The organism is Dyella sp. GSA-30, from assembly GCF_027924605.1.
Taxonomy (GTDB): Bacteria; Pseudomonadota; Gammaproteobacteria; order Xanthomonadales; family Rhodanobacteraceae; genus GSA-30.
In genome coordinates, this window is sequence record NZ_AP027042.1 from 3,095,867 (window position 1) to 3,323,617 (window position 227,751).

At 62.1% G+C, this 227,751-nt stretch carries 211 protein-coding genes and 5 tRNA genes (2 of these 216 only partly in view); 140 read left to right on the forward strand and 76 right to left on the reverse strand.

Annotation, left to right across the window (positions count from 1 at the left end; all coding sequences use genetic code 11):
- The 3 genes in view from QMG46_RS13575 to QMG46_RS13585 are tightly spaced (each overlapping or abutting the next) and all read right to left on the reverse strand, a layout consistent with a single transcriptional unit that may run on beyond the window.
- A protein-coding gene (locus QMG46_RS13575) for a transglutaminase TgpA family protein (protein WP_281848360.1) crosses the window boundary here: on the reverse strand, positions 1-1,055 show its 5' portion. Its footprint begins 916 nt before the window's first position; only the first 1,055 of its 1,971 coding nucleotides appear in the window; its start codon is at positions 1,053-1,055; its stop codon lies off the left edge, out of view.
- Entirely contained in the window at positions 1,052-2,011 is a 960-nt protein-coding gene (locus QMG46_RS13580) for a DUF58 domain-containing protein (protein WP_281848361.1), read from the reverse strand. The genes QMG46_RS13575 and QMG46_RS13580 overlap by 4 nt, the downstream gene beginning before the upstream one ends.
- The gene (locus QMG46_RS13585) at positions 2,011-2,952 is read right to left on the reverse strand and encodes an AAA family ATPase (RefSeq protein ID WP_281848362.1); all 942 of its coding nucleotides are present in this window, start codon (positions 2,950-2,952) and stop codon (positions 2,011-2,013) included. The genes QMG46_RS13580 and QMG46_RS13585 overlap by 1 nt, the downstream gene beginning before the upstream one ends.
- 41 nt (positions 2,953-2,993) lie before the next feature.
- On the opposite strand from QMG46_RS13585, the gene QMG46_RS13590 reads away from it, so the two are divergent.
- Positions 2,994-4,586 (forward strand): ArnT family glycosyltransferase, encoded by a 1,593-nt coding sequence (locus tag QMG46_RS13590; RefSeq protein WP_281848363.1) that lies wholly within the window; start codon positions 2,994-2,996, stop codon positions 4,584-4,586.
- Here the strand turns inward: QMG46_RS13590 and QMG46_RS13595 are convergent.
- The 3 genes from QMG46_RS13595 to QMG46_RS13605 all read right to left on the reverse strand — a co-directional run bounded on the left by QMG46_RS13595 (position 4,583) and on the right by QMG46_RS13605 (position 6,878).
- The gene (locus QMG46_RS13595; protein WP_281848364.1) at positions 4,583-5,767 is read right to left on the reverse strand and encodes an RDD family protein; all 1,185 of its coding nucleotides are present in this window, start codon (positions 5,765-5,767) and stop codon (positions 4,583-4,585) included. The two genes, QMG46_RS13590 and QMG46_RS13595, sit on opposite strands and share 4 nt — an antisense overlap.
- Positions 5,768-5,841: 74 nt before the next feature.
- The gene (locus QMG46_RS13600) at positions 5,842-6,426 is read right to left on the reverse strand and encodes a Maf family protein (RefSeq protein ID WP_281848365.1); all 585 of its coding nucleotides are present in this window, start codon (positions 6,424-6,426) and stop codon (positions 5,842-5,844) included.
- The gene (locus tag QMG46_RS13605; RefSeq protein ID WP_281848366.1) at positions 6,423-6,878 is read right to left on the reverse strand and encodes a hypothetical protein; all 456 of its coding nucleotides are present in this window, start codon (positions 6,876-6,878) and stop codon (positions 6,423-6,425) included. The genes QMG46_RS13600 and QMG46_RS13605 overlap by 4 nt, the downstream gene beginning before the upstream one ends.
- A 140-nt stretch (positions 6,879-7,018) precedes the next feature.
- On the opposite strand from QMG46_RS13605, the gene QMG46_RS13610 reads away from it, so the two are divergent.
- From QMG46_RS13610 to gyrA, 42 genes are all read left to right on the forward strand, one after another.
- Positions 7,019-7,537 carry a YceD family protein gene (locus QMG46_RS13610; RefSeq protein WP_281848367.1) on the forward strand — a complete coding sequence of 173 codons (519 nt, stop codon included), beginning with the start codon at positions 7,019-7,021 and terminating at the stop codon, positions 7,535-7,537.
- Positions 7,538-7,555: 18 nt separating this feature from the next.
- Entirely contained in the window at positions 7,556-7,750 is a 195-nt protein-coding gene (gene rpmF, locus QMG46_RS13615) for a 50S ribosomal protein L32 (RefSeq protein WP_281848368.1), read from the forward strand.
- Between the two features lie 169 nt (positions 7,751-7,919).
- On the forward strand, positions 7,920-8,894 hold the full coding sequence (locus tag QMG46_RS13620) for a beta-ketoacyl-ACP synthase III (protein WP_281848369.1): 975 nt from the start codon (positions 7,920-7,922) through the stop codon (positions 8,892-8,894).
- A gap of 242 nt (positions 8,895-9,136) precedes the next feature.
- Positions 9,137-10,081: an ACP S-malonyltransferase gene (gene fabD / locus QMG46_RS13625; protein ID WP_281848370.1), complete on the forward strand. Its 945-nt coding sequence runs from the start codon at positions 9,137-9,139 to the stop codon at positions 10,079-10,081.
- 46 nt (positions 10,082-10,127) lie between these two features.
- Positions 10,128-10,871 carry a 3-oxoacyl-ACP reductase FabG gene (gene fabG / locus QMG46_RS13630; protein WP_281848371.1) on the forward strand — a complete coding sequence of 248 codons (744 nt, stop codon included), beginning with the start codon at positions 10,128-10,130 and terminating at the stop codon, positions 10,869-10,871.
- A gap of 271 nt (positions 10,872-11,142) precedes the next feature.
- Positions 11,143-11,382 carry an acyl carrier protein gene (gene acpP, locus QMG46_RS13635; RefSeq protein WP_281848372.1) on the forward strand — a complete coding sequence of 80 codons (240 nt, stop codon included), beginning with the start codon at positions 11,143-11,145 and terminating at the stop codon, positions 11,380-11,382.
- Between the two features lie 222 nt (positions 11,383-11,604).
- Positions 11,605-12,843, forward strand: coding sequence for a beta-ketoacyl-ACP synthase II (gene fabF, locus QMG46_RS13640; protein ID WP_281848373.1), 1,239 nt, complete (start codon positions 11,605-11,607; stop codon positions 12,841-12,843).
- A gap of 17 nt (positions 12,844-12,860) precedes the next feature.
- Positions 12,861-14,195 carry an aminodeoxychorismate synthase component I gene (locus tag QMG46_RS13645; protein ID WP_281852893.1) on the forward strand — a complete coding sequence of 445 codons (1,335 nt, stop codon included), beginning with the start codon at positions 12,861-12,863 and terminating at the stop codon, positions 14,193-14,195.
- Positions 14,195-15,025: an aminodeoxychorismate lyase gene (gene pabC, locus QMG46_RS13650; RefSeq protein ID WP_281848374.1), complete on the forward strand. Its 831-nt coding sequence runs from the start codon at positions 14,195-14,197 to the stop codon at positions 15,023-15,025. The genes QMG46_RS13645 and pabC overlap by 1 nt, the downstream gene beginning before the upstream one ends.
- Positions 15,022-16,059 (forward strand): endolytic transglycosylase MltG, encoded by a 1,038-nt coding sequence (mltG, locus tag QMG46_RS13655; protein ID WP_281848375.1) that lies wholly within the window; start codon positions 15,022-15,024, stop codon positions 16,057-16,059. The genes pabC and mltG overlap by 4 nt, the downstream gene beginning before the upstream one ends.
- Positions 16,056-16,688, forward strand: a complete 633-nt coding sequence (gene tmk / locus QMG46_RS13660; protein ID WP_281848376.1) for a dTMP kinase — start codon at positions 16,056-16,058, stop codon at positions 16,686-16,688. The genes mltG and tmk overlap by 4 nt, the downstream gene beginning before the upstream one ends.
- The gene (gene holB / locus QMG46_RS13665) at positions 16,685-17,620 is read left to right on the forward strand and encodes a DNA polymerase III subunit delta' (RefSeq protein WP_281848377.1); all 936 of its coding nucleotides are present in this window, start codon (positions 16,685-16,687) and stop codon (positions 17,618-17,620) included. Before tmk ends, holB begins: the two co-directional genes overlap by 4 nt.
- A gap of 8 nt (positions 17,621-17,628) precedes the next feature.
- Positions 17,629-18,555 carry a PIG-L deacetylase family protein gene (locus tag QMG46_RS13670; protein ID WP_281848378.1) on the forward strand — a complete coding sequence of 309 codons (927 nt, stop codon included), beginning with the start codon at positions 17,629-17,631 and terminating at the stop codon, positions 18,553-18,555.
- A gap of 79 nt (positions 18,556-18,634) precedes the next feature.
- Positions 18,635-18,991, forward strand: coding sequence for a PilZ domain-containing protein (locus tag QMG46_RS13675; RefSeq protein WP_281848379.1), 357 nt, complete (start codon positions 18,635-18,637; stop codon positions 18,989-18,991).
- A gap of 377 nt (positions 18,992-19,368) precedes the next feature.
- A complete protein-coding gene (locus QMG46_RS13680; protein ID WP_281852894.1) occupies positions 19,369-19,725 on the forward strand; it encodes an NADH-quinone oxidoreductase subunit A in 357 nt (118 codons plus the stop codon).
- Complete coding sequence (locus QMG46_RS13685; protein WP_281848380.1) at positions 19,716-20,273, forward strand: NuoB/complex I 20 kDa subunit family protein; 558 nt, start codon at positions 19,716-19,718, stop codon at positions 20,271-20,273. Before QMG46_RS13680 ends, QMG46_RS13685 begins: the two co-directional genes overlap by 10 nt.
- Before the next feature lie 13 nt (positions 20,274-20,286).
- Complete coding sequence (locus tag QMG46_RS13690) at positions 20,287-21,015, forward strand: NADH-quinone oxidoreductase subunit C (RefSeq protein WP_281848381.1); 729 nt, start codon at positions 20,287-20,289, stop codon at positions 21,013-21,015.
- A gap of 2 nt (positions 21,016-21,017) precedes the next feature.
- Positions 21,018-22,271 carry an NADH-quinone oxidoreductase subunit D gene (locus QMG46_RS13695; RefSeq protein ID WP_281848382.1) on the forward strand — a complete coding sequence of 418 codons (1,254 nt, stop codon included), beginning with the start codon at positions 21,018-21,020 and terminating at the stop codon, positions 22,269-22,271.
- Between the two features lie 19 nt (positions 22,272-22,290).
- A complete protein-coding gene (nuoE, locus tag QMG46_RS13700) occupies positions 22,291-22,818 on the forward strand; it encodes an NADH-quinone oxidoreductase subunit NuoE (RefSeq protein WP_281848383.1) in 528 nt (175 codons plus the stop codon).
- An 11-nt stretch (positions 22,819-22,829) separates the two neighbouring features.
- Positions 22,830-24,140 carry an NADH-quinone oxidoreductase subunit NuoF gene (nuoF, locus tag QMG46_RS13705; RefSeq protein ID WP_281848384.1) on the forward strand — a complete coding sequence of 437 codons (1,311 nt, stop codon included), beginning with the start codon at positions 22,830-22,832 and terminating at the stop codon, positions 24,138-24,140.
- Positions 24,137-26,461 (forward strand): NADH-quinone oxidoreductase subunit NuoG, encoded by a 2,325-nt coding sequence (gene nuoG, locus QMG46_RS13710; protein ID WP_281848385.1) that lies wholly within the window; start codon positions 24,137-24,139, stop codon positions 26,459-26,461. Before nuoF ends, nuoG begins: the two co-directional genes overlap by 4 nt.
- A gap of 3 nt (positions 26,462-26,464) precedes the next feature.
- A complete protein-coding gene (gene nuoH, locus QMG46_RS13715; RefSeq protein ID WP_281848386.1) occupies positions 26,465-27,490 on the forward strand; it encodes an NADH-quinone oxidoreductase subunit NuoH in 1,026 nt (341 codons plus the stop codon).
- An 8-nt stretch (positions 27,491-27,498) separates the two neighbouring features.
- Positions 27,499-27,990 carry an NADH-quinone oxidoreductase subunit NuoI gene (nuoI, locus tag QMG46_RS13720; RefSeq protein ID WP_281848387.1) on the forward strand — a complete coding sequence of 164 codons (492 nt, stop codon included), beginning with the start codon at positions 27,499-27,501 and terminating at the stop codon, positions 27,988-27,990.
- 12 nt (positions 27,991-28,002) lie between these two features.
- Entirely contained in the window at positions 28,003-28,650 is a 648-nt protein-coding gene (locus tag QMG46_RS13725; protein WP_281848388.1) for an NADH-quinone oxidoreductase subunit J, read from the forward strand.
- Positions 28,647-28,952: an NADH-quinone oxidoreductase subunit NuoK gene (gene nuoK / locus QMG46_RS13730; protein ID WP_281848389.1), complete on the forward strand. Its 306-nt coding sequence runs from the start codon at positions 28,647-28,649 to the stop codon at positions 28,950-28,952. Before QMG46_RS13725 ends, nuoK begins: the two co-directional genes overlap by 4 nt.
- 4 nt (positions 28,953-28,956) lie before the next feature.
- Positions 28,957-30,993 (forward strand): NADH-quinone oxidoreductase subunit L, encoded by a 2,037-nt coding sequence (gene nuoL / locus QMG46_RS13735; protein ID WP_281848390.1) that lies wholly within the window; start codon positions 28,957-28,959, stop codon positions 30,991-30,993.
- Positions 30,994-31,005: 12 nt separating this feature from the next.
- Positions 31,006-32,517 carry an NADH-quinone oxidoreductase subunit M gene (locus QMG46_RS13740; protein ID WP_281848391.1) on the forward strand — a complete coding sequence of 504 codons (1,512 nt, stop codon included), beginning with the start codon at positions 31,006-31,008 and terminating at the stop codon, positions 32,515-32,517.
- A 12-nt stretch (positions 32,518-32,529) separates the two neighbouring features.
- Entirely contained in the window at positions 32,530-33,975 is a 1,446-nt protein-coding gene (nuoN, locus tag QMG46_RS13745; RefSeq protein WP_281848392.1) for an NADH-quinone oxidoreductase subunit NuoN, read from the forward strand.
- A 155-nt stretch (positions 33,976-34,130) separates the two neighbouring features.
- A tRNA-Met gene (locus QMG46_RS13750) sits at positions 34,131-34,207 on the forward strand.
- 211 nt (positions 34,208-34,418) lie between these two features.
- Positions 34,419-34,943: a ribosome maturation factor RimP gene (gene rimP, locus QMG46_RS13755; RefSeq protein ID WP_281848393.1), complete on the forward strand. Its 525-nt coding sequence runs from the start codon at positions 34,419-34,421 to the stop codon at positions 34,941-34,943.
- Positions 34,944-34,991: 48 nt separating this feature from the next.
- Positions 34,992-36,497, forward strand: a complete 1,506-nt coding sequence (gene nusA / locus QMG46_RS13760; protein WP_281848394.1) for a transcription termination factor NusA — start codon at positions 34,992-34,994, stop codon at positions 36,495-36,497.
- A 126-nt stretch (positions 36,498-36,623) separates the two neighbouring features.
- Complete coding sequence (gene infB / locus QMG46_RS13765; protein WP_281848395.1) at positions 36,624-39,512, forward strand: translation initiation factor IF-2; 2,889 nt, start codon at positions 36,624-36,626, stop codon at positions 39,510-39,512.
- A 138-nt stretch (positions 39,513-39,650) separates the two neighbouring features.
- Positions 39,651-40,025: a 30S ribosome-binding factor RbfA gene (rbfA, locus tag QMG46_RS13770; RefSeq protein WP_281848396.1), complete on the forward strand. Its 375-nt coding sequence runs from the start codon at positions 39,651-39,653 to the stop codon at positions 40,023-40,025.
- A gap of 53 nt (positions 40,026-40,078) precedes the next feature.
- Positions 40,079-41,005 (forward strand): tRNA pseudouridine(55) synthase TruB, encoded by a 927-nt coding sequence (gene truB, locus QMG46_RS13775; protein WP_281848397.1) that lies wholly within the window; start codon positions 40,079-40,081, stop codon positions 41,003-41,005.
- 152 nt (positions 41,006-41,157) lie between these two features.
- Positions 41,158-41,427 carry a 30S ribosomal protein S15 gene (gene rpsO / locus QMG46_RS13780; RefSeq protein WP_281848398.1) on the forward strand — a complete coding sequence of 90 codons (270 nt, stop codon included), beginning with the start codon at positions 41,158-41,160 and terminating at the stop codon, positions 41,425-41,427.
- A 26-nt stretch (positions 41,428-41,453) separates the two neighbouring features.
- Positions 41,454-43,559, forward strand: coding sequence for a polyribonucleotide nucleotidyltransferase (pnp, locus tag QMG46_RS13785; RefSeq protein WP_281848399.1), 2,106 nt, complete (start codon positions 41,454-41,456; stop codon positions 43,557-43,559).
- A 169-nt stretch (positions 43,560-43,728) separates the two neighbouring features.
- The gene (locus tag QMG46_RS13790; RefSeq protein ID WP_281848400.1) at positions 43,729-44,856 is read left to right on the forward strand and encodes a poly(R)-hydroxyalkanoic acid synthase subunit PhaE; all 1,128 of its coding nucleotides are present in this window, start codon (positions 43,729-43,731) and stop codon (positions 44,854-44,856) included.
- Positions 44,857-44,865: 9 nt separating this feature from the next.
- Positions 44,866-45,933 carry a class III poly(R)-hydroxyalkanoic acid synthase subunit PhaC gene (locus QMG46_RS13795; protein ID WP_281848401.1) on the forward strand — a complete coding sequence of 356 codons (1,068 nt, stop codon included), beginning with the start codon at positions 44,866-44,868 and terminating at the stop codon, positions 45,931-45,933.
- Positions 45,934-45,957: 24 nt separating this feature from the next.
- Positions 45,958-46,146 (forward strand): PspC domain-containing protein, encoded by a 189-nt coding sequence (locus tag QMG46_RS13800; protein ID WP_281848402.1) that lies wholly within the window; start codon positions 45,958-45,960, stop codon positions 46,144-46,146.
- Positions 46,147-46,264: 118 nt separating this feature from the next.
- Entirely contained in the window at positions 46,265-47,290 is a 1,026-nt protein-coding gene (gene mtnA, locus QMG46_RS13805) for an S-methyl-5-thioribose-1-phosphate isomerase (RefSeq protein ID WP_281848403.1), read from the forward strand.
- Between the two features lie 17 nt (positions 47,291-47,307).
- Positions 47,308-47,697 carry a GtrA family protein gene (locus QMG46_RS13810; protein ID WP_281848404.1) on the forward strand — a complete coding sequence of 130 codons (390 nt, stop codon included), beginning with the start codon at positions 47,308-47,310 and terminating at the stop codon, positions 47,695-47,697.
- Between the two features lie 139 nt (positions 47,698-47,836).
- Positions 47,837-50,440 (forward strand): DNA gyrase subunit A, encoded by a 2,604-nt coding sequence (gene gyrA / locus QMG46_RS13815; RefSeq protein WP_281848405.1) that lies wholly within the window; start codon positions 47,837-47,839, stop codon positions 50,438-50,440.
- A gap of 70 nt (positions 50,441-50,510) precedes the next feature.
- Here gyrA and QMG46_RS13820 read toward each other — a convergent pair whose 3' ends face one another.
- Positions 50,511-50,987 carry a peroxiredoxin gene (locus tag QMG46_RS13820; RefSeq protein ID WP_281848406.1) on the reverse strand — a complete coding sequence of 159 codons (477 nt, stop codon included), beginning with the start codon at positions 50,985-50,987 and terminating at the stop codon, positions 50,511-50,513.
- Between the two features lie 138 nt (positions 50,988-51,125).
- Here QMG46_RS13820 and QMG46_RS13825 point away from each other — a divergent pair, with 138 nt between their 5' ends.
- Together QMG46_RS13825 and QMG46_RS13830 are read left to right on the forward strand one after the other, a co-directional pair.
- Entirely contained in the window at positions 51,126-51,578 is a 453-nt protein-coding gene (locus QMG46_RS13825) for an Hsp20/alpha crystallin family protein (RefSeq protein ID WP_281848407.1), read from the forward strand.
- A gap of 146 nt (positions 51,579-51,724) precedes the next feature.
- Positions 51,725-52,633: a DnaJ C-terminal domain-containing protein gene (locus QMG46_RS13830; RefSeq protein WP_281848408.1), complete on the forward strand. Its 909-nt coding sequence runs from the start codon at positions 51,725-51,727 to the stop codon at positions 52,631-52,633.
- Between the two features lie 50 nt (positions 52,634-52,683).
- Here QMG46_RS13830 and pilH read toward each other — a convergent pair whose 3' ends face one another.
- The 9 genes from pilH to purB all read right to left on the reverse strand — a co-directional run bounded on the left by pilH (position 52,684) and on the right by purB (position 64,029).
- Positions 52,684-53,049: a twitching motility response regulator PilH gene (gene pilH / locus QMG46_RS13835; protein ID WP_281848409.1), complete on the reverse strand. Its 366-nt coding sequence runs from the start codon at positions 53,047-53,049 to the stop codon at positions 52,684-52,686.
- Between the two features lie 69 nt (positions 53,050-53,118).
- Positions 53,119-54,126 (reverse strand): oxidoreductase, encoded by a 1,008-nt coding sequence (locus tag QMG46_RS13840; RefSeq protein ID WP_281848410.1) that lies wholly within the window; start codon positions 54,124-54,126, stop codon positions 53,119-53,121.
- A gap of 13 nt (positions 54,127-54,139) precedes the next feature.
- On the reverse strand, positions 54,140-54,733 hold the full coding sequence (locus tag QMG46_RS13845) for an LOG family protein (protein ID WP_281848411.1): 594 nt from the start codon (positions 54,731-54,733) through the stop codon (positions 54,140-54,142).
- A 216-nt stretch (positions 54,734-54,949) separates the two neighbouring features.
- A complete protein-coding gene (lpdA, locus tag QMG46_RS13850; RefSeq protein ID WP_281848412.1) occupies positions 54,950-56,374 on the reverse strand; it encodes a dihydrolipoyl dehydrogenase in 1,425 nt (474 codons plus the stop codon).
- Positions 56,375-56,495: 121 nt separating this feature from the next.
- Positions 56,496-57,689 carry a 2-oxoglutarate dehydrogenase complex dihydrolipoyllysine-residue succinyltransferase gene (gene odhB, locus QMG46_RS13855; RefSeq protein ID WP_281848413.1) on the reverse strand — a complete coding sequence of 398 codons (1,194 nt, stop codon included), beginning with the start codon at positions 57,687-57,689 and terminating at the stop codon, positions 56,496-56,498.
- 7 nt (positions 57,690-57,696) lie between these two features.
- The gene (locus tag QMG46_RS13860; RefSeq protein ID WP_281848414.1) at positions 57,697-60,555 is read right to left on the reverse strand and encodes a 2-oxoglutarate dehydrogenase E1 component; all 2,859 of its coding nucleotides are present in this window, start codon (positions 60,553-60,555) and stop codon (positions 57,697-57,699) included.
- Between the two features lie 284 nt (positions 60,556-60,839).
- Entirely contained in the window at positions 60,840-61,340 is a 501-nt protein-coding gene (locus QMG46_RS13865) for a DUF7931 domain-containing protein (RefSeq protein ID WP_281848415.1), read from the reverse strand.
- Complete coding sequence (locus QMG46_RS13870; RefSeq protein ID WP_281848416.1) at positions 61,340-62,530, reverse strand: cupin domain-containing protein; 1,191 nt, start codon at positions 62,528-62,530, stop codon at positions 61,340-61,342. Before QMG46_RS13870 ends, QMG46_RS13865 begins: the two co-directional genes overlap by 1 nt.
- A gap of 134 nt (positions 62,531-62,664) precedes the next feature.
- A complete protein-coding gene (gene purB, locus QMG46_RS13875) occupies positions 62,665-64,029 on the reverse strand; it encodes an adenylosuccinate lyase (RefSeq protein WP_281848417.1) in 1,365 nt (454 codons plus the stop codon).
- Between the two features lie 143 nt (positions 64,030-64,172).
- Between purB and QMG46_RS13880 the strand changes: the two genes are divergently transcribed.
- Positions 64,173-65,582 (forward strand): class II fumarate hydratase, encoded by a 1,410-nt coding sequence (locus QMG46_RS13880; RefSeq protein ID WP_281848418.1) that lies wholly within the window; start codon positions 64,173-64,175, stop codon positions 65,580-65,582.
- Here QMG46_RS13880 and QMG46_RS13885 read toward each other — a convergent pair.
- The 7 genes from QMG46_RS13885 to QMG46_RS13915 form a co-directional block, all read right to left on the reverse strand.
- Positions 65,579-66,817 carry a serine hydrolase domain-containing protein gene (locus QMG46_RS13885; RefSeq protein WP_281848419.1) on the reverse strand — a complete coding sequence of 413 codons (1,239 nt, stop codon included), beginning with the start codon at positions 66,815-66,817 and terminating at the stop codon, positions 65,579-65,581. The two genes, QMG46_RS13880 and QMG46_RS13885, sit on opposite strands and share 4 nt — an antisense overlap.
- Positions 66,818-66,884: 67 nt before the next feature.
- A complete protein-coding gene (locus tag QMG46_RS13890) occupies positions 66,885-67,445 on the reverse strand; it encodes a DUF2884 family protein (RefSeq protein ID WP_281848420.1) in 561 nt (186 codons plus the stop codon).
- 28 nt (positions 67,446-67,473) lie between these two features.
- A complete protein-coding gene (locus QMG46_RS13895; RefSeq protein ID WP_281848421.1) occupies positions 67,474-67,857 on the reverse strand; it encodes a hypothetical protein in 384 nt (127 codons plus the stop codon).
- A 27-nt stretch (positions 67,858-67,884) separates the two neighbouring features.
- On the reverse strand, positions 67,885-68,850 hold the full coding sequence (locus QMG46_RS13900) for a hypothetical protein (RefSeq protein ID WP_281848422.1): 966 nt from the start codon (positions 68,848-68,850) through the stop codon (positions 67,885-67,887).
- Positions 68,847-69,704: an ABC transporter ATP-binding protein gene (locus QMG46_RS13905; RefSeq protein ID WP_281848423.1), complete on the reverse strand. Its 858-nt coding sequence runs from the start codon at positions 69,702-69,704 to the stop codon at positions 68,847-68,849. The genes QMG46_RS13900 and QMG46_RS13905 overlap by 4 nt, the downstream gene beginning before the upstream one ends.
- Positions 69,701-70,081, reverse strand: coding sequence for a GntR family transcriptional regulator (locus QMG46_RS13910; RefSeq protein ID WP_281848424.1), 381 nt, complete (start codon positions 70,079-70,081; stop codon positions 69,701-69,703). The genes QMG46_RS13905 and QMG46_RS13910 overlap by 4 nt, the downstream gene beginning before the upstream one ends.
- Before the next feature lie 4 nt (positions 70,082-70,085).
- A complete protein-coding gene (locus QMG46_RS13915) occupies positions 70,086-70,403 on the reverse strand; it encodes a hypothetical protein (protein ID WP_281848425.1) in 318 nt (105 codons plus the stop codon).
- Positions 70,404-70,711: 308 nt separating this feature from the next.
- On the opposite strand from QMG46_RS13915, the gene QMG46_RS13920 reads away from it, so the two are divergent.
- The 4 genes from QMG46_RS13920 (at position 70,712) to QMG46_RS13935 (ending at position 75,475) form a co-directional block, all read left to right on the forward strand.
- Positions 70,712-71,497, forward strand: coding sequence for an SDR family NAD(P)-dependent oxidoreductase (locus QMG46_RS13920; protein WP_281848426.1), 786 nt, complete (start codon positions 70,712-70,714; stop codon positions 71,495-71,497).
- A gap of 282 nt (positions 71,498-71,779) precedes the next feature.
- A complete protein-coding gene (locus QMG46_RS13925; RefSeq protein ID WP_281848427.1) occupies positions 71,780-73,318 on the forward strand; it encodes a methyl-accepting chemotaxis protein in 1,539 nt (512 codons plus the stop codon).
- 173 nt (positions 73,319-73,491) lie between these two features.
- Positions 73,492-73,740, forward strand: coding sequence for a hypothetical protein (locus tag QMG46_RS13930; RefSeq protein ID WP_281848428.1), 249 nt, complete (start codon positions 73,492-73,494; stop codon positions 73,738-73,740).
- Positions 73,741-73,816: 76 nt separating this feature from the next.
- On the forward strand, positions 73,817-75,475 hold the full coding sequence (locus QMG46_RS13935) for an amidohydrolase (RefSeq protein ID WP_281848429.1): 1,659 nt from the start codon (positions 73,817-73,819) through the stop codon (positions 75,473-75,475).
- A gap of 125 nt (positions 75,476-75,600) precedes the next feature.
- On the opposite strand, the gene QMG46_RS13940 is transcribed toward QMG46_RS13935, so the two are convergent.
- A complete protein-coding gene (locus QMG46_RS13940; RefSeq protein WP_281848430.1) occupies positions 75,601-76,185 on the reverse strand; it encodes an FMN-dependent NADH-azoreductase in 585 nt (194 codons plus the stop codon).
- A 112-nt stretch (positions 76,186-76,297) separates the two neighbouring features.
- Between QMG46_RS13940 and QMG46_RS13945 the strand changes: the two genes are divergently transcribed.
- From QMG46_RS13945 to QMG46_RS13955, 3 genes are all read left to right on the forward strand, one after another.
- Positions 76,298-77,257, forward strand: coding sequence for a LysR substrate-binding domain-containing protein (locus QMG46_RS13945; RefSeq protein WP_281848431.1), 960 nt, complete (start codon positions 76,298-76,300; stop codon positions 77,255-77,257).
- Positions 77,258-77,386: 129 nt separating this feature from the next.
- Positions 77,387-78,532 carry a pyridoxal phosphate-dependent aminotransferase gene (locus QMG46_RS13950; RefSeq protein ID WP_281848432.1) on the forward strand — a complete coding sequence of 382 codons (1,146 nt, stop codon included), beginning with the start codon at positions 77,387-77,389 and terminating at the stop codon, positions 78,530-78,532.
- Positions 78,520-79,320: an amidohydrolase gene (locus QMG46_RS13955; protein ID WP_281848434.1), complete on the forward strand. Its 801-nt coding sequence runs from the start codon at positions 78,520-78,522 to the stop codon at positions 79,318-79,320. Before QMG46_RS13950 ends, QMG46_RS13955 begins: the two co-directional genes overlap by 13 nt.
- Positions 79,321-79,341: 21 nt before the next feature.
- Here QMG46_RS13955 and QMG46_RS13960 read toward each other — a convergent pair whose 3' ends face one another.
- Positions 79,342-80,097, reverse strand: a complete 756-nt coding sequence (locus QMG46_RS13960; protein ID WP_281848435.1) for a DeoR/GlpR family DNA-binding transcription regulator — start codon at positions 80,095-80,097, stop codon at positions 79,342-79,344.
- 76 nt (positions 80,098-80,173) lie between these two features.
- On the opposite strand from QMG46_RS13960, the gene QMG46_RS13965 reads away from it, so the two are divergent.
- The gene (locus QMG46_RS13965; RefSeq protein ID WP_281848436.1) at positions 80,174-80,773 is read left to right on the forward strand and encodes an NUDIX domain-containing protein; all 600 of its coding nucleotides are present in this window, start codon (positions 80,174-80,176) and stop codon (positions 80,771-80,773) included.
- 395 nt (positions 80,774-81,168) lie between these two features.
- On the opposite strand, the gene arsC is transcribed toward QMG46_RS13965, so the two are convergent.
- Genes arsC through QMG46_RS13985 form a run of 4 tightly spaced genes read right to left on the reverse strand, consistent with a single transcriptional unit; the run spans position 81,169 to position 84,929 of the window.
- Entirely contained in the window at positions 81,169-81,522 is a 354-nt protein-coding gene (gene arsC / locus QMG46_RS13970) for an arsenate reductase (glutaredoxin) (protein WP_281848437.1), read from the reverse strand.
- A gap of 11 nt (positions 81,523-81,533) precedes the next feature.
- Complete coding sequence (locus tag QMG46_RS13975; protein ID WP_281848439.1) at positions 81,534-83,036, reverse strand: pseudouridine synthase; 1,503 nt, start codon at positions 83,034-83,036, stop codon at positions 81,534-81,536.
- Positions 83,033-83,992 carry an SMC-Scp complex subunit ScpB gene (gene scpB, locus QMG46_RS13980; protein WP_281852895.1) on the reverse strand — a complete coding sequence of 320 codons (960 nt, stop codon included), beginning with the start codon at positions 83,990-83,992 and terminating at the stop codon, positions 83,033-83,035. Before scpB ends, QMG46_RS13975 begins: the two co-directional genes overlap by 4 nt.
- A 25-nt stretch (positions 83,993-84,017) precedes the next feature.
- Positions 84,018-84,929 (reverse strand): segregation and condensation protein A, encoded by a 912-nt coding sequence (locus QMG46_RS13985; RefSeq protein WP_281848440.1) that lies wholly within the window; start codon positions 84,927-84,929, stop codon positions 84,018-84,020.
- 887 nt (positions 84,930-85,816) lie between these two features.
- Between QMG46_RS13985 and QMG46_RS13990 the strand changes: the two genes are divergently transcribed.
- Positions 85,817-86,125 (forward strand): PilZ domain-containing protein, encoded by a 309-nt coding sequence (locus QMG46_RS13990; RefSeq protein ID WP_281852896.1) that lies wholly within the window; start codon positions 85,817-85,819, stop codon positions 86,123-86,125.
- Between the two features lie 65 nt (positions 86,126-86,190).
- Here the strand turns inward: QMG46_RS13990 and QMG46_RS13995 are convergent, their stop codons facing one another.
- A complete protein-coding gene (locus QMG46_RS13995; protein WP_281848441.1) occupies positions 86,191-87,873 on the reverse strand; it encodes an AMP-binding protein in 1,683 nt (560 codons plus the stop codon).
- A gap of 124 nt (positions 87,874-87,997) precedes the next feature.
- Here QMG46_RS13995 and QMG46_RS14000 point away from each other — a divergent pair, with 124 nt between their 5' ends.
- The gene (locus tag QMG46_RS14000; RefSeq protein ID WP_281848442.1) at positions 87,998-88,438 is read left to right on the forward strand and encodes a hypothetical protein; all 441 of its coding nucleotides are present in this window, start codon (positions 87,998-88,000) and stop codon (positions 88,436-88,438) included.
- 87 nt (positions 88,439-88,525) lie between these two features.
- Here QMG46_RS14000 and acnA read toward each other — a convergent pair whose 3' ends face one another.
- Positions 88,526-91,276 carry an aconitate hydratase AcnA gene (gene acnA / locus QMG46_RS14005; protein WP_281848443.1) on the reverse strand — a complete coding sequence of 917 codons (2,751 nt, stop codon included), beginning with the start codon at positions 91,274-91,276 and terminating at the stop codon, positions 88,526-88,528.
- Positions 91,277-91,663: 387 nt separating this feature from the next.
- On the opposite strand from acnA, the gene acnB reads away from it, so the two are divergent.
- Together acnB and QMG46_RS14015 are read left to right on the forward strand one after the other, a co-directional pair.
- Entirely contained in the window at positions 91,664-94,255 is a 2,592-nt protein-coding gene (gene acnB / locus QMG46_RS14010; RefSeq protein ID WP_281852897.1) for a bifunctional aconitate hydratase 2/2-methylisocitrate dehydratase, read from the forward strand.
- An 89-nt stretch (positions 94,256-94,344) separates the two neighbouring features.
- Positions 94,345-95,259 (forward strand): LysR family transcriptional regulator, encoded by a 915-nt coding sequence (locus QMG46_RS14015; RefSeq protein ID WP_281848444.1) that lies wholly within the window; start codon positions 94,345-94,347, stop codon positions 95,257-95,259.
- Positions 95,260-95,478: 219 nt separating this feature from the next.
- Here QMG46_RS14015 and hflD read toward each other — a convergent pair whose 3' ends face one another.
- Genes hflD through QMG46_RS14030 form a run of 3 tightly spaced genes read right to left on the reverse strand, consistent with a single transcriptional unit; the run spans position 95,479 to position 97,740 of the window.
- Positions 95,479-96,105, reverse strand: coding sequence for a high frequency lysogenization protein HflD (gene hflD, locus QMG46_RS14020; protein WP_281848445.1), 627 nt, complete (start codon positions 96,103-96,105; stop codon positions 95,479-95,481).
- A 10-nt stretch (positions 96,106-96,115) separates the two neighbouring features.
- Positions 96,116-97,252: a tRNA 2-thiouridine(34) synthase MnmA gene (gene mnmA / locus QMG46_RS14025; protein WP_281848446.1), complete on the reverse strand. Its 1,137-nt coding sequence runs from the start codon at positions 97,250-97,252 to the stop codon at positions 96,116-96,118.
- Positions 97,249-97,740: an NUDIX hydrolase gene (locus QMG46_RS14030; RefSeq protein ID WP_281848447.1), complete on the reverse strand. Its 492-nt coding sequence runs from the start codon at positions 97,738-97,740 to the stop codon at positions 97,249-97,251. The genes mnmA and QMG46_RS14030 overlap by 4 nt, the downstream gene beginning before the upstream one ends.
- 141 nt (positions 97,741-97,881) lie before the next feature.
- Between QMG46_RS14030 and clpS the strand changes: the two genes are divergently transcribed.
- Together clpS and clpA are read left to right on the forward strand one after the other, a co-directional pair.
- Positions 97,882-98,208 carry an ATP-dependent Clp protease adapter ClpS gene (gene clpS, locus QMG46_RS14035; RefSeq protein WP_281848448.1) on the forward strand — a complete coding sequence of 109 codons (327 nt, stop codon included), beginning with the start codon at positions 97,882-97,884 and terminating at the stop codon, positions 98,206-98,208.
- Positions 98,209-98,269: 61 nt separating this feature from the next.
- Complete coding sequence (clpA, locus tag QMG46_RS14040; RefSeq protein WP_281848449.1) at positions 98,270-100,540, forward strand: ATP-dependent Clp protease ATP-binding subunit ClpA; 2,271 nt, start codon at positions 98,270-98,272, stop codon at positions 100,538-100,540.
- 195 nt (positions 100,541-100,735) lie between these two features.
- Here the strand turns inward: clpA and infA are convergent, their stop codons facing one another.
- Entirely contained in the window at positions 100,736-100,954 is a 219-nt protein-coding gene (gene infA, locus QMG46_RS14045) for a translation initiation factor IF-1 (protein WP_019466733.1), read from the reverse strand.
- Positions 100,955-101,037: 83 nt separating this feature from the next.
- Positions 101,038-101,313: a polyhydroxyalkanoic acid system family protein gene (locus QMG46_RS14050; RefSeq protein ID WP_281848451.1), complete on the reverse strand. Its 276-nt coding sequence runs from the start codon at positions 101,311-101,313 to the stop codon at positions 101,038-101,040.
- Between the two features lie 124 nt (positions 101,314-101,437).
- On the opposite strand from QMG46_RS14050, the gene QMG46_RS14055 reads away from it, so the two are divergent.
- The 11 genes from QMG46_RS14055 to QMG46_RS14105 all read left to right on the forward strand — a co-directional run bounded on the left by QMG46_RS14055 (position 101,438) and on the right by QMG46_RS14105 (position 110,086).
- Positions 101,438-102,205: an FHA domain-containing protein gene (locus tag QMG46_RS14055; protein WP_281848452.1), complete on the forward strand. Its 768-nt coding sequence runs from the start codon at positions 101,438-101,440 to the stop codon at positions 102,203-102,205.
- 36 nt (positions 102,206-102,241) lie between these two features.
- Positions 102,242-103,327, forward strand: a complete 1,086-nt coding sequence (serC, locus tag QMG46_RS14060; RefSeq protein ID WP_281848453.1) for a 3-phosphoserine/phosphohydroxythreonine transaminase — start codon at positions 102,242-102,244, stop codon at positions 103,325-103,327.
- Between the two features lie 76 nt (positions 103,328-103,403).
- Entirely contained in the window at positions 103,404-104,492 is a 1,089-nt protein-coding gene (gene pheA / locus QMG46_RS14065) for a prephenate dehydratase (RefSeq protein ID WP_281848454.1), read from the forward strand.
- A 92-nt stretch (positions 104,493-104,584) separates the two neighbouring features.
- Positions 104,585-105,799, forward strand: coding sequence for a 3-phosphoshikimate 1-carboxyvinyltransferase (gene aroA, locus QMG46_RS14070; protein ID WP_281852898.1), 1,215 nt, complete (start codon positions 104,585-104,587; stop codon positions 105,797-105,799).
- Positions 105,800-105,806: 7 nt separating this feature from the next.
- A complete protein-coding gene (gene kdsB / locus QMG46_RS14075) occupies positions 105,807-106,586 on the forward strand; it encodes a 3-deoxy-manno-octulosonate cytidylyltransferase (protein WP_281852899.1) in 780 nt (259 codons plus the stop codon).
- Entirely contained in the window at positions 106,583-107,056 is a 474-nt protein-coding gene (locus QMG46_RS14080) for a low molecular weight protein-tyrosine-phosphatase (protein ID WP_281848455.1), read from the forward strand. The genes kdsB and QMG46_RS14080 overlap by 4 nt, the downstream gene beginning before the upstream one ends.
- Positions 107,057-107,078: 22 nt before the next feature.
- A complete protein-coding gene (gene uvrC, locus QMG46_RS14085; RefSeq protein ID WP_281848456.1) occupies positions 107,079-108,905 on the forward strand; it encodes an excinuclease ABC subunit UvrC in 1,827 nt (608 codons plus the stop codon).
- A 70-nt stretch (positions 108,906-108,975) separates the two neighbouring features.
- Positions 108,976-109,578, forward strand: coding sequence for a CDP-diacylglycerol--glycerol-3-phosphate 3-phosphatidyltransferase (gene pgsA, locus QMG46_RS14090; protein WP_281848457.1), 603 nt, complete (start codon positions 108,976-108,978; stop codon positions 109,576-109,578).
- A 60-nt stretch (positions 109,579-109,638) separates the two neighbouring features.
- Positions 109,639-109,714 (forward strand) — tRNA-Gly (locus QMG46_RS14095).
- A gap of 143 nt (positions 109,715-109,857) precedes the next feature.
- A tRNA-Gly gene (locus tag QMG46_RS14100) sits at positions 109,858-109,933 on the forward strand.
- Positions 109,934-110,012: 79 nt separating this feature from the next.
- Positions 110,013-110,086: transfer RNA gene (locus QMG46_RS14105), tRNA-Cys, on the forward strand.
- A gap of 56 nt (positions 110,087-110,142) precedes the next feature.
- Here the strand turns inward: QMG46_RS14105 and QMG46_RS14110 are convergent.
- Positions 110,143-110,982, reverse strand: coding sequence for an isocitrate lyase/PEP mutase family protein (locus tag QMG46_RS14110; RefSeq protein ID WP_281848458.1), 840 nt, complete (start codon positions 110,980-110,982; stop codon positions 110,143-110,145).
- A 330-nt stretch (positions 110,983-111,312) separates the two neighbouring features.
- Positions 111,313-111,399 (reverse strand) — tRNA-Leu (locus QMG46_RS14115).
- A gap of 221 nt (positions 111,400-111,620) precedes the next feature.
- Here QMG46_RS14115 and QMG46_RS14120 point away from each other — a divergent pair.
- The gene (locus QMG46_RS14120; protein WP_281848460.1) at positions 111,621-112,274 is read left to right on the forward strand and encodes a response regulator; all 654 of its coding nucleotides are present in this window, start codon (positions 111,621-111,623) and stop codon (positions 112,272-112,274) included.
- A 67-nt stretch (positions 112,275-112,341) separates the two neighbouring features.
- On the opposite strand, the gene QMG46_RS14125 is transcribed toward QMG46_RS14120, so the two are convergent.
- Positions 112,342-115,536, reverse strand: coding sequence for a ribonuclease E/G (locus tag QMG46_RS14125; RefSeq protein WP_281848461.1), 3,195 nt, complete (start codon positions 115,534-115,536; stop codon positions 112,342-112,344).
- Between the two features lie 430 nt (positions 115,537-115,966).
- On the opposite strand from QMG46_RS14125, the gene QMG46_RS14130 reads away from it, so the two are divergent.
- Positions 115,967-116,854 (forward strand): RluA family pseudouridine synthase, encoded by an 888-nt coding sequence (locus QMG46_RS14130; RefSeq protein WP_281852900.1) that lies wholly within the window; start codon positions 115,967-115,969, stop codon positions 116,852-116,854.
- A gap of 19 nt (positions 116,855-116,873) precedes the next feature.
- Here the strand turns inward: QMG46_RS14130 and QMG46_RS14135 are convergent, their stop codons facing one another.
- The gene (locus QMG46_RS14135; protein WP_281848463.1) at positions 116,874-118,385 is read right to left on the reverse strand and encodes a CPBP family intramembrane glutamic endopeptidase; all 1,512 of its coding nucleotides are present in this window, start codon (positions 118,383-118,385) and stop codon (positions 116,874-116,876) included.
- Entirely contained in the window at positions 118,382-118,717 is a 336-nt protein-coding gene (locus tag QMG46_RS14140; protein WP_281848464.1) for a 4a-hydroxytetrahydrobiopterin dehydratase, read from the reverse strand. Before QMG46_RS14140 ends, QMG46_RS14135 begins: the two co-directional genes overlap by 4 nt.
- Positions 118,718-118,873: 156 nt before the next feature.
- On the opposite strand from QMG46_RS14140, the gene QMG46_RS14145 reads away from it, so the two are divergent.
- Positions 118,874-119,482, forward strand: coding sequence for an NfuA family Fe-S biogenesis protein (locus tag QMG46_RS14145; RefSeq protein ID WP_281848465.1), 609 nt, complete (start codon positions 118,874-118,876; stop codon positions 119,480-119,482).
- 9 nt (positions 119,483-119,491) lie between these two features.
- On the opposite strand, the gene QMG46_RS14150 is transcribed toward QMG46_RS14145, so the two are convergent.
- The 3 genes from QMG46_RS14150 to QMG46_RS14160 form a co-directional block, all read right to left on the reverse strand.
- Complete coding sequence (locus tag QMG46_RS14150) at positions 119,492-119,653, reverse strand: hypothetical protein (protein WP_281848466.1); 162 nt, start codon at positions 119,651-119,653, stop codon at positions 119,492-119,494.
- Positions 119,654-119,773: 120 nt separating this feature from the next.
- On the reverse strand, positions 119,774-120,130 hold the full coding sequence (locus tag QMG46_RS14155; protein WP_281848467.1) for a c-type cytochrome: 357 nt from the start codon (positions 120,128-120,130) through the stop codon (positions 119,774-119,776).
- Positions 120,131-120,151: 21 nt separating this feature from the next.
- Positions 120,152-120,475: a c-type cytochrome gene (locus QMG46_RS14160; RefSeq protein ID WP_281848468.1), complete on the reverse strand. Its 324-nt coding sequence runs from the start codon at positions 120,473-120,475 to the stop codon at positions 120,152-120,154.
- Positions 120,476-120,623: 148 nt separating this feature from the next.
- Here QMG46_RS14160 and QMG46_RS14165 point away from each other — a divergent pair, with 148 nt between their 5' ends.
- Positions 120,624-121,712: a glycoside hydrolase family 18 protein gene (locus QMG46_RS14165; protein WP_281852901.1), complete on the forward strand. Its 1,089-nt coding sequence runs from the start codon at positions 120,624-120,626 to the stop codon at positions 121,710-121,712.
- A 66-nt stretch (positions 121,713-121,778) separates the two neighbouring features.
- Here QMG46_RS14165 and QMG46_RS14170 read toward each other — a convergent pair whose 3' ends face one another.
- The 4 genes from QMG46_RS14170 to QMG46_RS14185 all read right to left on the reverse strand — a co-directional run bounded on the left by QMG46_RS14170 (position 121,779) and on the right by QMG46_RS14185 (position 125,475).
- Complete coding sequence (locus QMG46_RS14170) at positions 121,779-123,011, reverse strand: TraB/GumN family protein (protein WP_281848469.1); 1,233 nt, start codon at positions 123,009-123,011, stop codon at positions 121,779-121,781.
- A gap of 79 nt (positions 123,012-123,090) precedes the next feature.
- Positions 123,091-123,981, reverse strand: coding sequence for a carbon-nitrogen hydrolase (locus QMG46_RS14175; protein WP_281848470.1), 891 nt, complete (start codon positions 123,979-123,981; stop codon positions 123,091-123,093).
- 55 nt (positions 123,982-124,036) lie between these two features.
- Positions 124,037-125,071 carry an agmatine deiminase family protein gene (locus QMG46_RS14180; RefSeq protein WP_281848471.1) on the reverse strand — a complete coding sequence of 345 codons (1,035 nt, stop codon included), beginning with the start codon at positions 125,069-125,071 and terminating at the stop codon, positions 124,037-124,039.
- A 68-nt stretch (positions 125,072-125,139) separates the two neighbouring features.
- Positions 125,140-125,475 (reverse strand): hypothetical protein, encoded by a 336-nt coding sequence (locus QMG46_RS14185; RefSeq protein ID WP_281848472.1) that lies wholly within the window; start codon positions 125,473-125,475, stop codon positions 125,140-125,142.
- Positions 125,476-125,628: 153 nt separating this feature from the next.
- Between QMG46_RS14185 and QMG46_RS14190 the strand changes: the two genes are divergently transcribed.
- A complete protein-coding gene (locus tag QMG46_RS14190) occupies positions 125,629-127,527 on the forward strand; it encodes an ABC-F family ATP-binding cassette domain-containing protein (protein ID WP_281848473.1) in 1,899 nt (632 codons plus the stop codon).
- A gap of 48 nt (positions 127,528-127,575) precedes the next feature.
- Here the strand turns inward: QMG46_RS14190 and QMG46_RS14195 are convergent, their stop codons facing one another.
- Positions 127,576-128,592, reverse strand: coding sequence for a lipase secretion chaperone (locus QMG46_RS14195; RefSeq protein ID WP_281848474.1), 1,017 nt, complete (start codon positions 128,590-128,592; stop codon positions 127,576-127,578).
- 2 nt (positions 128,593-128,594) lie between these two features.
- Positions 128,595-129,689, reverse strand: coding sequence for an esterase/lipase family protein (locus tag QMG46_RS14200; protein WP_281848475.1), 1,095 nt, complete (start codon positions 129,687-129,689; stop codon positions 128,595-128,597).
- A 272-nt stretch (positions 129,690-129,961) separates the two neighbouring features.
- Here QMG46_RS14200 and QMG46_RS14205 point away from each other — a divergent pair, with 272 nt between their 5' ends.
- The 4 genes from QMG46_RS14205 (at position 129,962) to asnB (ending at position 135,057) form a co-directional block, all read left to right on the forward strand.
- On the forward strand, positions 129,962-130,882 hold the full coding sequence (locus QMG46_RS14205; protein ID WP_281848476.1) for a phosphoglycerate mutase: 921 nt from the start codon (positions 129,962-129,964) through the stop codon (positions 130,880-130,882).
- On the forward strand, positions 130,843-132,594 hold the full coding sequence (gene recJ, locus QMG46_RS14210) for a single-stranded-DNA-specific exonuclease RecJ (RefSeq protein WP_281848477.1): 1,752 nt from the start codon (positions 130,843-130,845) through the stop codon (positions 132,592-132,594). Before QMG46_RS14205 ends, recJ begins: the two co-directional genes overlap by 40 nt.
- Positions 132,595-132,704: 110 nt before the next feature.
- Positions 132,705-133,082 carry a SpoIIAA family protein gene (locus QMG46_RS14215; RefSeq protein ID WP_281848478.1) on the forward strand — a complete coding sequence of 126 codons (378 nt, stop codon included), beginning with the start codon at positions 132,705-132,707 and terminating at the stop codon, positions 133,080-133,082.
- Between the two features lie 286 nt (positions 133,083-133,368).
- Entirely contained in the window at positions 133,369-135,057 is a 1,689-nt protein-coding gene (gene asnB / locus QMG46_RS14220) for an asparagine synthase B (protein ID WP_281848479.1), read from the forward strand.
- A 47-nt stretch (positions 135,058-135,104) separates the two neighbouring features.
- Here asnB and QMG46_RS14225 read toward each other — a convergent pair whose 3' ends face one another.
- Positions 135,105-136,379 carry a retroviral-like aspartic protease family protein gene (locus QMG46_RS14225; RefSeq protein ID WP_281848480.1) on the reverse strand — a complete coding sequence of 425 codons (1,275 nt, stop codon included), beginning with the start codon at positions 136,377-136,379 and terminating at the stop codon, positions 135,105-135,107.
- A 187-nt stretch (positions 136,380-136,566) separates the two neighbouring features.
- A complete protein-coding gene (locus QMG46_RS14230; RefSeq protein ID WP_281848481.1) occupies positions 136,567-136,914 on the reverse strand; it encodes a hypothetical protein in 348 nt (115 codons plus the stop codon).
- Positions 136,915-137,005: 91 nt separating this feature from the next.
- On the opposite strand from QMG46_RS14230, the gene prfB reads away from it, so the two are divergent.
- The 11 genes from prfB (at position 137,006) to QMG46_RS14285 (ending at position 150,020) form a co-directional block, all read left to right on the forward strand.
- Positions 137,006-138,131, forward strand: a protein-coding gene (gene prfB, locus QMG46_RS14235) for a peptide chain release factor 2 (protein ID WP_281848482.1) whose coding sequence is annotated in 2 segments (ribosomal slippage) — positions 137,006-137,080 and positions 137,082-138,131 — 1,125 coding nt in all. Because the reading frame shifts where the segments join, the coding sequence is not laid out codon by codon here.
- A 221-nt stretch (positions 138,132-138,352) separates the two neighbouring features.
- Positions 138,353-139,870, forward strand: coding sequence for a lysine--tRNA ligase (lysS, locus tag QMG46_RS14240; protein WP_281848483.1), 1,518 nt, complete (start codon positions 138,353-138,355; stop codon positions 139,868-139,870).
- A gap of 28 nt (positions 139,871-139,898) precedes the next feature.
- Positions 139,899-140,309, forward strand: a complete 411-nt coding sequence (locus QMG46_RS14245) for a hypothetical protein (protein WP_281848484.1) — start codon at positions 139,899-139,901, stop codon at positions 140,307-140,309.
- Positions 140,310-140,574: 265 nt separating this feature from the next.
- Positions 140,575-141,297, forward strand: a complete 723-nt coding sequence (locus QMG46_RS14250; RefSeq protein ID WP_281848485.1) for a DUF1223 domain-containing protein — start codon at positions 140,575-140,577, stop codon at positions 141,295-141,297.
- Positions 141,298-141,307: 10 nt separating this feature from the next.
- The gene (locus tag QMG46_RS14255; RefSeq protein WP_281848486.1) at positions 141,308-142,273 is read left to right on the forward strand and encodes a hypothetical protein; all 966 of its coding nucleotides are present in this window, start codon (positions 141,308-141,310) and stop codon (positions 142,271-142,273) included.
- Positions 142,274-142,336: 63 nt separating this feature from the next.
- Positions 142,337-143,614 (forward strand): WD40/YVTN/BNR-like repeat-containing protein, encoded by a 1,278-nt coding sequence (locus QMG46_RS14260; RefSeq protein WP_281848487.1) that lies wholly within the window; start codon positions 142,337-142,339, stop codon positions 143,612-143,614.
- 56 nt (positions 143,615-143,670) lie between these two features.
- Complete coding sequence (locus QMG46_RS14265) at positions 143,671-143,976, forward strand: YciI family protein (RefSeq protein ID WP_281848488.1); 306 nt, start codon at positions 143,671-143,673, stop codon at positions 143,974-143,976.
- A complete protein-coding gene (locus QMG46_RS14270) occupies positions 143,973-144,230 on the forward strand; it encodes a BolA family protein (protein WP_281848489.1) in 258 nt (85 codons plus the stop codon). Before QMG46_RS14265 ends, QMG46_RS14270 begins: the two co-directional genes overlap by 4 nt.
- Before the next feature lie 140 nt (positions 144,231-144,370).
- Entirely contained in the window at positions 144,371-147,871 is a 3,501-nt protein-coding gene (smc, locus tag QMG46_RS14275) for a chromosome segregation protein SMC (RefSeq protein ID WP_281848490.1), read from the forward strand.
- Positions 147,872-147,883: 12 nt separating this feature from the next.
- Positions 147,884-148,909 carry a cell division protein ZipA gene (gene zipA / locus QMG46_RS14280; RefSeq protein WP_281848491.1) on the forward strand — a complete coding sequence of 342 codons (1,026 nt, stop codon included), beginning with the start codon at positions 147,884-147,886 and terminating at the stop codon, positions 148,907-148,909.
- Between the two features lie 304 nt (positions 148,910-149,213).
- Complete coding sequence (locus QMG46_RS14285) at positions 149,214-150,020, forward strand: autotransporter outer membrane beta-barrel domain-containing protein (RefSeq protein WP_281848492.1); 807 nt, start codon at positions 149,214-149,216, stop codon at positions 150,018-150,020.
- Positions 150,021-150,037: 17 nt separating this feature from the next.
- On the opposite strand, the gene QMG46_RS14290 is transcribed toward QMG46_RS14285, so the two are convergent.
- Positions 150,038-150,835 carry a hypothetical protein gene (locus QMG46_RS14290; RefSeq protein WP_281848493.1) on the reverse strand — a complete coding sequence of 266 codons (798 nt, stop codon included), beginning with the start codon at positions 150,833-150,835 and terminating at the stop codon, positions 150,038-150,040.
- 20 nt (positions 150,836-150,855) lie between these two features.
- Complete coding sequence (locus QMG46_RS14295) at positions 150,856-151,143, reverse strand: hypothetical protein (RefSeq protein WP_281848494.1); 288 nt, start codon at positions 151,141-151,143, stop codon at positions 150,856-150,858.
- 155 nt (positions 151,144-151,298) lie between these two features.
- Here QMG46_RS14295 and QMG46_RS14300 point away from each other — a divergent pair, with 155 nt between their 5' ends.
- Positions 151,299-152,255 carry a LysR family transcriptional regulator gene (locus QMG46_RS14300; RefSeq protein WP_281848495.1) on the forward strand — a complete coding sequence of 319 codons (957 nt, stop codon included), beginning with the start codon at positions 151,299-151,301 and terminating at the stop codon, positions 152,253-152,255.
- A 224-nt stretch (positions 152,256-152,479) separates the two neighbouring features.
- Here the strand turns inward: QMG46_RS14300 and QMG46_RS14305 are convergent, their stop codons facing one another.
- Positions 152,480-153,457: an aldo/keto reductase gene (locus QMG46_RS14305; RefSeq protein WP_281848496.1), complete on the reverse strand. Its 978-nt coding sequence runs from the start codon at positions 153,455-153,457 to the stop codon at positions 152,480-152,482.
- A gap of 223 nt (positions 153,458-153,680) precedes the next feature.
- Here QMG46_RS14305 and QMG46_RS14310 point away from each other — a divergent pair, with 223 nt between their 5' ends.
- Positions 153,681-154,523 (forward strand): oxidoreductase, encoded by an 843-nt coding sequence (locus QMG46_RS14310; protein ID WP_281848497.1) that lies wholly within the window; start codon positions 153,681-153,683, stop codon positions 154,521-154,523.
- Between the two features lie 30 nt (positions 154,524-154,553).
- Positions 154,554-155,435 (forward strand): aldo/keto reductase, encoded by an 882-nt coding sequence (locus QMG46_RS14315; RefSeq protein ID WP_281848498.1) that lies wholly within the window; start codon positions 154,554-154,556, stop codon positions 155,433-155,435.
- 76 nt (positions 155,436-155,511) lie between these two features.
- Here QMG46_RS14315 and QMG46_RS14320 read toward each other — a convergent pair whose 3' ends face one another.
- Both QMG46_RS14320 and QMG46_RS14325 read right to left on the reverse strand, forming a co-directional pair.
- A complete protein-coding gene (locus QMG46_RS14320; RefSeq protein ID WP_281848499.1) occupies positions 155,512-156,621 on the reverse strand; it encodes a PepSY-associated TM helix domain-containing protein in 1,110 nt (369 codons plus the stop codon).
- Between the two features lie 6 nt (positions 156,622-156,627).
- On the reverse strand, positions 156,628-158,865 hold the full coding sequence (locus tag QMG46_RS14325; protein WP_281848500.1) for a TonB-dependent receptor family protein: 2,238 nt from the start codon (positions 158,863-158,865) through the stop codon (positions 156,628-156,630).
- Positions 158,866-159,030: 165 nt separating this feature from the next.
- Between QMG46_RS14325 and QMG46_RS14330 the strand changes: the two genes are divergently transcribed.
- Positions 159,031-159,432: a DUF2251 domain-containing protein gene (locus tag QMG46_RS14330; RefSeq protein WP_281848501.1), complete on the forward strand. Its 402-nt coding sequence runs from the start codon at positions 159,031-159,033 to the stop codon at positions 159,430-159,432.
- A 125-nt stretch (positions 159,433-159,557) separates the two neighbouring features.
- On the opposite strand, the gene QMG46_RS14335 is transcribed toward QMG46_RS14330, so the two are convergent.
- Entirely contained in the window at positions 159,558-160,439 is an 882-nt protein-coding gene (locus QMG46_RS14335; RefSeq protein ID WP_281848502.1) for a LysR family transcriptional regulator, read from the reverse strand.
- Positions 160,440-160,706: 267 nt separating this feature from the next.
- On the opposite strand from QMG46_RS14335, the gene QMG46_RS14340 reads away from it, so the two are divergent.
- The 4 genes from QMG46_RS14340 to QMG46_RS14355 all read left to right on the forward strand — a co-directional run bounded on the left by QMG46_RS14340 (position 160,707) and on the right by QMG46_RS14355 (position 169,241).
- The gene (locus tag QMG46_RS14340) at positions 160,707-166,082 is read left to right on the forward strand and encodes a hypothetical protein (RefSeq protein WP_281848503.1); all 5,376 of its coding nucleotides are present in this window, start codon (positions 160,707-160,709) and stop codon (positions 166,080-166,082) included.
- Between the two features lie 35 nt (positions 166,083-166,117).
- Entirely contained in the window at positions 166,118-167,023 is a 906-nt protein-coding gene (locus tag QMG46_RS14345) for an RHS repeat domain-containing protein (protein ID WP_281848504.1), read from the forward strand.
- Positions 167,020-167,592, forward strand: coding sequence for a hypothetical protein (locus QMG46_RS14350; RefSeq protein WP_281848505.1), 573 nt, complete (start codon positions 167,020-167,022; stop codon positions 167,590-167,592). Before QMG46_RS14345 ends, QMG46_RS14350 begins: the two co-directional genes overlap by 4 nt.
- A 365-nt stretch (positions 167,593-167,957) precedes the next feature.
- Entirely contained in the window at positions 167,958-169,241 is a 1,284-nt protein-coding gene (locus tag QMG46_RS14355) for an MFS transporter (RefSeq protein WP_281848506.1), read from the forward strand.
- 46 nt (positions 169,242-169,287) lie between these two features.
- Here QMG46_RS14355 and QMG46_RS14360 read toward each other — a convergent pair whose 3' ends face one another.
- Positions 169,288-171,117: a GGDEF domain-containing protein gene (locus tag QMG46_RS14360; protein WP_281848507.1), complete on the reverse strand. Its 1,830-nt coding sequence runs from the start codon at positions 171,115-171,117 to the stop codon at positions 169,288-169,290.
- Between the two features lie 260 nt (positions 171,118-171,377).
- Between QMG46_RS14360 and QMG46_RS14365 the strand changes: the two genes are divergently transcribed.
- The 7 genes from QMG46_RS14365 (at position 171,378) to QMG46_RS14395 (ending at position 177,729) form a co-directional block, all read left to right on the forward strand.
- Positions 171,378-171,911, forward strand: coding sequence for a ZrgA family zinc uptake protein (locus QMG46_RS14365; RefSeq protein WP_281848508.1), 534 nt, complete (start codon positions 171,378-171,380; stop codon positions 171,909-171,911).
- A 17-nt stretch (positions 171,912-171,928) separates the two neighbouring features.
- Positions 171,929-172,618, forward strand: coding sequence for an ABC transporter ATP-binding protein (locus QMG46_RS14370; protein ID WP_281848509.1), 690 nt, complete (start codon positions 171,929-171,931; stop codon positions 172,616-172,618).
- Positions 172,615-173,877 carry an ABC transporter permease gene (locus QMG46_RS14375; protein WP_281848511.1) on the forward strand — a complete coding sequence of 421 codons (1,263 nt, stop codon included), beginning with the start codon at positions 172,615-172,617 and terminating at the stop codon, positions 173,875-173,877. Before QMG46_RS14370 ends, QMG46_RS14375 begins: the two co-directional genes overlap by 4 nt.
- Complete coding sequence (locus QMG46_RS14380) at positions 173,874-174,590, forward strand: DUF3299 domain-containing protein (RefSeq protein WP_281848512.1); 717 nt, start codon at positions 173,874-173,876, stop codon at positions 174,588-174,590. The genes QMG46_RS14375 and QMG46_RS14380 overlap by 4 nt, the downstream gene beginning before the upstream one ends.
- A 45-nt stretch (positions 174,591-174,635) precedes the next feature.
- Positions 174,636-175,904, forward strand: coding sequence for a GTP-binding protein (locus QMG46_RS14385; protein WP_281848513.1), 1,269 nt, complete (start codon positions 174,636-174,638; stop codon positions 175,902-175,904).
- Between the two features lie 6 nt (positions 175,905-175,910).
- Positions 175,911-176,666: a hypothetical protein gene (locus QMG46_RS14390; RefSeq protein WP_281848515.1), complete on the forward strand. Its 756-nt coding sequence runs from the start codon at positions 175,911-175,913 to the stop codon at positions 176,664-176,666.
- A 187-nt stretch (positions 176,667-176,853) separates the two neighbouring features.
- The gene (locus tag QMG46_RS14395; RefSeq protein WP_281848516.1) at positions 176,854-177,729 is read left to right on the forward strand and encodes a fumarylacetoacetate hydrolase family protein; all 876 of its coding nucleotides are present in this window, start codon (positions 176,854-176,856) and stop codon (positions 177,727-177,729) included.
- Here QMG46_RS14395 and QMG46_RS14400 read toward each other — a convergent pair.
- The gene (locus QMG46_RS14400; protein ID WP_281848517.1) at positions 177,726-178,121 is read right to left on the reverse strand and encodes a response regulator; all 396 of its coding nucleotides are present in this window, start codon (positions 178,119-178,121) and stop codon (positions 177,726-177,728) included. The genes QMG46_RS14395 and QMG46_RS14400 overlap by 4 nt on opposite strands.
- Before the next feature lie 159 nt (positions 178,122-178,280).
- Here QMG46_RS14400 and QMG46_RS14405 point away from each other — a divergent pair, with 159 nt between their 5' ends.
- From QMG46_RS14405 to cysI, 6 genes are all read left to right on the forward strand, one after another.
- A complete protein-coding gene (locus QMG46_RS14405; RefSeq protein WP_281848518.1) occupies positions 178,281-178,658 on the forward strand; it encodes a response regulator in 378 nt (125 codons plus the stop codon).
- A complete protein-coding gene (locus QMG46_RS14410; RefSeq protein WP_281848519.1) occupies positions 178,658-180,223 on the forward strand; it encodes a PAS domain S-box protein in 1,566 nt (521 codons plus the stop codon). The genes QMG46_RS14405 and QMG46_RS14410 overlap by 1 nt, the downstream gene beginning before the upstream one ends.
- 139 nt (positions 180,224-180,362) lie before the next feature.
- Positions 180,363-180,539 carry a hypothetical protein gene (locus tag QMG46_RS14415; protein ID WP_281848520.1) on the forward strand — a complete coding sequence of 59 codons (177 nt, stop codon included), beginning with the start codon at positions 180,363-180,365 and terminating at the stop codon, positions 180,537-180,539.
- Between the two features lie 77 nt (positions 180,540-180,616).
- Complete coding sequence (locus QMG46_RS14420) at positions 180,617-180,880, forward strand: hypothetical protein (protein ID WP_281848521.1); 264 nt, start codon at positions 180,617-180,619, stop codon at positions 180,878-180,880.
- Between the two features lie 170 nt (positions 180,881-181,050).
- A complete protein-coding gene (locus QMG46_RS14425; protein ID WP_281848522.1) occupies positions 181,051-182,853 on the forward strand; it encodes an assimilatory sulfite reductase (NADPH) flavoprotein subunit in 1,803 nt (600 codons plus the stop codon).
- Between the two features lie 127 nt (positions 182,854-182,980).
- Positions 182,981-184,651 (forward strand): assimilatory sulfite reductase (NADPH) hemoprotein subunit, encoded by a 1,671-nt coding sequence (gene cysI / locus QMG46_RS14430; RefSeq protein WP_281848523.1) that lies wholly within the window; start codon positions 182,981-182,983, stop codon positions 184,649-184,651.
- A gap of 7 nt (positions 184,652-184,658) precedes the next feature.
- On the opposite strand, the gene QMG46_RS14435 is transcribed toward cysI, so the two are convergent.
- Positions 184,659-185,660, reverse strand: coding sequence for a LysR substrate-binding domain-containing protein (locus QMG46_RS14435; protein WP_281848524.1), 1,002 nt, complete (start codon positions 185,658-185,660; stop codon positions 184,659-184,661).
- A gap of 294 nt (positions 185,661-185,954) precedes the next feature.
- Between QMG46_RS14435 and cysG the strand changes: the two genes are divergently transcribed.
- From cysG to QMG46_RS14450, 3 genes are all read left to right on the forward strand, one after another.
- Complete coding sequence (cysG, locus tag QMG46_RS14440; protein WP_281848525.1) at positions 185,955-187,409, forward strand: siroheme synthase CysG; 1,455 nt, start codon at positions 185,955-185,957, stop codon at positions 187,407-187,409.
- A gap of 37 nt (positions 187,410-187,446) precedes the next feature.
- Positions 187,447-188,385, forward strand: a complete 939-nt coding sequence (cysK, locus tag QMG46_RS14445; RefSeq protein WP_281848526.1) for a cysteine synthase A — start codon at positions 187,447-187,449, stop codon at positions 188,383-188,385.
- Positions 188,386-188,521: 136 nt separating this feature from the next.
- On the forward strand, positions 188,522-188,701 hold the full coding sequence (locus QMG46_RS14450) for a hypothetical protein (RefSeq protein WP_281848527.1): 180 nt from the start codon (positions 188,522-188,524) through the stop codon (positions 188,699-188,701).
- A 52-nt stretch (positions 188,702-188,753) separates the two neighbouring features.
- On the opposite strand, the gene QMG46_RS14455 is transcribed toward QMG46_RS14450, so the two are convergent.
- Both QMG46_RS14455 and QMG46_RS14460 read right to left on the reverse strand, forming a co-directional pair.
- Positions 188,754-189,365, reverse strand: coding sequence for an alpha-ketoglutarate-dependent dioxygenase AlkB (locus QMG46_RS14455; RefSeq protein ID WP_281848528.1), 612 nt, complete (start codon positions 189,363-189,365; stop codon positions 188,754-188,756).
- Positions 189,366-189,457: 92 nt separating this feature from the next.
- On the reverse strand, positions 189,458-189,610 hold the full coding sequence (locus tag QMG46_RS14460; protein WP_281848530.1) for a hypothetical protein: 153 nt from the start codon (positions 189,608-189,610) through the stop codon (positions 189,458-189,460).
- A 168-nt stretch (positions 189,611-189,778) separates the two neighbouring features.
- Here QMG46_RS14460 and QMG46_RS14465 point away from each other — a divergent pair, with 168 nt between their 5' ends.
- Positions 189,779-191,011, forward strand: a complete 1,233-nt coding sequence (locus QMG46_RS14465; protein WP_281848531.1) for an FAD-dependent oxidoreductase — start codon at positions 189,779-189,781, stop codon at positions 191,009-191,011.
- 55 nt (positions 191,012-191,066) lie between these two features.
- Positions 191,067-191,333, forward strand: coding sequence for a hypothetical protein (locus QMG46_RS14470; RefSeq protein ID WP_281848532.1), 267 nt, complete (start codon positions 191,067-191,069; stop codon positions 191,331-191,333).
- 67 nt (positions 191,334-191,400) lie between these two features.
- Here the strand turns inward: QMG46_RS14470 and QMG46_RS14475 are convergent, their stop codons facing one another.
- A complete protein-coding gene (locus QMG46_RS14475) occupies positions 191,401-192,249 on the reverse strand; it encodes a LysR family transcriptional regulator (RefSeq protein WP_281848533.1) in 849 nt (282 codons plus the stop codon).
- A gap of 92 nt (positions 192,250-192,341) precedes the next feature.
- On the opposite strand from QMG46_RS14475, the gene mdcA reads away from it, so the two are divergent.
- The 8 genes from mdcA to QMG46_RS14515 are packed head-to-tail and all read left to right on the forward strand — an operon-like array spanning position 192,342 to position 199,372.
- Positions 192,342-193,991, forward strand: coding sequence for a malonate decarboxylase subunit alpha (mdcA, locus tag QMG46_RS14480; RefSeq protein ID WP_281848534.1), 1,650 nt, complete (start codon positions 192,342-192,344; stop codon positions 193,989-193,991).
- Between the two features lie 12 nt (positions 193,992-194,003).
- A complete protein-coding gene (gene mdcC, locus QMG46_RS14485; protein ID WP_281848535.1) occupies positions 194,004-194,321 on the forward strand; it encodes a malonate decarboxylase acyl carrier protein in 318 nt (105 codons plus the stop codon).
- The gene (locus QMG46_RS14490) at positions 194,318-195,256 is read left to right on the forward strand and encodes a biotin-independent malonate decarboxylase subunit beta (protein ID WP_281848536.1); all 939 of its coding nucleotides are present in this window, start codon (positions 194,318-194,320) and stop codon (positions 195,254-195,256) included. The genes mdcC and QMG46_RS14490 overlap by 4 nt, the downstream gene beginning before the upstream one ends.
- Complete coding sequence (gene mdcE, locus QMG46_RS14495; RefSeq protein ID WP_281848537.1) at positions 195,243-195,965, forward strand: biotin-independent malonate decarboxylase subunit gamma; 723 nt, start codon at positions 195,243-195,245, stop codon at positions 195,963-195,965. The genes QMG46_RS14490 and mdcE overlap by 14 nt, the downstream gene beginning before the upstream one ends.
- The gene (gene mdcG / locus QMG46_RS14500; protein ID WP_281848538.1) at positions 195,940-196,605 is read left to right on the forward strand and encodes a malonate decarboxylase holo-[acyl-carrier-protein] synthase; all 666 of its coding nucleotides are present in this window, start codon (positions 195,940-195,942) and stop codon (positions 196,603-196,605) included. The genes mdcE and mdcG overlap by 26 nt, the downstream gene beginning before the upstream one ends.
- Complete coding sequence (mdcB, locus tag QMG46_RS14505) at positions 196,602-197,486, forward strand: triphosphoribosyl-dephospho-CoA synthase MdcB (RefSeq protein ID WP_281848539.1); 885 nt, start codon at positions 196,602-196,604, stop codon at positions 197,484-197,486. The genes mdcG and mdcB overlap by 4 nt, the downstream gene beginning before the upstream one ends.
- Positions 197,483-198,430, forward strand: coding sequence for an AEC family transporter (locus QMG46_RS14510; RefSeq protein WP_281848540.1), 948 nt, complete (start codon positions 197,483-197,485; stop codon positions 198,428-198,430). Before mdcB ends, QMG46_RS14510 begins: the two co-directional genes overlap by 4 nt.
- Positions 198,431-198,445: 15 nt before the next feature.
- Complete coding sequence (locus QMG46_RS14515) at positions 198,446-199,372, forward strand: acyltransferase domain-containing protein (RefSeq protein ID WP_281848541.1); 927 nt, start codon at positions 198,446-198,448, stop codon at positions 199,370-199,372.
- Positions 199,373-199,531: 159 nt separating this feature from the next.
- Here QMG46_RS14515 and QMG46_RS14520 read toward each other — a convergent pair whose 3' ends face one another.
- Complete coding sequence (locus QMG46_RS14520) at positions 199,532-200,545, reverse strand: alpha/beta fold hydrolase (protein ID WP_281848542.1); 1,014 nt, start codon at positions 200,543-200,545, stop codon at positions 199,532-199,534.
- Between the two features lie 100 nt (positions 200,546-200,645).
- Here QMG46_RS14520 and QMG46_RS14525 point away from each other — a divergent pair, with 100 nt between their 5' ends.
- The 4 genes from QMG46_RS14525 (at position 200,646) to QMG46_RS14540 (ending at position 203,393) form a co-directional block, all read left to right on the forward strand.
- Entirely contained in the window at positions 200,646-201,194 is a 549-nt protein-coding gene (locus QMG46_RS14525; protein WP_281848543.1) for a TetR/AcrR family transcriptional regulator, read from the forward strand.
- Between the two features lie 77 nt (positions 201,195-201,271).
- A complete protein-coding gene (modA, locus tag QMG46_RS14530; protein WP_281852902.1) occupies positions 201,272-202,027 on the forward strand; it encodes a molybdate ABC transporter substrate-binding protein in 756 nt (251 codons plus the stop codon).
- A gap of 8 nt (positions 202,028-202,035) precedes the next feature.
- Positions 202,036-202,710, forward strand: coding sequence for a molybdate ABC transporter permease subunit (modB, locus tag QMG46_RS14535; protein WP_281848544.1), 675 nt, complete (start codon positions 202,036-202,038; stop codon positions 202,708-202,710).
- Positions 202,707-203,393: an ATP-binding cassette domain-containing protein gene (locus QMG46_RS14540; RefSeq protein ID WP_281848545.1), complete on the forward strand. Its 687-nt coding sequence runs from the start codon at positions 202,707-202,709 to the stop codon at positions 203,391-203,393. Before modB ends, QMG46_RS14540 begins: the two co-directional genes overlap by 4 nt.
- Here QMG46_RS14540 and QMG46_RS14545 read toward each other — a convergent pair.
- From QMG46_RS14545 to QMG46_RS14570, 6 genes are read right to left on the reverse strand one after another with little or no spacing between them, the layout of a single operon-like run.
- Positions 203,385-203,969 (reverse strand): nucleotidyltransferase family protein, encoded by a 585-nt coding sequence (locus tag QMG46_RS14545; protein ID WP_281848546.1) that lies wholly within the window; start codon positions 203,967-203,969, stop codon positions 203,385-203,387. The genes QMG46_RS14540 and QMG46_RS14545 overlap by 9 nt on opposite strands.
- Positions 203,966-205,063 (reverse strand): XdhC family protein, encoded by a 1,098-nt coding sequence (locus QMG46_RS14550; protein ID WP_281848547.1) that lies wholly within the window; start codon positions 205,061-205,063, stop codon positions 203,966-203,968. Before QMG46_RS14550 ends, QMG46_RS14545 begins: the two co-directional genes overlap by 4 nt.
- Positions 205,060-206,145: a HesA/MoeB/ThiF family protein gene (locus tag QMG46_RS14555; protein WP_281848548.1), complete on the reverse strand. Its 1,086-nt coding sequence runs from the start codon at positions 206,143-206,145 to the stop codon at positions 205,060-205,062. Before QMG46_RS14555 ends, QMG46_RS14550 begins: the two co-directional genes overlap by 4 nt.
- Positions 206,142-206,744 carry an NTP transferase domain-containing protein gene (locus QMG46_RS14560; RefSeq protein ID WP_281848549.1) on the reverse strand — a complete coding sequence of 201 codons (603 nt, stop codon included), beginning with the start codon at positions 206,742-206,744 and terminating at the stop codon, positions 206,142-206,144. Before QMG46_RS14560 ends, QMG46_RS14555 begins: the two co-directional genes overlap by 4 nt.
- On the reverse strand, positions 206,741-207,220 hold the full coding sequence (moaC, locus tag QMG46_RS14565) for a cyclic pyranopterin monophosphate synthase MoaC (RefSeq protein ID WP_281848550.1): 480 nt from the start codon (positions 207,218-207,220) through the stop codon (positions 206,741-206,743). The genes QMG46_RS14560 and moaC overlap by 4 nt, the downstream gene beginning before the upstream one ends.
- Before the next feature lie 36 nt (positions 207,221-207,256).
- The gene (locus tag QMG46_RS14570; protein WP_281848551.1) at positions 207,257-208,459 is read right to left on the reverse strand and encodes a molybdopterin molybdotransferase MoeA; all 1,203 of its coding nucleotides are present in this window, start codon (positions 208,457-208,459) and stop codon (positions 207,257-207,259) included.
- 375 nt (positions 208,460-208,834) lie between these two features.
- Between QMG46_RS14570 and QMG46_RS14575 the strand changes: the two genes are divergently transcribed.
- From QMG46_RS14575 to QMG46_RS14590, 4 genes are read left to right on the forward strand one after another with little or no spacing between them, the layout of a single operon-like run.
- Positions 208,835-209,338, forward strand: coding sequence for a (2Fe-2S)-binding protein (locus QMG46_RS14575; protein WP_281848552.1), 504 nt, complete (start codon positions 208,835-208,837; stop codon positions 209,336-209,338).
- Positions 209,335-211,608 carry a xanthine dehydrogenase family protein molybdopterin-binding subunit gene (locus tag QMG46_RS14580; protein ID WP_281848553.1) on the forward strand — a complete coding sequence of 758 codons (2,274 nt, stop codon included), beginning with the start codon at positions 209,335-209,337 and terminating at the stop codon, positions 211,606-211,608. The genes QMG46_RS14575 and QMG46_RS14580 overlap by 4 nt, the downstream gene beginning before the upstream one ends.
- Complete coding sequence (locus tag QMG46_RS14585) at positions 211,605-212,909, forward strand: c-type cytochrome (protein WP_281848554.1); 1,305 nt, start codon at positions 211,605-211,607, stop codon at positions 212,907-212,909. The genes QMG46_RS14580 and QMG46_RS14585 overlap by 4 nt, the downstream gene beginning before the upstream one ends.
- Positions 212,906-213,355, forward strand: a complete 450-nt coding sequence (locus tag QMG46_RS14590) for a RidA family protein (RefSeq protein ID WP_281848555.1) — start codon at positions 212,906-212,908, stop codon at positions 213,353-213,355. The genes QMG46_RS14585 and QMG46_RS14590 overlap by 4 nt, the downstream gene beginning before the upstream one ends.
- A gap of 166 nt (positions 213,356-213,521) precedes the next feature.
- Here the strand turns inward: QMG46_RS14590 and QMG46_RS14595 are convergent, their stop codons facing one another.
- On the reverse strand, positions 213,522-214,064 hold the full coding sequence (locus QMG46_RS14595; protein ID WP_281848556.1) for a Dps family protein: 543 nt from the start codon (positions 214,062-214,064) through the stop codon (positions 213,522-213,524).
- A gap of 58 nt (positions 214,065-214,122) precedes the next feature.
- A complete protein-coding gene (locus QMG46_RS14600) occupies positions 214,123-215,412 on the reverse strand; it encodes a phospholipase D-like domain-containing protein (protein WP_281848557.1) in 1,290 nt (429 codons plus the stop codon).
- A gap of 246 nt (positions 215,413-215,658) precedes the next feature.
- Here QMG46_RS14600 and QMG46_RS14605 point away from each other — a divergent pair, with 246 nt between their 5' ends.
- The 3 genes from QMG46_RS14605 to acpA all read left to right on the forward strand — a co-directional run bounded on the left by QMG46_RS14605 (position 215,659) and on the right by acpA (position 218,381).
- Entirely contained in the window at positions 215,659-215,928 is a 270-nt protein-coding gene (locus tag QMG46_RS14605) for a hypothetical protein (protein ID WP_281848558.1), read from the forward strand.
- Positions 215,929-215,991: 63 nt separating this feature from the next.
- Positions 215,992-216,447, forward strand: a complete 456-nt coding sequence (locus QMG46_RS14610; protein WP_281848559.1) for a nuclear transport factor 2 family protein — start codon at positions 215,992-215,994, stop codon at positions 216,445-216,447.
- A gap of 236 nt (positions 216,448-216,683) precedes the next feature.
- Positions 216,684-218,381 (forward strand): acid phosphatase, encoded by a 1,698-nt coding sequence (gene acpA / locus QMG46_RS14615; protein ID WP_281848560.1) that lies wholly within the window; start codon positions 216,684-216,686, stop codon positions 218,379-218,381.
- Between the two features lie 75 nt (positions 218,382-218,456).
- Here the strand turns inward: acpA and QMG46_RS14620 are convergent, their stop codons facing one another.
- Positions 218,457-219,239 (reverse strand): TetR/AcrR family transcriptional regulator, encoded by a 783-nt coding sequence (locus tag QMG46_RS14620; RefSeq protein ID WP_281848561.1) that lies wholly within the window; start codon positions 219,237-219,239, stop codon positions 218,457-218,459.
- A gap of 278 nt (positions 219,240-219,517) precedes the next feature.
- Here QMG46_RS14620 and QMG46_RS14625 point away from each other — a divergent pair, with 278 nt between their 5' ends.
- Genes QMG46_RS14625 through QMG46_RS14635 form a run of 3 tightly spaced genes read left to right on the forward strand, consistent with a single transcriptional unit; the run spans position 219,518 to position 225,118 of the window.
- Positions 219,518-221,674, forward strand: coding sequence for a TonB-dependent receptor (locus QMG46_RS14625; RefSeq protein WP_281848562.1), 2,157 nt, complete (start codon positions 219,518-219,520; stop codon positions 221,672-221,674).
- Positions 221,675-221,702: 28 nt separating this feature from the next.
- Entirely contained in the window at positions 221,703-223,943 is a 2,241-nt protein-coding gene (locus tag QMG46_RS14630) for a GH92 family glycosyl hydrolase (RefSeq protein ID WP_281848563.1), read from the forward strand.
- Positions 223,944-223,978: 35 nt separating this feature from the next.
- Entirely contained in the window at positions 223,979-225,118 is a 1,140-nt protein-coding gene (locus tag QMG46_RS14635) for a phosphatidylinositol-specific phospholipase C1-like protein (protein ID WP_281848564.1), read from the forward strand.
- Positions 225,119-225,287: 169 nt separating this feature from the next.
- On the opposite strand, the gene QMG46_RS14640 is transcribed toward QMG46_RS14635, so the two are convergent.
- Entirely contained in the window at positions 225,288-226,181 is an 894-nt protein-coding gene (locus QMG46_RS14640) for a LysR family transcriptional regulator (RefSeq protein WP_281848565.1), read from the reverse strand.
- 109 nt (positions 226,182-226,290) lie between these two features.
- Here QMG46_RS14640 and QMG46_RS14645 point away from each other — a divergent pair, with 109 nt between their 5' ends.
- Positions 226,291-227,343: an NAD(P)-dependent alcohol dehydrogenase gene (locus tag QMG46_RS14645; RefSeq protein WP_281848566.1), complete on the forward strand. Its 1,053-nt coding sequence runs from the start codon at positions 226,291-226,293 to the stop codon at positions 227,341-227,343.
- A 54-nt stretch (positions 227,344-227,397) separates the two neighbouring features.
- Here the strand turns inward: QMG46_RS14645 and QMG46_RS14650 are convergent, their stop codons facing one another.
- Positions 227,398-227,751 carry the end of a hypothetical protein gene (locus QMG46_RS14650; RefSeq protein WP_281848568.1) on the reverse strand. The gene runs 477 nt beyond the window's last position, so the window shows 354 of its 831 coding nt (coding positions 478-831); the start codon falls outside the window, past its right edge; it ends in the stop codon at positions 227,398-227,400.

Below are 227,751 nucleotides of genomic sequence, written 5' to 3' on the forward strand. Positions count from 1 at the left end.
AAGCCATCGGGCAGTTGCAACGCGCGTCGTCGCGAGCGGTCATCCAGCACCGGTTGCAGGCGATAGGTGAGCGCCGATTCCATCGAATAGGTCAGCGCGTCGTTGACCGGTCGGCTGGCGACGACTTCGCGATCGCCGCCAAGTTGACCTTGCGGTGGCGCCTCGACCGGTACATCCATGGCAGGCAGCACCGTCTGTCCGCTCGGTTCCAGGCTGATCTGGTATTTGATCGTGCGTTCGGCGACCAAGGATGCCGGCTCGCGCGGATAGTCGGCATAGGCCCAGCTGCGGCCGTCATAGCGCCACATGACGTAGGCGCGAAAATAGCGCGCGCTGTTTGGCGGCGGCGTGCCGTCGAAGCTCACGCGCATGGCGGGACGATCGTCGGTCAGCAGGTCGGCGAAATCGCCCGGTGACATGCGGTCGCTCAAGCCGGTGCGCGCTTGTGACGAAGGCGGCGCCCCCCACAAGGGCGAGCTCAGTCGGGGTACCGCGACAAACGCGAATAGCGCGAGCGGCAGCGACAGGCCGAGCATGGTGAGTACGGGCAGGAGCTCGCGCTTGAGCGATACCGGTACGCGCGCGGGTTCCAGTGCGCGCAGAGCTGCCAGTGCGGGCAGCAGGCCGAGGGCGACCAGGAAGGTAATGACCATGCCCTGGTCGAACAACAGGGCGGTCATCAGCGCAAAGCAGGCGAAGGCGATGCCCACGCGCGCATCGCGCGCCGTTTCCGATTCGAGCAGTTTCAGTACCAGCAAACCTACCGCGAGCGCGGCGCCGGCTTCGCGACCGAACAGGCTGCCGTAGCTGGTGATGATCGCGATAGCGAGCAGACCCAATAGAGGCAGCTTGAGGTAGACCGGCGCGCGTCCGGGTTGCTCGCGGCGCTTCCACCAACGCCAGCCAAGCAGCAGCGCCAGCACCACGCTCAGCCAGATCGGCAGATGCCCGATATGCAACACGAACACGCTGGCGATGGTCACGCACAGGAGATCGAATGCACGGTTATCGAGCGGCTGTTCGTGACGACCGGTACGGCGCAGGACGAATTTCATGGCATGCGCGCCAATGCGTTCATGCAACGCTCGTAATGCGATCGACCGCGACCGGAAGGAATGTCTTCTTCGGGCAGCCACAGGCTGCTGGCGCGCCCGGCGTTTTCCGCTTCGCCGACCCAGCGCGCCAGACGCTGTATGCGCGACTCGTTATCCAGGTGTTTGACCACCCGCCAGTCCAGTTGCCAGTCCTGGCGGCCTTCGGGCTGCTCGAATTCCTTCACCAGCAGGCTGTGGTGACGGGCGCTGACCTTCCAGGCGATATGCCGCATCGGATCGCCCGAGTGATAGTCGCGTAGCGCAGCCAAGTCATCGCCGCGGCGCAGTTGGCGACGCTGATCTTCGTCGCTGGATGGCAGATTCGGCGGCGGCCCCATGGCTTCCGGACGCGGCCATACCAGTACCTTCTGTTCCGGATAGACCCAGCTCCAGGCCCGAAACAGACCGAATGGCCAGGTGCTCCAGATCTTGATGCGCGGCAGCGGCTGCCAGCCGCGCTCGAAAGTGGGCATCGGCAGATCGATGTGTATTTTTTCGTTTGCCTGCAAGGCAAACGCGCGCGACTGGCCGTCGATGTCCACACGCACGCTCTGATAGATGCGCCCGTTGCCGGAAAAATGCAGTCGTACCTCGATCGGTTCGCCGGCGATCGCGTGGCCGGACTGTATCGTCGTCAGTTGCAAGCCGTTCAAGGTGCGGAACGCGACCAGCATGCTCGACGATGCCGCTGCACCGAGCAGGCAGGTCAGCAGCAACGCAGCGTTGTTGGCGTAGTTCAGTGCGCCGACCAGCATGACGATCAGCAGTACGCAAAAACCCATACCGAAAAACGAAGGCACGATGTAGATGCGGCGGCGATGCAGCCGGATCGGCAGGGATTCGGCACGTCGATAACGCGTCAACGCCGGCAGCCGGCCCTCGGCCCAGCGCTGTAGACGCCCCAGGGCCTCTTGCATCAGTTGACCGCCACCTCGGCAAGCAGGCTACGCGCCAGCGTATCGCCGGTCGCGCCACGTGCGGGCACCAGACGATGCGCGGCGAGCGCCACGAACAAGGCCTGGACGTCTTCGGGAATCACATGGCCGCGACCGGTCAGCCACGCCCATACGCGGGCCGCGCTCAACAGGGCCAGACCGGCACGCGGTGACAGGCCAACGCGAATGTCGGGATGTTTGCGGCTGGCGGCAAGCAGGGCCTGCAGATAGTCGAGCAGGGCCGCGCTGGCATTCACCGTCTGGGTTTCGCGTTGCAAGGCCGAGAGGTTGGGACCATCCAGTTGCGGTTCGAGCTGTGCCAGCAGGTCGCGCCGATCGCTGCCGACCAGCAAGGCGCGTTCGGCCGCCGCATCGGGATAGTCCAGCGACACGCGCAACATGAAGCGATCGAGCTGCGAATCGGGCAGCGGGAAGGTGCCGTTGAGGTCGAGCGGGTTCTGTGTGGCCACCACGAAGAAAGGCTGTGCCAGCGTATGCGTCTGACCGTCTACGGTGACCTGACCTTCGGCCATCGCCTCGAGCAGGGCGCTTTGAGTTTTCGGCGTGGCACGATTGATTTCGTCGGCCAGCAGCAGGCCGGTGAAGATCGGGCCCGGATGAAAGCGGAACTGCGCGGTCTCGCGCTCATAGACGCTGACCCCGATAATGTCCGACGGCAACAGGTCGCTGGTGAACTGCACGCGCTGGAAATCGAGCGCGAAGCTGGCGGCCAGCGCATGAGCCAGGGTGGTCTTGCCGACGCCAGGGACATCTTCGAGCAGGAGATGGCCGCCGGCGATCAGGCAGGTAAAGGCGAGTTTCACCTGGCGGGGCTTGCCGAGCAGTACGCGATTGACCTGGGCCATGGCGGCATCCAGGCGGGAGCGTAAGGTTTCGTCGTGGAGCGAAGTAATGGCGGACATGGGCGATGGGCGACCGGCAGTGGCGGGACGGGGGAGATCGCGTGCGTGAGGAAAGCAGTGTAGCGGTCGAACTCAGGCGCTGGCGAGACGCTTTTGTCACGGCGTTCGTCGGTCTGCTGGCGATCAAGCTGCTGATTGCCTGCACGCTGTCGCCGTTTGGCGACGAAGCGTTCTATTGGATGGAGAGCCGTCGCCTCGCATGGGGCTATAGCGATCTGCCGCCTCTGACCGCTTGGTTGATCCGGTTGGGCGAGAGCATTGCCGGTCACAGCCTGATCGGTATGCGCTGGCCATTCCTGCTGCTGGGAGGTGTGCTGCCCTGGCTGGTCGTGTGGTTTGCCCGCGAAGCGTTCGATCGACGGGCGGGGTGGCAGGCTGGCCTGTTGTGTCTGGCGCTGCCCCTGGCGGGTAGCCTTGGCGTACTGGCGTTGCCGGATGTGCCCCTGACCGTCGCGATCATGCTTGCCATGCTGGCGCTATTGCGCGCGATGCGCGGTAACCGGTTGAGCGACTGGATGCTGCTCGGATCGGCGCTGGGCATGGCATGGGCGACGCATTATCGCGCCGCCATGGCGATGCTTGCCGGCTTGCTGCTCCTGCTCGTCACCGAGCGTGGACGTCTGCAATGGCGTCGCGGCGGCCTCTGGCTGGCGTTATTGCTCGCTGCGCTGGGGCTGGTGCCCCTGGCGATTTCCAATTGGCAGCAGCGCGGCGCCGGTATCGCTTTCCAGCTGGTCGAACGCAATGCATGGCAGTTTCAGGTCGATGCGCTGGTACAGCCCCTGGAGCAGGCCGTGGCGTGTACGCCGTTGCTGTACGGCATGCTGTTGTGGGCGGCATGGATGTGCTGGCGTCGTCGCAAGGAGGGCGCGCCCTGGGATCTGATTGCCGTGGTGTCGCTCAGCTTTATCGTGCTTTATTTCGTGCTGGGGCTGTTTGCCGACGACCTTCGCTTTCGTGCGCACTGGCCTTTGCCGGGTTATCTGCCTCTGCTCGCGGCCTTGCCCGTGCTATGGCGGGCGCAGGCACAGAAGCGCGGCTGGCGCCGCTTTGCGTGGCTTGCCTTTGCGTTGGCGGCGATAGGGCAGTTGAGCGGTATGGCTTATCTGGGTTTGGCGGCATCGCGCGATGGCGCGGCAGCGTTGGCGTCGTTCAAGGCATTTCCCTCCAACTTCGTCGGTTGGCGCGAGAGTGGCGATAGCGCACGCGAGTTATTGCGAGACAAACCTGCGGTATTGGTCGCCGATAATTTCATGCTTGCCGCGGAGCTCGATTTCCAGTTGGGTGCCGAGCGACCCGTGTATTCACTGGATAGCCCGCTAAACGTAAAACATGGCCGCGCGCCACAGCTCACCGCGTGGCGCCTGGATGAAACCGGGCTCCGTAACGCACATGCGGGCGAGCCGGTGTTGCTGGCTGTCGATGAAACGGCCTTGCGCGAACGCGAGCGTGCCGCCTGGCTGGGCACCGTTTGCAATCGTCTGATCGAGATTCAGTCGCTCACGCGACTGGATCTGTTTGCAGGACGCAAACGTATTGCTTTTTACGCAGCGCGCGTGCCCGAGGCATCCTCGTCATCGGCGCCGGCCGATCCGGCGCACTGCCTGGTCTGGCAGCGCGCCGTAGCGCCTTAGCGGCACTGTTGCGGCAGATAGCGGGCCAACAAATCGGAGGAACATTTCCATTCCAGGCTATCGGCCCCAGCTGACGTGCTTAACCACAGATGCTTACCATCGATGGTGCTGCTGGTCGAATGGATCGTTACCTGCAAGGCGCATTGATGCGGATCGTTGTTGAACGAACCGATAGTGATCGCGCTGACGGAGTGGTCCGCATAGGCATCGGCGTCGCGCAGGCCGGCTTCTCCGTTGACCGGGCAACGCTGTTCGGTTCGATAGGCCGCGGCAAACGTCGGCTTCAGGGCTTCCGCGCTCATGTAGGCGCTAACGACTTGGCTGCGCATCACATAGGTCTGATACTGCGGAATGGCGATCGCCGCAAGCATCGGCACGATGACGAAAAACACCAGCAGCAGAATGCAGACGGCGACGATCGCGCCGGAGCCTTCTTTTTTCTGCCGTTCGGGATGCTGCGTATAAGCCCAGCGATCGACCACCAGGGTGCTCGCGAGCAAGTCATGCAAGGCCTGCTTGCGTGAGGTGAACAGGCTTATCAGATAGCCGATGCAGAGCAGGAAGCCGGAAAGTATGCGGCCGAACCAGCGGCCGATGGCGCGACCCCAACCGATCGGTTTGCCGTCCAGGTCGGTGACCTTGATGCCCAGCGCGCGCTTGCCGAAGGTGGCCTGATGCGATGAACTCTCCTGTACGCTCGAATACAGCAGCGATAGAAGAAACATCGCCGGATAGATCCACAGAAAGTATTGCGGCTGCATATGTCCGGAGGCCGCGCCAATCATCGCCAGCACGACGACAAGCACGACGCTGATGACCCAAAGAATTAGCGAGTCGAGCATCAGGGCGAGAAAGCGGCGCGCGAAGCCGCCGTAAATCACTTCGTTCGCGTTTGTCGCATAGGCCCAATCCGCTACAAAGCCGGAAGGGCTGGTGGCAAAGGGATTGGTTTCGACCAGGTCAGGTGGTGTCGGCGGCAAGGGCGGTTTCGCAGCGGTCGGTGGCCGCAGCTCATGCTCCATCGACGACAGCGGCTGCCATTGCGCAAGACCTTCGCGCCATACCAGGCTGGTCGGTCGCAGGCGCCCCTGTGCGATGACCTCCAAAAGCTGCTGTTGCGACATCGGCCCTTTTCTCTGGCCGAGCAAATCCACGAAGTACCAGGTGACTTCCTTCTGCATCGTTGGTTTCCCCCTATAGGAAGCCTCACGATAGGCGAAGTCCTTGCGGGTGTCATCGGGGGCTGCGCAGCCTTTTACGGCACCGAAACGCCCGCTTCCCTCAATAGGCGCGTCAGCCCGATCAGCGGCAGGCCGATCAGCGCGGTGGGGTCCTCATTGTCGATCCGCTCAAACAGGCTGATACCCAGCCCCTCGCACTTGAAGCTGCCGGCGCAATCGAGTGGGTTTTCGCGTGCTACATAGCGTGCGATTTCGGTCTCGTTGAGTACGCGGAACTGCACCCGGGTGTGATCGACGTGGAAATAGCGCACGCCATCGCGGGTATCGAAAAGACACACGGCCGTATGAAAATGCACTTCCTGCCCGGAACTGGCGGCCAACTGGGCGCGCGCACGCTCGGCGACCCCGGGTTTGTCCAGCACCGCGCCATACAGTTCGGCGACCTGGTCCGAGCCGATCACCAGCGCATCGGTCTGGCCCGCGCCGGCGGCTTCGGCCTTGGCGATGGCCAGGCGCAGCGCGCGATCGGCGGGGGCTTCACCCGGTTGGGCGGACTCGTCGGTCCCCGGGGCACGTTGTTCGAATTCGGGATAGACCCGGCGTAACAGTTCGGCGCGATAGCTGGAGGTGGAGCCAAGAATCAGACGGGGAGAGGTCATGCATCGGTCTCGCGGCGGATTTGTTCGCGCATGGCGTCGTCCAGATCGTGTTGGGCCTGGTCCAGCCCGGCCAGAAGCGGGCGGAGTCGATTGCGGGCTTCGCTCATGGTCGCCACGGCCTGGTCCAGCTCCTGCTGGGTGGCTCGTGGTGCCTTGTCGCGAATCCATATGCGTTGCTGCAGCAGTGAGCGAAGTCCGGCCTCGATGGCGTTGCGGGCCTCTTTTTCGCTCTGGGCGGGCAGGTCGGGGTTGAGCGACATGACCGCGTGGGCCTGCTGCAGGCCGTTGCGGCAGTTCTTGAGGTCGATTTCCAGGCGGTCGGCCAGCTCCAGCAGGTGGCGAACGCTGCCCGTACGCCGGTAAAGTCGCTGGCGATAGGCGATAGCAATGGCGCCCGCGATAGCCAGTACAATGAACAGGGTGGTCAGACCGGCCATCAGGTAGGCGTTCACGAGGGGCGTGGGCTCGAAGGCGTGTAAGGCGTTCAGTCTGCCGCATGGAGCCCGATCGACGCAAAACGATCCTTTGCCCCCGCCTTAAGCGCTTGTATGCAGTTGACTTCTCCCTTGCCTGAACCTAGAATTTCACGATTATGTCCGTGACACTGCCAGAGTCCGTGGACGCATGGCGCATGGTCGCGGCAAGGCGTTCGTTTCAAGGTGCCTTGCCGATCGCTGCCTTGCAGCGCCTCTCCGAGGTGCTCGCTGGCACGAATGGGGCGGCTCAGTACGAGTTGGATTTTGGTCGCGATGAGTTCGGTACGTCCTATCTGGATGTGCGTATTCAGGCGCCGCTCGAACTGATCTGCCAACGCTCGCTGGAGCCGTTCGTGTTGCCGGTAACGGTGGATACGCGGTTGGGTTTGATTCGTACTGAGCGCGAGGAGTCGGCACTTCCCCCGGGAAGCGAGCCGCTGCTGGTTGCCGAAGACGGCAAGCTGAGCCTTGCGGACGTGATCGAAGACGAATTGCTGTTGGCATTGCCGCTGATCCCGATCAACCCGGAAAGCAGCCTGCCGGAAGAAGTAGTTGGCCTTGAGCCGGAGCAATCCGCGGCTGAGGGTCGTCCCGATAACCCGTTCGCGGTCTTGCGCGAACTCAAGAAAAACTGATTTAGCTGGAGACTTGCCATGGCCGTTGCCAAGAGCCGCAAAACCCCGTCCACCCGCGGCATGCGTCGTTCGCACGATGCGTTGAAAACCGTGCAGCTGGCCACCGATCCGACCAGTGGCGAGGTGCATCTGCGCCATCACGTCACCAAGGACGGCTACTACCGTGGCAAGAAGGTCATCCAGACCAACGCTTCGGTGGTCGAAGAAGATTGATCGAGCCCTGAGGGCCTGTCACCAGGCTCCTGGACTTTGGATCAGCAAAGCGGCGCGACTACGCGCCGCTTTGCGTTTTGGCGCTCAGGCAGCGTAACGTTGCCGGTTTGGCCGCCCGGTTTTTCTGGCCGGCCCGCCTGGCGCGTCGCGCCCCGCAACTGGATAGTCAATGGCTCCGATCTACTCTCGTATCGTCGCGACCGGCAGCGCGCTGCCTGAGCGCGTGCTGACCAACGCCGACCTGGAAAAATTCGTCGATACCAGCGACGAATGGATTCGTAGCCGCACAGGTATCCGACAGCGCCATATCGCCGCCGACGGCGAAACCACCGGCGATCTCTCCACGCTTGCCGCGCAACGCGCGTTGGATGCCGCGGGCATCAAGGCGTCCGAGATCGATCTGATCGTGCTGGGCACGACCACGCCCGATATTATTTTTCCGTCCACGGCCTGCCTGGTGCAGCATCGTTTGGGCGCCAACGGTTGCGCCGCATTTGACGTTAACGCTGCCTGCTCGGGCTTCGTCTACGCCCTGGGCGTGGCCGACAAGTTCATCAAGACCGGCTCGGCGAAAAAGGCTTTGGTGATCGGTGCCGAAACGTTGACTCGCATGATCGACTGGAACGAGCGCGAAACCTGCGTGCTGTTCGGCGACGGCGCGGGCGCGGTGGTACTGGAAGGCAGCAGTGAGCCGGGCATCTACGCCACCTGCCTGCACGCCGATGGCGGTCACAAGGAATTGTTGTACAACCCGGTGGGCGTGTCCGCCGGTTTCACCGACGAACCCAACCATGGCGTGCGCATTCGCATGGCTGGCCGCGAAGTGTTCAAGGTGGCGGTCAAGACGCTCGACGCGTTGGTCGAAGAAACGCTCAGCGCGGGCGGGATGGATGCCGCGCAGCTCGATTGGCTGATCCCGCATCAGGCCAACCTGCGCATCATCGAAGCGACCGCCAAGCGCTTGAACATGTCGATGGAGCAGGTGATCGTCACGGTCGATCAGCATGCCAATACTTCAGCCGGCTCCGTGCCACTGGCGCTGGACCATGCGGTGCGTTCGGGCAAGGTGAAGCGCGGGCAGAATTTGCTGCTTGAGGCGTTTGGTGGTGGATTTACGTGGGCTTCGGCGTTGTTGCGTTATTGAGCGCACTGCCGGTTTGTGACGCTGCGGTCGCGACTGAAGTCGCTCCTACAAAGATCCGCAAGGTTTCCGAGTTTTTGTAGGAGCGACTTCAGTCGCGACCGACATTGACGCAACCAGGGAGCTGCGGCTGTAGTCACTCCCGCAAAATGCCGGCCGCCACGCTTTTCTCTCCCCAAACAGCTGCGTACGGAGCCCATAACTGGCACCATTCCGCTTTTGGTACCCCGGACGCTTCCTACTCCATGACTCCATCTGCCTCGCTCGCTTTCGTTTTCCCCGGCCAGGGTTCGCAATCGGTCGGCATGCTGGCCGAACTGGCCGCCGCACACGGCGACGTCAAAGCCGCGTTCGATGAAGCCTCGCAGGGCGCGGGCGTCGACCTGTGGACAATGAGCCAGCAGGGGCCCGAGGAGCAGCTCAACAGCACGCAGAACACCCAGCCGGCGTTGCTGGCGGCCAGCGTCGCTGTTTGGCGCGTCTGGCAGAAAGTCGGCGGCGCACAGCCGGCGCAGATGTCCGGTCACAGCCTGGGCGAATACAGTGCCCTGGTTTGCGCGGGAGCCTTATCGCTGCATGATGCGGCCGCCCTGGTTGCCGAGCGCGGCCGCTTGATGCAGGCCGCGGTGCCCGCGGGCGTCGGCGCGATGGCGGCGATTCTCGGCGGCGACGATACACAGATTGCCGCCGTGTGCGAAGAAGTGGCGCAGGGGCAGGTGGTGGCGCCGGCCAATTTCAATTCGCCCGGTCAGCTGGTGATTGCAGGGCATGCCGAAGCGGTCGATCGTGCCTTGGCCCGCCTGGCCGAGCTCGGCGTGAAGAAGGCGGTCAAGCTGGCCGTGTCGGTGCCGTCGCATTGCGCGCTGATGCGCGATGCGGCCGAGAAGCTCGACGAGCGCATGGCCTCCATTGCATGGCAGCTGCCGGTGATTCCGGTTGTGCAGAACGCGGTGGCCAAGTCCTTCGATACGATTGCCGATATCCGCGGCGCGTTGCAGCAACAGCTCTATATGCCGGTGCGCTGGACCGAATGCGTGCAGGCGCTGGTGGCTGGTGGTGCGACTCGCATCGTCGAGGCAGGCCCGGGCAAGGTGCTCGCCGGTTTGATCAAGCGTATCGACAAGAGCGTCGAAGCCCGCGCTATCGGAACTCCTGCCGATCTCGATGCCGTACGTGCCGAATGGTCGTGAGCGTCGCTTCGAAATTTTGCTATCCGATGCATAAGGAATCCTGAGCATGAGTCATTCTTTGCAGGGCGAAATCGCTCTGGTCACCGGCGCCAGCCGTGGTATCGGCGCTGCGATCGCCGATGAACTGGCCCAGCGCGGCGCGACCGTGATCGGTACGGCGACCAGCGAGTCGGGTGCTGCGGCTATCGGTGAGCGGCTGGCGGCACACGGCGGTTCGGGTCGCGTTTTAAACGTGACCGACAGTGCGCAGGTCGAGGGCTTGATCGATGCGATCGCCAAGGAGTTCGGGCCGGTCTCGATCCTGGTCAACAATGCCGGCATCACGCGCGATCAGCTCCTGCTGCGCATGAAGGACGAGGATTGGCAGGCCATTCTCGATACCAATCTCACCTCGGTTTACCGCACCTCCAAGGCGGTGCTGCGCGGCATGATGAAGGCACGCAAGGGCCGCATCATCTCGATCGCCTCGGTGATCGGCCTGACTGGTAACCCGGGCCAGGCCAACTATGCCGCGGCCAAGGCCGGCATCATCGCGTTCTCCAAGTCGCTGGCGCGCGAGATCGGTACGCGCGGGATCACCGTGAACGTGGTGGCGCCGGGCTTTATCGATACCGACATGACGCGCGCGCTGCCGGAGGAGTCCAAGCAGGCTCTGCTGGGTCAGATCGCCCTGGGCCGCCTGGGCGAGTCGAACGATATTGCGCAGGCGGTGGCGTTTCTCGCGTCCCCGGCGGCGGCCTATATCACCGGCGAGACGCTACATGTCAATGGCGGCATGTACATGCCCTGATAGTGAAATTTGGAGGCCAGGCCTTGAAGCCTGGCCCGGGCGTGCCCATACAGGCTCGCGTCTCAGCGTATTGGGATATTTTTCGGCAGTTGTCGCCAGCGGGCAATTTTTAGGCGACAATTAGCCTTTCGCGTCGGCCCGATGGGTCGACACATAAAACCGCGCCGGCGGACCGTGGCGGCCAACAGGCTTAGCCATTACAATCCGCCGGCCTTGCCGGTCGGAAGGCCGGTTCAAGACAAGCAACTACTCCTTGGGAGGTATTGGCAACATGAGCACCATCGAAGAACGCGTCAAGAAAATCGTCGTCGAGCAGCTGGGCGTGAAAGAAGATGAAGTCACGGCGAACTCCTCGTTCGTGGACGATCTGGGCGCGGATTCGCTGGACACCGTGGAACTGGTGATGGCTCTCGAGGAAGAGTTCGAGACCGAGATTCCGGACGAAGAAGCCGAGAAGATCACCACGGTGCAGCAGGCCACTGATTACATCAAGGCCCATACCAAGGACTGATCGTGACGAGGCCGGCATGCGCTTATCGCCTTGCCTGCCGACGAAAGCGATATCGAAAGCTGCGCCATATCGGCGCAGTTTTCGTTTCTGCAATAAGCAACGTCCGACCCCGTATGGTCGCCTTGTATAGGCCTGTGAGGGCCTCAAGGTATCGGACGGCGTGGCTGCAATCGATGCGGTAGTTAGCGACGGCGGCCGCGGAACCCCAAAGGGAAAGATCAGATGAGCAAACGACGTGTGGTAGTAACCGGCATGGGCATCATTTCGCCGGTTGGCAACGACCTCGCCAGCGCCTGGGACAACATCCTCAAGGGTGTCAGCGGTATCGGTGAAGTCACCCATTTCGACGCGACCGCCTATGCCACGCGCATTGCCGGTCAGGTCCGCGATTTCAACCCAGGCGACTGGATTGCGCCCAAGGACATCAAGAAGATGGATCCGTTCATCCACTACGGCATCGCCGCGGGCACGCAAGCCCTGCGCGATTCCGGTCTGGAAGTGACGGAAGAAAATGCACCGCGCATCGGCGTGGCGGTGGCGGCTGGTATCGGCGGCCTGCATACCATCGAACATACATCGATCGAACTGCATGAAAAGGGCCCGCGTCGCGTGTCGCCGTTCTTCGTGCCCAGTTCGATCATCAACATGGTCTCGGGCCATCTGTCGATCATGTACGGCCTGAAGGGGCCGAACATCGCCTGCGTCACGGCTTGCACCACGGCCACGCACAATATCGGGCTGGCCATGCGCATGATCCAGTACGGCGATGCCGACGTCATGGTGGCCGGTGGCGCTGAATTCGCCACCACCGGCACGGCGATGGCGGGCTTCTGCTCGGCCAAGGCCATGTCTACCCGCAACGACGCGCCGACCAAGGCCAGCCGTCCGTGGGACAAGGATCGCGACGGCTTCGTGCTGTCCGACGGCGCCGGCGTGCTGGTGCTGGAGGAATACGAACACGCCAAGGCACGCGGCGCGAAGATCTACGCCGAGCTGGTCGGCTTCGGCATGAGCGGCGATGCGTATCACATCACCGCGCCGAGCGAAGGCGGCGAGGGTGCGGCACGCTCGATGGAGGCTGCCCTGAAGGACGGCGCGCTGAACCCGACCGACGTGCACTACGTCAACGCGCACGGCACCTCGACGCCGCTGGGCGACCTGGGTGAAGTGCTCGCGGCCAAGCGCGTGTTCGGCGATTACGCATACAAGCTGCCGGTCAGCTCGACCAAGTCGATGACCGGTCATCTGCTCGGTGCAGCCGGCGGCGTGGAAGCGATCTTCAGCATCCTGGCACTGCGTGATCAGGTGCTGCCGCCGACGATCAATCTCGACGAGCCGGGTGAAGGCTGCGATCTCGATTTCGTGCCGAACACGGCACGCGAAGCGAAGGTCGACGTGGTGATCTCCAATTCGTTCGGTTTTGGCGGCACCAACGGCACCCTGGCGTTCCGTCGCGTCTGATTGGCGTGACCATATCGGTGCGTTACCTTGCCGGCCGGCGCGATCTGCTCGCGCCGGCCGCGCTGTTTCCGGAGCATTATCCCTGCCTGCTCGAAAGCGTGGTCCGCGGCACGCCGCAGTCGCGCTATGACCTGCTGTTCGCGTTTCCACGCGCAAGCCTGACCTTGCATGCCGATGGGCGCGTGCTCGATGACGCGGGCGTCCTGCAGCCCGGCGGTTTTCTCGATGCCCTCGATCGCGCGTGGCAAGCCGAGCGCACGGACGTGGGCGACGACGAGTTGCCGTTTCATGGCGGTTGGGTAGTGATGCTGGCCTATGAGCTGGCCGCGGAAATCGAGCCCAGACTGAAGCTGCGCCGACACGACGTTCTGCCGGTGGCGCTGGCCTTGCGCTGCCCGGCGGCGATCATTGTCGACCATCTGCGGGACCGTACGATGCTGGTGGCGGAAGAGGGCAGCGAAGCGCTGCTCGATCAGCTCGAGGCGGATATGGCTTCGCAGTGGTCGGCGCAGGCCTTGCCGGCACCATCGGCTATCGATGAAGACGCGCCCGCGCTTTTCCTCGATGGCGTCGAACGCATTCACCAGCATTTGCGCGACGGCGATATTTTCCAGGTCAATCTGTCGCGTGCATGGCGCATGTCTTATGCCCAGCCGCCCAGGCCGGCCGACGTTTATGCGGCCTTGCGCCAAGCCAATCCGGCACCGTTTGCCGGCCTGTTGCAGCATGGCCACTGGGCGATCGTCAGCTCCTCACCCGAGCGGCTGGTCGAAACGCGCAAAGGCATGGCGCAGACGCGTCCCATCGCCGGCACCCGGCCGCGTGTGGCGGGCGACGACGAACTGGCGCGGATTCGTGAATTGAGCACGCACCCGAAGGAGCGCGCCGAGCACGTCATGCTGATCGATCTGGAGCGTAACGACCTGGGACGGGTCTGCGTGCCGGGTACGGTCGAGGTCGACGAGCTGATGGTGGTGGAGAGTTATGCCCACGTTCATCACATCGTGTCCAATGTGCGAGGTCGCCTGCGCACCGGAGTGACGCCAGGCGAGGTGATCCGTGCGACCTTTCCGGGCGGTACGATCACCGGTTGCCCGAAGGTGCGCTGCATGGAAATCATCGCTGCGCTGGAGGACGCACCCCGCGGCGCCTATACCGGCGCGCTGGGCTATATCGATCGCAACGGTGACCTCGATTTGAACATCTTGATCCGCACGCTGACGCAGTCCGCCGGACAGATCAGTCTGCGAGCCGGCGCCGGGATCGTGACCGATTCGGTGGCTGCCGCCGAGCTGGAAGAAACCCGCGCCAAGGCACGCGGCCTGTTGCGTGCACTCGGGGCTGCCGGTTGATGTCGACCGCGCCGGTTCGCCTGCTGCTGGACGGCAAGGCGGAAGCTGCGGTGTCTCCGCTCGACCGAGGCCTGCTTTACGGCGACGGCCTGTTCGAAACGGTTCGCTTTGCCGCCGGCAGCGCGCCCCTGTGGGCGCGGCATATGCAGCGGCTGCAGCACGGCTGCAAACGGCTTCATCTGCCAGCCATCGACGCCGAACACTTGGAAAGCGAAGCGTTGAGCGTGATCGACGGCATGCCCGAGGCCGTGGTGCGTATCACGATCACGCGCGGCATCGGCGAGCGTGGATACCGCTTGCCTGCCCATCCGCAGCCGACGCGCCTGGTGGCCGCATTTGCGCCGCCGCCATCGCCGCCTGAGGACTATCGCGATGGCGTGGTGGCGCGACTGTGTGCGCTGCGGCTGGCCTCGCAGCCACTGCTGGCAGGCCTGAAGCATCTCAATCGACTGGAACAGGTGCTAGCGCGTGCCGAATGGGACGACCCGGCAGTGTTCGAAGGACTGCTTTGCGACGAAGCCGGTCGAGTGATTTCGGCCACCATGGCCAATCTGTTTGCGGTCATCGACGGCGTCATGGTGACGCCGGCACTCGACCGCTGTGGCGTGGCGGGTGTCGCGCGCGCCGAAATCCTGGCCAGAGGGGGCGTGCAAGTGCGCGATTTGCCGCTCGATTTACTCTGGCAGGCCCAAGAGCTCTTTCTCAGTTCCAGCGTACGCGGCATTCTTCCGCTTCGGACGGTGGGCGAAACGGCCTTTGCCCCCGGTCCACACACCCGTGCCTTGCAACAGCATTGGCGCGATCTGGGTTTTTCAGGAAGCCAAGCATGAGCCGTAGCAAGCAATCCGGTGGCGCGCTGTTCCGCGTCGTGGTGGTCATCGTCCTATTGGCGATCGCCGCCGGAATCGCCTATGGCTGGTTCGACTTCGCGCGTTTCAGCCGTACGCCGCTCACCCTCACCACCACCAATCAAAGTATCGATATCGGCCGTGGCAGCAGTTTCAAGGATATCGTCGGCGAACTGCGCCAGCGCGGCTTTACCCAGGCATCGCCGCTTTACTGGCGACTGCTGGCCGAGCAGATGCGCGTGGCTGGCAAGCTGCATGCGGGCGAATATGCCCTGAGCGGCGGCATGACGCCGCGCGACCTGCTGACCAATATGGCGGCCGGCAAGGTGTTGCAGCGCTACTTCACCATCGTCGACGGCTGGAATTTCCGCGAGCTGCGCCAGGCGCTGACGCATGCGGATCGTTTGCGACAGGATGGTGCGGTGCTTGACGACAAGGCATTGATGGAGAAGATCGGCAGCGCGGGCGAAGAGCCCGAAGGTCGTTTTCTGCCCGAGACCTATGCGTATGTGAAGGGCGATAGCGATCTGGACGTTCTCAAGCGTGCGCATGCGGCCATGAGCAAGGCGCTCGACGCAGCGTGGCAGGGCCGCGACAAGGACCTGCCGCTGGCGACGCCTTACGACGCGCTGATTCTCGCGTCGATCGTGGAGAAGGAAACCGGTCGTGCCGACGAGCGCCCGCGCATTGCCGGCGTATTCGTGCGCCGCCTGCAGATGCATATGTTGCTGCAGACCGATCCCACGGTGATCTATGGCATGGGCGACAGCTACGCCGGCAACATCCACAAGTCGGATCTGACCACCGACACCCCATACAACACGTATACGCGCCAGGGCCTGCCGCCGACGCCGATTGCCATGCCCGGCAAGCCGGCATTGCAGGCGGCGACGCATCCGCTCAAAGGCAGCGAGCTTTATTTCGTGGCGCGTGGCGATGGCAGCCATGTGTTCTCATCGACCCTGGACGAGCACAATCGCAACGTCGCCTGCTACCAGTTGAAGCGCTGCTCATGACACGCGGACGATTCATTTCACTCGAAGGTGGCGAGGGCGCTGGCAAGAGCACCTTGCTGGCAGGTCTGCGCGACTACTTCGTGCAGCATGGCGTGGAACTCGTACAGACGCGCGAGCCGGGCGGTACGCCGCTGGGTGAAGCGGTGCGCGCCATCGTGCTCGATCCGGCCAAGCGTGGTATTGCGCCCGAAGCCGAGCTGCTGCTGATGTTCGCCGCGCGCGCGCAGCTGGTGCGCGAGCTGATCGAGCCTGCGCTGGCGGCCGGTCAATGGGTGCTGTGTGACCGCTTTACCGATGCCAGCTACGCCTATCAAGGCGGTGGCCGCGGTCAGCCGCGCGAACGCATCGAAACCCTGGAGCATTGGGCCACCGAAGGCTTGAAGCCCGATCTCACCCTGTTGCTCGATCTACCCGTCGAAACCGGCCGCGCGCGCGCCGCCGGACGTGGCGAGGCCGATCGCATCGAAAGCGAAGCCGATGCCTTCTTCGAGCGCGTGCGCAGCACCTATCGGGAGTTGGCCAGGCAGGAGCCGCGGCGTTTTCGCGTTATCGATGCCAGCCAGTCGGTCGATGGCGTACTGCGTTCGGCGATCGACGCGGTCGCACCCCTGCTGGAGCAACACGTATGAGCGCAATGCCGTGGCACGACGAACACTGGCAACGGCTGCAGGCACGCAGGGAACGCGGGGCGATGCCGCATGCGCTGTTGCTGACCGGACCGGCGGCACTGGGCAAGCGCGCTTTCATGTTGCGTCTGGTGCGTGGGCTGTTGTGCCCGCAGGCGCGCGACGGCGACGCCTGTGGAGAGTGCCGCAGCTGCCTGCTGTTCGCGGCTGGCACGCATCCGGACTACGTCAGCTTGAGCTACGGGCTGCGCAAGGATGGTGTGCAGCGTAGCGAGATCGTGGTGGATCAGGTGCGTGAGCTGTCGGCACGCCTGTCCATGGCCAGTCAGTTTGGTGGCTGGCAGATCGCCAGCATCGATCCGGCCGACGCCATGAATGCCGCCGCGGCCAACGCCTTGCTCAAGACCCTGGAAGAGCCGTCGGCCCAGACCATGTTGTTGCTGGTGGCCGATGCTCCCTGGCGTCTGCCGCAAACGATACGCAGCCGTTGCCAGCGCATCGAGTTTCAGCTGCCGCCGCGTGAGGAAGCCCTCGCATGGTTGCAGGCGCAGGGCGTCAAGGATGCCGTGGCCGCGTTGGATGCTGCCAACGGCAATCCCGGTCTTGCACGGCAATGGTCGGAAGAGGGTGCATTGGCCCGTCGCCAGGAAGTACGCAAGGATCTGGCGGCACTGGCTGGTGGTCGCGGCGAAACGATGGAGGTCGTCCGTCGCTGGCTCGACAACGAGCCGGAACAGCGTTTGTGGTTTGCCGCCCAGGCCGCGGCCGACGAGGCGCGCGCCAAGGCCGGTGCGGTCGCCGGCCCTTGTGCCAGCGGACTGGACAGCGAAGACCTGGATAACTGGTACATGGCGGCCAACCGTACGCGTGAGTCCTTGCGTGGCCCATTGCGCGGCGATCTGCTGCTGCTGGAACTGCTGGCTCGTTGGCGCTGATCGGCTCCATGCTGCCCATCCCCGACAAGCAGACTCGCTTGCTGGTGATCGCACCGCATCCGGATGACGAGACGATCGGGGCCGGCGGCCTGTTGCAGCAGGTTCGCGAGGCGGGCGGCGAAGTACGTATCTGGCTGCTGACCGATGGCGACAACAACCCATGGCCGCAGCGCTGGCTGGAGCGTCGCCTGTGGATCGGTGCCGCCGAACGCGAGCGCTGGGGCCGTCGTCGGCGTAACGAAGTCGCGCAGGCTCTGGCCGCGCTCGGCATCGCACCGGAGCAGCTGGAAGGCTTCAGTTGGCCCGACATGGGACTGACCGGTCGGCTCAAGGGCCAGTTCGCCGCCATGCTCGACCTGCTCGAGGTACGTCTGCGCGCGTGGTGTCCGAATCTGGTGGTATTGCCCGACCTGGGCGATCGCCACCCTGACCATGGCGCTGCGCACGTTCTTGCGCGGCTCGCCATGGCACGCGAATCGCTGACGCCGATCCTGTTGACCTACCTCGTCCATGGTGGGGCCATGGCTGGCGCCGGGGAGATTCTGAAGATCGGTCCTGTGCATCAGGACGCCAAACGCCAGGCGATGGAGGCGCATGCCAGCCAGACCGCACTGAGCGGTACGCGCATGCGCCAGCTGGTCGAACGCCCCGAGGCATTTACCCGCGTCGAGATCGGGCGTGGCAGTCCGTCGTCATATAAGTTGCCGTGGCAGCCGGCTCCTTGGCTGAAACCTTTGCTGCGCCTGACATTGGCCAGCCCGTCAGGCGTACGCAGCTGGTCCTGGCGTCGTGCCCCGCTCATCGAACAGGGGCAGGGTCAGGTCATGCTGTCGTCCGAAGTCGTCGCGACGGCGGGGCCGCACTTCGTGAAATTGCATATGGATCTGCCATCGCCTTGGATTTTCGATGTCTGGGGCTGGCATGAAATCTCCTGACGTTGCCAAGCAAAGCGCACCGAAGCTGCGCCGGCTGCGTTAGGATGCCGCTCAAGTTATTCGTGCCGCAGGGGCAGACATGAATCCCGCCGTCAACGCTCGCCAGGGCATTATTTCCTTGAAGATCAAGGATGCCGCTGCGCTCTATAACGCGTACATGCCTTTCCTGAAGAACGGCGGGCTGTTTGCGCCCACGGCGCAGCGTTATGCCTTGGGCGACGAGGTGGTGCTGCTGGTCAATCTGACCGACGAAGGGGAGCGGCTTTCTGTCGCAGGCAAGGTGGTATGGGTGTCCCCGGTTGGCGCGCAGGGTAACCGCACGGCCGGCATCGGCGTGCAGTTCAACGAATCACCCGACGGCGAAGCGGCACGTACCCGTATCGAGAATCTGCTGGCCGGCGTGACGGCATCCGAGCGCCCGACTCACACGATGTAACGCATCAGGCTGGAGTCCAGCAGGGCTTCTGGCTGACGAATCGTGTGTTGAGGCCGTCTTGCTATCGCCCCCGATGTGGCGATGCAAAAAAAGATAGCCGCGTTTGCTTTCTTTCCTGACGGCAAATTTCATCGACAAATCAACGCAGCCGGGCCTTCGGGCGAGCTGCGGTGCACACATTCCCTGTTCCCCATCCCCCATTCCCACTCCAAAGTGTCTTGTCGTCGCTGAACGCACTGATACAATGTGCCGATTGTATGAATTGAATCGAGTCAAACCGACCCCCTGGGCCTGGTAAACGCTTGATCCGAGTTGCTTCCGAACCGTTCCCCAACGGTCCGCTGATGCGCCTTCGAGGCGCGGAGGTACGTTCCATCGTGCTTGCCGAATACTGGCCCATTCTGCTTTTTATCGCCGTCGCCACGGGCCTAGGCCTGGTGCTGCTGGTCATTGGCCTCCTGGCCGGCCCACGTCGTCCGGAGTCGCACAAGCTCTCGCCGTACGAGTGCGGTTTCGAAGCCTTCGAAGATGCGCGCATGCGTTTCGACGTTCGCTACTACCTGCTGGCCATCCTTTTCATCATCTTCGATCTTGAAGTCGCCTTCCTGTTCCCCTGGGCGGTGGTGTTCGACAAGATCGGCCTGATCGCGCTGGTCGAGATGGCGCTGTTCCTGGTGCTGTTGGTGGTCGGTTTCGCTTACGTGTGGAAGAAGGGAGCACTGGAATGGGAGTGATCTCTTCCCTCGACCGGGTGATGCACAACCCGCAGCCGTTGAACCTAGTCGACGACATTCTGCGTCCGGCCGGCGACAACCCGATCGTGCAGCGCGGCTTTGCCACCACCAGCGTCGATGCGCTGATGAACTGGGCGCGCACCGGCTCGATGTGGCCGATGACCTTCGGTCTGGCCTGCTGCGCAGTCGAAATGATGCACGCCGGCGCGGCGCGCCTGGACCTGGACCGCTACGGCGTGATCTTCCGCCCGAGTCCGCGCCAGTCCGACGTGATGATCGTGGCTGGCACCCTGGTCAACAAGATGGCCCCCGCGTTGCGCAAGGTTTACGACCAGATGCCCGACCCGAAGTGGGTGATCTCCATGGGCAGCTGCGCCAACGGCGGCGGCTACTACCACTATTCGTATTCTGTGGTGCGTGGTTGCGACCGCATCGTGCCGGTGGATATTTACGTGCCGGGCTGCCCGCCGACGGCCGAGGCACTGATTCACGGGATTCTGCAGTTGCAGAAGAAGATTCGTCGCACCAGCACCATCGCGCGTTCCTGAGAGCTGTCTGGCCATGACTGATACGCAATCGAACTCGCTGGTCGAGCGCCTTGCCGCGCGATTCGGCGATCTGCTGGCGGTAACCGTCGCCCGCAATGAAGTCACCGCCGAGCTGGCGGCCTCCGACCTGATCGCCGTTGCCACCGCGCTGCGCGACGAAGCCCCGTTCCGCTTCTCCGAAGCGGTCGACGTCTGCGGCGTCGACTATCTCGGCTACGGCCAGACCGAATGGGATACCCAGACCATTTCCAGCACCGGCTTCTCGCGTGGCGTAGAAGGCGAGGCGATGGGTCGCTTCAAATGGGCCGACCGCCCGCGTGACGTCGAGCAGCCGCGCCGTTTCGCCGCCGTGATTCATCTGCTGTCGATCGAGCACAACCAGCGCTTGCGTCTGCGCGTCTTCTGCGAAGACGACAGCCTGCCGGTGGTGCCGTCGCTGACCGGCATCTGGCCGGGCGTGAACTGGTTCGAGCGCGAGGCGTTCGACCTCTACGGCATCATTTTCGAAGGCCACCCGGACCTGCGCCGCATCCTGACCGACTACGGTTTCGTCGGCCATCCGTTCCGCAAGGACTTCCCGCTGATTGGCAACGTCGAAGTGCGTTACGACCCCGAGCAGAAGCGCGTTGTCTACGAACCCGTATCGATCGAACCGCGCGTGCTGGTGCCGCGCGTGATCCGTGACGACGCCGACCTCACGCAGGCCAAGGCCGAAGCCGCCGACAACTGGCGGGAGAATTGAGCATGCAGGAAATTCGCAATTACACGATGAACTTCGGCCCGCAGCATCCGGCCGCGCACGGTGTGCTGCGTCTGGTGCTGGAGATGGACGGCGAAACCATCGTCCGTGCCGATCCGCACGTCGGTCTGCTTCATCGCGGCACCGAAAAGCTGGCGGAGTCCAAGCCGTTCAACCAGTCGATCGGCTACATGGACCGTCTCGACTACGTGTCGATGATGTGCAACGAGCACGCCTACGTCATGGCGATCGAGAACCTGCTCGGTATCCAGGCGCCGGAACGTGCGCAGTACATCCGCACGATGTTCGACGAGATCACCCGTATCCTGAACCACCTGATGTGGATCGGCTCCAACGCGCTCGACCTGGGTGCGATGGCGGTGTTCCTCTACGCGTTCCGCGAGCGCGAAGAGCTGATGGACGTCTATGAGGCCGTATCGGGCGCGCGCATGCACGCGACCTATTACCGTCCGGGCGGCGTCTATCGCGATCTGCCGGGTCATATGTCGCAGTACCGCGAGTCGCCCTGGCACAAGGGCAACGACCTGAAGCGCCTGAACAGCTGGCGCGAAGGTTCGATGCTCGACTTCCTTGATGCGTTCACCAACGATTTCCCGGCACGCGTCGACGAATACGAAGAACTGCTGACCAATAACCGTATCTGGAAGCAGCGCACCGTGGGCATCGGCGTGATCTCGCCGGAGCTGGCCCAGCAGTGGGGCATGACCGGTGCGATGCTGCGCGGTTCGGGCGTGGCCTGGGATCTGCGCAAGAAGCAGCCGTACGCCAAGTACGCGCAGATGGATTTCGATATCCCGGTCGGCGTCAACGGCGACTGCTACGACCGCTATCTGGTGCGCGTGGAAGAGATGCGCCAGTCCAATCGCATCATCAAGCAGTGCGTGCAGTGGCTGCGTGCCAACCCCGGCCCGGTGATGCTGAAAAACTTCAAGGTCTCGCCACCGTCGCGCGAGGAAATGAAGGAGGACATGGAAGCCCTCATTCATCACTTCAAACTGTTTACCGAAGGCTATGGCGTGCCGGCCGGCGAAACCTATGCAGCGGTCGAGGCGCCCAAGGGCGAGTTCGGTTGCTACCTGGTTTCCGACGGCGCCAACAAGCCGTTCCGCGTGCATCTGCGCGCACCGGGTTTTGCCCATCTGTCGTCGATCGATCCCATCGTGAGTGGCCACATGCTGGCCGACGTGGTGGCGATGATCGGCACCTATGACCTCGTGTTCGGCGAAGTCGATCGCTGAGCCGACGGGAGCATATGCAATGAAAGCCACCGGAAATTACGAGCAGGTCAAGAACGTCGATCCGCTCGTCGTACTGAACGACCATACCCGCCATCACATCGATGAGTGGGTGGCCAAGTTCCCGCCCGATCGCAAGCGCTCGGCGGTGATCCAATCGCTGTTTGCCGCGCAGGAGCAGAACAACGGCTTCCTGACCGACGAGCTGATCAATGCCGTCGCCAAATACCTGGACCTGCCGCCCGTGTGGGCATACGAGGTCGCCAGCTTCTATTCGATGCTGGAAACCAAGCCGGTCGGTCGCAACAACGTGGCGATCTGCACCAATGTCTCGTGCTGGTTGAACGGCGCCGAAGACCTGGTGCGTCATTGCGAGAAGAAACTCGGTATCAAGCTTGGCGAAAGCACCGCCGATGGCCGCGTCTATCTCAAGCGCGAAGAAGAATGCATTGCTGCGTGCGCCTGCGCACCGGCGATGACCGTCAATGGTCACTACCACGAGCGTCTCACGACTGAAAAAGTCGACGAGATTCTCGACGGTTTGAAGTAAGGGCTTCGGCAATGGCATACGGTCCGGCACCCAAAGAACATCAGGTCGTCTACACCACGCTTCATTTCGAGAAGCCGTGGGCGATGGAAAGCTACGTCCAGGTTGGTGGCTACGAAGCGTGGAAGAAAATCCTCGCCGAGAAGCCCGACCCGACCACGCTGATCGACGAGATCAAGAAGAGCAATCTGCGCGGGCGCGGCGGCGCGGGTTTCCCGACCGGCTTGAAGTGGTCCTTCATGCCCAAGGGCGACATGCAGAAGTACATCCTCTGCAACTCCGACGAATCGGAGCCGGGCACCTGCAAGGATCGCGACATCCTGCGCTTCAATCCGCATGCGGTGATCGAAGGCATGGCGATCGCGTGCTACTGCACCGGTTCGACCGCGGCCTATAACTATCTGCGCGGCGAGTTCCATCACGAGCCGTACGAGCATCTCGAAGAGGCGCTCAAAGAGGCGTATGCCGCGGGCCTGCTGGGCAAGAACATCCAGGGCACCGGCCTCAATATCGATATCTATAACGCGCTTGGTGCGGGTGCGTACATCTGCGGCGAAGAAACCGCGCTGATGGAATCGCTCGAAGGCAAGAAGGGCCAGCCGCGCTTCAAGCCGCCGTTCCCGGCCAACTTCGGCCTGTACGGCAAGCCGTCGACGATCAACAACACCGAAACCTATGCCTCGGTTCCCTCGATCCTGCGCAAGGGCGCGGACTGGTTCCTGGCGCAGAGCAAGACCAAGAACGGCGGGCCGAAGGTGTTCTCGGTCTCCGGCTGCGTACAGAAGGGCGGCAACTTCGAAGTGCCGCTCGGCACCACCTTCGACGAACTGCTGGAAATGGCTGGCGGACTGCGTCCGGGCCGTACCTTGAAGGGTGCGATTCCTGGCGGTGTGTCGATGCCGGTGCTGACTGCCGAGCAGTTGAAGGGCCTGCCGATGGATTACGACACGCTGCGTGATCTCAAGACCGGCCTGGGCTCGGGCGCGATCGTGGTGCTGGACGACACCGTCTGCACGGTGCGCTTCACCCGTCGCATTTCGCAGTTCTTCTACAAGGAATCGTGCGGCCAGTGCACGCCGTGCCGCGAAGGCACCGGCTGGATGAATCGCGTGCTGACGCGCATCGTCGACGGGCAGGGCACGATGGACGACCTGCATCGCCTGAAGGCCATCGCCGGCCAGATCGAAGGCCACACCATCTGTGCCTTCGGCGAAGCCGCCGCGTGGCCGGTGCAGGGTTTCCTGCGCCAGTTCTGGCATGAATTCGAGTACTACATCGTTAACGGTCGCTCGATCGTCGACGACAAGATCGGAGCTGCTGCATGAGCGCCCAACCCACCGCCGCCGTTTCCGATCTGCTGAACATCGAGATCGACGGCAAGCCCACGCAGATTCGCAAGGGTGCGATGATCATCGAAGCGGCCGACGCCATTGGCGTCGCGATTCCGCGTTTCTGCTATCACCGCAAGCTGCCGATCGCCGCCAACTGCCGCATGTGCCTGGTCGAAGTGGAAATGGGCGGCAAGCCCATGCCCAAGCCGCAGCCGGCCTGCGCCACTCCGGTGGCCGAAGGCATGAAGGTGCAGACCCGTTCGGCTACCGCGCTGAAGTACCAGCGCGACGTGATGGAATTCCTGCTGATCAACCATCCGCTCGACTGTCCGATCTGCGATCAGGGCGGCGAGTGCGAGCTGCAGGACGTTTCGCTCGGCTACGGCCGCGGCGTGTCGCGCTACACCGAGCGCAAGCGCACCATCGCCGATGAAAACATCGGGCCGCTGGTCGCTACCGAGATGACCCGCTGCATCCAGTGCACGCGCTGCGTGCGCTTCACCAGCGAAATCGCCGGCACCTACGAGCTCGGCGGTATGAGCCGCGGCGACAACTTGCAGATCGGTACTTACATCGGCAAGACGCTGGAAACCGAGCTGTCGGGCAACATCATCGACGTCTGCCCGGTCGGCGCACTGACCAACAAACCGTTCCAGTTCCAGGCGCGCGCCTGGGAACTGGTCGCCAAGCCGTCGGTGGCCTACCACGACGCGCTCGGTTCCAACCTGTGGTTGCACACGCGCCGCGGCGAAGTGCTGCGTACCGTGCCGCGCGACAACGAAGCGGTCAACGAATGCTGGTTGTCCGACCGCGACCGTTACAGCCACCAGGGCATGTACGTCGAAGACCGTCTGCGCGCGCCGCAGGTGAAGCGTAACGGTCAGTGGACTGCGACCACCTGGGAAGACGCGCTTACCGTCGCCGCCGAGGCCTTGAAGAAGGTGCCGGGCAGCGAGCTGGGCATGCTGGTGCATCCGGCCACCTCGAACGAGGAAGGCGATCTGCTGATGCGTCTGGCGCGTGGCCTGGGCAGCGCCCATGTCGACCATCGCCTGCGTCAGCAGGACTTTGCCGACAATGCCGTCGCACAGACGTTCGCTACGCCAGTGGCCTCGCTGGACAAGGTCAAGGCCGTACTGCTGGTTGGCTCGGATCTGCGTCACGAACTGCCGCTGGTCAATCATCGCGTGCATCAGGCAGTGAAGAAGGGCGCCAAGGTCTTCGCGGTCAATCCGGCCGAGTTCGATTTCAACTATCCGCTGGCCCATGAAGCCGTGGTCGCGCCGCAGCATCTGGTCGATGCGTTGCTGGCGGTGGCCAAGGCTGCCGCAGAAGGCGGCGCGACGTTGCCGTCGTTCGCGACGGACGCCGCCGCGAACGTGGAAGTGACCGACAAGGCACGCGCTGCGATTGCCGCGCTGAAGTCCGGCCATGCTGCCGTGATCGTGGGCGAAGCCGCCGTCACGCATCCGCAGGCTTCGTGGCTGCGCGCGATCGCACGCTTCATCGCCGACGCCACGGGCGCCGGTTACAACGAACTTCCGGTCGGTGCGAATGCGATCGGTCTCGCCCGTGTCGGCGTGCTGCCGGCCAATGGCGGGCTCGATGCGCAGGCGATGCTGGCGCAGCCGCGCAAGGCTTACGTCTTGTACGGCGCCGAGCCGCCGCACGATTTCGCCGATGGCACCGCGGTGCTCAAGGCCTTGCATGCCGCCGAACAGGTTGTCGCATTCAGCGCTTACGCCAGCCCCGTGTTGCGCGATGTCGCCGACGTGATCCTGCCGATCGGCCTGTTGCCGGAAATCGACGCGACCCTGGTCAACGTCGACGGCATGGTGCAGAGCGTGGGCGCCGGTTCGCAGGCACCGGGCGATGCGCGTCCGGGCTGGAAGGTGCTGCGTGCACTGGGCGGCCTGTTGAAGGTGGCCAGCTTCGAGTTCGACGATCTGGCCGGTCTGCGTGAAGGCATCACCGAGCGCGCGCACACCGCGCGTGGCGAGGTTGCCGCACGCCAGGCCTTCAACGGTCTGAGCCGTCTGGCCACCTGGCCGATCTACCGCACCGACGCGGTGCTGCGTCGTGCCAAGGCACTGGGCGAGCATCCGCTCAACCGCACACCGGCCATTCGCCTGAGCGCGGCTGAAGCGCAGCGCCAGGGCCTGGCCGATGGTGGCAAGGCAACCATCGCCGGCGTGACCTTGCCGGTGGCGATCGACAGCACGGTGCCCGATGGCACGGTGTGGATCGAGGCCGCGCACAACGACACCGCCACGCTGCCGCCGTACGGCGCGGCCATCACCTTGAGCAAGGCGTAAACCATGGAGCAGATCCTCAACCAGCTGGTTTGGCCGTTGGTCTACATCATTTGCATCGTGCTGCCCCTGATCATCGGCGTGGCGATGTTCGTGTACTGGGAGCGCAAGGTCATCGGCTGGATGCACGTGCGCATGGGACCGAACAAGATCGGTCCGCTGGGCTTGCTGCAGGCCTTCGCCGACGTGGTCAAGCTGCTGATCAAGGAAGTGATCCTTCCGACCAGCGCGAACAAGTTCCTGTACTACCTCGCACCCTTGCTGGCGTTGATTCCCGCGCTGGCCGCGTGGGCGGTGATTCCGTTCAGCGAGAAAATGGTGCTCGCCAACGTCAATGCAGGTGTGCTCTATCTGCTGGCGATGACCTCGCTGGGCGTGTACGGCATCATCCTGGCCGGTTGGGCATCCAACTCGCGCTACGCGCTGCTTGGTGCGATGCGTTCGGCCGCGCAGGTCATCTCCTATGAACTGGCCATGGGCCTGTGCCTGGTCTGCGTGCTGGTGCTCGCCGGTAGCTTGAACCTGACCGACATCGTGCATGCGCAGACCGGTCACAAGGGTGTCTTCGACTGGTTCATGTGGCCGCTGCTGCCGGTCTTCATCATCTATTTCATCTCGGGCGTAGCCGAAACCAACCGCGCGCCGTTCGACGTGGCCGAAGGCGAGTCGGAAATCGTCGCCGGTTTCCACGTGGAATATTCCGGTTCGGCGTTTGCGATCTTCTTCCTGGCCGAATACGCCAACATGATCCTGGTCAGCTTCCTGGCGGCCACCTTGTTCATGGGCGGCTGGCTGTCGCCGTTCCCGACCTCATGGGGCTTCATCGGGCAGGGCGGTTTCCTCTGGCTGTTCATCAAGGCTTTCGTGTTCGCCTTCATGTTCCTGTGGTTCCGCGCCAGCTTCCCGCGTTACCGCTACGACCAGATCATGCGTCTGGGCTGGAAGGTCTTTATCCCCATCACGATCGTATGGGTCCTGGTAGCCGGCTGCATGAAGTATTTCGGCTGGGTCAGCATCGGCACGGGAGCTTAAAAAAAGCCATGTCTCGCGTAACTCACTATTTCAAGAGCCTCCTGCTCATCGAGCTGCTGAAGGGCATGGCGCTGACCATGCGCTACATGTTCAGCCCGAAGTACACGATGCGCTACCCGATGGAGCACATCCCCAAGTCGAACCGCTTCCGCGGTCTGCATGCGTTGCGTCGTTATCCCAACGGCGAAGAGCGCTGCATCGCGTGCAAGCTGTGCGAGGCGGTGTGCCCGGCCCTGGCGATCACCATCGACTCGGCACCGCGCCCGGGTGACGGCCAGCGCCGCACCACGCGTTACGACATCGATCTTTTCAAGTGCATCTTTTGCGGCTTCTGCGAGGAGAGCTGCCCGGTCGACTCGATCGTGGAAACGCACGTGCACGAATATCACTTCGAGCATCGCGGCGAGAACGTGGTGACCAAGCCGCAGCTGCTCGCCATCGGCGACCGCTTCGAGAAGGACATCGCGGCAGCTCGCGCGCAAGACGCCGCGTATCGCTGAGGACGGGACATCATGATCGATCCGCAATTGTTCCAACTCATCTGCTTCTACGCCTTCGGCGCGGTGACCATCATCGCGGCGCTCGGTGTGATCACCCTGAAAAATACAGTGCACGCGGTGCTGTCGCTGGTGCTGACCTTTTTCAGCACGGCCTGCATCTGGTTGCTGGCCGAGGCGGAATTCCTCGCCATCGCCCTGATCGTCGTCTACGTCGGCGCGGTCATGGTGCTGTTCCTGTTCGTGGTGATGATGCTGGACATCGACAAGGAAAACGTCCGCGAGGGCTTCATCAAGTTCCTGCCGGTGGGCATCATCGTGGCCCTGGTCATGCTGGGCGAGATGCTGGCGCTGATCGGCGTGCGTGCGATGCACGCCCAGGTGATGGGTGCCAACCCCGCAACCGCAGCCGGCCTCTCCAATACCGAGTGGCTGGGCAAGGCGCTGTACACGCAGTTCCTGCTGCCGTTCGAAATCGCCGCGTTGATTCTTACCGTGGGCGTGGTCGCTGCGGTGGCCCTGACCTTGCGCCATCGTGGTGGCGTGCGCCATCAGACGGCGTTGCAGCAGGTCAGCATCAATCCGCGTGACCGCGTGCGCCTGATCAAGATGGCCGCCGAACAGCCGGCCGCGACGTCGCCGCAACAGGAGTCCACCCCATGATCACGCTTTCGCATTTCATCGTGCTGGGTGCGGTGCTGTTCTGCATCGCGGTGGCCAGCCTGTTCATCAACCGCAAGAACGTCATCGTGTTGCTGATGTCGATCGAGCTGATGCTGCTGGCGGTGAACATCAACTTCGTCGCGTTCTCGCGCTTCATCGGCGATCCGGCGGGGCAGGTGTTCGTGTTTTTCATTCTCACGGTGGCCGCGGCGGAAACCGCGATCGGCCTGGCGATCCTGGTCCTGCTGTTCCGCAATCGCAGCACGATCAATATCGCCGAAATCGACAGCATGAAGGGTTGAGTCGATGCAACTGTCTACCTCCATTCTGCTGGTCATCGCGCTCGCGCCGCTGGTCGGCTGTCTGCTCGCCGGCTTTCTTGGTCGCTTCATAGGCCGCGCCGGTTCGCATACCGCGACCATCCTGGGCGTGGCCGTCTCGTGTGCACTGTCGATGTACGTGCTGTACCAGATGTGCACCGGCGCCGAGATCTACAACCACAACATCTACACCTGGTTCGAGATCGGCAAGTTCAGCGCCAGCGTCGGCTTCATGATCGACAAGCTGTCGGCCATGATGATGGTCGTGGTTACCTTCGTGTCGCTGCTGGTGCATATCTACACCATCGGCTACATGGCCGATGACGACGGTTACCAGCGCTTCTTCAGCTACATCTCGCTGTTCACCTTCTCGATGTTGATGCTCGTGATGAGCAACAACTTCATGCAGCTGTTCTTCGGCTGGGAAGCGGTGGGCCTGGTCTCTTACCTGCTGATCGGTTTCTGGTTCAAGCGCCCGACGGCGATCTTCGCCAACCTGAAGGCCTTCCTGGTCAACCGCGTGGGCGACTTCGGCTTCCTGCTGGGTATCGCGGCGATCCTGTATTTCCTGGGTACGCTGGACTACGCCACGGCCTTCACCAATGCGGACAGCCTGATCGGTCGCACCTTGCATATCACGGCCAATACGCAGTGGGATGCCGCCACGGTGATCAGCATCCTGCTGTTCATCGGTGCGATGGGTAAATCCGCCCAGGTGCCGCTGCACGTGTGGCTGCCCGACTCGATGGAAGGCCCAACCCCGATCTCCGCACTGATCCATGCAGCGACGATGGTGACCGCCGGCATCTTCATGGTCGCGCGCATGTCGCCGATCTTCGAACTGTCCGAGTCGGCACTGAGCTTCGTGATGATCATCGGCGCGACGGGTGCCTTGTTCACCGGCCTGATCGGTATCGTGCAGAACGACATCAAGCGCGTGGTGGCATATTCGACGCTGTCGCAGCTGGGCTATATGACCGTGGCGCTCGGCGTCTCGGCCTATGCCGGCGCGGTGTTCCACCTGATGACCCACGCCTTCTTCAAGGCGCTGCTGTTCCTGGGCGCGGGTTCGGTGATCATCGCCATGCACCATGAGCAGGACATGCGCTACATGGGCGGCCTGCGCAAGTACATGCCCATCACCTGGATCACCATGTGGATCGGTTCATTGGCCTTGTGTGGCGTGCCGTTCTTCGCGGGTTTCTATTCGAAGGACGCGATCATCGAGGCCGTGGGCGAGTCGCATCGCTGGGGCGCCACCTATGCCCATTTCTGCGTGATGGCCGGCGCCTTCGTCACTGCGCTGTATACGTTCCGCCAGATGTACCTGACCTTTCATGGTAAGGAACGCTTCAAGGTCGTTTCCGACCATGGGCACGTTCATGATCATCACGATGAGCATCATGATGATCATGATCACCACGAGTCGGGCGTGCTGCATCATGCGCCGAAAGAATCGCCGTGGGTGGTGACCTTGCCGCTGATCTTGTTGGCGATTCCGTCGCTGGTGATCGGTTACCTAGCGGTCCAGCCGATGCTGTTCGGCCACTGGTTCGGCGATGCCATCCGTCTGCACGAAGGCAACGACGTGCTGGAGAAGGTGGGCGAAGGGTTCACCAGCTCGTTCGCCATGGCCTTGCACGGCTTCACCCAGTTGCCGTTTATCCTGGTGGCGCTCGCCTTCATCATCACGACCTACATCTACCTGTTCAACCCGGCCATGGCCGGCAGGATCAAGTCGTGGCTCAAGCCGCTGTGGACCGTGCTGGATCGCAAGTACTGGATCGACAATGTGTACTTCGCCGTGTTCGCCAAGGGCGGCGTGGCGCTGGGGCGCGCGTTGTGGAAGGGCGGCGATACCGCGGTGATCGATGGCATCGTGGTCGACGGCTCCGCTTCGCTGGTGCAGCGCATCGCCTCGGTCGCGCGCCGTTTGCAGTCCGGTTATCTCTATCACTACGCCTTCGCGATGATTCTCGGCCTGATCCTGCTGCTTGGCGGGTACTGGCTGGTCGGGCAATAAGGGAAACGTTCCATGTCCAATTACTTGCTCAGCCTGCTGATCTGGCTACCCGTCGTCGGTGCCATACCGGTGCTGCTTGCCGGTTCGGCCCGTCCGAACCTGGCGCGCTGGCTCTCGCTGCTCGTCGCCATGTTGACCTTCGTGGTCAGCCTGATGCTGCTGCCGCACTTCAATGCCAGTGACGCGACCAAGCAGCTGGTCGAAAACTACAGCTGGATCACCTCGATCAACGTGCACTACGCCCTGGGCGTGGATGGCATTTCGGTCGCGCTGATTCTGCTGACCACCTTTGTCGGCATCCTGGTGATCGTCGGCGCCTGGGAGGTCATCCAGGACAAGCCGCATCAGTACATGGCGGCCATGCTGGTGCTCGAAGGCCTGATGATCGGTGTGTTCTGCGCGACGGACGCATTGCTGTTCTATGTGTTCTTCGAAGCCATGCTGATCCCGATGTTCATCCTGATCGGCATGTGGGGTGGTCCGCGCCGCGTGTACGCGACGCTGAAGTTCTTCATCTACACCTTCCTCGGCTCGATCTTCATGTTGATCGGCCTGATCTACCTGTACAACAAGACCGGCGGCAGCTTCGACCTGGCCACCTGGGCGGCGCAGCCGCTGAGCATGAAGGAGCAGAGCTGGCTGTTCTTCGCCTTCCTGCTGGCCTTTGCAGTGAAGGTCCCGATGGTGCCGGTGCATACGTGGCTGCCGGACGCCCACGTGGAAGCGCCCACCGGCGGTTCGGTGGTGCTGGCCGCGGTGATGCTGAAGATCGGCGGCTACGGTTTCCTGCGTTTCTCGCTGCCGATCGTGCCGGATGCGTCCGAGTATTACGCCTGGCTGGTGATCGCGCTCAGCTTGATCGCGGTGGTCTACATCGGCTATATCGCGCTGGTGCAGGAGGACATGAAGAAGCTGGTGGCGTATTCGTCCGTGGCGCACATGGGCTTTGTCACCCTGGGTATCTTCGTGGCGTTCCTGCTGGTGCGCGAGCACAACAACCTGGATGCCGGCAATCTGGCGATGCAGGGTGCGATGGTGCAGATGATTTCGCACGGCTTCGTCTCCGGCGCGATGTTCTCGTGCATCGGCGTGCTCTACGACCGCCTGCACACGCGTCAGATCAAGGACTACGGCGGCGTCATCAACGTGATGCCCTGGTTCGGTTTCTTCTATGTGCTGTTTGCGATGGCCAACAGCGGTCTGCCGGGCACCAGCGGTTTCGTCGGCGAGTTCTTCGTGATCCTGGCCAGCTTCAGCGCCAACCCCTGGATCGCCTTGTTCGCAGCCTTCACCCTGATCATCGGCGCCGCCTACACCTTGTGGATGGTCAAGCGCGTGCTGTGGGGTGAAGTCACCAATCCGCACGTGGCCGAAATGAAAGACATCAACGGCCGCGAAGCCTTTGTGCTGATCGCGTTCGCCGCGGCGGTCATCGCCCTGGGCGTGTGGCCGCAGCCGCTGATTCACCTGATGGACGCTTCGGTGACGCAGCTCGTGCAGCAGTTGGCCAATCACAAGGTTTAAGCAGGGCTGATCATGAATCTTCCAAATCTCAATGACATTCTGATCCTGCTGCCCGAGGCCTACCTGACGGTTGCCGCGTGCTTGCTGCTACTGATCGATGCCTTCATGAAGCCCTCGCAGCGCGGGACGCTGCATTGGATGTCGATCGCGGTGCTGCTGGTCGGGATCTACCTGGTAGTGGCGCAACAGCCGGATGTGAGCGTCAACGCCTTCAGCGGCATGTTCGTGCGCGACCGCGTGTCGGAGATACTCAAGGTCTTCGCGCTGCTCGCCACCGTGCTGGTGTTTATCTACGGTCGCCCGTACCTGACCGATCGCAAGCTGTTCGTCGGTGAGTTCTACACGCTGATGATCTTCGCGGTGATCGGCATCATGCTGCTGGTCTCGGCCGGTAGCCTGGTGACGATCTACCTGGGTCTGGAGCTGCTGACGCTGTCCTCGTATGCGCTGGTCGCACTGAATCGCGATTCGCGTCTGTCCTCCGAGGCAGCGATCAAGTACTTCGTGCTGGGCGCTCTGGCCTCGGGCATGCTCTTGTACGGCATGTCGATGGTCTACGGTGCCGCGCATACGCTGGATCTGCATCAGCTGCATGCCGCCGCCGCGCATACCGACATGCCCAACCTGATGCTGTTCGGCATGATGTTCATGATCGTCGGCATCGGCTTCAAGCTCGGCGCCGCCCCGTTCCACATGTGGATCCCGGATGTTTACGAGGGTTCGCCGACCGCCGTGACCATCTTCATCGGCTCGGCGCCGAAGCTGGCCGCGTTCGGTATGGCCTACCGCCTGCTGGATTCGGGCCTGGGTGACCTGTCGCATTACTGGCAGCCGCTGCTGGCCTCGCTGGCGGTGCTGTCGCTGGCGATCGGTAACCTGGTTGCCATCGTGCAGACCAACCTGAAGCGTCTGCTGGCGTATTCGACCATCTCGCACATGGGTTACCTGCTGCTCGGCCTGGTCAATGCCGGGCCGGAAGGCTACGCCGCGGCGATGTTCTACGCGATCAGCTACACGCTGATGGGTACCGCGGCCTTCGGCATGATCCTGGCGCTCGCACGCAGCGGTTTCGAGTGCGAGAACATCGACGACCTGAAGGGCTTGAACCGCCGTTCGCCGTGGATGGCGTTCCTGATGATGCTGGTGATGTTCTCGCTTGCCGGCGTACCGCCGCTGTTCGGCTTCTTCGCCAAGCTGCTGGTGCTGCAGGCCGCGATCCACGCCGGCATGATGTGGCTGGCCATCGTGGGTGCGGTGTTCGCGATCATCGGTCTGTATTACTACCTGCGCGTGGTCAAGGTGATGTACTTCGACCAGCCGGTGGAAGGTACGGAGATCAAGGTGCAGGGCGACGTATCGCTGCGTCTGGTGCTGTCGATCAATGCGCTGGCCTTGCTCGCGCTGGGTTTTGGTTCGAGCCCGTTGCTTGCCTGGTGCCGTAGTGCATTTGGCGCATAAGCGTACTTGCTGAAAGATTTAAAAAAGCCCGCAAATTGCGGGCTTTTTTTTGAATTTGTTCATCGGGCGCATAAGCAATTTTACGTTTTTGTGAAAAAAATTCACGAAACAACTTGCAAGAAATCGGCCATGTCGTTAGACTTCTCGAACTCTGATGCGGGGTGGAGCAGTCTGGCAGCTCGTCGGGCTCATAACCCGAAGGTCGTAGGTTCGAATCCTACCCCCGCTACCAGGATCTTTCTTAGAACAAGAAAGCCTCCTCGTGAGGCTTTTTTGTTGGGCGCAAGGATGCGTCGCATGAGCGTCACAGCTATCTTTCAAGCTAGCGGCGCCGGTGCCCGGGAAGCATCTGGACGAGTCGGGACATCGGCGAGGACGCTCTCACTGAGGGCAGGGAATGGGCCGCTTGAGCCCATTTTTCGTTTCTGGCGACTGGAAATTTTATGGATACGCAGGCACTCGCAACTCGATTTACCGAGGTTTTGGCCGATTTGGGGCTGGAATGCATCGGCGTGGAGTTCACCCCGTCGCAGGGGCAGAGTACTCTGCGCGTCTATCTGGACGTCGAAGGCCGTGAAGTGGGTCTGGACGACTGTGAGGCGGCCAGCCGCGAGCTGTCGGCGATGCTGGACGTGGAAGATCCGATTCCCGGCCATTATCTTTTGGAAGTTTCTTCGCCGGGTATCGATCGGCCGCTGTTTACTGCGGCGCAGTTCGCTAAATACGTGGGCGGAGAAGTGAAACTGCTGCTCAAGGCGCCGCTGGAAGGGCGTCGCCGCCTGAAAGGCAAGGTATTGGCAGTGGAAGGCGAGCGGATTTCGCTCGAGGCAGAAGGCAAGACTTTCGATTTCGAGCATTCGGCGGTGGAAAGCGCGCGCGTGGTGCCTGATTGGGTGGCGCTCGGTTATGTGCCGCAGCCCAAGCCGGGTGGCAAGAAGCCGGCGACTAAGAAGGCTTCGAAGAAGTAATTCAACTAGAGCGATCGGACGCTAGGCGGCGTCGATGGAGTTGCTGCAATGAGCAAAGAATTATTGTTGGTTGTCGATGCGGTTGCCAACGAAAAAGGCGTGCCGCGCGAAGTGATTTTCCAGGCGATGGAAGCGGCGCTGGCGTCGGCCGCGAAGAAGCGCTATCCGGACGAAGATCCGAATATCCGTGTGTCGATCGATCGCCAGAGCGGCGAGTACGAGACCTTCCGTCGTTGGGAAATCATTGCCGACGACGGCGAGATGGAATCCCCGTTCCACCAGCTGCGCCTGATGGACGCCGTGGACGAGCGCGAAGACGCGCAGATCGGCGAATACATCGAACAGCAGATTGAAAATGCCGAATTCGGCCGCATTGCTGCACAGGCCGCCAAGCAGGTGATCGTGCAGCGCGTGCGCGAAGCCGAGCGCCAGCAGGTGGTCGATGCGTTCAAGGATCGCGTCGGCGAGTTGATCACCGGCATCGTCAAGCGCGTCGAGCGCGGCAATGTCTATCTGGACCTGGGCAGCAACGCCGAAGCGTTCATTCCGCGCGACAAGACGATTCCGCGCGAATCGGCCCGTGTCGGCGACCGCGTTCGCGGCTACCTGTACGAAGTACGTTCGGAAGTGCGTGGCCCGCAGCTGTTCGTCTCGCGCGCCGCCCCCGAATTCATGATGGAGCTGTTCAAGCTCGAAGTGCCGGAAGTCGGCCAGGGCCTGGTCGAGATCAAGGGCTGCGCGCGTGATCCGGGCGACCGCGCCAAGATCGCCGTGGTCGCGCACGACAGCCGTACCGATCCGATCGGTGCCTGCATCGGCATGCGCGGTTCGCGCGTGCAGGCGGTGTCCAACGAGCTCAACGGCGAGCGCGTGGACATCATCCTGTGGCACGAGAACCAGGCGCAGTACGTCATCAATGCGATGGCGCCGGCCGAAGTGCAGTCGATCATCATGGACGAAGAAAAGCACTCGATGGACATCGCGGTGGCCGAGGACAAGCTGTCCCAGGCCATCGGCCGCGGTGGCCAGAACGTGCGTCTGGCCAGCAAGCTCACCGGCTGGCAGCTCAACGTGATGACCCAGGACCAGGTCACCGCCAAGAGCGAAGCCGAGCAGGAAGCCGCCCGCCAGCTGTTCATGGACAAGCTGGAAGTGGACCAGGAGATCGCCAACATCCTCGTGCAGGAAGGTTTCTCCAGCGTCGAGGAAATCGCCTATGTGCCCAGCGCCGAGCTGCTGGCCGTCGAGGGCTTCGACGAGGACATCGTCGAGGAACTCCGCGCCCGCGCCCGCGACGCGCTGCTGACCGAGGCGTTGGCGGTGGAAGAGGGCATCGAAGACCATCAGCCGTCCGACGAGCTGCTGGGCCTGCCCGGGATGGACGAAGCCACGGCGTATGTGCTGGCTTCACGTGAAGTAGTGACACTGGACGATCTGGCCGACCTCGCGGTCGATGACCTGATCGATATCGACGGCATGGACGAAGAGCGCGCCGCCGCGCTGATCATGGCTGCACGTGCGCCGATGATCGAGCGCCTGGAGAAAGGTGGCTGACCGCGGGTGGCAGCACCCTCGGATGGGTGCGCCCAGAGAGACTGCGATGTCTCTCACCAAGGATGGCGGTGGCTGTATGGCAAGCCGTACAGACGATAAGCGCGGGAACGGCGGAGAAAGAACACGATGTCAGATGTGACGATTAAACAATTGGCCCAGGTATTGAGCATGCCGGTCGACAAGCTGCTGACGCAGCTGTCCGAAGCGGGTATGCCTTTTTCCGACCCGGAGCAGGTCATCAGCAGCACCGAAAAGGTGAAACTGCTGGGCTTTCTGCGCCGTACGCACGGTAAAAGCGAGGCCACCGTCGAGGCCGACGACAGCTCGCCGCGCCAGATCACGCTCAAGCGCCGCAAGGTCAGCGAACTGAAAGTCGCGACTCCGGGCGGGCGTGGTGCCGCAGCCGCCAAGACGGTCAACGTGGAAGTGCGCGCCAAGCGCACCTACGTCAAGCGCAGCGTGATCGCCGAGGAAGCCAGCGGCGATGCCACGCGCGAAGACGCCGTGCGCAAGCTGCAGGAATCGCAGCAGCAGCGCGACCACGAAGAGAACGAGCGCCTGGAAATCGAGCGCCGCCGCCACGCGGAAGCGGAGCAGCGCGCCGAAGAAGAGCGCCAGCAGGCCGAAGCCGCCGAGTTGCAGCGTCAGCAGGCCGAAGCCGAGGCACTGGCTGCCCAGGAGCGGGCTCGCGAAGCGGATGAAGCCGCCGCACGCCAATCGCAGGGCGAAGCGCAGGTCCCTGCCGTCGAAGCGACCCCTGCGGCCGCTCCGACCCCCACGCGTGCAGATAGAGACAAGACGCTGGTCATGCCGACGCAGAAGATTGACCCGAAGGCGCTGGGCATGATCCTGCCGCGCATTCACGAGCCGCGTCGCCGCGAAATCAAGCCGGTGGCAGTGCCTGCACCGGCGCCCGCGCCCGCGCCGGCCCCTGCTGCCGCACCGGCCCACGCTCCTGCCCGTGCGGCTGGATCGCCGGCCCCGGCAGCCGGCAACGCTGCTGCCCCGGCCAACGCCGACGCACGCAACAAGCCGCGTCATGGCGGCGGTGGCGGTGGGCGCGATCGCGACGAAGGCCCGGGCGGCAAGCGTTTCGCCTCCGGTGAGCTGCATCTGAGCGATGCCGACCGCGCGCGCCGCTCCAGCAAGCGTGGCAAGCCCGGCAAGGGCGGCAACAGCCGCGACAACTTCCGTGGTGGCGGTACGCAGGCAGCCAGTGGTACGCATGGTTTCTCGCGTCCGACCGCTCCGGTCGTGCGTGAGGTAGTGATCGGCGACAACAACGTCGTGGCCGAGCTCGCCAACAAGATGGCGGTCAAGGGTTCGGAAGTGGTCAAGGCGCTGTTCAAGATGGGCGTCATGGCGACCATCAACCAGACCATCGATCACGACACCGCCGTGCTGGTGGTGGAAGAACTCGGTCACAAGCCGGTCGACGTCAGCCAGGACAACGCCGAAGCGGCGCTCGCGGCACACACCCAGAATGCCGAGCTGGAGGGCGAGAAGGTCGCGCGTCCGCCGGTCGTCACCATCATGGGTCACGTCGACCACGGTAAGACCTCGCTGCTCGATTACATCCGCCGGACCAAGGTCGCCTCGGGCGAAGCCGGTGGCATTACCCAGCATATCGGTGCGTATCATGTGGAAACGCCCAAGGGCGTCATCACCTTCCTCGATACCCCGGGCCATGCCGCGTTCACCTCGATGCGTGCCCGCGGTGCGCAGTCCACGGATATCGTGGTGCTGGTGGTTGCGGCCGACGACGGCGTCATGCCGCAGACGGCCGAAGCCGTGCAGCATGCGCGCGCCGCCAAGGTGCCGCTGATCGTTGCGGTCAACAAGATGGACAAGTCCGACGCCAATCCGGACCACGTCAAGCAGGGCCTGGGCGTACTGGAAGTGATCCCGGAAGAATGGGGTGGCGACACGCCGTTCGTGCCGGTATCGGCCAAGACCGGCATGGGTATCGACGAACTGCTCGACGCCATTTCGGTTCAGGCTGAAGTGATGGAGCTGACCGCCGTCGAAGACGGCCCGGCCTCGGGTGTGGTGATCGAATCGAGCCTCGACCGCGGTCGTGGTCCGGTCGCCACCGTGCTGGTGCAGCAGGGTACGTTGAAGCGCGGCGACTTCGTTGTCTGCGGTATCGAATACGGCCGTATGCGTGCACTGGTCGACGAGAACGGCAAGACCGTGCAGTCGGCCGGCCCGTCGATCCCGGTGCAGGTGCTGGGTCTGTCCGGCGTGCCCGAATCGGGTGACGACTTCGTGGTCGTGGCCGACGAGCGCCTAGCGCGCGAAGTGGCCGCCGAGCGTCAGTTGAAGCGTCGCGAAACGCGCATGGTCAGCAAGGCCAACCGCCTGGAAGACATCATGGCGCAGATGAGCCAGGGTGCCGAGCAGCAGACGCTCAATATCCTGGTCAAGGCCGACGTGCAGGGTTCGGTGCAGGCGTTGCGTGAATCGCTCAGCCAGATCGGCAACGAGAATGTGAAGGTCAACGTGATCGCGGCCGGCGTCGGTGGCATCACCGAGTCCGACGCCACGCTCGCCGCCGCCTCGAAGGCGCTGGTGATCGGCTTCAACGTCCGTGCCGATGCCTCGGCACGCAAGGTGATCGATACGGCGGGCCTCGACGTCCGTTACTTCTCGATCATCTACGACGTGATCGACCAGGTGAAGCAGGCCGCTTCGGGTCTGTTGGGCATGGAAGTGCGCGAAGAGATCATCGGTGTCGCGCAGGTTCGCGAAGTCTTCCGCAGCTCCAAGTTCGGCGCGGTGGCCGGTTGCATGGTCATCGAAGGCAACGTCAAGCGCAGCAAGCCGATCCGCGTGCTTCGCGACAACACCGTCGTGTTCCAGGGCGAACTGGAATCGCTGCGTCGCTTCAAGGACCTCGTCGACGAAGTACGCAACGGCATGGAATGCGGTATCGCCGTGAAGCAGTACAACGACGTCAAGGTCGGCGATCAGATCGAGTGCTTCGAACGTATCGAAGTGGCTCGTTCGCTGTAAGAGCGGAGTTGGGAGATGGGTAGCGGGAGCGCATGCTCCCGCGCCTCGCAAGTCGGGGCGTTGGCCGTTTCGGCGGCAGCCGGTTTTCGCGCCCCCACAACCCGTCTCCCACCCCCAAAGAATTTTTAAGGAGGCTCTATGCCCTCACGCGATTTCAAACGTACCGACCGCGTCGGCGCCGAACTCCGGCGTGAGCTTGGCCTCCTGGTTCACAGCGCGGTGCGCGACCACGGCCTGCCGTCGGTCAGTGTGTCCGATGTGGAAGTCACCCGCGACCTGGACTGGGCGACCGTCTGGGTTACCGCGTTGATGCCCGAGCAATCGTTGCAGGCAGTCAAGGCGCTGAACGAGCTGAAAGTCGAATTTCGCCGCGAGCTGTCGCGCTCGATGCGCCTGCGCCGCGTGCCGGAGCTGCGCTTCAAGTACGACGACTCGGTCGACAAGGGCGAGCGGATCGAGCAGTTGCTGCGCGATTCGGGCGATGCGGGCAGTTCCGAGACGACAGACGAATAATCGGCTTGGGCCAGACGCGCCCGTCCGTTTCCTGTTCCCCGTTCCCTAGCTCAATGCGCATCAAATTCCGCAACCTGCACGGCATCGTCCTGCTCGACAAACCCCTGGGGCTCAGCTCCAACCAGGCCCTGCAGGCGGTGCGCAAGCTGCTGCGTGCGGAGAAGGGCGGGCACACCGGTGCGCTCGATCCGTTGGCGACCGGCCTGCTGCCGCTGTGCATGGGCGAGGCGACCAAGGTTGCTGGCACCTTGCTGGGCTCGCGCAAGGCCTATCTGGCCGAATGCCGGCTGGGCGCCACCACTACCACGGCCGATCTGGAAGGCGAGATCGTCGCCGAGCGCCCGGTGCCTGAGCTGGACGAAGCCCGGATCGAACAGGCCCTGTCACGCCTGCGTGGCCGCATCACTCAGATACCCCCGGTCTATTCGGCGCTCAAGCAGGATGGTGAGCCGCTGTACCTGAGGGCGCGCCGTGGCGAGGACGTGGCTGCACCACCGCGCGAGGTGGATATCTATCGCCTGGACCTGCTGGAGCGGGCCGGTGATCGGCTCAAGCTCTATGTCGAGTGCGGGTCGGGCACCTATGTGCGCAGCCTGGCCGTGGACCTGGGCGAGGACCTGGGCTGTGGCGCGCATCTGACGGCGCTGCGACGCCTATGGGTCGAGCCCTTTCGCGAGCCGCGCATGGTCACCCTCGAAACCCTGCAGGCCGCCGCGGCGCAGGGTGACGCGGCCTTGCTGGCCCATGTGCTGCCGATCGCCGAGGGCCTCACCGACCTGCCGCAGCTGCGGTTGGACGCGGAGCAGAGCTTTGCCGTCTCACAGGGGCGTCAGATTCCGGTCGAGCCGTTGGTCGAGGAGACCCGGTACGCTGTCTTTGCCGATGACGGCCGCCTGCTGGCGCTGGCCGATATCCGGGAAGATGGAGTGCTGCGCATCGCCCGCGGCTTCAATTTGCCGCCTGGTGGAGCGATTTGTTAGTCCAGGAGCTGTCATGCTCTTGTTGTCTAGGTGTATCAATCGTTAGAATAGCCAGCTTGTTCCAAATCATTCATTCACAAGGCGAAGCTTGCGCAATGTCATCCCAGTGACATTGCGCAAGCTTCGCATCGCCTTTTAAGGAAGAGATTCTCATGTCCCTTACTGCAGAACAGACCGGCAAGATCATTGCTGATTTCGGCCGCGTGCCGAACGATACCGGTTCGCCGGAAGTCCAGGTGGCCCTGTTGTCGGCCCGTATCGACCACCTGACCGACCATTTCAAGACCCACAAGCAGGATCACCATTCGCGTCGTGGTCTGCTCAAGCTGGTCAATCAGCGCAAGTCGCTGCTGGGCTACCTCAAGAAGAATGACCTGGGCCGCTATCAGAGCCTGATCGAACGTCTCGGCCTGCGCCGCTAATCGACATCGACAAGGACACACACAACGTGGCGAAAGTAACCAAGTCATTCCAGTACGGTAATCACGAAGTCACACTGGAGACGGGCGAAATCGCCCGCCAGGCGTCCGGCGCAGTCATGGTCAGCATGGGCGGGACCGTTGTCCTGGTCACGGCCGTAGCTGCTTCCAAGGCGCGCGATGGGCAGGATTTCTTCCCTCTCACTGTCGACTACGTCGAGAAGTTCTACTCGGCCGGCCGTATCCCCGGTGGCTTCTTCAAGCGCGAAGGCCGCCCGACCGAAAAGGAGACGCTGACCTCGCGTCTGATCGATCGCCCGGTGCGTCCGCTGTTCCCGGAAGATTTCAAGAACGAAGTCCAGGTCATCGCCCAGGTCATCTCGCTCAATCCTGAGATCGACGGCGATATCCCGGCCATCCTGGGCGCGTCCGCTGCGCTCACCCTGGCCGGTATCCCGTTCAAGGGTCCGATCGGCGCTGCTCGTGTCGGTTACGCCGATGGCAAGTACCTGCTGAATCCGACCGCTACCGAGCTGAAGACCTCCGACCTCGACCTGGTCGTCGCCGGTACGCACAACGCCGTGCTGATGGTCGAATCCGAAGCCAAGCTGCTCACCGAAGAAGTGATGCTCGGCGCCGTGGTGTTCGGTCACCAGCAGATGCAGGTGGCAATCGAAGCCATCAATGCGTTTGTGGCCGAAGCCGGCCGCAAGACGTTCCATTGGGAAGCCCCGGCGCGCAACGACGCGCTGTTCGATTCGATCAATTCGATTCTTGGCGACCGTCTCGAAAAGGCTTTCGCGATCCGCGACAAGCTGGAGCGTCGCGACGCCATCAGCGCGCTCAAGGGCGACATCAAGACCGGCATCGCGCAGACCGCGGCGAATCACGGCTGGTCCGATGCGGATATCGGCAATGCCTTTGCCGAAATCGAATACACCACGATGCGCAGCGGCGTGCTCAAGACCAAGGTGCGTATCGACGGTCGCCAGCTCGATGACGTGCGTCAGATCACCGCGCGTGTCGACGTGTTGCCGCGCACCCACGGCTCGGCGCTGTTCACCCGTGGCGAGACGCAGGCGCTGGTCGTCGTCACGATGGGCACCACGCGTGACGCCCAGATCATCGATGCGCCGGAAGGCGAGTCGAAGGATCCCTTCCTGTTCCATTACAACTTCCCCCCCTTCTCGGTGGGCGAAGCGGGCCGCTTCGGCGCCCCGAAGCGTCGTGAAATCGGTCATGGCCGTCTCGCCAAGCGCGGCGTCCAGGCGGTCAAGCCGACGATGGAGCAGTACCCGTATGTGCTGCGCGTCGTCTCGGAAATTACCGAGTCGAACGGCTCCTCGTCGATGGCCTCGGTTTGCGGTTCCTCGATGGCCATGATGGCAGCCGGCGTGCCGCTGAAGGCTCCGGTGGCGGGTATCGCCATGGGCCTGGTCAAGGAAGGCAACGATTTTGTCGTTCTGTCGGACATCCTGGGTGACGAAGATCACCTGGGCGACATGGACTTCAAGGTGGCCGGTACCGCCGATGGCGTGTCCGCGCTGCAGATGGACATCAAGATCGACGGCATCACCGAAGAGATCATGAAGGTGGCGCTGGAGCAGGCCAAGCGTGGTCGTCTGCACATCCTGGGCGAAATGGCCAAGGTGATCAGCGAGCCGCGTTCGGAAATGAGCGAATACGCCCCGCGTCTGCTCACCATCAAGATCCATCCGGACAAGATCCGCGAAGTCATCGGCAAGGGCGGCGCCACCATCCGCTCAATCACCGAAGAGACCGGCACCACCATCGACATCACCGACGACGGCACGGTCGTGATCGCTTCGGTCAACCGCGAGGCAGCCAACGCCGCCAAGGCGCGTATCGAGCAGATCGTCTCCGACGTCGAGCCGGGCCGCATCTACGAAGGCAAGGTCGCCAAGCTGATGGACTTCGGCGCATTCGTCACGATCCTGCCGGGCAAGGACGGTCTCGTCCACGTCTCGCAGATCTCCAACGAGCGCGTCGAGAAGGTCTCCGACAAGCTGAAGGAAGGCGATATCGTCAAGGTCAAGGTGCTCGAAGTGGACAAGCAGGGCCGTATCCGCCTGTCCATGAAGGCCGTCACCGAAGACGAGAACGCCAACGCTTAAGTTCTGGCGTAAAGCGTATCGACAAAAAGCCCGGTCTCGCGACCGGGCTTTTTGTTTTAAGGGAGTACCTGCATGCAGGGTGGTGTTTTAGCGAGTTGGTCGCGACCAACCGTGACGCAACCGCAACCCCTGGCTGCTACCATGCCCTCATGTGATGGAGGACCCAAGCATGGCCGATCAGCCAACCGATTTTCTAAAGGATTACCAGGCACTCGCGCAGCAATCCTGGGACGCGTGGACGCGCTATTTGCAGCAACAGCCCGCGGCTGTTTCTCCATTCGCGCCGTCGGGTTCCAGTACCCGCGCGGACGACTTCATGACACGCAGCATGGCCGGTGCCAAGGCTTATGCCGACTGGTTGCGCAGCGCCGCCACCAGCGGTCTGGGGCAGGGCGGCGATGACTGGCAGCGCCAGATGCAGGGTCTGTTTGCCGGCATGGGCGGCCAGCCGTTTACTCAGGCGTTTGCCGGGCTGGACGGTGCATCCGCGCAAAGTTTTTTCCAGCAGTGGCAGCACTGGATGCAGGCACAAAGCGGTATGGGTGCGATGCCAGGGCTTGCCGGCATGTCGGGTTTCAATGCCATGCCGAATTTCAATGCGATGCCTAACTTTGGCGCGATGCCTAACTTCGGTGCCATGCCGAATTTCGGCTCGATGCCGGGCTTTGGCGATACCTCCGCCGCTTTTGGCTTCACGCGTGAACGTCAGCTACAGCAGCAGGCACTCGCCGCAGCCATGCGCGAATATGCCGAGACGGCCTCGCACTATCAGTCGCTGATCCAACAAGCCAACGCGCAAGGTTTCGAGCGCTTGCAGGCACAGCTTGCCGAGATGGCCAATACCGGCAAACACGTGGATTCGCTGAAGGCGTTGTACGACCTTTGGGTGGATGCCGCGGAAGAATGCTACGCGCAGATCGCACTGTCGACGGAGTTCAAACAGGTCTACGGCGCCATGGTCAACGCGCAGATGCGCGTGCGCCAGTTGCAGCAACAGCAGCTGGAAGCGGCATGTCGTGAGCTGGGCCTGCCTACGCGTAGTGAAGTCACCGCACTGGGCAAACGTCTGCAGGAACTACGCCGCGAAGTTCGTTCGGCGGCTGCAGCCACGCAGCCTGATGCTGGCGACAACTCCGACGCTTTGCGCGCCGAAGTGGCCGCACTCAAGCGCAAGCTCGCCGAGGCGCAAAAGAAAACCGATACCGCCGCAAGGACGGCAAAAAAGCCTGCGCCGGCCCGTTCGGCAGCACCGAAAAAGACGGCCGGCGCCAAGACCGGCACGCGTCGCAGCAAGTAAGGAACCGCGATGAACGTACCTTTTCAATTCGATCCGGCCAGCCTGCTTGCCGAAATAAGTAGCTTCCAGCAAAAGCTTTCCGCGGGATTGAGCAACGTGCGTGGCATGGTCGAGCCGGAGTACGCCAATACCCCGCGCGAAGCGATCTATCGCGAAGACAAACTCACCGTATGGCATTTCAAGGGTGACAAGGCGCCGACGGCGAAAACACCCTTGCTGATCGTGTATGCGCTGGTCAACACCGCCTGGATGACCGACCTGCAAGCCGATCGTTCGCTGGTGCGTAACTTGCTGGCGCAGGGTGAGGATGTCTACCTGATCGACTGGGGCTACCCCGATGGCGCCGACCGTTGGCTGACGTTGGACGATTACATCAACGGCTATCTCGACCGCTGCGTCGATGCGGTGCGTAAACGCCACAACCTGGACGCGATCAACGTGCTGGGCATTTGCCAGGGCGGTGCGTTCTCGCTGTGCTACACCGCGCTGCAGCCGGAGAAGGTGAAAAACCTGATCACCATGGTGACACCGGTCGATTTCCAGACGCCGGGCAATATGCTTTCGCACTGGACGCAGAACCTGGACGTGGATCTGTTTGTCGACACGATGGGCAATATCCCGGCCGAGTTGATGAACTGGGTTTACCTCACGCTCAAGCCGGTGCGCCTGAACCAGCAGAAATATATCGCGCTGGTGGACATTCTCGATAACCCGAAAGAGCTGGAAAATTTCCTGCGTATGGAACGCTGGATCTTCGACTCGCCCGATCAGGCTGGCGAAGCATTCCGCGAATTCATCAAGGATTTCTACCAGGGCAACAAATTGGTCCATGGCACGTTGACCATCGGTGGCAAGCCGGTAGACCTGGGCATGATCACGCAGCCGGTGCTGAATATCTTCGCCGAGCAGGACCACCTGGTGCCGCCGGACGCATCGAAGGCGCTGGCCAAGAAAGTCGGTACGACCGACTACACCGAGCTGGCCTTCAAGGGCGGTCATATCGGGATCTACGTCTCGGGCCGCGCGCAGCGTGAAGTGCCGCCGGCGATTCACCAGTGGCTGCGTTCCAGGGACTGACGATTCAGAGCGAGAGGGGTATGCATGAATAGCGAAAAACGTTTGTGCCGTTCGAGCAGCCAGAAAATGCTGGCGGGTGTGTGTGGTGGTGTCGCCGAGTATCTCGGTTGGGATGCCACCATCGTGCGCGTGATCTGGATCATCCTGACCCTGGCCGGTGGCTCGGGCATCCTGCTTTATCTGATCCTGTGGCTGGTGATGCCGCAGGGTTGAGTGTTGCCAAAACCGCGTGTTTGCAGCGGGAAGGTCGCGACTTCAGTCGCGACCGCAACATCGCCGGATAGCTGTGCACTCGGCCCCGGTCTGCCTCGCCATCCCGTAAAATAACCCAATGAATACTTCCGCCAAGACCCTCTCCCACGACACCATCCGCGCCGTCCAATGGCAGGGTGACCACCTGCGCCTGCTCGATCAGCGCCTGCTGCCACGTAAAGAGCACTGGTTCGATTGCCGCGATTACTTGCAGGTCACCCAGGCGATCAAGGACCTGGCCGTGCGCGGTGCTCCGGCCATCGGTATCGCCGCGGCCTGGGGTGTGGTGCTTGCCGCCCAACAGGGCCAGTCGCTCGACGCGGCCCTGGCCACCTTGCGCGCGGCGCGTCCCACGGCGGTGAACCTGATGTGGGCGCTCGATCGCATGAAGGCGGTGATTGCCACGGGTGCGGACGCTGGGCGGCTGGAGCGCGAGGCTCAGGCGATCCAGGATGAAGATCTGGCCGCCAACCGTCATATGGGCGAACTGGGCGCTGCGTTGATCGCGCCGAACTCGGGCGTGCTCACGCACTGCAATACCGGTTCGCTCGCGACCGCCGGTTACGGTACGGCGCTGGGTGTGATCCGCGCTGGCGTGGCCAATGGCCATATCGAACAGGTCTATGCCGGCGAGACCCGGCCCTGGCAGCAAGGTGCGCGCCTGACCATGTGGGAGTTGGTGCGCGACGGCATTCCGGCCAAGTTGATTGCCGACTCCGCCGCGTCGCATCTGATGCGTTCGGGGGCTGTCCAGTGGGTCATCGTCGGCGCCGATCGCATCGCCGCCAATGGCGATACCGCCAACAAGATCGGCACCTACCAGCTGGCGATCGCCGCGCGACACCATGGCGTGAAGTTCATGGTGGTCGCACCATCGTCCACGGTCGACATGGCCACCGTGTCGGGCGACGACATCGAGATCGAACTGCGCGATCCGACCGAGCTGCTCGGGCTGGGCGGCCAGCGCACCGTGGTCGAAGGTGCCGATGCCTGGAATCCGGTATTCGACGTGACGCCAGCGAGCCTGATCGACGCCATCGTGACCGAACGTGGTGTGATCGAGCGGCCCAATACGATGGCGATGCTGGCGATGTTCGGCCGGTGAAACTTCGCCAGGAGCTCATGCTGTTCGCCGTTGGCGGGGTGCTTGGGCTGGTTGTCGATGCCGGCGTGGTGCAGCTGCTGGTCGGCGCATTTGGCTGGAATCCCTACCTTGCGCGCGTGCTGTCGTTTCTGCTGGCGGCCACCGTGACGTGGTGGTGGAACCGGCGCAAGACGTTTGCCGAGCGCAGCAGCGGCCGCTCGGCCCATGCCGAATGGTTGCATTGGATGGCTCTGATGGGCGCCGGCGCGGTGGTCAATTACGGTGTCTTCGCCGCGCTTTTATGGACCATTCCGGCGCTTCGCCCATGGCCTGCGGTGCCTACTGCGGCAGGTTCGGCGGTGGCTGCGCTGGTCAATTTCGCGACAGCGCGCGGGATGCTTTTCCGGCAGTCCAAAACATCGTTGTAAGTTATTGATTAATATATAAAAAATAGTGTCGTTTTAACGACATTCGTGCTACACTTCACGCACTGAATTTGTAGGTCGCTGGGGCATGCGCTCGGGGGCGCTGTGCCGCGACCTTTTTCTTCTTCCAGGGAACCGATTGATGGCAGAACTCGCCAAAGAAATCATTCGCGTAAGCATCGAAGACGAAATGCGTCAGAGCTATCTCGATTACGCCATGAGCGTAATCGTAGGCCGCGCACTTCCGGATGTTCGCGATGGTCTGAAGCCCGTACATCGCCGCGTATTGTTCGCGATGAACGAATTAGGCAATGTCTGGAACAAGCCTTATAAGAAATCGGCCCGCGTGGTCGGTGACGTGATCGGTAAATACCATCCGCATGGCGATGTGGCTGTCTATGACGCCATCGTTCGTATGGCGCAGCCGTTCTCCCTGCGCTACATGCTGATCGATGGCCAGGGTAACTTCGGTTCGGTCGACGGCGACAGCGCGGCGGCCATGCGTTACACCGAAGTGCGCATGTCCAAGCTCACGCACGAGCTGCTGGCCGATATCGACAAGGAAACCGTCGACTTCGGTCCGAACTACGATGAAAGCGAGCACGAGCCGCTGGTGTTGCCGACGCGCGTGCCGAACCTGCTGATCAACGGTTCGGCGGGTATCGCGGTCGGCATGGCCACCAATGTGCCGCCGCACAACATCAATGAAGTGATCGCCGCCACGATCGCACTCATCGACGATCCGTCGTTGTCGATCGAAGACCTGATGACGCATATCCCCGGCCCGGACTTTCCGACGGCGGGCATCATCAACGGTTCGTCGGGCATCATCGAGGCGTACCGTACCGGTCGCGGCCGTATCCTGGTGCGCGCCAAGGCCGATATCGAGACCGAAACCAACGGCCGTGAGACGATCATCGTCACCGAGCTGCCGTATCAGGTGAACAAGGCGCGGTTGATCGAAAAGATCGCCGAGCTGGTCAAGGAAAAGAAGCTCGAAGGCATCAGCGAGCTGCGCGACGAGTCCGACAAGGACGGCATGCGCGTCGTCATCGAGATCCGTCGTGACGCGATGGGCGACGTGGTGCTGAACAACCTGTTCCAGCAAACCCAGTTGCAGGTCACCTTCGGCATCAACATGGTGGCGCTGATCGATGGCCGCCCGCAGCTGTTGAACCTCAAGGACATCCTCGAGGCCTTCATTCGCCACCGCCGTGAAGTCGTCACCCGCCGCACCATCTTCGATCTGCGCAAGGCCCGTGCCCGCGCGCATATCCTCGAAGGTTTGACGGTCGCGCTGGCGAACATCGACGAGATGATCGAGCTGATCCGTACGTCAGCCTCGCCGGCCGAGGCGCGCGAACGCATGCTCGCACGCAAGTGGCAGCCGGGCCTGGTCAGCGCCATGCTCACGGCGTCCGGCGCGGACATGTCGCGCCCGGAAGACATGGATCCGCGCGATGGCCTGAAGGGCGATACCTATCAGCTATCCGATATCCAGGCGCAGGAAATCCTGGCGATGCGTCTGCATCGCCTGACCGGATTGGAGCAGGACAAGCTGTCGGACGAGTATCGCCAGATTCTCGACACGATCCGCGGTTTGATCGAGATCCTCGAAGATCCCGAGCGTCTGCTCGCGGTGATTCGCGAAGAGCTGGAAAATATTCTGAGCGAGTTCGGCGATGCGCGTCGCACTGAAATCCAGCACTCGCAAGAAGACCTCAACGTACTGGATCTGATCGCGCCGGAAGACGTCGTCGTCACGCTGTCGCACTCCGGTTACGTGAAGCGTCAGCCGGCCAGCACTTACCGTGCACAGCGTCGTGGCGGCAAGGGTCGCTCGGCATCCGCGCTGAAAGACGAGGATTTCGTCGAGCAGTTGTGGGTGGTCAATACCCACGACACGCTGTTGACCTTTACCAGTACCGGTCGTGTGTATTGGTTGAAGGTTTATCAGATGCCCGAATCGGGTCCGAATACGCGCGGCAAGCCGATGGTCAACCTGTTGCCGTTGTCGGAAGGCGAAAAGGTGCAGGCCGTGTTGCCGGTGCATGAGTACACCGATGACCGCTTCGTTTTCTTCGCCACCCGCCAGGGTACGGTGAAGAAGACGCCGCTGACCGAGTTCGCTTATCAGCTGCAGCGAGGCAAGATCGCGATCAACCTTGACGAGGGCGATGCGCTGGTCAATGTGGCGTTGACCGACGGCAATAGCGATGTGCTGCTGTTTGCGTCGAACGGCAAGGTCGTGCGTTTCGACGAAGGCGAAGTCCGCTCGATGGGCCGCACCGCCACCGGCGTGCGCGGTATGCGTCTTGCCGACAAGAGCGAAGTCGTGTCGCTGATCGTGGCTGCCGAGGGCGACATTCTCACCGCGACCGAGCGTGGTTACGGCAAGCGCACGACGCTGGACGAGTTCCCGAAGAAGGGCCGCGGTACGCAGGGTGTTATCGGCATCCAGTGCTCCGAGCGTAACGGCCCGCTGGTGTCGGCCACCCAGGTGACCGAGGCACACGAGCTGATGTTGATTTCCAACCAGGGCACCTTGGTGCGCACACGCGTGGCGGAAGTATCGCAGCTCAGCCGTAACACGCAAGGCGTGACGCTGATCCGCTTGCCGGCGGACGAAGCCCTGGTCGGTGTGGTACGTCTCGATGCCTTGCCCGAGGGTGAGGGCGAGGAAACGGGTGAAGAAGGTGCGGAGCCGTCGGCCGCTCCCGAGTCGCCCGATACGCCTCAGGATTGATAGCGTTGTAGTGCTCTACATCAAACCCCGTTCGCAAGAACGGGGTTTTTTGTTCTGTGTCATGCGGAAATCAGATGGCGCCAAGCATGACGTCAGCGGTCGAGACCTTCAGTTCACCCGGCGCTTCCACTTGCAACAGCCTGACTACGCCGTTTTCCGCAAACAGCGCAAACCGGCGTGCGCGCAGACCCATACCGTAAGCACTGCCATCGAGTTCCAGGCCCATGCTGCGCGTGAACTGCCCATTGCCATCGGCAAGCATCAGCAGATCGTTGGGAATGTGCTGATTCCGCCCCCACGCCTGCATCACATACGCATCGTTCACCGACAGGCACATCACGTCGATACCGCGCTCGCGGAACGCGGGCATGTGCTCGATATAACCCGGTAGATGCTTGTTGGAGCAGGTGGGCGTGAACGCGCCGGGCACCGCAAAAAGCAGCACGCGGCGACCTGCAAACAAGTCCGCGGTCCGGGTGCGTTCGATCGTCTCGCCGGCCAGGTAGATATCGGTATCGGGGAGGGTCTCGCCCGGTTGGATGCTCATGGTTGCCACGCTGAAGGAAGGGAAAACAACGCGCATGGTAGGGCCTGTCCATGGCCCTGTCGTCTTGAATTTGTCCGGCCAGCGCCTATTTCCTGTGTCAGGCGGCAACCAGCCGCAACCCTATTGAGGAGTTACCCGATGAACCGCATTCCCTCTCAGTTGACCTGGGGCACACTGCGCAACTTGAACGATGTGCGTCATGCATTCGATCGCTTTTTGAGCACCGACGAGACGGACGTTGCCAGTCCGTCCGCGGGCCAATGGGCGCCGCGCGTGGATATCAAGGAAGAAGACACTCGCTTCGTGATATTGGCCGATATTCCGGGCATCGATCCGGCGACGATCGAAGTGAGCATGGACAAGAACGTGCTGAGCATCAAGGGCGAGCGCGTTGCCGAAAAGACCGAGCAGAGCGCGAAATTCACTCGTATCGAGCGAGCCTATGGCAGCTTTAACCGTCGTTTCTCGCTGCCGGAAAGCGCCGACGCCGAAGGCATTACCGCCAGCGGCAAGCATGGCGTGCTGGAGGTCGTGATCCCGAAGCGTGCGCAGACCGCGCCGCGCCGCATCGCGATCGATACCGCGCACTGATAGGCCTGTACTTAAGGCATGAGGCCAGGCGATCGGCTCACGGTCGCCTGGCTTTCGCGGGTAGACTGCAATGACATGAACGGCCTGTCGCGGACGATTGTCTGCGGCAGGCTGCATGTGCTTAAAGCATTGGCCGGGGAGCGGCGGTGGAATTCAAAGATTATTACGACATCCTGGGTGTGAAGCCCGATGCCAGCGAGGCCGATATCAAGGCGGCCTATCGCAAATTGGCGCGCAAATATCATCCGGACAAGAACAAAGAAGCGGGCGCCGAAGACAAGTTCAAGGCGATTAACGAAGCCAATGAAGTGCTGCGCGATAAAGAAAAGCGCGCGGCTTACGATCAGCTGCGCGCCGGCGGTTATCGCGGTGGCGAGCAGTTCCGTCCCCCGCCGGGCTGGGGACAGGGCGGGCAGGGTTTCGATTTTGGCGATTCGGGCCACGGCGACTTCAGCGACTTTTTCGAAAGCCTCTTTGGCGCGCGTGCCGGCGGAGCGGCCGGGCGCGGCGCGCCACGGCCGCGCCGGGGCGGCGACGTGCAGGCGCAGGTACAGATCGACCTGAAGACAGCCTTCGACGGCGGCCGAACCCGTCTGGTACTGCAGGACAGTCATGGCGGCGAGCGCACGCTGGAAGTGAAGATTCCGGCCGGCATTCAGCCGGGCAAGGTCATCCGCCTCGCCGGGCAGGGCCATGCAGGCCAAGCCGGCGGTCCCAGCGGCGACCTGCTGCTGGAGGTCGGTATTCGCGACGATGCCCGCTTCCGCCTCGAGGGGCACAACGTACTGCACGTCCTGCCGATCACGCCCTGGGAAGCCGCCCTGGGCGCTACGGTGCCCGTGCCGACCCTGGCCGGCACCGTGGACCTGCGCATTCCCGCTGGCTCGCAATCGGGCCGCAAGCTGCGCTTGAAGGGCCGGGGGATGCCGGGCACGACGCCAGGCGATCAATTGGTCGAGTTGTCGATTCGGGCGCCCGCTGCAGCCAGCGAGGAAGAGCGCAAGGCGTATGAAGCCTTGCGCGATGCGTTTGGCGGGTATGACCCGCGCAGTTAGCGAAAAAAAACGGCGCCTTGGCGCCGTTTTTTTATCGAAGCAAAGCCGGTTTATGCAGGCAGCAATGTCTTCAGCGTCGACACCAGCTCTTCTTCCTTGATCGGCTTAGTGACATAGGCTTTCGCGCCTTGGCGCATACCCCACACCTTGTCCGTGTCCTGGTCCTTGGTAGTGACCAGCACGATCGGAATGTGCGCGGTGCCCGGATCCTTGCTGATAGTGCGTGTGGCCTGGAAACCATTGAGGTTGGGCATCACCACGTCCATCAGAATCAGATCGGGCATTTCGCGCTTGGCGGCTTCGACACCGGCTGCGCCGTCTTCGGCGGTTACCGCCTCATGCCCGAGCTTTTCGACGATACGCTTGATGCCAAGCAACTGCGACGGCGAATCGTCGACGATCAGGATGCGTGCCATAAGGAATAAGTTCCCCTAGTTGTTTCAGTGATTCTAAGCTGCGTTTATCGCGGGTTCCAAGCCACTTGTCTAGGCATCGGGACCAATACGTACCAAGGTACGACCAAATGACTCACCTGCCAGCATGGGTTCGAACACCCCGGCCAAGCCGTCCAGGTCGACTTCACGTGTCGCAATGCGGTCGAGATGGCGCGGTTTCCAGTCTGTTGCCAGACGTTGCCAGACCTCTTCACGGATATCGCGAGCGGTACCGGCCGAGGCCACGCCTAGCAGGTTGACGCCACGGATGATGAAGGGCATCACAGTACTGTCGAAGGCAAAGCCGCCGGCATTACCGCAAACCGCAACGTTGCCATAGGGTTGGATCAGAGGAAGTAGCCCGGCCAGCATCTTGCCGCCGACGTTATCCAGTGCGCCGCCGAAGCGGGCCGAGTCCATCGGCTTGCCGCTGAAGGCCAGCTGGTGGCGGTCCAGGCATTCGCTGGCGCCCAGTTCGCGCAATACATCGAACTGGTCGGTCTTGCCGCTGATTGCATGTACCTCGTAGCCGGCACGTGAGTAGATATCGATCGCCAGCATGCCTACGCCGCCTGTGGCGCCGGTAACGGCGATCGGGCCTAGCGATGGTGTCTGCCGGTTGTTCTCCATCTGCCAAAGGCCCAGCGCGGCGGTAAAGCCGGCCGTGCCCAGGATCATGCTTTCGCGCAGGCTCAGATGGGCCGGCAGCGGAATCGCCCACTGTGCCGGCAGACGGATGTATTGGCCGTAGCCGCCGTCGCGCGTTTCGGAAAGACCGCTGCCGGTGCACAGCACCGCATCGCCTTCCTTGAAGTTGTGATCGGTGGATGCGACGACACGGCCGGCGACATCGATGCCGCCGTTCAACGGGTACTGGCGCAGGATCTTGCCCTTGCCGGTACCGGCCAGCGCGTCCTTGAAATTGACCGAGGAGTAGGCCACCTCGACCAGCAGCTCGCCAGGGCTCAAGGCGTCGGCGTCGATGGTTTCCACGCCGGCGCGATAACCCGATGCGTCGTTATGAATGCGAAATGCGCGAAACGATGCGGTGAAGCTCATGCTTCGGTCCTCTTCAGGCCTTGACGCTACTGCTGTCGATCCACTTGGGTGTATAGCCGCCCTGATAGGCGCTCATCCAGTCGAACATCGCGTCCATGCCTTCGCCAAACCATATGTTTTCGCGCTGCTCGCTGCGCACGAAACCTTCGCCGACCATGTGATCCATCATGCCGCGCAGCGGCGTGTAATAGCCACGCACGTTGTAGAACGCGCAGGGATAACGATGCAGGCCCAACTGTGCCCAGGTCAGCATTTCGAACATCTCGTCCATCGTGCCGTAGCCGCCGGGCAGTGCGACGAATGCATCAGCCAGTTCGAACATGCGCGTCTTACGTTGATGCATGGTGTCGACCACCTGCAACTCGGTCAGGCCCTTGTGGGCGACTTCGCGTTCGACCAGCTGGCGCGGAATCACGCCGATCGCCTTGCCACCGGCATCGAGCACCGCATCGGCCACCGTGCCCATCAGGCCTACCTTGCCGCCACCGTAGATCAGGCTGATGTTGCGCCTGGCCATTTCGGTGCCGAGCGAGACAGCAACGTCGGTGTATTCGGAATGATTGCCGCTGTTGGAGCCGCAGTAGACGCAGAGGGCGGTGGGTTGCATGGTGACGGGCGCTTTGGAGTGAGGGGCGGGTTCAGAGGAGTGAGTGGAGAGGAGTGAGGAGTGAGAGAAAAAGCCGGTTTAGTCGCTCCTACAGAAGGCCTGCAGACCGCGGCTTTTCTCTCACTCCTCACTCCTCTCCACTCACTCCTGCATAAAAAAGCCCGCTCATGTTGCCACGAGCGGGCCATGTTCGCGCACTTATAGCGCACCGATCCCTCAGTTGCCCTTGTGAATCGCGCGCTTGTCCACCGACAGCGCTGCTTCGTGCACGGCTTCGGAAAGCGTCGGGTGCGCGTGGACGATGCGGGCGAGGTCTTCGGACGAGCCCTTGAACTCCATCGCCACGACGCACTCGGCGATCAGTTCGGACACGCCCGGGCCGACCATGTGCACGCCAAGGATACGATCGGTTTCGGCGTGAGCGATCATCTTCACCTGGCCGATGGCTTCGTTCATCGCCACGGCGCGGCCGATGGCAGCGAACGGGAAGGTGCCGACCTTGTAGGGCACGCCTTCGTCCTTGAGCTGCTTTTCGGTCTTGCCGACCCAGGCGATTTCCGGCTCGGTGTAGATCACCCACGGCATGGTGTCGTAGCCGACGTGGCCGGCCTTGCCGGCGATCCATTCGGCGACTGCCATGCCTTCCTCGAAGCCCTTGTGCGCGAGCATCGGGCCGCGCACGGCGTCGCCGACAGCCCACACGCCGTCCACGCCGGTGTGGCAATGCTCGTCGACCACGATGCGACCGCGCTCGTCCAGCTTGACGCCGACGTCGTCGGCCAGCAGGCCGTCGGTGTAGGCGCGGCGGCCCACGGCCACCAGCAGCTTGTCGACCACCAGATCGTGATCGCCGTCCTTGTCGTTATAGGTGAGGTGCACTTCGTTGCCCTTCACCTCGGCCTTGGACAGCTTGGCGCCGAGCTTGATCGCCAGGCCTTGCTTGGCGAATTCCTTCAACGCGATCTTGGCGATGTCGGCATCGGCGGCACCGAGGAAATCCGGCAGCGCTTCGAGCACGGTCACTTCCGAACCCAGGCGGCGCCACACGCTGCCCAGCTCCAGGCCGATCACGCCCGCGCCGATCACGCCAAGACGCTTGGGCACATCGCTGATGTCCAGCGCGCCGGCGTTGTCGATGATGAACTTGTTGTCGAACTTGGCGAACGGCAATTCGATCGGCACCGAACCGGATGCAAGGATCACGTTGGTCGCGCTGATCGTCTGCTTCTCACCGTCGTTGCCGGTGACTTCGACGTTGTTGCCCTTCAGCAGCTTGCCCTTGCCGAAGTAGCTGGTGATCTTGTTGGCCTTGAACAGCTGCGCCACGCCACCGGTGAACTGCTTGACGATCTTGTCCTTGCGGCCGATGAAGAGCCCCAAGTCGACCTTGGCGTTCTCCACCGTGATGCCGTGCACCGGCAGGTTATGCGCGATGTTGTAGAACTGCTTGGACGAATCGAGCAGCGCCTTGGATGGGATGCAGCCCACGTTCAAGCACGTACCGCCAAGCGCCTGCTTGCCGTCCTTGCCGACGAACGCGTCGATGACGGCCGTTTTCAGGCCCAGCTGCGCGGCGCGGATGGCCGCGTGATAACCGGCGGGACCGCCGCCGATGACGATGACGTCGAATTTGTCGCTCATGGTGTTTCCTTGATGCTTGCCGCGCTTGGGAGCAGCGGCTTTTGGGTTACGGCGAGCATGCGAACCATCGCAACGCTCGCCGCCAGAGCTTCGTTACCTATTTCGTCTTTGAGCGGGGCGCTCAAAGACCAAGCAACATCCGCTGCGGATTCTCCAACTGGTTCTTGATATCGACCAGGAACAGCACCGCGTCCTTGCCGTCGATGATGCGATGGTCGTAGGACAGCGCCAGGTACATCATCGGGGCGGCGATCACCTGGCCGTTCTCGACGATGGCGCGCTCCTTGATGGTGTGCATGCCAAGGATCGCGCTCTGCGGCGGGTTGACGATCGGGGTCGACAGCAGCGAACCGAAGGTGCCGCCGTTGGTGATGGTGAAGGTGCCACCCTGCAGGTCGTCCAGGCCGAGCTTGCCGTCACGCGCCTTCTTGGCGTAGTTGACGATGCCCTTTTCGATATCGGCGAAGCTCATGTCCTGCACGTCGCGCAGCACCGGCGTCACCAGGCCCTTGTCGGTGGACACGGCGATCGAGATGTCCTGGTAGCCGTGATAGATGATGTCGTTGCCGTCGACCGAGGCGTTCACCACCGGGTGGCGCTTGAGCGCTTCGGCGGCGGCCTTGACGAAGAAGCTCATGAAGCCGAGCTTCACGCCGTTCGACTTCTCGAACTGCTCGCCCAGCGTCTTGCGCATCTTGCTCACTTCGGCAAGGTTCACTTCGTTGAACGAGGTGAGCATCGCGATCGAGTTCTTCGACTGCATCAGGCGCTCGGCGATGCGTGCGCGGATGCGCGTCATCGGCACGCGCTCTTCCGGACGCGAGCCCGGCGTCGGCTTGACGGCCGGCGCGGCAGCAGCGGGAGCCGACTTCGGCGCGTTGACCACGTCTTCCTTGATGATGCGACCGTCGCGGCCCGTGCCGGCGATACCGGCGGTGTCGACCTTGCCTTCTTCGGCGGCGCGGCGTGCGGCGGGCGAAAGATCGCCCGATGCAGCGTGGCTGGCAGCCGGCGCAGCAGCGGCCGGTGCAGGTGCAGCCGCCGCGGCAGGAGCCGGTGCCGGCGCGGCAGCAGCGGCGCCTTCTTCAATGATGGCGATGACCTGCTGGCTGTTGACCGTGTCGCCGGTCTGGAACTTCAGTTCCTTCAGCACGCCGTCGACGGGCGAGGGCACTTCAAGCACGACTTTGTCGGTTTCCAGGTCGACCAGGTTCTCGTCGCGCTTCACCGCTTCGCCGGCCTGCTTGTGCCAGGTAGCGATGGTGGCGTCGGAGACGGACTCAGGCAGGACGGGGACTTTGACTTCGATGGACATGCTTGTCTTACTCCGCGGAGTGGTCGGTGCCGACGGGCGCGACCAGCGCCTGTTCGACGAGCGCCGTCTGTTCGGCGACATGGGTGTTGAGGTGACCGGCAGCCGGTGCTGCCGAGCGCGCGCGGCCTGCATAGGACAGGCTCTGCTTGGCGCCGACAACGGCCTGCAGGTGATGACGAATCTGGAACCAGGCGCCCTGGTTCATCGGCTCTTCCTGGCACCAGATCACTTCCTTGGCGGAAGCGTACTTGTCCAGTTCGGCCTTCACTTCGGCGCGCGGGAACGGGTAGAGCTGCTCGACGCGCACGATGGCGACGTCGTTGATCTCGCGCTTTTCGGCTTCTTCGAGCAGGTCGTAGTAGACCTTGCCCGCGCACAGCACGACGCGCTTGACCTTCTTGGCCGGCAGGTCGCGATGCTCGCCGATCACCAGCTGAAAGCTACCCTCGGCCAGTTCGTCCAGGGTCGACACGGCCAGCTTGTGGCGCAGCAGCGACTTGGGCGTCATCACGATCAGCGGCTTGCGCGTCGGGCGCAGCATCTGACGACGGATCATGTGGAAGTCCTGCGCCGGCGTGGTCGGCACGCAGACCTGCATGTTCTCCATCGCGCATAGCTGCAGGAAGCGCTCGAGGCGGGCGGAGGAATGCTCCGGTCCCTGGCCTTCGTAGCCGTGCGGCAGATAGAGCGCCAGACCGCACAGGCGATCCCACTTCGATTCGCCGGAGCTGATGAATTGGTCGATCACCACCTGGGCGCCGTTGGCGAAGTCGCCGAACTGGCCTTCCCAGATATGCAGCGTGTAAGGATCGGTGGTGGAGTGACCGTACTCGAACGCCATCACCGCTTCTTCGCTGAGCAGCGAGTCGATCACTTCGACATCGGCATCGCTGCGGATATTGGTGAGCGGCATGAAGGTGTGGCCGTCCTTCTGGTCATGCAGCACGGCATGACGATGGAAGAACGTGCCGCGGCCCGAATCCTGGCCGACCATGCGCAGGTTGTAGTTTTCGTCGATCAGCGTGGCGTAGGCGAGGTTTTCGGCAAAACCCCAATCGCCGGCCTGTTCGCCCGCGGCCATCTTGCGGCGGTCGTCGTAGATCTTGGCGACGCGCGACTGCAGCGTGATGTCGTTGGGAATGTCGAGGATCTTGTTGGCCAGCTCGATCAGCTTGGCCTTGGGCACCGTGGTGTCGGTCGGCGTCGACAGCTTGCCGCCGATAAAGCGAGCCCAGTCGACCGGGATATCGTTGCGCAGATCTTCGGCCGTCGTGGCCAGCGTGCCGCCGGCCTCGAGGCGGTCGCGGTAGGCGTCGAACTGCTTCTGGGCGTCGCCCTCGGCGATCGTGCCTTCCTTGACCAACTGCTGCGCGTAGAGATCGCGCGTGGTCGGGCGCTTGCGGATGATCTGGTACATCACCGGCTGCGTCGCTGCCGGCTCATCGGCCTCGTTATGGCCGTGGCGGCGGTAGCAGACCAGGTCGATCACCACGTCCTTGCGGAACTCCTTGCGGAAGTCGTAGGCAAGGCGGGTGGCCTGGATCACCGCTTCCGGATCGTCGCCGTTCACGTGGAACACCGGCGCGTTGACCATCTTGGCCAGGTCGGTGCAGTACAGAGTGGAGCGGGCGTCCTGCGGATTGGAGGTGGTAAAGCCCACCTGGTTGTTCACCACGATGTGCAGGCTGCCGCCGATCTTGAAGCCGCGGGCCTGCGACATGTTGAACAGTTCCATGTTCACGCCCTGGCCGGCCAGCGCCGCGTCGCCGTGCACCAGCACGGCCAGCGACTGCTTGCGCTCGGTGTCGCGACGGCGCGTCATGCGGGCATGCACGGAGCCGGCCACGACCGGGTTGACGATTTCCAGATGGGACGGGTTGAACGCCAGCGCGACGTGCACGCCGCCGTTGGGCGTCTTGACGTCGGCGGAGAAGCCCATGTGGTACTTCACGTCGCCGGAGTGGGCCGGATCGTCCGGGTGATCCCACTTGCCTTCGAATTCGTTGAACAGCGTCTTGGGCGGCTTGCCCAGGATGTTGACCAGCACATTCAAACGGCCGCGATGGGCCATGCCGATCACGACTTCCTTGACGCCGTTGTCGCCCGCTGCGCGGACCACATCGTCCATCATCGGAATCAGGCTGTCACCGCCCTCGAGCGAGAAGCGCTTCTGGCCGACATACTTGGTGTGCAGGTAGCGTTCGAGGCCTTCGGCGGCGGTGAGACTATCGAGCAAGTGTTGCTTGGCGCCCTTGTCCAGGCTGGCCGAACCATTTGCCTGCTCCAGACGCGTATAGATCCAGTTGCGCTGCTCGTGATTGCTGATGTGCATGAACTCGGCACCGATCGTGCCCGCATACACTTTTTTCAGCGTAGCCAGCAGGTCGCGCAGTTTCATGCGCGGGCCGGTACCGGCGAAGTTGTTGGTGTCGAACTCGGTGTCGAGGTCGGCGTCGGTCAGGCCGTGGAAGGCCAGGCCCAGATCCGGCGCTTCGAGTTTCTGGGTCAGGCCCAGCGGATCGAGGTCGGCGGCCAGGTGACCGCGCGAGCGGTAGGCCGTCAGCAGGCGCAGCACGCCAGCCTGCTTGCGCGCGTGGGCATCGTCCACGCTGCCGGCTACCACGCCGCCACCGCCGCTGCCATTCACGTAGCGCTGCTTTTGTGCAGCCTCTATACGCGCAATGGCCGCGGTGTGGGATACGTCCCCCGACTCGCGGCCTTTGAAGGTCTGGAAATATTGATTCCACTCGGCGGGAACCGACGCGGGGTCGGCGAGCCAAGCTTCATACTGTTGTTCGACATAATCGGCGTTACCGCCTGCGAGTTGAGAGGACTCGAAGAACTCGCGAATCAGGTTTGTGCTCACGTCACCACCGGCAGGGAAGGGAGGCTGACAGCGTGTCAGGCCTGACGGACCCAAAACGCTGGCGAAAAATCCTGTTAATTATAGCTCCGGGGTGCTGCGACGCGGCAACCCGAATTGTTGATAAAAGTGGGGATCGGCGACGAAATTTCGAGTCCCGGGCGTTCGACCTTGGTCAGAACGGCGCTCGCGCCGCGGATTTATGGCTGTTTTGCCTTACAGGCAACCCAGCCTTTCGGCGAATCGGCGTTCAGCCCTCAGAAGGCCGGTGAAGGCCGACGGGTCGTTCAGAGGTCGAGGGACTGCAGGGCGGTTGCGCGCTCGGCCCGCTCCCAGACCTCGTCGAAGTGCTGCGACAGGGGCGCCTGCGACGACCGGTCCTCAACAGCGGAGCGGCCTTGGGGACGCTGGGCATCGGGCTGAAACACGTAGCCGCCGGCATCATTGAGAAGGAAGGCGCTGCCGTAGCCCAGGTCGTGTTCTTCGACCGGTACGCGAATCGAGATGACGCTGGGCAGCCGCTGGGCCAGCGCGATCAATCGATGGCTTTCGCGCAGGGCGGCTTGCGGGTCGTGCAGGAGGATTCGGATCGACGCATTGCGGCCCGAGCTGGCGATGCGTCGGAGCTCTGCGATGTCGTCGGCACTGTTGAACGCGTTGGCGGTCAGCAGGGGCTGATAGATCGCCAGACGGTAGCGGGCCTGGCGAAGCAGGGTGAGCCGGGCCGAGGCCAGTTCGTCCTGGCTGTCGACCGATAGCGTTTCCTTGGGGGCACTGGCCGGATCCATCAGCGGGCTTTCTTTTTCTTGGCCAGCAGGTGGCCGTCGTTGATCAAGGCCAGCAACAAGGCGCGATCGGCCGCAGCGGCCTTGCGTGCAGGCACAAGCACGCGCTCGGCACACAGTTGCTCGGACAGCTCCACGGTGGCCGGATAGGCATGTCCATTCGCGTAGAACGTGCAGCCGTTCTTGCCGCGACTCCAGGCGAAGCGCGACCACGGATGGCGCAGCAGCTCGCAGCCGCCGTCGAACAGCTTGGCCACCCCGGCATCGGTTAACGGCTTGTCGGCCGGTGCTGGCGTCTGCGCGCTGCGATAGCGGGTAATAAAGCGGCCGAACCAGTCGCGCAGGGTGTCGTCGTCCAGCGCAGCGGCGATCGGCATCGAGTCCTTGATGCGTACCAGCGCGTGCTTGTCGATTTCGCCCACGGCCTTGACCGGTGCCAGGTCGGGGTCAGCGTAGCGCTGGTCTTCGGTCAGTCGCTCGGCCAGATAATCGGCCAGGTCGCCGGTGAGCTCGCCCTGCGATGGTGCACGCATGCCGACCGAGAACGTCATGCAGGGGCCGCCGAAGGCGACGCCGTCGTGTGCGATGCCGGGTGGCAGGTAAAGCATGTCGCCCGGTTCCAACAGCCATTCGTGCGAGGGCTCGAACACTTTGAGCTGCTTCAGTTCGACGTCGTCGCGAAAATCCTTGGGCGCATTCGGGTCTTCGTTGATCGCCCAATGCCGTTGGCCCAGCGCCTGCAGCAGGAACACGTCGTATTGATCGACGTGAGCACCCACGCCACCACCCGGCTCGGCATAGGAAATCATGATGTCGTCGACGCGCCAGCTCGGCAGGAAGCGGAACGACTCGAGCAACGTGGCGACGTCCACGTCCCACTTGTCGACGTCCTGGACCAGCAGCGTCCAGTTGCTGTCCGGGGTCTTGGAGAAGTCGTCCTCACTCAGCGGCCCCGTCTTGACGCTCCAGCGGTCGCGCTTTTCGTCGTGGACGATCAGGCGCGACAGGGCGGCTTCTTCACAGGCCAGGCCGGCCAGATCGTTCGGTTCCAGCGGCGGCTGGAAATCCGGGAAGGCGTTGCGGATCAGCAGCGGGCGTTTCTGCCAGTAGTCGCGCAGAAACTGCGCGGGCGACATGCCTAGAGGCTGTCTGGCGCTGCCGCGGACTTCGATGGGGAGGGTGGGGCTGGCCATGCTGGGTATCTCGTTTTTGTTCGTCATCCCGGCGTAGGCCGGGGTCCAGTGGCGCTGTCGCTTGGTTATCGCGACGACCGTGACGAAAGACGCTGGGTCCCGGCGTTCGCCGGGACGACGGGTAGGTGGGGTTCTTAAATGTCCTTGGCCAGCGGCACAGCCAGGCCGATATAACCGCCCGGCGTCAGATCCAGCAAACGCTGTTTCGCATCGGCCGGCAGCGCGAGCCCTTCGATAAACGTACGCATCGATTCGCGCGTAATACCCTGACCGCGCGTCAATGCCTTCAACTGCTCATACGGCTCGGGCAAACCATAGCGACGCATCACTGTCTGTACGGCCTCGGCCAGCACTTCCCAGCTGGCATCCAGATCGGCCGCAAGGCGATCGGCATTGACGGTGAGCTTGCCCAGGCCCTTGAGCAACGATTCCAGCGCTACCAGCGTGTGGCCGAAGGCGGTGCCGAGCGCGCGCAGCACGGTGGAGTCGGTGAGGTCGCGCTGCCAGCGGCTGATCGGCAGTTTTTCGGCAAAATGACCGAGCAAGGCATTGGCCAGGCCGAAATTGCCTTCGGCGTTTTCGAAATCGATCGGGTTGACCTTGTGCGGCATGGTCGACGAGCCGACTTCGCCCGCCTTCAATGCCTGCTTGAAGTAGCCCAGCGAGATGTAACCCCAGATATCGCGCGCCAGATCGATCAGGATGATGTTGGCGCGGCGCACCGCATCGCAGTACTCGGCCACGCCGTCGTGCGGCTCGATCTGCGTCGTATAGGCGTTGTAGTCGAGCCCCAGGCTCTCGACGAAGCGCTGCGAGAAACCGCGCCAGTCCACTTCCGGGTAGGTAATGGCATGGGCGTTGTAGTTGCCCACGGCGCCATTGATCTTGCCGGGGATTTCCAGTGCCGCGAGCTGCTTGCGCTGGCGCTCCAGGCGCGCCACCACATTGGCCAGTTCCTTGCCCAGGGTGCTGGGCGACGCGGTCTGGCCGTGCGTGCGCGACAGCATCGGCAACTCGGCGTTGGCGTGCGCCAGCTGGCGCAGCAGCGCGATGACCTTGTCGAAGGTCGGCAACAGCACCTGATCGCGTGCATCACGCAGCATCAGCGCATAGGACAGGTTGTTGATGTCTTCGCTGGTGCAGGCGAAATGCACGAACTCCTTCGCCTGGGCGAGCGCGGCATCGTTGCCCATGCGCTCCTTGATGAAGTACTCCACCGCCTTGACGTCGTGGTTGGTGGTCGCTTCGATCGCCTTGATACGCGCACCATCCTCCACACCGAACTGGTCGGAGATCGCCTGCAGCTGGGCGACCTGTGCCGAAGAAAACGGCTCCAGCTCGACCATGCCGCGATCCGACGCCAGCGCCAGCAGCCAGGCGATCTCGACCTGCACGCGACGGTGCATCAGGCCGAATTCGCTGAAGATCGGGCGCAGCGGTTCGACCTTGCTGGCGTAACGGCCGTCCAGCGGCGACAGGGCGGTCAGGGCGTGGGACATGGGGAGGGTTCCGGAAACGGGAAATTGGGCATTTTACAACGGATGGCGACAGGGAGGCCGGAAGCGGCGGGCTTGTGCCCCCACTACCCATCCCCCATCTGCTTAAGGCATATAGTCAGCCTCCCTGGCCAAGGACCGCTCCCATGAGCAACAACCGTTTCCGCATCGAACACGACAGCATGGGCGAGTTGAAAGTCCCCGCCGATGCCCTCTATGGCGCACAGACCCAGCGTGCCGTCGACAACTTCCCGATTTCCGGCCTGCACCTGCCGCGCGAATTCATCCGCGCGCTCGGCCTGATCAAGGCGGCCGCCGCCGAGGCCAACCTGGGGCTGGGGTACCTGAAAAAATCCCAGGCCGCCGCCATTCGCAAGGCGGCGCTGGCCGTCGCCGAGGGCGAGTACGACAAGCAGTTCCCGATCGATATCTTTCAGACCGGTTCGGGCACCAGTACCAATATGAATGCGAATGAGGTGATTGCCCATGTCGCGGCGAAGGCCGGCGCCAAGGTGCATCCCAATGACCACGTCAATTACGGCCAGAGCTCGAACGACGTGATCCCGACGGCGATCCATGTGAGCGCTACGCTGACGACGAGCGAGCAGCTGATCCCTGCGCTCAAGCATTTGCGCAAGACCATCGACAAACGCGCCCGGGAACTGAAGAACGTTCCCAAGACCGGCCGCACACATCTGATGGACGCGATGCCGATCACCTTTGGCCAGGAGCTGTCGGGCTGGGCGGCGCAGATCGACTCGTCGATCGAACGGATCGAGGACAGCCTCAAGCGCATGCGCCGCCTGCCGCAGGGCGGTACGGCGGTCGGTACCGGTATCAACGCCGATGCCAAGTTCGGACCGGCGCTGGCGCGTGAGCTCAAGAAGCTCACCGAGGTGCGTTTCGAATCGGCGCAGAACTATTTCGAGGGCATGGCCGGACAGGACGCGGCGGTAGAACTCTCAGGCCAGCTGAAAACATTGGCGGTCGCCTTGCTCAAGATCGCCAACGACCTGCGCTGGATGAATTCCGGTCCGCTCGCCGGCCTGGGCGAGATCGAGTTGCCAGCGTTGCAGCCTGGTTCCTCGATCATGCCCGGCAAGGTCAACCCGGTGATTCCCGAGGCGACCGCGATGGTCGCCGCGCAAGTCATCGGCAACGATGCCGCCATTACCATCGGTGGTCAGTCCGGCAACTTCCAGTTGAACGTGATGCTGCCGATGATCGCCTACAACCTGCTGCAGTCGATCGAGATCCTGGCCAATGTCACGGTGCTGCTTGCCGACAAGGCGATCGCCGGTTTCAAGGTCAATACCGCGCGCGTCAAGGAAGCCCTCGACAAGAACCCGATCCTGGTCACCGCGCTCAATCCAGTGATCGGTTACGAGAAGGGCGCTGCCACCGCCAAGCAGGCCTATAAGGAAAAACGCCCGATCATGGACGTCGCACTCGAAACCACCGGCCTATCGAAAGACGAACTGAAGAAGCTGCTCGATCCGATGACGCTGACAAAAGGCGGCATTCATGGCGGCGGTGGTGGCGGTGGCGGTGGCTAAACCTTCGCGCATGGTGGATGCGGCAAGCTCCTGGCTGCCGCATCACGCCATTGGGGATGATCGTAGGGAACATAGCCTTCCCAGAACCAGGGAAAGCAGGTCGGCCCCAGGGTGGCGTCGATCAGGTACTTGAAGATGCTTTCGGCATTGGAGCTGTTGCTCAGGATCATCACGCAATCGCGCGACGCCTGCAGGCACAGGATCAGATTGTTGGTGCCGTCGTCGTGGCCGCTCTTGAACCATGCGGGCCCCTGTGGCGATCTAAACGTTACGACACCGAGCGCATACGACAAGCCGATGCTGTCGTTGTCATGCGTGGTGGTGGTATCGAGCGTCGGAAACTGTTGCACCGAGTGGATGGCGATCACCGGCTCGAGCCATTGTGCGTGCGCTTTCGCGCTCAGGCCATCGCCGCGAACCATACCGGCAAGCAACTGCGCATAGTCGGCAGGCGTCGTATCCATCGAGCCGGCAGCGCGTACCGAGCCGCGCTGTTTATGGCCCAGCGGCTTCCCGACCTCGTCATAGCCGATGGCCAGATTGTTCGCGAAATCGTCGCGCCAGACCATGCCGGTGCGCTTCATAGCGAAGCGATCGAATAACTGCTGCTGCATGAGCTGCCCGGCATCCTGGTGCAGGCCTTCTTCCAGCACGAACTGCATGAGATTGATGCCTTCGCCGGAATAGGCGAAACGCGTGCCCGGATCGAAGTAGATTTTCAGTTTGCCGTTCGGATCGTAGCCCCCTTCGGGCTTGAAGAAACGGAAATTGGCAAAACCCGCCGTATGGCTGAGCAGCATGCGTGGCGTGATCTGTCGCCAGCGCGGGTCGTCTTTGAGATCGGCGTATTTGTCGTAGTCGGGTAGCGGCTTGGGCAGCAAGATCGGTAGCGGTTCATCGAGATCGAGCCGATGTTCGTCGACCAGAGTCATGGTGGCATACGCAAACGCGGCCTTGGTGATCGAGGCCGCGTACATGGTCGTGTCCACGGTGAGGGGCAAATGCTTTTCGGTATCGCGTTCGCCGTAGGCACGCAGATGGACGATGCGTCCATTCTCGATCACGGCGAGGGCGAGTCCGGAGACGTGAGCCGCTTGCATCAGCATTTGCACGCGTGTGTCGAGCGCGTCGCCGTACAGTCTTTGGGGGGCAGGGTGATGCGGAGCAGGGGATGCGCAAGCGGCCAGACATCCCAGCGCAGCCAACGTCAGCGCACATCGACGAAGCAGACGCATCGCGATCCCTCCGAAAGATGATCGTGGACGGCTTCGGCATCCTTGCCGAAGCCGTCAGCGACAACGCTCAGCTCTTCGCGTCGTCCTTGCCCGCGGCATCCTTGCTGTCGTCCTTGGCTTCGTTGACGCAGCTGTCCACGCTCGCGTTATCTACGATATTTGCATAGGGCTTAAAGGCAGGCAGCTGCGCACCGAGCTGATCCTGCACGGTCTTGATGCCGGCGGTGTCCTTGCAGATGTCCATGCTCATATTGGCCAGTTCCTGGGCCGCGTCCTGTGCCTTGTCTTCCTTGCTGGTACTGGCGGCATGCGCCAGCGCCTGGACGGCAACTTTGCCACCGGCCTTGGCCATCTTGATGCCGGTGTTATGAACATCCACGACGTTCATGTAGTACGCCATCAACAAGGCCTGCTGAGCTGGCGTTACGCTGACGGTCTTGTCGTCGATCGTCAGGTTGCCACTGGAGTCGATCGCTGCCTTGGGTTGATTGGCCGGGCTAAGGACGACCTGTTTGTCCTTGAGCACGATGGCGCCGTTCATCATGGTGGTATCGGCGTCCATCACATCGCAGCCGGCGATCAAAGCCCCACACACCAGCACTGCTCCAAGCCATGGCTTGTGATTCATGAGTTTTCCCCTTCGTAGTAACCGAGGATTATTGCCGGCTCAGGCCGGTGTGGATATAGACCGCGTTTTTCGCGTTGCCACCTTTCATCGAGAACGTGGCGTGGCCGGGCGAGGTGGCGACCAGTCGCGTCGTGACGCCGCTCGCATCGGTTGCACCGAACGTATTGTCGTCGACGCGATCGAGAATAACGGTCTGGCCATCTCGCACCCCCATGTTGCCGGTGAGTGTCAGCTTCAATTGTTTGCCGGTGGTCTCGACAGCGACGACTTTGTCCGTAGCGCCATCGGCTGTCCAGCGCCCGACGAAAGACTGGCCGGGATCGCTGGCATGCGAGGAGAAAGTGCCCATGCCGACGAAGATCGCAACGGTGATGGCTACCCAGGATGCTCGCGTGACTTTGTTCTTTTGCATGATGCCTTTCTCCCCAGGAGTTACGGATCAGCTGTCGTCGCGAACGCGGCGGAACCAGATGGCGGCGGCGATCAATGCGATACCGGCAACCACACCGATCCACAATTCGATCGAACCCAGCAGGAGGAAGCTGCTACCCGGGGTCAGGATGGCCGAAGGCGCATCGTCACCCAGTTGTGCCATCGCCTGCATCTGATGTTCGTCGAAGACCAGGTTCGAGCCGGGGAACACGCTCAGGATGATGCGCTGGACGATGTGATGCCAGAACCAGGTCGAGGACAGGTTGAACAGCCCCATGATGTTGAACCAGGTCACCATCAGGCCGGTCACCAGCGGTGCGGCTACCGCCCACAGGAAGGGCTTGCTGCGTGCCCAGGCCGAGCAGAGCATCAGCCAACCCACTGCCGGCAGCGCCCACAGCGCATACAGCGGAACCGCGGTGATCATGGCCAGGATGGTGCGGATCGGATGGGCCAGCGTCAGCAACTGCCAGGCGTTGATGCCATGGAAGGACAGCACGATGGCGAACATGATGAGCTGGATGACGCCGATCGCGATACCGATGACCACGGCAATGACCGGGACCAGGATCACTGCACTGACAACCTTGGCCAGGACCGTGCGCATGTCGGAAATCGGCAGCGATTTCCAGAACAGGATGCTGCGGTCGCGACGGTCGTCGTAAAGCGAACCGAGGCAGTAGAACAGCACCACGAATCCCATCACGATACCGATGATGCCGGTGGACGAGAGCAGGGCGAGATCCAGCCCCGTGCCGACTTTTGCCAGGTCGCCCGCATCGGCCTTTTCGATCAGCATATGCAGGTCGCTGCCGCCAAAATGCATGCCGTGACGCATGCCGATTACTTCGGCGGCAATCAGGGCCATCATGTTGAGGATCAGAAAGACGGAGCCTGCCACCAGCGGTGCCCACAGAAAACCGCCGCGGTGCTCCCAGAATTCGCGTTTGACCAACCAGACGAAGGTTTTCATGCGTAGGTTCCCTTCATGGTGGCGACGAACAGATCGCTGACGGATGGGCGACGGACTTCGCCCATGCTTTCGAGCGTCGCGCGGTCCGCGCCGTCGAACAGGAAAATGCTCTTGCCAAAGATCTGCCGTTCGTCCAGCGGATTGAGCCGGCGCGCGTCGGCAGCGCGATCGGCGCTGACCATCACTTCGGCGAAACGGTCGCCCATGGCGTCCATGTCGGTGTTGAGGACGATCTTGCCGTCACGGATAAACATCAGGTCGGTGAGAATGTGCTCGATCTCTTCCACCTGATGGGTGGTGATGATGATCGTCTTGTTCTCGTCGAAATAATCTTCCAGCAAGGTCTGGTAGAACTGCTTGCGATACAGGATGTCCAGGCCCAGCGTGGGTTCGTCCAAGATCAGCAAGCGTGCGTCGATCGCCATGACCAGGGCCAGGTGCAATTGCACGATCATCCCCTTGGACATCTGCTTGACGCGCATCGAGGGCTGCAGCTTGGTGCGCGCCAGGAAGGCTTCGCATTTGGCGCGGTTGAAGCGCGGATGCACGTTGGCGACAAAGTCCACCGCTTCGCTTACGCGTATCCAGCGCGGCAGCACGGCGACGTCGGCGATAAAGCACACCTGTTCCATCAGTTGATTGCGCTGCGAGCGCGGGTCGAAACCCAGCACATTGAGCTGTCCCTGGAAATCGGTCAGCCCCAGGATCGCCTTCAGCGCGGTGGTCTTGCCTGCACCGTTGGGACCGATCAGGCCGACGATACGGCCGGAAGGGATCTCGAAACTCACCCCGTCCAGCGCAACGGATTGCTTGTAGCGCTTGACCAGGCCGCTTGCGGTCACCACGGCATTCATGACGGGTCCTCCGGGTTGGCCGAGGCCGGTGCTTCGCGCAGCAGGGTCTTCAGATCCAGGCCCAGCCGTTGAAGACGTGCGTAAAGCATCGGCCATTCTTCGCGCAAGAAGCGTTCGCGCTCGGACTTGAGCAAGGCTTCGCGAGCTCCATCATTGACGAACATGCCCAACCCCCTCCTTTTTTCCACAAGTTGATCGTCGACCAGTTCCTGGTACGCCTTCGATACGGTCAGCGGATTGATTTGGTAGTCCGCCGCCACCTGGCGCACTGACGGCAGCGGGTCGCCCTCGTTCAAGGCGCCGTCCAGGATCATCGCCACTACGCGTTCGCGGAGCTGGCGGTAGATCGGGACGCTGTCGTTCCAGGTGATGGACATACGGTTATTCCTTCGTGATACGGCCGAACTGGGTGCCAAACGAATAGTAGGGCATGGCTAGCTGAGTACCGAGCAAGGTAGCGCTCGCTTCGACCCCGCGGCCCAGGCTGGCGCCGACGCCGGCGACCGAGTTGTCGCTCAGCAGAGCAGCGGCGCGGCGGTCTTCGGCGCTGGGGGTGACATTGACCGGAGCCAGGTCGATCACCTTGGCGCCGTTGATTTCACTGACCGGGACGGCCGTGACGTTGGAGTGGATCGCGGCCAGGCTGGCGGAGGTCAGCAAGAACGCGGCGGTCAGGGTTAACAGGTTCTGCGCTTTCATGGCGTGCTTCCTCGTTAGTGGTCTCGTGGACCGGTGTTGTAGTGAACTATAACACCACTTCGACAACCGTCAAGCGGCAATGTGCGATTTCGCAACATGACTGATGGCCTATATGGTGATCGGCTTCGGTAGAGCTCGCTTCGAGCGGCTACTGACTGCCCCGACGTTGCTTATGCTGGGCAAATGGATCGCCTCGCGGCAGAAGCGTCCATCAGTCATCGCATATGACATCTATCAGCTCCGGTCTCGTCGGCTTTGCGCAGGCCATGCTTCAATGCGCGCGTGATACAGGTAGCGGAGCATGCGGCATGAATCTGGAGCTGGAAGGTCGGGTAGTGGTCATCACGGGCGCGAGCAAGGGCATCGGGCTGGCCTGCGCCGAGCTGTTCGCACGCGAGGGCGCGAAAGTCGTCGGCATTTCGCGTGATCTCCATCGCCTGCATGAAGCGCAACGCCAGCTCGGCGCATCGGGTTTGACGATGGCCGTACATACGGCGGATCTATCGGACAGCGTGGCGACCCGGATGGTCATGGAGTGCATCGAGAACGATCACGGCCCGATCGACGTATTGGTCAATTGCGCGGGCGCCGCGCGTCGCCGGCCGGTCGACGAGCTGGACGCTGAGGCCATCCATGCGGCGATGCAGGCGAAGTACTTCCCCTATATGCATGCAATCGACGCAGTTATTCGCCACATGGCTGTGCGTGGGCACGGCAGCATCGTCAACGTGGCCGGGCAGGGCGGACGCCAGGCCAACCCGTTGCATATCGGCGGCGGCGCCGCCAATGCGGCGCTGATGCTTGCATCGGTGGGTTACGCCACGGCGTACGCAGCCCGCGGCGTGCGCGTCAATGTCATCAATCCCGGCACCACGCGAACCGAACGCATGGAAGAAGGTCTTGCCGCGTCGGTACGTGCGACCGGGCGTTCGCAGGACGAACTATTGAAAGAGCTGACGGATGAGATTCCATTCGGACGCGTTGCCGAGCCGGAGGAAATTGCGCGGGTCGCCGCTTTTCTTGCCTCGCCCATGGCCAGCTATGTCACTGGCGCCATCATTCCGATGGATGGGGGCAAGGCGGGAGTGATTTGAGGGACGTGTGTGGATGGGATGCACAGCGGGTCGCGACATCACCGTGCATGCAATTATCGCCGTGCAAAAAAACAGGTTCGGAAACATGCCTGTCAAATAACTGCGATGTAAAGAAAAATTCATCAAATATCTGCTCAAGCCCAACGCTGTATTGCCGACCTCGGGGGTGATCCCCGTCCCCTCAAGGTCATCCCCATGCCTTCGCGGCTTCGTTTTTCCCCTGCTTTTCAGTCTCTCTCCCTTCGTGCACTGCTGCTGATCCGCCTCGCGGGCGTATTGGCCATGCTGGCACTCATTTGCGTGCTCGGTGCTTCTTTGTTGAACCGTGCCGACCAGCGCATTCAATCGGTCGTCGGCGACACGCTTTCGCCGGTGTCCGATGTCGGGCGCATCCAGAACGACTACAACGACAACTTTCAGGCGATCGCGCATGCGGTCATGACGCGGCTACCGTCTTCGGTCGACGATGCGAAGACCGCATTGAAAAGCAATCGCGTGGATATCGAGCGGCACTGGAAACCCTTGGCGGCCAGCGGCTTGGGGCTGCAGGAAAAGCAGCTGCTTGCGATCGCCGCCGAACACCGCAAGGCGGCCGAGCAGTCGATGGACGAGACACTGGCCATGCTCGATGCCGAGCAATACGACATCGCGCAGGTCAAGCTCTCCTCCGAGTTGCAGCCGGCGCTGCTGCCCTTGCAGACCGACTTCACCAACCTGTTCGAAAAAGCGCTTGCCGCCGGCGGCGAGCAGGCTGCGGCACAGCATGTCGCCAATCAACATGGGTTGATCCTGCTGGTTGCGGCATTCGTCGCCGCCTTGTTGCTGGCCTGTCTGATCGACGGCGGAATGATTCGTGCACTGAGCAAACGCCTGAAGCTGGCATCGGCGGTAGCCGAACGCATTGCGCAAGGTCGTGTCGGCCAGGCGATTACGGTCGGCCGTGCCGACGAAATCGGTGCCGTCTTGCGGCATCTCGCAGTGATGGATCAGCAGTTGGCCAGCGTCGTCGAACAAGTCCGCGCGGCGGCGGCTTCGGTGCGACACGACGCGCAAGGGCTGGCCAGCGCCAGTGATGTGCTCAATCAGCGTACGCAGTCGCAGGCTGCGCATCTGGAGGAAACCTCCGCGTCGATGGAGCAAATGGCAGCAACGGTGGCCGAGTCGGCCGGCCATGCGACGCATGCCGACCGCATGGCGCGGCTTTCCAGGGAACAGGCTGCGCAGGGGCACACCGTGGTCGCTGGCACCATCGCGTCGATGGGCGCGATACGCGATAGCGGTCAACGCATCGCCGAGTTTGTCGGTTTGATCGACGAGGTGGCATTCCAGACCAATCTGCTCGCGCTCAACGCGGCCGTGGAAGCGGCGCGTGCAGGCGAGCATGGCCGTGGGTTTGCGGTCGTTGCCGCCGAAGTGCGTGCGCTGGCTCAGCGCTGCAGCCTTGCCGCGCGTGATATCCGTCGCACCATGGAGGCCAGCGAACAGGCAGTGGCCGATGCCGATGGCCTGGTCGGGCAGTCGGGACAGGCCTTGGCCGGGATCGTCAGCACGGCACAACAGGTGGCCGAAAAAGTTGCGGCCATCGCGCTGGCGGGGCGCGAGCAGACGGCCGGCATCGAACAGGTCAACCGCGCTGTGGCGGACATGGACGAGATGACGCAGCAGAACGCGGCCATGGTGCAGCGCGTTGCCAGCACCAGTCTCGCCATGCGGCGCAATGCCGATGCCTTGCTCGCGCAGGTGGATTTCTTCCGTGTCGGCGAGTCGGTCATGGACGAAGAAATCACTCCGCAGGACAGCGGGCGCATGCTGGCGGCGTAAATAGCCTTACGCTGGATATTCCGAAAGTTGTAGGGAGTTGCCTACGTTGCGCCGCGACCTGAACCGATAGCCGCACCGCCCTTGTCTGGCGCACTCTTGTGCTGGCAGGGGACGGTGATTGAGAGCTTCTTCGCCTTGCGCGGAGTGGCTCTCCTCAAGCTACAGGGATAGGCATGGTCGTTTACTCACTAATGCAGTCGGCGAATGGTTTCTGGAATGTCAGGCGTGGCGGCTTTTCGCTGTTCAGCGATTTGCGCCTCGGCCCGGCGATCAAACTGGCGCGTGAGCTGGCGCGCGACGAGCACGAGCGCGCGGGACGCGCGTGTTGCGTGGAAATGCCTGGCCCCGCATCGAGCATCCGCGTGGCGCAATACGCTCGTGCCCCGCGCTTCGAAGAAGCGGACACAGCCATCGCGGCCTGAGCCGTTCGCCGCAAGGCTTGTGTAAAGCCCCTGGCCTGGGCACAGTGCCACGGTTTTCCTCGAACGGAAGCCGTCCATGCGCTTGATTCCCCGATTGACCGGCGTCGCCTTGCTGGCGATGACCATGCTGCCGCTGCACGCGACCACCTTGCTGGTCCACGCGCACATCCACACGATGGATCCGGACCGGCCCGAAGCGACCGCGCTCGCCTGGGGCGATGACGGCAAGTTGCTTGCCGTCGGTACCGATGCGGAGCTGAAGCAGCGCTATGCCGATGCCCGTCAGGTCGATGCGAACGGTGCGACCGTGGTGCCCGGCTTGATCGATGCTCATGGACATATGCTCGGGCTGGGGATGCTGAGCAGTCAGGTCGATCTGGCCGGAAGTCCCTCCAAGGACGACATCATCAACCGCCTGAAAGCGGGTGCTGAAAAGCTGCCTAAGGGTGCCTGGCTGATTGGTCATGGTTGGGATCAGAACCGCTGGACCGGCAAGCAGTTTCCTACCGCCGCCGACCTCGATCGCGCGTTTCCGGATCGCCCGGTATATCTGGAGCGTATCGACGGGCATGCATCGTGGGTCAACAAGGTGGCCATGAAGCGCGCGACCAAGTCGCTCGATGGCGACTGGCAGCCCGATGGCGGCCGGATCATGCGTGTGGGCAAGAAGGCAAGCGGCGTGCTGATCGACGGTGCGCAAGCGCTAGTGCGCGATGCGATCCCGCCGCTGACACCGGAGCAGACCCGCGATGCCTACAAGAAAGCTTTCGCCGAAGCGGTCGCCAATGGTCTTACCGGTGTGCACGACCCAGGTGTCAGCCTGAACGACTTCAAAGTGCTGCAGCAGATGGCCAGTGCGGGCGAAATTCCGCTGCGCCTGTATGAGATGGCCGACGGCAATCACGCGGCACTGGAATGGCTGTGTCAGCAGGGCGGTGAGTGGCAGGACCCGAGCGGTCGTCTTCGCATGCGCACCGTCAAGCTGTATATGGACGGCGCACTGGGCAGTCGCGGTGCGGCGCTTCTCGATGACTACAACGACGATCACGGCAATCGCGGCATCTTCGTCACCCAGCCAGACGAATACAAAGCTGCCGTGGAAAAGGCCTATCGCTGCAAGGTGCAGGTCGCCACACATGCCATCGGCGATCGTGGCAATCGCATGGTGCTCGATACCTACCAGAGCGTGCTCGGCAAGACCGCCGACAGCGATCATCGCTGGCGCGTCGAGCATGCGCAGATCGTGGCACTGGACGATATTCCCCGGTTTGCGCAGCTACGCCTGATCGCATCCATGCAGCCCACCCATGCGACATCGGACATGCCCTGGGTTGAGCAGCGTCTGGGTTATCAGCGCCTGCAAGGCGCTTATGCATGGCAGCGCTTCATCCATGCCGGTGTGCCACTGGCGTTCGGTTCGGATTTCCCGGTCGAGCATGTCAATCCGATGCTGGGTATCTATGCCGCAGTCACGCGGCAGGATCTCGCCGGGCAGCCACTGGGCGGCTGGTTCCCTGACCAACGCGTCAATCGCGTACAGGCACTGGCCGGATTCACGCGTGGCGCCGCCTATGCTTCGTTCATGGAAAACGAGGTGGGCGTGCTGAAGGCGGGGTATCGCGCCGACTTTGTCGTGCTGGACGCGGACATCATGACAGTGGCGCCACGCCGGATTGCCGATATCAAGCCGATCAGCACGTGGGTGGACGGAAAGGTGGTGTATCAGAAGCAATAAGGAGTGAGTCGCCTGCTACGCAGGCTGTGAGGAGTGAGGACGCCCGCTTATGCAGGCTGCGCAGGGCCAGAGCTGGACCGCTCTTATCTCTCACTCCTCACTCCTAACCTCTCACTCCTGACGCTTCAGGCCGCCTTACGCCGTACCACCGAACCAATCGCCGCTTGCGCCGCTTCCACGGCCTGCGTCTTGTGATCGGCACTCATGTTGACGCCTTCGGCGCGAATGAACTCGATGTCGGTGATGCCGAGAAAACCGAACACTGCGCGCAGATAGGGTTCCTGGAAATCCAGGCCCGCCGCCGGACCGGCGCTATAGATGCCGCCGCGGCTGGAGGCGATGATCACGCGCTTGCCCTTGGCCAGGCCCTCGGGACCGTTGGCGGTGTACTGGAAGGTCTTGCCGGCGACGGCGATGCGGTCGATCCACGCCTTCAGCTGGCTGGGAATGCCAAAGTTGTACATCGGCGCGCCGATGACGATGGTGTCGGCGGCCAGGAACTCTTCCAGTAACGCCTGGCCGAGTACGGACGAAGGATCGTTGGCGTCAGCCACCGGCTGCCAATGGCCGATCGACTCGGCGGCAAGGTCACGATAGCTGACGCTGTGGCCGGGTTCGGCACGGGTCAACTCGGCTACGATGGACTGGGTAAGGCCGCGGGAGACCGAGTGGCTGCCCAGCGCACTGGCGTCGATATGCAACAGTTTCATGGTGAATTCCTCGATTCGGGCCGGTGGACCGGCGATGGATTCAAGGTATACCTGGAACAATGATTAGGTAAGACGGGCGATTTGGAACTTATTGTTCGTTTTTGGAAACAATATGACGATACTCGATGGCACCTTGCAGGACCTCAACGATCTGTACTTTTTTGCCGCGGTGGTCGAGCACGGTGGGTTCTCGTCGGCTGGCAGGGCGCTTGGCATCCCCAAGTCCCGCCTGAGCAAGCGCATCGCGCAGCTTGAAGACCGCCTGGGTGTGCGCCTGTTGCAGCGGACCACCCGGCGTTTCGTGGTGACCGAGGTCGGCGAGCGCTTCTACGGGCATTGCCGCGCGGTGCTCGAAGAGGCGCGGGCGGCGCAGGACGCGGTCGATGAGTTGCGTTCCGAGCCGCGTGGCGTGGTGCGGGTCAGCTGCCCGGTGTCGTTGTCGCAAACGGTTCTGGCGGACGTGCTGCCGGGCTTTCTCGCACAGCACCCTAAGGTGCTGGTGCGGCTGATTGCCACCAACCGTCGTGTCGACCTGATCGGCGAAGGCGTCGACGTGGCGATCCGGGTGCGCAGCAAGCTCGATACAGATGCGACCCTGGTCGTGCGCAGCTTCGGTCAATCGCGGGTGTTGGCTGTGGCAAGCCCCTCGTTGCTCGATACATATGGCCGTCCCAAGCAGCCATCGGATCTATCGCAGCTGCCGGCGTTGACCATGAGCGAGCACGAAGGCGCGCAAAGCTGGGAGCTGGTAGGCGCCGATGGCGAACGTGTCACCGTAGACATCCATCCGCGCCTGATTACCGGCGAGTTCGGCGCGCTGCTTCAGTCGGCACGTCGTGGCATCGGCGTGACCCTGTTGCCGGAGTTCGTCTGCGCCCCGGCGATCACGGCTGGCGAGCTGGAAGTGGTCCTGCCTGAGTGGAGCGTGCCCGATGGCGTGATGCACTTCGTCTACCCCAGCCGCCGCGGCCTGCTGCCGGGCGTGCGCGCCTTCGTCGACTACCTCGCCGAGCGCCTGCCCGATGCGACGCGCCGTAACCATGAGGATTGCTCGAAGAGGCAGTTGCCGTAAGAAGTTAAGGGTTAGGCGTGAGACACCAGTGCCGCTCTCACTCCTCACTCCTCACCACTAACTCCTTACTCGCGGCGCCGTGCTAGCATCGCCCTCATTTAGCCATCCAGACTTCCCAATCCCGAGCCCATGCATATCCAGACCAAGCTTCCGAAAGTCGGCACCACCATTTTCAGTGTGATGAGTCAGTTGGCGGTGGAACACAAGGCCGTCAACCTGGGGCAGGGGTTTCCCGATTTCGAACCGCCTGAAGCGCTGCGCGATGCGGTGACCCGCGCGATGACCGATGGTCGCAATCAATACGCTCCCGGTATCGGCCTGCCCAATCTGCGCGAACAGATCGCGCTGAAGACCGAGCGTCTCTACGGTCACAAGATCAACGCCGATACCGATGTCACAGTCACCTCCGGTGCGACCGAAGCCCTGTTCTCGGCGATCGCCGCGATCGTGCGCGAAGACGAAGAAGTGATCGTGTTCGATCCGGCCTACGACAGCTACGAGCCGGCGATCGAACTGCAGGGCGCGCGCGCCGTGCATATTCCGCTGACCGTGCCGACGTTTTCGATCGACTGGCAGCGCGTGCGTGACGCCGTCACGTCCAAGACGCGCATGATCCTGATCAACAGCCCGCACAATCCCTCCGGCGCGGTGCTTTCCCGCGCCGACCTGGATGAATTGGCGGCGATCGTGCGCGACACCGACATCGTCGTGCTCTCCGACGAGGTGTACGAACATATCGTCTATGACGGTGCCGAACATCAAAGCGTGCTGCGTCATCCCGAGCTCGCCGTGCGCAGCATCGTGGTGTCGTCGTTCGGCAAGACGTTCCACTGCACGGGTTGGAAGCTCGGCTATGCCGTGGCACCGAAGGCGCTGTCGGCCGAGTTCCGCAAGGTGCATCAGTACCTGACGTTCTGCACCTTCCATCCGGCGCAACAGGCCTTCGCCGAGTTCCTGGCAAGCACGCCAGAGCATTATCTGGAATTGCCCTCGTTCTATCAGGTGAAACGCGACCGTTTCCGTGCGCTGATCGCGCCGTCGCGTCTCAAGCTGCTCGACGTGTCGGGTGGTTATTTTCAGTTGGTCGACTACTCGGCGATCCGCGACGAAGACGATGTCGCGTTCTGCGAGTGGATGGTCAAGCATGCCGGCGTGGCGGCGATTCCGCTGACACCGTTCTATGAGAAGGCGCCGGGTACGCGCCTGGTGCGCCTGTGCTTTGCCAAGAGCGACGCGACCATGGACGCGGCTGCGGAGCGCCTATGCAAGCTCTGACCGTCAGCCTGATCCAGGGTGCTACGCGCTGGCACGATGCGCCTGCCAATCGCGCGTACTACGGCGATCTCGTGCGTTCGGCCGGCAAGACCGACCTGATCGTATTGCCCGAAACGTTCCTTTCCGGCTTCAGCAATGACACGCGTGCCAGTGCCGATACGATGGAGGGCGAGGGTGTTGCCTGGATGCGTGCCCTGGCCGCCGAAGTGGATGCGGTGTTGTGCGGCAGCCTGGCGATACGCGAAGGCGATACCGTCTACAACCGCCTGATCTGGGCGCGTCCGGACGGCAGTTTCGAGCAATACGACAAGCGTCACTTGTTCCGCATGGCCGGCGAACACACGCGCTACGGTGGTGGCGACAAGCGGTTGATCGTCGAGCTGAAAGGCTGGCGGATTCTGCCGCAGGTTTGCTACGACCTGCGCTTTCCGGTTTGGCTGCGCAATCGGCGCCTGGAGCAGAGCACCGGCGGCATGGATTACGACTTGTCGATTTTCGTCGCCAACTGGCCGGCGCCGCGTCGTCAACCGTGGCGTACCTTGCTGCGCGCGCGTGCGATCGAAAATCTTTCGTATGTGATCGGTTTGAATCGCGTCGGTGTCGATGGCAATGAGCTGCCGTACGCTGGCGATAGCGCGGTGATCGACCCGGTGGGAGAACCGCTGATCGAATTGGGTTCGCAGCAACAGATCGTTACCGTGACGCTTGATCCGGCGCCTCTGCTTGCCCATCGCGAGCGCTTTCCGGCGTGGATGGATGCGGACGCTTTTACGCTTTCCCTGGATTGACCGAGTCGTGCGCGTATTGACTCATGCGCGCACGATGCCGATGCCCAGCTGGACGAAGGGTGTCATCGAGGATTCGATCGCACCGGCGTCGATAACCATGCTGCTCACTGCCGCCGCTTCCGCGACGACATACGGTGACGCGGCGTTAATTTTCTCGGCCGATGCGAGTACCACGGTCTCCGCGGCGCGCGCCATAAGTGCGCGCTTGATATAGGCCTCTTCCAGGTCGCCGGTGCTTAGCCCGGCGCTGGGATGGATGCCGGTAACCCCCATGAAGTAGGTATCGGCGCGGATATGCCCGATGGCCTCGATGGCGGCGGCGCCGATCGCAACGATGGAGTGTTTGAACAACCGGCCGCCGATCATGATGACCTCGATATCCGGATGCTCGATCAGTTCGAGTGCCACGCTCGGGCTATGAGTCACCACGGTAGCTTTCAACGTCAAAGGCAGGTGCCGCGCCATCTGCACGCACGTCGTGCCGCCATCGATGATGACTACCTGGCCAGGCCTCACCATGCTCGCCGCTTTTCGTGCAATGGCGGATTTGCCATCGGTGCTGATCTGTTGCCGCTGCTCAAAAGTCCCGATCGCCGGCGAGGCGGGCAACGCGCCGCCATGCACGCGTTGCAGCAATCCCTCGGCCGCGAGCTCACGCAGATCGCGTCGGATCGTGTCCTCGGAGACTGCGAACGATTCGCTCAAATCCTTGGCGATCACCTGTCCGTCGCGCTTGAGCGCGGCGAGGATGGCCTGCTTTCTATGGCTGGTGAGCATGCACGAAATTCATTGACATTGCACGAAACTGCACGATAAGGTCTTTTCCCACTCCTGTCCAGTCTCAGGTATGCCTATGTCGCCAGTTGTCGAGCGCGTCCGTGTCGTGGAAAGCCAGGTGCTATCCAATGATTGGTACCTGCTGAAGAAAACCATCTTTGATTTCCGCCGTGCCAACGGCGAGTGGCAGCGTCAGCAGCGGGAGACCTATGACCGCGGCAATGGTGCGGTGATCCTGCTGTATCAACCAAGGTCACGCCATGTCGTCCTGGTACGCCAGTTTCGTTTTCCCGCTTACGTCAACGGCCATGACGGCATGCTCGTCGAAGCACCCGCCGGTCTGCTCGACGAGGCGACGCCGGAGCAGCGTATTCGTGCGGAGGTCGAAGAGGAGACCGGTTATCGAGTGGGCGAAGTCAGCAAAGTATTCGAGGCCTTTATGAGTCCCGGGTCGGTCACCGAAAAGCTGTACTTCTTTGTGGCCGAGTACGACGCGGATGCAAAGGTTGGCCATGGCGGCGGTATCGAGTCCGAAGGCGAAGACATAGAGGTGCTGGAGTTGCCGTTCGAGGATGCGTTGGCGATGGTGAGTCATGGCGAAATCGTCGATGCGAAGACGATCATGCTATTGCAGTACGCACAGTTGAATATATTTACGGCTGCACTGGAACGTTGAGTTAGTCAGCGTCTTTGCGCGCAGCGAACCACCGGCATAAAGGTGTAGGAAAACCCCTCCGACCTCGGATATAGATCGGCCGTGGAATATCGGTCGCGATGTCGCTGGCCTAGGATGCAACGCGTGGCAGGCAGACGCCTTGCGCATGGACAGCGCCCCGCGTGTCGTTTCGCTATATCGTCATCGGTTGGTCGCTGGCGGCGTCCCCAGATCGATGCGATGAGCGGTACGGCTTGGGCCATGGCGTCATCCATTGTCCCGGCCTGTCCCGCAACCGCAGGGAGGCTCCAAAGGGCGATGGCCATGGACAGGGGGAGGGCGGAGGCCGCCGCTCGAGATAACGGTGGCCTTCGCTTGTTCAGGCGCCAAGGATCGTGCCCGTGAACCGCCATAGTCTAGAGCAGGTTGAGCACCGACTCGGGTGGACGGCCAATTGCCGCCTTGCCATCGACAACCACGATGGGCCGCTCGATAAGAATTGGATGCGCCGCCATGGCAGCGATGAGCGCATCGTCGCCAAGCGTCGGTTCGTCCAGACCCAGTTCGCGATAATCCGGCTCGTTGCTGCGGATCAATTCACGCGGTGTCATGCCGAGCTGATCGAGCAGTTGCGTCAGCTCGGCCACGCTGGGCGGCGTTTCCAGATAGTTGACGACTTCACACGTGCAGCCACGTTCCTGCAGCAGCGCCAGCGTGGCGCGCGACTTGGAACAGCGCGCGTTGTGGTAGATGCGTGCGGCAGTAGCCATCGGCGATGCGATCAGCGATTGCCGCCGCGGTTGCCGCCGCCGCTACGGTTGCCACCGCCGCCGCCGGGACGACGATTACCGCCACCCTGGCCTTGCGGACGACCGCCGCCCCCTTGCGGGCGACCACCACCGGAACCCTGCGGACGACCGCCGCCGGAGCCTTGCGAACGGTTGCCGCCGCCTTGACCGGGACGACCGCCCTGGCCGCCACGATTGCCGCCCTGGCCTTGGCCCTGACCGCCGCCGCCGAAGCCGCCGTACGGATTGCCGCTACGCGCGCCAGCCGGTTTGCCGGGGCCGCGACGCTGGCCTTGGCCCGCGCCACCACCGGCAGCACCGCCGCCGTAGCCACGGCCGGGGCCGCGCGCTGCGCCGCCGCCTTCGCGGCTGTCGCCGGCAAACCACGTGCGCACTGAAGGCAGCTCCTGCCCGGGCGCCACGCCACGCTTGCCACCGGGCTTGCGACGGCCCGGATTGGCACCGCGATCGGGGCGAGCCACATTGCCGTTCACTTCCTTGCCCGGGCTGCGGCGCGGCTTGCCACGCGTGGGTTCGTCGCGGATGCGATCGAAGGCACGCAGTTCGCGCGCTTCGTCCGCGTAACCGCCGGCGTATGCGTTGCCGGTGCCGCGCTCGGGGCGATATTCGGTGACATTGCGATTGGCGCGGCGCTGGTGTAGCACCGGGCTCAGGGTCAGCACCGGTTGCGGTGCGCCCAGACCGGTCACCTTGCGCAAGTCCTTGACGATTTCTTCGCTCAGCGTTTCGCAATCGCCACGGCGCAATGCGCGCGGCAGATCGACGTTGCCGTAACGGATACGCTTCAGTCGGCTGACCAGGAAACCCTGCGAGTCCCACAAGCGACGCACTTCGCGGTTGCGGCCTTCGCGGATGACCACGCGGAACCAGCTATGGCTGCCGCCGCGGCTGATGATGGCGATTTCGTCGAAACGGGCCGGGCCGTCTTCGAGTTCGATGCCGGCTTTGAGTTTTTCGATGACTTCATCGGGCACTTCACCGTGCACGCGGCAAAGGTATTCGCGCTCCAGGCCACTCTTGGGATGCATCAGCGCGTTGGCGAGATCGCCATCGGTGGTGAGCAGGAGCAGGCCGGTCGTGTTGATATCCAGGCGCCCCACGGCGACCCAGCGCGCGCCCTTCAGTCGCGGCAGCTGTTCGAACACGGTGGGACGGCCTTCGGGATCTTCGCGAGTGGTCACCACGCCTTCGGGCTTGTGGTAGACCAGCACTTCGGTCTCGTCGCGATTGTCGGTGGCGACCACGAATTGCTTGCTGTCGATGGTCACGCGATCGCCGGCGTGAACGCTGGCGCCGATGCCGGCTGCCGCGCCGTTCACCTCGACTTCGCCGGCCTGGATGCGTTGCTCCAGCATGCGGCGCGAGCCCAGGCCCGCGTTGGCCAGCACCTTGTGCAGGCGCTCTTCCAGCGGTGGGACGTTTTCGTTACGCGGTTCGCGTTTCAGGGTCAGTACGGATTTCTGCGGCGCATTCATGCGCGGTACTCCTCGGTATCTTGCTCGTCGGCGTCGCCGTGTTCGGCGTCCGCGGTATTTGCTGCGTCATCGCTCTTGGCGGTGCTCGCAGCCGTATCGGGTTCTTCCACCGACAAGGCGTCGTCGGAAGCGTGTTCGGCGGCAGGTTCGGTGACGTCCTGCGCGATGTGTTCGGATGCGGGCGGCGAAACGTGGAAAGTTTCGGCTTCGTCGTTATCGGTCTCGTCGACCGATGCATCCGGATCGGCGACGTGATTGTCCGGCGTGTGGCTTTCCGCAGCCTTATCCTGCGCTTCGGCTTCGGCTTGCGCCTGGTTCTCGGCGAGCTCGTCGTCCGTGCCGTGCTCCAGCTCCGCGTCCGGATCGATCGGAAGATCCTTGATCACGCGCGGCGGCAGCGGATTCTGGTCGATCCGCATCTGCGGGTCTTCCATATCGCGGATTTCCGACAGCGGCGGCAGCTCGTCCAGCGATTTCAGATTGAAGTAGTCCAGGAACAGGCGGGTGGTGCCGAACAGGGCCGGCTTGCCGGGCACGTCGCGGTAGCCCACCACGCGGATCCATTCGCGCTCTTCCAGTGTCTTGACGATATTGGACGACACCACCACGCCGCGGATCTGTTCGATTTCCGGGCGGGTAATGGGCTGGCGATAGGCAATCAAGGCCAGCGTCTCCAGCAGTGCGCGCGAATAGCGGCTGGGTTTTTCCGTCCACATCCGCGAAATCCACGGATGCACGTCCTGGCGTACCTGGTATCGAAAGCCGGAGGCGACTTCCAATAGTTGTACGCCGCGGCCTTCGCAGTCGGCGGCCAGGGCTTCGAGCGCCTTGGCGATATCCTCGCGACCGACTTCCTCATCTTCGTTGAACAGCTCGTTCAACTGGACGACGGTCATCGGTTGGGAGGCGGCCAACAACGCGGCCTCGATAATGGGTTTCAATTGCTCGATCTGCATGGCCTTCAGGTCGGATGCGGATGCATTATTCGTAGGCTGACGCGGCGAGGTCGTCATCGGGGGCGGTTTCTTCCGCTTCCGCCGGTTCCTCTGCCATCGCCACCTTTGCCTTGACGTAAATCGCTGCCAGCGGTTCTTCCTGCACGATCTCCACCAACATTTCCTTGGCCAGTTCCAGCATGGCCAGGAAGGTCACCACCACGCCCAACCGCCCTTCGCTGACATCGAACAGGGTTTCAAAGCGGTGGAACTGACTGTCATTCAAGCGGCCCAGCAACTCGCCCATACGCTGGCGAACGCTGAGCGCCTCGCGTTTGATTGCGTGATGACCGAACAATTCGGCACGGTGCATCACATCCTTGAGTGCCAGCAAAAGCTCCTTGAGGTCCAACGGTGGCGGCAACTTGATCACGTTGCGCTCGCCGACGTCGGCCTGGACCACTACCGTGTCGCGCTCCAGCCGGGGCAGGGCATCGATATCTTCGGCAGCACGCTTGAACCGCTCGTACTCCTGCAAACGACGTACCAGCTCGGCACGCGGGTCTTCCTCGATGCCTTCTTCAGAGGGCGGCCGGGGCAACAGTAGCCTCGACTTGATCTCGGCCAGGATCGCGGCCATCAGCAGGTATTCGGCCGCCAGCTCCAGGCGCATGACATCGCGCATCAACTCGATGTATTCCATGTACTGCCGGGTAATCTCGGCGACGGGAATATCCAGAATGTCCAGGTTTTGCCGGCGGATCAGATAAAGCAGCAGATCCAGCGGGCCCTCGAACGCCTCCAGGATGACTTCGAGCGCATCCGGCGGAATGTACAGATCCTGCGGCATCTGCAACATCGGCTCGCCGCGCACGATGGCCAGCGGCATTTCCTGTTGTTGCGGTACCGACGCGAAAGCGTCCTGCGGTGCTACGACCGCTTCGGGCTCGGTGCTCATCAATACATGTCGTTGGGCCGCGTGTGGGCGGCAGGTAATGCTTTCAACACATTAGGAACCGTTCTGTCCGGCCGGTAAGTCCCGGCGTGCGCTTAACGAATGTCCCCGTCAGGATGCCGATTGTCAGGCGGCGACCCGATGACCCTGAAGCTAAATAATCGTTGGCGTTCAGCTGCGGCGCCACGCGCGCCATCGTCATCCCGGTATCTCGCTTGATGAAACCGCTCTGCGGCGATTTCGGTCAGGCGGGCCGTGCTGAGCGACCACCACGGCACCATCGTTCGGCCAGTTAACCGGTACGACGACGCAAGCCATGAGGTGACGAGCCTGGCGTCACTGATGGTTTGGCGGTCTGCTGAGTGCATGGGGCTTGAGCCGTGGCAACCGGTTTGGACCGGCTTGTGCGGCAATCTAAGAACCCTTGCGTGGCTGACAGAGTAATGGCAGTGAGACGACAAGTCCAGTATCGCCCCTGGATTAAGGGCGGGATATTCAGCACTGAGGCGCCTGGGGTTATCAGCGCAGTGCCGCCTATTCGGTAGTGGGGCAGCATGTGACCCATCGTGTCGGCGCATGGCGCGGTTCGGTCATGATGCTATGCGACAAATCGCCCGCGCATGGTCGCAATAGCTGTCAAACCGCACATATTCGAGCGATAGCGGCGATAAAGTCGCGTCTACAAATGCCTAAAACGACCTTGAAATGATACAAATAGGTGACATGGCATACGGCTTGCTTTGCGGTGGTAAGTGGTCGCCAAAGAAACGGGGTTCGAGCGGCGGGGTGCCCTTGGACGAACCGGCGAGCAGGCGGCGGGGAGAAGGCGCGTGACGAAAGACGACCAAACCAGCAAAGGAAGCGATTCGGAGCAGCTGAGGCCGGCGCGCATGCGCATCGAGACCACAGTGCTGATGAGCCGCGGCGATCAATCGCAGCCCACCGATCTGGTGGACATCTCGGCCACCGGCGTTCTGTTACGCCGCCCCCTGGGCTGGAAAGGCGAGGCCGGCCAGAGCTGGGTGCTGGACATGATCTTCGGCCATGACCTGCATATCCACCTGGAGGCCATCGTCGCGCGCGTATCGAGCCGCCACATCGGCTTTGCCTATACCCACATTCCCGAAGACAAGCAGGTGCCTCTGTGGAATCTGCTGGGCGGCTATGCGGATATTTTGGAGATGTGGAAGGACGAGTAGGCTCGGCTTTCAACACAAAAAAAGCCCGCATCAAGCGGGCTTTTTTTTATGGGCTTGGAGAGCACTCAGGCCGCAGCCGGCTTCTTCTCATCGCGTAGTTCACGCCGCAGAATCTTGCCTACATTGCTCTTGGGCAGCGCGTCGCGGAACTCGATCACCTTGGGGCGCTTATAACCGGTGAGGTTCTCCTTGCAGAACTGCTTGAGCTCCTCGACGGTAAGGTTCGGGTCCTTGCGCACCACGAAAATCTTCACCACTTCGCCGGAATGCTCGTCGGGCATGCCGATGGCGGCCACTTCGGCCACGCCAGGGTGCTGCATGACGGCGTCTTCGACTTCGTTCGGGTACACGTTGAAGCCGGACACCAGGATCATGTCCTTCTTGCGATCGACGATATAGAAGTAGCCGTTCTCGTCCATCTTGGCGATGTCGCCAGTGTGCAGCCAACCGTCGCTGCCGAGCACCTTGATGGTTTCGTCCGGACGCTGCCAGTAACCCTTCATCACCTGCGGGCCGTGGATCATCAGCTCACCCACTTCGCCCACGCCAAGCGGCTGGTTGTCTTCGGACCAGATTGCCGCATCGGTGGAGGACACCGGCAGGCCGATGGAGCCGTTGTACTCCTTCAGGTCGAGCGGGTTGATACATGCCGCCGGCGAGGTTTCGGTCAGGCCGTAGGCCTCGACCAGGGTGCAGCCGGTCACCTTTTTCCAGCGTTCGGCCACCGCGCGCTGCACGGCCATGCCGCCACCCAGGCTCAGGTGCAGGCGCGAGAAATCGAGCTCGGCAAAGCCCGCCGTATTGAGCAGGCCATTGAACAGCGTATTGACGCCGGTCAATGCGGTAAAACCCGATGCCTTGAGCTCCTTGACGAAGGCAGGCATGTCGCGCGGATTGGTAATCAGCCAGCTCAGGCCACCAAGGCGCATGAACACCAGGCCGTTCGCGGTCAGCGAAAAGATGTGATACAGCGGCAACGCCGTAATCACCACTTCCTGGCCCGGTCGCAGATTGGTGCCGATCCACGAACCGGCCTGCAGCATGTTGGCGACCATATTGCCGTGCGTGAGCATCGCACCCTTGGCCACACCGGTGGTGCCGCCGGTGTACTGCAGGAAGGCGATGTCGTCGTGACCGATATCGGGCGTCTTCACCGTGTGGGCCGCGCCACGCGACAAGGCGTCCTTGAAGCGCACCGCCTGCGGCAGGCTGAAGGCCGGTACCAGCTTCTTGACGTTCTTGACGACAAAGTTGACCAGCACGCCCTTGAGGCCGAGCAGATCGCCGATGCCGGTGGTAACGATGTGCTTGACCCCGGTCTCTGCCACGACCTGCTGCAAGGTTGCGGCGAAATTGTCCAACACCACGATGGCTTTCGCGCCGGAATCTTCCAGCTGATGCTTCAGCTCGCGCGCGGTGTACATCGGGTTGGTATTGACCACGATCAGCCCGGCGCGCAACGCGCCGAACAGGGCGATCGGATATTGCAGCACGTTGGGCATCATGATCGCGATGCGATCGCCCTTGACCAGCTTGAGCTCACCGGTGAGATAACCGGCGAACTGCTTGCTCATCGCATCGATCTGGCCGTAGCTGAGCTTCTTGCCAAAACTGGCGAAGGCCGGGCGCTCACGAAAACGTTCGAAGGCTTCTTCCAGCACCGCGACAACCGATGGGTACTGGTTGATGTCGATTTCTGCGGGTACACCATCCGGATAATGCTTCAGCCACGGACGCTCATTGCTCATGTTTTATCCCAAGCTCCCAGTTTCGATCCGCCGATGGTCAGCATCGTGCATTAGCGGTATACGGCCGCGGCATTGGAGCATACGCTTGCGTATGCAGCAAGCCGCGCTGCAACGAGGATAGAGCATGACCAAACGCTTTCGCATCGCCTTGTTTTCGCTGGTGCTGCTCGCCCTGGCCGGTGCCCTGGCGGGCTGCCATCGCACACCCGACGAAGAGCGTATCCGGCAGGCGATTGCCGCGGCCGGCAAGGCCGCCGAACAGGCCGATGCCTCGGCGCTGGCCGATGTGCTCAGCGACGATTTCGATGGGAACGGTGGCCAGACGGACAAGCGTGAGCTGTCCGGCTTGCTCCGTGCTGCGAAATTTCGTGGCGAGACGATCCATGCCCTGATCGGGCCGATCGATGTCGAGCAGCGTGGTGAGCGGTACGTTGCCAAGTTTTCGGTCACCCTGACCAGCGGTGGCAAGTTGCTGCCGGCGCAGATGGGGGTTTATCAGGTCGAGAGTGGCTGGCGAAGGGAAGGGAAAATGTGGGCCTGTTTTACGGCGACGTGGTCGCAATAACGCGAACTCCCTTCCTACTCGTCATTCCGGCCTGCGCCGGAATGACGAGCAAAAAAGAAACCGCCTTTCGGCGGTTTCTTTTCAATCTCAGGCGGCCTTCTTGCTGGCCAACTGCCGCAACACATACTGCAGAATCCCGCCGTGACGGAAGAACTCGCGTTCCTTCGGCGTCAACAGCAGCACCTTCACGGTGAAGCTCTTGGTGCTGCCATCGGCGGCAGTGGCGGTGACCTTGGCGGTCTTCGATTCGCCGCCGTCCAGGCCGACGATGTCAAAGGTTTCCTTGCCGGTCAGGCCCAGCGACTGCGCGTTCTCGCCGTCCTGGAACTGGCAGGGCAGCACGCCCATGCCGACCAGGTTGGAGCGATGGATGCGCTCGAAGCTCTCGGCGATCACGGCCTTGACGCCCAATAGCAACGTGCCCTTGGCCGCCCAGTCGCGCGACGAGCCGGTGCCGTATTCCTTGCCGGCCAGGACCACCAGCGGCGTCTTGTCGGCCTTGTACTTCATCGCCGCGTCGTAGATGGCCAACTGCTCGCCGTTCGGGACGTAGAGCGTGTAGCCGCCTTCGACACCGTCAAGCATCAGGTTCTTGATGCGGATGTTGGCGAACGTGCCGCGCACCATCACGTCGTCGTTGCCGCGACGCGAACCGTAGGAGTTGAAGTCCTTCGGCTCCACGCCCTTGGAGATCAGGAAGCGGCCCGCCGGGCTGTCCTTCTTGATCGAGCCGGCCGGCGAAATGTGGTCGGTGGTGATCGAGTCGCCGAACACGCCCAGTACGCGCGCGCCGTGGATGTCCTCGATCGTGCCCGGCTCCTTGCTCATGCCGTCGAAGTAGGGCGGATTCTTGATGTAGGTCGAGTCGTCCCACTGATAGACCGAGCCGTCCGGTGAGGCGATATGGTTCCAGCGCGTATCGCCCTTGAACACGTCGGCATAGTTCTTTTCGAACATCTGCGGATTGATCGCACCGGCGATGGTGTCGGAGATTTCCTTGTTCGACGGCCAGATGTCTTTCAGGAAAACCGGTTTGCCATCGCTACCGGTGCCCAGCGCGTCCTTGGTCAGATCGATATCGAGCGTGCCCGCCAAGGCATAGGCAACCACCAGCGGCGGCGAAGCGAGATAGTTCATCTTCACTTCCGGATGCACGCGGCCTTCGAAGTTGCGGTTGCCCGAGAGCACCGACGCCACGGCCAGGTCACCTTCGCCGATGCCCTGGCTGATTTCCGGCGGCAGCGGGCCGGAGTTGCCGATGCAGGTGGTGCAGCCGTAGCCGACGATGTAGAAGCCGATCTTTTCCAGCTCCTTGAGCAGGCCGGTTTTTTCCAGGTAATCGGTGACCACCAGCGAACCCGGGCCGATCGAGGTCTTGACCCACGGCTTGGCGGTCAGGCCCTTGGCGGCGGCTTTCTTGGCAAGCAGGCCGGCGCCGAGCATCACCGCCGGGTTGGAGGTGTTGGTGCAGGACGTGATCGCGGCGATCACCACCGAGCCGTCCTTCAGATCGAAGCTCTGGTTGTTGCGCGTGACCGCGACCGAGCCTTCGCCGATGGCATTGGCTTCGTTGCCGATCGCGCTCGCGCCGCCTTCGCCGGCATAGCGCGAAGCGTCGCCATTGCGCGGCTTGCGGTTGGCGGTGAGCGGCCCGACGGCATCGTGGAAGCTCTGCTTGACGCCTTCGAGCAGCACACGATCCTGTGGGCGCTTCGGGCCGGCGAGTGACGGCTTCACTTCGGCCAGGTTGAGTTCCAGCGTGGTGGTGAAGCGCGGCTCGTGCGCGTTTTCGTCGTGCCACAGGCCCTGCGCCTTGGCATAGCTTTCGACCAGCGTGATGTGCGCTTCGGTGCGGCCGGACAGGCGCATGTAATTCAGCGCTTCCTGGTCGACCGGGAAGATGCCGCAGGTCGCACCGTATTCCGGCGCCATGTTGGCGATGGTGGCACGGTCGGCCAGCGGCAAGTGCTTGAGGCCATCGCCGAAGAACTCGACGAACTTGCCCACCACGCCGAGCTTGCGCAGCATCTGCGTCACGGTCAGCACCAGGTCGGTGGCGGTGACGCCCTCGCTGAGCTTGCCGGTCAGCTTGAAACCGACCACTTGCGGAATCAGCATGGAAGAGGGCTGGCCGAGCATGGCCGCTTCGGCTTCGATGCCGCCGACGCCCCAGCCGAGCACGCCGATCCCGTTGATCATGGTCGTGTGGCTGTCGGTGCCGAACACCGTATCGGGATAGGCCCAGCTCTGGCCGTCCTTGTCCGCGGTGAACACCACGCGAGCAAGATGCTCCAGGTTCACCTGGTGCACGATGCCGGTGCGCGGCGGCACCACCTTGAAATTATTGAAGGCCTTCTGCCCCCAGCGCAGGAACGAGTAACGCTCCTGGTTGCGCTCGAATTCGATCTCGACGTTCTTTTCCAGCGCCGACTCGGAGCCGAACGCATCGACCTGGACCGAGTGATCGATCACCAGTTCGGCCGGTGCCAGCGGATTGATCTGGGTGGCGTCGCCACCGAGCTTGACCACCGCATCGCGCATCGCGGCCAGATCGACCACGCAAGGCACGCCGGTGAAATCCTGCAGCACCACGCGGGCGGGCATGAAGGCGATCTCGGTATCGGGCTCGGCCTTGGCGTCCCAGTTGGCGATCGCCTCGATTTCCTTCGAGGTGACGTTGACGCCGTCTTCGTGGCGCAACAGGTTTTCCAACAGGATCTTGAGCGAGTAGGGGAGGTGCTTGAGGTCGAAACGTTGACCAAGTTTGGTCAGGCTGGCGATCTGATACGAGCTGCCGTTGACATTAAGCGTGTCGCGGGTGGCGAATGAATCCAGCATGGGGCGTTACTCCTTTGCAAAGCGGCCTGGTGCGAAATCTTCGGAGCGCACGGGGTGCGAACTGGACAATCCTAAAACAATAGGCGTGAGCGGAATTGTAAAAAACGCTCCCGTGGCTTCCGGCACCCGCTCAGTGTGGGGCCATTGAGGTTACGCGCAAGCGACGGAGGATGCCGATCCCATTGCAAGATTTCGAACGCAGCCGGAAGCGTTGTCTTGCGTTGCGGCAGCCATGGCCCGACTGGCAAAATAGGCGGCTGCAAGCCCTCCAAAAGCGGCATGGCAACACGCTTTCCCTGCCGCGCCAGCCGGTCTTCGGGTCGCCGCGCTCACGTAGCGCGACGCAGCCGAGGCTACGCCAATCGCAACTTCATGGACCTGGACACTATGCTCAACGCCTACCGCCAACATGTCGCCGAACGCGCCGCACTGGGTATCCCCGCGCTGCCGTTGTCGGCCCAGCAGACTGCCGAGCTGATCGAGCTGCTGAAGAACCCGCCGGCTGGCGAAGAGACTTTCCTGGTCGACCTGATCGCCAACCGCGTGCCGGCCGGCGTGGACGATGCCGCCAAGGTCAAGGCGTCCTACCTGGCCGCCGTGGCGTTCGGCACGGAAAAGTGCGCGCTGATCAGCCGCGAGAAGGCCACCGTGCTGCTGGGCACCATGCTTGGCGGCTACAACATCCATCCGCTGATCGAACTGCTCGATGACGCGCAGGTCGGCCCCATTGCCGGCGAGGCGCTGAAGAAGACCCTGCTGATGTTCGACGCCTTCCATGACGTCAAGGACAAGGCTGACAAGGGCAACGCGAATGCCAAGGCCGTGCTGCAGAGCTGGGCCGATGCCGAATGGTTTACCAGCCGCCCCGCCGTGCCCGAGAGCATGACGATCACCGTGTTCAAGGTGCCGGGCGAGACCAACACCGACGACCTGTCGCCGGCCCCCGATGCCACCACGCGTCCGGACATTCCGATGCACGCGCTGGCGATGCTCAAGAACAAGCGCGACGGCGCGCCGTTCCAGCCCGAAGAAGATGGTAAGCGCGGTCCGATCCAGCAGATTCTCGATCTCAAGAACAACGGCCATCTGGTCGCCTATGTCGGTGACGTGGTCGGTACCGGTTCGAGCCGCAAGTCGGCGACCAACTCGGTGCTGTGGTGGACCGGCGAGGACATTCCGTTCATTCCGAACAAGCGCTTCGGTGGCGTGTGCCTGGGTTCGAAGATCGCGCCGATCTTCTACAACACGATGGAAGACGCCGGCGCGCTGCCGATCGAACTCGACGTCTCCCAGATGGAGATGGGCGACGTGGTCGAGCTGCGCCCGTACGAAGGCAAGGCGCTCAAGAACGGTGAAGTGATCGCCGAGTTCCAGGTCAAGTCCGATGTGCTGTTCGACGAAGTGCGCGCCGGTGGCCGCATTCCGTTGATCATCGGCCGCGGCCTGACCGCCAAGGCGCGCGAAGCGCTGGGCCTGCCGGCGTCGGACCTGTTCCGCCTGCCGCAGAACCCGGCCGATACCGGCAAGGGCTACACCCTGGCGCAGAAGATGGTCGGCCGCGCCTGCGGCCTGCCGGACGGCCAGGGCGTGCGTCCGGGTACCTATTGCGAGCCGAAGATGACCTCGGTCGGTTCGCAGGACACCACCGGCCCGATGACCCGCGACGAGCTGAAGGACCTGGCCTGCCTGGGTTTCTCGGCCGACCTGGTCATGCAGTCGTTCTGCCACACGGCCGCTTATCCGAAGCCGGTCGACGTCAAGACGCATCACGAGCTGCCCGCCTTCATCTCCACCCGCGGCGGCATCAGCCTGCGTCCGGGCGATGGCGTGATCCACTCCTGGTTGAACCGCATGCTGCTGCCCGACACCGTCGGCACCGGCGGCGACAGCCACACCCGTTTCCCGATCGGCATCTCGTTCCCGGCAGGCTCCGGCCTAGTCGCCTTCGCGGCGGCCACCGGCGTGATGCCGCTGGACATGCCCGAGTCGGTGCTGGTGCGCTTCAAGGGCGAACTGCAGCCGGGCGTGACGTTGCGTGACCTGGTCAATGCGATCCCGCTCTACGCGATCAAGCAGGACCTGCTCACCGTCGCCAAGCAGGGCAAGAAGAACATCTTCTCCGGCCGCATCCTGGAAATCGAAGGTCTGCCGGATCTGAAGGTGGAGCAGGCGTTCGAGCTGTCCGACGCCTCGGCCGAGCGTTCGGCGGCCGGTTGCACCGTGCATTTGAACAAAGCGCCGATCATCGAGTACTTGAACTCGAACATCACCTTGCTCAAGTACATGATCGCCCAGGGCTACCAGGACGCGCGCAGCCTGCATCGCCGCATCAAGGCGATGGAAGCATGGCTGGCCAATCCCCAATTGCTAGAACGCGATGCCGACGCCGAATACGCCGCTGTCATCGAGATCGACCTGGCCGACGTACACGAGCCGATCGTGGCGTGCCCGAACGATCCAGATGACGTCAAGACGCTGTCCGATGTCGCTGGCGCTTCGATCGATGAAGTGTTCATCGGCTCGTGCATGACCAATATCGGTCATTTCCGTGCAGCGTCGAAGCTGCTGGAAGGCAAGCGCGATATCCCGACCAAGCTCTGGGTCGCCCCGCCGACCAAGATGGACCAGAAGCAGCTGACCGAGGAAGGCCATTATGGTGTGCTCGGCACCGCCGGCGCGCGCATGGAAATGCCGGGCTGCTCGCTGTGCATGGGCAACCAGGCGCAGGTACGTGAGGGCGCGACCGTGTTCTCCACCTCGACCCGCAACTTCCCCAACCGCCTGGGCAAGAACTCCAATGTCTACCTGGGTTCGGCCGAACTGGCGGCGATCTGCTCGCGTCTGGGTCGCATCCCGACCAAGCAGGAGTACATGGCCGACATCGGCGTGATCAACGCCAATGGCGACAAGATCTACCAGTACATGAACTTCGATCAGATCGAAGACTTCAAGCAGGTGGCGGATACCGTTACGGCTTGAGAGCCGTGGTGAGTTGAGCGTCTGCAAAGCCCGGCTTCGGCCGGGCTTTTCTTTTCTCACTTCTCCCCACTCTCAACTATCCTAGGCGGATGATCTCCTCCCATCTCGCCGTCGTTTCGCTGCGCGACCTCACCCTGGTCCAGGCCGTGCGCCGCCATGGCAGCTTCAATAGCGCCGCGCGTGCGATGCATATCAGCCCATCGGGGCTGTCGCATCAGGTGCAGAAAGTGGAGCAGGCGCTGGGCACGCCGCTGTTCGAACGTGGCGGGCGACGGGTAGTGCCGACGGCCAGCGGGCATCGGCTACTGGAACAGATCGACGCCTTGCTGGTGGCGGCCGAACATCTGCAGCAAGCGGCCAAGGCGGGCGAAGTGGCCTTCGGTGGCGAGTTGCGTCTGGGCGTACTGGCGACGTTGGGGCCGTATCTGCTGCCGCATCTGATTGCGCCGTTCCCGCAACATTTTCCCGGTGCGCGCCTGAGCCTTTCCGAAGGCAAGCCGCGCGGTCTGTTGCGCCGGCTGCACGAAGGCGAGCTCGATGCCGTGCTGGCACCGCCGGCCACCGTGCCCAGCGGCATCGCGATGCGCTCGCTGTTTTTTGAACCCTGGGAGTTGATGTTCCGCGACGACCATCCGTTAGCCGGCAAGCGCAGTATCGATCTTGAGCAGCTCGATGCCGGCGACGCCACGCTGATGAGCGAAAGCCACGCCGATGGCTTGCCGGGCGTCAACGGCAGTGGGCATGTGCAGGATGTCAGCCTTGAAAGCCTTGCGGCGCTGGTCGGTCTGCGCGGTGGCTATGCACTGGTGCCGGCCTTGGCGCATGAGCGCCTGGCATCGATGCCGAACGTGGCTTTGGCCAAGATAAAGGACCCGACGCAGGGGCGTGAAATCGCGCTTTATTGGCGCGAGGCGTCGCCGTGGCATAGCGATCTGCAGTCGTTTGCGGAGTTGCTGCGCAAGCTGGCCAAACAGCGGCCTGGGCTGAAATTGATCGACGCCTGAGCCGCAACGAACCTCAGTTTTTATCTTCGTCATCCCGGCGCAGGCCGGGACCCAGTGGCCTTGTGATCGGTTATCGCGAGAGCCAACAAGCATCCGCTCTATCGCGAAAATCGGAAACCGAAGCCACTGGATCCCGGCCTGCGCCGGGATGACGGTTAGGGAGGGCTTTCGAGATTCCCGGGCGTCGCTTCTACGAAATCCCGCAGGCTTTCCGCGTTTTCAACGACCGCTATCGAGCGTCGCCCCCGTCAACAACCCGCGCGCCAGCATGCTGCACTGCCGCCGATACACCACCAGCTGCCACTGCCGTCCACCGACCTGCCGCCACAACACCGCCGAACGCACCGCGGCAAGCAGACTGGCGCGAACACGTTCGACCACATTGGCCTGCTGCAGCTGCTGCGGGTTGCCCGTGACCATCACACGCGGCTTGAGCGTGGACAGCGTGGAGCTGTAGACCTCGGCCAGGCGGCCGAATACCTGTGGCGAGCCCTGGCCGAAGTGCTCGACCTGACGCTGTGCTTGCACGATGCCCTTCTGCAAGGTCGACAACAGGGTGTTATTGCGCGAGAGACTGCGTTCGAGCCGCATCACGGTCACCGCCATGCGGGTGACCGCCATGTCGCGCCCGGTTTCGTCCAGCTGGCTGATCAGACTGCGCAGGCCCAGGCGTACGCCGCCCACGCCGCCATAGACGCCCACGACCGAGGGCGAATCGATGCGAAACACGCTCGCCAGACTCGACTCCAGCGCGCTTTCGTCGCAGCGTCCGTCGTTGGCCAACTGCTGGGCCAGCGTGGCGGCCTGGAACAGGCCGGCGAGTGCGAGCACGCGCTCTTCGTTCATGGCAAAAGCTTCAAACACGGAGTGACTCATCGATAAAAGAAAGGGAGGGTGATTCCGACCAGCCGCCATAAGGCGCATCGGTCGTGGCGATGACGGCACCGCCCAGGCAGACGTCGCTGTCATAGAACACCACCGATTGTCCGGGCGTGACGGCGCGCTGCGGCTCGTCGAATTCGACCAGCAGCCCATCGCCATGCAGGTGCACGGTGCAGGCCTGATCGTGCTGACGGTAGCGCGTCTTGGCGGTACAGCGAAAACGTGTCGCGGGCGCTGCGCCGGCGACCCAGGTGGGTGTTTCGGTAGTCAGGCGGCGGGAGTGCAGCCAGTGATTTTCGCCGCCCTGGGCGACATACAGCACATTGGCGGCGACATCCTTGCCCACGACATACCAGGCCTCGCCACTGGCGCCATGGCGGCCACCGATGCCCAGGCCATTGCGCTGGCCCAGCGTGTAATACATCACGCCTTGATGCTCGCCGATCAGCGCGCCTTCGGGCGTGCGCATCTGGCCAGGACGGGCTGGAATGTACTGGCTCAGGAACTCACGAAAATCGCGCTCGCCGATAAAGCAGATCCCGGTCGAATCCTTCTTCGCGTGGGTCGGCAGCGTGGCTTGCTGCGCCATTACCCGGACCTGCGATTTTTCGATCTCGCCGATCGGAAACAGCGTGGCGGCCAGCTGCGCCTGTCCCAGCGCATGCAGGAAATAGGTCTGGTCCTTGGACGCATCGACCGCACGCAACAGCCGGAACTGGCCGTCGCGCTCATCGACGCGCGCATAGTGGCCGGTCGCGATCTTGTCCGCGCCCAGGGCGCGCGCCTCGTCCAGAAACGTCTTGAACTTGATCTCGCGGTTGCACAGCACATCCGGGTTCGGCGTGCGCCCGGCGCGGTATTCGGCCAGGAAGTGCTCGAACACGCCGTCCCAGTACTGGCTGCTGAAATTGCGCGCATGGAACGGAATGCCCAGGCGACCGCAAACCGCCACGGCGTCCTTGCGATCGGCATCGGTGGTGCAGGGGCCGTCGCGGTCGTCCTCTTCCCAGTTCTGCATGAACAGGCCTTCGACCGCATGGCCGGCCTGTTGCAGCAGCAGCGCCGCGACGGACGAGTCGACCCCGCCGGAAATGCCCAGCATGACTTTCATGGGTAAGGATCGCCGGGCAGCTGGCTATGCAAGACCTGCAAGGGAAGACGCTGGCCGGACAGCCAGGCATCGATGCTCGCCAGCACCATCGAGGTGCGCAGGCGGTCGCCAAGCTCGGCGATCTCCTGACGGGTCATCCACAGCGCGCGTTCGATGTCCTTGTCCAGCGGACGGTCCGGATGGTGCTTGACGGCGCGGGCGGCAAAGCTGAAACGCAGCACGTCGTCGCCGTGTTCCGGGCTGACCCATTGCTGGACGCCGATGAAATGCTCCAGTTCGACGTCCCAGCCGGTTTCCTCCAGCGTCTCGCGCACGGCGGCGCTGACCAGGCTCTCGCCCTGGTCCAGATGGCCAGCCGGCTGGTTATAGACCAGGCGGCCGGCGACCTTCTCTTCGACCATCAGATAGCGGTCGCCGTCGGCCACCACGCAGGCCACGGTGACATGCGGGTGCCAGACCGTCGAAGAAAAAAGCGGGGAATCGGTCATGTGGGGATCAACGAATGGCCCGGTCGGGGCTGGAAAAGTCGATATTGTGCCATTACCTAAGACGGCAATGCCGGCGAGGGCCTTCAGGTGGCTCGGTGCGCCGGAGTTATACTTCTTTCCAAGCTCCATTATCGATGACACATGGCCCACGAACCCGAACACGAACAAGGCAATGGCCACGGGCTGGCGCTGGAGACCTCCAAACCGGAGGTGGCCCGGCCGCCCCTATTTCAGGTCGTGCTACTGAACGATGACTTCACACCGATGGATTTTGTTGTGGAGGTCTTACGCAGTTTTTTCAATTTAGACCAAGAGCGGGCTGTGCAGGTGATGCTACATGTGCATACTCGGGGCAAGGGCGTTTGCGGGGTGTTTACCAGGGAGGTGGCTGAAACGAAGGTAACTCAGGTAAACGAGTATTCACGTGCTCATCAACATCCGTTGTTGTGCACTATGGAAAAACTTTGATCGCCCCCATGTTGTAGCCATCGCGGCGTTGGGCCGCAGCCATTTAATGGAGAGGGTCCGGATGTTTAGCAAGGATCTCGAAGTCACCATCGGCCAGTGCTACAAACAGGCCCGTGAACAGCGCCACGAGTTCATGACCGTGGAGCACCTGCTACTTGCGCTTACTGAAAACCAGGCAGCGTTGGGCGCCTTGCGCGCCTGCGGTGCCGACTTGCCAAGGCTCACCGCCGAGCTTGAAAAGATCATCGCCGAGACCGTGCCGGTACTGCCGCACGGCGACGAGCGCGATACCCAGCCCACCCTGGGTTTCCAGCGTGTGCTGCAACGGGCGGTCTATCACGTTCAGTCCTCGGGCCGTAAAGAGGTCACCGGCGCCAACGTGCTGGTGGCGATTTTCGGCGAAAAGGACTCCCATGCGGTCTATTTCCTGCATCAGCAGGAGATCACCCGCCTGGACGTGGTCAATTACATTTCCCACGGCATCGCCAAGATCGGCGACGAGTCCTCGTCGCAGATCCCGGGTGCCGAGCGCGAGGTTGAAGAGGGCGGCGAGCCGAAGGGCAACCCGCTGGCCGAATACGCCTCGAACCTCAACGAGCTCGCCCTGGAAGGCAAGATCGATCCCCTGATCGGCCGTGCCGACGAGATCGAGCGGACCATCCAGGTGCTCTGCCGCCGTCGCAAGAACAACCCGCTCTATGTCGGTGAAGCCGGCGTGGGCAAGACGGCATTGGCCGAAGGTCTGGCCAAGCGCATCGTCGACGGCGAAGTGCCCGAAGTGCTCGAAGACGCCACCATCTGGTCGCTCGACCTGGGCGCACTGGTCGCCGGCACCAAATATCGCGGCGACTTCGAAAAGCGCCTCAAAGCGGTGATCGGGCAGCTGAAGAAGCAGCCGGGTTCGATCCTGTTCATTGACGAAATCCACACCATTATCGGTGCGGGTTCGGCGTCGGGCGGCACCATGGACGCCTCCAACCTGATCAAGCCGATGCTGGCCTCCGGCGAGCTGCGTTGCATCGGGTCGACCACGTTCCAGGAATTCCGCGGCATTTTCGAGAAGGACCGCGCGCTGGCCCGCCGCTTCCAGAAGATCGACGTGGTCGAGCCGACCGTGGCCGACAGCATCGAGATCTTGAAGGGGCTGCGTTCGCGCTTCGAAGAACACCACAACGTGACCTATACCAACGAGGCGCTGAAGGCCGCGGTGGATCTGTCGGTCAAGCACATTCCCGACCGTCTGCTGCCGGACAAGGCCATCGACGTGATCGACGAGGCTGGGGCCCATCAGCGCTTGCTGCCGGAAGACCAGCGAACCAACAAGGTCGACGTACCGGAAGTCGAGTACATCATCGCCAAGATGGCGCGTATCCCGGCCAAGCAGGTCTCGGCGTCCGATCGTGACGTGCTGCGCAACCTCGAACGCAACCTCAAGATGGTGGTGTTCGGTCAGGATGCGGCGATCGAAGCCCTGGCCGCGTCGATCAAGATGGCCCGTTCGGGTCTGGCCGATCCGTCCAAGCCTATCGGCAGCTTCCTGCTGGCCGGCCCGACCGGCGTAGGCAAGACCGAGGTCACCAAGCAGCTGGCGATGCAGCTGGGCATCGAGATGATCCGCTTCGACATGTCCGAGTACATGGAGGCGCATTCGGTGTCGCGTCTGGTCGGCGCCCCTCCGGGCTATGTCGGTTTCGACCAGGGCGGCTTGCTGACCGAGGCGGTGACCAAGCATCCGCATGCCGTGCTGCTGCTGGACGAGATCGAAAAGGCGCATCCGGATGTGTTCAACATCCTGTTGCAGGTGATGGATCGCGGCGTGCTGACCGACACCAACGGTCGCGAAGCGAACTTCAAGAACGTGATCGTGGTGATGACCACCAATGCCGGTGCGCAGCAGGCGTCGCGTCGCGGCATCGGCTTCGTCAAGCAGAACCACTCGATGGATGCGATGGAAGTGATCCGCCGCAGCTTTACGCCGGAGTTCCGCAACCGTCTGGACGCGATCATCCAGTTCAATGCATTGGACTTCGAGCACATCCTGCGTGTCGTGGACAAGTTCCTGATCGAGCTGGAGTCGCAGCTGAGCGAGAAGCACGTGTCCCTGGACGTCGATGCTGACGCCCGTCGCTGGCTGGCCGAGCATGGCTTCGACCCGCAGATGGGTGCCCGCCCGATGGCCCGCGTCATCCAGGAAAAGGTCAAGCGCATGCTGGCCGACGAGCTGTTGTTCGGCAAACTGGCCGATGGCGGCAAGGTGCTCCTGAGCGTGGTCGACGGCGAGCTGAAGGTCAGCACCGAGGCGGCCGAGCAGGTGCCGGCCACGGTGTCATAAAGTGTTGTAAGCCCCCGCAGGGCAACCTGAAAGGCCGCGCCTCGTGCGCGGCTTTTCTTTTTTGGAGCGGGGGACAGGGAATGGGGAGGGCGCGGCCACTTGGCTCTTACCGTTCCCCGTTCCCCGCTCCAAACCAACGCAAAAAGGCCGCAACCCGAAGGTGCGGCCTTTCTCACGCCGGCTAAAAGCCCGCGATTACTTCATGCGGTAGGTGATACGGCCCTTGGTCAGGTCGTACGGGGTCATCTCCACCTTCACCTTGTCGCCGGTGAGGATGCGGATGTAATGCTTGCGCATGCGGCCAGAAATATGAGCGGTTATGACGTGCCCGTTTTCCAGTTGCACGCGGAACATGGTATTGGGCAAGGTCTCTTGGACCGTCCCTTCCATTTCGATGACGTCGTCTTTTGCCATGCGTTCCGGTGATTGATGGCACGGCCCTTGTGGCCGCGTAAGCCATCGATTATGCCACGGATTCGGTCATGGTTAAAGAATCATCAAGCGAAGTGTTCATCCAGCTTGCGTCGGATCTCCTGTTCGACCATCCCCTTGAGCGGCGCCAGCATCATCCCGAGGTCCGCCCGGACCTGGATGGCGTCGCTTTCCACCGCGATCGACCCGTCTACCCCGGGGCGGCTGAAACTGAAGGTGTCGCCCTGCCACTGACCGTCCATCCCGAACTTCTCGCGCATCTTCGTGGCGACCTGCTCGACCACGGCGCGGGCTTCGGCCACAGACAGCTGATGTGGCTTGCGGATGTCGATCTTGGGCATAACTTCTCCGTGAAGGCGGTTCAAACCATAGCTTCAAGCATAACGGATGAAGCGCGGCCAACTTAGGATCTGCTCAAGGCGCAGGCTTCTGCTAGAGTCCGGCACACTATCGACCGGTTGATTCATGCGCATCGAATTTCCCAATTCGGCCCGCGAAGATTTCCCATGGACGCAAGCTACGCTGCGCGTCGGTAGCGCTCCGGATAACGATCTCGTGTTGGCCACCGGCCAGGCGCATCCTTATCACCTGCGCATACAACGGGATCGTCGCGGCATCGTTCTGCACGTACTGGCTCAGGCCGGGCGTATCTATGTGAATGCGCGACCGATACGCGAGCGCAGCCTGCTGCGTGCCGGCGATGTCCTGAGCGTCGGCGACTGCCGCATGCTGCTGCGCGAGGACGAGTCGCCCGCCGAACGCAACACCAAGCAGGTGCCGGAAGAGGGGCGCTGCACGGTGGCGCTGCGTGCGATCGCCGGTCCGCTGTCCGGGCGCGTGCTGTCGCTGCAGGATCGTCTCGAGCTCGGTGCCATGGGGCGCTACCCGCTGGAATTGCCGCAAGGCGAGGCCGCCACGCTGCGCATCGCCTGGCAGAACGGCCGGCTTTGGCTCGAAGCAGGACAGAAGTCGGAGCGTTATCCGCTGCGCGTCAACGGCGTGGAAGTCGGCCACGCGGCTTTGCAGCCGGGCGACCAGATCGGCATTGCCATGCACCGTTTTATCGTCGACGCGCCAGGGATGGAAGACGAGCCGGAAATTCCCGTCTATACGCCACCGGTCCAACACCTGCCCGAAGAAGACGCCGGCCCTCGCGGCGAAGTATGGTGGCTGATCGTGACGGCGGCGGTGATTGCTTTGATTATCGCGCTGGTATTGTTCGTCAAGTTTTGAAGACAAGCCCCGTTTGATTTCATCGGAAACTGTTTCGTGAGTAGAGTCTGGAATTTCAGCGCAGGACCGGCAGCCCTGCCGCAAGCGGTGCTCGAACGTGCACAACGCGAGATGCTCGATTGGAACGGTAGCGGCGCATCGGTGATGGAGCTCTCCCATCGCGGCAAGTTGTTCATGGGACTGGCCGCGCAAGCGGAAGCCGATGTCCGCGAGCTTGCCGCGATCCCCGACGACTACGCCGTGCTGTTTCTGCAAGGCGGCGCGACCCAGCATTTCGCACAGATACCTATGAATCTGGCGGCAGAAGGCGCCAGCGCCGACTACATCGTCACCGGTCATTGGGGCGAGAAGGCGGCCAGCGAAGCGGCGCCGTACGTCAAGGTGGATATCGCCGCCAGCAGTCACGCCGACAATTACGTCAAGCTGCCGGCACGCAACGGCTGGACGCTCAATCCTGCCGCGGCTTACGTGCACTACACACCGAACGAAACGATTCACGGCGTCGAATTTCATGACGTGCCGGAGGTGGGCGAGGTACCGTTGGTGGCCGACATGTCATCGGACATCCTGTCGCGACCGATCGATGTGCGCCGTTTCGGCCTGATCTACGCGGGTGCGCAGAAGAATATCGGTCCCTCGGGCCTGGTGTTGATGATCGTGCGCCGGGACTTGCTGGAGCGTGTCACTCGTCCGATGGCACGAATCTTCCGCTACGCCGAGCATGCGGCGAGCGATTCGATGCTCAATACCCCCAATACCTGGGGCTGGTACCTGGCGGGCCTGACCTTCCAATGGCTGAAGGAGCAGGGCGGTCTTGCTGCCGTGGCGGCACGAAACGATGCCAAGGCGGCCTTGCTCTACGACACGATCGACGGTTCCGGCGGCTATTACCGCAATCCGATCGACCCGGCGTCGCGCTCGCGCATGAATGTCCCGTTCACCTTGCACGATGCCGCGCTGGACGCCGTATTCCTCAAGGAGTCCGAGGCGGCCGGCCTGTTGGCGTTGAAGGGCCACAAGGCGATCGGCGGCATGCGCGCCTCGCTCTACAACGCCGTATCGCTGGAGGCGGTCGAAGCCTTGACCGCATTCATGCGCGAATTTGCCACGCGCCATGGCTGATGTTGCGGCGCGCAAAAGCACGCGCGCCGATGTAACATCGGGAGCGGACATCTTTACTGCCAGACGGCTTTGAATCATGACGGACCAGAAAACCTCGCTCGCTGAGGTGCGCGATCGCATCGACAGCATCGACAAGCAAATCCAGGAGCTGATTTCCGAGCGCGCCAATTGGGCGCAGGAAGTGGCCAAGGTCAAGGGCGAGGGCCTGTCGGCGATCGACTATTACCGACCCGAGCGCGAGGCCCATGTGCTGCGCATGGTGGTGGACCGCAATCACGGCCCGCTGTCCGATACCGAGATGGTGCGTCTGTTCCGTGAAATCATGTCGTCCTGCCTGGCGCAGGAAGACCCTCTGAAGATCGGCTTTCTCGGTCCCGAAGGCACCTTCAGCGAGCAGGCCGTGCGTAAGCACTTCGGTCATGCCGCCTATGGTCTGCCGCTGGGCAGCATCGAAGAGGTCTTCCAGGAAGTCGCCGCCGGTCATGCCGATTTCGGCGTGGTGCCGGTCGAGAACTCCGGGCAGGGCATGATCCAGGTCACGCTGGACATGTTTCTTACCTCCAATGCGACGATCTGCGGCGAAGTCGAACTGCGCGTGCATCAATGCCTGCATTCGCAGGCCGGCAAGCTCGATGCGATCAAGCGCGTCTACGCGCACGCGCAGTCGTTGCAGCAGTGCAAGACCTGGCTGCGCATCAATCTGCCCGATGTCGAATGCATCGCAGTCAGCAGCAATGCCGAAGCGGCACGCATGGCGCGTCACTCGGACGATGCGGCGGCCATTGCCGGCGAGACTGCTGGCCGCGTTTACGGTCTGACCACGATCGCACGTGGTATCGAAGACCGCGCCGACAACACCACGCGTTTCCTGGTTATCGGTCGCACGCTTTTCCCGCCGTCGGGCAACGACCGCACGTCGCTGTTGATCACCGTCAACGATAAGCCGGGCGCCTTGTACGACGTCCTCAGTCCTTTCGCCAAACACGACATCAGCTTGAACCGCATCGAATCGCGGCCGGCGCATACCGGCAAATGGCAGTACGCGTTCTTTATCGACGTCTCCGGCCATATCAATGACGAAGCGCTGCAAGGCGCGGTCAAGGAAATCGAATCGACCGTCGCCAAGCTGCGCGTGCTCGGTTCCTACCCGGTCGCGTTGCCGTGAGCGCGCGTCTGGATTGGCAGAGCAGCGTCGGGCGTGCGTTGCAGGGCAGTCTGCGCGTACCCGGCGATAAGTCCGTTTCGCACCGTTCGCTGATGCTCGCCGCGTTGGCCGAAGGCCGCTCGCATGTGCGCGGCTTTCTGGAAGGCGAAGATACGCGTGCGACTGCGGCGGTGCTTGCGCAGCTCGGCGTGCGTATCGAAACGCCGGCCGATGGCGAACGCCTGATTCATGGCGTGGGCCTGCATGGTTTGCGCGGCACGTCGGCGCAGCTCGATTGCGGCAACGCGGGCACCGGCATGCGACTGCTTGCCGGTTTGCTGGCGGGACAGGCGTTTGACAGCACCCTGATCGGCGACGAGTCCTTGTCCAAGCGACCGATGCGCCGCGTCACCGATCCGTTGGCTCGCATGGGTGCGCGCATCGACAGCCAGGAAGGTCTGCCGCCGCTGCATATCCATGGTGGCCATGTGTTGCAAGGCATCGAATACACGTTGCCGGTTGCAAGCGCGCAGGTGAAGTCGGCACTGCTCCTGGCCGGTTTGTATGCGCAGGGCGACACCGAGGTCATCGAGCCTCATCCGACGCGCGATTACACCGAACGGATGCTTGCCGCATTCGGCTGGCCGATCGATTTCGAACCGGGCCGTGCGCGCCTGTCGGGCGGGCATCGATTGAAGGCGACCGACGTCGATGTGCCGGCCGACTTCTCGTCGGCGGCCTTCTTCCTGGTGGCGGCCAGCGTGGTGCCCGGTTCTCAATTGCATCTGCAGGCCGTCGGCCTCAATCCCCGTCGTACCGGTTTGCTGCAGGCGTTGCGCCTGATGGGTGCCGATATCCGGATCGAGAACGAACGCGAGAGCGGCGGTGAGCCGGTCGGTGATATCGTCGTGCGTCATGCCCCGTTGCATGGCGTCGAGCTGCCCGAGGCACTGGTGCCGGACATGATCGACGAATTTCCGGCCTTGTTCGTGGCTGCAGCCTTGGCGCAAGGCTCGACCGTGATTCGTGGTGCCGCCGAATTGCGCGTCAAGGAATCCGATCGCCTGGCCAGCATGGCGACAGGCTTGCGCACGCTGGGCATCACCGTCGACGAAACGCCCGATGGCGCGACGATTGTTGGCGGCACGCTCAACGGTGGCAGCATCGACAGCCATGGCGACCATCGCATTGCCATGAGCTTCGCCATTGCCGGACTGGTGGCGCGCGAGCCGGTGCATATCGCCGACTGCCGCAACGTGGCGACGTCATTTCCCGGCTTTATCGAGCTGGCCAATGGCTGCGGTTTCTCATTGCGCGAAGTCGGCTGAGGTCACCATGGCCGCAGCGCTGCCACCATTCATCGTCGCCATTCCTGCCCGCTATGGGTCGACCCGTTTACCGGCCAAGCCGCTGCGCGATATTGCTGGCGTGCCGATGGTGGTGCGGGTCGCCCAGCGTGCGCTGCAGGCTGGCGCGGCACAGGTGGTGGTGGCGGTGGACGATCAACGTATCGCCGATGCGCTGGCCGGGCAGGGTGTGGACGTATGCATGACGCGCAGCGATCACGCCTCCGGTAGCGATCGCCTGGCCGAATGCGCGGCGCACTATGGCTGGGCCGACGATGCCATCGTGGTGAACCTGCAGGGTGATGAGCCCTTCGCACCCGCAGCGGGCATTCGCGAAGTGGCACGTGCGTTGGCCGAAGACGATGCGCCGATGGCCACGCTGGCCACGCCGATCGACGACGCGCACGAGCTGTTCGATCCGAATGTGGTCAAGCTGGTACGCGGTGTCGACGGACGCGCGCTGTATTTCAGCCGCGCGCCGTTGCCGTGGGCGCGCGATGCCTTCGCGAAGGACAAGGACCAGCTGCCGAGCGGCGTGCCGTTCCTGCGGCATATCGGTATCTATGCCTACCGTGCGGGTTTCCTGCATCGCTATACCGGTCTGGCCCGCACGATGCTGGAGCAGGCCGAATCGCTCGAGCAGTTGCGTGTGCTGGAACACGGTTACCCGATTGCCGTACGCCTGACGCCCGAGCCGTTCCCACCGGGCATCGACACCCAGGCCGATCTCGAACGGGCGCAGCAGTGGTTGCAGGCGCAGCAGCCGTGACACGCGTGCTCTTTGTGTGTTTGGGCAACATTTGCCGTTCGCCCGTGGTCGAAGTCGTAGCGCGAACCCATGCTCGGCGCGCCGGTCTGGACATCGAGTTCGCTTCCTGTGGAACGGGTGGATGGCATGTCGGCAAAGGGGCCGATACGCGCATGCGTGCCGCGGCCAGGACGGCTGGCTACGATCTCGAGCCGCATCGCGCGCGTCAGTTGAGGGCAGCCGATCTGCGCGACTACGATCTGGTGCTCGCAATGGATCGGGACAACCTGCGCGAGATCGAACGGCTCAAATCGACCGCATCTACGGCGCATATCGACCTGCTCCTGCCCTGGGCCGGTGTCGATGAGCCGGCTGAGTTCCCCGATCCCTACTATGGCGACGAGGCCGGCTTCACGGCCTCGGTAGCGCTGGTTGAACGAGGGATCCAGGGCTTGCTCGAACGCTTGCGCCGCGAGTCGTCCGGGGCTTGACACGACCCGTTAGAATACGGGGATGCAGCCCATTTCGCAGCCGACCTTCGACGGCAAGGCGTTCGTCAAAACCCTGACCAGTTCCCCCGGCGTCTATCGTTATTTCGATGACGCGGACGAGCTGCTGTACGTCGGCAAGGCCGGCAATCTGAAAAAGCGCGTCGGCAGCTACTTCCTGAAACCCAGGATGGAGCCGCGTATCGCGTCGATGATTTCGCAGATCGCACGCTGCGAGATCACCGTCACGCGTACGGAGGGCGAGGCGCTGCTGCTCGAGTCGCAGCTGATCAAGTCGCTCAAGCCGCGCTACAACATCATGTTGCGCGACGACAAAAGCTACCCGTACATTTATCTGTCCGGTGGCGAGGATTATCCGCGCCTGGCCTTTCATCGTGGTGCGCGCAATCTGCCGGGCCGCTTTTTCGGCCCCTATCCCAGCACGTTCGCGGTGCGCGAAAGCCTCAACCTGATGCAGAAGCTGTTCAAGGTGCGGCAGTGCGAAGACAGTTATTTTCGCAATCGTTCGCGCCCGTGCCTGCAACATCAGATCGGCCGCTGCAGTGCGCCCTGCGTCAATCTGATTTCCGTCGACGACTATCGCAGCGATGTGCGTCACGCCGAGATGTTTCTGGAAGGCCGCAGCAGCGCGGTGATCGACGAACTGGCCAGCGGGATGGAGCAGGCCAGCAAATCGCTGGAATTCGAGCGCGCCGCGTCGATGCGCGACCAGGTATCCGCCTTGCGCAAGCTGCAGGCACAGCATCATGTACAGGGCGCGAGCGCCGACATGGACGTGATTGCCTGCCGTATCGAATCGGGCCTGGCCTGTGTCAGCGTGTTGTTCTTCCGCAATGGCGTCAGCCTTGGCACCCGCGACTTCTATCCGCGCCTGCCGCTCGATGCCGAGCCGGGCGATCTGTTGGGCCAGTTTCTTGCGCAGTACTACCTCGACCGACCCGTGCCGCGCGAGCTGATACTTGGCGATGTCCCTGCCGACTGCGAGATTCTTGCGGATCTGCTGACCCAGCAATCCGGGCATGCCGTCGAGATCAAGACCAGCGTGCGTGGCGAACGCGCGCGGTTTCTGCAGATGGCCGAGCGCAATGCGCAGGCTTCGTTGACAGCGCGGCTTGCCAGTCGCCAGACCCTGGGCGCGCGCTTCGACGATCTGCAGCGCCTGCTGGAGCTCGACGAAGCGCCTCGCCGTATCGAGTGCTTCGACATCAGCCACACCATGGGCGAGGCCACGGTGGCTTCTTGCGTGGTCTTCGGTCCGGAAGGCCCCGAGAAATCGCATTACCGCCGCTTCAATATCGCCGGCATCACGCCCGGTGACGACTACGCGGCCATGCACCAGGCCTTGACCCGGCGTTTCCGCAAGGTTGCCGAAGGCGAGGGTGCGCGGCCTGACATCCTGTTGATCGACGGCGGCAGCGGTCAGGTGGCACAGGCGCTCGATGTGCTGAAGGAACTGGGCGTGCAGGGCATCCGCATTGTGGGCGTGGCCAAGGGGCCGGGACGACGTGCAGGTGAGGAGACGCTGATACTGGCCGAGTCGGGCCGCAACCTGCATCCGGGCCCGGCATCGCCGGCACTGCATCTCGTTGCCGCAGTGCGCGACGAGGCGCATCGTTTTGCGATCAGCGGTCATCGCAAGCGCCGCGAGAAGGCGCGTGAGCGCAGCGTGCTGGAGGACGTGCCGGGCATCGGCGCTCGCCGCCGTTCGGCCTTGCTCAAGGCCTTTGGTGGGCTGGCCGGCGTCGAGGCTGCGGGTGTGGAGGAGCTGATGCAGGTGAAGGGTATCGATCGCGGCCTGGCCGAACGTATCTACGCCACCTTGCATGCTTGAATCTGAACCACATAACGGAGTGAGCACTCCTATCCATGCGACACTACTAGCTTAAAAGCGGATTGAATCGATGCGTATCAACTTGCCAACCTGGCTGACCCTGTTTCGCATCGCTCTGTTGCCGGTCATGGTGGTGGTGTTCTATTGGCCCTTCCGCGGTCACAACATCACGGCAGCCATCGTTTTCGTGCTGGCGGCGATCACCGACTGGTTCGATGGCTACCTTGCGCGTCGTTTGAACATGACCTCGGCGTTCGGTGCTTTTCTGGATCCGGTCGCCGACAAACTGATGGTGGCGGTGACGCTGTTCCTGCTGGTCGAGTCGCACCGTGGCGGTTGGCCCGGTATCGTGATGGCGGTCACGGCGGCCGTCATCGTCGGCCGCGAAATCAGCATCTCGGCGCTGCGCGAATGGATGGCTGAAATCGGTATGAGTGCCACCGTGAAAGTGGCCTTTGTCGGCAAGCTCAAGACGGTGATGCAGATGATCGCGCTGGTCGTGCTGATCGTGCAGCACGATGCGGAAACGTTGCGCCTCTATCACGTGGGCGAAGTGTTGCTGGTGATTGCCGGCATCCTCACGATCTGGTCGGGCCTGCACTATCTGCGTGCGGCGTGGCCGATGTTGCGTGGCGAAAAAGGGCCTTTTGCGCCCAATAAAAGCGATGTCTGAATTTTTCTGTGACAGAGGCTTGACGGTGCGCTTTTAGCCATTACAATGCGCGACTCCGATGCGGGAATAGCTCAGTTGGTAGAGCACGACCTTGCCAAGGTCGGGGTCGCGAGTTCGAGTCTCGTTTCCCGCTCCAGGTTCAGACAGGCCCCGGCTTAGCCCGGGGCTTCGTCATTTCTGGGGGGCGGCATCGGTGGGAAAGTCGGCCGTTTCTGGCACAAAAGTTAAACGTAAAGTCTTCACAAAGGCGTCAGTTCTGTTATTATTTCTGACTCCGATGCGGGAATAGCTCAGTTGGTAGAGCACGACCTTGCCAAGGTCGGGGTCGCGAGTTCGAGTCTCGTTTCCCGCTCCAGTTTTTGCAAAGCCTCGGTTGCGCCGGGGTTTTGTTTTATCGGTGAGTCCCGGGTGTTTCCGTCCGGGGTTCGCGCAATGGCCAGGTGGCAGAGTGGTCATGCAGCGGCCTGCAAAGCCGTGTACGCCGGTTCGATTCCGACCCTGGCCTCCATTGCGTAGAAGTATCCAAGCGCCCTTGTGGCGCTTTTTCTTTGCCTGCCGTCTGCGTCACGGCGCCTTATGCGCGGTCGCGTCGGAGATCATCGTCTTGATGTCCTTGAAGCTCATGCCCTCGGACGCCGAAGCTAGGTCGCCGTCAACCAACTGTTGGGCAGCCTTGCGCAGATCGCCCATGGCACGCGAGTAAAGCGCCACGCCCATGCTTACGCGTTTGATCCCGGCCTTCTGCAGCTCGGCCAAAGGTAGCGTCCCGCTCATCGTGCCCACGACGAGGTTCACCGGCTTGGGTGCTACGGCTTTGACGATGGCTCTTACAGCATCCATGTCGGTCGGGTAGGGCGCATAAAGAACATCGGCACCCACGTCGGCAAACGCAACCAGGCGCCGGATGGTGTCGTCCAGATCGGGCCGGCCCTGGAGGTAGTTGTCACAGCGTCCGGTGAGAAGGATTCGCCCTTTGGCTGCCTTGGCGGCATGGCGCATGCGTTCTACCGCATCGTCAAACTCGCGGATGGGGCGGGCCGGATCGCCTGAGGTGTCTTCGATGCCGATGCCGGCCAGTCCCCAGGCGATTGCCGATTCGACGGTTGCCGCAACATCGCTCGGCGTCTCCCCGTAGCCGTCTTCGAAATCGCCGTTGATCGGCAAGTCGGTGAGATCGCCGAGAAGCTTGGCATGCGCCAGGTGTTCCTCGAGCGTCACCGCATGCCTGCCATCGAGGCGTCCCAGTGCCGAGGCGATGGCCGCCGAAGACGTTCCCAAGGCCTTGAAGCCCGCCTGCTTCAGGATGAGCGCCGAGGTTCCGTCCCACGGATTGGGCATGACGAAGCCGATGTCCTGTTGATGCAAGGCACAAAAGCGCTCATACAGTTCGGGTTGCGTAGCCATGGCGACATCTCGGGGCGATGAGGAAGGCAAGGACCTTACACTCATCGGCGCGAACGAGAAACACGCAAGGGGTCGCGATGGAAGCCCAAATTCTTCGCAGGTGCGACTTCAGTCGCGACCCACGCTTACGTCACGGCCGGTCGCGACTGAAAGGGTCTTCTAAAAACCCTTCCTATCCGTCGTCCCGGCGAAAGCCGGGATCCAGTGCCTTATGCTTCAACGTGCGAAAGACACTGGGCCCCGGCTTTCGCCGGGGCGACGATGAAAACTGAGGCTATTCGAGGTTCTCTGAAGTCGTTCCTACAGAGACGCAGGAGGCTTTCGAGTGTCTGGTGCCCGGAGCGGGAATCGAACCCGCATACCCGCGAGGGTGAGGGATTTTAAGTCCCTTGCGTCTACCAATTTCGCCATCCGGGCAGCGATGGAGCCGTGCCAACTGCAGATCGTAACATGCGGTACCCAGCAAGCTCATCCATGCGGGTCATCTACAATGACTGTGAGGGTTAAAGATTTTTTCAGTCAGGCTTTTCTGAATTTGCACTTTTCAGTGCTGTCGTCGCTTTCCTGTTACGGATGACGCTTGCAATGAATTATCGTGCATCCTAAGTTCAGGCTTCCTACCCAGGGAGGGAATAAACGTGATCAAAACTATAATCATCGACGATCACGAACTGGTCCGTACCGGTTTCAAGATGATTTTGGACAAAGAGCACGACATCACTGTCGTCGCCGAGGCAGGCACGGCCGAGGAAGGGCTGCGCCTGATTCGTTCGCTAGAGCCTGATATTGCCTTGGTCGACGTGCACATGCCCGGCATGAGCGGCATTGAGCTGACCGAGCGTGTTGCGCGCGCCAAACTGGCCACCAACATCATCGTGGTGACTGTCGTCGACGACGCGCGTTTTCCCAAGCGCCTGCTCGATGCCGGTGCGCTCGGTTATCTGACCAAAGGCTGCAGCGCGGAAGAATTGCTGGGCGCAGTGCGGCATGTGGCTTACGGGCGTCGTTATCTCGCCCCTGCCGTTGCGCAGCAGTTAGCGCTGGCTACGCTCGACGGGGAGGGCTCTCCGTTCGACAGCCTGTCCAGTCGAGAGTTGGAGGTTGCCATGATGCTGGTGCGCGGCAAACCGCTGACGACGATCGGCGAACAACTCAATCTCAGTCCGAAAACCGTATCCACTTACAAACAGCGCCTGATGGAAAAGCTACAGATCGATCATGTGGTCGGCCTGGCGCATCTGATGACGGTGCACGGTCTGCTCGATACGCATAACAATCAGGTAGGCGGCTGAGCGGTTTCAGCAGCGAAATAAAAAAGCCGGACGTAAGTCCGGCTTTTTTTTGTGCTGTCGGTGGTGATTACTGACCGTGCGAAGCGTTCTTGTCGCTGGCGCTTTCGTCTTCCTGCGCTGTCGAGTCAGGCGATACGCTTTCCGGTTGGACGGGCTCGGTCACCGGATGAAGCGGCGCACCTGCAAGTAGATCGCCTTGTGCGGGCGGGGCGGCCGATACCTTCGGTTCCTCCACCTGCGGCTGCGGCTCACTCGACGCGGACTCTTCCAGCTTCGGCTCAAGCACGGCCTCGACCGTGACTTCCACCGGCGCCGCGGCGATCGGCAGCGGTGCCGGTTCGATGTGCGCGGCGGTTGTCTGTTGTTCGAACGACGACTGGGCACGGAAATCGATCGTGCTGTCGTTGGCAGCCGGCGTGGCAGGTTCTTCGCTGGCCGGTGTCGATTCGATAACGGTCGTCGGTACTTCAGCCGCGGAGGTATGGCCATCTGCCCATGCACGCGGTGCCGACTGTTCTTCGGCGACGTTCGAGACAGCGGCGACTGGTGCAGCGACGACGTGCGTTTCTACCGTATGCGTATGTTCTGCTTCCGACGACGCCTCCGGGATGGGCGGCAGCGTCGGCAGATTGAACGCCGTTGCCGCTGGAGCCGACACGCTCACTTCAGGGCGTGTCGCCCAATGCGGCGAGGCAGCCGGTTCAGCAGCAGGTTCGGTTTTTTCTACCGGTGCTGCAGCCTCATGAGCGTGGATCGCGGTCACTTCTGTTTCGATGACGGAGGCAGCGGCGAAAGCAGCGGTCGTAGCGGCGATCGTCTTCGCGGCCACCGGCTCGGCGGCAGGTGCGGGTTTGGGCGCAGCCGCCTTGGGCTCATGGTTCTCGCTCAGGCCGGTCTCTTCGCCGCGATCTTCATCGTCCAGCTCCGACTCGTCGACTGCCGACTCGTTGATCTGGCCCTGCACCTGCGTGCCGTCTTCATGACGACGACGACGACGACCACCGCGGCGGCCGCGACGACGACGCGACGGCGACACTTCGCCTTCGGCGCCCGGCTCGTTGCTGCCCGGTGCGGGCGTCTCGGTGACCGGTGTGCTCAGCTGAGCTTCTTTTGCTGCCTCGGCGGGGGCAGCTTGCAGTGCTGCCGGCGTGGCGCTCGCAGGCGACTGCGGCGGACGCGGCTGGCGCTCGCCCTTCGGCTGCTGCTGACCTTGCTGCTTACGCCCTTCGTTCTGCGGCTGCTGGGCTGCGTCCTGGACCGGCTTGGGCTGACGTTCCTGGCGCGGCGTGCCGTCCTGCGGCTTGCCCGGCTGCTGCTGACGCGGCGCCTGGGCGTCGGGGTTACGCGGCTGGCGCGGCTGATTGGGCTGCTGTGCCTTGCCGGCACCCTTGCCTTGCTGCTCGCGGCGCTGCTGTTGCGATTGGCGACCCGTGCTCCCCTGTGCGGAGCGGCCACGTTCGTCACGGCGATTGCCGCGCGATTCGTTGGCGCGCGACTCGCTGCGCGGGGTGGGCGCTGGGGCGGGGGCCGGTGCGGGAGCCGGGCTGCTGAACAGGCCGCGGAACCAGCCCATCAAGCCGCCGTTCTGAGCGGGGGCGGCAGCCGGCGCGGCTTTGGGGGCGGCGACGACCGGGGAGGAGGCGACCTCTTCGCGCAACGGTGCGGGCGATGCCGGCACGATGCCGCTGACAGCCGGCTGTTCGCCGCTGCCCAGGGCCTGGCCCATCTTGGGAATGGCGGTTTCTTCGACGGCGGTCAGGCGCTCGTAGCTGGGCTTGCTGTGCTCGCCCATGTCCGCTTCGCGGATGCGCTGGATTTCGATATGCGGGGTTTCGAGCTTGTCGTCGGCGACGATGACGACGTGCACCTTGTTGCGCAGCTCGATCTCGACCACGCTGGCGCGCTTCTCGTTGAGCATGAAGTTGGCGACCGCGGGCGGCGCCTGCACCAGCACCTGGCCGGTGTTGTCCTTCATCGCGTGCTCTTCGATCAGGCGCAGCGTCGACAGCGCCAGCGATTCCACGCCGCGGATATGGCCGTGGCCTTCGCAGCGCGGGCAGACGATCTGGGTGGCTTCGCCCAGGGATGGGCGCAGGCGCTGGCGGGACATCTCCAGCAGGCCGAAACGCGAGATGCGGCCGATCTGTACGCGGGCGCGGTCCAGCTTCAGGGCGTCCTTCAGGCGCTCTTCGACTTCACGCTGGTGCTTGGGGCTGTCCATGTCGATGAAATCGATCACGATCAGGCCGCCGGCGTCGCGGATGCGTAGCTGGCGGGCGATTTCCACCGCCGCTTCGCAATTGGTGTTGAAGGCGGTTTCTTCGATGTCGCTGCCCTTGGTCGCCTTCGACGAGTTGATGTCGATGGCGGTCAGCGCTTCGGTCTGGTCGATGACGATCGAGCCGCCCGACGGCAGGCGCACCTGGCGCTCGAACGCGCTCTCGATCTGCGTCTCGATCTGGTAGCGCGAGAACAGCGGCGTGTCGTCCTTGTACAGCTTGAGCTTGCGCATGGCATTGGGCATGACCTGCTGCACGAACTCGCGGGCGTCGTTATAGAGCGACTCCTCGTCGATCAGGATCTCGCCGATATCGTTGCGCAGGTAGTCGCGCAGGGCGCGGATGAACAGCTTCGATTCCTGATAGATCAGGAATGGGCCCTTCTGGGCGCTGGCGGCGTTGGAGATTGCCTTCCACAGCTGGAGCAGGTAGTCCAGATCCCACTGCAGCTCTTCGGCGTCGCGGCCCATGCCGGCGGTACGGACGATCAGGCCGACGTCATCGGGCACGGTGAGGTGGTCGAGCGCTTCCTTCAGGGCCTGGCGGTCTTCACCTTCGATCCGGCGCGAGACGCCGCCGGCCTTCGGGTTGTTCGGCATCAGCACCATGTACCGGCCGGCCAGGCTGATAAAGGTGGTCAGTGCGGCGCCCTTGTTGCCGCGTTCTTCCTTTTCGACCTGAACAACGATCTCCTGACCTTCACGGATGAGGTCGCGGATATTGGCTTTGTTGGGGTCCAGACCGGCGGTGAAGTACTCGCGGGAGACTTCTTTCAGCGGCAGGAAGCCATGGCGCTCGGCGCCGTAATCGACAAAGCAGGCTTCGAGGGAGGCTTCGACGCGAGTGATGCGGCCTTTGTAAATATTGGCTTTTTTCTGCTCGCGGGACGGGATTTCAATATCGAGATCGTAAAGGGTTTGGCCATCGACGATGGCCACACGCAACTCCTCACGCTGAGTTGCGTTGATCAACATACGCTTCATTGTAATTTTTCCTCGGCTTGCCGCGCGTCGCGTGCCGCGGTGGCGCCATGGTGGCGGCCTGCCGGGGATCGCGCCGCTGCGGTTAAGCGGCTTGTGACGGAACCCTTTCTGGTTCCGGGGGTGATTCTTTGGCAACGCTCGGAAGTCCCAGTACCCCTTGATACCGGACAAACGACAGCCCGAACCGTTACGATGAAAGGGAGCAGCGACCGGCTGCCGGGTAGGCGACCAGCGCTATCCTCGCCGGCGTTACGGGCGGGCTAACCGCCCCATCCATACTTCTCGTCGGACAGGGCGCAGCGCTGGCCGAGTATCCTATCTCGTCAGGTTTTTTTCAATGCAGACGGTAACTTCCCATGACGCACCTCAAGGTGTGCGTCAAGTCCAGGTCGGCCCCGAGCGGGACGGCCAGCGTATCGACAATGCGCTGATGACCCTGCTCAAGGGCGTGCCCAAGAGCATGATTTACCGCCTCCTGCGCACCGGGCAGGTGCGTGTGAACGGCAAGCGCGCCAAGCCCGATACGCGTCTCGTGGCCGGTGATATGTTGCGTATTCCGCCGGTGCGGGTGGCCGAGCGACCGGTAGAGCAGGGGCCCTCCGAGAGCATGGTGGCCCAGGTTGCCGATGCGGTGATCTTCGAGGATAAGCACTTCCTGGCCATCGACAAGCCGGCCGGGATCGCCAGCCATGGCGGCAGCGGCGTGAGTCATGGCGCGATCGAACTCTTGCGCGCGGCCCGCCCGACCGAACATCTGGAGCTGGTCCATCGCCTGGACCGCGATACCAGTGGCGTGCTGGTTTTTGCCAAGACCCGGGCCGGCCTGGTCGGGCTGCAGGCGGAGATCCGCGCCAACACCGTGACCAAGCAGTACCTGTGCCTGATGACCGGGCATCCGCAAAAAGCCAAGTTCGACGTCAATGCGCCGCTGTTGAAATCGGTGCTGCAGGGCGGAGAACGGATGGTAAGAGTTGCCGATAACGGCAAGCCATCGCTCACTTTTTTCCGCGAGATGGAGCAGTACCCAGGCGCTCGCCTGATGCAGGCGACATTGGGCAGCGGGCGCACGCATCAGATCCGCGTACATGCCCAGCACGTCGGCCATCCGCTGGCCGGCGACCCCAAGTATGGCGACCGCGAGGCGAACAAGCGCTTCAAGGAGTGGGGGCTGAACCGACTGTTCCTGCATGCCGGACATATGAGTTTTGAGGTGGACGGGCGTTCGTACTCATTCTCGGCGCCGCTGCCAGACGACTTGAAGAAGTTTCTGGATGTCCTTGCTACGAAAGGAGCTGTGGGTAGGAAGCGGGGCGACTGAACCTGGGGCAGTCGCTCCCTTAGAGAAAAAACCGCCCGCTGATCTCCAGGGACCGCAACAAAGGCCCGGCCAGCCCGGCCTCGACGATCAGGGCACAGGCGGCGTGGGCCAGCGCGATCGGGGCAAGGCTGCGCGTACGCATGAAGCACCAGGCCCAATACAGCTCGGCCAGGAAACAGAACTGCATCAGCAGCCCATTGGGCGTATGCAGCAGGCCGAATGTCGCCGCGGTGACCAGTACGCAGAATGCGGCCGGCCAGCCCCAGGTTTCCCAGCGACGCATGACCACAACCAGGATCAGCCATTGCTGCAGGCTGGCCCAGGCAAGATAGAGAAGCACATGGCGCCACGGCAGCGGATGCAGGTGGCGATCGCCGAAGGCCACGACCAGTGCATAGGCGACAACGACCAGGGCCAGCGGCCACAACCAGGGCTGGGTTCCCTGGCCGAACCAGCGCCACTGCGCGGTGCCGAGGTGGCGCCATTCTCGCCACGCGGCAAATCCGATGGCGCCCAGAAAACCTACGATGGCCGGGACTGAAGGGTGCAACTGCCACTGCAGGCCGATGATCAACCAAAGCGGCCCCAGCAGAATCAGCACCAGGGCAGCCCATTCCGGGGCGCGGTACTGCGCGGCTACCAACAGCAGGGCCAAGTAAAGCGCGCAAACCGCCCAGCCGAGCCATGGCGGCAGATCCATCTTCGCCTTGGCAACCAGAAGACCGCGATGGGGAACGACGACGGCGCCGGGTTGCCGGCTCAGGATATGGTCGCGCAGTTGGAGCAGGGTTTCCGCGCTGGCGTCCGATGGGAGGCGAATCATGGGCGCGGGACCGATCGAGTCCCAGGCATCCCATTGAGCGCCGGCGCGCGTCGCATCACCGCTCAATACAAGACTGGCCCCGCGCGGCGCGGCGATGCGCGCGCCTGCGCCGAGCTGCACGTCTTTGAGCAACCACGACGCTCCGGCCGGAATGATCGGTCGCAGGCGCAGGGTGGTTGCAGCCTGCGGCAGCGGGCAGTCGGGGCGGGCAGGGTCGGTGGACTGCGCATGCAGTTGGCGCAGGTCGATCAGGATGTCGTTGGATGTATTGGAAAGCTCGGCTGCGTCCGTCACCAGGCAGCCGGCATGACCGGGCGATTCCCAGATGATGCCCAGCCGCCCCGGCGAGCTGCTCTTGGCCAGGATGCGCAACATCGGCCAGTGCAGCAGATCGACGGGCTGGGCCAGCGGCAGCCCCAGGTCGAACGGTGTGCCGCTGCTGCTGACGCTGTCGACGCCATCGATGCCGGTCAGCAGGTACGCATTGCCGAAGGCACGGCCGGCGACCAGGTCATCCGGTGTACGCGGCGACCATCGCCACAGTGGAGCGTCTGTTTGCAGCGAGTGCAGGCGTTGTTGTGCATCGCGCGCGAGTTCACTGCGGGTGATCCAGCTCGAAAGCGCGGCCATCGACCACAGCACAACAGCTACCGCCAGTACGAAACTGGCGGTCCAGGCGATCCGTCGCAGGAGCTGGGTCGCTTTCAATGGGCGAGCAGGGCCTCGACGCGTGCGGCACAGATAAAGTCGTTCAGGGACAGTCCGCCCACATCGTGGGTGGACCACAGCAGGTGGCAATGGCCATAGCCTGCTTCGATATCCGGGTGATGGTCCTCATGATTGGCCATGAAACCGACCGCGTTGATGAAGCCCAGGGTGCGATGGAAATCGGCGAACTTGAAATCCTTGACGATGGCTTTGCCGTCCGCCGTGACGCTCCAGCCGGGTAGCTGCTGCAGAAGTTCGCCGATCTGGGCGGTATCGAGTGCATTTTCGGCACCTTTGCGCGGCTGGCAGTGCTGGCTGGCGAGATCGGTCATGCGGTAACTCCAAGGCGAGATGGCAAGTGTAAAGAAGCAAGCGTCGAAGTTGCCTGCACAAAAGTAAAGACGCGCACGGAAGGCAAAACAGTACTAAAATGGTGCTGTTTCCGCTGGCGCCTTTTCGGCTGCCGGGCGAAGTTATCCGGAGTAGACATGATCGACATTTCCGAGCGCGCGCAGCAGCACTTTCTGCGCCTGCTTTCCAATCAAGGTATTGAAGGCCTGGGGATTCGCGTGAGCGTGACCCAGCCCGGCACGCCGGCGGCCAATTGCGAGCTGGAGTTCTGTGAGCGCAACGAGCTCTCGGGCAACGAATGGACGGTCGAGTGCACGGGTTTCGACTTCCATATCGACGGTGCCAGCGCGCCGTGGCTCGATGGCGCTACCATCGACTACGAACCCAACACCACCGGCGGTCAGCTCAATATCCGCGCACCGCGTATCAAGGGCGAGCTGCCCGGCCTGGAAGCGGGCCTGGTCGAGCGCGTGCAGTATGTGCTCGAAGCCGAAGTGAATCCGAAGATCGCTGCGCACGGCGGCCGCGTCAGCCTGCTCGAAATCGATGCCAACGGCGTGGTGGTGCTGCAGTTCGGCGGCGGTTGCCATGGTTGCGGCATGGTCGACGTCACGCTCAAGCACGGCGTCGAAAAGACCTTGCGCGAGCGCGTGCCCGAGATCACCGAGGTGCGCGATGCCACCGATCATGCCGGTGGCAGCAACCCCTACTACAGCAAACCCGAAGGCCGTTCGGCGCTTGGTTGAGCGCACGGGTTATTTCTTTTTTCCGCGCAACAGGGCGACAAACCAGCCGGTAAGAACGAGTCCAAGCGCGAGGCCGATGCCGGCGCCCCACAGTGCGCCGGTATTGCCCCAGAACGCATTGCCGATGATGACACCCAGCAAGAAAAGAACGGGTAGCGGAAGGCAGCCCATGGGGTTTCCTTGTATGTCCGGCCAGCTACGTTATCGCAGTGAAAGTCCACGCGTTGTCACGTGCAAAACAAAAAGCCCGCCGAAAGATGGCGGGCTTTTTGTTTGCAGGGCGTCGCGACGTTAGTTCTTGTCGCCCTGGATATGGCCTTCGAGCGTATCGAGCTTGGTCGGCAAGCTGGAGAAGTACGCGGCGACGTCTTCGATGTCCTGGTCGGACAGCGTGGCGACGAAGCCCTTCATGATGGCGTTGCTGCGCTGGCCGGTCTTGTACTCGTGCAGCGCCTGCTGCAGGTACATGTTGTATTGACCGGCAAGGCGCGGGTACTGCGGGTCGACGGCGTTACCGTCGGTGCCGTGGCACGCGAAGCAGGCGGCAGCCTTCTGCTTGCCGGCGTCGACATTGCCCGAGGCCAGCAGTTGAGTGGATGCGAACGCCAGGACGGCGCCGAATGAAAGCAGGGTAAGCGTACGTTTCATGCGGAATGGGTCCTTGACGGCTTACTTGGCGAGGCTGGAAAGATAGGCGGCGATATCGTCGATGTCCTTATCGGACAGACTCTGCGCCTGGGCCGTCATGGTCGGGTGGCTGCGCTCGCCCGATTTGTACTCGTGCAGCGCATTGACGATGAACTGCTGATTCTGGCCGGCAATCTTCGGTACCGGGTACTGCGGATAGGCGTTTTCATATCCCACCACGCCATGACAGCCGTTGCAGGTATAGACGAGCTTACGTCCCGTGGCCTTGTCGCCTTCGGCATGCACACTCGCGGTGGCAAGGAAGGCAGCGGCCATGGTCAGGCCAAGCAATTGCAGTCGAGTCATCAAGATCATTCCCACGATTCCGGCTGGTACATGGAGATTAGTCTCGGAAGTATAGTGGTTGCTTTCCAATCGGAACAATATCGGCGTCGTGCTGTCCGCGATGTCGCCGTCGAGGGGAGTGGCAATGGGAGGCAGTCTGTTGAATCGTATGGTCTTGCTGTTGGTGCTGGTGCTGCTTGCACCGGCCGCGCTGGGCGCTCGCGCCTACCGCATCGTCGGCTATGTGTCCGATGCCCGGCCGTTGCCGGCGATCAGCCCGGACAAACTGGACGTGATCAACTTCGCGTTCGCCAAGGTCAGCCCGCAGGGCGAGGCCGTGCTTGAAAGCCCCACCGCGCCGGCGTCGCTGGCGGACCTGGTGGCCTTGCGCAAGCGCCATGCACAGTTGCAGATCGTGTTGTCGGTCGGTGGCTGGGGCGCGGATCATTTCTCCGAAGCCGCGCTCGACGACGCCTCGCGCCAGCGTTTTACCGCCAGCGCCGTCCATATGATCGAACAGTACGACCTCGATGGTGTCGACCTCGATTGGGAATATCCGACCCTGGCGGGGCCGGGCATCAGCCATCGCCCCGAGGACCGGCGCAATTTCAGCCTGTTACTGGAGAGCCTGCGCAAGGGGCTCGACCAACTCGGCGCCGCCCATGGCGGCAAGCACTACCTGCTGACTATCGCAGCGGCCGATGGCGAGTTCGTCGCTGGCATCGAATTGAACCGGGCCGCACGTTCGCTGGACTGGTTCAACCTGATGACCTACGACTTCCATACCAGCCTGACGCCGACCACCGGCCATCATGCGGGGCTTTATCTGTCGAAGTGGGCACCGGCCGAAGACCGTTCGGGCGACAAGGCCGTCAAACAGTTCCTCGCCGCCGGCGTGCCGCCGAAGAAGCTCAATCTGGGTGTCGCGTTCTATGGCCGCGAGTTCGGCGGCGTGAATCCGGAGCACCAGGGCGTGCAGCAGAAGTACGCGAAGTTCATCGGCGCGCCGTCATGGCAGGAGCTGGTGGCCAATGACATCGGCAAGCAGGGCTTCGTGCGCTACTGGGATGCGCAGGCGCAGGCGCCGTATCTATGGAATGCGAAGACGCAGACCTTTATCAGTTATGAGGATCCGCAGTCGCTGGCATTGAAGGCCGCGTACGTCAAGGCGCACGGGCTGGGCGGAATGATGTACTGGGAGCACGCCCTGGATCAGAACGAGCAGTTGCTTGACGTGCTGGTCAAGGGGCTGCAATAACCGCGCGCATGGTGATATTGCTACGGGACGATCACGGCTAAAGTCGCGACCGTCTCGTGCATACCCTCAAAACAAGCTCTTGAAGATATGAATCCCGGCGCTGTACTCGCCGACGATCGTGCCCAGGCACACCAGGAAGAAGTTGAGCAGCGTGCGCGCCACGCGGTTCTTCCACCAGCCGCTCCAATGCGTGATGTCGTCGCGGAGGGCTTCGAAGTCCGCGACACGCGGCTTGCGAATCCATGCCTCGACCATCGCGCTGATACCGCCGGAGGGAATGCCCGGGCGAAACGGTTTGATCGGCGCGGCAATAAACGCAGCCACCACACTGAGCGGATGGCCACCGGCGATGATCGCGCCGACGGCAGCAAAGCCGCCGGTCAACAGCACCCAGTCGCGCAAGGCCTGCGCACCCAGCGCAGTGTTGCGATGGAACGCAAAGGCGATCGCGGCGAATACGGCAATCACCAGCGCCAGTGCAATCCACTTGGGCCAGCGTGACTTGGGCGGTGCCTTGGCCAGTTCGGCGGCAGTGAGGATCGGGTCGTCCTGTTGTACGCGCAGTTGCTCGCCCATGCCTTTGAGATGGCCGGCGCCGATGACCACCAACACCTTCTTGCCCGCGCCGAAATGCCCACGTTCGGCTTGTTCGCGCAAGCGTGCCGCCATGTAGGTGTCGCGTTCGGCGATCAGGCTGCGATAAAGCGGTGCCGATTCGGTGGCGAACTCGCTGAAGGCGCTTTCCAGCATGTCGCCTTCCTTGAGTTTCTCGATTTCCTTTTCGTCGATGGCTTCGCGTTCGAACACACTGGCGAGCAGGCCGCCCATCAGGCCAAAGCGCTGCCAGAAGCCGACGCTATGCCAGGCGCGGCGTAGCGTAGTGCCCACTTCGCGGTCGATCAGCCACAACGGAACACCTTGCGCGGCGGCGCCATCCATCGCCGCTTTCATTTCCGCACCGGGCTCGATGCCGTGCTGATCGGCGAGGCGCTTCTGGAATGTCGACAGCACCAGGCTGGCGGCCACCATGCCGACCTTGCCCTGGCGAATCACCTGCAATAGATCCATCTGCTTGAACGCTTCGGGATCGCGCATACCCTGTGCGCGGCTGTCGCACAGCTCGATCGCGACAGCGTCGAACTGTTCCTGCGCCAGCAGAGCCTTGACCGCCTCGACACTGGTCAGCGACACATGCGCCGTGCCCAGCACCACGTATTCCACGCCATCGCGTTCGATCCGTTCGAGCGGTTGGCCCTCAAGGGCGGACGGCAGTTCGGTAGTGGTTTCGGTCAGGCTCATGCGCTCATTCTTGCCGTTGTCAGTTCTCATCCATGGGGACATGTCACGGACCGCACAAGGCAGGCCCGTGGCACGGCGTTCAGTCGCGGAAACGCTTCAGCAGGTCCTGATAAGCGTCGATACGGCGATCGCGCAGGAACGGCCAGATGCGCCGCACGTTCTCGCTGCGCGCCATATCGATCTCCGCGATCAACAATTCGCGCTTGTCGGTGCCCGCCTGGGCTAAGAATTCGCCCTGGGGGCCGGCAACGAAACTGGTGCCCCAGAACTGAATGCCTGCGCCAACACCGGCAGCATCGGCTTCATAGCCGGTGCGATTGCACGAGAGCAGGGGCAGGCCGTTGGCGACCGCGTGGCCGCGTTGCACGGTAACCCATGCATCGCGCTGGCGATCCTTCTCGGCCTGCTCGTCGTTCGGATCCCAGCCGATGGCAGTCGGATAGAGCAACAGTTCGGCACCGGCCAGCGCCATCAGGCGCGCGGCTTCCGGGTACCACTGATCCCAGCACACCAGCAAGCCGAGACGGCCGACCGAGGTATCGATCGGTTCGAAACCGAGGTCGCCCGGGGTGAAATAGAACTTCTCGTAGAACGCCGGATCGTCGGGAATGTGCATCTTGCGATACTTGCCGGCGATTTCCGCAGAGCGATCGAACACCACGGCGGTGTTGTGATAAAGCCCCGCGGCGCGCTTCTCGAACAGCGACGCGACCACCACCAGCTTGAGTTCGGCTGCCAGCTTGCCCAGGCGCTCGGTGCTCGGGCCGGGAATGCGTTCGGCGCGATCGAATTCCTCGACCGACTCGTGCTGGCAAAAGTACGGGCCGTTGTGCAGTTCCTGCAGCAGCACCAGCTCCACGCCGGCGGCCGCCGCTTCGCGCAGGCCTGCTTCGATCGCATCGAGATTGGCGTCACGCGTGCCGTGATCGGTTTCCTGCAGCAGCGCTACTTTGAGGGTCTTGCGGGTCATGGTCGGTCGATCCGTCGTTCTATGCTTGAGTCATCAAGATGGCGGGGCAGGCCTGTTACGCCAAGCCGGCGGGCAACTGCATGGTGATGCAATGCAGGCTGCCGTTCTGCCAGATCAGCGGGCGGCACGGTACCTGGACCACTTCGCGGCCGGGATGTGCCTTGGCGATCACCTTGGCCGCTTCGTCGTCGGCTGCATCGCCGTAGGCAGGAATCAGCACGGCGCCGTTGACGATCAGGTAGTTCGCATACGAGGCAGCCAGCCGGCGACCCTCGTCGACGATCGGCTTGGCCCAGGGCAACGGATACAGTTCGTACGGCTTGCCTTGCGGGTTACACAGCACGGCCAGTTCGCCGGCCATGCGCTGCAATTCGTCGTGGTGCGGATCGGCGCGGTCGTCGCAGGCCTGGAACACGATGCGATCGCCCGGCGCGAAGCGCGCCAGCGTGTCGATATGGGCGTCGGTGTCGTCGCCTTCAAGGTAGCCATAGTCCAGCCACAGGATGCGATCGGCATGCAGGCTCTGGCTCAGCATGGCGGTCATCTGTTCGCGCGACTGTTCCGGATGGCGCTGTTTGAGGCAGCGCCAGGTGGTCAGCACGGTGCCTTCGCCATCGCTTTCGATGCCGCCGCCTTCCAGCGCCCAGTCGATGCGTTTATGGCCGGCCTTGCCGAACACACCCGCGTCGACCAGTCCGCCGATCAGCGCATCGTCCTGCTCGGCGCCGAATTTGCCGCCCCAGCCGGTAAAGCGAAAATCGGTGAGCTGAAAATGACCCTGGGCATCGCGCAAGGTGATCGGCCCCGAATCGCGCAGCCAGGTGTCGTCATAGGGCAGTTCGACAAACCGGACCTGATCCTTGGCCACGCCCACGGTATCCAGCTGTTGCTGGACATGCGCGCGCAAGTCGCCATCGGCCACCACGACGATCAGTCGCTGGAAGCGGGTGATCGCAGCGGCCAGCGCCACATAGGTGGTTTCCACGTCGGCCAGGCGATCGGCCCAATCGGTGCCGGCATGCGGCCAGGCGATCAAGACGGCAGCCTGCGGTTCCCATTCCGCCGGCAGGCGCAGGGTCGAGTCGGTCATGGGGCTCTCGTAACGTGAAGAACGGGCCCCTTAGTGTAAGGGATGCGGCGCCCAAAGGGCGCCGGCAGTCAGTTCGCCGAACCAGGGTTCGTATTGTTGCCCGCGGGCGTATTGAGCACCGAATGGATCACATGGCTGTGCTCGAAATACACGATGAAATTGGCGTAGTCCCAGCGGTTGATGACCGGGTGCTTGGCGCTGTCGCCGCCGCGCGGAGACAGCTTGCGCTGCGGTGCGCCCCACTGTTTCTCGACCTGGGCCATGCTCAGGCCGCGGGAGGGCAGGTTCATGCCCTTTTCCTGCTGCACACGGTTGACGAGCAGGCTGTCGGCCTGCGCCACGGACGGCGCAAGTGCGATGGCCAGCAAAACGGCCAGACCCAGGCTGGTGCGATACTTGATCATGAGCTCCCCCGCAAAGCGATGCGGCGTTTTTGTAGCAGAACTGCCGAGGCTTAGCTATCGCCATCTTTGACGATTGCGATGGGGTGAGCATTCCCAGGCGTTATCATGGGCGGCTGCGGGTTGCCGCTTGCCCTGATTTGGACACCGTTATTCATGATCGCCTTTCGTCATTTCGCCTTGCGCCGTGGCAGCCGCCTGCTGCTTTCCGACATCGACCTGGTCATCCAGAGCGGCTGGCGGCTGGGTGTGGTCGGCCGTAACGGCTGCGGCAAGTCGAGCCTGTTTGCCGTCCTGCAGGGCAAGCTGGAGGCCGATGCAGGCGAGCTGGACCTGCCGGCCAAGCTGCGTCTCGCCTCGGTGGCTCAGGAAACCCCGGCGCTGCCGGACCCGGCGATCGACTATGTCATGGGGGGCGATGAAGAGCTGGCTGCGGCATTGCGCGACGAGTTCGATGCCCAGGCGCGCGGCGACACCGAGGCGATGGCCATGGCGCATCATCGCATCGAGGAACTGCACGGCTACGACGCCCGTGCCCGCGCCGGTCGCCTGTTGCACGGTCTGGGCTTTGCGCCGGAGACCCATGAGCGTGCCGTGCAGGAGTTTTCCGGCGGTTGGCGTGTTCGCCTGAACCTGGCGCGCGCCCTGATGGCGCCCTCGGAACTGCTGCTGCTCGACGAGCCGACCAACCATCTGGATCTCGATGCAGTGCTATGGCTGGAAGAATGGCTGCGCCGCTACCAGGGCACTTTGCTGGTGATCTCGCACGATCGCGAATTCCTCGACGGCGTGATCTCGCACACCCTGCATTTGAATGAAGGCCGTGGGCGGCTCTACACCGGCAACTACAGCGCCTTCGAGCGCCTGCGCGCCGAGCAGTTGCGTCAACAGCAGATCGCGCACGAGCGCGAGCAGACCGAGCGCGCGCATCTGCAATCGTTTATCGATCGCTTCAAGGCCAAGGCGAGCAAGGCCAAGCAGGCGCAGTCGCGCATGAAGCGGCTGGAAAAAATGGCGGGTACCGAGGCGGTGCGCGCGGAGCGCGCCTTCCGTTTCCAGTTTGCCGTTCCCGATCGTTTACCCGATTCGATGCTGCAGTTGGAAGCCGTCGAGGCGGGTTATCCGGGCGAGGGTACCGAGCCGCCAGCCTATATCCTGCACGACGTACGTTTTCGCCTGGAGGCCGGCGAACGGATCGGCCTGCTCGGTCCCAATGGCGCGGGTAAGTCCACCCTGGTCAAGACGCTGGTGGGCGAGCTGACGCCACTGGACGGCGAGCGCAAGGCGCATAAGGACCTGAAGATCGGCTACTTCGCCCAGCACACGGTGGAAAGCCTGCGCGAAGGCGCCAGCCCGCTCGAGCATCTGCAGGACAAGGCGCCAGGTGTCGGTGCTCAGGTGCTGCGCGATTTCCTGGGCGGCTGGAATTTCGCCGGCGACCGTGCTTTTGAATCGGTGGATGGCTTTTCCGGCGGCGAGCGTGCGCGTCTTGCGTTGGCGCTGATTGCCTGGGACAAGCCCAACCTGCTGCTGCTTGACGAGCCGACCAACCATCTCGACCTGGACATGCGCGAAGCCCTGGCCGATGCGCTGGCCGATTTCGATGGCGCGCTGGTGCTGGTGTCGCATGACCGCCATCTGCTCGGCATGGTCTGCGACAGCTTCTGGCGCGTGGCCGACGGCAAGGTCGAAAGCTTCGATGGCGATCTGGACGACTACGCACGCTGGCTGCGTTCGCGTGGCAATGCATCGAAGAAGAAAGAAAGTGCTGCCGCGGCCGCGCCGACAGAGTCGGCCGCGGATCGTCGCCGCGCCTCGGCGGCGCAGCGTGAAAACGAAAAAGTGTCGCGCCAGCGCATCAAGAAACTGGAAACGCGCATCGCCACGCTCGATACCGAACTGACAACGCTGGATCAGCGTCTGGCCGATCCGGATGTCTACAACGGTTCCACGGCCGAATTGATGAAGCTCAGCCAGAAGCAGGCCGAGTTGCGGCGCGAGAAGGAAACCCTGGAAGGCGAGTGGATGGCGTTGTACGAAACGCTGGAATCCTAAAGCCGCCTCCTAACTCGTCATTCCGGCCTCCGCCGGGATGACAGCTCTTTATCGTCCAGCTGCGCGATCGAACGCCGCCGCACGGGTCAACTCGGATGTGCTGCTAAAAAATCGCTGCCGTAGCTGCGCGACCAGTGCATCGTGTTGGGCCGAAGGTAGCGTCTGCTGATCGATCTGCGCACGCTGCTCGGCATATTGCGCATAGCGCGCCTGCCAGTCCTGCCGAGTCTGTTCCATCTGCACCGCCCGGTTGGCCGCTTCCGGTCCCATCGTTTGCGCTACCTGGTCACGAATCTCATCGACGGATGCACCCTGGGCCTGCAACGCCATGACACGGGTAATCGCGGCATCCTGTTGCTGGCTGCGTTTGCGCAAGGCGCGCTCATCAGGTGGCAACTGCGCATCGAGTTGAGCGAGCCGTGCGGCCTTTTCTGGCGCAGTCAGCGATGTATCCGCGTTGATACGCAAGCGTTCGAGATCGTTGCGCTGGCGCTTCAGCTGGTCGCCGAAGAACACATCGCTCCAGCCATCTTGCCCAAGATAGCGATCGGCCAGTTGCATGCGCTGGTCGAGACTCTGCGCGATCGCTTCGATATCCGGCCCTTTGCCTGCTTGCCCCGGAGGTCCTGGCAGTTGCGCGACGGCGGCGAGATAGGCCCGATAGCGCTGCCATAAATCGACCGCCTCGGCCGCCGCAGGCTTGCGGCCCAGTTGGGTCGCGATGCTGTCCTTGACCATCAGATCGAGCGTCGACGGCGCGGTTTCATGCTGCGCCGTCAGGTAGTAGTCGAAGAACTCGCGCACCTGGCGTGTATGCGCGAGATGGCCGCCTGCATCGACAGGCAGCGTCGGAATATCCGTGCCCGCCAGCGAGGACGGGGTCGCGGTGGAAGAGGTTGCTGCGAGGCCGGATGGCGTTGCCAAAGAAGGCGCCGATGCCGCGGGCTGCGACATTGGTGCCGAGGGCTGGTGCTCGGACGTCGAATGTCCGGTAGCGAGCAGCGCAGCCGCTGCCGCACCTGCCATACCCAGGACAACCATCCAGCCGGCACCGGTAAAACGCATCGTTACAAGCCCTGGTTCTTCAAGCGATTGACGTGATTACGTATGACAGCGACAGGGTCCTCGGCGTTCCCGCCCAGTACGCCGAACTCCTGGTTCACCTCGTCCAAGTGGTTCCAGTGATAGCTGGTGCTGAGTACCTGACCGTAAAGCGCGCGACAGGCTTCGACCACGCCGTCGTTCGGCCCCGCGCCCAGATTGGTCAGCATGAAGCCGCCGACGCCGGCGAGCGCCACCGTGGTGGGATCTTTCACATTGGCCGAGTCCAGGGCGCCGCTCACGCTGGTGTCCTTGCCGGCCACGGTGACGCCAAACACCTTGACCGGCTGGATCGCCGTGCCCGCCCATGAATACAACAGATGCGTATTGCCATCGACGGTCTCGCTCGGCGAGCCGCTCCGGCAGCTGCCCTGGGAGCCGAGCCCAGCGCTTGGGTAGTGCTGATTGAACTGCGCGGTGCCGTCGGAACTCACCGCGACCAGCGCCGCTTCGGCGTTCTGATTGGTGCTGCCGCTCTGCAGGAATCCGAACGCATCGACCAGCGCGGCGACCGCCGCTTCGCCGACGCCGCTCGGGTCGATGCCGAACACGCCTTCGACAAAGTCGCCGACCTGCGAGCCGCGATGCGGCGTGCCGATGGTTGTCACCGAAGCAACCAGATCGGGCACGACGGCCGCGGCGTAGCGCGAGGTCAGGCCACCCTGGCTGTGTCCGATCAGATTGACCTTGGGCGCGCCGGTCTGCACCAGGATCTGTTGAATATAGGCAACCAACTGCTCGCCGCGTCCGTTCGGGCCTTCGTCGGACTGGAAACTGGAAATATCCGGAACGAACACGACCGCTCCATGCGATTCCAGGTCGCTTTGCACGCCATACCAATAAGGATTGCCGCCCAATCCCGTCGGCGAGCCGGCCAGACCGGTGACCAATACGATCGGATATTGTGTGGCGTCGTAATGGTCGATAACGCCGGGAGCATTTTGTGCAAATGCCAGTGAGTCACCGATCATCGGTAACGCCTGCAATGCCAGGCCCATCAACACTCTCAGCATCAGCGGGCTTCGGCGCTGACCGCCTTTGGAATCGATCGCATGCGACATTATTCCTGCCTCCATTGCAAAAGGTCAGCGCATTAAGCCTGTGCGATTTTCAACCGACAATACGAATATTTCGCTTATGTCGCTATTTATTTTGTGGCTCACAAAATCAATGTGAAGATATTTTCATGTGCATTAAATGGCATGGTTATTGCGCCATTTCATAATCAAGAAAATTCACAAACCCTTTATCTGCAGTGCCAGAGCACGCTATCGGCCTGGACGGGCATGCGGTAACCTTTCGCCCTTGTTGTTGAGCTGGTAGATATCGAGGCATGCGCGAAACCACCATCGAACCGTTGCAATGGTGGTTGCCCGACCTGGCCCGCTTCAGCCCCGAACACCCCTTGCGCTCGCTGATCCCGCGGGCCGATCCCTTGCCCGAGGGACCGAAGGGATACCTAGCGGGCCTCGAAAGCTATTTCATTTGCCCGGGTGGTCTTCCCGCTGCTGCGCTGACGCGCGAGTTGCTGATGGGCGATGCCGCGGACGCGGCGTGGCTCAGCGCGGATCCCGCCTGGGTGCAACCCGATCTCAATGGCGCACGCCTGCTTGCCTGCGGGCAGCTCGCATTGACCATGGAAGAGGCCGCCGCGTTGGCGCGGCCACTCAAGCCCGTGTTTGGCGACGCAGGCATGCTGCTGGAAGTCTCCTCGCCGGACCGTTGGCATCTGCGGCTGCCCAAGGACAGCCAGATTCCGGCATTCGCGTCGCCGGAACGCGCCCTGGGCGAAGACCTGTTCGAGCATCTGCCACAAGGCGCAGAGGGCCGGCGCTGGCGGATGCTGATCAACGAAACGCAGATCCTGCTGCATCAGCACCCGGTCAATCAGGCCCGTAGCGAGCGTGGGTTGCCACCGGTCAACAGTCTTTGGTTCTGGGGCGGCGGTACGCTGCCTGCACATGTACGTACTTCGCTCGCCACGGTGATCGGTGACGACGTATTGCTGGGTGCGCTGGCCGGCCGGGCGGGCCTGGTCATGCAACCGCGTACACCCGCCCATGTGGCTCTGGCACGCGCCGGCGGCATGATCGATCTGCAGGACATGCCGGTCGACGTTATTGCCAATGACTGGTGGCCGAGCCTGGAGCCGCTGCTGCGCGCGCAGCCTGTGCAATGGGTATTTGCCAGCGGCGAGCGCTTCGTGCATCGGCCATGGCATCGCTGGCGTTTCTGGCGCAAGGCGGCTCGATGATGCGTTTGCAGTTGCACCGGCGCAGCCTGCAGGGCGAGCCCAGAGGCTGGGGCGATGGCGTGCACCCGGTGCTGCAGCGGATTTTTGCCGCGCGCGGCGTGTTCGAACCCATGCAGGCCGAACATCGCCTGAGCCGCATGCTGTCGCCGCAGCAATTGGGCGGCATGGACGAGGCCGTCGCGTTGCTGGTCGAAGCGATTGCCCATGACTGGTCGATCCTGATCGCCGGTGACTACGACTGCGACGGCGCGACCGGTACGGTCGTCGCCATGCGCGGCTTGCGCATGCTTGGCGCGCGCCACGTGAACTACGCCATACCCAATCGCTTCGTGCATGGCTACGGCTTGAGTCCGGCGCTGGTGGAATCCTTGCAACCCAGGCCGCAGCTGATCGTCACTGTCGACAATGGCGTGGCGAGCATCGCCGGCGTCGAAGTCGCCAAGGCGCTGGGCATCCGCGTCATCGTGACTGATCACCATTTGCCGGGCGAGCAGTTGCCGGCCGCCGATGCGATGGTCAATCCCAATCTTTCCGGCGATGGCTTTCCCAGCAAGGCATTGGCCGGTGTCGGCGTGATGTTCTATTTGTTGCTGGCGCTGCGTGCACGCATGCGCGAGCTGGGTAACTTCGGCGAAAGTGCCGGCCCGGATCTGTCGGTACTGCTCGATCTGGTCGCGTTAGGGACGGTTGCCGACCTGGTGCCGCTCGACTACAACAATCGCGTGCTGGTCGAGGCCGGCTTGAAGCGCCTGCGCAGCGGTCGCGGTTGCGCAGGCATCACGGCCTTGATCGAAGCAAGTCAGCGCAGCGTCGCCACACTTTGTCCGAGCGATCTGGGTTATGCCGTAGGGCCGCGCCTGAATGCGGCCGGTCGTCTCGAAGACATGCGTATCGGCGTGGAATGCCTGCTTACCGACGATGCGCCACTGGCACGGCGCTATGCGCAGCAATTGAGCGCGATCAACCAGGAGCGCCGCGACCTGCAGGCGGCGATGGTCGCCGAAGCCGAAATCATGGTGGGGCAGGCGGCGCAGACCGATGCGGTGGGCGTGGCCTTGTATGAGCCGAGCTGGCACGCCGGCGTAGTCGGCCTGGTCGCATCCAAGCTGAAGGAGCGTCTGCATCGCCCGGTGATCGCCTTTGCGCCGGCCGGCGAAGACAACCCGCACGATTTGCGTGGATCGGCGCGTTCCATTGGCGGCTTTCATATTCGCGACGCGCTGGCCATGATCGATGCCCGCCACCCGGGGCTGATCGAACGCTTCGGCGGTCATGCCATGGCCGCCGGTCTGAGTCTGAAAACCGAGGACTACCCGCGCTTTGCCGAAGCCTTCGATGCGATCGCGCGCGAATGGCTGAGCGAGGAAGCCTTGCAGGCGATGCTTTATACGGACGGTGAGTTGCCGCCCGGCGCATTTACCCTCGATCTCGCGCGTCAGCTCCGTTACGCGGCACCGTGGGGCCAGGCGTTTCCAGAGCCCTTGTTCGACAACGTGTTCGAATGCGCGCAATGGAAACCCATGGGCGAAAAACACCTGCGCCTGAGTCTGCGCGATCCCCGGGACGGCGCCGTGCACGATGCGGTGATGTTCAATGCCTACGACGGTACGCCTCCGCCGCGAGCGATGCGTGCAGCCTACGAGCTGGTGATCAACGACTGGCAAGGACGCGAAAGCGTACGTTTGCTGTTGCGGCATATCGAGCCGGTCTGATTTACCGCACTACGATCGATACGGGAATTAGCCCACTCCTTCACGCCTCTTTATCCCCGCAAGGCTCAGCTTAGCGTCGTGTAACGCGACAACAGTCGCAGGAGGCCACCATGATTGTGCAAATGACCGATCTGCCGGCTGGCGTGCTCGGATTTACTGCGCACGGCCAGGTTACGGCCAGGGACTATGAGTCGATCCTGATACCGGATATCGAAGCGGCGTTCGCGCTCACTCCGAAATTGAGCATGGTGTTTCACCTGGGCGAGGACTTTACCGGCTTCGATGCCGGCGCCATGTGGGACGACGTGAAGTTCGGCTTCCGCCATATCACCGGTTGGGAGCGCATTGGCATCGTGACCGACGTGGGCTGGATACGCACGATGTGCAAGATGTTCGGCTTTGCCGTGCCCTGCGAGTTGAAGCTGTTTCACAACAGCGAACTTCAGGAGGCCAGGGACTGGGTTGCCGAGATGCACGAGATGGCGTGACGGGCACCACGGTTGGGTGCTTGCGCCGGCGCCCGCCTTGTGTTGAAGTCGACCCATGACTTCCGTCGCCACCAGCTCGCATCTGAACTACGCCGCCCATGAGGCACGTGGCCCGGTTGCTGCTGGCCTGAATAATAACGCCAATAATAATCCCCGCATTGACGGGTGGGCCGGCGTGTAGACGAGATAAAAGTCATCACATACGCAAAGGGCCCGCCAACCGCGGGCCCTTTTTTTTGTCATGTCGTTTCGGGCTCCAACAACGTCAATCGAAGGGAAAGCCAACATGTGCGCGATATTCGGGATGTTCGATCTTCAACCGGGCGACGATCTGGCCGCCTTGCGTCAGCAGGCGCTGGAGCTGTCGCAGCGCCAGCGTCACCGCGGTCCGGACTGGAGCGGTGTATTTGTCGATGCCGGGGTGATCCTGGTGCATGAGCGCCTGGCCATTGTCGACCCGGCCAGCGGTTCGCAGCCGCTGCGCTCGCGCGACGGCGATCTGGCGCTGGCCGTCAATGGTGAGATCTACAACCACCGCGAACTTCGTGCCGCGAGCGGTTACGACTTCACGACAGGCTCCGATTGCGAAGTCATCAACGCGCTCTATCGTGAGTTCGCTGCACAAAAGGCCCCGGCAGGCGATTTCGTGAGTCGGCTCAACGGCATTTTTGCTTTCGCGCTGTGGGATGGCCAGGCGCAGCGTTACCTGATTGCGCGTGATCCGATCGGTGTGTGCCCGCTGTATTGGGGGCACGATAGCCAGGGACGTTTGTGCGTAGCGTCGGAAATGAAATCGCTGGTCGGCGTGTGTGCGGATGTTGCACCGTTCCCGCCCGGTCATGTCTACGACAGTCTCGACGGACAGTTGCGCAGTTACTATCACAAGCCGTGGCGTGACCACGAAGTCACCCGGGGGCATAGCGTCTCATCGCAAGACCTGCGTCAGGCCTTCGAGCAGGCCGTGCATCGGCAACTGATGACCGACGTGCCGTATGGCGTGTTGCTTTCGGGCGGCCTCGATTCATCGCTGGTGGCCGCTTGCGCTGCACGTTTCGCCCGCGAGCGCGTCGAAGACGACGATCGCAGCGAAGCCTGGTGGCCGCGCCTGCATTCGTTTGCCATCGGCCTGGAAGGCTCGCCCGATCTTGCCGCCGCGCAAGTGGCGGCCGATGCGCTGGGCACGGTGCACCATGGTTTTGTCTACAACTTCTGGGAAGGGCTCGATGCCTTGCCTGAAGTCATCCGCCATATCGAAACCTACGATGTCACCACCATCCGTGCATCAACGCCGATGTATCTCCTGGCGCGAAGGATCAAGGCGATGGGCGTAAAGATGGTGCTGTCGGGCGAAGGCTCGGACGAGATCTTCGGTGGCTACCTGTACTTCCACAAGGCGCCGTCGGCCGAAGCGTTCCACGAAGAAACCGTGCGCAAGCTCGATGCCTTGCACAGCTACGATTGCCTGCGCGCGAACAAGGCGATGATGGCCTGGGGCGTGGAAGCACGGGTGCCTTTCCTCGACCTGGATTTCCTCGATACCGCCATGGGGATGGATGCCAAGTACAAGATGGCCGGGCAGGGGCGTATCGAAAAAGCCGTGTTGCGCGAGGCATTCCAGGGCGCCTTGCCCGATGCGATCCTGTGGCGGCAGAAAGAGCAGTTCAGCGATGGCGTCGGCTATGGCTGGATCGATGGCCTGAAGGCGCACGCCGAGCAGGCCATCAGCGACCGCGAATTCGCCGCCGCGGCGACGCGTTATCCGTTCAACACGCCGGCGACCAAGGAGGCGTATCTGTATCGCCGCATCTTCGAGCGCTTCTTTCCTGGTGAGGCCTGCGCGGCGACGGTGCCGGGTGGCAAGTCGATCGCCTGCTCGTCACCGGCGGCATTGGCCTGGGACCCGGCATTTGCGGCAGCAGCGGATCCATCGGGGCGCGCCGTACGCGATGTCCATCAGCAGGCGCTGGCAGTCTGAGCCAATCACGGTTGGGATGCCGGGCGGTTCGATCGCCCGGCATGATCTCAATGCAGATTGGGGTGCAATAGCAGGCACATGTGCTGGTGCTTGAAATCCATAAGGAAATCCATGTCGCGCAAGGCGCCTGCGCCAAGGGTGATGGGCCAGCGCACTGCGCTTTCCGTGAGTACGTCGAAGTACACCTCGATCGGTTGACCGGAAATTTCCAGCTTTACCTTGGCATGGTCGGTATTGGCCAGGTGCTGTCCACCGATGTCGTTGACCTCGCGCTTGCTTCGACGCAGCGCGGTGGCCTGTTCCAGCGCCTTGGCCGTGCCGAGCAGGTACAGATAGGCGCCGGTATCCAGTCTTACCTTGCTCCATTGCCCCTCGATGGGCATCGGCACGACCAGACCCAGACCGTCGCCCCAGAAGGTGCTGCTGATCAGCATCGGTGCATCGCAATGGGTATTTTCGGTGGCAGCGTCACCGACGGTCAGGGTGTTTCGGCTGATGCGTACGCTTCCCAGCGGGGCGATCATGTTGATGCCCATGAGCGAGATACGCGTGTTGCTCACGATCAATACGGGAATGTTGTGCCAGACCACCGGACCGACCTTCAATTCCTTAAGCAACCCACGTTTGCCCGGCTCCTGTTTGGTGATCCAGCCGCTAAAGCTGATCGGGGTGTCCAGCACTTCCACCCCCAATTTGCTGGCCTGCTCTTCGCTGATCGCCACGTCATGGGCACCGGAATCGATCAGCAGGTCTATCTCATGACCGTTGGCTTGTGCCTTGACATGCGGGCTCGGATCGCGCTCGGAGTAAACCAGCGGAAGCTCGAAGCCTTGCGCGGGCACGTCGACAGCGAAGACTGACTGCTTGTTGATCCGGTTTGCATAAGCCTTCATGCGCGACAACTGCACGTCCACGCCATGTCCTTTGAAGCGTTTGACCAAGGCAGCTTCCATGGCATAGGCGTCGGCATCGCGTCCGGCCAGGTGCAGGTTGGCGCTTTCGAACTGACCGCACATGATGGCCGTGCCCGGGCGGCTGTCGATCAGCGTATCCATGCAGGTTTCCGCATCGCGGGAGGACGCATCGAGGTTGTAATGCATCCGCTCGATCACCATCGCCGAGACGATATGGATCACCGGATCGGTCGAGGTCTTGTAGATATCGGCCACGGTTTGCAGATCGGCGTCCTGCATGGCGCTGTAGATCTTCGTGATGACAGGGTCGTTACCCTGGGGTGTTGCGACGTCGTCGGCCTTGCCTGAGCCCATCCAGAACAGGGCGGCGCCGCAAAGCAGCGCGATCATGCGCGTTTTGGTCTTCATGAGTTTCATGGGCTTCCTTCGGTGCGAATGCGGAACGCACGCACACATCGTCGCCTCGCCTGATTCGAGTCGATCGAGTAGACATGTATTAGCGTGTGCCCCTGAGCGTGCGGTCATTCCCTGAACGATGTCGCTATTCCCGCGCTGATCATACGAGCGATGCGGATCAGGTTCTTGCGAGCATCGGTCAGTCGTGTCGGGGCATGCCGGCGGCCAATCCGATGCCGATCAGGATCAACGTGCCGAAGACGACCAGCACCATGCCGATCGCACAGCCAAGCAGCGTATAGGCTGCCTCACGCCGTCGTCGGGCACGGAACAAGGGAACGACGCGAGCCGCCATTGGCAATACGACGATCGCCAATGGGCCCAGGACACCGGGCCAGATCAGCTTGGCGCCGGTTTCCCAGGCCATGGCGTCGGCCAGACATAGCCAGCCGATCGCCAGCGCGGCCCCGAGCAGGCTGAGCCCGATGCCGATCAACAGGCAAACCCAGGCGCGGGAAAGGGCGGGGCGTTCGATCGATGTCGTCATGCGGTCGAGTTTGGCAGCAAAGGCGCCGTTTACCTACGCGGAGCCGGCCCGTCTGCTATCCTTATAGGTCAATCTCAGCCACGACATTTCAATGATCGAGACCAATCCGATCCACGCGCAAATCGCCGACCTCACCGGTCGCGTCGAGTCGCTTAGGGGGTATCTTTGACTACGCCACCAAGCGTGAGCGTCTCGAAGAAGTAAGCCGCGAACTGGAGAGCCCCACTGTGTGGGACGACCCGCCGCGGGCACAGGAGTTGGGCCGCGAGCGCGCTCGCCTGGACACCATCGTCAACGGTATCGACACGCTCACCGCCGGCCTCGCCGATGCGGGCGAGCTGCTGGACATGGCCGCTGCGGACGGCGACGAAGACACCGCCAACTCCGTCGTGACCGACCTGGGCAAGCTCGAGGCCAAGGTGGCCAAGCTGGAATTCCAGCGCATGTTCTCCGGCAAGATGGACGCCAACAACGCGTTCGTGGACATCCAGGCCGGCGCCGGTGGCACCGAGGCGCAGGACTGGGCCGAAATGCTGCTGCGCATGTACCTGCGCTGGTGCGAATCGCGCGGCTGGAAGACCGAACTGCTCGAAGTCAGCGGCGGCGACGTGGCCGGCATCAAATCCGCCACCTTCCGCGTCGAGGGCGATTACGCCTATGGCTGGCTGAAGACCGAGATCGGGGTGCATCGCCTGGTGCGCAAGTCGCCGTTCGACTCGGACAACCGCCGCCACACCAGTTTTACCTCGGTGTTCGTGTCGCCGGAAGTCGACGACGATATCGATATCGACATCAACCCGGCCGACCTCAAGACCGACGTCTATCGTTCGTCCGGTGCCGGCGGTCAGCACGTCAACAAGACCGAATCGGCCGTGCGTATCACCCACGTGCCGACCGGCGTGGTGGTGGCCTGCCAGACCGAGCGCAGCCAGCACGCCAACCGCGACCGCGCCATGAAGATGCTGGCCGCCAAGCTGTACGAACTGGAAGTGCAAAAGCGCAATGCCGAAAAGGACGCGCTCGAAGCGACCAAGTCGGACATCGGCTGGGGCAGCCAGATCCGCAACTACGTGCTCGACCAGAGCCGCATCAAGGATCTGCGTACGGGCATCGAGCGTTCGGATACGCAAAAGGTGCTCGACGGCGACCTGGACGAATTTGTCGAGGCCAGCTTGAAATCGGGCCTGGATGCGGGCGCGAAACGCCTGGACGCGTAACGGCTTGCCTAGACCTTTATTGCCGTCATTCCGGCGAAGGCCGGGATCCATTCCTCAGCGGTGATGCTTGCCGTATCTCGACTGACAGGCGAGAACTGAGGGATGGGCCCCGGCCTTCGCCGGGGCGACGGATGATAAGTTGCCGCGTAAACGCGGGATGCTCCAAGAAAAGCCTGCTATAAACCATCCACTACACATCTGTACGACCGGAACCACAGCGAATGACCGACGAAAACACGCCGCCCATCGACGAGAACAAGCTGATTGCCGAGCGTCGCGAGAAACTCAAAGGCTTGCGCGGGCAGGGCGTGGCATTTCCGAACGATCATAAGGTCGATGCCTTTGCCGGCGATCTTCAGACCGAGTTTGCGGACAAAGACGTCCATACGGCCGAATCGATCGAAGCCATCGCGCGTCGCGTCAAGGTGGCCGGTCGCATCATGCTCAAGCGCGATCAGGGCAAGGTAGCTTTCGTCCAGTTGCAGGATTTCACCGGGCGCATCCAGTTGTTCATCCACCAGGGCACGGTGGGTGAAGAGACCTACAAGGCCTTCAAGGGCTGGGACGTAGGTGACATCGTCGGTGCCGAAGGGGCACTGATGCGCACCAAGACCGGCGAGCTGTCGATCAAGGTCGATGCCTTGCGCCTGCTGACCAAGAGCCTGCGTCCGCTGCCGGACAAGTTCCATGGCCTGGCCGATGTCGAGCAGCGCTATCGTCAGCGCTATGTCGACCTGATCGTGACCGAGGAGGCGCGCCGCACGTTCGCACTGCGTTCGCGCATCATCGGTTACATGCGCCAATGGCTCGAGGCCGAGCCGCGTCGCTTCATGGAAGTGGAAACGCCGATGATGCACATCATCCCCGGCGGTGCTACGGCACGTCCGTTCGTTACGCACCACAACGCGCTCGATATCGATCTTTATCTGCGTGTGGCGCCGGAGCTCTACCTCAAGCGCCTGGTGGTCGGCGGCTTCGACCGCGTCTACGAGATCAACCGCAACTTCCGCAACGAGGGCGTGTCGACCCGGCACAACCCCGAGTTCACCATGCTGGAGCTGTATCAGGCTTACGCGACTTATCACGAGATCATGGACCTCACCGAATCGGTGATCCGCGATACGGCGAAGAAGGTCCTGGGTACGACGGCTCTTACCTGGGACGGCGCATCCATCGATGTCGGCCCGGCGTTCCGTCGCTGGAAGATGGAAGACGCGGTGCTTGAGCACAACCCCGAGATCAAACGCGAAGAGCTGCGCGATCGCGACGCGATGGCCGCACACGCCAAGCGCCTGGGTGCACAGGTCAAGCCAGGTTATGGTTGGGGCAAGCTGTTGCTGGAGATCTTCGAGCACACGGTCGAGCACACCCTGATCCAGCCCACCTTCATCATCGACCATCCGGTCGAGGTGTCGCCGCTGGCGCGCGAGAACGATACGGACAAGGGCATCACCGATCGTTTCGAGCTGTTCGTCAACGGCAAGGAGCTGGCCAATGGCTTCTCCGAATTGAACGATCCGGAGGATCAGGCGGCACGCTTCCAGGCGCAGGTCGATGCGAAGGATTCCGGCGACGACGAAGCCATGCATTTCGATGCGGACTACATCCGTGCGCTCGAAGTCGGCCTGCCGCCGACCGGTGGCCTGGGTATTGGTATCGATCGCCTGGTGATGCTGTTGACCGATTCGGCGTCCATCCGCGATGTATTGTTGTTCCCGTACATGCGGCCGGAAGCGTAGCGTTTCACTTTCTGGACAGGGGCAGGTCATGACAAGAACACACGTTTTGCTCAGTGGCCTGTTTGCCCTCGCGACGGCGGCGTGCTCGCCGTCGTCCGACCAGGCATCACCACCCCCGGCTGACAAACCCGCTGCGACCGCGACGGTTGCAGCACCGGCACCGGCGACATCGGTCAATGACGATACTGCTGTGGCCAAGGTCAACGATGTCGTCCAGCGCCATCACCTGACCTCGCTGAAGCCCGATTGCCTCGACTACATCATTGGCGATGAAAGCCAGGACGGCATCGATATCGATGTACATGAGAAACACGACGAACATTGCGGCGGCGATCCGGAAACTTCGCCGCGCCTGTTTTCGTTTCATGTCGATCACGCAGGCAAGCTGACTACCGATGCGCTCGATCCGGCCGATGGTGAGATGAAGCCGATCGACTGAAAAAAACCTCGAATAACCTCCTACTCGTCATCCCGGCGCAGGCCGGGACCCAGTGGCTTCAGTTTCCGCTTTTTGCGATAGAGCGAAGTCTTGTTGGCTCTCGCGATAACCAGTCACAAGGCCACTGGATCCCGGCCTGCGCCGGGATGACGGTAGGGAAAACTGAGGTTATTCGAGGTCCCCTGAAGTCGCCTCCATAAAGGTAACGCTGGTCCATCTCCGTACGAATAGCTACCTGAACACGCCACTTCAGGAGCCCACTGCAATGACCCTGCTTAAAAAGCTCAGCGTCCTCCTGGCCGGACTGATGGCCATGACCGCGCTGGACGATGCCTATGCACAAGCAGCCGGCTCCAATGAGAGCAAGCGCCTGGTAGTGGTCGAGCTGTTCCAGAGCCAGGGTTGTTCATCCTGTCCGCCCGCCGAGGCGAATCTCAACGCGATCGCGGCGCAACCCAACGTGCTGGCCTTGTCGTACGCAGTGACTTACTGGGACGACCTGGGTTGGAAGGACACCTTCGCTCAGCAGATCTTTACCGACCGCCAGTGGACCTATGCGCAGCGCCGTGGCCGCGACAATGTCTGGACCCCGCAGGTCTACGTCAACGGTCGCAAGGATATTGTCGGCACGAGCCGCTCGCAGCTGGATGAGGTGATAGCGGACTCGTCCGCCGCTACGACGGCATCGCCAGCGATCACCTGGCAACCGAATCGCCTGAGCATTGGCGCGGGCACCGGTGGCGACTACGACGTGTGGCTGGTGCGCTACGACCCGCGCACGATCGACGTGCCGATCGGTGCCGGTGAGAACAGCGGCCGCGTTCTGCCTCATCGCAATATCGTGCGCGAACTGGTGAATCTCGGGCACTGGAACGGCAAGCCACAAGAGTTTGCCTTGCCAACGCCAAAACTCGCCGGTCTTTCCACCGCGGCATTGATCCAATCGGGTCCCGGTGGTGCCATTATCGGTGCGGCCATCCAACGCTAGGACGTTCACCATGAATCGTCGCCAGGCCCTTTGGACCATCGCAGGTGCGGTCACGGCGGCGATGTGGCTGCCCCGAGCGTGGTCGCAGCGCGGCTACGAACGCGCCTCCGAACTCTACGGCGCGTTGCGCGAACAGCCGCATCAAAGTGTCGTCATGGGCGGCGGTACGCTCGATGTAGTTTTTGCCGATGGCGCACCAGGACTCGACCGCGATCGGGTCATGGCCTGGATACGCAAGAGCGCCACGGCGGTAACGACTTATTTTGGTCGCTTTCCCGTTCGACACGTCGGTGTGTTGGTGATCGCAGAAGACAGTGGGCGCCTGGGTCCGGGCACCACGTACGGGTTCGACGGTTCGGCCATCCGCCTGCATGTCGGACGCGATGCAAGCGACGACGCTTATCGCAACGACTGGATGCTGGTCCACGAAATGACGCATCTGGCCTTGCCTGAAGTGCCGCAAGAAGGAGCATGGCTGCTTGAAGGCAACGCCACCTATATCGAGCCGATCGCGCGTGCGCAGGCCGGTCAGCTCGATCCCGCCAGCGTATGGCAATGGTCGGTCGACGATATGCCCAAGGGGCAGCCCGCCAGCGGCGATCAAGGTCTCGATCACACCCATACCTGGGGCCGCACCTATTGGGGCGGCGCGACATTCTGGCTGCTCGCCGAGGTGGCGATCTACGAACAAACCCAGGGACGCAGCAGCCTGCAGGACGCCTTGCGCGCGATCAATCGCGAAAGCGGCGGCAATGGCAGTACATGGACTCTGGACAAGGTCATGCAGGTCGGTGACAAGGCCACCGGTACGACCGTGCTCGCCAAGCTCTATGCCGACATGAAAGACAAACCCGTGCATGTCGACCTGGACGGCATGTTTCGCAAGCTCGGCGTTGGCGAGGCGAACGGCAAGATCGTATTCGATGACCACGCACCACTGGCGCGCCTGCGCGAGCGCATCACTCGCAAGCCCTGAATGTCCAGGCTTCGCATCGGCTAACATCATGCGCTTTGCGCCGACGGTTCCGAGGACAATGCCATGATGGCAACGCGCTGGTTTGCGATGATGTTGGGCGGCTTGGCCTTGTGCGCCTGCCAGGACAAAGACCCGAACACGGCGAAGACCGCGCCGGCTGTTGCAGCCGCCACCCCGGTATCGGTAGCCACGCCTCAGCCTTATGCGCGCTGTCCCGCCGATAACTACAAGTGCATTGATCTGCAGGATGCATTGGATTCCGGCGAACACAGCAGCGTCCAGGTCCATTTCGCGGCGATCCCGCTGAAGATGGACACGCATGTGGCCGATGGCGCGGTGTTGACGGGCACGGATGCCGTGCTGACGGATCTGCAGGTGTTGCCTTCAGGCAAGTTGATTGCGGTGGGTGGCTCCGGTCTTGTCGTGGCCCGTGCGGCGAACGAAGCGGCCGACACCTGGCAGATGGACAACTACTCGCACTTTGCCGATTCGCTGCGCGGGGTGAGCTTTCGCGACGATCAGCATGGTTTCGCCGTCGGCGACGGTGCACGTATCTTGCGTACGCAAGACGGCGGCGCGCACTGGGAAGTCTTCAATCGCAGTTTTACCGATCTGAAGAATCCGGAGTATCGCGACCTGAAGTTCGAAGGCGCGGCCTATTCGGTCGCGTTCGCTGATCCTCTGCATGGCGTGGTCGGCGGCGAAGGGCGTCTGTTGCGCACGAGCGACGGCGGCCAGCAATGGCAACGCGTGGCACAAGCGCTCGATGGCATTGCGATTCAGCGTGTGGCCTTTGTCGACACCAAGCGTGGCTGGGCGGTCGGTAGCAGCGAGACCGTCTTGCGTACCGACGATGCGGGCGAGCACTGGTTCGTGGTGCCATTGCGTGTTGGAGCCTCCAGTGACCATGCAGACCGGCTCGCACATCTGATGGCGGTGAGTTTCGGTGACGCGATGCACGGCTGCATCGGTGGCGGCTTCAAGGTCTGGTGCAGCCAGGACGGCGGTGCCACCTGGACGGCCAGCGACGTGGCGTGGCCCAAGGGTGTCGACACCGGCGAAGACATGGCGATCACCGCATTGACGATGCGAGACGCCAACCAGGGCTGGCTGGTAACGCGCGAGGGCGCGCGGATTTTTCACACCGACGATGGCGGCCGTCACTGGTCGTTGTGGATGAGCGTCCCGCAGGCTTCCCAGGGCAAGCTCAGTGACGCGAATCTCTGGGGTCTGGCAATGGGCCACGATCGTGCCTGGGCCGTGGGCGTTGGTGTCCCGGCCAAGCCAGATGACGGCGTGGCGCCAGAGAGCAAGCCCATCGTGGTGTCCTGGAAACTGTAGGGCACCCCTCCAAACGCGCTAGAATTAGGGGCTTACAAGCTCAAGGAGCGCGTTTTATGTGGTTTGCCATCATCGCCGAGGACGTTGCCGACTCCCTGGAAAAGCGCAAGGGTGCCCGGCCGGCGCATATCGAGCGTCTGCAGAAGCTGCTCGACGAAGGCCGCCTGTTCGTTGCGGGCGCCTTTCCGGCGATCGAATCGGAAGATCCAGGCCCGGCCGGCTTCACCGGCAGCATGATCCTGGCCCAGTTTCCCTCGCAGGCGGAGGCGCAGGCCTGGGCCGACGCCGATCCGTACGTGGCAGCCGGCGTCTATGCCCGGGTCATCATCAAGCCCTTCCGCAAGGCGTTGCCGGCGGCATGAGCATGGTCGACGACATCCGCCAGCGCCTCAGTGCAGCGCTGGCCCCGACCGAGCTGGACGTGCTCGACGAGGGCTATAAGCATGCCGGCCATGCCAATGAAGGCAAAGGACATTTCCATGTGCGTATCGTCAGTGCCGCCTTTGTGGGCCAGCTGCCGCTCAAGCGCCATCGCATGGTCTACGCCGCCCTGGATGGGCTGATGGACCAGGGAATCCACGCCTTGTCTATCGACGCGCAGGCCCCAAACCCGTAAATTAAAATAAATTCAATAACATGAATAATTAACCTCATGTTATTTCCACGCGCCAAACGCATTGCGGCTCCGGCCTGCGTTTGGCACAGTGCCTTGTCGCCCAACTGTCATGGGCCTACCCGATTCGCCGCTGGGAACGCATGCGCCTTACCACGATAAAACTCGCCGGTTTCAAGTCCTTCGTCGACCCGACCACCCTGCATCTGCCGAGCAATATGACCGGCGTGGTGGGGCCGAACGGCTGCGGCAAGTCCAATATCATCGATGCGATTCGCTGGGTGATGGGCGAAAGCGCCGCCAGCCGCCTGCGTGGCGATTCGCTGACCGACGTGATCTTCTCCGGCTCCAATGCGCGCAAGCCGGTGGGCCAGGCCACGGTCGAGCTGATCTTCGACAACTCCGACGGCACCATCCAGGGCGAATACGGGCAGTACGCCGAAATCTCGGTCAAGCGTCAGGTGACCCGCGACGGGCAGTCGGGCTACTTCTTGAATGGTGCGCGCTGCCGTCGTCGCGACATCACCGATCTGTTCCTCGGCACCGGTCTGGGACCGCGCAGCTACTCGATCATCGAGCAGGGCATGATCAGCCAGATCGTCGAGGCCGCGCCCGATGAGCTGCGCACGCACCTGGAAGAAGCCGCCGGCATCTCCAAGTACAAGGAGCGCCGGAAGGAAACCGAGAGCCGTATCAAGTCCACCCGGGAAAACCTCGACCGCGTGCGCGACGTGCGCGACGAAGTGGACAAGCAGCTCGAACACTTGAACCGTCAGGCGCGTGCCGCCGAGCGCTGGAAGGCGTTCAAGGAGGAGCAGGTACGCAAGGAAGCCGAACTGCGCGCGCTGGAATACCGCGGCCTGAAGGGTCAGCACGACGGCGAAGGCGCCAGCCTGTCCGCCGCCGAAACCGAGATCGAAAAGCGCCTCGCCGAGCAGCGCCATATCGAAGCGCAGCTGGAAAGCGTGCGCGAGCGTCATACCGGCGCCAGCGAACACCTCAACAGCGTCCAGGGCGAGGTCTACAAGGTCGGCGCCGAGATCGCGCGCGTCGAACAGCAGGTGCGCTACAACCGCGAAACCGCCGACCGCCTGCAACGTGCGCAGAGCGATGCCGAGCGCGAACAGGCTGAACTGGCCGAGCACATCGCCAACGATCGCCAACAGATCGAAACGCTGCGCACCGCGCTGGCCGAAGGCGAGCCGCGCCTGGAAGCGCTGCAGCAGATGCAGGACGACACCTCCGAAGCGCAGCGCGATACCGAAACCAAGCTGGCCGACTGGCAGCAACGCTGGGACGGCTACACGCGCACGGCTGGTGAAGCCAGTCGCGCGGCGGAAGTCGAGCGCACCAAGCTGGCCTATCTCGATCGCCAGGCCGTCGATCTGGCCAAGCGTCGCGAAGCGCTGGAATCGGAGCAGAAAGCCACCGACGTGGCGGCGCTCGATGCCGCCGCCGAGCAGTTGCATACCGAACACGATACCCAGCGCGAGCGTGTCGAATCGCTCGGCACCTTGCTCGACACGCACAAGCTCAGCCATGAGAAGGTGCTTGACGAAGAACGCCAGGTGCAGTCCGCACTGAACGAAGCGCGTCAGCAATTGCAGACCGCACGCGGCCGTCAGGCCTCGCTCGAAGCCTTGCAGCATGCGGCGCTCGGCCAGGAAGAAAGCGCGGCCAGCGGTTGGCTGTCGCGCCTGGGCCTGGACAAGTCGCGCCGGTTGGGCGAAGCCCTGCAGGTCGACGCCGGTTGGGAAACGGCGGTCGAGACTGCCCTGATCGGTTTTATCGACAGCGTGCTGGTCGATGGCGCGAGCCACGTCGCAGGCGAATTCGCCGGACTGGAAAACGCCGACATCGCCTTGATCGATGCCGCCGAAGGTAGTGCTGGCGCGCCCGGCACCCTGGGCGCGCATGTGCGTGGCCCCGCAGCGGCGATCGCACTGCTCAACCAGGTCTATGCCGCTGAAACGTTGAGCGACGCGCAGCAGCGCGCCACTGGCTTGTCGGGCACGCAATCGGTCATGACGCGCCAGGGCGAATGGCTGGGTGCCGGTTGGGCGCGCCTGTTGCGCGGTCAGGGCAATCAGGTTGGCGTATTGGCGCGCGAACGCGAAATGCGCACGCTGGCCGAGCAGATCGTCACGCTTGAAGCGCGCATCGACGAACTGACCGAGCAGCTCGATCAGCTGCGTACCGACAAGTTCGAGGCCGAACGCGCGCGCGACGACGCGCAGCGCGAGCTGTACAACGCGCACCGTCGCCAATCCGAACTCGCCGGCCAGCTGCAAAGTCACCGTGGCAAGGTCGAGACGGCACGCGCTCGCTCGGAAAAAGTCAGCGGCGAGCTGAGCGACCTGATCGCTCAGGTCGATGAATTGCAAAGCAGTACGCGCGAAGCGCGGGCACGCCTGGACGAATCGGTCGGCAACATGGGCGACCTGGAAGACCAGCGTCGCGAACTGGAAAACGAGCGGCGCGCCTTGCTCGAATCGCGCGAAGAAGCGCGCATGAATGCACGCGAGGCAGCTGACCAGGCGCATGCATTGGCCTTGAGCATGGAATCGAAGCGTTCCTCGCTGAGCTCGCTCGAGCAAGCGTTGGCGCGTATGGATTCGCAGCATCGTCAGGTCGAGATGCGCCGTAACGAGATCGTCGAGCAGTTGGCGGCCGGCACCGATCCGATCGCCGAGCTGGAAGCCGAGCGTCAGACCTATCTCGATCAGCGCCTGCTGGTGGACAAGCAATTGGTCGAAGCGCGTCGCGCGCTCGACGACTGCGACGCCGAATTCCGTCGCCTGGATCAGGAGCGCCAGCGCACCGAGCAATCGTTGAACGGGCTGCGTGAAAAGCTCTCGGAGAAGCGCCTCGCCGCGCAGGCACTGCAGCTACGCGCGCAGCAGCTGGCCGAAGCGATCACTGCCTCGGGCCTGGAACTCGATGCATTGCTGACCGAGCTGGCCGAAGACGCCGATGCCGGCCAGTGGCGCAAGGACCTGGGCGATCTGGCGCAGAAGATCCAACGCCTGGAGCCGGTCAACCTGGCCGCGATCCAGGAGCACGCCGAACAAAGCGAGCGCAAGACCTATCTGGACAACCAGCTGGGCGATCTGACCAGCGCACTGGAAACCCTCGAAGGCGCAATCAAGAAGATCGATCGTGAGACCCGCCAGCGCTTCAAGGAAACCTTCGATCGCGTCAATGCCGGCGTACAGGAGCTGTTCCCGCGTCTGTTCGGTGGCGGCCATGCCTACCTGGAGCTGACCGGCGACGATCTGCTCGATACTGGCGTGGCCATCATGGCGCGCCCGCCCGGCAAGCGCGTGTCGAATATCACGCTGCTCTCCGGCGGCGAGAAGGCGTTGACCGCCGTCTCGCTGGTGTTCGCCATCTTCGGTCTGAACCCCGCACCGTTCTGTCTGCTGGACGAGGTGGACGCGCCGCTGGACGAAGCCAACGTCGGTCGCTTCTCGAACATGGTCAAGGAGATGAGCGAAAAGGTGCAGTTCATCTTTGTCAGCCATAACAAGGCCACCATGGAGGCCGCCTCGCAATTGTGCGGCGTCACCATGCGCGAGCCCGGTGTGTCGCGTCTGGTGCAGGTGGATCTGGCCGAAGCGGCTAAACTTGCCGGAGCAGCTTGAGGAGCTATGGTCATGAGGATCGAACCCATCATCGCATTCGCCTGGAATCCCGCCGTAGGCATTCCGTTGGCCATTGTCGGATTGATCGTGGTGGCGCTGATCTGGTTGTTCGGACAGCCCAAGAAAGAGCAGGGCACGCGCCGCCCATCGCCTGAGGCACCGCGTGGCGAGCGCCGCGAACCGAGCTTCGGCGACGAGGCGATCGATAGCGATCATCTTTCTTTCAGCGCGCTCGACGAAGAAGAACACGGTCACGAGCCGGTCATTGGCGACAAACCCGCACAGGGCGAGTTGGAAATGGGGCTGCGCGGCGAGCTGGAGCGTCTCGGTGCCGCACTGGCCGGCGATCGCGGCCGCGTGACCGCCGCACCGTTGCCCAAGCCGACTGGCCACGCCGCATCGATCGTCGATGCGCTGCGCGCGCCGTCGATGCCCGAGGATGGCTTGATCGAACCCAAGCCCATCGTGTCGCCATCGATGGCTGCGCCGGTTCCCGCACCCGCACCCGTTGCTGCACCGGCGCCCGCTCCGGCACCGGTACAGCCAAAGACACCTGCGCGCTCCGACCTGGGACGTCGCCCGGTGCAGATGCCGGTGGAGCGTATCGTCACGTTGTTCATGGTGGCGCGCGAAGGTTCGCTGTTCAACGGTGCCGACCTGATCGTCGCCGCCGAAAAGGCCGGCCTCGAATTCGGCGACATGGGCATCTATCATCGACTGGTCGACGGCAAGCGCGAGCTCGGCCCGATCTTCAGCGTGGCGAACATGCTCAAGCCGGGTAATTTCGACCTGGGTCGGCTCGATGCCCTGCATACGCCGGGCCTGAGTTTCTTCATGACGTTGCCTGCGCCGATCCCTGCGCTCGATGCATGGGATGCCATGTTGCCGACCGCACAACGGTTGGCCGAGCTGCTCGACGGACAGGTGCTCGATGAAGAACGCAACGCGCTAGGCCGTCAACGCATTGCACACATTCGTGATGAACTGCGTGGTTGGGATCGCGACCACGAAGGCAAGGAAATCACTTTCGGACGCTGATCCGAACCACGACAGAAATAGCGAAACGCCGCCTCAGGGCGGCGTTTTTATTTATGCCCTCACATGAACGCCGTCATTCATGTCTGTCACTGCGATGTGGATATGGCGTGGTTGCGCCATAACGCCTCACATCGCGATTCATGAAAGTGATCGCTCGTTTGGAACCACGTAGGCATTTGTCTCACACAGCGCCAACGCGATGTGCACGTTTCGATTCATACATTCGTTCCAACTTTGTCAGGGAGCGGAACCGATGAAATCATGTTTGACCAAACCCTTTGGATCACGCGCAGCAGGATGCCTGATGCTCGTTTTGCCGATGGCTGTTGCGAGCACGAGTGCTTTTGCCGATGACGATTTTTCGCATTCGCCGGCACTTGATCGCGTAAGCATCTGGGTAGGTGGTTACTACGCCAAGACCGATACCAATATCGGTGCCAGCGATAAAAGCGATCAAATCAAGGGTCACGTCAATCTCGAGGATGCTCTGGGATTCAACGAGCACAAGACCGTACCGCGCGCGCGCGTGGACCTGTTGTTGGGCGAACATCAGGGTCTTTCGTTTGACTACTACAGCATTGATCGCAGCCGCAGCAAAACGCTGACGCAGGATATCAGCTACGGCGGTAACGACTATCTCGCCTCGGCACAGGTGCGCGGCAAGCTCGATTTCAACTTCGGCAGCGCCGCGTATCGCTGGTGGTTCGGTACTGGCAACGACGTATTCGGGGTAGGTCTCGGTGCGGCGTACTACGGCGTGCATGCGAGCATTCGCGGGCAGGCCTCGCTCAATGGCGAGACCGCACAAGCCTATACCAGCGCGGACGAAACTGCCTGGGCACCGATGCTTCAGCTAGGTTGGCGCCACGCGTTCAGCGACAACTTGCGCATGTATATCGATGCGTCAGGGGTCAAGAAGAACGGCAGCGATCTGGGCGGGCATATCTATAACGGAGCGGTAGGCCTGGAATGGTTCCCGTGGCATAACGTGGGCTTCGGTGCCGAATACAACTACACGCGCATCAAGCTGCATCAGGATCATCACAACTTCAACGACAGTCTGGATATGAAGTTGAACGGGCCGTCGGCATACGTGCGCTTCCGTTTCTGATTCCGGAATACCTGCGCTCAGTAGGGGATGGCATGCCGCATGGCGCGGCGTGCCAGTTCTCTTGCGATGGATAAGCCGTCGCGCCCCAGCGGATGGCATGAGATGGATTCACGCACGCGTTGTGCCGCCGGAAAATCGCCGGCCTTTGCCAATAAGAGGCTATGTGCCAGCAGCCCGGACAGACAATCGCGGCTTAATCTCAGCGCCTGTGCCGCGTGGACTTCGGCGTCATCGACCTTGCCTTCATAAAGGCAGACGATGGCAAGGCCGCCATGCGCTTCGGCAAAGCCGTTGTCGACATGACAAGCTCGTTCGAAATGCGCGCGTGCTTGTACCAGGCATTGATTGAGCAGATGGACCCAGGCAGCCACTGCCCAGGCGTCGACGTGCTGTTCCAGCAGTAGGGCGGCCTGATCGAAACATGACGCTGCTGCCGCATGATTTCCGAAGCCAAGCAGACACAGGCCTTCTCCCAGTCGGGCGCGTCCACTGTTCGGGTTCAACGACACGGCCTGCCGAAAAAACGCCAAGGCTGTTTGTCTATCCAGCACGTCGAGTGCGAGAAGGCCATTGGCTGTGCAGCCATCGGCGGTGCCATGCGCGCGGTCGGCGAACCGGTGCGCATCGCTGCAGCGGCCGGCATCGATCAACAGGTTGGCCAACAAACCGCAGATATCCTTTCTCAGTGTCGCGTGCGCCTGCAAGCGCATGCCAAGCTCGATCGAATCGTCCAGGCGACCGAGTCGGTGCAAGGCACGCATCTTGAGAACGATGGCGGTGGGCACATCCCGCATGGTGTCATCGTCGATAAGCACGATGACCTGCTCATGGCAGCCTAACTGCGCATGAGCATAGGCGAGCTGGTAGGCGACTGCGAATCGCGGCCGCTCGCCGCGGCCATTTCCAGCGCGTGTACCGCCTCGTCCAGCCGGCCTTGTCCCATGAGACTCCGGCCGCGCAGTATCAGTAGCTCCGTGGGCAAGGGGCATTGCGCTTCGTAGCGAGCAAGCAGGGCATCGCATATCTCGTAATCACCCGATTGGCAGGCCTCCTGGGCGGTATGTGAGATCAGCCGCTTGTTCTCCATGAGATCGGTTTTGCTGCGGTGTGCCTGGAAAGTCATGGGACAAAGGTTCCAGCGAACGTGTAGAGATATCCATTGAACTAATACGAAAAGCATGGCTCAGAGGCCTTTTCTGATTCAGGCTTGTCAGGCTGCAATCGATCACTCATATTGAAACCCAGCTTCACAGTGGCGCCTGCCCAAAGCCGATACCCATGGAACCCAGCGAAGGTCTATTGCGTCAGCATCAACTCGACGGCATGGCCGCCTTTCTGGCCGTGGCTGAAGAGAAAGGGTTTTCCGCCGCCGCCGTGCGTCTGGGGGTCTCGCCATCGGCGGTCAGCCAGGCGATTCGTCAGTTGGAGCAGCGCCTGGGCCTGCAGCTATTCAATCGCACGACCCGCAGTGTCAATTTGACCGAGGTCGGTGCACGTTATCTCGAGCGCATCCTGCCGGCAGTGCACGAACTGATGGCTGCCGCTGACGATCTTGGTGCCGAAGCCGAAAAGCCGGCCGGTCTGCTGCGCCTGAATGTTCCGCGGTCCGGCTATATGATCGCGCTACAACCGGTACTGAGAAAATTCCTGGCGGCTTATCCGGACATTCGCCTGGAAATCATCATCGAGAGCCAACTGATCGATATCGTCAGCCGAGGATTCGATGCGGGTATCCGCTTTGGCGACCTGGTCGAGCGCGATATGGTCGCGGTGAAAATCGGGCCGGCACTCAGCGCGCATATCGTGGCCTCACCCGATTATCTGGCACGCCGTGGTGTGCCGAAACATCCACGCGATCTGCTCGAGCACGAATGCATCAATTTTCGTCATGTCACCAGCGGTCAGATCGAACGCTGGGAGTTCGAGAAGGACGGCGAAAAAATCGAGCTCAATGTCGGTGGCCGCCTGACTTTCAACGATTCGGCGGCGTTGACCCAGGCTGCGCTGGACGGCCTGGGTATCGCTTACATGATCAACGGCTATATCGATCGCTTTATCGACGATGGTCGACTGGTGCGTGTGCTTGGCGATTGGAGCCCGCCGCTTGACGGCTTGTATCTTTATTTTCCCGATCGCCGCGGCGTGCCACCGAAACTGCGCGCCCTGATCGACTTCTTGCGCAGCGAGCCAGCGACAGAACATCCGGCGACCAATGTTTGGGTAGTGAGCGAATAAGGGAAATCTTCAATAGCCTCAGTTTTTATTATCGTCATCCCGGCGCAGGCCGGGATTCAGTGGCTTCAGTTTCCGATCTTCGCGATAGAGCGAAGTTTTGTTGGCTCTCGCGATAACCGATCACAAGGCCACTGGATCCCGGCCTGCGCCGGGATGACGACTAGGAGGTCATTCGCGTTTCCAAAAAGTTGCTTCCGCGATGGGGGATTTAAAAGCCGAATCAATCAAAACCCCGCCACGCGATGCGGCACATACGGTGCCTCCAGCACAGCGATCTCCTCGTCGGTCAATTCCAGTGACAGCGCAGCTATCGCATCGTCCAGGTGGTGTGATTTGGACGCACCGACGATCGGTGCGGTCACCGGAGACTTCTGCGCCACCCAGGCCAAAGCGACCTGTGCACGCGGCACGCCCCGCGCTTGTGCAATCTTCGCCACGGCATCGACCACGCGTTTGTCCGCTTCGGCCGTAGCGTCGTAGAGCGTACGTCCATACACATCGTTTTCCTGTCGCTCGCTGGTTTCATCCCACTCGCGCGTCAGGCGTCCGCGTGCAAGCGGGCTCCAGGGGATCACGGCAATGCCCATGTCTTCGCAGAAGCCAAGCATTTCCCGCTCCTCCTCGCGATAGAGCAGGTTAAGGTGGTTCTGCATGCTGACAAAGGGCGTCCAGCCATTGAGGTGCGAGGTATAGATCGCCTTGGCAAACTGCCAGGCATGCATCGACGACGCGCCGATATAGCGTGCCTTGCCCGCCTTCACCACGTCATGCAGCGCTTCGAGCGTCTCCTCGATGGGCGTGGAATGGTCCCAGCGGTGGATCTGATACAGGTCGACATAGTCGGTGCCGAGTCGGCGCAGGCTGTGGTCGATCTCGGTCATGATCGCCTTGCGCGACAAGCCGGCGCCGTTCGGCCCCGGCCGCATCCGATTGAATACCTTGGTGGCCAGCACGATGTCTTCGCGGCGTGAAAAGTCGCGAATGGCGCGCCCGACGATTTCCTCGGAGCTGCCGTCGGAATAGACGTTGGCGGTATCGAGGAAATTGATACCTGCCTCCAGAGCCTGCCTGATCAAAGGGCGACTCTTTTCCTCGTCAAGCGTCCAGGTGTGATTGCCGCGATCCGGAGCACCGTAGGTCATGCAGCCCAGGCAAATCCGTGACACTTCCAGGCCGGTAGAGCCGAACTTCACATATTCCATGAGGATTCCTTGCGCAAACTCGTTGAGTAGATGGCGGCCGGACCGCTTGCGTGGAGCCTAACCCGCCCCAAGTGTCTATGGAATGCACAAATCGCGGATGGGCTTTGAAGCAGCGGTAACGAATGATTATCCACCGCAGCTTCAAAAGGCATCGCGAGCAACCTGGGTTATCGGCAGGGAGAGCGCGTCTTAGCATGCGCTTTCCTTTTCGGTGGAGACAGCTATGAGCCAGTCGCAAATCAAGACGTTTTTAATTACGGGTGTAAGCACTGGTCTGGGGCGTGCCTTTGCCGAAGTCGCCTTGCGCGAAGGACATCGTGTGGTCGGTACCGTCCGCCATGAAGACGCCGCAAAAAGCTTCGAGGCGCTGGCGCCGGGCAGGGCGTTCGCGCGTCAGCTCGATGTCACCGAGACTGCGACAATTGCGCCGTTGGTGGCTGATATCGAAGCCCATGTCGGGCCGATCGACGTGTTGATCAACAACGCCGGCTACGGTCACGAAGGCGTGCTGGAAGAAGCTTCGCTCGACGATTTGCGCCGCCAGTTCGAAGTGAACGTGTTTGGCGTGGTGGCAGTCATCCAGGCCGTGCTGCCCTATATGCGAAAGCGCCGCGCGGGGCGCATTCTCAATATCACCTCGATGGGCGGCATCATCACCATGCCCGGTATCAGCTTCTACCATGGCAGCAAGTTCGCGCTGGAAGGCATTTCCGAAAGCCTGGCCAAAGAAGTGCACAGCTTGGGGATCTATGTGACGGCCGTGGAGCCCGGTGGTTTTCGTACCGATTGGGCAGGGCGTTCGATGGTACGCAGCGACCGCCATATTGCCGATTACGATGCCGTATTCGATCCACTGCGCGAACGCCGCAAGAATTTCAGCGGCAATCAGCCGGGTGATCCGCACAAGGCCGGCGAAGCCCTGCTGAAACTCATCGCCAGCGACGACCCGCCGATGCATCTCCTGTTGGGCCGCGATGCCATGAACATGGTTCGCGAAAAGCTCGGCTTGCTCAAAAGCGAATTCGACGCCTGGGAGCAGGTCACGTTGTCTACCGATTTTTCGTAACGATCCATTTCATCTACTTGAGGACATCCCATGTCTAACGCAAACGCAGCTTCATCGGGCAGTTTCAAGATCGGCGGCGATATGCAGATCAATCGTCTCGGCTTCGGCGCGATGCGCATCGTCGGCGATGGCGTCTGGGGCGAGCCCGCCGATCGTGCCGAAGCGATCCGCGTGCTCAAGCGCCTGCCGGAACTCGGCGTCGACTTTATCGATACCGCCGATTCGTATGGTCCGGATATTTCGGAGCAATTGATACGCGAGGCCTTGCATCCGTACAAGAACCTCGTTGTCGCGACCAAGGCAGGCCTCACGCGCACCGGCCCGAATATCTGGATACCCGTCGGCCGTCCCGAGTATCTGATCCAGCAGGCGCATAAAAGCTTGCGTCAGTTGGGTGTCGAGCGCATCGATCTGTGGCAGCTGCATCGCATCGATACCAAGGTGCCACGCGATGAGCAGTTCGACGCGATCAAGTCGTTGATCAAGGATGGCCTGATTCGCCATGCGGGTCTTAGCGAAGTGAGCGTCGACGACGTCAAGGCCGCTGCCAAGTTCTTCAAGGTGGCCACGGTGCAGAACCGTTACAACCTGGTCGATCGCACCAGCGAAGATGTGCTCGATTACTGTGCGCAGCAGAATATCGGTTTTATTCCGTGGTTTCCGCTTGCGGCAGGCGACTTGGCCAAGCCGGGTTCTTTGCTCGACAAGATCGCCAAGCAGCATAACGCGGCGCCGAGCCAGATCGCGCTCGCGTGGGTGCTCAAGCGCAGCCCGGTGATGTTGCCGATTCCCGGGACGTCGAAGGTGAAGCATCTGGAAGAGAACATCGCAGCGGTCGATATCACGCTGTCGGATGAGGAATTTGCGGCGTTGGACAAAGAAGGCAAAGCAGCTTTCGCTCGTGGCGCTTGAGGACTTAGAGCGCCCCCTCACCCCAGCCCTCTCCCCCGGCAAAGCCAGGGGAGAGGGCTGGGGTGAGGGGGCGCTATTAAGCGCTAGCCGCCGGCCGCCTACGTCGCGCCCGCCAAAACAAAAAGCCCGTCACCAACATAAACGACGGCATCAATCCCCCCAATACCGCCAACGTATGCCACACCGGTCCACCAACCGCCGCCGAGTGAATCGGAAACAGCGAGTTGGCCAGCCGTCCACCGGTGCCAAGCTTGGTCGCATCATCACCACCGATCACGCGTGCAGCAAAGGGATCGAGCCAAAGCATGCTACGCCCGGCAAGATTCCATTCACCAGGTCGACGAACACGTATCACCAAAGCGATGTCTTTCTTCGCCGGCAAACTGATACGCGTGATCACCGCATCCGGCGCGGCAGCTTGTGCAGCAAGCAATACAGCAGACCAATCGATCCTGACATCCGGCGCATCCTGCAACTTCGGTGGCTTGGCTGGCGCAGGTTCGCCAAATGCATGCGCCAAGCCAGTGCGTACCGCACCGCGATACGCCATGGTCGTACCGGTACCGATCATGATCAGCAGCAAGGGCAGGCCAACCACACCCACAAAACGATGCCAACTGCCCCAGCGCAGAATCGGCGGTCGCGGGTGAGGGCGAAGGTGCGATAACGCTCGCTTGCGCCCCGGCCAATAAAGCCAGACACCGGAAAAAATCATGAATAAGCCGGTGCAGGCGACCACGCCCAGGATAGTCTCGCCAACATCTCCGGACAGCAGATGCGTGTGCCAATCGAGCAGGACCAGCATCGGATCGCTGCGCCCACTGCGATGCGCAATGACATCGCCGCTGGTCGGATCGAAGTAGACGCGGTCACCACCCTTGGCCGTACCCTCGAAAGCCGTCAGGTCGCCATTGGGCAAGGCGATACCGCGCAGCTTGCCGCCTTCGGGCGTGGCCAGAATATGTTCCAGCGAATGCCCCAGCCCCGCATTGTCGGGAACGGCACGACCGGCCAGCTCGGGATGCATGGTCGTGAGCAGCGGCGCCTCGAACGTCAGGATGCAGCCGGTCAGCGTTACCAGCGCCAACACGAGGCCAAGGCTCAGGCCGAGCCACAGATGCAGGGTCTTGAGTACTTGGCGAACACGGCGTGGCGAACGACCAGGCTGGCGCGGTGTGTTGCTCATGATGGCTTAGAAATCCACGTTGGCTTGCACGTAATACGTGCGCGGCTGACCCACATAGAGACCACCGTTGTTATCGGTGGAACGCGTAAAGTAGCGACGATCGAAAACATTCTTTACGCCGACGCCCAGGCGTAGATTGGAAAACGCCTTGCCGAACGCGTACTCCGTGCGCAAGTTCCAGGTCGTCCAGCCGGGGATGTCGCCCAACTCGCCGTCGGGTGTGCCGATGGTCTGGTAGGGCGTGGGGTTGGCCGGATCGAAGCTGGGTGAGCCGGGCGAATGCTGCCGCGACTGCGAGAATGCATCGACATTGAACGTCCATTGCGCCCGCGTGTAGCGCAAGCCGACATTGGCGGTGCGGCGCGAATAGAACGGCAGGTCGCGGCCGGCAAACGAACCGAACTTGGACACGGCATGCGTATAGGTGGCCGTGCCCCAGAGGGTCAGGCCGTCCAGGCGATCGTCGAACGCACCAAAATCGACATGACCCGCCGATTCGACGCCCTTGTGCGTGGTGGCGCCCAGGCTGGTCCAGCCATCGAACGAATCGGGCACGTTGGGCAGCTTGCCGACCAGCTGCAGTTCGTTGTCGAAATTGATACGGAACAGCGACACCTCACCGCCCCATGCCGGCGTGTCGTAACGCGTGCCCAGCTCATAGGTAAGTGCTTTCTCCGGCTGCAGGCCTTGGGCGAACTGATTGGTCGTGTCCTTCTGGCCAATCTGGAAATATTGCAGCGCGCCGAAAGACGTTTCCGCATTTGCGTAAAGCTTCCAGGTATCGCTCAGGTGATAGATCACATTGAGCGACGGCAGCGGTTGCGAGTAGGTCTCGCGGCGGAACGTCGGGCCTTTGACGATTACCGTGCTGCTCGGGTGTGCTTCCCACCAGCTGTTGATGTGCTCGTAACGCAGGCCGGGTGTGATCGTCCATTTATCGACATTGATCGTGTCGTCGACATAGACGGCGTTGGCTTTATTGGCGCCGGTGTTGTTTCCGCCCAATACATAGGGTGCGTTGTAGACCCCGCTGTCGAACGGCGTGAAGTCCTGTGCCGAAACAAACTTGCTGTTGCGCAGCGTCTGCTCGTGCATGTATTCGGTGAGATAGCGATAGCCCACGCTGATCTCGTGCGTCCACTGTCCCCAGTTGAACAACTGCGAGTAGCGCGGTTCGATCGCGAAGGTGTGATAATTGCGCGGGTAGGCATTCAATTGATGCGTGTAGAGGCCGCTCTTCGGATCCTGCGTGATCGTTTCGATATGGCTGCCGCGGAAGCTGTCGGTGTAATAGGTCTGCAGTTCGAAGCTACGCACGTCGTCGCGGTGGCTGTACTTGAGCACCGCGTCCTGGCGGCGCCCATGAAAGTCGTCGAAGGGACGTAGCGACTGGAACGGATTGGCCTTGTATTCGGCCTGGCTGAGGCCGCCGGGCATGCCCGCCTGACCGTCGTAGTAATGCAGGCTGCCGGTAATCTCGTCGGTGCTGCTGATGGTGTACTTGGCCTTGAGCATCAAGTCGTCGATGCTTTCGTTATCTTCCTTCTCGCGATAGCCCGGGCCATGCGCGCCGCTGTAGAGCAGGGCGAGGCCGAAACCCGATGCCGTAGTTCCACCGATAAACGCATGGCTCTGCGTGCGGATGCCGCCATATTCACCGCCCTGCAGCTGCACGCCGGCATCGCCACCGAACGTCTTGGGGATATCTCGGGTCACGAAGTTGATGATGCCGCCAACGTTCTGCGGCCCATAGCGCACGGAACCGCCGCCGCGCACCACGTCCACCGCCTGCAGGTTGCCCAGCGCAACCGGTGCCATCGATACCTGCGGCTGACCATAGGGAGCCACAGCGATGGGAATGCCGTCGAGCAGCAAGGTCGAGCGCGGGGACAGGCGTGAGGTCAGGCCGCGTACGCCGACACTGAGCGAAACATCGCTACCGCCAGTGCCATTGCTTTCCTGCACCTGCACGCCCGGAACCATGCGTAGCGCGTCGCGCAGGTTGGTTGCGCCGCTTTCCAGTAGTTGCTCGCGGCGCACCACCGTACGTGCTCCGGGATGATTGACCACCACGTTCTGGTCCGCTTCGGCCAGCCAGTCGCCAACCACACTGATGCCTTCCAGATTCGCGGTCGGCTTGTTCAAGGGCTTTTTGTTGCTGTCGGTACTGTCTTGTGACAGCGCGGTACCGGCATAGCCGCTACCGGCCAGGGCGATCAGGATGGCGGAGCAAAGGGAACGCATCTAGGAGGAATCTCGTTACGATAGCCCACTATCGTAATTGCGACTCATTATCATTTCAATTGGCCATGCGATTTCCCTGGCCAGAAGCCAGGTAGGACATAAGGACGCCTATTCAATTGCCGCGTGCTCGCTTAATGTGATGGCTTACTCACTTCGGGGTGGCCCATGCCGTTGCACAACGTGGTCGAACAACCGCTCAAGGTGGGCGAGGAGCAGTTTGTCGAGGGACCTGCTCCGGGCGGCAGATATGCCGCCATCTTCGAAGACGATGGCGACACCGGCTATTTCTATGCCTTGGACCTGAGTGAGGCCGAGCAGCCCGTCCAGGACGCGCTGCATATCTACAATGTCGTCAACATTGTAGATCGCGACACCTTATCCACCGTCACTATCGGCTGGTCAGCCGACAGCCAGAAGGCGGCGCTGCTGATCAACGGCAACCCCCATGCCATCGTCGACTTCACCACCAAGCGCGGCTACTGCCGCACCGGCTTCCCGCCGCCGTCGACGGAAAGCGGCTGGACCGGGCACGATTGGGATGACGCGGCGGTGGATTTGTTTGCCTGACACCCGCTGTTATCACGGAAAGTGCAATCTTTGTAGGAGCGACTTCAGTCGCGACCCACCTTGACGTAACCTCGGGTCGCGATTGAAGTCGCTCCTACAAAAACTAGATGGCTTTTCTTAAGCATTCAGCAGCGCTTGAGTTCATCAAGCAAAAGCTGCACAGGCTTTTGCAATCGGTTGGGCAAGGGACGATGCACCAGCCACGAAATAACGTCGGTTTTAAAATCACTGACCGATAGCACCTTGAGCTCATGGCGATGACGGCTCGTCGCGAGCGCATCGGGCGTAACGAGCCCTATGCCCGCGCCGCGAGATACCAGCGATAGCTGCAGATCGGAACCGAACGCCTCCACACCGACATTGAAAGGCAGGCCTTGCCTCTCGACCGCGTGGCGCAAGGTGGAGCGCATGCCGCAGCCGTTCTGGCTCAACACCCAGGGATGCGGCGCCAGATCGCTCAGTGAAACCCGGCTCTTCAATCCCAGCTTGGGTGAGGCGACGATCTTGATCGTCTGGCGCTTGAATGCATGAGCGGTCATGCCGATAGGCGGCTGGGAGCTTTCGGCATAAACGATGGCAGCCACATCCAGATGACCTTGTTCGATTTGCTCGACTAATCCCGGTGACCATCCTCCCTGGATTCGCAGCGTCAGTTTCGGATAGGTCTCCCGCAATGCATCGACCGGTCCGGCCAGGGCCATATCGGCCAGCATGGGCGGCATGCCAAGGCGCAATTCGCCGAACGGCTCGATATCCTCGCGAACGCTCGCCATCAGGTCGGCTTCGGCGTGCAGGATCTGCCGACCCTTTTGATAAACCTCCTTGCCTGCCGCCGTAGGTCGTAGTGGCTTGGACTGACGATCGAGCAATTCGACGCCAAGCAAGGACTCGAGACTCTGCACGCGTCGAGTAACGCCCGGCTGCGTGAGGTGCAGCGCGGCTGCGGCCTGCACGATCGAGCCGGTATCGACGACGGCGATAAAGGCGGTGATGTCACGGGTGTTCATAGATTTATGATCTCTTTGAGAATTATGCGTATATGGCATAAAGACTAAAGTAATTATTCTAACTGGTCATGTTTCGGCGATGCGGGGGGGATGTTGGTGATCGATTCGCAAAATCTTGCTACTTGCAAACTCATTTTCTTGTAGCTAGTTTTTCGCAAGTCCGTACGCAATGTGCGGACTTGGGAAAACAGGGGAAAATCTATGTTGTCGCAGTTCCGGCGCGGGATGCGTTTGGTGTTGGGCGTAGTTTTTTTTGGCATGTTTTCGATGCACGCGTGGTCCCAATCGGCGCCGGTAACGCCCGAAAGCGAGTACCAGAAACGCATCAAGGTCAGTGAAGACATCCAGCCGCTGGGCGAGAACCCATTCGGCGAGCACGTCAGCCTCTACACCGGCGCGACCTCGTTCGAACAGACGGACGTGAGTTCCAGCGGCATCGGTCCATCGATGCAGATCTCCCGGACATTCAATACGCCGGACCAGACGCCCAATGTTTCCTACCAGACTTTTCTAAACAACGCCTTTGTCGATTGGGCGCTCGAAGTGCCGCATATCGAGACGATGTCGGCACCGGAAAAGAACACCGTCAATGGCCAGGTTGTGATTACCTGGTTTTTTATCGACGACTACTACGGCACGAATCGTTGCGATAGCTTATCGCCCGCGCCAACGATGTTTGCCACGTCGGGCAATGTCACCGCGTCCTACGATGTCGATAGCTGGTGGCATGGCTATCAGCTGATTGTTCCGGGGGCAGGGAGCCAGGATCTTCTAAGTCGAGACGCGTCCAATACCGTGGCTCCTCAGATGACTGCAGCGGATGGCTCCGCTATCTCATTTCCGATCGTAACCAAGGAAAAATGGGCGGTCGGTTGTCTTGCCCAAACCGCCAATGGCTACCCAGGCAAGGGCTTTTTGGCGGTTTCGCCCGATGGCACCAAGTACTGGCTCGACTGGCTGATCTACAAGACTGCCGATGCCGTGGTTGGCCAGCCGGGCGTGCCGCTGCAGCGCCGCACCGTGATGATGATGGCGTCCAAGGTGCAGGATCGCTTTGGCAACACCGTCAACTACACCTACGACGGGAACGGCAACCTCACCGATATCCAGGCAAGCGATGGCAGGCAGATTCATCTGGCCTATGAGACCTGGCAGAACCCGACCAAGGATTCTTTCGGGAACTACTACAATCCAGCCGCATATCGCGTACATTCGGTAACGCTGCAACCGTCGAACGGATCGCCAAGAACCTGGAATTACACCTACGGCAGCGACCCTATTATTCCTCGCCTGAGTTCTGTCCAACTTCCGGATGGAAGCGCCTGGTCGTTCAACCTCGGTAGCATTGCTACGGTTCCGGGTGACGGTTATCTGATTGACGACGATAGTCCCTGTAACACCACACCTAAGCCGCAGGATGCGGTGACATCCTCGGGAAGCATGACGCATCCCTCGGGATTGTCGGCGACCTTTACCTTCCTGAGTACGATACGTGGGCGTTCTTATGTGCCCTATGTCTGTAACAACCCGAACGGCGCCGCGACGCTGCGTTTTCCGAGGATCTACAAACAAACGTCGCTGACTCAAAAGACCTTCACGGGCGCTGGCCTGCCCACGCAAACATGGAGCTATAGCTATGCGACGGCCAATTACAGTTGGGCTAGCGACTGTGCTTCGGGCTGCCCGGCTACCGCCACCACCGATGTGATCGATCCGGCCGGCCGCGATACCAAGTACATCTTCAGTAACAAGTTCGATGCCACCGAAAGTCTGCTTCTGGAGACGGACTATTACGTGGGCGGCGCGGGCTCTGCGTTGGCGCGCTCCGAAGTAAGCAGCTATGCCAGTCCCACCGGCAATACGTGGCCGGCGGTTATCGGCAATACGCAGCAGCTGTCGGTGAACAACGATCAGCTGGGTCGCTATGCGCCCGAAAATCAGCGTGCCACCACGCAGGACGGGGATACGTATACATGGTTGGCCGAGGCATTCGATGCTTTTGCGCAGCCGACCAAGATCAAGCGTTACAACTCGATTGCTGGTCAGACCGCGATCGAGGAACAGACGACGCTACTGAACGATCTGCCGCATTGGGTGCTTGGGTTGCCGCAAGAGACGGATAACCTCACCACCGGCGAGACCGAAAGCGTCAACACGTACAACCTGTCCAATGTGACCTTGCAGTCGCGCTCGCGCTTCGGGCAGTCGTTGATGAGCTACGGCTACGACGCGCAGGGCAACCTGGCGAGCTTCACGGATCCCAACAATCACACGACCAACTTAAGCAACTACAAGCGCGGCATCCCGCAGACCATCGGCTACCCCGACGGCCATGGGCAAAGCCTCGTCGTCGATGATTTCGGCCAGATCAGCAGTCTTACCGATCAGGCAGGTAATACCACCAGCTACAGCTACGATGCGATCGGTCGTATCACGGGGATCACCTATCCGGCCGGCGACGAAGTGGCATGGGCGCCCAAGACCTTCAGTTACGCGCTGGTTGCTAGCGCAGAGCGCGGTGTTGCCGCCAATCACTGGCGTCGCACCACCACGCAAGGTAACGCGGTCAGCACGACCTACTTCGACACGATGCTGCGACCGATCCTGTCCGATACCGGTATCGCTGGTCAGACGTCGACCAGCACCGTGCGCACCGACTACGACTGGAAGGGCCAGAAGATCTTCGTGTCCTATCCGGGTTCGGCTAGTCCCGATATCACGGCGCTGACCACCGGTACGCATAGCGTCTACGACGCCCTGGAACGCCTGACCGACACGCAGCAGGACTCGGAGCTGGGCACACTCACAACACACAACGCGTATCTGTCCGGTGCCCGCCAGCAGGTCACCGACCCCAAGAGCAACGTCACTACGACGGCCTACCAAGTCTTCGATCAGCCGGCGTACCAATCGGTGATCCAGGTACAAGCCCCAGGTGGTATTACTCAGACGATCAGTCGCGATATCTACGGCAACCCGCTGTCGATCACCCAGTCGGGCCTGTATGGCACCGAGACCGACACGGTCACCAAGACGCTGACCTACGACAACTTCCATCGCCTGTGTCGCACGACCGAGCCGGAGAGCGGCAGCGAAGTGACCGGCTACGATGCGGCCAACAATATCGCCTGGACCGCTTCGGGCCTGAGCATCAGCGGCACGGGTTGCGGCCAGGAACAGGTCGCCGATGCCGCCAAGACCAACCGCAGTTACGACGCGATGAATCGCGTGCTGACCCTGGTGCCACCCAGCGGCACGCAGAGCACGACCTATACCTACGATCCGTTGGGTAACGTGCAGACGAGTGCTTCCGGTATCGCTACCTGGACGGCGGGACGCAACAAGCTGGCCCAGCTGACCTCGGAGACCTTGAACGTCACCGGCAACGGCAGCAACGTGCTGCGCTATAGCCACGACACCAATGGCCACGTGGCGACGATCAGCTACCCCGATGGCCTGGTGGTCAACTACGCCCCCGATGCCTTGGGCCGCCCGACCCAGGCCGGCAGCTTTGCCAGCAACCTGAGTTATTTCCCCGACGGCGATGTTGAGCACTTCACCTTCGGCAATGGCGCGGACTACCTGGTGCAGAAGAACACCCGCCAGCTGCTGAGCAACTTCAGCTACGCCAAGGGCAGCACGCTGAATCTGAGCGAAGACTTCGTCTACGACCCGAACGGCAATATCACCAACATCAACGATCTGGCCGGCGGCCCGCGCACCAAGAGCTTCGGTTACGACGCGCTCAACCGCCTGACCAGTGCCCAGGCTACCGGTCTGTGGGGCACGGAAACCTATAGTTACGACCCGCTCAACAATATCCGCAGCCGGGTCAGCGACGGTCAGACCTACAGCTACAACTACGACGCGACCAACCGTCTGGCCAGCATCACCAACGGCAGCAGTACCGCCTTCAGCTTCGGCTACGACAACCGCGGCAACGTCACGACCAAGAACACCACCAGCCTGGTGTTCGACCAGAAGAACCAGCTGACGCAGATCCCGGGCCTCGATAGCTATGCCTACGATGCCTCCGGTCGGCGTGTGCTCAAGACCCCAGCCAGCGGCAACCCGACCTATTACTTCTACACCCAGGACGGCCAGCTGCTGTACCAGTTCGAGGCGAACTCGACCAAGAGCACCGATTATATCTTCCTGGGCAAGAAGCTGATCGCACGCAACGAGGGCTATGCCACCACGGTCACCGGCAATGTCGATGGCGTCAATATCGATGGCTCGGGCAATGCGATGGTCTCGGGCTGGGCATGCTCGACCGGGCTGGCGGCGTCCATCACGGTGGAAGTGTTCGCCGGCGGCCCCTCCGGGGGCGGCGGGACGCGGGTGGCGACCGCCACGGCGAACCAAGCCAGTGAGCCGGCGGTGGCAACAATCTGCCAGACCAGCGGCACGACGTACCGCTTCAGCATCCCGCTCACGACAGCGATCAGGACGCAATACGCAGGCACGCTGATCTATATGTACGGCGACTCGCCGGTAGGCAACGGCAACCTGGTGTTGAACGGTTCGGGGAGCTTCCAGGTGCCGGCCGCGCCCACGGCACCCGCTGCACCGGCCAGCGCAACGGCGACGGTCGCGGGCAACTTAGCCAGTATCACGGTGAACTGGAGCAGTTCCGCGACGGCGACCAGCTACGTGCTGCAGCAGAAACAGAACAGCGGCTCGTGGAATCAGGTGCTTAACAGCAACGTCACCAGCTACACGCTGAGCAACCCGGTGGATGCCAGCTACAGCTACCAGGTGCAGGCCTGCAATGCGAACGGCTGCAGTGCGTTCACGGCATCGAACACGGTCAGTGTGGCGCATCTGCCGACCACGCCGGCCAGTATCAGTGCACCCGGTAGCAGCACCGGTGCCATCGGTATCAGCTGGGCGGCAGCCACGTACGCGACCAGCTATACGCTGGAACAGAGCCTCAACGGCGGTGCCTATGCGGCGATCTACAGCGGCGCGGCCACCAGTAACAGCTTCAGTGTGGGAGCGACGGGCAGCTATACCTATCGCGTGAAGGCCTGTAATGCGAACGGCTGCAGTGGTTATGTCACCAGTGGTGCGGTGGCGGTGACGATCCCGCCAACCAGCGCACCCGGTATCGGCGTGCCCAGTAGCAGCAATACCGGTAGCTATACGGTGAGCTGGAACGGTGTCGCCGGTGCAACGACCTATGTCCTGCAAGAGCAGGTCAACGGTGGCGGCTGGACGACGATTCAGAACGCCAATGTGGGGAGTTGGGCGGCGAGCGGAAAAGGCAACGGCACCTACGGATATCACGTGCAGGGGTGCAATGCCGGTGGCTGCGGGCCGTTCAGTACTGTCGGCACTACAGTTGTGTCGCTGATTCCGGCAACACCCACCGGGTTCGCTTTGACCCAAACCGGACCGAGCGATAAGCCGATACTGCACTTTTCGTGGAACGCCTCCAGTGGCGCCAGTACGTACAACCTTCAGTACCGGGATCCTGGCGGAAATCTTTCAACGATCTATAGCGGGTCTGCAACAACCTACTTCCAGTTGTTTTTAGTGACTGGAGCGGCCTCGTTTCACGTCCAGGCCTGCAATGCAAGCGGCTGCTCTGCTTATAGTTCATGGATAACCTGGCAGCTGGCATCCGGGGGTGGGGAATAAGTGCCGGTGTTGTCGTGACCGAGTGGTAGTGCTGGTTGGATCAATCGAAGGGTGAGATTATGGGTCGCGGATTAAGTCTTAAGTTGTTCTTGGTTGCACTTGTACTTGGACTAACTTCGATTGGCGCTGATGCGGGTAATACTGTCTATGTCTATACTGACCATCAAGGGACGCCTTTGGCTGAGGCGAATAGCCAAGGTGTAGTTACTGCCAGTTTTGACTATCGCCCTTATGGTGTCCAGGCGGCGGGCGTTAATGCCAATGGTCCTGGTTTTACAGGGCACGTAAATGACGCCGATGCTGGCTTCGTATATATGCAAGCTCGCTACTATGATCCGCAAGTGGGGCGTTTTTTAGGCGTTGACCCGATAGATAAGCAGCCTGTCAGTGGTCTTTATCAATTAAACCGGTATTCCTACACTCTGGACAATCCCGTAATTTATATTGATCCGGATGGGAGGCAAGAAATATTTTTTTCAAGTTCGCCTGTAGAGCCGAATGCCATGCTGAGGGCGGGTTTAAGGCCGACCCCCTTGTCTGAGGCCATAAGACAGGGTATACGAAATCCCATTCCTCGAACGGCAGCAGAAAAAGCGGCGGATCTTGCTAGAGAGGCGGGGCTAAAGCCGAGGCCGAGGCCGCAAGATCTGCGAGAGGGAAAACAAGAGCCTTGGATTCCGCAAGAGATAAAGGAGCATCCATTAAAACGTGTGGACGATTTTATCGATGTGCTAAAACTTATTGCTGAGCTTGTTAAGAATCTTCACGGTCATCCGGCGGTTACAGTGGGTCCTGATGTTCCCCCGCCAAGTAATCAACAGGATCCAAATGCTAGCCCAAATCGTAACAGTTCGCCGACTCCTTCACAGCAGCCTACGCCAGAACCTAGCCAGCAGAATAATTCGGTCAAAGGTGATGACTGTCCAGACTGCTGGGCATGAAATACTTTATTGAAAAATGGATGTGTTTAATTTTTCTTGTCATTCGCGCAGTTGCGAGAGGGCGTTTCGCCGAAAATCATGAGACTTGGAGCAAAGGTTTTGAAAGGTTCAAAGAAAGGCCGGGGGCAGTCTGTAGGACCTGTTTGCTCCTGTGGTATGCCGTTCAGGCGTTGAAGATGAGTGATCCTTATAAAGTTTCCACTGTTGCGGAGGCTATGACTAAATACGGGATGGCGTTTGAGTCCATGAGTACTAGTGAGGCATTTTATCAGTCCATGGCCTGGGTTGGATATGATAACTGTAGGTATCATGGATCTTCGCCATGCGCTGATCTTATTAAAAAATGGCGCGCAAACGGAGCTATTTCCATTAACGAAGTAGATGGAGTTACGTCAGAATCAAAGTTTCCGTGGATGCTGGATTTTATGAGAGGTTCAATTTTTGAAAGGGAAGAAAAATTCGATCTCGCGATAAAATTCTACAGATTGGCAAAAATGACTGTGCCACCTTGGTCTTCTGAGGCTAGAAGTGTTGTGGAGAAAATAAATTACTTATTGAATAACAATTAAAATATGAATGGGCATAGTGCTTTGGACGTGAGGCCACCGGTTTGGAGTGACAGAGCGATTTAGAGTTCAAACGATACTTAGCAGATATTTTTGGTGCAAGACGGCCCCTCTGCTGATGGGCCGGCGCGTCCTTGACTGATGCCGACGGCCTGTGACGAAGAGCAATGTCTTTATCACATGGATATCTTCAGGAGCTAGATGATATGTAAGGGCGTGCTGCACGACGTAGATGAGAGTCAAGCATTGCTGGATGTGGCGGACTCGGGATGACCTAGTCTCGATATATGAGTCAATAGCATAAAGACTATAAAGATTATTCAATTGAAGCATGGTGCGTGCCTATTTAGCATGATCAACCATTCTTCATGCAAGGCCTCGCTGTCATGCAGTACGCCACACGCCCCAAGCTGGCTGTCGAGCCCGCTCAGGAGCCGCTCGAAACCCTGACCGGGCCGTTGACCTTCCTGTTTGCGCTAGCCGTTGGCGTAATCATCGTGAATCTTTCGGCTGCACAGCCACTTACGGGGCCGGTGGGGCAGGCATTGCATCTACCGTCATCGTGGACCGGGTTGGTGGCGATGTTGCCGCAGTTGGGCTATGCGGTAGGCATGTTGTTTCTGGTGCCGCTAGCGGACCTGTTTGAGAACAGGCGTTTGACGGTGGTGACCTTGAGCTGTTGCGCGCTGATGCTTGGTCTGGCGGCGATTGCGCCAACCGCTCCGTGGTTCCTGTTTGCCGTGTGCATCGCTGGCGCAACGTCGTGCGCAATCCAGATTCTGGTGCCGCTGGCGGCGGCGATGGCGCATCCGGATCGTCGTGGCACGGCGGTCGGTAATGTAATGAGCGGGGTGATGATCGGCATTCTGTTGTCGCGGCCACTGGCGAGCACGGTGGCGGGGAGCTTTGGCTGGCGTTCGTTTTACGGTCTGCTGGCGGTGATGAATGCCGTGTTGGCTTTTGCCCTGTTTCGCTGGCTGCCGCAGCGGCATCCTGAGCGTGTCAGTTCGTATCGGGCCTTGATGGCCTCCTTGGTCACGCTGTGGAAGCGCGAGCCGGTGCTGCGCCGCTATTCGCTTTCTGCGGCGATCGGCATGAGTGCATTCACCGCGTTCTGGACGGCAGTGGGTTTGCGGTTGGTGCAGCAGCCGTTTGGACTGAGTGCGCATGGCGTGGCGCTGTTCGCGTTTGCGGGCGTGGCGGGAACGGTGGTTGCGCCTATTGCGGGGCGTATCGGTGACCGCGGTTACAGCGTGGCTGGGATGCCGGTTGCGCATGCGATCATGGTTCTGGGCGTGTTGGTTGCCGCGATGGCGGGAGCCGGCTGGTTTGGGTTTTCGCTTGATGCGCACCCGATGCTTGCATTGGGGGCGTTGGTGCTTGCGGCTATCGTTATCGATGCCGGGGCCATTGGCGATCAGACGCTTGGGCGGCGTGCGGTGAATATGTTGGATCCGGCAGCGCGCAGTCGATTGAATGGGTTGTTTGTCGGCGTATTTTTTGTGGGTGGTGGTGCGGGGGCGCTGGCCGCGGGCGCTGCCTGGGCGGCTGCGGGCTGGAGCGGGGTGTGCGTGCTTTGCCTTGTGCTGTGCGCGCTGGCGTTTGCGTTGGATATTGTTTCCCGGCGGGCTATGTTGGCCTCGCGGATTTAGAGCGGTTGCGAATGCACGATTGCGCTGTGGTTGGTCGCGTATCCGCTCAGGGCTCGATGTCGATCGGCCCACCAGGCGCTTCGCTGATCGCCAACACATGCATATCGGCTCGATAGCGGTCCACATGAAAGCCGTCCGACTGCCGCTTGGCCGTCCGCTTGGCCTGGGCAGCCAGGCTGGCGACGCTTTCGGCTTCGCTGGGGAAATCGTCGACGATGGCTACGGCGCCGACCGAGACGGTGGTCAGCGGAAAGAAGCGCAGGTTGCCGTGGCGGTCTTCGGCTTCGATCCCGCCGCGTAGCCGGTCGACATCGTCGAACAAGGTGGCGGCCATGGTGTTGAAGCGCTCGCGCATCTGCCGGCAGCGTTCTTCCCAATCGTTGCTCTGGAACAGCACGATGAAATCGTCGCCGCCGATATGCCCGACGAAGTCGCTGTCCTGGCGCAGGTCGCCGGTCAGGGCGCTGGCCAGCAGCCGGATCATTTCGTCGCCGCGGAAATAGCCGTAGTGATCGTTGAAGGGCTTGAAGAAGTCCAGGTCGAAATAGGTCGTCACGAACGGCCGTCGCGCCTGCAACAGGCGCTCGAGATGTTCGGTAACCGGGATATTGCCGGGCAGGAAGGTCAAGGGGTTGGCATAGCGCGCCGCTTCGACGCGAATTTCGGTGACTCGGCGCACCAGTGATTCGCCGGTGCCCAGGCCGAGATACATGCCGCCACGCGTGATGATGAAACCGTCGCTCAGATAACGCTGGTCTTCGCCGCGCAGGATGTCGGCCATGCTTTGCAGTGATTGTTCGGCATCGCAAAGCAGGGGCGCGTCGTTCATGAACGCGGTACAGACCTTGCGTGCGAACAACTCGCGCGCGAACGGCTGGGCCATCCGTTCGGTGAAATGGCGGCGATTGATGATGCCCACGGGCCTGCCTTGGTCGACCACGGCAATGGCGTGCAGACGCTCATGCAAGGAGAAGATCGCCGCCACGTGGTCGTTGTTCTGCGCCAGCGATACGGCCGGCGCTTCGATCAACAAGTGCTCCGCCTTGAGCGGGCGCGCGGTGACCGGGCCGCTTAAACTGGGTGGCACGACGACATCCGGATCAGTGACGGCATCGATGTATTGCCGGCTCACCTGGACGATCGGCACCGGCGCGGGACGAGCAATCAGAAAGCCTTGCGCATAGGGGATGCGAAGTTCGCGCAGCATGCGCAGGTCGTCAGCATCTTCGACACCTTCGCCGACCAGGTCCGCGCCGAGGGTTTCGGCCACGGTGCAAAGCGCACGCACGATGGCCAGCTTCTCCGCGCTGCGCGAAAGGCCGTTGATCAGGTAGCGGTCGATTTTTACCACCTCCGGATGAATCTCGTTCCACATCTCGAAGTTGGAATGGCCGTTACCGAAATCGTCCAGCGCGATGCGGATGCCGCTGGCGCGCAGGTAACCCAGGCTGTGCGCGAGCTTGGCCGCATCCTCGACGATGTCGCGTTCGGTCAGTTCGATGGTGACGCGGCTGAGGTCGAAGCCCGGCACGGTCAAGGCGTCGATCACGTCTTCGGGCCTGACGCCGGCTTGCAGGATGGCATGCGCGCTGAGGTTGATCAGCAGGCGACCACCAACGCCGGTTTGCGCAAACTGGTTGACGATGCAGCGCGCGGCGCCGAGTTCGAAATCGGCCAGGCGGCCACGCGCCCGCGCCAGGTCCAACAGATCGATCGGCGTCAGTGCCGTGCCGGCCAGGACGGAACGTATCAGCCCTTCGTGCGCCACGACCGCATGCGTTTCGATATGTACGACCGGCTGGAAATGGGCGGTCAGCGCATCGGACGCCAGCGCCTGGTCAAGCAGCGATCGTTCTCGCTCAGCGGCGTCGGACATGGCTTTGATCATCACAAGGCTGCTCTCGGAAAGCGCAGAACTGGCAGATTTCATCGGCGCTTCGGGCGGAAACTTGACGTCGGCGACCGGCCGACGTTGCAGCGCGACATGATGCGTCTGCTTATGTGGCAAACGGATGTCAAACGCCCAAGATTTCATGACAGTGCCGGCTACGACCCCTGCCAGAAGTCGTGTGTCCTCGGGTGCCGTTGCGGCCTATGATCGTTATGTTATAACGTTACTTATTAGCCGGAGCCGCCATGAAACTTGTCCTGTCGCTAACCGTCGGTCTGGTGCTGGCATCGGCCCTGGTGCCAGCTCCTGCCCAGACGGTGCGCCAGCAAGAAGCCCATGTGCACGGCACGACGACGGTGGATGTCGGGCTGGACGCGACGGTGCTGCAAGTCGTGCTGGATGCCCCAGCCATCAACATGCTCGGTTTCGAACACCCGCCGCACGATGGGCAGCAGAGCAAGCAGGTGGCCGATGTTCTCGCCGCCATGCGCGATCCAGCGCCCTGGTTGATTCCGGCGAGCGCGGCTGCCTGCGTGCTGACCCATAGCAGCGTGCAGGCGCGCGGGCTCGATCCAGCCGTGGTCACGCAAGGTCATGCGGATATCGATGCACGCTACGACTATCGCTGCACCCAGCCGGATCGGCTGGACCATATCGATATCCACCTGGCCGATCGTTACCCCGCGACGCATCGCCTTGTGGTCAATATCGTGTTGCCGCAAAAACAGGATCGGCAAGAGCTGGGGCAGGGCGAATACCGCGTGATGTTGGCACCGTGATTCCGTGGGGTGACGCGATGTTGCTGAGTTGCCTCGATCTGCGCTTTGGCTGGGACAAGAGCGATGTCATTGCCTTGTCGCGCTTCGAGGTCGCGCGCGGCGAGCGCGTTTTCGTCTGCGGTCCGAGCGGCAGTGGCAAAAGTACGTTGCTCAGTCTGCTGGCCGGAATTGCCGTACCGCGCGCAGGCCACGTGCGCGTCGAAGATACGGTGTTGTCCAGCTTGCCGGCTGCGGCACGCGATCGGTTTCGCGCCGATCATATCGGTTACATCTTTCAACAATTCAATCTGCTGCCGTATCTGGGCGTGCTCGACAACGTATTGCTGAGCTGCGCATTTTCGCCGCGACGCGAACAGCGTGCCGGCGGGCACGTGACCGCTCGCCTGGAAGCCATGCGTCTGCTCGCGGCGTTGGGCCTGGATGAAACGAGCCTGCGCAAACGCCGGGTGACCGAGCTGAGTGTGGGACAGCAGCAACGCGTCGCCGCCGCGCGTGCCTTGATCGGCAGTCCGGAGCTGATCATCGCCGACGAACCTACCTCGGCCCTGGACACCGATGCGCGCGATATCTTTCTTCGCCTGCTGCTCGCTGAATGCGAACGCGCCAGTAGCAGTCTGGTGTTCGTCAGTCACGACATGGCGCTCGCCCGCCATTTCGATCGGGTGATCAAGTTGAGCGCCCGCGCCATGCAACGGGAGCCGGCATGATGAGAGCCTTGGGCCTTGCGCTACGTAGTTTGCGGCAGCGGCGTGTCGCCGCGGTGCTTACGGTGGTCACTATCGCCTTGAGCGTATGGCTGCTACTGGGTGTCGAGCGATTGCGCCAGGATGCGCGCAGCAGTTTTGCCAGCACCGTATCGCGTACCGACTTGATCGTGGGCGCGCGTTCGGGGCCGGTGAACCTGTTGTTGTACTCGGTGTTCCATCTGGGCGATGCCACCAACAACGTGTCCTGGCAGAGCTACAAGGAAATCGCCGCGCTGCCCGAGGTTCGCTGGACCGTACCGATTTCCCTGGGCGATTCGCACCGCGGCTTTCGTGTCATGGGGACCACGGCGGAGTTTTTTCAACGCTATCGGTATGGCAGTGATCATGAGCTCGCGTTCGAGCAAGGCCACGCCTTTGGCGATCTTTACGATGCGGTCATCGGCGCTCAGGTAGCGCGCCAGTTGAATTACCACGTTGGGCAATCGCTGGTGATCGCTCACGGCTTCGGCGGGATGCGGCAGATGCTGCATGCCGATAAGCCCTTTCGCGTGGCTGGCGTGCTCGCGCCGACCGGTACACCGGTCGATGCGAGCGTCATCGTGAGCCTGCAGGCCATCGAAGCGATTCACGTCGACTGGCAGTCGGGCATGCGTCTTCCGGGGCAGGCGGTCAGCGCGGATCAGGCGCGTGGCATGGACCTGACGCCGACGTCGATCACGGCATTCCTGGTCGGACTCAACTCACGGCTTTCGTCGTTCGCGGTACAACGCGCGGTCAACGAATACACCCAGGAACCCTTGCAGGCGATCTTGCCCGGCGTCGCGCTCAGCCAGCTCTGGGGCCTCGTCGGTGCTGCCGAGGGCGCATTGCGTGCGATCAGTGCGATGGTCGTGCTGGTCGGCTTGTGCGGCATGCTGACCGCACTGTTGACGACGCTCAACGAACGTCGACGGGAAATGGCGATCCTGCGTGCGGTCGGCGCTTCGGCAAGAACGGTATTTCTGCTGCTGGTGCTCGAAGCAGGGCTGCTTGCAGTGGCGGGAATTGTGCTGGGTGTGGCGCTCATGTACGTAACGCTGTTCGTCCTGCACGGTTTTCTTGCCGCTCAACTCGGACTCAACCTGAGCCTTGGGTTTCCTGGCGCCAACGAATGGCTGTTGATCGCTGCCGTGATCGCCGCGGCACTGCTTGCCGGTTGCCTCCCTGCGTGGATTGCCTATCGCCGTTCGCTTGCCGACGGTTTGCAGGTGCACTTGTGAGGAAGCTTGTTCTCATTGCGATCGTTGCGCTGGTCGGATGTGCCCGCCAGTCCGGCGACGAAGCAGGTCCCGCTACTGCGGGAACCAGTGCGCAAGCGATATTGGCGCGTGCCGAAGCGAGCGCGCAAGCCGGCCGCCAGCAGCGTGCCAAGGCCATCGCCGATGGCACGCTGGCAGCACAGGCGGTGGCTGCCTCGCGAGGCATCGAGCCGTCTGATGGGCTGGCTCCAGGCACGCTTGGCGATGCGGATGACGACGGTTACGCCGAGCTGGAATGGACACGGATGATGCCCAAGGAAGACTACGACCAGCTGCAGCATGCGCCGCCGGTCGTGCATATCGGCAACAAGCAGGGCAAGCAGATCGGCACGTTGCACACGATCCCCGCACTGGCTGGTCGAAAGGTTCGGCTGTCCGGCTATGTCGTGCCGCTCGCTTCGGACGATCAGAACCGCATGACCGAGTTCTTTTTCGTGCCGTTCTATGGCGCCTGCATCCACGTGCCGCCACCGCCGCCGAACATGATGGTGCACGTAGTGCTCGCACATGGCATCGATCCGCCGCAGCTATGGGACCCGTATTGGCTGCGCGGCGTGCTGCGTATCGAGACCACCAGCAACAGCATGGCCGCATCTGCCTATGACATGCAGCAGGCGGCCTTGCTTCCCTATAACGAAGATCACGCCAAGGATCTGCGCCACGCGTTCGAGTGATATGTGCGCGCTGTTCCGTCCACCCTGCCCAACAGGTCAACGATCATGTCCGACCGCCTTCCCGTTACCGTACTTTCCGGCTTTTTAGGTGCCGGCAAGACGACGCTCTTGAACCATTTGCTGCTCAACCGCGAAGGGCGTCGCCTCGCGGTGATCGTCAACGATATGAGCGAGGTCAATATCGACGCGGACCTGGTGCGCGAGAGCGGCTTTACGCTGACGCGCACCGACGAGCGCCTGGTCGAGTTCAGCAACGGCTGCATCTGCTGTACCTTGCGGGACGATCTGATGCGAGAGGTACGACGGCTCGCCGAAGAAGGCAGTTTCGACTATCTGCTGATTGAATCGACCGGCATATCCGAGCCGATGCCGGTCGCTGCAACGTTCCATGTTCGCGACGAGGCCGGTTTCAGCCTTTCTGACGTGGCGCGGCTGGACACCATGGTCACGGTGGTGGACGGCCGCAGCTTCGTCAACGATTTCTGTTCCAGTGACATGCTGGTGGCGCGCGGCGAAACGGCAGGCGAGGACGATCAGCGTGCGCTGGTGCATTTGTTGACCGACCAGATCGAGTTTGCCGATGTCATCGTGATCAACAAATGCGACACCTTGGGCGAGGCACCGTTGGCACAGCTTCGTCGCTTGTTACGCGCGCTCAACCGCAACGCGCGTTTGATCGAGGCCGAGTATGGCCGCGTACCGCTCGACAGCGTGCTCGATACCCACGCATTCGATCACGAGCAAGCCAAGCTCGCGCCCGGTTGGGTACAGGAGCTGATGGGGCAGCATCTGCCGGAAACGGAGGCGTATGGCATCACCAGTTTCGTCTATACGAGCCGGCGTCCCTTTCACCCGGCACGTTTGCAGGATCTGCTCACGGGGGGCATTCCGGGCGTGCTGCGCGCCAAGGGCTTTTTCTGGTTGGCCAGCCGCATGGATTGGGTTGGCGAACTGATCGTTGCCGGTGGCGCTACCGAAACCAAACCCGCAGGGCTTTGGTGGGCAAGCCGGCATCGAAGCCGCCGCACCGGACAGCCGTTCAGCACGGCGGATATCGGCGTGCCGCCGCCGGGGCCGGCCGAGCTAGCCGATGCCGAACAACGCGAGGCGCTGCGTGCCACCTGGGATCCAACTTACGGCGATCGCCGTCAGGAATTGGTGCTGATCGGCATCGACCTGCCCGAGAGCGAGATCCGTGCGGCACTCAACCGCTGTCTGTTACGCGATCATGAGCTGATGGTCGGGCCGTTGGCCTGGTCGATGTTGCTCGATCCCTTTCCGCATTGGGAATTGCCTGCACGGCGTGCTTCGTAGCCCACGATGAGGAGGCGCTGGCTGTTCGGTGGCCTCGTCCTGGCGGCAGTGCTGGCGGGCATGGCCTGGTGGCGGGCAGAGCGGGGGCCGGATGTCCATCAGACGCTTGTCGTTGTTCGGACCGAACAGCACCGTGTCGATGCCGGGGCATGGTTGTCGCCAGATAACCGCGGCACCGCCGCTCGGCAACTCGATGCGCATGACGGTTTCGAACGCGACCTGCTGTTCCTGTTCAATAGCAGCCTCTACGGTAGATGCCATCCCGAGCACGCGCATGACATCGGGCGAATGGCGGTTGCGGCACGCTTGCCTGTGCTCGATGCCATGGCACCGCTCTGGCATCGGGATCCATCGTTGCGTGATGAGCTCTACCGCATGATCCGGTCGGTCGTTGCCGCAGCCGACTGCGATCGGCCGTTGTCGCTGGTCATAGGAAACTATGCGACCACGCTGCAGCCGGCGCGTTACGCGGCATTCTTTCCCGATAGTTATTTCGATCCGGGTCTTTCCGCGCCGCCTGATGAATTTGCCGGTCGGAGCCTGGCAGAGCGTGTGGCTGATTCCTGTACTGCGGTCGGTTATGCGGTTTTACCCCTAGGTGGCGATCGGTCCTGGGTATGCTTGGGCGCCAGAGCTTCCATGCGTCGTCACGTGATTGCCGATCTGTGCGGTTCGATCTCTGGTCGAGCGACGCCCGATGCACCTGCTTTGGCTCGGTTGATCGATACATCATTGCAGGTTTTGCCACCTGCTTGTCGTTAATGCACGCTTCGCATCGCTTCTTGCGCCCCCTCACCCCAACCCTCTCCCCTGGCTTTGCCCGGGGAGAGGGTTGGGGTGAGGGGGCTCTTGTGTTCGATAGCGCCACGCCGAATAACCCGCGATCAGGGATGATTGATTTTTTCCCACAGGCGAGCGACCTTGCCCAGATAGAGCCGGGAGGCACGCGATGAAACTGGTGACATGCGAACACGACGAGCAGGTATGGGTTGCCGAATGGAATCCTGAGCAAAAGACCGTTCGTCCTCTGCGCTTCGCCGATGGCGAACCCGTGCATAGCATGATCGGTCTGATCCAGGCGCATCTGGCAGGTCACGATCATTGGCAACGTGGCGAAGAGATCGCAGTCGGGCAGGTCGCACTACTTGCGCCGATTCCTCGCCCCGCAAGAAATATCTTTTGCGTAGGCAAGAATTATCGCGCCCACGCCGAAGAGTTCACGCGCAGCGGTTTCGATGCCGGCCAGCAAGCGAGCGATGCCATTCCCACGGCGCCGATATTTTTCACCAAGCCACCCGAAACCGTCATTGCCCATGGCGAGGCCATCTGGGATGCCCAGGGCGTCACCGACGCGCTGGACTACGAAGCCGAGCTGGCGGTGGTGATCGGCCAGGGTGGCCGAGGTATCCGTAAAGCCGATGCGATGAAGCATGTTTTCGGCTACACGATCATTAACGACGTTACCGCACGTGACTGGCAGAAGCGCCACCAGCAGTGGTTTCTCGGCAAATCTTTCGACACGTTCGCGCCGATGGGGCCAGCACTGGTTACGGCCGATGAGATTGACGGGCAAAGCCTCGACCTGCGTTGCTACGTCAATGGGCAACTACGGCAGAGTGCGAATACGCGCGATCTGATTTTCGATATCCCGACACTTATCGATACCCTGTCTGCTGGCATCACGCTATATCCGGGTGACGTCATTGCGACAGGCACGCCAGAGGGTGTTGGTGTGGGTTTCAAGCCACCCCGGTTTCTGCATCGTGGCGACGTGGTGCGGATCGAGATCGAAGGTATCGGGATACTGGAGAATCCGGTCGGCTAGGTGTTGGCCGCTGATGCCATCGGCTGTCTGACCATCGCACGCGCAGATTCCAGCGCCTCGATCAGGCTCTTGCGACCATAGGGTTTCATCAGGAACAGCGCGCGCTCCAATTGGCCGCGTCGGCCTGAGAACGCTTCCGGGTCGCCGGAAACGATGATGAAAGACCCAGTCCAGCCTTTGGCGGCGATCGCTTCGGCGACACGCATGCCATCTACGCCGTTACCAAGATTGACATCGGCCAGCACAACATCGATGTCGTCGTTTTCGGCAATCAGCTGCATCGCCGTCGCTGACGTTTGAGCAACATGATGCGGGTAGCCGTAGGCATTGAGCATTGCCGTAGTGACGTCCAGGATGGTCAGTTCATCGTCGATAACAAGGATCGAACTCATGGGCGGGTATCCGGGATAAACGTCAGTGACTTAATCTACATTGACGAGATATTCATGATGATTTTGTGAAGCGCCTGTTGCCCTTGAAGCCTCGGCCATCACAAGCTCATCACCCTGCCTGCGTTGCACTCCTAATGTAATCAGCGCGTTGAGGTAAACGTGGAAACCGTTTTATTGGTCGAAGACGATATCGACGTCATGGACGTCACGAGCCTGCTGCTTGAGGACGCTGGATATGTCGTGCTGCAGGCAAAGAATGCGAGCCAGGCTTTGCGTCTGGCCGAAGAGCATCCGGACATCGGCGCGGTGTTTACGGACGTGAACCTGCGTGATGGGTTGAATGGTATTGAACTGGCCTATGAATTGCGGGCCAGGGGGAATTGGGCATCGGTGGTGGTGGTATCGGGCGATCTGGGTTGGGCCGATACACCGCTCAAGGAAGACATGCGGTTTCTTTCCAAGCCTTACGGCCGCAAGACGCTACTGGCCGTCGTTCACGAGGCGTGTGCGCGAACGCTAACCCATCAGAGACTGTGATGGCCCCTATCGATGACAACCTGTTGAGGTTGCTACCAGGCTCGGACCTGCAAACGGAGCCTGGCGGTGGTTTGTCGAGCGCCGGCTATGAGTTGCTGGTGCAGTCGGTGGTCGACTATGCGATTTACATGCTGGATCCGAACGGATTCATCACCAGTTGGAACAATGGCGCGCGTCAGATCAAGGGCTACGAAGCGTCGGAAGTGCTTGGCAGGCATTTTTCGATGTTCTATACCGAGGAAGACCGGTTGTACGGCGCTCCTGCCAAGGCACTGTTGATAGCCAGGGAGACCGGGCGATTCAACGGCGAGGCATGGCGTGTTCGCCGGGACGGCAGCAACTTTCGCGCACTGGTGGCGATCGATGCGATTCGCGATCCAGAGGGCGAACTGATCGGTTTTGCCAAGATAACCCGCGATGTCACCGAACGCTGGGAAGCGCAGGCCCAATTGGAAGAAAGCGAGCGACGCTATCGGCTTTTTGTCGAGGGTGTGCCGGGCCATGCGCTGTGCATGCTCGACAACGACGGGCGCATCCGCGACTGGAACCCGGGTGTCAAACGCCTTACCGGCTATGACGCCAAGGATATTATGGGCGCGTCGCTGACGATGCTTTTCCCGCCCGATGAACTGTCCCGTACGGATATCGACCGGGCGCTGAGCACCGCCGCGACCGTCGGAAACTACGAGGCGGATCATTGGAACGTGCGTAAAGATGGCTCCCGCTTCCTGGCCCACGTACATTTGCGGTCATTGCGCGATGAGGTGGGGGTGTTGCACGGCTGTGCCTGCATCATGCAGGACATCAGCGAACAGCGTGCTACTGAAACGGAGCTGGAGGAAACACGAGCGCAACTGTTTCAAGCACAGAAACTGGACGCGCTAGGCCAGCTCACGGGCGGCGTCGCGCACGATTTCAACAATATTCTGCAGGCGCTTACCAGCGGCCTGGATATTGCGCAGATGCGCCTTCAACGCGGGCAAACCGACGCTGCCAGCGAGCAGATCGACAAGGCTATGCGTTCGATAGAGCGTGCGATGCACCTTACGCGTAGGCTGTTGGCTTTTGCGCGTCGCCAGCCGCTGATGCCCAGCTGTGTGGATGTCGGCCAACTCGTGCAATCGATGACGGAGCTGCTCGAGCGGACAGTTGGCAAGCGTGTCCAGATCGCGATCCAGTTGGCGGACGTGCCGCTTTATGTCATGTGCGATGGCAACCAGCTCGAAACGGCCCTGCTCAACCTTGCCATCAATGGCCGGGATGCCATGCCCGATGGCGGTACCCTGCGGATATCGACCGAACTGGACAGGAGCGGCGCCAAGGGGCAGGCTTATGTCATGCTGGTGGTCGAGGACAACGGTATCGGCATGTCCCGTGAGATGGCTGCGCGGGCCTTCGATCCGTTTTTCACCACCAAACCGCAGGGGCAGGGCACGGGGCTGGGGCTTTCGATCATCCATGGCTTTGTGAAACAGTCTCAAGGTGTGGTAAGACTCCGGTCCAGGCTGGGGATAGGGACGCGCGTGGAGTTGTGTCTGCCCAGTTGCAAGCCAACCGAATCGTGAGTTTGACGTTTTTAGAAAGGCGTTTTGTAGAAGAGCTTGTTGATGGTCACTGCGCATCGATTTTCAGCGCATGGGGTCAGGGTGTAACGCAGTCGCAGCTTCCTACTGCGATGACGTGCAACCTACCGGAGGATTGGAAATGAGCGATCAGAAACGCAATACGGGCGGAATGAACGATCAGCGGCAACAGAAAAACGCCCAGCCGCATCAGGATAAACAGCACAGCAAGAACGCTGGCCCGCGTGACAACCAGCCGCAGCCGCAGCCGCAGCAGGGGCGTCCTAGCGACCAGAGTGAGAAGAATCGGGGTCAATGATCTCGTTTAGCGGCGCCGCGGCCGATAACAGTCGCGGCGCCTCCGCGTATGTTGCGCACGTACCACAGGAGAACTTCATGAATCGTCTTACCCTTTGTATCGTGACCGCAGGTGTCGCTCTGGCTCTGGGTGGTTGCCAGAAGCACGATAGCGACCAGGTGCAACCGGGAGCCGGTCAATCATCCACGGCAGCGACACCGCCGGCGGCTGCCCCGACCTCTTCGACCACCGCCATGACGCCCGCTGCACCGGCAAGCACGCCGGCACCGGCAGCAGCCCCGGCAGCGGCCAGCACCGCCGCTGGCGCCGCTCCGGCTTCGTCGGGTACGGCCGGACACTGAGCAGACCGTTTAGCCGCAGTGCGTCCGCGCACTGCGGCTAACTGTCGGCGGCCACCCATGTCGGCACATGAAGGGCATGCATAAGCTCATGCCCAGATGTCCTTTTACCTGTTTCCCATGCCAGCGGTACTTTGTGACGTGAAGCCGTAAAGACGTCCAAAGGTGGCAAAGTGAACGCGGTTCCCTGGCCCGATCCGGCCACATCGATCCTCGACGAAGACAAGCGGGCCCTGTTGTATGAGCTCGTCATCGGCCTGAGCCCGGCTCAGCTCTACGCTGTCGCTGCCTACAGCGCCAGCCTGGCAGAACAGCGGCCGGGGACGGCACGCAGCCTGGCGGTAGTCGCGCCGACGAGCAAACCTGTTATTACCGTGCTTTATGGCAGCCAGACCGGCAACGCGCGGAGGCAGGCGGAGCAGTTGGTGCGCAGGTTCGAGGGCGAGGGCCTGCATGCGCGACTCGTTCGTGCCGATGCCTACCCGCAGCGCGAGCTCGCCCAGGAACGTCACCTTTATGTCGTCATAAGCACGCAAGGCGACGGCGAGCCGCCGGATGATGCGCGGGCCTTGTTCGAGTTCCTTTTCAGCAAGCGCGCACCGAAGCTGCCCCAGCTGGCCTTTGCCGTACTCGGACTGGGCGATTCGAGCTACCCGCAGTTCTGCGTGATCGGGCGGCAGCTCGATGCGCGACTGGCCGAATTGGGTGGGCATCGCCTCGTAGCAGCAGGTGAGGCGGATCTGGATATCGAGACCATCGCCGACCCCTGGTCGGACAGCGTTGTCGCGCTGACACGGGAGAGTCTGGGTCCTGCCGCTCAGGCGCCGGCCACCGTACGGGCTGTGCCCCGGGCGGCGCCCACGCAGCATTCGCGCGACAACCCGTTCATGGCGACCGTATTGGCCAACCAACGGATCGTGGCGCGCGACAGCGAGCGGGAAGTGCGCCATGTCGAGATTTCGCTGGCAGGGTCCGGTCTGCAGTATCTGCCGGGCGACTCACTGGGTATCTGGCCGGTTCATTCGCCGGCCCAGGTGACTCAGTGGCTGGAAACCTTGGGCCTGGACGGCGACGCCGAAGCCACCCGGGCGGGCCGTAGCCTGCCGCTGTCGCAATGGCTGGCGACCGAGCTCGAATTGACCCGGCCGAGCCGGCCATTCGTGGCGGCGCTCGCCGCGGGTGACGACACGCTCGCGCAGGTGCTCAAACCGGAACACAGCGCAGCGTTGAGCGCACTGTTGAGGGCATATCGCCCGATCGACCTGCTGCGTCGCCATCGCCCGTCGTGGAGCGCACAGCAACTGGTCGACGCCCTGCGACCACAATCGCCGCGGCTCTACTCGCTTGCATCGAGTCCGCTGGCCGTGGGCGAGGAGGAGGCGCATCTCACGGTTACCGTGCTCGACTACCTGGCGCATGGCACACAGCACCGCGGTGCCGCTTCCGGCTATCTGGCCGACGGCGGCGAGGATGTGCAGCCGCGGGTCTTTATCGAATCCAACGATCGCTTCCGCCTGCCGGCATCAGGTGAGCGCGACATCATCATGATCGGGCCCGGCACCGGCGTGGCGCCATTTCGTGCCTTCGTCCAGGAACGGCGCGAAACGGCCTCTGTCGGGCGCAACTGGTTGTTCTTCGGCAACCGGTATTTCCAGCGCGATTTCCTCTATCAAACCGAGTGGCAGGCGGAGCTCAAGCGCGGGACGCTGCACAGACTCGATCTTGCCTTCTCGCGAGACCAGGCCGAAAAGATTTACGTGCAGCATCGATTGCGCGAGCAAGGGCGGGTCGTCTATGCCTGGTTGAGCGAAGGAGCGCATCTGTATGTGTGCGGCGATGCCGAGGCGATGGCCAAGGACGTTCATGCTGCGCTGATCGATATTGCCGTTGCGCATGGCGGCCATAGCCGGGAGCGGGCGCAAGCGTGGCTCGACGAACTCTTGCAGCAGGGGCGCTATGCGCGTGATGTGTATTGATGGGAAGACGGGACGGTCGCGACTGAAGTCGCTCCTACAAGATAGCGAGGCTTTCGCAAGTTTGTAGGAGCGACTTCAGTCGCGACCGCAGCGTCCCACGATAACCGGCTTTCCGAGATATCCCGATATGAGCAGCTACCCATCCGACTTCGAGCGCGTCAAAGGCGAAAGCCGCAATCTGCGCGGCACGATCGCCGAAAGCCTGCGCGATCCGGTCACCGGCGCTATCGCCGACGACGACACCAAGCTAATCAAGTTTCACGGCAGCTACCAGCAGGACGACCGCGATCTTCGCGAGGAACGTCGTCGCCAGAAACTGGAACCCGCCTACAGTTTCATGCTGCGCGCCCGTTTGCCGGGTGGTGTGGTGACGCCAGCCCAATGGCTGACCTTCGATGCGCTGGCGCGCGACTACGCCAATGGGAGCCTGCGCATCACCAGTCGGCAGACGTTTCAGTGGCACGGCATCATCAAGCGCAACCTCAAGGCCACGATCGCCGCGATCGATCGCGCGATGGCCACCACGATCGCGGCATGTGGCGATATCGCACGTAATGTCGTCAGCACCGCGCAGCCGATCGAGCCTGCCGCCCATACATTGGCTTATAGCTGGGCTGCACGCTTGTCCGAGCATCTGGAGCCGAAGACGCGCGCCTATCATGAGATCTGGCTGGATGGCGAACCGCTGCAAGGGCCGGTCGAACACGAACCGCTGTATGGCCCGACCTATCTGCCGCGCAAGTTCAAGATCGGCATCGCCATCCCGCCGCTCAACGATGTGGACGTGTTTTCGCAAGATTTGGGCATCATCGCGATCATCGAGCACGGCGAGCTGCTTGGTTTCAATATCGCCATTGGCGGCGGCATGGGGGCCACGCATGGCGACCCGAGCACCTATCCGCGCCTGGGTGATGTGATCGGTTTCGTCGTACCCGAGCAATTGCTGGCGGTTGCCGAAGCGGTGATCGCCGTACAGCGCGATTGGGGCGATCGTGTGGAGCGCAAGCACGCCCGCCTGAAGTACACCATCGATCATCACGGCTTGCCGGCATTCAAGGCCGAAGTGGAATCGCGTCTTGGCTTCGCCCTTGCACCGACGCGCCCTTATCGGTTCGACCACAATGGCGATCGCTTCGGTTGGGCGCAGGGGCATGACGGGCGCTGGCATCTCACCTTGCATATCGATTCCGGCCGGCTGGCCGATGTCGGCACGCAACGTTGGTTGAGCGGACTGCGCGAGCTGGCACAGATCCATGCCGGCGATTTCCGCCTGACCTGCAATCAGAATCTAATTGTCGCCGGTGTCGCTGCCGATCAGCGCGATCGCATCGATGCGATCGTCGCCGATCATGAGCTGGATACCTATCGACGGCACAGCGCCGTGCGCCTGCATGCCCTGGCCTGTGTGGCCTTGCCGACCTGCGGTCTGGCGATGGCCGAGGCTGAGCGATACCTGCCCGATTTCGTCACGCGCCTGGACGCACTACTCGATCGCTATGCGCTGCGCAACGTGCCGATCCATCTGCGCCTGTCGGGTTGCCCCAATGGCTGTTCGCGCCCCTATCTGGGCGAGATTGCCCTGGTCGGTCGCGCGCCGGGACGTTATGACCTGCGCCTAGGCGCGGATATTCGCGGACAGCGGCTCAATCGAATCTATCGCGTCAACGTCGATGAGGCTGCCATTTTCGATGCGCTCGATCCTTTACTGGCTAACTACGCCAAGGAGCGCAGTGCGCACGAGGATTTCGGCGACTTTCTGCACCGTACTGGCGTGTTGCTCGACGCCGTCGTGGCCTGAACGGATGTCAGGCCGCGGCAACGCCATCATCGGCAAGCTGGCGCTCGCGCCAGTGCGGCACGGCAACGCCTTCGGCGATATGCGTTCCGGCCGCCATCGCGCGCGTGATGTCGCGGCGATCGAGATGCGGCGCGAAGCGCTCGATGAACTCCAGTACATATTCGCGCAGTACGCTTTCCCGTCGCAACACGATCCAGGTGGTGCAGCGGGCGAACAGGTGATCCGCCGGAAGCGCGCGCAAATCGCCGGTATCGCGCGGCAGCAAGGCCATTTCGGCGAGTATGCCGATGCCCAGGCCCGCACGGACATAAGTCTTGATCAAATCGGCATCGCCGGCGGTAATCGCGATCTGTGGCAGCAGGCCGGCGGCATCGAAGGCGCGGCGTAGCGAGGATTCGGGCTTTTGCGACGAGTCGTAGCTGATCAGCGGCTGGGCGGCGAGGTCGTCCAGGCTCAATTCCCGTGGCAGCTTGGCCAGCGCATGCGTATCGGGTGCCAACACCACCCGGTTCCAGCGATAAGCGGGCAGGGCGATACCGGCCGGCGGCGGTGTGCCGGAAGTGCTGACGATGGCCATATCGACCTGACCGCCATCGAGCAGCGCCAGCGCATCGTTTTCGCGACCGGGCTGCAAATGCACGCTGACTTGCGGATAGATGCGGCTGAGCGCAGCGATGGCATCGGTCAGGACAAAGCGCGCCTGCGTATGCGTGGTGGCAATACGCAGATCGCCGCGTGCCTCGTTGCGAAGGTTGGCAGCGATCGAGCGAATATTGGCCGCCTCGGCCAGGATGGTGCGTGCGCGCTCCAGCACGTGCCCACCGGCATGCGTGATGGTTTCCAGGCTTTTGCCCTTGCGGGTGAAGAGCTGAAAACCCAGCTCGTCTTCGAGTTGTTTCAGTTGTTTGCTGAGCCCCGGCTGGGTCGCGTGGACGCGTTCGGCGGCTAGCGTGATGTTCAGGCCGGCATCAGCGATGGCGACCAGAAAGCGGAGTTGAGTAAGAGTCATGAAAAGCTCGCGGCAAAGGATTCGGGACGTGGGTGCGGCCAATGGCTGGGCACATACATCGCCACGCGCCTTTCGGCCTGGCTTGCATGCGCAAACCGGGGCGGGAACCAGCGGGCAGGGCGGAATCGTCTTTCATGAACAGACGTCTATACATCCATTTAATGCTTCAGTCAAATTTTTCCGGGCATCTCATAACGCCGAGCTATATGGCTTTCTTGACAAATCATTTTGATCTACCGGGCCGGCTTTGTAGCTTGCATGGGAGTTCCCAGGCCCAGAGATGCCTCCGCCGTCATGAAGCTTTACCCCCTGTTCGCGGATCTTCGTGGGCGCGCTGTCCTGGTCGTGGGCGGAGGCGTGGTCGCCGAACGCAAGGTGGCCGCTCTGTTGGAGGCGCAAGCGTTGGTTCGCGTTGCGGCACCGGTACTCAGTTCGGTACTGACGGCATGGGCCGATGCCGGGCGCATCGCCGTCAATCGAGGTCGCTTTGTCGACACCTTGATGGACGACGTGTGGCTGGTCATCGCCGCCACCTCGGACAAGACGCTCAACGCCCGCATCGCAGCCCTGGGTGAGACCCGGCGGATCTTCGTCAATGTGGTCGATGACGCGTCGCTGTCCCATTTTCATGTGCCGGCGGTGATCGACCGTTCGCCGGTGACGGTGGCCATCTCCAGCGGCGGCGAGGCGCCCATGCTGGCGCGCTTGCTGCGCGAGCGGCTGGAGGTATGGCTCGACCATGCCTGGGGTCCGTTTGCTGCCTTGCTTGGCCGTACGCGCGATGCGATTCGTGCGCGGTATAGGGATCCAGCGGCGCGCAGGCGATTTTACGAGCGAGTGCTCAGCGGCCCCGTGCTGGATCGTCTTCGCGCGGGGCGCTCCCATGAGGCCGAGCAGTGGATTGACGAAGCACTGAGCGGCCAGCCGCCGTCCGCGGCAGGTGAAGTGATCCTGGTCGGTGCCGGGCCGGGCGATCCGGGCCTGTTGACGCTGCGCGGCCTGCGCGCGCTCAACGAAGCGGATGTCATTCTGCATGATCGATTGGTCAGCGACGAGGTATTGGCACTGGCTCGCCGGGATGCCGAGCGGATCGAGGTCGGCAAGGAGGCTGGCAACCATCACGCGACCCAGGACACCATTCATGCACTGATGCTGCGCCATGCGCGCGAAGGCAAGCGCGTCGTGCGATTGAAAGGCGGCGATCCGTTCGTGTTCGGACGGGGCGGCGAAGAGCTGGAGATGCTGCGCGAACACGGCATCGCCTATCAGGTTGTTCCGGGTATTACCGCGGCACTGGCTTGTGCCGCTTATGCCGGCATTCCCTTGACCCACCGCCACTATGCGTCCTCCGCACGCCTGGTCACCGCGCACAGTCAGTTGTCGAACGATGCGCTCGACTGGCGGGCGCTGGCGCAGGAGCGGCAAACCTTGGCGGTCTATATGGGGGTGAGTGAACTCAAGAACCTTCAGACACGCCTGATCGAGCATGGTCGCGCCGGTCATACGCCTTTTGCGCTAGTGGAAAATGGCTCGCGCAAGGCGCAACGTGTAGTGATCGGTACACTCGATCAGCTCGATCAGCGCGCCCGCGACTATGCGGTACGTTCCCCCGCGCTGCTGATTCTGGGCGAGGTCGCCGCGCTGGCCGAACGTCTGGCCTGGTTTGGCGATGCGCCACTTGGCGCCGAAACAGCCGATTCACCGCGGCGCAACGACACGACGGTAGTATCGTTGGCCGCTCAAGCCTGATTTCTCCCCGCGTTCTTTACGGAAAAGAAGACATCTCATGATCTATGAAAGCATTGTCGACACGATCGGTAATACGCCTATTGTCAAGTTGCATCGCCTGACTCCCAAGCATGTGCAGCTTTACGTCAAGGTCGAGGCCTTCAACCCGGCCGGATCGGTCAAGGATCGCCTGGCGTTGGCGATCATTCTCGATGCGGAAAAAACCGGTGCGCTCAAGCCCGGCCAGACCGTGGTCGAGGCTACCTCGGGCAATACCGGCGTCGCGCTCGCTGCGGTATGCGCTGCGCGCGGCTATCCCTTCGTGGCTGTCATGTCCGAAACTTTTTCGATCGAGCGACGCAAGCTGATCCGCGCTTACGGCGGCAAGGTGGTGCTGACGCCGGCCGCAGCACGCGGTTCGGGCATGGTCAAGAAGGCCGAAGAGCTGGCTGCGGAGCACGGCTGGTTCCTCGCGCGTCAGTTCGAGAATCCGGCCAATCCGGCGTATCACCGCAGCACCACGGCCGCGGAAATTCTGCGCGATTTTGCTGGCCGCCGGCTGGACTACTTCGTCACCGGCTGGGGTACCGGCGGCACGCTGACCGGCGTGGGCGAGGTGTTGAAAGTCGCGCGCCCGGAAGTGCGCATCATTGCCAGCGAGCCTGCCGGTGCTGCGTTGCTGACGGGTAAGGAATGGCAGCCGCACAAGATCCAGGGTTGGACGCCGGACTTCGTGCCCGCCGTGCTCAATCGCAGCGTTGCCGATGCCGTGTTGCCGGTCGACGATGTCGTCGCTCGCGATACGGCCCAGCGTCTGGCCAAGGAGGAGGGCATCTTTGTGGGGCTGTCATCGGGTGCTACCGTGGCTGCGGCCCTGCTGGCGGCCAAGGATGCGCCTGAAGGCTCGGTCCTGCTTGCCATGTTGCCCGACACGGGTGAGCGCTATCTCTCGACCTTCCTGTTCGAAGGCGTGAACGAAGGCAGCGACGAGATTTGACGTCGCGGCGGCACGACGGCGACAACCGTCGTCGTGCGTTGCCGGTGGCAGCGTGCACGTTTCTTTCTCGTCATGATGACCGTTGATGGCCAACACTCGATTCCACAGCAATCGATGTCGGCCACGGAGACAAGTCATGACGAACCCTATACGCGCCCATAACACGGACGCCGATGCCAAGCGTCGGGCGGCAGAGAAGGCCGCCGATGACGGTAAGAAGCAGCACAATGCCGCTCCCGGCAAGCCGAAGAACGCGCCTGAGCGCGTTCCAGGCCAGAACATTCCTGTGGAAAAGCGCGAGCAGCCACAGCGTTAAGCACGGCGCTATGCCGGCTCGACGCATAGGAGACGGAGGTTCTTAAAACCAGTTACTGGCGCCCGCTACCCCATGCGCCATCGGACGGCCGAACACGAAACGCCGCGCTGATGCGCGGCCCTACCGCCTCGCGCGTCTTGGGAATGCCATGGTCGTAGTGGAACTGGCACGTCCAATCCATCGTCAGTACATCGCCTGCGCGTAGATCCAGCACGATACGGCGATGCGGCGCGTGCTTGCCGCGTATCACCATTTGCCGAGTAGCCCCAAGCGACAGCAGTACGATCGGCATGTCAGGGACCAGCTGGGCGACCTTGTCGTTGTGTGGCGCGACGCTATCGTTGCCGTCTCGATAGAGATTCAGACCGATGCTGTTGAAAGGCGCATCTTCGTAACGTCGAACTAGAGCCAGAGCGTCGAGCAAGCAACCCGGCAGTTCCGGATCGTTGAGCGAGCGATGGGCAAGCAGGCGCGGTACGTCCACCTCGCGGTCGTACATGAGGCGTCGATCCGCATGCCAGGCAACGTTCGCGTGCAGCTCGTCAAACCAGCGGGCAGCCGTTGTCGCGTCGACCGCATTGGCGATATGAACGACTCGTCCAGAAGCGTCGTCGATCAGGACCTCGCCCTGTCCCTGCGAGGCAAAAAGCGATAGCTGATTCATCTCATCGGGCGGCGTTGTGCCGACTTTCACAGGGTCTGAGCGAATGAGATTGGGCGGCCGTGGCTGATTTCAATGTACCCGGGCACAGCCCGTCAGGACGACTGTTTGCCAGGCTTCTTTTTGGGGTTGTTCTGCGGTTCGTGCGGCGTTTTTTCGTTAGGCATCCGCTGCCCTTTCTTCGGGGTCGGCTGCGGCTCGGGATAGCCCGACGTACCCGGTGGCTGGCGGGGCTTTTCGTTGCTCATGGACGGTCCTCCTGCCAGACCTTATGTATAAGGCATTGCTTCTGTTTCTGATAACGTCATCATCGCGAGGCGACTGTCAACGAGGCGGCAAAACCCGTGTTGATCGATGGCTGTCCGTGATCGTAGGGTGACGTCGATGTTGTTTCTTGGCTAGTCGAGGTGAATAGCATGCCTGCTTCGATCAAAACCACGTGTTGCATCGCCGGTGGCGGCCCTGCGGGGATGATGCTGGGCTACTTGCTTGCCCGGGGCGGCGTGCAAACCGTCGTACTCGAAAAACATCAGGATTTTTTGCGCGACTTTCGTGGCGATACGGTGCATCCTTCGACGCTGGAAGTCATGCACGAGCTCGGGCTTCTCGATGCCCTTTTGAAGGTGCCGCATCAAAAACTGGAACGCATATCGGGCTGGTTCGGCCCGAACAAGATCGACATCGCGGATTTCACCAACCTGAAAGTCAGGTGTCCGTATATCGCCTTTATGCCGCAGTGGGATTTCCTTAATTTTCTCGCGGCCGAAGGGCGGCGATTTCCGCATCTGCAAGTGTTCATGAAAGCAGAGGCGATGGAGTTGATCCGCGAACAGGGGCGCGTTGTCGGTGTGCGGGCGCAAACGGAGCAGGGGATGACGGAAATCCGTGCCGATCTGACAGTGGCGGCCGATGGGCGTCATTCGCGGCTGCGTGAGTTGGCGGGGCTGGAGTTGCATGACAGAGGCGCGCCGATCGACGTGCTCTGGTTCCGGGTCAAGCGCGATAGCAGTCGATTCGATCAGACCTTCACTCATGTCGGCGAAGGCAAGATCATGATCACGCTGGACCGCGGTGATTATTGGCAATGCGCGTATGTGATTCCCAAAGGCGGTGCCGAGCAGACCCGGCAGCGCGGCCTGGAGGCGTTTCGCGCCGATATTGCCTCGATTGCCGAGGAGCTCGCGCCGCATATGCATGAGATCGAAAGCTGGGACGACGTCAAACTGCTCGAGGTCAAGGTGAACCGGTTGGAGCAGTGGAGCATGCCCGGATTCCTTTGCATTGGCGATGCCGCCCATGCGATGTCACCGGTAGGCGGCGTGGGTGTCAACCTGGCTGTTCAGGACGCAGTGGCCACGGCGAATTTGCTTGGCGAAGCGTTACGACAGGGGCGTCTTACTGATGACGACCTGCTCAAGGTGCAGCACCGTCGATTGTTTCCCACGCGCACGACGCAGGCGTTTCAGGTGGCCGTGCAAAATCGCATTCTCGATCCGGTGCTGAGCGGCAGCAATGCCGAATTGGAACCGCCGCTGCCGCTGCGCCTGCTAAGCCGTCACCGCTGGTTGCGAGGTATGGCGGCGCGTGCGGTGGGCATGGGCGTACGTCCCGAGCATGTGTTGTGGCCAGCCGGGTTGAACCCGAGATAGAGTATTTCTGGTAGCGGATACCGGAAAATGGACTCCAACAAACTAGTGAATTTTTATGGATATGTACGAAAAAGTTGAGATTTGGAGAAGGCGAGAAAAGGACCTCGTGAGGTATGTTTGCCTTAAGTCGCTTGATATGGATAAGTATGCGGTGCTTAAGGCCGATTTTTTTAGGTCGTCGAGCAAGGCTGCTGATTTTGATGATTCTGAAAAGCAATTCATCGATTTGATGATTGAGCAGTCGCCTGCTGAGCGTTGCAGCTGGTTTGATAGCGTTCTAGAGGCGGTGAGTGCGCATGACAAGTATTTTGGAAATGAATGAGGATTTTTTCATCGCGATGCCATGGTTAATTTGAAGTGGGGTTGTTGATTTAAGTAGTGGCGCAACATCACATGTCCTTGGCCGCCGATGTCAGTACAGCCTCCAGCGCGAGCGTGGCCTTCGACACGCTCGCCGGACGATCGATGACATAGTCGAGTTCCCCCAGTTCCGGCAGCACGCCTTCCAGGCGCATCAGGCCCTCAGGAATCACGTAGGCTCCAAACGCGCTCACACCAAGTCCCGCCATTACCGCCGCCTTGAGCACCACGATGCTGCTGCTGACAATAGCGACTCGATACGGCCGGTTGGCCGTCTTGAGCGTTTCGAAAATCCGTGTACGCGTGACACTGGGCTCGGGATGCAGTGCCAACGGCAGCACCGTTTCTTCTCCGGTCAATGGCGAACGCGGCCCGGCGCACCAATAGAGCGGCTCGCTGCGGATCATGCGGCCGCGCTGGCTGCCGCTCAGGCGCTTGGCAAATACCAGGTCGTATCGACCTTCGTCGAGTTCGCGGAACAGGTCGCCGCTCATGCCGGTAGTGATCGCCAGTTCGACACCCGGGTTGCGTTGCACAAAATCCGCCAGTGCAACGGTCAGACCGCTGGACGCAAAATCCTCCGAAAGTCCCAGTCGCACCACACCATCGAGTACCGGGCCGCAGAGTGACGTGACTGCTTCGTCCATCAAATTCAGGATGCGCTCGGCATAGCGATAAAGGGCTTCGCCATGTGCTGACAGGCGCACATTGCGCGTATCGCGCTCGAACAACGGCTGGCCCAGAACATCCTCCAGCCGGCGGATATGTTGGCTGACGGTGGACTGCGAAAGATTCACGCGTTCGGACGCGGTGGTGAAACTGCCATTTTGTGCGACAGCAACAAAACTTCGCAGAAGTTCGGGCGGCAGTGAACGCATCGGATTTGCCTCTGAATGGCTGTCGATAATTTCATAAATACCGTCCGGCGTCAGGTCTACCATGACGCCGGTACTGACGAGACGGAGAATCTGTGATGACGGCTTGGGATACGGCGAGACGCGCACGGGATGCCAGATGGCAGGCCGGAGCCCGTTATGCCCAGGGCAAGCGGGTGGACGCGCGTGATGCGACTGCCTTGCTGGAGGCTGTACTGCAACCCGGCGACCGGGTCTGCCTGGAGGGCGACAACCAGAAGCAGGCTGACGTGCTGGCCGCAGCACTGGCTGCCGTGGACAAGGCCAAGGTTCATCACCTGCATATGGTGCAGTCGGGCATCGTATTGCCCGAACACCTCGATGTGTTCGAAAGCGGTGTGGCCACCCGGTTGGATTATTCCTATTCCGGACCGCAGTCGCAGCGCATCGCCAAATTGTTGTTCGCCGGCAAGATCGAGCTGGGCGCGGTGCACACTTATCTGGAACTGTTCGCGCGCTACTTTATCGACCTGACCCCGCAGGTTGCCTTGATTGCCGCGGTCAGCGCCGATCGCGACGGCAATCTCTATACCGGCCCGAACACCGAAGATACGCCCACCGTGGTCGAGGCCACCGCGTTCAAGGACGGCATCGTGATTGCGCAGGTCAACGAGATCGTCGACAAGGTGCCGCGCGTCGACATTCCTGGCGACCGCGTGCATTTTGTCGTCGAGGCCGGCAAGCCGTTCTATGTCGAGCCCTTGTTCACGCGCGATCCGGCGGCGATCACCGAAACGCAGATCCTTACCGCGATGCTTGCGATCAAGGGCATCTATGCGCCGTATGGCGTGGCGCGGCTCAATCACGGCATCGGCTTCAACACCGCGGCGATCGAGTTGCTGTTGCCCACGTATGGCGAAAAGCTTGGCCTGAAAGGCAAGGTCGCCAGCCATTGGGCGCTCAATCCGCATCCGACCCTGATCCCGGCGATCGAGTCGGGCTGGGTCAAGCAGATTCACAGTTTCGGTTCCGAAGTCGGCATGGACGAATACATTCGTGCACGCTCGGACATCTACTTTACGGGGGCCGATGGCTCGCTGCGCTCGAACCGCGCATTTAGCCAGGTCGCGGGCCTGTATGCCTGCGACATGTTTATCGGCTCGACCTTGCAGATCGATCTGCAGGGGAACTCATCGACGGTGACGACCGATCGCGTCGCCGGCTTCGGTGGGGCGCCGAACATGGGTAGCGATGCACGTGGTCGCCGCCATCCCAGTGAGCCCTGGTTGAAGGCCGGACTGGAGGCCGACCCCGACAGCCCGGCAGCCATGCGACGCGGTCGCAAGCTGGTCGTGCAGATCGGCGAGACCTTCGGCGACAAGAATGTGCCGATGTTCGTCGAGCAGTTGGATGCCCTGGCCCTCGGCGAGAAGCTCAAGCTCGATCTTGCTCCGGTGATGGTCTACAGCGACGACGTAACCCATATCGTTACCGAGGAAGGTATCGCCAACCTGCTGCTATGCCGCGACAAGGACGAGCGCGAACATGCGATTCGTGGTGTGGCCGGCTACACCGATGTCGGTCGTGGACGCGATGCCGGCATGGTGCAACGTTTGCGCGAGCGTGGCGTGATCCGACGGCCTGAAGATCTCGGAATCGATCCGCTCGATGCCGACCGCCGCATGCTCGCAGCCCGTTCGATCAAAGACCTGGTGCGCTGGTCGGGCGGCCTGTATGCACCGCCGTCCAAGTTTCGCAATTGGTAAGGAGACGAGACGATGGAACACCTGAACTACCGTCACACCACCCGACGCCGCGCTGCCGGTAGCAGCAAGCTCGCTATCGTGGGCGTGGTCGCCTCCGGCAATCTCGAGGTGCTGGCCGAGCGCGTACTGCCGGACAACGAGTGCGAAGTGGATATCAACACCGCGGCCGAAGGTTTCGGCGAGGTATGGAAGGCCGTGGTTGCCGATTTCGTCGAGCGACGCGCCAGCGGTGGCGTGCGGCTCTCCGTCAACGACGGTGGTGCGCGACCGGACATGGTGGCCTTGCGACTGGCGCAGGCAGTACGCGCCCTGGAAGGAGAGTCGGCATGAGTGCGAGCAAGATCGATGTGCAGGCAGATAACGCCTTGCTGTCGCCCAGTTGGTATGAAGCCTCCGCACGCCAGCGCGTCGATGGATTGCTCGATGCGGGCAGTTTTGACGAATTCATCGGCCCGGCAGTGCGCGAAACCAGCCCGCATTTGCCGCTGTTCGATCTGCCGCAGCAATTCGATGACGGCATGATCGTGGGGCGTGGTCGCCTAGGCGGAAAGACGGTATTTGTCGCGGCGCAGGAGGGGCGCTTCATGGGCGGCTCGTTCGGCGAGGTGCATGGGGCCAAGTTGACCGGCCTGCTGCGAGCCGCGCGGGACATCGGTTCGGTACCTGTACTGGTGTTGTTCGATACCGGCGGCGTGCGCTTGCAGGAGGCCAATGCCGGCGAGCTGGCGATTGCCGAAATCATGCGCGCGGTGATCGAAGCGCGTCTGGCCGGCGTGCCGGTCCTTGGCCTGATCGGTGGCCGGGCCGGCTGTTATGGCGGTGGCGGTCTCATCGCTGCTTGCTGTTCGGCGCTGGCCGTGTCGGAGCAGGGACGTATCAGTGTCTCCGGGCCGGAAGTGATCGAAACCAACCGCGGTGTCGAGGAGTTCGACTCCAAGGACCGTGCCCTGGTATGGCGCACGATGGGCGGCAAGCACCGTCGCCTGATCGGTGGCGCCGATCGTTTTGTCGACGACAGCATGGCGAGTTTTCGTGCGGCTGCTTCCGCGTTGCTGACCCACGTGCCGGCAATGCAGCTGGCAACCCTGGTAGCCGAACAGCAGCGTCTTGAGCAACGGCTGCAACGTTTCGGTAGCAGCGAGGACGCGGTCGATCTGTGGCGGACCCTGGGTATCGCCGAGCCGGCACAGGTTCCTGGCATGGCTTATGACGACTTTGTCGAACTCGTCGCCTCGTTGAAGGAGCCGCATCATGACGCCCGATAAGATTCTCGCTTCCGTATTTCCCGAAGGTCATGCGGTGACGCGTGACGGTGGATTGATGCTCGGCCATGGAAACTTCGGTGGCCGCAAGATCGAAGTGATCGGTGTCGCCGATCGCACCGCGCTCGGTGTCGATGAGGCGGCCCGCTTGTCGCAGTACGTGCTTGAGGTCATTGAGCGCGGCGGAGATGCACCGATTCTTGTGTTGATCGACAGCGACAGTCAGCGCATGAGCAAGCGCGACGAGCTGCTTGGACTCAACGAGTTTCTCGCGCATCTGGCCAAAAGCCTGATTCTTGCCGATACGCTGGGTCACCCCACGATCGGCCTGCTGTATGGCTACACGGCGGCAGGGGCATTTATCGCCACCGCCCTGGCTACGCGCGCGTTGCTGGCCCTGCCGGGAGCCGAGCCCGCAGTCATGGATCTTCCGTCCATGTCGCGGGTCACCAAACTGTCGCTCGATGTGTTGCAGGAGAAGTCCAAGACCACGCCGGTATTTGCACCGGGCCTGGCCAACCTCACGCAGACCGGTGCTGTTGCCAGGACGCTCGACCCCAACGGATCGCTGGCCGAACAGTTGTCGGGCTTGCTCGCCGGGCTTTCCGATACGCGCGATACACGCGATCGACTCGGCAAGGAACGCCAGGGCCGGCCGAAAGCCGCGGACATTGCCGAGCGCGTCTATGCATTGGCACGCGCTTCGGTCTGACGCGCCGCTTCAACGGCATCAGCTGGTTCGGCTCAAGCCGGCCAGCTGGAGCGAGCTGCTGCATGCGCGTAGCGACCTGGCCGGCGAGGCGTTGCTGCAGGGTTGGGCCGACTGCGGCTGGCCCTTGATCGCACGCCGCCCACTGCCTGGTGAGGCGGGAGGATATGCCTTGGGCTTGCCGCTGCCGCCAGCGGCAGGCAAGCGTCGTATCGCGGTGAACGCACGGCACGAGGATATCGATGCCGTGTCGTCCCTGCCGTATCTGCAGGAGACGATCCATAGTGCGCCGGCAGCGTGGGCAAGCAGCATGGATCGCTTGACGATGCTCGCCGCGCGGCATGCTATCGAGGCGCGGGTTTTCGGAAGCCTTGCCTGGCAATGGCTGACCGGGCTGACATATCTCTCGCCAGGTTCCGATCTCGATGTCATCTGGACCTTGCCGCCGCCTGGACATATCGCCCCGTTGCTTGCCGAACTGGCCGAGATCGAAACCCTGGCGCCCATGCGACTGGATGGCGAACTGATTCGCGCCGATGGATCGGGCGTCAATTGGCGCGAGCTATATGCCGGGTCGAAAGAGCTCGCACTGAAAACGCCTGTCGATGTGCAGCTATGTTCGTATGAGGCGTTTGTCGCATGAACGAAGCTCTCGCCGCTTCCGTGTCAAACGTGTCCGGAACGGCGAGCGTCGCGACGGTCGAGTCATATGCCAAGTACATCGGCCAGCTCGCCGAGCAATGCCTGCGACTGGAGGTGCAGACGTGGCCCAAGCCGGGTCTGGTCAGCCATGTCGACAACGGTAGCCATACCGACATGGACGCGATCACGTTTTCCCGTAGCGCCGAGGCGTTACGTCCTTTCTTTGCTGAGCTTGCCGAAGCCGGTGCCCAAGGCGCGGCGATGAGCACGTTACGAAAGATCGGCCTGCGCGCTGAGCGCGCCATGCTTCAGGCCACGGGCGGTATCAATACCCATCGCGGCGCGATCTTCGGACTGGGCCTGCTGAGCGCCGCTGCCGGGTGGCGCAACGCTCATCCTGGCGATCGCACATCGAGCCTCGGCGAAATCGTCGCGCGGTACTGGGGCGATGACATTCTCGGTGGTCCGCGCTTGACGACGAGCCATGGTGAAACCGCGCATCGTCGCTATGGCGCAGGTGGCGCGCGGCAGGAAGCGGCAGATGGGTTTCCAAGCATTTATAACGTCGGCCTGCGTGCACTGGAAGCCGCTCGGGACATCGCGAGCGGCGAGGCGGAAGCCGCTCGCGTACACGCCTGCTTCGCGCTGATTGCCGCCGTGGAAGACACCAATTTATTGCATCGCGGCGGCATCGCGGGGCTGCGCTTCGCGCGGCAGGCGACGCGTGCATTTTTACGACGGGGTGGGGTGGGGCAGGCGGAATGGCGGCGTCATGCCGAAGCGATCCATCGCGCCTTTGTGGAACGTCGACTCAGTCCGGGCGGGGCAGCGGATCTCCTGGCGATGAGTCTTTTCGTAAGCGCGCTCGGGAGGGACGGGTGATTTCAATTATTTTGGCGGCGCTGGTGCCGATCTTCTTTGTATTGCTGCTGGGGTATTCGGCCGGCAAATGGCGGGTGGTCGACAACAAGAACGTCGCCCAGCTCAATGCCGTGGTGATGCGATACGCAATTCCCGCATCGTTGTTCGCGGCAACCGCGACCACGCCGCGCCAGGCCATGCTTGCCCAGTGGCCGATCGTGGTGATTCTTGGCGGCGCGATGATGGTGGTCTATCCGCTGTGGTTTTTCCTGCAGCGGAACGTGTTGAAACGTTCCTTGGCCGAATCGGCGGTACAGACTCTGTCGGTCTCCTTGCCCAACTATGCGGCGGCCGGCTTGCCGGTGGTGGCGGCCTTGCTGGGACCAAACCAGATTGTGCCGGTAGCGGTGGCCATTGCCACCGGCGCGCTGTTGCCTTCGCCGATCACGTTGGCGTTGCTGGAACTGTCCGCCGCCAAGAGCGGCACACAGGGCGGTCATGGTCAGGGGCCGATAAGGCACGCGATCACGCATGCCTTGACCCGACCCATTGTGCTGGCACCGATCGCCGGCACGCTTTGCTCCTTGCTCGGGCTTGAGTTGCCTGCGGTGGCGATAGCCTCGTTTCGCCTGATCGGTCAGGCCGCGGGCGGCATGGCACTGTTCGTGACCGGTCTGATTCTTTCCGCACAACAGTTCCGCCTGCGCTGGAATGTGGTGCTGGCTGCTGTGACGACCAACATCTTGCAACCGCTGATCGCATTCGGTATCGCCAGCCTGCTGACGGCACCCAGGGAGATCCTGCAAGTGGCGGTACTGATGGCGGCCCTGCCATCGGGTTTCTTTGGCATCCTGTTCGGATCCAGCTATGGGCACAGTTCCGAAGATGCCGGTTCGGCGGTGATTGCCAGTACATTGGCAAGCATGTTCACGCTGGCCGTGGCGATCGCCTGGCTTTACGGATAACGGAGTGCACGATCCATGACGCTGGCCATTCTCTGTTCCGGCCAGGGCGCACAGCACGCTGGCATGTTCGAGCTCACCGGCAATGCACCGGCTGCCGCGTCGTTGTTCGAACGTGCCGGGGCATTGCTCGGACATGACCCGCGCCGTCTGGTGCGCGAGGCGGCGAGTGACGTGCTTTTCGAAAACCGTACCGCGCAGTTGCTCTGCAGTTTGCAGGCGTTGGCAGCGGATGCCTTGCTCGCCGATGTGTTGCCGAAACGTCGCTGTGTTGCCGGTTACAGCGTGGGCGAGGTAGCAGCCTGGGGCGTTGCCGGTTTGATTGAACCCGTAACGACGCTCGAACTGGTGGCCGCGCGAGCCGATGCGATGAATGCGGCCAATCATGGGCAGCAGGGCATGTTGTTCGTGCGCGGTTTAGCGCGTGATGTCGTTGAGCAGTTATGCGAGGGGTTGGATGCGGCGATCGCCATCGCCAATCCTGGCGACGCCTGGGTTATCGGCGGCTTGCAGTCTGCTTTGGATGTCGTTGCGGTAAAGGCCAAGGCGTTCGGTGCATTGCGGGTCGTGCCGGTGCACGTGGCGGTAGCGTCGCATACGTACCTGCTGGCCGAGGCGTCTGTGTCGTTTCGCGATGCACTCGCTGCTACGTCGATAGCGCGCGCACCCAAGCCGGGTATTCGATTGCTGAGCGGGCTGGATGCTGCGTCGGTATTGAATGTCGACGAAGGCGTGCAGAAACTTGCGCGGCAGATATCCGAACCGATCGATTGGGCGGGTTGTCTGGCGGCTTGCGTCGAAGCTGGTGCGGTTGCGTTTCTGGAGCTGGGGCCGGGGCGTGCGTTGGCGGAGATGGCTGCCGGGGCGTATCCGGGGATACCTTCGCGCAGCCTGGATGAATTCCATTCGTTGGCTGGTTTAACGACGTGGTTGTCGCGGGTTTGATCGGGAGCGGCAGGAGCGCCCCCTCACCCCAGCCCTCTCCCCCGGCAAAGCCAGGGGAGAGGGAGCGATTGAGGTAGGCTTCATTGCTTCGTTCTTGCGTAACCTGGCTCCCTCTCCCCTGGCTTCGCCGGGGGAGAGGGTTGGGGTGAGGGGGGCTCTTCAACCCTTCAACTTGCGCCCCAAAAAATCCCGCATATACCCCGCAATCTCGACCGAATGCGTCTCCAACGCAAAATGCCCCGCATCCAGCAAGTGAATTTCCGCATCGGGAATATCGCGCCGATACGCCTCCGCACCCGGCGGGATAAAGAACGGATCGTTCTTGCCCCATACCGCGAGAAGCGGCGGACGATGACTGCGGAAATACGCCTGGAACTCCGGATAGCGCGCCACATTGCTGCGGTAATCCAGGATCAGGTCCAACTGGATATCGTCCGCGCCCGGGCGCGCCATATAGCCGATATCCAAGGTATAGCCATCCGGCGACACGCGCCCGGCCGGCGCACCGTGCAGGTATTGCAGATCGCGAATCACCTGCGGCGACAAGGCGTCACGGCAGGCTTCGCGATGAGCCGCCGTCGGCTCGCGCCAATACGTCTGCCAGCTACCCCAGTTCTCACTGAAGCCATCCAGATAGGCATTGCCGTTCTGGCTGATGATCGCCGTGACGCGTTCGGGATGCGCAAGCGCCAGGCGCAGCCCGGTCGGTGCGCCGTAATCGAAGATATACAGCGCATAGCGTTGCAAGCCGATGGCATCGACGAACTGGCCGATGACGCGTGCGAGTTCGTCGAAGCTGTAGTTGAACGTTCCGCGCGGCGGCGCCTTGGTCTGGCCGAAGCCGGGCAGGTCGGGAGCGATCACGCGATAGTTCTGCGACAGCTGCGGGATCAGATCGCGAAACATATGGCTGGAGGTAGGAAAGCCATGCAACAGCAGGATCACCGGTGCGTCAGCCGGGCCGGCCTCGCGATAGAACACCTCGACATCGCCGACCTTTTGCGTGCGAAAGAACACCGGCTGGGGAGTGGCCGAGACAGGCGCGCCAGATGCGTGTTTCCTTGGGGCTGCCATCGAGCTGGTGGCCAGCGCAGCCGTTCCTATCGCCGTGGCGAGGATCGCTTTGCGGCGCGTTTTGTCGACAATTTCATTATGAATATCATTCGATTGCATGACTTATCTCCCGTGCTTTGTCATATCGGGCGCACTTGAGCCGTCATGCGCCATCCTGTAAAATACTAACTACCGATCGGTAGGATATGACTGCCAGCTTATGAAAACAAGTCTCGACACCATCATCAGCGAGGCCCGCGAGCTCTTTCGCGACCATGGCTATGCCGGCGCGTCCATGCAGGACCTGGCCACGCGGGTCGGCATCAAGAAGCCCAGCCTCTACACCCGCTTTCCTACCAAGGAGTCGCTGGTGCCCGAGGTGCTGGCCTTGACCACGCGCGAAACCTTCGACGATTTGCCGGATGCGTCGGCGCCGTGGATGGAACGCTATGAGACGGTGCTGCGGCGCATTGCCGATACCCTGAGCGATCGCACCCGTTGTGTGGGTCTGCATCTGGCGTATGGGATCAACGACGAAACACCGGAAGCAGCCGATGCGGTGCGGGCGTTTTTCCGCGAGCAGCGCGATGGCATCGCGCGGATACTCATGCCGGCGTTTGCCAAGGACACCGCCCACGCCATGGCGACCGACGCATTGACGCGTCTGGAGGGCGCCACTTTGTGGGCGGTGATCGACGGCGATACGCAGCCCATGCAACGTGCAGTCGACGCGTTGCTGGCCGATGCCAGGGCGCACGGCAAGGCGTAACCATCATCCGGATATCGCCATCGTTGCGATATAGTCGGCCGCTCGTTACGTCCTCTCGGAGAAGCTCCATGGCGCGCATGCGTTTGAAGTGGTCGGTCGGTCTGCTGTCGTTGCTTGCGCTGGGCTCGGCCGGGATCGCGCATGCCGATGACCTGGTGGTATCGGCGGCATCCAGCCTGACCAATGCCTTTCAAAGTGTCGCCAAGGCCTACGAGGCCAAGCACCCGGGCACGCATGTGGTGCTCAATTTCGCTGCCTCCGACGTGTTGCTGCAGCAGATCGCCAATGGCGCGCCGGCCGACGTGTTCGCCTCGGCCGACCAGACGGCGATGGACAAGGCCGAGTCCAAGAACGTGCTGCTCAAGGGCTCGCGCAAGAACTTCGCCGCCAATCAGCTGGTGTTGATAGCGCCGCTGGCCAGCAACTTGAAGGTCTCCAGCCTGCGCGATCTCACGCAGCCCGCCATCAAGCGGATTGCCGCCGGTGATCCGGCCTCGGTGCCGGTCGGCCGCTACACCAAGGGCGCGCTGGAAGCACAGGGTTTGTGGGACGGTCTCTCGGCCAAGACCGTGCTGGCGCAGAACGTTCGCCAGAGCCTGGACTATGTAGCGCGCGATGAGGTCGATGCCGGTTTCGTCTTCGCCACCGATGCGGCGGTCGCCACGGACAAGGTCAAAGTGATCATGACGGTGCCGACGACGACACCCATCAGCTACCCGATGGCGGTGATCGCGCAGTCCAAACATCAAGCCGAAGCGCAGGCGTTCGAATCCTATGTGCTGTCCAGCGAGGGCCAGGCGGTACTGGCGCAATACGGGTTTCTGAAGCCCTGATTCCCATCATGGATATCTGGGCGCCGCTGCTGTTGTCGCTCAAGGTCGCGTTGTGGGCGACCGGCTTGAATCTTCTGCTCGGCACCGCGGTAGCTTACGGCTTGTCGCGCTGGCGTTCGCCGATCGCCGCGCTGGTCGATTCCTTGCTGACCTTGCCGCTGGTGTTGCCGCCCACGGTACTGGGCTACTACCTGCTGGTGATCCTGGGACGCCACGGCGTGCTCGGTGCGTGGCTGGAGCGTTGGAACATCAATCCCGTGTTTACCTGGCAGGGCGCGGTCATCGCCTCGACTCTGGTGGCGTTTCCGATGATCCAGAAGGCCGCGCGTGCGGCGTTTGAAGATGTCGATCCGCACCTGGAAGGCGCTGCGCGTGTCTTGGGGTTGCCGGAGTGGTCGGTGTTTTTCCGCGTGTCGCTGCCGCTGGCGGCCAGGGGCATCACCGCCGGTGCCTTGCTGGCGTTTGCGCGTGCACTGGGTGAGTTCGGCGCCACCTTGATGATTGCCGGCAATCTGCCCGGTCGTACGCAGACCTTGTCGGTGGCGATCTATGCCGCAGTGCAGGCTGGCGACGACGCAGGCGCCAATACCATGGTCATCGTGGCGTCGATCACCTGCGTCGTCGCCTTGTTGATTGCCGGACGCCTGGCTCCCCAGCATAGCCAACGGCGGTCTGAACGATGAGTGTCGATATCGCCATTCACCGCATCATGAACGACGCGCAGCGTCGATTCGAACTGGATGTGGCGTTTCGTTCGGACCGGCGTCGCATCGTGCTTTACGGTCCGTCCGGTGCGGGCAAGAGCCTGACCTTGCGTGCCATCGCCGGGCTGCTGAAACCGGACCGTGGACACATCGTGGTGAACGGACGCTCCCTGTTCGATGCCGCGCGGCCGCTGAATCTGCCGACGCAGTATCGAAAGGTCGGCTATCTGTTCCAGGACTATGCGTTGTTTCCGCATCTTACGGTGGCGCAGAACGTGGCGTTCGGCGTGCAACGCGGCATGTTCAATCCACGCCGGCATGGGGATGTGCCGGCGCCGGCCTTGCGCTGGCTGCAGGCATTCGAGCTGGAGCAGATTGCAGGTAACTATCCCGCGCAGATTTCCGGCGGTCAGAAACAACGCGTGGCCCTCGCTCGTGCACTGGCTGCCGAACCGGACATCTTGCTGCTGGACGAGCCGTTTTCGGCGCTCGATCCGGCGCTGAAAAGCCGCATGCGCAACGAGCTGACCATGGTGCAGGCGCAGCTCGATCTGCAGATGCTGGTAATTACCCACGATCCCGCCGATGCTGAGGCGCTCGGCCAGCATGTATTCGAGATCCATGAAGGTCGCGTACGCAGCGAGTCGAACGTCTCAGCGTAGAAGGTGGGCCAGATCGTCCGGTGTGTCGATATCTATGGCGGCGTGAGGCATGGGCAGGGCGCGAACGCGTTCGGCGTGGCGTTGCAACAGGACACGTGCGCCCTGCGGGCCGGACAGTTTCATCAGGGCATCGATATCGCCGCGAGGAAACAGGCAAGGAGGCCCGAGCACACCGGCGAAGCTCGCCGCGATGATGAACTCCGGATCCAGGCGATGTGCGTCGATAAGCAGTTGCAGATCGTAGGCGTCGATCAGCGCCTGATCGGCGAGGCACAGCATGACGGCAGATAGACCAGGATGTTGCTGTGTCAGCTGTTGCACACCCAGTGCGATCGAACCGCCCAGACCTTCGTGCCATTGCGGATTGAACGCAAGCGACACATCCAGGCCATCGAGCAGGGGCTCGATCGCATCGCGATGCGCGCCGAGCACCACGGTGACGGTCGCGCCGGTCTGAACAGCTTCTCTGGCCACGCGATGCACCAGCGGCACACCATCGATCAGCGTGGCTTGCTTGGCCGAGCCGAAGCGGCTTGCTTCGCCGGCCGCCAGCAACACGATGCCGATCTCGCTCATGAGTGGATCGGACCGCTGGTGACGCTCAGTCGTCGGCCTTCGCGCGCGTTGAACGTGGCGACGATCTCGGCGAGCACGGCCAGTGCGATTTCCTGTGGCGTGTCCGAACCGATATCGAGCCCCGCCGGTACGTGCAACTGATCGAACTGCCCGTCGAGCGCGTGGTTCATTCGTCGGGCACGGTCGCGCGAGCCGATGGCACCGACATAAGCCGGAGAGCTGTCGCCCAGGGCGTTGAGGTATTCCACGTCGAGTTCGTAGCGATGCGTCATCACGACGACCGCGGTGAACTCGTCCGGTTTCAACAGCTCGCAAACCGTGCTTGGGGTAGCAACGCGCGCCACGACCTTTGCCGGTAAGGCCGTGGCGAGCAGTCGTTCGGCGTGGCTATCTACGACGGTCACCTGCCAGCCCAGCGTCAATGCCAGGTCGACCATGGCGCGTGCACCCACGTTGGCGCCGATCAAGGCCAGTGCCGGTCGCGGATGCAGTCTTTCGAACAGGGCAGTTACCGCACCGCGTGGGGTGGCCAGTTCCTGGCGTTCGACACAGGCGGAAAGGGCGCTCATGGGCTGGTCGAGCAACGAACTCAGCGCTTCGTCGCCGATATCGTCGAAAAGCGTGCGATGCGTGTCGTCGATTCTTCGGCGCGGGCGTGCCTGGACCGTGCCGTCATGGGAGAAAACCGTGGCCATGCTGCCAAGACGTCGCTCGCCGAGACAGTATTCCAAGGCCTCGAGATAAGCGATGTCCCGATCGCCAAGTACCGGTTCGATCAATACATCCAGCTCGCCGCCACAACCCATTTCGATCAGCACGTCGTAGTTGGCATCGCGGTTGTAATGCACCAACTGGGTCTGGCCGGTGGCGATGACTTCGTTGGCACGAAAGACGATATCGCGTTGCGGACAACCGCCGGCCAGCTCGCAGACGATGCGGCCGTCGCCGCGCACCAGCATGCTGGTACCGGCACGGCGGAAGGTGGAGCCGTGCGTATAGGTAATCGTCGCCAGCGCCGCGCCACCTGCGAAGCCGTCGCGTTGAAGTTCGCGCAGCGCGTCGATCAGCGCCTGCAGCTCCTGTGGCGAGTTCATGGTGTCGTGGCTGCGGCATCCATATGCATGCCGGTCCAGCCGCCGCGCAGGGAATAGACATTGGTATAGCCTTGTTCGCGCAGGCGCTCGGCGGCGTAGCGGCTACGCGCGCCGCGCGCGCAAATCAGCAGCCAGTGGCTGTTGGCGAAACTTGCCGCGTGGTCGAGCACTTCACCGGAGGGAATCCACAGCGCCTGGGTTTGAAGCGGATCGGCTTCGATCTCGTCGCGTTCGCGCAGGTCGACCAGTTGATAACCCGCCAGCACGGCGGCCTGCAGGCTTGGAAAATCCCGCTCCAGTGCTTCGTTCGATCGGCGCGCCGACAGACCTAGCTCGGATTCGGCATGACAGTCGTGCTCGGCGCGGCGGGTGCGAATGCGGCGCATCTCCAGATCGGTCAAGTCGACCAGCACCAGGTCGTTGGCCAGTTTGCCGGGCAGATCGAGCAGAAGCTTCAAGGCCTCATTGGCTTGCAGCGTGCCGAGCACGCCCGGTGCCGGCCCCAATACACCTGATATTTCACAACTGCCCAGTTGTGCCGGGTCGGGTTCCTGCGGCCAGAGGCAGCGCATGCACGGCGTGGCCTGATCCGGACGATAGACATGCAGCTGGCCTTCGTATTGATACACGCTGGCGAAGATCACCGGTTTGCCGGTGACGACCGCCGCATCGCTGCAAAGATAGCGGCTGCGCATATCGTCGGTGCATTCGAGGATCAGATCGTAGGACGCAAACAGCGGCACGATCTCTTCGGCGGTCAAGGCGTGATCGATGCAGGCGACATCGACGCTGGGATTGAGCGCGCGGATACGCCGCGCCGCCAGCAGCACCTTGGATTGGCCGATGTCCGCCGCGTCGTACAAGGTCTGCCGATGCAGGTTGCTCGCTTCCAATACGTCGCTGTCGACGATGCCGATATGGCCCACGCCGGCACCGGCCAGGTAGGCGAGCACCGGGCAGCCGAGACCGCCGGCACCGATGACCAGCACCCGGCTTGCCGCCAGCCTGGCCTGGCCCTCCGGCCCGACCGCGGCCAGTCGCGTCTGGCGCGAATAATCGGGTACGAAGCCGTCGTTGCTCACGAAGCTTTCCTCAACCGTTGCAGGATGTCTTCGCGTTCGCCGGGTGAATTGGCGTTGTCCAGCGCCTGTGGATCGACCGGGGCGATCAGTTTCGTATCGATCGCGATCAGGCCCTTGCGCGGGCAAACCCGTCCGGTCGCAACGCTCGCGGCCAGAGCGTCGATCGCCGACGGTTCCCAGATCGCACAAAGCGGTTCGGGCAGGCCGTCGTGCGCGCTGGTAAACGCAGTCGCATCGCGTGAAACATCGCGAGCGGCAAGCAGCGCATGCAAGGTCGCGCTATTGAGCAAGGGCAGGTCGCAGGCAAGCACCAGCCACGCGGCATCCGGGTGAGCCGCATGTGCAGCAAGGATGCCGGCGGCTGGCCCGATATCGGCAAGCTGGTCGACGATCTGCGGCAGGCTGCGACGCGTTTCTTCATTGCGCTGATCCTCGCGCACCGACACATAAGCCTGCTCGACTACGGTTTCCAGCAGGCGATACGCAGTCAGCAGTTGCGGCTGGTCGCCATAGTTCAGCAAGGCCTTGTCCTGGCCCATGCGTCGACTGGCGCCGCCGGTCAGCAACAGACCATAGAGTGGACGAACCGGGGTATTCATGGCGTGGGCTCCGTAAGATCGATATCGCGCTTGCCGCCGCTCTTGCTCAGCAGACGCACGTCGCCGATCACCATGGCGTGCGACATCGCCTTGCACATGTCGTAGATGGTCAGCGCGGCGATGCTGGCGCCGGTCAGCGCCTCCATCTCCACGCCGGTGGTGCCGCGGCAGGCCACTTCGCACTCGATCACCGCGTCATCGCCTTCGATATGGATGTCGAGGTTGCAGCGTTCAATGGCCAGCGGATGGCAAAGCGGGATCAGTTGCGGGGTGGCCTTTGCGCCCATGACACCGGCAATCTGGGCGACCGTGATTACCGCGCCCTTGGGCGTGACATAGCCGGCATCGCGCAAGGCGGCGGCGACATCGGCAGGGAAGCTGACCCGCGCCTGCGCGCGGGCAACGCGCCGCGTGATGGCCTTGTCGCCCACATCGACCATGCGTGGCTGTTGATTTTCGTCGACGTGCGAAAGCATCTTTAAGTCACTCCTGCATGAACAGCGGCGCGCCGGTCATGACCATGCGCGAAAGGGCGCCGTAAAACCCGCTTCGAACGGCGACGCATTCGGTGGTAGCTCGATAATGCCATCCGTGCGCACCAGCGAAGCGAAATCACCGGACGTCGCCGACGGTACGGGTTGCGCCATCAGGCGGCCATCGTCACCGTCTTCGAGTGCGACGGGAATGAAGCAGGTAAGGCTGGCATGGGTGGTCAGCGGCGCGGCGAGGGTTACCGCGCGTGGCCGCGATGCCGGCATGCCGCTGGCGGCGCGCAATGCGGGTAGCACGTAGCGCAGCGTGCATACGAGCGCGGAGACGGGATTACCGGGCAGGGCAAAGACCGGTTTGTCGCCCGGGGCGATGCCGAACCACATCGGTTTTCCGGGCCGTTGCGCGATCTTGTGGAAGACTTGTTTGACACCCAGTGTTTCCAGCGCACTCGGGATGTAATCGCGCTGCCCCATCGAGACGCCGCCGCACAGCACGATCACGTCACGGTGTCGCAGCAGCTCGTCGAGCAAACCCAGGATGCGTTTACGCTCATCGGTGACGTGATGCACCGACACCTCGCCAAAATGGGCATCGCGCAGTGCCGCGGCGATGGCATGGTCGTTGGAGCGTCGGATCTGCCAAGGTTCCGGTTGCGCATCGATGTCGACCAGTTCGTCGCCGGTCGACACGACGGCAATGGCGGGCAGGCGGGAAACCTCGACATCGGCGATACCATTGGTAGCCAGCACGGCGATTTCCGGTGCGCGCAGCATCCGCCCCGGCGACAACAGCAGATCGCCTTCGCGGCAGTCCGAGCCGCGGCGATGCACGAACTGTCCCACGGCGTTTACCGCGCCGGCCGTCAGGTTGGCGTAGCCTTCCGACTTGCGCAGGCTTTCGACCGGCACCACCGTATCGGCGCCTTGCGGCAACATGGCGCCGGTCATCACTTCCAGGCAGTCGCCCGTCGTCGCGAGGGTCATGGCGGTCTCGCCGGCCAGCTGAGTGCCGGCGATGCGATAGCGCGCAAGCGACACTTCGTGGCGGATGGCGATGCCGTCCATCATGACGCGGTCGAAGGGCGGTTGATCGCGATCGGCACGGATGTCCTGGCGTAATACGCGGCCTTGCGCCAGCGCCAGCGGAATGCGCTCGGTGGCAAAACGCGGCATATGCGCTTCGATCAAGGCCTCGGCGGCCGCCACGCTGATCGGTCCCTCCACGTATCGACTCCGGACTTGAAACGGGCTGGCAGTTTAGCGCGGCTGGAAGGGAGTTTCGAAAACATCTCCTATTCGTCATCCCGGCGCAGGCCGGGACCCAGTGGCTCCAGTGGTCGGTCTTCGCAAATGCGTTCGGGCTCTGACACGACAACCTACCACTAACGTCACTGGATCCCGACCTGCGCCGGGATGACGGATAGGAGGCGTTTCTACACGCCGCCTTTACATCTGAGCATGGCACGCAACACAAACAAGCCACTTAAAGATCAAGTTAGTTTTTTTGTGCTCAAGCGAGTGCTTTAATGGCCCATTAGCGGAGGGTCCTCGGCCTAATGCCTCTCAGGGATTGAGACCGAATCAAACTGGGAGATATCTATGTTGTCCTTGTCCGTCAATGGTCAGTCGCACCAGGTCGACGTTCCGCCCGACATGCCGCTGCTATGGGTATTGCGCGACGTCATCGGGCTTACCGGGACCAAGTTCGGCTGCGGGATTGCGCAGTGCGGCGCCTGCACCGTTCATCTGGATGGCCAGCCGGTACGTTCTTGCGTATTGCCGGTCGGCTCGATCGGTAGCAAGGCCATCACCACCATCGAAGCGGTGGGCAACACGCCCAATGGCGCCAAAGTGCAGCAGGCCTGGCTCGAGGTCGACGTCGTGCAATGCGGTTACTGCCAATCGGGCCAGATCATGTCGGCGACGGCCTTGCTCAATCGCACCGCCAATCCCAGCGATGCGGATATCGATGCGGCCATGTCCGGCAATATTTGCCGCTGCGGTACCTACGTGCGCATCCGTGCGGCGATCAAGCAGGCTGCTACCGGCAAGCTCGATATCCTGCAGACCATCGTGACCGCACCGCAAGGAGCCGCGTCATGAGCAACGACACGCAACATCTGCCGACCGATGAGTCGATCGACATCAGCCGTCGTCGCGCGCTCCAGCACACCGGCCTGGCCATTGCCTTCCTGTGGCTGGGCGGCAGCGGCATCGCATCGGCCAGTATCAGTGCGCGTCGCCAGCCGGGCGATGCGGAGGCCGCAGCGGCCGATGGCAACCCGCCGTTCGCGCCCAATGCCTTTATCCGCATCGACACCGACGGCAGCATTCGCCTGGTCATGCCCTCGGTGGAGATGGGGCAGGCGATCTATACCGGCATGAGCATGATGATCGCCGAAGAACTCGGCGTCGGCCTGGATCAGATCAAGGTCGAAGCCTCGCCGCCCAGCGATCAGCTCTATGGCATTCCCGCGCTTGGCGGACAGATTACCGGCGGCTCCACCAGCACGCGCGCTACCTGGCCGGTATTGCGCGAGGCTGGTGCGGTGGCGCGAACCCTGCTGGTCAGCGCGGCGGCGACACAGTGGCAGGTCGATCCGTCGACCTGCTCGGTCGATCGCGGCGCCGTGCATCATCAGGCATCCGGTCGCAGCGCCAGTTATGGCTCGCTGGCCACGGCGGCCGGCAAGCTGCCGCTGCCTGACAAGGTGCAACTGAAAGATCCCAAGGATTTCACCCTGATCGGCAAGCCGCTGCGTCGCGTCGACTCGGCCGACAAGGTGAAAGGCGCGACCCAGTTCGGTATCGACGTGCGGCTGCCTGGCATGAAAGTCGCCGCGGTCAAGGCATGCCCGACATTGAACGGAAAGTTCGTCTCCGTCGACGACAAGCCGGCGCGCGCGATTCCCGGTGTGGTCGACGTCATTCATACCGAAGATTCCGTCGCGGTCATCGGTGATCACTTCTGGGCCGCCAAGCGCGGTCTGGAAGCGCTGGACATCCAGTGGAATCTGGGTGAGAACGCCAAGCTCACCACGCAGCAGTTGCGCGATGCACTGGCCGACAGCGCGCAGAACGGCAAGTCCATCGTCGCCAAGGAAGTCGGCAAGCGGCCCGAAGGCGGTACGACCGTCGCCTCGACCTATCAGCTGCCGATGCTCGCTCACGCCACCATGGAGCCACTCAATACGACGGTGTTCGTGACCTCGGACAAGTGCGAAATCTGGGTAGGCACACAGGTGCCGATGCGCGTGGTCGATGTGGCCGCCAAGATCACCGGTCTTGCCGCCGACAAGGTCGTCGTGCACAACCAATATCTGGGCGGCGGTTTCGGCCGACGCCTGGAAACCGATTCGGTCGAGCAGGCCGTGGCGATCGCCAAGCAGGTGTCCTATCCGGTTAAGGTGATCTGGACACGCGAAGAAGATATCCGGCATGACCGCGTGCGCCCGATGTATCACGATCTGCTGACGGCGGTGGTCGATGCCGACGGCAAGCCTTTGTGGTTCGGTGATCGCACCAGCGGCGGTACCGTGCTTGGTCGTTGGGCGCCTGGTGCGATGGGCAAGAATGGCCTCGACAGCGACGCTGTCGAATGTCTGGTGGAAACGCCTTACGACATTCCAAATACAAAGATCGAATGGATCCGCCACGATATGCCGCCCGGTCTTGTCGTCGGCTGGTGGCGTGGGGTCGGGCCTACGCACAATCTGTTTTCGTTCGAAAGCTTTATCGACGAGCTGGCGCACAAGGCTGGCAAGGACCCGTTGGCCTATCGCCAATCCTTGCTGCAGAAGAATCCGCGCAGTCTGAAAGTGCTCAATACGGCTGCCGAAAAAATCGGCTGGGGCAGCCAACCGTTGCCCGCGCGCGTGGGTCGCGGGATCGCATTGGGCGAACCGTTCGGCAGCCGTGTCTGCGCAATCGTGGAGGCGGAGGTCACGCCGCAAGGCGAAGTGGTCATGCGCAAGGCGGTGGTGGCTTTGGACTGCGGTATCGCGATCAATATCAGTTCGATCGAGGCCCAGGTTCAGGGTGGCCTGCTGTTTGGCCTGAGCGCGGCGCTGTATAGCGAAATCACGCTCAAGAATGGAGCGATCGAGCAAAGCAACTTCCACGACTATCGCAATCTGCGCATCAACCAGACGCCGGTCGTCGAAGTGCATCGGATCGAGAACGACGAAGCGCCGGGTGGGCTCGGCGAGGTCGGCACGGCGATCGCCGCGCCGGCGTTGGCGAACGCGATTTTTGCGGCAACCGGCGTGCGTCTCTACAAGCTTCCGGTCGATCGCACGCTGCTGGTGCAGAGTGGCGATGCCATGCAGCACGTCGTGTCATTGGAATCTGGCAAGGGGAGGGACGTGGCATGAAACGTTTCTTTCTGATCATCGTCCTGCTCATCGTTATCGGCGGCGTGGCCTATGTCTTGCTCAACCGCACCGACCCCGCCGAAGGTGCGGCGCCCGTCATTGTCGGTGCGCCATCCGGTTCCGATCCAATAGCGCGTGGCGAGTACCTGGCCAAGGCGGCCGATTGCACTGCCTGCCACACGGTGCCTGGTTCCGATAAGCCTTTCGCCGGTGGCGTGGCCTTCAAGTTGCCGTTCGGCACGATTTATTCGAGCAATATCACGGCCGACGAGGCGACCGGCATCGGTAGCTGGAGCGACGACGACTTCGTGCGCGCGGTGCGCGAAGGCGTGCGCAAGGACGGCGCGCATCTGTATCCGGCATTTCCGTATACCTCTTATACGCAGCTGAGCCGTGGCGACGTGCTGGCGATCAAGGCCTACTTGTTCAGCCTGCCAAAGATTCACCAGGAAGATCGCGCCAACGAACTCGGTTTCCCGTTCAATCAGCGCTGGGCGATGGGTTTCTGGAACGCAGGGTTCTTCAAGAGCCAGCGCTTCGTTGCCGATACATCGAAGTCGCCGCAATGGAATAGCGGCGCGTATCTGGCCAATGCGCTGGGTCATTGTGCGGAATGTCATACGCCGCGCAACTTTGCCTTTGGATTGAAGAACGGCAGCGCATTGTCCGGCGAATCGCTGCAGGGCTGGCGTGCCTATGACATCACCTCCGACCCCGATCATGGCGTCGGTGCATGGAGCGAAGCGGAGCTGGCGAGCTATCTCAGCACCGGTCATGCGCAGGGGCGTGGTTCGGCGTCCGGTCCGATGGGCGAGGCGATCGAGAACAGCCTGCAGTATTTGAAGCCGGAAGACACCGCCGCTCTGGTGACCTATCTGCGCGGCGTGCCGGCGAACTCCGGCAAGGACCCGATCAGCGTCGACGCCAAGGCGGCGCCCGCACTCGCATCCACCGACGCGGCGCCCGGCGGCGACTCCGCCGATAGCCAGCACCTGGGCATGCAGCTGTTCGAAGGCGCATGCGCGAGTTGTCACCAGTGGAACGGCAAGGGCCAGCAGACCAGCTACGCCTCGCTATTGGGCACGCGTGGCGTCAACGATCCGGCCGGAACCAACGTCACCCAGGTGATCCTCAACGGTTCCAAATTGCGCATTGGCGATCAGGATGTCTTCATGCCCGCTTTCGGCAAGGCGTATTCGGATACGGAAGTCGCGGCGCTGGCGAACTACGTGATTTCGCATTTTGGCGCCAAGACAGGAACCGTGACGCCTGCCGAGGTGGCTCGGCGGCGGGCTATATGAAGCGGATACTTGTTGCTTTGTCTTTGCTTTGGACGGCCGCGGCGGTTGCGACCAATGCCCCGGTCCAGCACATCAACCCGCCGGCATTGAGTACGCCCCACGGGTATTCGCACGTGGTCGTCGTGCGCAGTGGCCGAACGGTTTATGTGGCTGGGCAGGTGCCGCTTGATCGGAATGGGGCGCTTGTGGGGGCGGGAGATCTGGCCGCCCAGGCTCGGCAGGTATTTGAAAATATGAAGGCCGCGTTGAGTGCGGTTGGTGCGAGCTATGCGGATGTGGTCGACATGACGACCTATCTTACGGACGTGTCGCAGATCGATGCGTATCGAAAAGTGCGCGATCAATATATGTCGGCGCCATTGCCTGCGGCGAGTCTCGTCGAGGTGAAGAGTCTGTTTCGCAAGGATGTGATGATCGAGGTTAGTGCCGTGGCGGTCGTGCAGTAGGCTCGCTTCGCATCGCCTCTTGCGCCCCCTCACCCCAACCCTCTCCCCCGGCAGAGCCAGGGGAGAGGGGGCGCATTGAGGCAAGCTTTCAAGGCTACGCGCTTTTGCTCCCTCTCCCCTGGCTCTGCCGGGGGAGAGGGCTGGGGTGAGGGGGGGTCTCAAATACTCAACCCCCGGTATGACTCCGCGTCACCTCAAAAAGAAACCACATCCGACGTTCCGACTCGTCGATCCAGTTCTCGATCAGGCTGGCGGTCGCAACGTCCTTATGCTCGTCGCACAAGTCGTGCACCTTGCGCAGATAGCCGGTCAACGTCTTGTTGTCTTCGCGCAGCTCGGCAAGCATGTCTTCGGGCTGTACATACTCGGCATCGTTGTCCGATAGGCGCTGATGTTTCGCGATGCTGCCGATCGAGGTAAGGGTGCGGCCGCCGATCTTGCGCACGCGCTCGGCGATGTCGTCGGTCATCGCAAAGATCTGCGAAGCCTGATCGTCCAGCAGGAGGTGGTAGTCACGGAAATGGGGGCCGCTCATATGCCAATGAAAATTCTTGGTCTTCAGGTACAGGGCAAACACATCGGCGAGGGCGACGTTCAAGGCGGCGCTCAGGTCACGGGTCGCCTTGGCGGACAGATCGGTCGGCGTGGCTAGCGGCGCGTTGCGGCGCTTCTGCAGTTGCTGTTCGCGTTTCACATCGTTCTTGCTCATGGTCAGCTCCGACGGGGTGGGTTTATCGCTTAAGGTACCACCGTCGGAGCGGTTCGGATCAGTGATTGCGTGGCGCTTCGTAGTGCTGGTCGACCTCGAGCGCCTTCGCATAGGGGCCGTTCCAATCCCGCTCGAAAATCTGGGTCAGCGTCTTCGCGGGTGCCTCGCCCTGCACAAAGATCGATGCATCCACCGTATTGTTGAAATAACTCCATTCCCAGTTGCCCGTGCCGATATAGACGCTACGGTCATCGGCCACCGCATACTTGGCATGTTCTACGCGTGCGTAGGGGATAAAGCCTTGCGGAGAGGGTGGCAACTGGGTGAATTTGATCGCCACGTTGGGCAGTACGGCAAGGCTTTTCAAATACGACTGCATGGGTTCGTGCAAGGCCCAGTCCGCCACGATGATATGCACCTGCACACCACGCGCCGCGGCATTGCGTAATGCGGTATCCACCTCCGCCCACCAGCCCTTCGGTCCGTACTGACGAATCGCCGACAGCGTCATGACCTGGATGCGCAGCATGTGTTGGCTCTGGTCGATCATCCGCACCAGCGCCGGCTGCTCGGCAGTCAACGCGTAGGGTGTGAGCGAGGGCGGGCTGAATGCGGGGAACGCGGTCAGCACCGTGCCGCCATCGCCATGCAGGATGACTGGGTTGTCGCTGGTGACGGGCGCGAAGGGTAGTGGCCTGGTCGCTTGTTCGGCGGCTTTGGGCAGGTCGGGCTTGCCGGCGACTTGCCAGTCAAAATCGAATGCCGCGCCGAATGTCTGCGCCAGACGTGGATTGGCGATGCGTGCGCCGATCTCGTGAATCTGGTCGATGGCGCGCCAATCCCAGTTCTGGCTGCCCACGAAGACGACGCTGTTGTCGACCACCATGTACTTGGCGTGTAGCACGCCGCCGGTCAGCTTTTCCACGGGGAGCTCGCGCACTTCGATCCCATCGATGCCGCGCAGGCGCGTTACGCTTTCCTGGTTGTCCTTGAGAAAGGTTTGGTCTACCAGCAGACGCAGCTTGACCCCGGCCTTTGCCTTGGCGATGAAGGCATCGACGACCGCGGCAAACTGGCTACCTGGTTTGTCGGAAATATAGAACGCCGCAATATCGACGCTCTGCTTGGCGCTGCCGATCATCTGCAGCCATACGGCCTGTGTCCGGGCAACCCCGGGCTCACCATAAACGCTCGCTTCGGGCACGCTTTCGACGATCTGAAAATCCGGCGCGGCCTGATCCGGCGCATGTCGCGCGGATAGCTGGGTGGCCGGGCTCAGAACGAGGCTCGTGAAGAGAAAGCCCAGGCCAATGGCCCGGCGTGTGCGTGTGAAATCGAAATAGTGCATGGCGATGGCCCCCTTGAGATGCTGTTATAACATAACAATCGCAAGGCAATGCGTCAGTGTTGTGACCAAGACGAAGTCCGGGATTCGTGACGCGAAAAAGTGACGTCACAAAAATAAAGCGCTCACCACGGCGCGCCCCAATTTCAAGGGAATTTGCCGATTTTCGTTACGCGGCGCTGTACTTTCTGCTTGAATATAGTGATGCGTCACAATATTATGCGGCCAACGACATAAGAAGGAATCGTGATGCGTGATGCAAAAGACCCCGGCACACTCGAATTGCGCTTTCGAGCGCGAGCGGGTCGTCCATCGTTGTTTGGCCGGCCGCTGACTCCGGCCGAGCGTGCAAGGCGTTATCGCCTGCGCAGGGCCGATCGCATGCGCATGGCCAGGCGCTCGCCGGAAAAGGCCAGCGATGTGAGCTTGCTGGACGAGCTGCGCGGCAGCATGGCCATGGGCCGCGCGCGCAATATCCATCGAATCATTCGAGAGATCGCCGCGCGCTACCCCCTTTAGGCAGGGGCAGCGTTGCGGAAACGGACATAAGATGTATCACCGTTGCCACGTCCCGGGGTTCGTATGATCTGCAAATCGTTTGTCACCGTCGCCGTCGTTATTGCTGCTGTTCTCGCGATGTCGCCCGTTCGGGCCGACACGAGCGAAGAGAAAGCCGTGCTGGTGCCGATCCAGGCGCTGTTCGACGGCATGGCCAAGTACGATCGCGATGCCATGCTTGCACCGGTGCAGCCCGAAGGGAGTGTGGCTTTACTACGTGACGGCAAGGTCGTGCGCATGACCCTGGGCGACTTTGCCAATCACATCAAGCCGGGCAAGGACAAGATCCAGGAGCGTATTCACGATCCGCTGATTCGTATCGATGGGGATATCGCCATGGTCTGGGCGCCTTACGAGTTTTTGATCAACGGGCAGGTCAAGCACTGCGGGACCGATGTGGTGAATCTCGTGCGGATCGAGGGGCGCTGGCTGATTGCGGGTATTGCCGATAACAGTCGGTCGAGTTGCTCGGCGGGGTAAGAGTGTTGTGGCGCGGCGGTCGCGACTGAGGTCGCGATCAGCCATGACGCAACGAATAACTCAACTCAGCTATTCAAGAAACAACGCAAGAAAAAATAGACGTCCGGATGTCCGTATACCCTCTGTAACAAGGGTGAAGCGCAGGCGGCATAGGCTAGCTTGCGCTATCGACGCCCTCTCATCGCGCGTGTTCCCCGGCACGCGCCGATTCGACATCCACCTTTTGCTTGTTCCCCATGTCCACAAAGAAACCTGAAGATCCGTCTCAGCTCCCGTCCGACACGCCCATCGATCCGAACCGACGTCGTCTCCTTGGTGGCATGGCGCTGGCTGGCGCGGCCATCGCAGCCGGTGGCGGCGAAGTGTTGGCGCATGCTGTCAAGCCGGCCGCACAAAGCCACGCGAGTGGCGACCTCGATGCGCAACTGCGCAAGCATGTCCAGCATGTGGTGGTGATCTACGCGGAGAATCGCAGCTTCAACAATCTGTTCGCCGATTTCCCTGGGCTGGAAAAGCCGCTTTCATCCTTGCAGCCCCACGAGTACGAACAGCGTGATCGCGACGGCACGTTGCTGAAGACATTGCCGCCGATCTGGGGTGGCATGGTGCCGTGGGAGCAGGTCGCCGATCATCGCAAGCATGTGATCAAGGAATCGGATATCACGGGATTGGCCAACGCGCCTTTCACCCTGAAAACAGCGGATGGCCAGCCGCTGCCGCATGGTCTGATCACGCGCGACTTGTGGCACTCGTTCTATCAGAACCAGTTGCAGATCAACGGCGGTAAGAACGACGGCTTTGTCGGTTGGGGCGATTCGGGCGCGATGGTGATGGGGCGCTATGGCGATACCCATATCAACCTGCGTCTGTGGCAGGTCGCCAAGCAGTACACGTTATGCGACAACTTCTTTATGGGCACGTTTGGCGGTTCGTTCCTGAATCACCAGTATCTTGTCGCTGCGCAGCCGGGGTTCTATCCCGATGCGGCCCAGAGTCCGGCCAAGATGCTGATCGCCGAGCTGGAAAGCGACGACCCGACCGACATTCACCTGAAACTGGCAGAGAATTCGCCGAAGAGTGCGATGGCCGGCATACCTCGTTTTGCCTCGCGCAGTGCATTGACGCCCGATTTCTTTGCGGTCAACACCATGAGTCCGCCGTATGCACCGACGTTCCCGTTGGACGCTGCGCATCCGGAACTCGCCGATGCCAAAAGCCCCAACCGGTTACCGCCGCAGAACCATGAGACCATCGGCGACAAATTGTCGGCCAAAGGTATCGACTGGGCCTGGTACGCCGGTGGCTGGCAGGATGCGCTGGATGGGCATGGCGACGGCGGCGAGAACGAGTTTCCACAGCGGCCGAATTTCCAGATGCATCACCAGCCGCTCAACTACTTCAGTCAGCTGGCTCCCGGCACCGAAGCGCGCAAGCGGCATCTGCGCGATGGCGGTACCGGCGACATCGCACGCAGCAATCACTTCATTGCAGACGCGCAAGCCGGCAAGCTGCCGCCGGTAGCGTTCTATAAACCCCAAGGTGATCTCAATATGCACGCCGGGTATTCCGACGTGCATGCCGGGGATCAGCATATTGCGCGTGTTCTCGATGCCTTGCAGCGTAGTCCGCAGTGGCAGTCGATGGTGGTGGTGATCACTTTCGACGAAAACGGTGGCTGGTGGGATCACGTGGCACCGCCCAAGGGCGATCGTTGGGGGCCGGGTTCGCGTGTGCCTGCCTTGGTCGTATCGCCTTTTGCCCGTCGTGGCTTCGTCGATCACACCGTTTACGACACCGGTTCGATCGCCCGCTTTATCACGCGTCGCTTTGGGCTGGACAAGCTGCCGGGCCTGGCGATGCGCGAAAAAGCGATGCTTGCCGCCGGCGGCGTAGCGCCGGGCGATCTCACGGCGGCGCTGCAGTTCGAGTCATAGCCCACCCGTATACGCAGTCTCGTTTGCTTCGCTCCGATGAAAGCGCAAACCCCATGGCCGATATCCGGCGCTGGATCAGCTTCTGGGTTTGCGCTTTTTCGCCGGAGCCGGTCGCGTAGACGGCGCCTTGTCCGCACGCGCCGAGCTTCGTTTCTTCAGGGTGGCGGCGTAGCGCTCCTCGCCCTCGACAAACTTGTCGTAGTAACGCACCACCATTTCGGCGACTTCGGCATTGATCATGTCGCCGTCGAGCTGTGGGTTATCGATCACCATTTCGGTGGCGGCATACATCACTTCGGTGGACAGGCGCATGGAGAAGCGCAGGTCTTCTTCGCGCGCATTGGGAAAACGATCGCGCAAGCCCTGGTAGCTGGTTTCCGATACCGACTCGTGCGAGTCGAGACGGATGTGACGCAAGGTCGGCACGGCGCGCAATGCGCGCATGATCCAGGCCGAACCCGGGAAGGCGAGGGTGGCGGCGTTGATCGCGGCCTGCATGTCGCGCAAGCCGCGCGTGGTCGCTTCACGCGAACCGTCATAGTCGAGCGCTTGTTCCTGCGCCAGCCACGCGCGATAGGCTTGGTTCTGACACTTCATCAGGCGCTCGCCAAGCTCTTTCAGAATGGCGTACTTGTTGGGGAAATAACGGTAGAGCGCCGGCGGCGACAGGCCCGCCTTTTCGCAGATCAGATTGGTCGACAGGCGCTCCACGCCGACTTCGCCAAGCAGATGCGAGGTGACGTCGAGAATCAATTCGAAGGTTTCGACCGAACGCTGTTGTACCGGCTGCTGCTTGGTATCCAGCGGAATTTTGGTCGTGCGCGCGCCGGGTCGCTTTCGGCGCATCGTGTCAGTCATGGGTCGCCCTTGAGGTCTGAGCTCCTGCGAACGTTCGTGTCGCAAAGAAGCCATCGCTGGAATCATACGGTTCTTTATGTCGGCTGGCGATGCGCAACATCTGCTGCATCGCGTCACGCGTCATCTGAGCGTCAACGCGTCGTCATCAAGTAACGGTAGTCTTAATTACTGTTTCCGTAGCACCCCTCACATCCAGGTCTCGCACACCCCATCGGGCTTGATCGAGCTGACCGGTGCGGGCGAGTGCGCGATCTTTACCCGCAGGAGTTTCGACGTTCATGCATCACGCAATACGTATGGGCCTGGGTTTGGCAGCCCTGGCCACTGCACTTGGCGCAGCCGCGCAAAACACCAGCAATCTTCAGGGTATTTCGGTATCGGCCGCGGTCGATGACCCCAACGCAGCGCCACCGGGCACTGCCGCCGCATTGGCGCCGGCGCAGGGAAACATGGCCGAGCTCGAGCCCCAATCGGTGTTGAATCGCAATTACATCCAGACGATCGCATCGCCCAAAGACGATTACCTCGCCGTACTCGAACTGACACCATCGGCAGTCAACGCTTCGCCCAATGGCGCGGGTCTGTCCAGCAAGAGCGGCACCGTGCGCGGTTTCCAGGACGGTGAATACGACGTCACGTTCGATGGCATTCCGTTCGGCGATCCGGGTGCGTTCGGTCACGCGACGACTGCGTTTTTTCCGGCGCCGACACTCGATGCCGTCGTTGTCGACCGCGGTCCTGGTACGGCGAGCAACCTCGGTAACGCAACCTTCGGTGGCACCGTGGCGCTTTACTCCGCGCCGACCACCGACAAACCGTCAGGCCAGGTGTCGGCAATGTTCGGTAGTGGCAATACCTGGCAACTCGCCGGTACAGCCAATACCGGCACGATGAACAAGATCGGCACGGAAGCCTCGGTTAATTACACCCATCTCGAATCCGATGGCTTGCTCGATTTCGCCGGGTTGCGCCAGGACAACGTGCTGTTCAAGATCAAGCAGCCGCTGGGCGACAGCACTACGCTGACGCTGGTGGCCGACTACAACAAGGTGAAATGGAATACGTTCACCGCCCAGCCTACCAAGCAGACCGATCGCTTCGGCTTGGATTTCGGCGGTCTCAACAACGACCCGAATTCGCAGGGTTACTACAATTACAACATCGACGACCGCCACGCCGATTTCGAGTACCTGCAGCTGCATGGCGATTACGGCACCTGGCGCCTCGACAACAAGCTCTATACTTATGGTCTGCGCGACAGCGGCCCGGGCGGTGTGGACTTGCTCGGCAATACACCCAACAAGGCGTTACTGCCCAAGGGTGGCGTGCCAGGCGCGATCAATCACAGCATCTATCGCGCGTATGGCGACATGCTCAAGGCGGAGAAGGACGTCGGTAGCGGCTGGCTGGATAGCACCTTGCGCGCGGGCATCTGGGCGGAACGTACCTATCAGAACCAGGACCAGATCACGGTCGATCTGTCGACGATGACACCACGCGTATTGGCGGGTACGCCGAACGCCAACATCATCGACACCCGTCAGCACACCAATACCACGCAGAGTTATGTCGAGGTGGAGTGGCGGCCGATCGAGAACCTGAGCATCGTACCGGGTATCAAGCACATTGATTTTGACCGCACGCTGGAGGGTGTTTCGAACTTCCTGCCCGTGGGTGGCGCCGGGCATTTCAGTACCACGCTGGGAGCGGTCGCGTTCAACTATCGCTTCAGTCCGAACCTCGCCGGCTACGCGCAGTGGGCTGAAGGTTTCCAGGCGCCGAAGGTGAACATCCTGCAGGGCGATGGCAGCAACGTCGATCCGCAGCAGACCAAGAACTACCAGGCTGGCCTGGTGTGGAAAGACGCGCGCACCGTCGCGGATATCGATGTGTATTACATCGATTTTTCCAATCTCGTGAGCAGCGTGGAAGAGCCCATCGGTCCCGGCGGCTCGCTGATCTCCGTGTTCGTCAACCAGGGCGGCGTGATCTACAAGGGTATCGAGGGCGAGGTTACCCATCTTCTTGGCGATTCGGGGTTCAGCGTCACAGCGAACGGCAGCATCAATAGTGCCTATTCCAAAACTACGGGCCTGCAGATCGCCAACGCGCCCAATGCCACGGCCGATGCGGGTTTTATCTACGACAAAGGTCCGTTGTACGGTTCGTTCCTGATCAAATACGTGGGGACGCGTTTCACCGGCGTGGGCGAGACCAGCGGTGCGACGTACAACGCCAACACGCGTTTGCCGACCTACAACTATGCCAACTTGAACATCGGTTATCGATTCACGCCTGACCTGAGACTGCAACTGTCGACCAATAACCTGTTCGACCATCGCACGCCGATCCAGGGCAACGGAGCGACGACCAATCCGACGTTCTACTACCTGGCGGCGCGTAACTACACGCTGCAGATGACCTACACCTTCTGATACCTGTTACCGAAGAAGAGAAGCATTGATGAAACCTTTTGTTTCAAGCATGCGCCGCGCACTCGGGCTGGCGATCGCCTGTATGGCGATCGGCGCGCCGCTCATGGCACAGGCCGGTGAGCATGTCGCCGACGTCAATCCGTTTATCGGTGAAGACTGGTATGGCGAAGTCTTTGTGGGTGCGTCGGTGCCGTTCGGCATGGTCAAGCTGGGGCCGGACCTGCACGGTTACGGCAATCGCAAGGGCTTCCAGAGTACGGGTGAGGTGCGTGGTTTCACGCACCTGCACCTGAGCGGCGGTTCGGGCAAGTACGACAACATCCGCGTCGCGCCGAGTACGGGCGAATTGCAACCGACCGATATCCATTCGCCGCGCGGCGACGAGCAGGCCAGCCCGGGTTACTACGCGACGGACCTGACCCGGTATCGCGTCAAGGCCGAGCTGACGGCGACCCGCCGTACCGGTATGCATCGCTACACCTTCGCCGATGCCGGCGAGGCCCACATCACGATGGATCTCGATCTGCTGGGCAAGGGCACGGGGCCGGAAACGCAGCGCTTTCTGGGTGGCGAGATCAAAGTGGTCTCGCCCAATGAGATCGTAGGCGTGGGCCGTTATATCGGCGGCTGGAACGAAGGCGCCGAATACTACGTCTATTTCGACATGGTCACCGACACGCCGGCAAACGCAACGCGAACCTGGCTCGGCAAGCAGCTAAGCGATGCACAGCAGGCGCATAGCGACATCGACCAGCCGCTGGGCGCATCACTGGATTATCAGGTCAAGGCAGGGCAGGCGATCCAGGCCAAGGTTGGCATCTCCTTCGTCAGCGGAGCGCAAGCGCACCAGAACGTGGTGCAGGAGATCGCCGGCTGGAACTTCGATGCCGTACGTCAGGCCGCGGCGGCGCAATGGAATCAGGCGCTCGGTCGCATCGAGATTCAAGGCGCGAACGACGCGGAGCGTCGCGTGTTTTACACGGCGCTGTTCCATACGATGATGATGCCCTCCGACCACACCGGCGAAAATCCGAAATGGACGTCCAGCGAGCCGTACTACGACGATTTCCAGGCCATCTGGGATACGTTCCGAAGCCAGGGCCCGCTGCTGACCCTGATCGCGCCGGATCGCCAGCGTGACATCGTGCGCTCGCTGATCGATACCTATCGTCACGCCGGTTACATGCCCGATGCGCGCGTGGGCAACGACAATGGTCGCACGCAAGGCGGCAGCAATGCCGATGTGCTGGTCGCCGATGCTTACGTCAAGGGACTCAAGGGCATCGACTATGCCACGGCGTTCAAGGCGATGTTGAAAGACGCGACGGTGCCGCCGGCCGATGCGCGCAAGGAAGGGCGCGGCGGTCTGGACACCTATAACACCCTCGGTTATGTCGCCCAGCCTACCGAGCGTGCCGGTTCGCGCACGGTCGAATATGCGTACGACGATTTCACCATCGCGGAGCTGGCTTGCGGTCTGGGTCATGCCAAGGAGGCCAGGCTCTATACGCAGCATGCCGGCAACTGGGCCAACCTATGGGATGCGACTCAGGTACAGGAGGGCGTGAGTGGCTTCCTGCGGCCGCGTAACGCCGATGGCAGTTGGGCGCCGCAGTATCTCGTGCGACGCGGTACCTGGCCCGACTTCTACTACGAAGGTGATCTGTGGACCTATTCGCTGTATGCGCCGCAGGACATGCGCAAGCTGGTGGCGATGTCCGGCGGTAACGAGGCGTTCGTGAAGCGGCTCGATGCAACGTTCGACAACCTGCATTTCGACGTGACCAACGAGCCGGGCTTTCTGATTCCCGATCTTTATCTGTGGGCCGGCCGGCCGGATCGCGCTGTCGATCGCATCGTTACCTTTCTGCAGAAGGCCTTCAAGGATACGCGCGGCGGCATTCCGGGCAACGATGACTCAGGCGCGATGTCCAGCTGGTATGCCTTCCAGTCGATGGGTTTCTATCCGAGCCCGGGCCAGGATGTCTATCTGATCGGCACGCCTTCATTTCAGCACGTGGATATCGATCTGGGGCAGGGCAAGACCTTTACGATCGTGGCGGAGAACTTCACGCGTGATCGTGTGAACCGCTACGTGCAGTCGGCCACGCTCAATGGCGAGCCGCTGGGCAAGGCGTGGTTCCGGCATGGCGACATCGCCAACGGGGGAACCTTGACGCTGGTGATGGGGCCGAGTCCTTCGCGTTGGGGCACGACCACGCCGCCGCCTTCGATGTCCGACCCCGATTTTGCGCTGTGCAAGCACTGACGCTTGCCGCCCATCCCATTGCACAGGAACTCACCATGCTCATCTTGCGCCACGCTTCCTTGTGGTCGATCGTCGGCACGTTGCTTACGTTGTCCGCTTCTGCATTTGCCACCGATGATTCGGTGCGTATCAATCAAATCCAGGTTGTCGGTACGCACAACAGCTATCACGCGGGTTTCGCACCCAGTGCCACCAAGGTCATGTTGAAGGAGGCGCCGAAAGAATTCGCCGCCATCAACTACAGCCACCCGTCCTTGACGCGTCAGTTCGACGATGGCGTTCGCCAGATCGAGCTGGATGTGTTTTCCGACAGCAAGGGCGGCATGTATGTGGACCCGGCCATCGATCATATGGTCGACCTGAATGGCCTTCCGGATGATCCGCCGACGGCGCCGCCCGGTACGTGGGAAAAGCCCGGCTTCAAGGTGATGCATATCCAGGGTATCGATCAGCGCAGCGTATGCCAGCCTTTCACGGCCTGCCTCAGTGAAGTCCGTGCGTGGTCGAAGGCGCATCCCAAGCACGCGCCGTTGTTCATTCTGGTCGAGACCAAAGAGGAGCCGTTGAAGGTAAAGATTCCGACGGTAGACCCTGAGCGGTTTACGCCGGCTGTTTTCGATGCGCTCGATAAGGAAATTGCTTCGGTGTTTTCGGCAAGCGAGATCGTGACCCCGGATGACGTGCGCGGCAAATACGCCACGCTCGACGAAGCGGTGCGCAAGGGTGGCTGGCCGACCCTGGCCAAGGCGCGCGGCAAGGTCGTCTTCCTGCTCGACCAGCGCAAGATCGAAAGTGTCTATCTCGATGGGCATGATGCATTGCACGGCAGACTCGCGTTTACCAATGCCACGCCTGGCGCTCCCGATGCCGCGTTTACCGAGTGCAACGAATGCGGTGCGGATGAGATCAATGCTTTGGTACGTCGCGGTTATCTGGTGCGTGCGCGTGCCGACGATCCGGCGCAGGGGCAGGGTGTGCGTAACGATGGCACGCGTCGTGATGTGGTGTTGAGCAGCGGTGCGCAGATGATCAGTACCGATTATCCGGTGCGTGAGCCGTCGGAGCATGGGTATGAAGTCGGTCTGCCCGGTGGGGTTGCGGTGCATTGCAATCCTGTGTTGACGACGGCGGCGCAGTGCAAGGATGTGGGGTTGGAGATGTTGGGTACGAAGTAGCGTGCAGGCTCGCTTCGCATCGCCTCTTGTGCTCCCTCATCCCAATCCTCTCCCCCGGCGGAGCCAGGGGAGAGGGGGCTGACTGAGGCAAGTCTTCAACGCCACGCGCTTTTGCTCCCCCTCCCCTGGCTTGCCGGGGGAGAGGGTTGGGGTGAGGGGGCGCTCTGGACTATCCAAGCTCCTTGATCATGTCCACAAACGCTCGCAACCCGGCCGGTACCAGGCGATTACTCGGGTAATAAAGACATTCACCAGGAAACGGCGGCGTCCATTCGGTCAATATCGATTGCAACCGCCCACTTTCGATAGCCTCCTGCGCGGCATCGATAGACACATACGCGATGCCCAATCCCTGAATGGCTGCGTCGACCATGGCGCCCATATGGTCGAGCGTCATCGGGCCGGACACATCCAGTCGCAACTCCTGGTCGTAACGCTCGAACTCCCAGCGATAGATCTTGCCGCTCGGCAGTCGAAAGCGAATGCAGCGGTGCGCGGCCAGTTCATCGGGCGTCTTTGGCGTGCCGTGCGTAGCCAGATAACCCGGCGAAGCCACCGCCAGGAACTGTCCGTCGCGACCGAGCGGGATGGCGATCATATCCTGCGGTATCGCCTCGCTCAGCCGAATGCCCGCATCGAAGCCTTCGGCCACGATGTCGACCAGCTTGCCTTCGGTGACCATATCCAGATGCATTTCCGGATAGCGCGCGATAAATGCCGGAACCACCTTGACCATCAATCGACGCACGGACGATTCGTGCGCATTGATCCGCAGGCTGCCCGAAGGGCGGTCGCGAAACGTGCCGACATCGGCCAGCGCCAGATCGAGTTCGCTCAGTACCGGGGTCAGGCTGCGGAACAGCCGCGCGCCGGCCTCGGTCGGTGCCACGCTGCGCGTAGTGCGGTTGAACAGCCGCAGTCCCAGGCGCTCTTCCAGCGACCGCATCATATGGCTGAGGGTCGAGGGCGACATGCCCAGTTCGTCGGCCGCGATGCGAAAGCTGGCATGGCGGACGATCGCCGTGAAGGCGCCGAGTTCGGTCAGGCTGGGACGTTGATTCATGGGGAATGGCCACTAAGTCATGCCGATATTAGGCCATAGACCCAGCAATGTGCGCTCCCTATAGTTTCGCGGTTGTGTTCGCTCACTCTTAACCGCTAAGGAAATCACCATGCAGACCAAGGCTTTTGCCGCCCAGACGGCGACCACGCCGCTCGCGCTCACGACGATCGAACGGCGCGAACCCGGAGCCGCGGATGTGGCGATCGATATCCTCTATTGCGGCGTTTGCCATTCGGACCTGCACACCGCACGTGGCGAGTGGGGCGGCGTGCGTTTCCCGAGCGTGCCGGGGCATGAAATCGTTGGCCGCGTGACTCACGTTGGCAACCAGGTCTCCAAGTTCAAGGTGGGTGACATCGTCGGCGTCGGCTGCATGGTCGACAGCTGCCGCACCTGCGCCTCCTGCAACGATGGCCTGGAGCAGTATTGCCGCGGCCCGCATGGCTTCCAGGGCACGTACAACGGTTGGGTCGATGGCAGTGGCGAGAACACCTATGGCGGCTACTCCGCCGCCGTGGTGGTCGATCAGGCTTTCGTGCTGAAGATCAGCCATGCCGAAGCCGACTTGGCCGCGGTCGCGCCGCTGCTTTGCGCTGGCATCACCACGTGGTCGCCGCTGCGCCACTGGGACGTGGGCCCGGGCAAGAAAGTGGGCGTCGTCGGTATCGGTGGCCTGGGCCATATGGGTGTCAAGCTGGCGCGTGCGCTGGGTGCGCACGTGGTGGCGTTCACCACCTCGCCGTCGAAGGTGCAGGCGGCGCTCGACCTGGGTGCCCACGAAGTGGTTGTCTCGCGCAACGCCGATGAGATGGCCGCCCACGTCAACAGCTTCGACTTTATTCTCAATACCGTGGCCGTGTCGCACGATCTGGATGCCTTCACCAACCTGCTCAAGCGCGACGGCACCCTTACCCTGGTCGGCGCACCGTCGAGCCCGCATCCGTCACCGTCGGTGATGGGGCTGATTTTCGGTCGCAAGTCCATCGCCGGTTCGCTTATCGGCGGCATCGCCGAAACGCAGGAAATGCTTGATTTCTGCGCCAAGCATGGCATCACTTCCGATATCGAAATGATCGCGATGCAGGATATCGAGAACGCCTATGAGCGCATGTTGAAGAGCGATGTGAAGTACCGCTTCGTCATCGACATGGCAACGCTGTAAGCGCGGCTGACGGTTCATCCCGGACGGAGGCGATGCCTCCGTCCGGTGGTGCATTCAGGTCGATAGTCCGAAGGTGCCGAAATACGCGGTAATGGCACGCATGAAGTCATCGTCCTTGCGCGGCTGGACAATGCCGAGCTGGGTCCGAACGTGCTTCAGGGAAAACATGGCTAGCGCTCCAGACCGGCGCAGCAGTTCCGAATAGGTCTTGTCCGTCGCCACCACGGTTGGGTCGTCGGTCTGCTTGTACATGCGGTACAAAATGGACGCGCCTTGTACCAGGCCGTGAATGTTTCGCTCGTCGAATTTGAGCATTTGCGCCATGGCCGGACCGTTGGGGTTTCGAGGGTCCAGAATGGCCGCCGCAAAATCGCCGAACATGGCGAAGGTCATTTCGTCCAGGCGCTT

Excerpts from the sequence above, each read along its gene's own strand:
- QMG46_RS13580 (WP_281848361.1), bottom strand. The coding sequence starts at position 2,011 with ATGCAAGAGGCCCTGGGGCGTCTACAGCGCTGGGCCGAGGGCCGGCTG.
- QMG46_RS13585 (WP_281848362.1), bottom strand. The coding sequence starts at position 2,952 with ATGTCCGCCATTACTTCGCTCCACGACGAAACCTTACGCTCCCGCCTG.
- QMG46_RS13595 (WP_281848364.1), bottom strand. The coding sequence starts at position 5,767 with ATGCAGAAGGAAGTCACCTGGTACTTCGTGGATTTGCTCGGCCAGAGA.
- QMG46_RS13600 (WP_281848365.1), bottom strand. The coding sequence starts at position 6,426 with ATGACCTCTCCCCGTCTGATTCTTGGCTCCACCTCCAGCTATCGCGCC.
- QMG46_RS13610 (WP_281848367.1), top strand. The coding sequence starts at position 7,019 with ATGTCCGTGACACTGCCAGAGTCCGTGGACGCATGGCGCATGGTCGCG.
- rpmF (WP_281848368.1), top strand. The coding sequence starts at position 7,556 with ATGGCCGTTGCCAAGAGCCGCAAAACCCCGTCCACCCGCGGCATGCGT.
- QMG46_RS13620 (WP_281848369.1), top strand. The coding sequence starts at position 7,920 with ATGGCTCCGATCTACTCTCGTATCGTCGCGACCGGCAGCGCGCTGCCT.
- fabD (WP_281848370.1), top strand. The coding sequence starts at position 9,137 with ATGACTCCATCTGCCTCGCTCGCTTTCGTTTTCCCCGGCCAGGGTTCG.
- fabG (WP_281848371.1), top strand. The coding sequence starts at position 10,128 with ATGAGTCATTCTTTGCAGGGCGAAATCGCTCTGGTCACCGGCGCCAGC.
- acpP (WP_281848372.1), top strand. The coding sequence starts at position 11,143 with ATGAGCACCATCGAAGAACGCGTCAAGAAAATCGTCGTCGAGCAGCTG.
- fabF (WP_281848373.1), top strand. The coding sequence starts at position 11,605 with ATGAGCAAACGACGTGTGGTAGTAACCGGCATGGGCATCATTTCGCCG.
- pabC (WP_281848374.1), top strand. The coding sequence starts at position 14,195 with ATGTCGACCGCGCCGGTTCGCCTGCTGCTGGACGGCAAGGCGGAAGCT.
- mltG (WP_281848375.1), top strand. The coding sequence starts at position 15,022 with ATGAGCCGTAGCAAGCAATCCGGTGGCGCGCTGTTCCGCGTCGTGGTG.
- tmk (WP_281848376.1), top strand. The coding sequence starts at position 16,056 with ATGACACGCGGACGATTCATTTCACTCGAAGGTGGCGAGGGCGCTGGC.
- holB (WP_281848377.1), top strand. The coding sequence starts at position 16,685 with ATGAGCGCAATGCCGTGGCACGACGAACACTGGCAACGGCTGCAGGCA.
- QMG46_RS13670 (WP_281848378.1), top strand. The coding sequence starts at position 17,629 with ATGCTGCCCATCCCCGACAAGCAGACTCGCTTGCTGGTGATCGCACCG.
- QMG46_RS13675 (WP_281848379.1), top strand. The coding sequence starts at position 18,635 with ATGAATCCCGCCGTCAACGCTCGCCAGGGCATTATTTCCTTGAAGATC.
- QMG46_RS13685 (WP_281848380.1), top strand. The coding sequence starts at position 19,716 with ATGGGAGTGATCTCTTCCCTCGACCGGGTGATGCACAACCCGCAGCCG.
- QMG46_RS13690 (WP_281848381.1), top strand. The coding sequence starts at position 20,287 with ATGACTGATACGCAATCGAACTCGCTGGTCGAGCGCCTTGCCGCGCGA.
- QMG46_RS13695 (WP_281848382.1), top strand. The coding sequence starts at position 21,018 with ATGCAGGAAATTCGCAATTACACGATGAACTTCGGCCCGCAGCATCCG.
- nuoE (WP_281848383.1), top strand. The coding sequence starts at position 22,291 with ATGAAAGCCACCGGAAATTACGAGCAGGTCAAGAACGTCGATCCGCTC.
- nuoF (WP_281848384.1), top strand. The coding sequence starts at position 22,830 with ATGGCATACGGTCCGGCACCCAAAGAACATCAGGTCGTCTACACCACG.
- nuoG (WP_281848385.1), top strand. The coding sequence starts at position 24,137 with ATGAGCGCCCAACCCACCGCCGCCGTTTCCGATCTGCTGAACATCGAG.
- nuoH (WP_281848386.1), top strand. The coding sequence starts at position 26,465 with ATGGAGCAGATCCTCAACCAGCTGGTTTGGCCGTTGGTCTACATCATT.
- nuoI (WP_281848387.1), top strand. The coding sequence starts at position 27,499 with ATGTCTCGCGTAACTCACTATTTCAAGAGCCTCCTGCTCATCGAGCTG.
- QMG46_RS13725 (WP_281848388.1), top strand. The coding sequence starts at position 28,003 with ATGATCGATCCGCAATTGTTCCAACTCATCTGCTTCTACGCCTTCGGC.
- nuoK (WP_281848389.1), top strand. The coding sequence starts at position 28,647 with ATGATCACGCTTTCGCATTTCATCGTGCTGGGTGCGGTGCTGTTCTGC.
- nuoL (WP_281848390.1), top strand. The coding sequence starts at position 28,957 with ATGCAACTGTCTACCTCCATTCTGCTGGTCATCGCGCTCGCGCCGCTG.
- QMG46_RS13740 (WP_281848391.1), top strand. The coding sequence starts at position 31,006 with ATGTCCAATTACTTGCTCAGCCTGCTGATCTGGCTACCCGTCGTCGGT.
- nuoN (WP_281848392.1), top strand. The coding sequence starts at position 32,530 with ATGAATCTTCCAAATCTCAATGACATTCTGATCCTGCTGCCCGAGGCC.
- rimP (WP_281848393.1), top strand. The coding sequence starts at position 34,419 with ATGGATACGCAGGCACTCGCAACTCGATTTACCGAGGTTTTGGCCGAT.
- nusA (WP_281848394.1), top strand. The coding sequence starts at position 34,992 with ATGAGCAAAGAATTATTGTTGGTTGTCGATGCGGTTGCCAACGAAAAA.
- infB (WP_281848395.1), top strand. The coding sequence starts at position 36,624 with ATGTCAGATGTGACGATTAAACAATTGGCCCAGGTATTGAGCATGCCG.
- rbfA (WP_281848396.1), top strand. The coding sequence starts at position 39,651 with ATGCCCTCACGCGATTTCAAACGTACCGACCGCGTCGGCGCCGAACTC.
- truB (WP_281848397.1), top strand. The coding sequence starts at position 40,079 with ATGCGCATCAAATTCCGCAACCTGCACGGCATCGTCCTGCTCGACAAA.
- rpsO (WP_281848398.1), top strand. The coding sequence starts at position 41,158 with ATGTCCCTTACTGCAGAACAGACCGGCAAGATCATTGCTGATTTCGGC.
- QMG46_RS13790 (WP_281848400.1), top strand. The coding sequence starts at position 43,729 with ATGGCCGATCAGCCAACCGATTTTCTAAAGGATTACCAGGCACTCGCG.
- QMG46_RS13795 (WP_281848401.1), top strand. The coding sequence starts at position 44,866 with ATGAACGTACCTTTTCAATTCGATCCGGCCAGCCTGCTTGCCGAAATA.
- QMG46_RS13800 (WP_281848402.1), top strand. The coding sequence starts at position 45,958 with ATGAATAGCGAAAAACGTTTGTGCCGTTCGAGCAGCCAGAAAATGCTG.
- mtnA (WP_281848403.1), top strand. The coding sequence starts at position 46,265 with ATGAATACTTCCGCCAAGACCCTCTCCCACGACACCATCCGCGCCGTC.
- QMG46_RS13810 (WP_281848404.1), top strand. The coding sequence starts at position 47,308 with ATGCTGTTCGCCGTTGGCGGGGTGCTTGGGCTGGTTGTCGATGCCGGC.
- gyrA (WP_281848405.1), top strand. The coding sequence starts at position 47,837 with ATGGCAGAACTCGCCAAAGAAATCATTCGCGTAAGCATCGAAGACGAA.
- QMG46_RS13820 (WP_281848406.1), bottom strand. The coding sequence starts at position 50,987 with ATGAGCATCCAACCGGGCGAGACCCTCCCCGATACCGATATCTACCTG.
- QMG46_RS13825 (WP_281848407.1), top strand. The coding sequence starts at position 51,126 with ATGAACCGCATTCCCTCTCAGTTGACCTGGGGCACACTGCGCAACTTG.
- pilH (WP_281848409.1), bottom strand. The coding sequence starts at position 53,049 with ATGGCACGCATCCTGATCGTCGACGATTCGCCGTCGCAGTTGCTTGGC.
- QMG46_RS13840 (WP_281848410.1), bottom strand. The coding sequence starts at position 54,126 with ATGAGCTTCACCGCATCGTTTCGCGCATTTCGCATTCATAACGACGCA.
- QMG46_RS13845 (WP_281848411.1), bottom strand. The coding sequence starts at position 54,733 with ATGCAACCCACCGCCCTCTGCGTCTACTGCGGCTCCAACAGCGGCAAT.
- lpdA (WP_281848412.1), bottom strand. The coding sequence starts at position 56,374 with ATGAGCGACAAATTCGACGTCATCGTCATCGGCGGCGGTCCCGCCGGT.
- odhB (WP_281848413.1), bottom strand. The coding sequence starts at position 57,689 with ATGTCCATCGAAGTCAAAGTCCCCGTCCTGCCTGAGTCCGTCTCCGAC.
- QMG46_RS13865 (WP_281848415.1), bottom strand. The coding sequence starts at position 61,340 with ATGGATCCGGCCAGTGCCCCCAAGGAAACGCTATCGGTCGACAGCCAG.
- QMG46_RS13870 (WP_281848416.1), bottom strand. The coding sequence starts at position 62,530 with ATGGCCAGCCCCACCCTCCCCATCGAAGTCCGCGGCAGCGCCAGACAG.
- purB (WP_281848417.1), bottom strand. The coding sequence starts at position 64,029 with ATGTCCCACGCCCTGACCGCCCTGTCGCCGCTGGACGGCCGTTACGCC.
- QMG46_RS13880 (WP_281848418.1), top strand. The coding sequence starts at position 64,173 with ATGAGCAACAACCGTTTCCGCATCGAACACGACAGCATGGGCGAGTTG.
- QMG46_RS13885 (WP_281848419.1), bottom strand. The coding sequence starts at position 66,817 with ATGCGTCTGCTTCGTCGATGTGCGCTGACGTTGGCTGCGCTGGGATGT.
- QMG46_RS13890 (WP_281848420.1), bottom strand. The coding sequence starts at position 67,445 with ATGAATCACAAGCCATGGCTTGGAGCAGTGCTGGTGTGTGGGGCTTTG.
- QMG46_RS13895 (WP_281848421.1), bottom strand. The coding sequence starts at position 67,857 with ATGCAAAAGAACAAAGTCACGCGAGCATCCTGGGTAGCCATCACCGTT.
- QMG46_RS13900 (WP_281848422.1), bottom strand. The coding sequence starts at position 68,850 with ATGAAAACCTTCGTCTGGTTGGTCAAACGCGAATTCTGGGAGCACCGC.
- QMG46_RS13905 (WP_281848423.1), bottom strand. The coding sequence starts at position 69,704 with ATGAATGCCGTGGTGACCGCAAGCGGCCTGGTCAAGCGCTACAAGCAA.
- QMG46_RS13910 (WP_281848424.1), bottom strand. The coding sequence starts at position 70,081 with ATGTCCATCACCTGGAACGACAGCGTCCCGATCTACCGCCAGCTCCGC.
- QMG46_RS13915 (WP_281848425.1), bottom strand. The coding sequence starts at position 70,403 with ATGAAAGCGCAGAACCTGTTAACCCTGACCGCCGCGTTCTTGCTGACC.
- QMG46_RS13920 (WP_281848426.1), top strand. The coding sequence starts at position 70,712 with ATGAATCTGGAGCTGGAAGGTCGGGTAGTGGTCATCACGGGCGCGAGC.
- QMG46_RS13925 (WP_281848427.1), top strand. The coding sequence starts at position 71,780 with ATGCTGGCACTCATTTGCGTGCTCGGTGCTTCTTTGTTGAACCGTGCC.
- QMG46_RS13930 (WP_281848428.1), top strand. The coding sequence starts at position 73,492 with ATGGTCGTTTACTCACTAATGCAGTCGGCGAATGGTTTCTGGAATGTC.
- QMG46_RS13935 (WP_281848429.1), top strand. The coding sequence starts at position 73,817 with ATGCGCTTGATTCCCCGATTGACCGGCGTCGCCTTGCTGGCGATGACC.
- QMG46_RS13940 (WP_281848430.1), bottom strand. The coding sequence starts at position 76,185 with ATGAAACTGTTGCATATCGACGCCAGTGCGCTGGGCAGCCACTCGGTC.
- QMG46_RS13945 (WP_281848431.1), top strand. The coding sequence starts at position 76,298 with ATGACGATACTCGATGGCACCTTGCAGGACCTCAACGATCTGTACTTT.
- QMG46_RS13950 (WP_281848432.1), top strand. The coding sequence starts at position 77,387 with ATGCATATCCAGACCAAGCTTCCGAAAGTCGGCACCACCATTTTCAGT.
- QMG46_RS13955 (WP_281848434.1), top strand. The coding sequence starts at position 78,520 with ATGCAAGCTCTGACCGTCAGCCTGATCCAGGGTGCTACGCGCTGGCAC.
- QMG46_RS13960 (WP_281848435.1), bottom strand. The coding sequence starts at position 80,097 with ATGCTCACCAGCCATAGAAAGCAGGCCATCCTCGCCGCGCTCAAGCGC.
- QMG46_RS13965 (WP_281848436.1), top strand. The coding sequence starts at position 80,174 with ATGTCGCCAGTTGTCGAGCGCGTCCGTGTCGTGGAAAGCCAGGTGCTA.
- arsC (WP_281848437.1), bottom strand. The coding sequence starts at position 81,522 with ATGGCTACTGCCGCACGCATCTACCACAACGCGCGCTGTTCCAAGTCG.
- QMG46_RS13975 (WP_281848439.1), bottom strand. The coding sequence starts at position 83,036 with ATGAATGCGCCGCAGAAATCCGTACTGACCCTGAAACGCGAACCGCGT.
- scpB (WP_281852895.1), bottom strand. The coding sequence starts at position 83,992 with ATGCAGATCGAGCAATTGAAACCCATTATCGAGGCCGCGTTGTTGGCC.
- QMG46_RS13985 (WP_281848440.1), bottom strand. The coding sequence starts at position 84,929 with ATGAGCACCGAGCCCGAAGCGGTCGTAGCACCGCAGGACGCTTTCGCG.
- QMG46_RS13990 (WP_281852896.1), top strand. The coding sequence starts at position 85,817 with ATGCGCATCGAGACCACAGTGCTGATGAGCCGCGGCGATCAATCGCAG.
- QMG46_RS13995 (WP_281848441.1), bottom strand. The coding sequence starts at position 87,873 with ATGAGCAATGAGCGTCCGTGGCTGAAGCATTATCCGGATGGTGTACCC.
- QMG46_RS14000 (WP_281848442.1), top strand. The coding sequence starts at position 87,998 with ATGACCAAACGCTTTCGCATCGCCTTGTTTTCGCTGGTGCTGCTCGCC.
- acnA (WP_281848443.1), bottom strand. The coding sequence starts at position 91,276 with ATGCTGGATTCATTCGCCACCCGCGACACGCTTAATGTCAACGGCAGC.
- acnB (WP_281852897.1), top strand. The coding sequence starts at position 91,664 with ATGCTCAACGCCTACCGCCAACATGTCGCCGAACGCGCCGCACTGGGT.
- QMG46_RS14015 (WP_281848444.1), top strand. The coding sequence starts at position 94,345 with ATGATCTCCTCCCATCTCGCCGTCGTTTCGCTGCGCGACCTCACCCTG.
- hflD (WP_281848445.1), bottom strand. The coding sequence starts at position 96,105 with ATGAACGAAGAGCGCGTGCTCGCACTCGCCGGCCTGTTCCAGGCCGCC.
- mnmA (WP_281848446.1), bottom strand. The coding sequence starts at position 97,252 with ATGAAAGTCATGCTGGGCATTTCCGGCGGGGTCGACTCGTCCGTCGCG.
- QMG46_RS14030 (WP_281848447.1), bottom strand. The coding sequence starts at position 97,740 with ATGACCGATTCCCCGCTTTTTTCTTCGACGGTCTGGCACCCGCATGTC.
- clpS (WP_281848448.1), top strand. The coding sequence starts at position 97,882 with ATGGCCCACGAACCCGAACACGAACAAGGCAATGGCCACGGGCTGGCG.
- clpA (WP_281848449.1), top strand. The coding sequence starts at position 98,270 with ATGTTTAGCAAGGATCTCGAAGTCACCATCGGCCAGTGCTACAAACAG.
- infA (WP_019466733.1), bottom strand. The coding sequence starts at position 100,954 with ATGGCAAAAGACGACGTCATCGAAATGGAAGGGACGGTCCAAGAGACC.
- QMG46_RS14050 (WP_281848451.1), bottom strand. The coding sequence starts at position 101,313 with ATGCCCAAGATCGACATCCGCAAGCCACATCAGCTGTCTGTGGCCGAA.
- QMG46_RS14055 (WP_281848452.1), top strand. The coding sequence starts at position 101,438 with ATGCGCATCGAATTTCCCAATTCGGCCCGCGAAGATTTCCCATGGACG.
- pheA (WP_281848454.1), top strand. The coding sequence starts at position 103,404 with ATGACGGACCAGAAAACCTCGCTCGCTGAGGTGCGCGATCGCATCGAC.
- aroA (WP_281852898.1), top strand. The coding sequence starts at position 104,585 with ATGCTCGCCGCGTTGGCCGAAGGCCGCTCGCATGTGCGCGGCTTTCTG.
- kdsB (WP_281852899.1), top strand. The coding sequence starts at position 105,807 with ATGGCCGCAGCGCTGCCACCATTCATCGTCGCCATTCCTGCCCGCTAT.
- uvrC (WP_281848456.1), top strand. The coding sequence starts at position 107,079 with ATGCAGCCCATTTCGCAGCCGACCTTCGACGGCAAGGCGTTCGTCAAA.
- pgsA (WP_281848457.1), top strand. The coding sequence starts at position 108,976 with ATGCGTATCAACTTGCCAACCTGGCTGACCCTGTTTCGCATCGCTCTG.
- QMG46_RS14110 (WP_281848458.1), bottom strand. The coding sequence starts at position 110,982 with ATGGCTACGCAACCCGAACTGTATGAGCGCTTTTGTGCCTTGCATCAA.
- QMG46_RS14125 (WP_281848461.1), bottom strand. The coding sequence starts at position 115,536 with ATGAAGCGTATGTTGATCAACGCAACTCAGCGTGAGGAGTTGCGTGTG.
- QMG46_RS14130 (WP_281852900.1), top strand. The coding sequence starts at position 115,967 with ATGACCCTGCTCAAGGGCGTGCCCAAGAGCATGATTTACCGCCTCCTG.
- QMG46_RS14140 (WP_281848464.1), bottom strand. The coding sequence starts at position 118,717 with ATGACCGATCTCGCCAGCCAGCACTGCCAGCCGCGCAAAGGTGCCGAA.
- QMG46_RS14145 (WP_281848465.1), top strand. The coding sequence starts at position 118,874 with ATGATCGACATTTCCGAGCGCGCGCAGCAGCACTTTCTGCGCCTGCTT.
- QMG46_RS14150 (WP_281848466.1), bottom strand. The coding sequence starts at position 119,653 with ATGGGCTGCCTTCCGCTACCCGTTCTTTTCTTGCTGGGTGTCATCATC.
- QMG46_RS14155 (WP_281848467.1), bottom strand. The coding sequence starts at position 120,130 with ATGAAACGTACGCTTACCCTGCTTTCATTCGGCGCCGTCCTGGCGTTC.
- QMG46_RS14160 (WP_281848468.1), bottom strand. The coding sequence starts at position 120,475 with ATGACTCGACTGCAATTGCTTGGCCTGACCATGGCCGCTGCCTTCCTT.
- QMG46_RS14165 (WP_281852901.1), top strand. The coding sequence starts at position 120,624 with ATGGTCTTGCTGTTGGTGCTGGTGCTGCTTGCACCGGCCGCGCTGGGC.
- QMG46_RS14170 (WP_281848469.1), bottom strand. The coding sequence starts at position 123,011 with ATGAGCCTGACCGAAACCACTACCGAACTGCCGTCCGCCCTTGAGGGC.
- QMG46_RS14175 (WP_281848470.1), bottom strand. The coding sequence starts at position 123,981 with ATGACCCGCAAGACCCTCAAAGTAGCGCTGCTGCAGGAAACCGATCAC.
- QMG46_RS14180 (WP_281848471.1), bottom strand. The coding sequence starts at position 125,071 with ATGACCGACTCGACCCTGCGCCTGCCGGCGGAATGGGAACCGCAGGCT.
- QMG46_RS14185 (WP_281848472.1), bottom strand. The coding sequence starts at position 125,475 with ATGATCAAGTATCGCACCAGCCTGGGTCTGGCCGTTTTGCTGGCCATC.
- QMG46_RS14190 (WP_281848473.1), top strand. The coding sequence starts at position 125,629 with ATGATCGCCTTTCGTCATTTCGCCTTGCGCCGTGGCAGCCGCCTGCTG.
- QMG46_RS14195 (WP_281848474.1), bottom strand. The coding sequence starts at position 128,592 with ATGCGTTTTACCGGTGCCGGCTGGATGGTTGTCCTGGGTATGGCAGGT.
- QMG46_RS14200 (WP_281848475.1), bottom strand. The coding sequence starts at position 129,689 with ATGTCGCATGCGATCGATTCCAAAGGCGGTCAGCGCCGAAGCCCGCTG.
- QMG46_RS14205 (WP_281848476.1), top strand. The coding sequence starts at position 129,962 with ATGCGCGAAACCACCATCGAACCGTTGCAATGGTGGTTGCCCGACCTG.
- recJ (WP_281848477.1), top strand. The coding sequence starts at position 130,843 with ATGGCATCGCTGGCGTTTCTGGCGCAAGGCGGCTCGATGATGCGTTTG.
- QMG46_RS14215 (WP_281848478.1), top strand. The coding sequence starts at position 132,705 with ATGATTGTGCAAATGACCGATCTGCCGGCTGGCGTGCTCGGATTTACT.
- asnB (WP_281848479.1), top strand. The coding sequence starts at position 133,369 with ATGTGCGCGATATTCGGGATGTTCGATCTTCAACCGGGCGACGATCTG.
- QMG46_RS14225 (WP_281848480.1), bottom strand. The coding sequence starts at position 136,379 with ATGAAGACCAAAACGCGCATGATCGCGCTGCTTTGCGGCGCCGCCCTG.
- QMG46_RS14230 (WP_281848481.1), bottom strand. The coding sequence starts at position 136,914 with ATGACGACATCGATCGAACGCCCCGCCCTTTCCCGCGCCTGGGTTTGC.
- lysS (WP_281848483.1), top strand. The coding sequence starts at position 138,353 with ATGACCGACGAAAACACGCCGCCCATCGACGAGAACAAGCTGATTGCC.
- QMG46_RS14245 (WP_281848484.1), top strand. The coding sequence starts at position 139,899 with ATGACAAGAACACACGTTTTGCTCAGTGGCCTGTTTGCCCTCGCGACG.
- QMG46_RS14250 (WP_281848485.1), top strand. The coding sequence starts at position 140,575 with ATGACCCTGCTTAAAAAGCTCAGCGTCCTCCTGGCCGGACTGATGGCC.
- QMG46_RS14255 (WP_281848486.1), top strand. The coding sequence starts at position 141,308 with ATGAATCGTCGCCAGGCCCTTTGGACCATCGCAGGTGCGGTCACGGCG.
- QMG46_RS14260 (WP_281848487.1), top strand. The coding sequence starts at position 142,337 with ATGATGGCAACGCGCTGGTTTGCGATGATGTTGGGCGGCTTGGCCTTG.
- QMG46_RS14265 (WP_281848488.1), top strand. The coding sequence starts at position 143,671 with ATGTGGTTTGCCATCATCGCCGAGGACGTTGCCGACTCCCTGGAAAAG.
- QMG46_RS14270 (WP_281848489.1), top strand. The coding sequence starts at position 143,973 with ATGAGCATGGTCGACGACATCCGCCAGCGCCTCAGTGCAGCGCTGGCC.
- smc (WP_281848490.1), top strand. The coding sequence starts at position 144,371 with ATGCGCCTTACCACGATAAAACTCGCCGGTTTCAAGTCCTTCGTCGAC.
- zipA (WP_281848491.1), top strand. The coding sequence starts at position 147,884 with ATGAGGATCGAACCCATCATCGCATTCGCCTGGAATCCCGCCGTAGGC.
- QMG46_RS14285 (WP_281848492.1), top strand. The coding sequence starts at position 149,214 with ATGCTCGTTTTGCCGATGGCTGTTGCGAGCACGAGTGCTTTTGCCGAT.
- QMG46_RS14295 (WP_281848494.1), bottom strand. The coding sequence starts at position 151,143 with ATGACTTTCCAGGCACACCGCAGCAAAACCGATCTCATGGAGAACAAG.
- QMG46_RS14300 (WP_281848495.1), top strand. The coding sequence starts at position 151,299 with ATGGAACCCAGCGAAGGTCTATTGCGTCAGCATCAACTCGACGGCATG.
- QMG46_RS14305 (WP_281848496.1), bottom strand. The coding sequence starts at position 153,457 with ATGGAATATGTGAAGTTCGGCTCTACCGGCCTGGAAGTGTCACGGATT.
- QMG46_RS14310 (WP_281848497.1), top strand. The coding sequence starts at position 153,681 with ATGAGCCAGTCGCAAATCAAGACGTTTTTAATTACGGGTGTAAGCACT.
- QMG46_RS14315 (WP_281848498.1), top strand. The coding sequence starts at position 154,554 with ATGTCTAACGCAAACGCAGCTTCATCGGGCAGTTTCAAGATCGGCGGC.
- QMG46_RS14320 (WP_281848499.1), bottom strand. The coding sequence starts at position 156,621 with ATGAGCAACACACCGCGCCAGCCTGGTCGTTCGCCACGCCGTGTTCGC.
- QMG46_RS14325 (WP_281848500.1), bottom strand. The coding sequence starts at position 158,865 with ATGCGTTCCCTTTGCTCCGCCATCCTGATCGCCCTGGCCGGTAGCGGC.
- QMG46_RS14330 (WP_281848501.1), top strand. The coding sequence starts at position 159,031 with ATGCCGTTGCACAACGTGGTCGAACAACCGCTCAAGGTGGGCGAGGAG.
- QMG46_RS14335 (WP_281848502.1), bottom strand. The coding sequence starts at position 160,439 with ATGAACACCCGTGACATCACCGCCTTTATCGCCGTCGTCGATACCGGC.
- QMG46_RS14340 (WP_281848503.1), top strand. The coding sequence starts at position 160,707 with ATGCACGCGTGGTCCCAATCGGCGCCGGTAACGCCCGAAAGCGAGTAC.
- QMG46_RS14350 (WP_281848505.1), top strand. The coding sequence starts at position 167,020 with ATGAAATACTTTATTGAAAAATGGATGTGTTTAATTTTTCTTGTCATT.
- QMG46_RS14355 (WP_281848506.1), top strand. The coding sequence starts at position 167,958 with ATGCAAGGCCTCGCTGTCATGCAGTACGCCACACGCCCCAAGCTGGCT.
- QMG46_RS14360 (WP_281848507.1), bottom strand. The coding sequence starts at position 171,117 with ATGTCCGACGCCGCTGAGCGAGAACGATCGCTGCTTGACCAGGCGCTG.
- QMG46_RS14365 (WP_281848508.1), top strand. The coding sequence starts at position 171,378 with ATGAAACTTGTCCTGTCGCTAACCGTCGGTCTGGTGCTGGCATCGGCC.
- QMG46_RS14370 (WP_281848509.1), top strand. The coding sequence starts at position 171,929 with ATGTTGCTGAGTTGCCTCGATCTGCGCTTTGGCTGGGACAAGAGCGAT.
- QMG46_RS14375 (WP_281848511.1), top strand. The coding sequence starts at position 172,615 with ATGATGAGAGCCTTGGGCCTTGCGCTACGTAGTTTGCGGCAGCGGCGT.
- QMG46_RS14385 (WP_281848513.1), top strand. The coding sequence starts at position 174,636 with ATGTCCGACCGCCTTCCCGTTACCGTACTTTCCGGCTTTTTAGGTGCC.
- QMG46_RS14390 (WP_281848515.1), top strand. The coding sequence starts at position 175,911 with ATGAGGAGGCGCTGGCTGTTCGGTGGCCTCGTCCTGGCGGCAGTGCTG.
- QMG46_RS14395 (WP_281848516.1), top strand. The coding sequence starts at position 176,854 with ATGAAACTGGTGACATGCGAACACGACGAGCAGGTATGGGTTGCCGAA.
- QMG46_RS14400 (WP_281848517.1), bottom strand. The coding sequence starts at position 178,121 with ATGAGTTCGATCCTTGTTATCGACGATGAACTGACCATCCTGGACGTC.
- QMG46_RS14410 (WP_281848519.1), top strand. The coding sequence starts at position 178,658 with ATGGCCCCTATCGATGACAACCTGTTGAGGTTGCTACCAGGCTCGGAC.
- QMG46_RS14415 (WP_281848520.1), top strand. The coding sequence starts at position 180,363 with ATGAGCGATCAGAAACGCAATACGGGCGGAATGAACGATCAGCGGCAA.
- QMG46_RS14420 (WP_281848521.1), top strand. The coding sequence starts at position 180,617 with ATGAATCGTCTTACCCTTTGTATCGTGACCGCAGGTGTCGCTCTGGCT.
- cysI (WP_281848523.1), top strand. The coding sequence starts at position 182,981 with ATGAGCAGCTACCCATCCGACTTCGAGCGCGTCAAAGGCGAAAGCCGC.
- QMG46_RS14435 (WP_281848524.1), bottom strand. The coding sequence starts at position 185,660 with ATGACTCTTACTCAACTCCGCTTTCTGGTCGCCATCGCTGATGCCGGC.
- cysG (WP_281848525.1), top strand. The coding sequence starts at position 185,955 with ATGAAGCTTTACCCCCTGTTCGCGGATCTTCGTGGGCGCGCTGTCCTG.
- cysK (WP_281848526.1), top strand. The coding sequence starts at position 187,447 with ATGATCTATGAAAGCATTGTCGACACGATCGGTAATACGCCTATTGTC.
- QMG46_RS14450 (WP_281848527.1), top strand. The coding sequence starts at position 188,522 with ATGACGAACCCTATACGCGCCCATAACACGGACGCCGATGCCAAGCGT.
- QMG46_RS14455 (WP_281848528.1), bottom strand. The coding sequence starts at position 189,365 with ATGAATCAGCTATCGCTTTTTGCCTCGCAGGGACAGGGCGAGGTCCTG.
- QMG46_RS14460 (WP_281848530.1), bottom strand. The coding sequence starts at position 189,610 with ATGAGCAACGAAAAGCCCCGCCAGCCACCGGGTACGTCGGGCTATCCC.
- QMG46_RS14465 (WP_281848531.1), top strand. The coding sequence starts at position 189,779 with ATGCCTGCTTCGATCAAAACCACGTGTTGCATCGCCGGTGGCGGCCCT.
- QMG46_RS14470 (WP_281848532.1), top strand. The coding sequence starts at position 191,067 with ATGGATATGTACGAAAAAGTTGAGATTTGGAGAAGGCGAGAAAAGGAC.
- QMG46_RS14475 (WP_281848533.1), bottom strand. The coding sequence starts at position 192,249 with ATGCGTTCACTGCCGCCCGAACTTCTGCGAAGTTTTGTTGCTGTCGCA.
- mdcC (WP_281848535.1), top strand. The coding sequence starts at position 194,004 with ATGGAACACCTGAACTACCGTCACACCACCCGACGCCGCGCTGCCGGT.
- QMG46_RS14490 (WP_281848536.1), top strand. The coding sequence starts at position 194,318 with ATGAGTGCGAGCAAGATCGATGTGCAGGCAGATAACGCCTTGCTGTCG.
- mdcE (WP_281848537.1), top strand. The coding sequence starts at position 195,243 with ATGACGCCCGATAAGATTCTCGCTTCCGTATTTCCCGAAGGTCATGCG.
- mdcG (WP_281848538.1), top strand. The coding sequence starts at position 195,940 with ATGCATTGGCACGCGCTTCGGTCTGACGCGCCGCTTCAACGGCATCAG.
- mdcB (WP_281848539.1), top strand. The coding sequence starts at position 196,602 with ATGAACGAAGCTCTCGCCGCTTCCGTGTCAAACGTGTCCGGAACGGCG.
- QMG46_RS14515 (WP_281848541.1), top strand. The coding sequence starts at position 198,446 with ATGACGCTGGCCATTCTCTGTTCCGGCCAGGGCGCACAGCACGCTGGC.
- QMG46_RS14520 (WP_281848542.1), bottom strand. The coding sequence starts at position 200,545 with ATGCAATCGAATGATATTCATAATGAAATTGTCGACAAAACGCGCCGC.
- QMG46_RS14525 (WP_281848543.1), top strand. The coding sequence starts at position 200,646 with ATGAAAACAAGTCTCGACACCATCATCAGCGAGGCCCGCGAGCTCTTT.
- modA (WP_281852902.1), top strand. The coding sequence starts at position 201,272 with ATGCGTTTGAAGTGGTCGGTCGGTCTGCTGTCGTTGCTTGCGCTGGGC.
- modB (WP_281848544.1), top strand. The coding sequence starts at position 202,036 with ATGGATATCTGGGCGCCGCTGCTGTTGTCGCTCAAGGTCGCGTTGTGG.
- QMG46_RS14540 (WP_281848545.1), top strand. The coding sequence starts at position 202,707 with ATGAGTGTCGATATCGCCATTCACCGCATCATGAACGACGCGCAGCGT.
- QMG46_RS14545 (WP_281848546.1), bottom strand. The coding sequence starts at position 203,969 with ATGAGCGAGATCGGCATCGTGTTGCTGGCGGCCGGCGAAGCAAGCCGC.
- QMG46_RS14550 (WP_281848547.1), bottom strand. The coding sequence starts at position 205,063 with ATGAACTCGCCACAGGAGCTGCAGGCGCTGATCGACGCGCTGCGCGAA.
- QMG46_RS14560 (WP_281848549.1), bottom strand. The coding sequence starts at position 206,744 with ATGAATACCCCGGTTCGTCCACTCTATGGTCTGTTGCTGACCGGCGGC.
- moaC (WP_281848550.1), bottom strand. The coding sequence starts at position 207,220 with ATGCTTTCGCACGTCGACGAAAATCAACAGCCACGCATGGTCGATGTG.
- QMG46_RS14575 (WP_281848552.1), top strand. The coding sequence starts at position 208,835 with ATGTTGTCCTTGTCCGTCAATGGTCAGTCGCACCAGGTCGACGTTCCG.
- QMG46_RS14580 (WP_281848553.1), top strand. The coding sequence starts at position 209,335 with ATGAGCAACGACACGCAACATCTGCCGACCGATGAGTCGATCGACATC.
- QMG46_RS14585 (WP_281848554.1), top strand. The coding sequence starts at position 211,605 with ATGAAACGTTTCTTTCTGATCATCGTCCTGCTCATCGTTATCGGCGGC.
- QMG46_RS14590 (WP_281848555.1), top strand. The coding sequence starts at position 212,906 with ATGAAGCGGATACTTGTTGCTTTGTCTTTGCTTTGGACGGCCGCGGCG.
- QMG46_RS14595 (WP_281848556.1), bottom strand. The coding sequence starts at position 214,064 with ATGAGCAAGAACGATGTGAAACGCGAACAGCAACTGCAGAAGCGCCGC.
- QMG46_RS14600 (WP_281848557.1), bottom strand. The coding sequence starts at position 215,412 with ATGCACTATTTCGATTTCACACGCACACGCCGGGCCATTGGCCTGGGC.
- QMG46_RS14605 (WP_281848558.1), top strand. The coding sequence starts at position 215,659 with ATGCGTGATGCAAAAGACCCCGGCACACTCGAATTGCGCTTTCGAGCG.
- QMG46_RS14610 (WP_281848559.1), top strand. The coding sequence starts at position 215,992 with ATGATCTGCAAATCGTTTGTCACCGTCGCCGTCGTTATTGCTGCTGTT.
- acpA (WP_281848560.1), top strand. The coding sequence starts at position 216,684 with ATGTCCACAAAGAAACCTGAAGATCCGTCTCAGCTCCCGTCCGACACG.
- QMG46_RS14620 (WP_281848561.1), bottom strand. The coding sequence starts at position 219,239 with ATGACTGACACGATGCGCCGAAAGCGACCCGGCGCGCGCACGACCAAA.
- QMG46_RS14625 (WP_281848562.1), top strand. The coding sequence starts at position 219,518 with ATGCATCACGCAATACGTATGGGCCTGGGTTTGGCAGCCCTGGCCACT.
- QMG46_RS14630 (WP_281848563.1), top strand. The coding sequence starts at position 221,703 with ATGAAACCTTTTGTTTCAAGCATGCGCCGCGCACTCGGGCTGGCGATC.
- QMG46_RS14635 (WP_281848564.1), top strand. The coding sequence starts at position 223,979 with ATGCTCATCTTGCGCCACGCTTCCTTGTGGTCGATCGTCGGCACGTTG.
- QMG46_RS14640 (WP_281848565.1), bottom strand. The coding sequence starts at position 226,181 with ATGAATCAACGTCCCAGCCTGACCGAACTCGGCGCCTTCACGGCGATC.
- QMG46_RS14645 (WP_281848566.1), top strand. The coding sequence starts at position 226,291 with ATGCAGACCAAGGCTTTTGCCGCCCAGACGGCGACCACGCCGCTCGCG.